General features: G+C 41.7%; 176 protein-coding genes and 1 tRNA gene (1 of these 177 only partly in view). 16 read left to right on the forward strand and 161 right to left on the reverse strand.

Annotation, left to right across the window (positions count from 1 at the left end; genetic code table 11):
• Positions 1–208, reverse strand: the 5' portion of a protein-coding gene (locus tag DL92_RS0102585; protein WP_026666820.1) for a membrane protein. Its footprint begins 671 nt before the window's first position; only the first 208 of its 879 coding nucleotides appear in the window; its start codon is at positions 206–208; its stop codon lies off the left edge, out of view.
• 95 nt (positions 209–303) lie between these two features.
• The gene (locus DL92_RS0102590; RefSeq protein WP_026666821.1) at positions 304–1,215 is read right to left on the reverse strand and encodes a hypothetical protein; all 912 of its coding nucleotides are present in this window, start codon (positions 1,213–1,215) and stop codon (positions 304–306) included.
• A 152-nt stretch (positions 1,216–1,367) separates the two neighbouring features.
• Between DL92_RS0102590 and DL92_RS0102595 the strand changes: the two genes are divergently transcribed.
• Positions 1,368–5,621 carry a 2-hydroxyacyl-CoA dehydratase gene (locus DL92_RS0102595; RefSeq protein ID WP_026654798.1) on the forward strand — a complete coding sequence of 1,418 codons (4,254 nt, stop codon included), beginning with the start codon at positions 1,368–1,370 and terminating at the stop codon, positions 5,619–5,621.
• 57 nt (positions 5,622–5,678) lie between these two features.
• Here DL92_RS0102595 and DL92_RS0102600 read toward each other — a convergent pair whose 3' ends face one another.
• From DL92_RS0102600 to DL92_RS0102840, 49 genes are all read right to left on the reverse strand, one after another.
• A complete protein-coding gene (locus tag DL92_RS0102600; RefSeq protein WP_026666823.1) occupies positions 5,679–6,158 on the reverse strand; it encodes a hypothetical protein in 480 nt (159 codons plus the stop codon).
• A 115-nt stretch (positions 6,159–6,273) separates the two neighbouring features.
• Positions 6,274–7,239 (reverse strand): homoserine O-acetyltransferase MetA, encoded by a 966-nt coding sequence (metA, locus tag DL92_RS0102605; RefSeq protein ID WP_026666824.1) that lies wholly within the window; start codon positions 7,237–7,239, stop codon positions 6,274–6,276.
• Positions 7,229–9,271 (reverse strand): NAD-dependent DNA ligase LigA, encoded by a 2,043-nt coding sequence (gene ligA, locus DL92_RS0102610; protein ID WP_034468347.1) that lies wholly within the window; start codon positions 9,269–9,271, stop codon positions 7,229–7,231. Before ligA ends, metA begins: the two co-directional genes overlap by 11 nt.
• 105 nt (positions 9,272–9,376) lie before the next feature.
• Complete coding sequence (locus tag DL92_RS0102615; protein WP_026666826.1) at positions 9,377–10,087, reverse strand: pseudouridine synthase; 711 nt, start codon at positions 10,085–10,087, stop codon at positions 9,377–9,379.
• 58 nt (positions 10,088–10,145) lie between these two features.
• Positions 10,146–10,994, reverse strand: coding sequence for an adaptor protein MecA (locus DL92_RS0102620; protein WP_026654794.1), 849 nt, complete (start codon positions 10,992–10,994; stop codon positions 10,146–10,148).
• A 50-nt stretch (positions 10,995–11,044) separates the two neighbouring features.
• Positions 11,045–12,055, reverse strand: coding sequence for a hydrogenase expression/formation protein HypE (gene hypE / locus DL92_RS0102625; RefSeq protein WP_026666827.1), 1,011 nt, complete (start codon positions 12,053–12,055; stop codon positions 11,045–11,047).
• A 90-nt stretch (positions 12,056–12,145) separates the two neighbouring features.
• Entirely contained in the window at positions 12,146–13,192 is a 1,047-nt protein-coding gene (gene hypD, locus DL92_RS0102630; RefSeq protein ID WP_034468349.1) for a hydrogenase formation protein HypD, read from the reverse strand.
• Position 13,193: 1 nt separating this feature from the next.
• Positions 13,194–13,412, reverse strand: coding sequence for a HypC/HybG/HupF family hydrogenase formation chaperone (locus DL92_RS0102635; RefSeq protein ID WP_026654790.1), 219 nt, complete (start codon positions 13,410–13,412; stop codon positions 13,194–13,196).
• Positions 13,413–13,415: 3 nt separating this feature from the next.
• A complete protein-coding gene (gene hypF / locus DL92_RS0102640) occupies positions 13,416–15,764 on the reverse strand; it encodes a carbamoyltransferase HypF (protein ID WP_034468351.1) in 2,349 nt (782 codons plus the stop codon).
• A 6-nt stretch (positions 15,765–15,770) separates the two neighbouring features.
• The gene (locus DL92_RS20620; RefSeq protein ID WP_026654788.1) at positions 15,771–16,238 is read right to left on the reverse strand and encodes a 4Fe-4S dicluster domain-containing protein; all 468 of its coding nucleotides are present in this window, start codon (positions 16,236–16,238) and stop codon (positions 15,771–15,773) included.
• 37 nt (positions 16,239–16,275) lie between these two features.
• On the reverse strand, positions 16,276–17,355 hold the full coding sequence (locus DL92_RS0102650) for a hydrogenase large subunit (RefSeq protein WP_026654787.1): 1,080 nt from the start codon (positions 17,353–17,355) through the stop codon (positions 16,276–16,278).
• Between the two features lie 14 nt (positions 17,356–17,369).
• Complete coding sequence (locus DL92_RS0102655) at positions 17,370–17,702, reverse strand: NADH-quinone oxidoreductase subunit C (protein WP_026654786.1); 333 nt, start codon at positions 17,700–17,702, stop codon at positions 17,370–17,372.
• Positions 17,699–18,367: an NADH-quinone oxidoreductase subunit B family protein gene (locus tag DL92_RS21725; RefSeq protein ID WP_026666830.1), complete on the reverse strand. Its 669-nt coding sequence runs from the start codon at positions 18,365–18,367 to the stop codon at positions 17,699–17,701. Before DL92_RS21725 ends, DL92_RS0102655 begins: the two co-directional genes overlap by 4 nt.
• A gap of 16 nt (positions 18,368–18,383) precedes the next feature.
• The gene (locus DL92_RS0102665) at positions 18,384–19,253 is read right to left on the reverse strand and encodes a respiratory chain complex I subunit 1 family protein (protein WP_026654783.1); all 870 of its coding nucleotides are present in this window, start codon (positions 19,251–19,253) and stop codon (positions 18,384–18,386) included.
• Positions 19,253–21,070: an NADH-quinone oxidoreductase subunit 5 family protein gene (locus DL92_RS0102670; protein WP_242845827.1), complete on the reverse strand. Its 1,818-nt coding sequence runs from the start codon at positions 21,068–21,070 to the stop codon at positions 19,253–19,255. Before DL92_RS0102670 ends, DL92_RS0102665 begins: the two co-directional genes overlap by 1 nt.
• 148 nt (positions 21,071–21,218) lie before the next feature.
• Positions 21,219–21,509, reverse strand: a complete 291-nt coding sequence (locus tag DL92_RS0102675) for a metal-sensing transcriptional repressor (RefSeq protein ID WP_081811827.1) — start codon at positions 21,507–21,509, stop codon at positions 21,219–21,221.
• Positions 21,510–21,630: 121 nt separating this feature from the next.
• Positions 21,631–22,074, reverse strand: a complete 444-nt coding sequence (locus tag DL92_RS0102680; RefSeq protein WP_026654780.1) for a MarR family winged helix-turn-helix transcriptional regulator — start codon at positions 22,072–22,074, stop codon at positions 21,631–21,633.
• 127 nt (positions 22,075–22,201) lie between these two features.
• A complete protein-coding gene (gene minE / locus DL92_RS0102685; protein WP_026654779.1) occupies positions 22,202–22,483 on the reverse strand; it encodes a cell division topological specificity factor MinE in 282 nt (93 codons plus the stop codon).
• A gap of 15 nt (positions 22,484–22,498) precedes the next feature.
• On the reverse strand, positions 22,499–23,278 hold the full coding sequence (gene minD, locus DL92_RS0102690; protein ID WP_026654778.1) for a septum site-determining protein MinD: 780 nt from the start codon (positions 23,276–23,278) through the stop codon (positions 22,499–22,501).
• 12 nt (positions 23,279–23,290) lie between these two features.
• Positions 23,291–24,034: a septum site-determining protein MinC gene (gene minC / locus DL92_RS18030; protein ID WP_051199086.1), complete on the reverse strand. Its 744-nt coding sequence runs from the start codon at positions 24,032–24,034 to the stop codon at positions 23,291–23,293.
• 183 nt (positions 24,035–24,217) lie between these two features.
• A complete protein-coding gene (gene tsf, locus DL92_RS0102700) occupies positions 24,218–25,171 on the reverse strand; it encodes a translation elongation factor Ts (protein WP_026654777.1) in 954 nt (317 codons plus the stop codon).
• A gap of 83 nt (positions 25,172–25,254) precedes the next feature.
• Complete coding sequence (rpsB, locus tag DL92_RS0102705; RefSeq protein WP_026654775.1) at positions 25,255–26,010, reverse strand: 30S ribosomal protein S2; 756 nt, start codon at positions 26,008–26,010, stop codon at positions 25,255–25,257.
• 278 nt (positions 26,011–26,288) lie between these two features.
• Complete coding sequence (locus tag DL92_RS0102710) at positions 26,289–27,089, reverse strand: MltG/YceG/YrrL family protein (protein ID WP_155840985.1); 801 nt, start codon at positions 27,087–27,089, stop codon at positions 26,289–26,291.
• A 14-nt stretch (positions 27,090–27,103) separates the two neighbouring features.
• The gene (locus tag DL92_RS0102715; protein WP_026666833.1) at positions 27,104–27,973 is read right to left on the reverse strand and encodes a DUF6115 domain-containing protein; all 870 of its coding nucleotides are present in this window, start codon (positions 27,971–27,973) and stop codon (positions 27,104–27,106) included.
• A gap of 66 nt (positions 27,974–28,039) precedes the next feature.
• Positions 28,040–28,435: a hypothetical protein gene (locus DL92_RS0102720; protein ID WP_026666834.1), complete on the reverse strand. Its 396-nt coding sequence runs from the start codon at positions 28,433–28,435 to the stop codon at positions 28,040–28,042.
• Between the two features lie 15 nt (positions 28,436–28,450).
• A complete protein-coding gene (locus DL92_RS0102725) occupies positions 28,451–30,028 on the reverse strand; it encodes a DUF342 domain-containing protein (RefSeq protein WP_026666835.1) in 1,578 nt (525 codons plus the stop codon).
• A 30-nt stretch (positions 30,029–30,058) separates the two neighbouring features.
• On the reverse strand, positions 30,059–30,835 hold the full coding sequence (locus DL92_RS0102730) for a FliA/WhiG family RNA polymerase sigma factor (RefSeq protein ID WP_026654770.1): 777 nt from the start codon (positions 30,833–30,835) through the stop codon (positions 30,059–30,061).
• Positions 30,836–30,861: 26 nt separating this feature from the next.
• On the reverse strand, positions 30,862–31,203 hold the full coding sequence (locus DL92_RS0102735; protein ID WP_026654769.1) for a hypothetical protein: 342 nt from the start codon (positions 31,201–31,203) through the stop codon (positions 30,862–30,864).
• Positions 31,200–31,685, reverse strand: coding sequence for a chemotaxis protein CheD (locus tag DL92_RS0102740; RefSeq protein ID WP_026654768.1), 486 nt, complete (start codon positions 31,683–31,685; stop codon positions 31,200–31,202). Before DL92_RS0102740 ends, DL92_RS0102735 begins: the two co-directional genes overlap by 4 nt.
• Before the next feature lie 10 nt (positions 31,686–31,695).
• A complete protein-coding gene (locus DL92_RS0102745; protein ID WP_026654766.1) occupies positions 31,696–32,331 on the reverse strand; it encodes a chemotaxis protein CheC in 636 nt (211 codons plus the stop codon).
• A gap of 17 nt (positions 32,332–32,348) precedes the next feature.
• The gene (locus DL92_RS0102750) at positions 32,349–32,852 is read right to left on the reverse strand and encodes a chemotaxis protein CheW (protein WP_026654765.1); all 504 of its coding nucleotides are present in this window, start codon (positions 32,850–32,852) and stop codon (positions 32,349–32,351) included.
• A 38-nt stretch (positions 32,853–32,890) separates the two neighbouring features.
• Positions 32,891–35,017, reverse strand: coding sequence for a chemotaxis protein CheA (locus tag DL92_RS0102755; RefSeq protein ID WP_026666837.1), 2,127 nt, complete (start codon positions 35,015–35,017; stop codon positions 32,891–32,893).
• A 115-nt stretch (positions 35,018–35,132) separates the two neighbouring features.
• On the reverse strand, positions 35,133–36,203 hold the full coding sequence (locus tag DL92_RS0102760) for a protein-glutamate methylesterase/protein-glutamine glutaminase (RefSeq protein WP_081670603.1): 1,071 nt from the start codon (positions 36,201–36,203) through the stop codon (positions 35,133–35,135).
• Positions 36,204–36,205: 2 nt separating this feature from the next.
• Positions 36,206–36,928 carry a flagellar brake protein gene (locus DL92_RS0102765; RefSeq protein WP_026654762.1) on the reverse strand — a complete coding sequence of 241 codons (723 nt, stop codon included), beginning with the start codon at positions 36,926–36,928 and terminating at the stop codon, positions 36,206–36,208.
• Positions 36,929–36,965: 37 nt separating this feature from the next.
• Entirely contained in the window at positions 36,966–37,892 is a 927-nt protein-coding gene (locus DL92_RS0102770; RefSeq protein ID WP_026654761.1) for a MinD/ParA family protein, read from the reverse strand.
• Positions 37,893–37,909: 17 nt separating this feature from the next.
• Complete coding sequence (gene flhF / locus DL92_RS0102775) at positions 37,910–39,187, reverse strand: flagellar biosynthesis GTPase FlhF (protein ID WP_026654760.1); 1,278 nt, start codon at positions 39,185–39,187, stop codon at positions 37,910–37,912.
• Positions 39,188–41,245 (reverse strand): flagellar biosynthesis protein FlhA, encoded by a 2,058-nt coding sequence (flhA, locus tag DL92_RS0102780; RefSeq protein ID WP_026666838.1) that lies wholly within the window; start codon positions 41,243–41,245, stop codon positions 39,188–39,190.
• A gap of 48 nt (positions 41,246–41,293) precedes the next feature.
• A complete protein-coding gene (gene flhB, locus DL92_RS0102785) occupies positions 41,294–42,448 on the reverse strand; it encodes a flagellar biosynthesis protein FlhB (RefSeq protein WP_026654757.1) in 1,155 nt (384 codons plus the stop codon).
• Entirely contained in the window at positions 42,423–43,208 is a 786-nt protein-coding gene (gene fliR / locus DL92_RS0102790) for a flagellar biosynthetic protein FliR (protein WP_026654756.1), read from the reverse strand. The genes flhB and fliR overlap by 26 nt, the downstream gene beginning before the upstream one ends.
• A gap of 9 nt (positions 43,209–43,217) precedes the next feature.
• Positions 43,218–43,490, reverse strand: a complete 273-nt coding sequence (fliQ, locus tag DL92_RS0102795) for a flagellar biosynthesis protein FliQ (RefSeq protein WP_026654755.1) — start codon at positions 43,488–43,490, stop codon at positions 43,218–43,220.
• Between the two features lie 32 nt (positions 43,491–43,522).
• Complete coding sequence (fliP, locus tag DL92_RS0102800; protein ID WP_081670602.1) at positions 43,523–44,467, reverse strand: flagellar type III secretion system pore protein FliP; 945 nt, start codon at positions 44,465–44,467, stop codon at positions 43,523–43,525.
• A gap of 3 nt (positions 44,468–44,470) precedes the next feature.
• Complete coding sequence (locus DL92_RS0102805; protein ID WP_034461954.1) at positions 44,471–44,812, reverse strand: flagellar biosynthetic protein FliO; 342 nt, start codon at positions 44,810–44,812, stop codon at positions 44,471–44,473.
• Positions 44,813–44,870: 58 nt separating this feature from the next.
• Positions 44,871–46,136: a flagellar motor switch phosphatase FliY gene (gene fliY / locus DL92_RS0102810; protein ID WP_026654752.1), complete on the reverse strand. Its 1,266-nt coding sequence runs from the start codon at positions 46,134–46,136 to the stop codon at positions 44,871–44,873.
• Between the two features lie 4 nt (positions 46,137–46,140).
• Positions 46,141–47,124, reverse strand: a complete 984-nt coding sequence (gene fliM / locus DL92_RS0102815; RefSeq protein ID WP_026654751.1) for a flagellar motor switch protein FliM — start codon at positions 47,122–47,124, stop codon at positions 46,141–46,143.
• A 60-nt stretch (positions 47,125–47,184) separates the two neighbouring features.
• Positions 47,185–47,727 carry a flagellar basal body-associated FliL family protein gene (locus DL92_RS0102820; protein ID WP_026654749.1) on the reverse strand — a complete coding sequence of 181 codons (543 nt, stop codon included), beginning with the start codon at positions 47,725–47,727 and terminating at the stop codon, positions 47,185–47,187.
• 18 nt (positions 47,728–47,745) lie between these two features.
• On the reverse strand, positions 47,746–48,579 hold the full coding sequence (locus DL92_RS0102825) for an OmpA/MotB family protein (protein ID WP_026654748.1): 834 nt from the start codon (positions 48,577–48,579) through the stop codon (positions 47,746–47,748).
• The gene (locus DL92_RS0102830) at positions 48,579–49,388 is read right to left on the reverse strand and encodes a motility protein A (protein ID WP_026654747.1); all 810 of its coding nucleotides are present in this window, start codon (positions 49,386–49,388) and stop codon (positions 48,579–48,581) included. The genes DL92_RS0102825 and DL92_RS0102830 overlap by 1 nt, the downstream gene beginning before the upstream one ends.
• A gap of 50 nt (positions 49,389–49,438) precedes the next feature.
• Positions 49,439–49,612 carry a flagellar FlbD family protein gene (locus DL92_RS20625; protein ID WP_081670600.1) on the reverse strand — a complete coding sequence of 58 codons (174 nt, stop codon included), beginning with the start codon at positions 49,610–49,612 and terminating at the stop codon, positions 49,439–49,441.
• 374 nt (positions 49,613–49,986) lie between these two features.
• A complete protein-coding gene (locus DL92_RS0102840; protein ID WP_026666840.1) occupies positions 49,987–50,916 on the reverse strand; it encodes a coiled-coil domain-containing protein in 930 nt (309 codons plus the stop codon).
• A gap of 306 nt (positions 50,917–51,222) precedes the next feature.
• Here DL92_RS0102840 and DL92_RS0102845 point away from each other — a divergent pair, with 306 nt between their 5' ends.
• Entirely contained in the window at positions 51,223–51,792 is a 570-nt protein-coding gene (locus DL92_RS0102845) for a tyrosine-type recombinase/integrase (RefSeq protein WP_026666841.1), read from the forward strand.
• Between the two features lie 73 nt (positions 51,793–51,865).
• On the opposite strand, the gene DL92_RS21425 is transcribed toward DL92_RS0102845, so the two are convergent.
• The 21 genes from DL92_RS21425 to DL92_RS0102950 form a co-directional block, all read right to left on the reverse strand.
• Positions 51,866–54,970: a flagellar hook-basal body complex protein gene (locus tag DL92_RS21425; RefSeq protein WP_051625208.1), complete on the reverse strand. Its 3,105-nt coding sequence runs from the start codon at positions 54,968–54,970 to the stop codon at positions 51,866–51,868.
• Positions 54,971–55,127: 157 nt separating this feature from the next.
• Positions 55,128–55,553 (reverse strand): TIGR02530 family flagellar biosynthesis protein, encoded by a 426-nt coding sequence (locus DL92_RS0102855; RefSeq protein ID WP_026654740.1) that lies wholly within the window; start codon positions 55,551–55,553, stop codon positions 55,128–55,130.
• 24 nt (positions 55,554–55,577) lie between these two features.
• The gene (locus DL92_RS20025) at positions 55,578–56,261 is read right to left on the reverse strand and encodes a flagellar hook capping FlgD N-terminal domain-containing protein (protein WP_051199084.1); all 684 of its coding nucleotides are present in this window, start codon (positions 56,259–56,261) and stop codon (positions 55,578–55,580) included.
• Between the two features lie 21 nt (positions 56,262–56,282).
• Positions 56,283–57,776 (reverse strand): flagellar hook-length control protein FliK, encoded by a 1,494-nt coding sequence (locus DL92_RS20030; protein WP_051625209.1) that lies wholly within the window; start codon positions 57,774–57,776, stop codon positions 56,283–56,285.
• Positions 57,777–57,900: 124 nt separating this feature from the next.
• Positions 57,901–58,848 (reverse strand): magnesium transporter MgtE N-terminal domain-containing protein, encoded by a 948-nt coding sequence (locus DL92_RS0102870; RefSeq protein ID WP_026654739.1) that lies wholly within the window; start codon positions 58,846–58,848, stop codon positions 57,901–57,903.
• A 2-nt stretch (positions 58,849–58,850) separates the two neighbouring features.
• Complete coding sequence (locus DL92_RS0102875; RefSeq protein ID WP_026654738.1) at positions 58,851–59,309, reverse strand: flagellar export protein FliJ; 459 nt, start codon at positions 59,307–59,309, stop codon at positions 58,851–58,853.
• A gap of 18 nt (positions 59,310–59,327) precedes the next feature.
• Positions 59,328–60,647: a flagellar protein export ATPase FliI gene (gene fliI, locus DL92_RS0102880; RefSeq protein ID WP_442856120.1), complete on the reverse strand. Its 1,320-nt coding sequence runs from the start codon at positions 60,645–60,647 to the stop codon at positions 59,328–59,330.
• 56 nt (positions 60,648–60,703) lie between these two features.
• Positions 60,704–61,579, reverse strand: a complete 876-nt coding sequence (locus DL92_RS0102885) for a FliH/SctL family protein (RefSeq protein ID WP_026654736.1) — start codon at positions 61,577–61,579, stop codon at positions 60,704–60,706.
• The gene (fliG, locus tag DL92_RS0102890; protein ID WP_051199082.1) at positions 61,572–62,597 is read right to left on the reverse strand and encodes a flagellar motor switch protein FliG; all 1,026 of its coding nucleotides are present in this window, start codon (positions 62,595–62,597) and stop codon (positions 61,572–61,574) included. Before fliG ends, DL92_RS0102885 begins: the two co-directional genes overlap by 8 nt.
• A gap of 14 nt (positions 62,598–62,611) precedes the next feature.
• Entirely contained in the window at positions 62,612–64,228 is a 1,617-nt protein-coding gene (gene fliF, locus DL92_RS0102895) for a flagellar basal-body MS-ring/collar protein FliF (protein ID WP_026666843.1), read from the reverse strand.
• A 46-nt stretch (positions 64,229–64,274) separates the two neighbouring features.
• Positions 64,275–64,616 carry a flagellar hook-basal body complex protein FliE gene (gene fliE, locus DL92_RS0102900; protein WP_026654732.1) on the reverse strand — a complete coding sequence of 114 codons (342 nt, stop codon included), beginning with the start codon at positions 64,614–64,616 and terminating at the stop codon, positions 64,275–64,277.
• Between the two features lie 46 nt (positions 64,617–64,662).
• Positions 64,663–65,109 (reverse strand): flagellar basal body rod protein FlgC, encoded by a 447-nt coding sequence (gene flgC, locus DL92_RS0102905; RefSeq protein ID WP_026654731.1) that lies wholly within the window; start codon positions 65,107–65,109, stop codon positions 64,663–64,665.
• Positions 65,110–65,154: 45 nt separating this feature from the next.
• Positions 65,155–65,550 (reverse strand): flagellar basal body rod protein FlgB, encoded by a 396-nt coding sequence (gene flgB, locus DL92_RS0102910; protein ID WP_026666844.1) that lies wholly within the window; start codon positions 65,548–65,550, stop codon positions 65,155–65,157.
• Between the two features lie 313 nt (positions 65,551–65,863).
• Positions 65,864–66,643, reverse strand: coding sequence for a GTP-sensing pleiotropic transcriptional regulator CodY (gene codY / locus DL92_RS0102915; RefSeq protein ID WP_026654729.1), 780 nt, complete (start codon positions 66,641–66,643; stop codon positions 65,864–65,866).
• 138 nt (positions 66,644–66,781) lie between these two features.
• On the reverse strand, positions 66,782–68,896 hold the full coding sequence (topA, locus tag DL92_RS0102920; protein WP_051625210.1) for a type I DNA topoisomerase: 2,115 nt from the start codon (positions 68,894–68,896) through the stop codon (positions 66,782–66,784).
• A gap of 119 nt (positions 68,897–69,015) precedes the next feature.
• The gene (locus DL92_RS0102925) at positions 69,016–70,173 is read right to left on the reverse strand and encodes a GGDEF domain-containing protein (protein WP_026654727.1); all 1,158 of its coding nucleotides are present in this window, start codon (positions 70,171–70,173) and stop codon (positions 69,016–69,018) included.
• Between the two features lie 225 nt (positions 70,174–70,398).
• A complete protein-coding gene (gene hypB, locus DL92_RS0102930) occupies positions 70,399–71,076 on the reverse strand; it encodes a hydrogenase nickel incorporation protein HypB (RefSeq protein WP_026654726.1) in 678 nt (225 codons plus the stop codon).
• Between the two features lie 30 nt (positions 71,077–71,106).
• Positions 71,107–72,504 carry a coproporphyrinogen dehydrogenase HemZ gene (hemZ, locus tag DL92_RS0102935; protein ID WP_026666846.1) on the reverse strand — a complete coding sequence of 466 codons (1,398 nt, stop codon included), beginning with the start codon at positions 72,502–72,504 and terminating at the stop codon, positions 71,107–71,109.
• A gap of 1 nt (position 72,505) precedes the next feature.
• Positions 72,506–73,159, reverse strand: coding sequence for an MBL fold metallo-hydrolase (locus tag DL92_RS0102940; RefSeq protein WP_034461953.1), 654 nt, complete (start codon positions 73,157–73,159; stop codon positions 72,506–72,508).
• Positions 73,159–75,444: a RelA/SpoT family protein gene (locus DL92_RS0102945; RefSeq protein WP_051199080.1), complete on the reverse strand. Its 2,286-nt coding sequence runs from the start codon at positions 75,442–75,444 to the stop codon at positions 73,159–73,161. Before DL92_RS0102945 ends, DL92_RS0102940 begins: the two co-directional genes overlap by 1 nt.
• Before the next feature lie 5 nt (positions 75,445–75,449).
• Positions 75,450–75,974 (reverse strand): adenine phosphoribosyltransferase, encoded by a 525-nt coding sequence (locus tag DL92_RS0102950; protein ID WP_026654721.1) that lies wholly within the window; start codon positions 75,972–75,974, stop codon positions 75,450–75,452.
• Positions 75,975–76,444: 470 nt separating this feature from the next.
• Between DL92_RS0102950 and DL92_RS0102955 the strand changes: the two genes are divergently transcribed.
• Positions 76,445–76,517 (forward strand) — tRNA-Thr (locus DL92_RS0102955).
• A 224-nt stretch (positions 76,518–76,741) separates the two neighbouring features.
• On the opposite strand, the gene DL92_RS0102960 is transcribed toward DL92_RS0102955, so the two are convergent.
• The 14 genes from DL92_RS0102960 to DL92_RS20040 all read right to left on the reverse strand — a co-directional run bounded on the left by DL92_RS0102960 (position 76,742) and on the right by DL92_RS20040 (position 95,954).
• The gene (locus DL92_RS0102960) at positions 76,742–77,050 is read right to left on the reverse strand and encodes a hypothetical protein (RefSeq protein WP_026666847.1); all 309 of its coding nucleotides are present in this window, start codon (positions 77,048–77,050) and stop codon (positions 76,742–76,744) included.
• A gap of 145 nt (positions 77,051–77,195) precedes the next feature.
• The gene (gene glgB, locus DL92_RS18050; RefSeq protein ID WP_034468354.1) at positions 77,196–79,628 is read right to left on the reverse strand and encodes a 1,4-alpha-glucan branching protein GlgB; all 2,433 of its coding nucleotides are present in this window, start codon (positions 79,626–79,628) and stop codon (positions 77,196–77,198) included.
• Positions 79,629–79,756: 128 nt separating this feature from the next.
• Entirely contained in the window at positions 79,757–80,998 is a 1,242-nt protein-coding gene (locus DL92_RS0102975; protein WP_026666848.1) for a DUF1015 domain-containing protein, read from the reverse strand.
• Positions 80,999–81,000: 2 nt separating this feature from the next.
• Positions 81,001–82,170 (reverse strand): phosphoglycerate dehydrogenase, encoded by a 1,170-nt coding sequence (locus DL92_RS0102980; RefSeq protein WP_026666849.1) that lies wholly within the window; start codon positions 82,168–82,170, stop codon positions 81,001–81,003.
• Between the two features lies 1 nt (position 82,171).
• On the reverse strand, positions 82,172–83,254 hold the full coding sequence (gene serC, locus DL92_RS0102985; RefSeq protein WP_026654716.1) for a 3-phosphoserine/phosphohydroxythreonine transaminase: 1,083 nt from the start codon (positions 83,252–83,254) through the stop codon (positions 82,172–82,174).
• 384 nt (positions 83,255–83,638) lie between these two features.
• Entirely contained in the window at positions 83,639–85,228 is a 1,590-nt protein-coding gene (locus DL92_RS0102995; protein WP_026666850.1) for a L,D-transpeptidase, read from the reverse strand.
• Positions 85,229–85,290: 62 nt separating this feature from the next.
• Entirely contained in the window at positions 85,291–86,832 is a 1,542-nt protein-coding gene (locus DL92_RS20035; protein ID WP_026654714.1) for a L,D-transpeptidase, read from the reverse strand.
• A gap of 24 nt (positions 86,833–86,856) precedes the next feature.
• Positions 86,857–88,539, reverse strand: a complete 1,683-nt coding sequence (ilvB, locus tag DL92_RS0103005; RefSeq protein WP_026654713.1) for a biosynthetic-type acetolactate synthase large subunit — start codon at positions 88,537–88,539, stop codon at positions 86,857–86,859.
• 33 nt (positions 88,540–88,572) lie between these two features.
• Complete coding sequence (ilvD, locus tag DL92_RS0103010) at positions 88,573–90,249, reverse strand: dihydroxy-acid dehydratase (RefSeq protein ID WP_026666851.1); 1,677 nt, start codon at positions 90,247–90,249, stop codon at positions 88,573–88,575.
• 20 nt (positions 90,250–90,269) lie between these two features.
• Complete coding sequence (locus tag DL92_RS0103015; protein ID WP_026666852.1) at positions 90,270–91,967, reverse strand: glycosyltransferase family 39 protein; 1,698 nt, start codon at positions 91,965–91,967, stop codon at positions 90,270–90,272.
• Complete coding sequence (gene leuB, locus DL92_RS0103020) at positions 91,945–93,048, reverse strand: 3-isopropylmalate dehydrogenase (protein WP_026654710.1); 1,104 nt, start codon at positions 93,046–93,048, stop codon at positions 91,945–91,947. The genes DL92_RS0103015 and leuB overlap by 23 nt, the downstream gene beginning before the upstream one ends.
• A gap of 122 nt (positions 93,049–93,170) precedes the next feature.
• Positions 93,171–93,545 carry a preprotein translocase subunit YajC gene (gene yajC, locus DL92_RS0103025; protein ID WP_026654709.1) on the reverse strand — a complete coding sequence of 125 codons (375 nt, stop codon included), beginning with the start codon at positions 93,543–93,545 and terminating at the stop codon, positions 93,171–93,173.
• A gap of 102 nt (positions 93,546–93,647) precedes the next feature.
• Positions 93,648–94,829 (reverse strand): tRNA guanosine(34) transglycosylase Tgt, encoded by a 1,182-nt coding sequence (gene tgt / locus DL92_RS0103030; protein ID WP_026666854.1) that lies wholly within the window; start codon positions 94,827–94,829, stop codon positions 93,648–93,650.
• A gap of 9 nt (positions 94,830–94,838) precedes the next feature.
• The gene (locus DL92_RS20040) at positions 94,839–95,954 is read right to left on the reverse strand and encodes a M15 family metallopeptidase (protein ID WP_051199078.1); all 1,116 of its coding nucleotides are present in this window, start codon (positions 95,952–95,954) and stop codon (positions 94,839–94,841) included.
• Positions 95,955–96,181: 227 nt separating this feature from the next.
• On the opposite strand from DL92_RS20040, the gene aroC reads away from it, so the two are divergent.
• Positions 96,182–97,279: a chorismate synthase gene (gene aroC / locus DL92_RS0103040; RefSeq protein ID WP_026654706.1), complete on the forward strand. Its 1,098-nt coding sequence runs from the start codon at positions 96,182–96,184 to the stop codon at positions 97,277–97,279.
• 42 nt (positions 97,280–97,321) lie between these two features.
• Here the strand turns inward: aroC and DL92_RS0103045 are convergent, their stop codons facing one another.
• From DL92_RS0103045 to DL92_RS0103215, 35 genes are all read right to left on the reverse strand, one after another.
• Positions 97,322–98,386, reverse strand: a complete 1,065-nt coding sequence (locus DL92_RS0103045) for a lactonase family protein (protein ID WP_026654705.1) — start codon at positions 98,384–98,386, stop codon at positions 97,322–97,324.
• A 42-nt stretch (positions 98,387–98,428) separates the two neighbouring features.
• Positions 98,429–99,115 carry a hypothetical protein gene (locus tag DL92_RS0103050; RefSeq protein ID WP_026666855.1) on the reverse strand — a complete coding sequence of 229 codons (687 nt, stop codon included), beginning with the start codon at positions 99,113–99,115 and terminating at the stop codon, positions 98,429–98,431.
• A gap of 71 nt (positions 99,116–99,186) precedes the next feature.
• The gene (locus tag DL92_RS0103055) at positions 99,187–100,239 is read right to left on the reverse strand and encodes a S66 family peptidase (protein WP_051199077.1); all 1,053 of its coding nucleotides are present in this window, start codon (positions 100,237–100,239) and stop codon (positions 99,187–99,189) included.
• Positions 100,236–102,182: a class II aldolase/adducin family protein gene (locus tag DL92_RS0103060; RefSeq protein ID WP_026666856.1), complete on the reverse strand. Its 1,947-nt coding sequence runs from the start codon at positions 102,180–102,182 to the stop codon at positions 100,236–100,238. Before DL92_RS0103060 ends, DL92_RS0103055 begins: the two co-directional genes overlap by 4 nt.
• The gene (locus DL92_RS0103065) at positions 102,182–103,423 is read right to left on the reverse strand and encodes a glutamate-5-semialdehyde dehydrogenase (RefSeq protein ID WP_026666857.1); all 1,242 of its coding nucleotides are present in this window, start codon (positions 103,421–103,423) and stop codon (positions 102,182–102,184) included. Before DL92_RS0103065 ends, DL92_RS0103060 begins: the two co-directional genes overlap by 1 nt.
• An 18-nt stretch (positions 103,424–103,441) precedes the next feature.
• Positions 103,442–104,044, reverse strand: coding sequence for a 5-formyltetrahydrofolate cyclo-ligase (locus tag DL92_RS0103070; RefSeq protein WP_026654699.1), 603 nt, complete (start codon positions 104,042–104,044; stop codon positions 103,442–103,444).
• A 23-nt stretch (positions 104,045–104,067) separates the two neighbouring features.
• A complete protein-coding gene (locus tag DL92_RS0103075; protein WP_026666858.1) occupies positions 104,068–105,774 on the reverse strand; it encodes an NAD(P)/FAD-dependent oxidoreductase in 1,707 nt (568 codons plus the stop codon).
• Between the two features lie 24 nt (positions 105,775–105,798).
• On the reverse strand, positions 105,799–107,028 hold the full coding sequence (locus DL92_RS0103080; RefSeq protein WP_026666859.1) for an aminoacetone oxidase family FAD-binding enzyme: 1,230 nt from the start codon (positions 107,026–107,028) through the stop codon (positions 105,799–105,801).
• Positions 107,029–107,039: 11 nt separating this feature from the next.
• Entirely contained in the window at positions 107,040–108,671 is a 1,632-nt protein-coding gene (locus DL92_RS0103085) for an MATE family efflux transporter (RefSeq protein ID WP_026666860.1), read from the reverse strand.
• Between the two features lie 24 nt (positions 108,672–108,695).
• Complete coding sequence (gene ybeY / locus DL92_RS0103090) at positions 108,696–109,199, reverse strand: rRNA maturation RNase YbeY (protein ID WP_026654695.1); 504 nt, start codon at positions 109,197–109,199, stop codon at positions 108,696–108,698.
• A complete protein-coding gene (locus tag DL92_RS0103095) occupies positions 109,183–110,394 on the reverse strand; it encodes a hypothetical protein (protein ID WP_026666861.1) in 1,212 nt (403 codons plus the stop codon). The genes ybeY and DL92_RS0103095 overlap by 17 nt, the downstream gene beginning before the upstream one ends.
• Complete coding sequence (locus tag DL92_RS0103100) at positions 110,381–111,430, reverse strand: PhoH family protein (protein WP_026654691.1); 1,050 nt, start codon at positions 111,428–111,430, stop codon at positions 110,381–110,383. The genes DL92_RS0103095 and DL92_RS0103100 overlap by 14 nt, the downstream gene beginning before the upstream one ends.
• On the reverse strand, positions 111,427–111,909 hold the full coding sequence (gene rlmH / locus DL92_RS0103105; RefSeq protein WP_155840986.1) for a 23S rRNA (pseudouridine(1915)-N(3))-methyltransferase RlmH: 483 nt from the start codon (positions 111,907–111,909) through the stop codon (positions 111,427–111,429). The genes DL92_RS0103100 and rlmH overlap by 4 nt, the downstream gene beginning before the upstream one ends.
• A gap of 149 nt (positions 111,910–112,058) precedes the next feature.
• Entirely contained in the window at positions 112,059–113,102 is a 1,044-nt protein-coding gene (locus tag DL92_RS0103110; protein ID WP_074461327.1) for a branched-chain amino acid aminotransferase, read from the reverse strand.
• 88 nt (positions 113,103–113,190) lie between these two features.
• The gene (locus tag DL92_RS18065; RefSeq protein ID WP_051199076.1) at positions 113,191–114,585 is read right to left on the reverse strand and encodes an AI-2E family transporter; all 1,395 of its coding nucleotides are present in this window, start codon (positions 114,583–114,585) and stop codon (positions 113,191–113,193) included.
• 24 nt (positions 114,586–114,609) lie between these two features.
• Positions 114,610–115,431 (reverse strand): P-loop NTPase, encoded by an 822-nt coding sequence (locus tag DL92_RS0103120; RefSeq protein ID WP_026666864.1) that lies wholly within the window; start codon positions 115,429–115,431, stop codon positions 114,610–114,612.
• A 38-nt stretch (positions 115,432–115,469) separates the two neighbouring features.
• A complete protein-coding gene (locus tag DL92_RS0103125; RefSeq protein ID WP_026666865.1) occupies positions 115,470–116,456 on the reverse strand; it encodes a glycosyltransferase family 2 protein in 987 nt (328 codons plus the stop codon).
• A gap of 3 nt (positions 116,457–116,459) precedes the next feature.
• Positions 116,460–116,957, reverse strand: coding sequence for a 3-isopropylmalate dehydratase small subunit (gene leuD, locus DL92_RS0103130; RefSeq protein ID WP_026654686.1), 498 nt, complete (start codon positions 116,955–116,957; stop codon positions 116,460–116,462).
• Between the two features lie 12 nt (positions 116,958–116,969).
• Complete coding sequence (leuC, locus tag DL92_RS0103135; protein ID WP_026666866.1) at positions 116,970–118,241, reverse strand: 3-isopropylmalate dehydratase large subunit; 1,272 nt, start codon at positions 118,239–118,241, stop codon at positions 116,970–116,972.
• 83 nt (positions 118,242–118,324) lie between these two features.
• Positions 118,325–120,805, reverse strand: coding sequence for a YfhO family protein (locus DL92_RS0103140; protein WP_026666867.1), 2,481 nt, complete (start codon positions 120,803–120,805; stop codon positions 118,325–118,327).
• 119 nt (positions 120,806–120,924) lie between these two features.
• Entirely contained in the window at positions 120,925–121,953 is a 1,029-nt protein-coding gene (gene ilvC / locus DL92_RS0103145) for a ketol-acid reductoisomerase (protein WP_026654682.1), read from the reverse strand.
• An 88-nt stretch (positions 121,954–122,041) separates the two neighbouring features.
• Complete coding sequence (gene ilvN, locus DL92_RS0103150; RefSeq protein ID WP_026654681.1) at positions 122,042–122,545, reverse strand: acetolactate synthase small subunit; 504 nt, start codon at positions 122,543–122,545, stop codon at positions 122,042–122,044.
• Between the two features lie 167 nt (positions 122,546–122,712).
• Entirely contained in the window at positions 122,713–123,195 is a 483-nt protein-coding gene (gene ilvN, locus DL92_RS0103155) for an acetolactate synthase small subunit (RefSeq protein WP_026515331.1), read from the reverse strand.
• Between the two features lie 40 nt (positions 123,196–123,235).
• Positions 123,236–124,867, reverse strand: a complete 1,632-nt coding sequence (ilvB, locus tag DL92_RS0103160; RefSeq protein WP_026666868.1) for a biosynthetic-type acetolactate synthase large subunit — start codon at positions 124,865–124,867, stop codon at positions 123,236–123,238.
• Between the two features lie 24 nt (positions 124,868–124,891).
• Entirely contained in the window at positions 124,892–127,360 is a 2,469-nt protein-coding gene (locus DL92_RS0103165) for a homocysteine S-methyltransferase family protein (RefSeq protein WP_026666869.1), read from the reverse strand.
• 3 nt (positions 127,361–127,363) lie between these two features.
• Positions 127,364–128,425 carry an acyltransferase family protein gene (locus DL92_RS0103170; RefSeq protein ID WP_197027233.1) on the reverse strand — a complete coding sequence of 354 codons (1,062 nt, stop codon included), beginning with the start codon at positions 128,423–128,425 and terminating at the stop codon, positions 127,364–127,366.
• Positions 128,426–128,458: 33 nt separating this feature from the next.
• The gene (locus DL92_RS0103175; RefSeq protein WP_034468357.1) at positions 128,459–129,037 is read right to left on the reverse strand and encodes a hypothetical protein; all 579 of its coding nucleotides are present in this window, start codon (positions 129,035–129,037) and stop codon (positions 128,459–128,461) included.
• Between the two features lie 13 nt (positions 129,038–129,050).
• The gene (gene atpC, locus DL92_RS0103180) at positions 129,051–129,476 is read right to left on the reverse strand and encodes an ATP synthase F1 subunit epsilon (protein ID WP_026654676.1); all 426 of its coding nucleotides are present in this window, start codon (positions 129,474–129,476) and stop codon (positions 129,051–129,053) included.
• Between the two features lie 3 nt (positions 129,477–129,479).
• On the reverse strand, positions 129,480–130,871 hold the full coding sequence (atpD, locus tag DL92_RS0103185) for a F0F1 ATP synthase subunit beta (protein WP_026666871.1): 1,392 nt from the start codon (positions 130,869–130,871) through the stop codon (positions 129,480–129,482).
• On the reverse strand, positions 130,868–131,812 hold the full coding sequence (atpG, locus tag DL92_RS0103190) for an ATP synthase F1 subunit gamma (RefSeq protein ID WP_026666872.1): 945 nt from the start codon (positions 131,810–131,812) through the stop codon (positions 130,868–130,870). Before atpG ends, atpD begins: the two co-directional genes overlap by 4 nt.
• Positions 131,799–133,586 carry a F0F1 ATP synthase subunit alpha gene (gene atpA / locus DL92_RS18070; protein ID WP_330371022.1) on the reverse strand — a complete coding sequence of 596 codons (1,788 nt, stop codon included), beginning with the start codon at positions 133,584–133,586 and terminating at the stop codon, positions 131,799–131,801. The genes atpG and atpA overlap by 14 nt, the downstream gene beginning before the upstream one ends.
• Positions 133,579–134,070 carry a F0F1 ATP synthase subunit B family protein gene (locus DL92_RS0103200; protein ID WP_026666873.1) on the reverse strand — a complete coding sequence of 164 codons (492 nt, stop codon included), beginning with the start codon at positions 134,068–134,070 and terminating at the stop codon, positions 133,579–133,581. The genes atpA and DL92_RS0103200 overlap by 8 nt, the downstream gene beginning before the upstream one ends.
• A 24-nt stretch (positions 134,071–134,094) precedes the next feature.
• A complete protein-coding gene (atpE, locus tag DL92_RS0103205; RefSeq protein ID WP_026654672.1) occupies positions 134,095–134,313 on the reverse strand; it encodes an ATP synthase F0 subunit C in 219 nt (72 codons plus the stop codon).
• Between the two features lie 22 nt (positions 134,314–134,335).
• On the reverse strand, positions 134,336–135,025 hold the full coding sequence (locus DL92_RS0103210) for a F0F1 ATP synthase subunit A (RefSeq protein WP_051625211.1): 690 nt from the start codon (positions 135,023–135,025) through the stop codon (positions 134,336–134,338).
• Between the two features lie 138 nt (positions 135,026–135,163).
• Positions 135,164–137,689 carry a DUF342 domain-containing protein gene (locus DL92_RS0103215; RefSeq protein WP_026654670.1) on the reverse strand — a complete coding sequence of 842 codons (2,526 nt, stop codon included), beginning with the start codon at positions 137,687–137,689 and terminating at the stop codon, positions 135,164–135,166.
• Positions 137,690–137,937: 248 nt separating this feature from the next.
• Between DL92_RS0103215 and DL92_RS0103220 the strand changes: the two genes are divergently transcribed.
• Positions 137,938–138,693 (forward strand): hypothetical protein, encoded by a 756-nt coding sequence (locus tag DL92_RS0103220; protein ID WP_026654665.1) that lies wholly within the window; start codon positions 137,938–137,940, stop codon positions 138,691–138,693.
• An 82-nt stretch (positions 138,694–138,775) separates the two neighbouring features.
• On the opposite strand, the gene ppdK is transcribed toward DL92_RS0103220, so the two are convergent.
• From ppdK to DL92_RS0103240, 4 genes are all read right to left on the reverse strand, one after another.
• Positions 138,776–141,604: a pyruvate, phosphate dikinase gene (gene ppdK / locus DL92_RS0103225; protein WP_026666875.1), complete on the reverse strand. Its 2,829-nt coding sequence runs from the start codon at positions 141,602–141,604 to the stop codon at positions 138,776–138,778.
• A gap of 156 nt (positions 141,605–141,760) precedes the next feature.
• Positions 141,761–142,660 carry a glycerophosphodiester phosphodiesterase family protein gene (locus DL92_RS0103230; RefSeq protein WP_034461951.1) on the reverse strand — a complete coding sequence of 300 codons (900 nt, stop codon included), beginning with the start codon at positions 142,658–142,660 and terminating at the stop codon, positions 141,761–141,763.
• A gap of 110 nt (positions 142,661–142,770) precedes the next feature.
• On the reverse strand, positions 142,771–144,099 hold the full coding sequence (locus tag DL92_RS0103235) for an MFS transporter (RefSeq protein ID WP_026666876.1): 1,329 nt from the start codon (positions 144,097–144,099) through the stop codon (positions 142,771–142,773).
• 124 nt (positions 144,100–144,223) lie between these two features.
• Positions 144,224–145,402 carry an iron-containing alcohol dehydrogenase gene (locus DL92_RS0103240; protein ID WP_026666877.1) on the reverse strand — a complete coding sequence of 393 codons (1,179 nt, stop codon included), beginning with the start codon at positions 145,400–145,402 and terminating at the stop codon, positions 144,224–144,226.
• A 77-nt stretch (positions 145,403–145,479) separates the two neighbouring features.
• Between DL92_RS0103240 and DL92_RS0103245 the strand changes: the two genes are divergently transcribed.
• The 3 genes from DL92_RS0103245 to DL92_RS0103255 all read left to right on the forward strand — a co-directional run bounded on the left by DL92_RS0103245 (position 145,480) and on the right by DL92_RS0103255 (position 149,051).
• Positions 145,480–146,340: an AraC family transcriptional regulator gene (locus DL92_RS0103245; protein ID WP_026666878.1), complete on the forward strand. Its 861-nt coding sequence runs from the start codon at positions 145,480–145,482 to the stop codon at positions 146,338–146,340.
• A 164-nt stretch (positions 146,341–146,504) separates the two neighbouring features.
• Positions 146,505–148,145 (forward strand): ABC-F family ATP-binding cassette domain-containing protein, encoded by a 1,641-nt coding sequence (locus DL92_RS0103250; RefSeq protein WP_026515291.1) that lies wholly within the window; start codon positions 146,505–146,507, stop codon positions 148,143–148,145.
• A 30-nt stretch (positions 148,146–148,175) separates the two neighbouring features.
• Positions 148,176–149,051: a phosphoribosylaminoimidazolesuccinocarboxamide synthase gene (locus tag DL92_RS0103255; RefSeq protein WP_026666879.1), complete on the forward strand. Its 876-nt coding sequence runs from the start codon at positions 148,176–148,178 to the stop codon at positions 149,049–149,051.
• 53 nt (positions 149,052–149,104) lie between these two features.
• Here DL92_RS0103255 and DL92_RS0103260 read toward each other — a convergent pair whose 3' ends face one another.
• Complete coding sequence (locus DL92_RS0103260) at positions 149,105–150,799, reverse strand: zinc ribbon domain-containing protein (protein ID WP_026666880.1); 1,695 nt, start codon at positions 150,797–150,799, stop codon at positions 149,105–149,107.
• Positions 150,800–151,077: 278 nt separating this feature from the next.
• Positions 151,078–152,712: an Mbeg1-like protein gene (locus tag DL92_RS0103265; RefSeq protein ID WP_026654657.1), complete on the reverse strand. Its 1,635-nt coding sequence runs from the start codon at positions 152,710–152,712 to the stop codon at positions 151,078–151,080.
• A gap of 123 nt (positions 152,713–152,835) precedes the next feature.
• On the opposite strand from DL92_RS0103265, the gene thrH reads away from it, so the two are divergent.
• Positions 152,836–153,435, forward strand: coding sequence for a bifunctional phosphoserine phosphatase/homoserine phosphotransferase ThrH (gene thrH, locus DL92_RS0103270; protein WP_026654656.1), 600 nt, complete (start codon positions 152,836–152,838; stop codon positions 153,433–153,435).
• Positions 153,436–153,487: 52 nt separating this feature from the next.
• Entirely contained in the window at positions 153,488–153,907 is a 420-nt protein-coding gene (locus DL92_RS0103275; protein WP_026654655.1) for an HIT family protein, read from the forward strand.
• Positions 153,908–153,967: 60 nt separating this feature from the next.
• Here DL92_RS0103275 and DL92_RS0103280 read toward each other — a convergent pair whose 3' ends face one another.
• From DL92_RS0103280 to pheA, 16 genes are all read right to left on the reverse strand, one after another.
• Positions 153,968–154,549, reverse strand: a complete 582-nt coding sequence (locus DL92_RS0103280; RefSeq protein WP_026666881.1) for a hypothetical protein — start codon at positions 154,547–154,549, stop codon at positions 153,968–153,970.
• Between the two features lie 459 nt (positions 154,550–155,008).
• Positions 155,009–155,311, reverse strand: coding sequence for a Dabb family protein (locus DL92_RS0103285; protein WP_026654653.1), 303 nt, complete (start codon positions 155,309–155,311; stop codon positions 155,009–155,011).
• Positions 155,304–155,900, reverse strand: a complete 597-nt coding sequence (locus tag DL92_RS0103290) for a hypothetical protein (RefSeq protein WP_026666882.1) — start codon at positions 155,898–155,900, stop codon at positions 155,304–155,306. Before DL92_RS0103290 ends, DL92_RS0103285 begins: the two co-directional genes overlap by 8 nt.
• A 263-nt stretch (positions 155,901–156,163) precedes the next feature.
• Entirely contained in the window at positions 156,164–157,327 is a 1,164-nt protein-coding gene (locus DL92_RS0103295; RefSeq protein WP_026666883.1) for a family 8 glycosyl hydrolase, read from the reverse strand.
• A 104-nt stretch (positions 157,328–157,431) separates the two neighbouring features.
• A complete protein-coding gene (locus DL92_RS0103300; protein ID WP_026666884.1) occupies positions 157,432–158,811 on the reverse strand; it encodes a TrpB-like pyridoxal phosphate-dependent enzyme in 1,380 nt (459 codons plus the stop codon).
• A 60-nt stretch (positions 158,812–158,871) separates the two neighbouring features.
• A complete protein-coding gene (locus DL92_RS0103305; RefSeq protein ID WP_026666885.1) occupies positions 158,872–159,723 on the reverse strand; it encodes a PHP domain-containing protein in 852 nt (283 codons plus the stop codon).
• Positions 159,724–160,010: 287 nt separating this feature from the next.
• Entirely contained in the window at positions 160,011–160,721 is a 711-nt protein-coding gene (locus DL92_RS0103310; protein ID WP_026666886.1) for a hypothetical protein, read from the reverse strand.
• 11 nt (positions 160,722–160,732) lie between these two features.
• A complete protein-coding gene (locus DL92_RS0103315) occupies positions 160,733–162,310 on the reverse strand; it encodes a T7SS effector LXG polymorphic toxin (protein WP_026666887.1) in 1,578 nt (525 codons plus the stop codon).
• A gap of 5 nt (positions 162,311–162,315) precedes the next feature.
• Entirely contained in the window at positions 162,316–162,693 is a 378-nt protein-coding gene (locus tag DL92_RS0103320) for a YwqH-like family protein (protein WP_026666888.1), read from the reverse strand.
• 73 nt (positions 162,694–162,766) lie between these two features.
• Positions 162,767–162,991, reverse strand: coding sequence for a hypothetical protein (locus DL92_RS0103325; protein ID WP_026666889.1), 225 nt, complete (start codon positions 162,989–162,991; stop codon positions 162,767–162,769).
• A gap of 155 nt (positions 162,992–163,146) precedes the next feature.
• Entirely contained in the window at positions 163,147–163,974 is an 828-nt protein-coding gene (locus DL92_RS0103330; protein WP_026666890.1) for a Cof-type HAD-IIB family hydrolase, read from the reverse strand.
• A gap of 17 nt (positions 163,975–163,991) precedes the next feature.
• Complete coding sequence (locus DL92_RS0103335; protein ID WP_026654642.1) at positions 163,992–164,246, reverse strand: hypothetical protein; 255 nt, start codon at positions 164,244–164,246, stop codon at positions 163,992–163,994.
• A 14-nt stretch (positions 164,247–164,260) separates the two neighbouring features.
• Complete coding sequence (locus tag DL92_RS0103340) at positions 164,261–164,836, reverse strand: Maf family protein (RefSeq protein ID WP_026654641.1); 576 nt, start codon at positions 164,834–164,836, stop codon at positions 164,261–164,263.
• Positions 164,837–164,897: 61 nt separating this feature from the next.
• Positions 164,898–167,057 carry an RNA degradosome polyphosphate kinase gene (locus DL92_RS0103345; protein ID WP_051199072.1) on the reverse strand — a complete coding sequence of 720 codons (2,160 nt, stop codon included), beginning with the start codon at positions 167,055–167,057 and terminating at the stop codon, positions 164,898–164,900.
• A gap of 19 nt (positions 167,058–167,076) precedes the next feature.
• Entirely contained in the window at positions 167,077–168,624 is a 1,548-nt protein-coding gene (locus DL92_RS0103350) for a Ppx/GppA phosphatase family protein (protein ID WP_026654639.1), read from the reverse strand.
• A 35-nt stretch (positions 168,625–168,659) separates the two neighbouring features.
• Complete coding sequence (gene pheA, locus DL92_RS0103355; RefSeq protein WP_026666891.1) at positions 168,660–169,787, reverse strand: prephenate dehydratase; 1,128 nt, start codon at positions 169,785–169,787, stop codon at positions 168,660–168,662.
• 118 nt (positions 169,788–169,905) lie between these two features.
• Between pheA and DL92_RS0103360 the strand changes: the two genes are divergently transcribed.
• The 3 genes from DL92_RS0103360 (at position 169,906) to DL92_RS0103370 (ending at position 172,389) form a co-directional block, all read left to right on the forward strand.
• Positions 169,906–170,916 (forward strand): DUF5050 domain-containing protein, encoded by a 1,011-nt coding sequence (locus DL92_RS0103360; protein WP_026666892.1) that lies wholly within the window; start codon positions 169,906–169,908, stop codon positions 170,914–170,916.
• A gap of 61 nt (positions 170,917–170,977) precedes the next feature.
• The gene (pyrB, locus tag DL92_RS0103365) at positions 170,978–171,925 is read left to right on the forward strand and encodes an aspartate carbamoyltransferase (RefSeq protein ID WP_034468384.1); all 948 of its coding nucleotides are present in this window, start codon (positions 170,978–170,980) and stop codon (positions 171,923–171,925) included.
• A 20-nt stretch (positions 171,926–171,945) separates the two neighbouring features.
• Positions 171,946–172,389 carry an aspartate carbamoyltransferase regulatory subunit gene (locus DL92_RS0103370; RefSeq protein WP_026654634.1) on the forward strand — a complete coding sequence of 148 codons (444 nt, stop codon included), beginning with the start codon at positions 171,946–171,948 and terminating at the stop codon, positions 172,387–172,389.
• 185 nt (positions 172,390–172,574) lie between these two features.
• On the opposite strand, the gene DL92_RS18075 is transcribed toward DL92_RS0103370, so the two are convergent.
• Positions 172,575–173,132 carry a CAP domain-containing protein gene (locus DL92_RS18075; protein WP_051199071.1) on the reverse strand — a complete coding sequence of 186 codons (558 nt, stop codon included), beginning with the start codon at positions 173,130–173,132 and terminating at the stop codon, positions 172,575–172,577.
• A gap of 322 nt (positions 173,133–173,454) precedes the next feature.
• On the opposite strand from DL92_RS18075, the gene DL92_RS0103380 reads away from it, so the two are divergent.
• On the forward strand, positions 173,455–174,741 hold the full coding sequence (locus DL92_RS0103380; RefSeq protein ID WP_026666894.1) for a DNA polymerase Y family protein: 1,287 nt from the start codon (positions 173,455–173,457) through the stop codon (positions 174,739–174,741).
• A gap of 58 nt (positions 174,742–174,799) precedes the next feature.
• Here DL92_RS0103380 and DL92_RS0103385 read toward each other — a convergent pair whose 3' ends face one another.
• The 12 genes from DL92_RS0103385 to DL92_RS0103440 form a co-directional block, all read right to left on the reverse strand.
• Positions 174,800–175,711, reverse strand: a complete 912-nt coding sequence (locus DL92_RS0103385) for an RluA family pseudouridine synthase (protein ID WP_034468388.1) — start codon at positions 175,709–175,711, stop codon at positions 174,800–174,802.
• A gap of 86 nt (positions 175,712–175,797) precedes the next feature.
• Positions 175,798–177,189, reverse strand: a complete 1,392-nt coding sequence (locus tag DL92_RS0103390; RefSeq protein ID WP_026654632.1) for a PhoH family protein — start codon at positions 177,187–177,189, stop codon at positions 175,798–175,800.
• A gap of 295 nt (positions 177,190–177,484) precedes the next feature.
• Positions 177,485–179,128: a SulP family inorganic anion transporter gene (locus tag DL92_RS0103395; protein ID WP_026666896.1), complete on the reverse strand. Its 1,644-nt coding sequence runs from the start codon at positions 179,126–179,128 to the stop codon at positions 177,485–177,487.
• A 184-nt stretch (positions 179,129–179,312) separates the two neighbouring features.
• Positions 179,313–181,187: a peptide ABC transporter substrate-binding protein gene (locus DL92_RS0103400; RefSeq protein WP_026654630.1), complete on the reverse strand. Its 1,875-nt coding sequence runs from the start codon at positions 181,185–181,187 to the stop codon at positions 179,313–179,315.
• 38 nt (positions 181,188–181,225) lie between these two features.
• Positions 181,226–182,218: an ABC transporter ATP-binding protein gene (locus tag DL92_RS0103405; RefSeq protein ID WP_026666897.1), complete on the reverse strand. Its 993-nt coding sequence runs from the start codon at positions 182,216–182,218 to the stop codon at positions 181,226–181,228.
• Complete coding sequence (locus DL92_RS0103410; RefSeq protein WP_026666898.1) at positions 182,215–183,204, reverse strand: ABC transporter ATP-binding protein; 990 nt, start codon at positions 183,202–183,204, stop codon at positions 182,215–182,217. Before DL92_RS0103410 ends, DL92_RS0103405 begins: the two co-directional genes overlap by 4 nt.
• A 49-nt stretch (positions 183,205–183,253) precedes the next feature.
• Positions 183,254–184,312, reverse strand: a complete 1,059-nt coding sequence (locus DL92_RS0103415) for an ABC transporter permease (RefSeq protein ID WP_026666899.1) — start codon at positions 184,310–184,312, stop codon at positions 183,254–183,256.
• A gap of 17 nt (positions 184,313–184,329) precedes the next feature.
• Positions 184,330–185,256 carry an ABC transporter permease gene (locus tag DL92_RS0103420; protein WP_026654626.1) on the reverse strand — a complete coding sequence of 309 codons (927 nt, stop codon included), beginning with the start codon at positions 185,254–185,256 and terminating at the stop codon, positions 184,330–184,332.
• 351 nt (positions 185,257–185,607) lie between these two features.
• Entirely contained in the window at positions 185,608–186,372 is a 765-nt protein-coding gene (locus DL92_RS0103425; RefSeq protein WP_026654625.1) for a flagellin, read from the reverse strand.
• Positions 186,373–186,814: 442 nt separating this feature from the next.
• Positions 186,815–187,711: a hypothetical protein gene (locus DL92_RS21225; protein WP_051199070.1), complete on the reverse strand. Its 897-nt coding sequence runs from the start codon at positions 187,709–187,711 to the stop codon at positions 186,815–186,817.
• 95 nt (positions 187,712–187,806) lie between these two features.
• Entirely contained in the window at positions 187,807–187,968 is a 162-nt protein-coding gene (locus DL92_RS20940) for a hypothetical protein (RefSeq protein WP_155840988.1), read from the reverse strand.
• Between the two features lie 18 nt (positions 187,969–187,986).
• Positions 187,987–189,564, reverse strand: coding sequence for a helicase HerA-like domain-containing protein (locus DL92_RS0103440; protein WP_026666900.1), 1,578 nt, complete (start codon positions 189,562–189,564; stop codon positions 187,987–187,989).
• A 184-nt stretch (positions 189,565–189,748) separates the two neighbouring features.
• On the opposite strand from DL92_RS0103440, the gene DL92_RS0103445 reads away from it, so the two are divergent.
• On the forward strand, positions 189,749–191,014 hold the full coding sequence (locus tag DL92_RS0103445) for a Y-family DNA polymerase (protein ID WP_026666901.1): 1,266 nt from the start codon (positions 189,749–189,751) through the stop codon (positions 191,012–191,014).
• Positions 191,015–191,053: 39 nt separating this feature from the next.
• On the forward strand, positions 191,054–191,398 hold the full coding sequence (locus DL92_RS0103450; protein WP_026654623.1) for a YolD-like family protein: 345 nt from the start codon (positions 191,054–191,056) through the stop codon (positions 191,396–191,398).
• Here the strand turns inward: DL92_RS0103450 and DL92_RS0103455 are convergent.
• The 5 genes from DL92_RS0103455 to DL92_RS0103475 all read right to left on the reverse strand — a co-directional run bounded on the left by DL92_RS0103455 (position 191,395) and on the right by DL92_RS0103475 (position 195,350).
• Complete coding sequence (locus DL92_RS0103455; RefSeq protein WP_026666902.1) at positions 191,395–192,759, reverse strand: MATE family efflux transporter; 1,365 nt, start codon at positions 192,757–192,759, stop codon at positions 191,395–191,397. The genes DL92_RS0103450 and DL92_RS0103455 overlap by 4 nt on opposite strands.
• 31 nt (positions 192,760–192,790) lie before the next feature.
• Entirely contained in the window at positions 192,791–193,285 is a 495-nt protein-coding gene (locus tag DL92_RS0103460) for a low molecular weight protein-tyrosine-phosphatase (protein WP_026666903.1), read from the reverse strand.
• 200 nt (positions 193,286–193,485) lie between these two features.
• Complete coding sequence (locus tag DL92_RS0103465) at positions 193,486–194,745, reverse strand: site-specific integrase (RefSeq protein WP_242845829.1); 1,260 nt, start codon at positions 194,743–194,745, stop codon at positions 193,486–193,488.
• Positions 194,746–194,788: 43 nt separating this feature from the next.
• Positions 194,789–194,992, reverse strand: coding sequence for an excisionase (locus DL92_RS0103470; protein ID WP_026666905.1), 204 nt, complete (start codon positions 194,990–194,992; stop codon positions 194,789–194,791).
• Positions 194,979–195,350, reverse strand: coding sequence for a type II toxin-antitoxin system PemK/MazF family toxin (locus DL92_RS0103475; RefSeq protein WP_026666906.1), 372 nt, complete (start codon positions 195,348–195,350; stop codon positions 194,979–194,981). The genes DL92_RS0103470 and DL92_RS0103475 overlap by 14 nt, the downstream gene beginning before the upstream one ends.
• Positions 195,351–195,769: the final 419 nt, after the last annotated feature.

A 195,769-nucleotide genomic window follows, 5' to 3' on the forward strand; every position in this document is an offset into this window, starting at 1 on the left:
GCGGTATCAGAACCCATGAAACAAGTCTCCAGATCTGCCCATGCAAGATCAGATACGGATCGAGCGTAAGAAAACGTGTTATATTCACGCTCTGCGGCGCAAGCTGCAGCACATAACCCACGGCATACAGCATAACAATGTACTTTGTAAGATTTACGATCGCGTATTTACCGATTTTTCTCTCAAGATCATTCAAAAATTTGTTCATTCACTAAGCCTCTGTTTTTTTATTTGATATTTTTTGATTTTATCATTGTGAGAATTTATTGTAAACAAGCCACTTACTTATATTATAGGTTATATTTATTGTTCATTTTCAAGTTTGTTTGCTTTTTTCAGTCTGTCTTCAAAAATGCAGTCTTTAAAGAAATAAAAAAGTTGGTCAGTTGTGAGCATCTTAGTTATTTCATTAATAAGAATATTTGCCGGAATCTGGATCAGAACGCATATCGTAAGCGTCGTAAACCAGAACACAACTCCGTACAATGAAATCCCAAGAAGCGGCACATTATTTGCAAGTATCATTCCCTTATCATAAAGTCCGGGGAGCGAAAAAAACGCAATCATCATCTGCTCAAACTTTGAATCGACAAGCTGCGCCACGCTTGGAATGAGCATCGCCGCAAATATTATTCCGATTATCTGTTCGTGATGAAGGCCCAAAATACTGTGCCTTTTCTTAAAAAATCCGCCAAGAAAATAGATGTTTAAGTCATCCTTTGTACACCCTTTTGCCTTGGCCAAAAGAGCTATTGCCTTATATAGTTTTTCCTTATTTGAATCTTTATCGTCGAAATATTTTCTAAGCCCAAGTTTATGCTTGTTTTCAAATGCTTTTATAATAAAAAAAACTGCGATCATTGAAAGCGGCGCCCAGAATATTCCTGCGACACTTCCAAAGTAAACTGATAATGTCAGAAGCAACAAAAAGATCATACATGCTACGAGATATATGAAGTACATTATTGTCTTTTTCTTTTTATCCGATTCATATTTCTCAATAGCCTGTGTCTTGATTTCCTCCGTTACTATCACCGTTCCGAGCGATACTTTATAATTTTTATTATTTGAATCTATTGAAAGTTCGTAGAAAAGTTTGGTCACATCTTCCCACCACTCTCTTGCACGATCTTTTTCTTTTTCGAGATTTTTTTCCTGCTCTTTTTTTTGTTTGATTTGTTCTTTCTTTAATATCTTATCTATTTCTGTTTCCATATAACATCTCCAAAACTGATGCTTAAGTATACCATAAAGTGTTTTATCTTAAACAGAGTTTGGCAGCGTATATCGTATTCAGTAAATTGATTTTTAATCACTCGTGCATTATAATCAATATAATTATGCATATTAATAAGAAGAGGTTAACAATGATTTCTAAAGACTATACTTTAGGTATTGACATCGGATCCACCACAGTCAAGGTGGCTCTCTTGGATAAAGAAAGAAATATAATCTTTTCCGACTATAAAAGGCACTTTGCAAACATTCAGGAAACTTTGGCTGAACTTCTTGTAGAAGCAAGTAAGAAGTCGGGTAATGTCCTGCTTCACCCCGTTATCACAGGTTCGGGCGGACTTACACTTGCCAAACACCTTGATGTACCTTTTGTTCAGGAAGTTATTGCAGTATCAACTTCGCTCAAGACTCTCGCTCCCAAGACTGACGTAGCGATTGAGCTCGGCGGTGAAGATGCGAAGATTATTTATTTCGAAGACGGAAATGTAGAACAGCGTATGAATGGAATCTGTGCCGGTGGTACAGGTTCTTTTATCGACCAGATGGCGTCGCTTTTACAGACAGATGCCTCAGGGCTTAATAAGTATGCCAAAAATTATAATTCACTGTATACAATTGCGGCCAGATGCGGCGTTTTCGCTAAGTCCGACATTCAGCCATTAATTAATGAAGGTGCAACCAAGGAAGACCTTGCAGCTTCTATTTTTCAGGCCGTTGTCAACCAGACAATCTCAGGTCTTGCATGTGGAAAGCCTATTCGCGGACATGTTGCTTTCCTCGGCGGTCCTCTGCACTTCCTTGACCAGCTCAAGGCTGCATTTATCAGGACTCTTAATCTCGATGAGGAACATACTATAGAGACCGACAACTCTCATCTTTTCGCAGCTATCGGCTCTGCCCTTAACGCTGATGAGAACGTCTGCTATGAGATGGATGAGATGGTAAAAAAACTGTCTCACAAGATTGTCATGGATGCCGAAGTATCACGTCTTGACCCTCTTTTTGAGAATGAAGATGATTACAGAAAATTCAGAGCGCGTCAGGATCAGTACAAAGTAAAGACAAGAAAGCTCGATGATTACAAGGGAAATGCATTTCTTGGAATCGACGCGGGCTCTACTACAACAAAATGCGCACTTATAAGTGAAGACGGCGATCTTCTTTATTCTTTCTATTCAAGCAATAACGGAAGTCCGCTTAAAACAGCGATTTCTTCCATTCAGGAAATATATAAGCTCATGCCCGAAGGCGTTAAGATCTCAAGAGCATGTTCAACAGGTTACGGCGAGGCGCTTCTTAAATCTGCGCTTCTTCTTGATGATGGCGAAGTTGAGACAATCGCTCACTACAACGCCGCTGCTTTCTTTGATCCCAAGGTTGACTGTATCCTTGATATCGGCGGTCAGGACATGAAGTGTATTCATATAAAGAACCAGTCCGTTGATTCTGTACAGCTCAACGAAGCTTGCTCATCAGGATGCGGCTCTTTCATCGAAACTTTTGCAAAATCTCTGTCTTACAGCGTTCAAGACTTTGCTAAGGTTGCTTTGTTTGCAAAGTCTCCCGTAGATCTCGGAACAAGATGTACTGTATTTATGAACTCAAGAGTTAAGCAGGCTCAGAAGGAAGGCGCCGATGTTGCCGATATTTCTTCAGGTCTTGCATACTCTGTTATTAAGAACGCCTTGTTTAAGGTTATCAAGGTATCTGATGCCAAGGATCTTGGCTCACACATCGTTGTTCAGGGTGGAACTTTCTACAATGATGCGGTTCTTCGCGCATTTGAGATTATTTCAGGCGCAGAAGCAATCCGTCCCGACATTGCCGGAATCATGGGTGCTTTCGGTGCTGCTCTTATCGCAAGAGACAGATTTTTTGAAACAGATGATTACAAGACAACCATGCTCACGATCGATCAGATCAACAAACTCGAGTACACAACGAGCATGACAACATGTCAGGGATGCACCAACCACTGCAGACTTACTATCAACAAGTTTACAGGCGGTCGCCAGCATATCTCAGGAAACAGATGTGAGCGCGGAATCGGCAAGGTGAAAAATGCCGACAATATCCCTAATCTTTTTGACTATAAATATAAGAGAATTTTCAGATACGAGCCTCTTACCGCCGACAAGGCAACAAGAGGAACCGTAGGTATTCCGAGAGTCCTTAATTTCTACGAGAACTATCCTTTCTGGTTTACGTTCTTTACAAATCTCGGTTACAGAGTTGTTCTTTCACCAAGATCGACTCACCGGATTTACGAGCTCGGAATCGAATCAATCCCGAGTGAATCGGAATGCTATCCTGCAAAGCTCTCGCACGGACATATCGAGTGGCTTATTAAGCAGAAGGTTGACTTTATCTTCTATCCCGGTCTTTTCTATGAGAGAAAAGAGGTTGAGGGTGCAACCAACCACTATAACTGCCCTATTGTCACTTCATATTCCGAGAACATAAAGAACAACGTTGAGGCAATTACAAACGGCGAAGTTAAGATAAGAAATCCTTTCATGGCATTCACAAGCCTTGAGATTGCTACAGATGCTCTTGTAAAAGAGTTTTCTGAGATTCCTGCAGGTGAGATCATCAAAGCCGCTAAACTTGGCTGGGATGAAATGGAAAATGCAAGAAACGACATCCGCAAAAAAGGTGAAGAAACCCTTAAGTGGATGGAGGAAAACAACAAGCATGGTATCGTTCTTGCCGGAAGACCTTACCACGTGGATCCGGAGATCAATCACGGAATCCCTGATATGATCTGCTCTTACGGTGTTGCGGTTCTTACGGAAGACAGTGTTTCGCACCTTGGAAAGCCCGAGAGACCTCTTATCGTTTCCGACCAGTGGATGTACCACTCAAGGCTTTACGCCGCTGCAAGCTTTGTAAAGACAAGGGATGATATTGATCTTATTCAGCTAAACTCCTTCGGGTGCGGACTTGACGCCGTTACAACGGACCAGGTAAATGACATTCTCGCAGGCTCAGACAAGATCTATACATGCCTTAAGATCGACGAAGTAAATAACCTCGGAAGCGCAAGGATCAGAGTAAGATCTCTTCTTGCCGCGATCAGAGTTCGTAAGCAACATAATAAAGAAAGAACAATCAGGTCAAGTGCATACAACAGGGTGATCTTTGATGAGAACATGAGAAAGAATTATACAATTCTCGTTCCTCAGATGTCTCCCATCCACTTTGACATCCTTGAACCCGCCTTCGCATCCTGCGGTTACAATTTTGTCGTAATGCAAAACGATAACAGGCACGCAGTCGAAGTCGGACTTAAATATGTAAATAACGATGCCTGCTACCCTTCACTCTGGGTTGTTGGTCAGATAATGGATGAACTCTTATCAGGCAAATATGACCTCAACAAAGTTGCAGTCATGATGTCACAGACAGGTGGCGGATGCAGAGCTACAAACTATGTAAGCTTTATCAGACGTGCTCTTAAGAAAGCCGGAATGGAACAGATTCCTGTTGTTTCTCTTAACTTAAGTAAGCTTGAAGCAAATCCGGGGTTCCATTTAGATGCCAAGATGTTTATCAAGGCTGCTTATGCGGTTATTTTCGGTGATATATTCATGAGATGTGTCTACAGAATGAGACCTTATGAGAGAATTCCGGGTTCTGTAAACGCATGCCACGAGAAATGGCTTGAAAAGTGCAAGAAATTCGTGACATCAAAGCATCCAAGCCTTTTCAAATTTGAAAAGATGTGTAAAGCTATCGTTGAAGACTTTGACAGAATCGAGATCACAGACGAAGTTAAACCTCGCGTAGGTATTGTCGGAGAAATTCTGGTTAAGTTTGCTCCCGCAGCAAATAACCACCTTGTTAAACTCCTTGAGGATGAAGGCGCAGAAGCCGTTGTTCCGGATCTTATGGACTTCATGCTCTACTGCTTCTACAACCAGATCTACAAGGCAGAAAACATCGGAACTTCCAAGAAGACCGCACTCTTCTGCAGATTTGGAATATGGGGATTAGAGAAGCTTCGAAGCAGCGCTTCTAAGGCATTTGAAAAGAGTGTTCACTTCGATCCGCCTACAGACATCTATGAGACTGTCGAGTACGCTAAACCTATCGTAGATATCGGAAATCAGACAGGTGAGGGATGGTTCCTTACAGGTGAGATGGTTGAACTTATCAAGAATGGCGCAAGCAATATTGTATGCACACAGCCTTTCGGATGTCTTCCAAACCACGTTGTCGGTAAGGGTGTAATCAAGCAGATGCGACACCTCTATCCCGGCTGCAACATTGTTGCGATAGACTACGATCCCGGCGCTTCAGAAGTAAATCAGCTCAATCGTATCAAGCTGATGCTCTCCACCGCTCAGAAAAAAGTCGAAGAAAAAGTCAGAAAGACAAGTTAATATAAGAGAAAATCAAAAAGAGCCTGACCGTTACCGATCAGGCTCAAACAACAATTATTATTTATACTTTGCATTTAGCTTCTCAATCGCATCCTCATGTCTCTGAATGGCATAAGTTGCAGATTTAATTTTAAGTTCAGTATCCATGCGCTTTTTGTGAGTTTCGTTACACTTTACGTAGTACTCATAAACTTCTTCATCCTCAACTTCGAGGTATTTATCAGCGATGCAACCGGGAAGGACAAACTTCTTAACTACATCCTTGAACTTAACTTCAATGTACTTTCCATCCTGAGAAATAACCTTGCCTTCACCAAATTTTCTATGTGTAACCTTCATCTTAAGAGCAGACTTCTCTCCGAGGTCCGCTGCTTCTTTTTCAAGATCTGACAGCATAGAATTGAGCTCAACTTTTTCGCTCTCGAGCTCTTCTATCTGCCTTGCGTTCTCTTCAAGCATCTCTTTGGTCTTCTTGGTAGGTTTCTTTTTAAGTTCATTCTTTGTTTCAATTTCTTTATTTTCAAGCTCAAGACCCATAAAGCATTCTCCTTTTCGTTCAACGCTTTTCGATGCACATTATTATTACAAAACAAACGAGTTAACATATATATTTTAACTTATTTAGAGATATATTACAACCAAATGGAGACGCTTATATTTTCTGCGTAAGTCCCTTCGAAGCGAGCTTACGCTTCTCCTCATCAAGAATCTGGCCCCACTGGTATGGCGTATTCTGGTAAACATAATAGTTGAGCCAGTTGGTGTAAAGGATATTTGCGTGGCTCCTCCACTGAAGTGTGGGCTTATTATCGGGATTGTCATCGGGATAATAATTTATGGGCATCTTGATATCAAGTCCCTTTGCCAGGTCACGCTTGTACTCGGAATCAAGAGTAAGTCTGTCATATTCGGCATGGCCCATTACAAAGATCTGGCTGCCGGATTTGTTCATGCAAAGGAATACTCCGGCAATCTCAGATTCCGCAAGAACAATGAGGTCTTCGCAGGCATGAATTGCATCGGAAGGTGTCTCAGTATGTCTTGAATGAGGAAGTTTGAATATATCATCAAATCCTCTCACAAGCGGAACCTTTCTGTTCATGACTTTGTGCTCATATATTCCGAATCTCTTTTCCGAAAGAGGTTTCTTGTCAATTCCGAAATGGTAGTAGATTCCGGCCTGAGCGCCCCAGCAGATGTGGAATGTCGATGTGACATTTGTCTTTGTCCACTCAAAAACTTTACAGAGTTCCTGCCAATAATCGACTTCTTCGAAAGGCATCTGCTCAACAGGGGCTCCCGTGATGATCATTCCGTCAAACGTCCTGTCTTTTAGCTCATCAAAGGTATGATAGAACCTGTTAAGATGGTTCGGTGATGTATTCGTAGAATGGTGAGAACTCATCTGCATAAACGAAACATCAATCTGAAGCGGTGTATTTGACATTGATCTAAGAAGCTGAAGCTCGGTATCTTCCTTAAGAGGCATCAGGTTAAGAATACAGATCTGAAGCGATCTGATGTCCTGATGACAAGCTCTGTTCTCGTCAACAACAAATATATTTTCCTTTTCAAGAATCTCTCTGGCTGGTAAATCGTTCTGTATTTTAATTGGCATTTTTAATCATCTCCATAAATTCAGCTTCGTCTATAACTTTAATACCAAGATCGTTTGCTTTGGTAAGTTTACTGCCCGCTGCTTCGCCCGCAAGGACAAAACTTGTCTTCTTAGAAACGCTTCCCGAGGCTTTTCCGCCGTTTTTGACAATGAGCTCTTCAGCTTCTTTTCTTCCGAGTGTAGGAAGTGTTCCCGTTACAACAATGGTCTTACCGGCAAAAATATCTGATGCGTCCTCATCTTTTGTGGCTGTCATATTTACGCCAAGTGTCTGCATCTTGGATAAAACCTCAAGGTTCTTCTCATCATGAAAAAACTCATAAAGATCGCCTGCTGTAGTCTCTCCGATATCAGGTATATGAAGAAATCCATCCTTTGTGACCTTTGAAAGATCCATGACATTGTCAAAGTGCTTCATGATCTCACGGGCTGTTGACTTTCCGACATTCCTTATCGCAAGTCCCGTAAGAAGCCTTACAGCATCATTTGACTTCGACTTCTCAATCTCGCCGAGAAGCTTATCCGTATTTTTTTCTTTTCCAATGATTCCCTTTTCGATCAGCTCGTCTCTGTGCTCGTTAAGGCTGTAAATATCCGCATAGCTCTTAAGATAACCTTCTGAAACAAGTGCATCTACAAGAGTATCGCCAAGTCCCATAATGTTCATGGCATCTCTTGAAGTGAAATACGCGATTGTTCTTGTAACCTGCGCAGGACAGATAGGATTGATGCATCTTATATCCGCAGTATCTTCCTCTCTTACAAGCACGCCACCGCACACGGGGCATGTTTCCGGCGCTTTATAAACTTCGGAAGGCACTTTTACACAGCCGTTGAGCTTAGGGATAATCTCGCCACTCTTAAACAGCTTATATTCTCCGCCGATTCCGACCTGCATCTCGTTAATATAATCCTGATTGTGAAGTGTTGCTCTTGAAACACTGGTTCCGCAAAGTCTTGCTGCCTTTCCTGTCTCTTTATCGTGGAAGCTTCCTGTAAATGTGAGCTTACCTGTTCTTCCAACATCGACAAGAATCTCGTCCATGACAACAACTCTTTCTTCCGGCGGATACTTATATGCGATATGGCCGCTCGAATACTTGGAACTTGTAGAAAACTCCTCTCTCCAAGAAGTCGTATCAATCTTTATAACAGCTCCGTCAAGATCAAAATCAAGATTTTCTCTCATGTTACCGATATCATCGATTGCCGCGCTCACTTCGCTCGAAGAGACGCATGCCCTGTGATAAACGGTCTTAACTCCCGCTTTTTCAAGGATATCAAGTCCCTTAACATGAGAACTCTTTACTTCCTCAGGGCCGTCCTGAACGTTAAACACGAACATTCGAAGGCCTCTTTCCTTTGTAACCTGCGGATCAAGCTGTCTGAGCGTTCCCGCAGCAAGATTTCTCGGATTTGCAGCAAGCTTTTTCCCAAGCTTCTCCTGCATCTCGTTGAACTTATCAAAGTCCTCGTGGGACATATAAACTTCTCCTCTGAGTTCAAGATACTCATAGGGAAGATCGATCACTTTTTTCACATCAGGGATAACAAGAGCGTTCTCGGTAACATCTTCGCCGATAAAGCCGTCACCTCTTGTCTCCGCAGTCCTAAGATGAAGCTTTCCATCAGCTTCATCCTTGTAATATCTAAGCGACAGGCTAAGTCCGTCAATCTTCTGCTCAACGGAAAAAACTGCGTCGCTGTGCCTTGCGGTAACTTTCCCAATCCACTCGGCAACTTCCTCCTTACTAAAAACATCCTCTATCGAAAGCATCGGGACATTGTGAGTTATCTTAACTCCGGCTTCCCTCTTCGCAACACCGCCGATTATCCTGGTGGGCGAATCCTTCTTTACAAACTCAGGGTGTTCTTTCTCAATCTCCTTGAGCTTTTGCATGAGCATATCGTACTCATAGTCGGAAATCTCAGGTTCATCCTGATTATAATAAAGATCCATGTGATGCTTTATTGTCTTAACAAGCCCCTCATACTCTTTTTTTATCAAATCTGTGTCTTGATTAAGTGACATATAACTCTCCCCAAATTTATTACAAACTAACCTGCCTCGCGAATCCATAGCGGCTCACGCAGACAACAAATTTATTATATCAGTAAATTCTCAAATTGGGACAAACTATTTAACTCCCGCTTCGCCGTACAAGAGCTTCTTTGCCTCCTCGGAAAGTTCGGCATATCCGCCCGGTTTAAGATTATAGTCGCTAAGCTTAACGCTCATGACGCGCACCCTCTTAAGCTTTACAACTTCGTAGCCAAGTTCTCTGCACATTCGCCTAATCTGCCTGTTAAGCCCTTGTGTGAGTATTATGGTAAAAGATCTTTTGCCTGTTTTACTGACTTTGCAGCGCCTTGTTTTTACACCCAGCTCACGCAAAAAAACTCCGGACGTCATCCCGGTTATAAACTCAGTCGTTACGTCCTTATCTACCGTTACTTCATATTCTTTCTCATGTTTATTTGCGGCTCTCATCATCGCATTGATCAGATCGCCGTCATTTGACATGATAAGAAGTCCCTCTGAATCCTTATCAAGACGGCCCGCATAGGTTACTCTATCTTTGTATCCGAGATCTTCAATGACGGTTCTCTCAGCATGAACGTCGTTTTCGGTGCATACAACGCCGACCGGCTTATAATATGCAAGAACAATCTTATCTTCCTTGGGTTTTATCTCTTTTCCGTCAAGACAGACTGTGTCGCCATCCTCGACCTGTGCGCCGCACGTAGCTATAACGCCGCCTATCGTTATTCTTTTATCTTCAATAAGCTTATCGGCTTCCCTTCTTGAACAGACTCCGCAGGAAGCAATGAATTTATTAAGCCTCATCTTTACCTCAAAAAATAAAGAGCTGCTTAGCTTAGCAACTCTTTCTATTTTTTATTCTTTAAAACATCTGTGCCAGATGCTCGATCGCATTCTCTCTGATTATACAATCATAGCTCTCTCTGATATAAGCGATTGCCTGAGGAGCCGAACACTGGAAGTGTCCGAATTCATAAGCCATCGTAAAGAGCGATGCGAACTTCTTGGTATCCTCGTCACCTCTTCTGATATCAAGGAAATACTTACCTGTTTCCTCATTCTTGTACAGAGTGCTGCAGATATTGTTGCCCATAGGAGCCTTGGCGCAGAACTTCTTAACTTCCATAAAGCTGTCAAATGTGAATACAAATTCACTGAACTGAAGCTGCTTAAGATTTTCCTCATTATGAACACGCCTGTTCTCTGCTTTTCTCTTAGCACCGACCGAAAGACTGTCGGCAAGGTTCTTGTTCTTATCTGAAGAACCGTTTACATTTATCGGAACAGATTCTTTATTTATTATATTCTTCATTGAATTGGTCAGATTCTTGAGACTTTTGAGATAATCGTTAAGTCTTGAAATTCTGTCCTCATCAACCGCATCTCCAATGTCCTCAAGAACGTTCTTAGGGATATTGACTCCCGCCTTCTCTGTAAGATTTCTTAAGATTTCCCCAAATGAAGCTGATGCATTTTCAGAAAGAGTAAGTGAAATCGAATGATCGGGTAAAACAGTTATCTGAAGCGGCATGAAAGAACCGGTCGGCTTGTAGTCAACTTCTTCCTGTGCCTTAAGCATTACATCGTGTAAAAAATCCAATGCTTCTTTCTTCTTCTCAAAAAGGTCTTCAAGCTTTATCCCCTGTTCATCCATATCATCTTCTGTGATGATACAGTTGACGGTGTCTTTGTTAATTCTCTTAAATTCCATTAATCTACCTCGCATTTATACGACTGCATAGCATAACTATTTTACAACATTTAGCAGATTCTTGGAAGACCCTCTCCATACATCAGTCCTATCACTCTTTTTCCGCCTATATTGGTATTTAGCACCACTTTATGCATGTCGGAAGGCTGATTATTTTTTTTGACCATGCCGATAATGGCGGCGTTTTTGCCGTATTTGGAACTACGAATTATTGAAAGCGCTCTGTCAGCGTCTTCGGGATGAACACTAAGTACAAACTTCCCTTCGTTGCCCATATATATCGGATCAAGTCCAAGAAGTCCGCAGAAATCTTTGACTTCAGAAGATACAGGAAGCTTATCCTCGTAAAGTTCTATATCACAGGAAGAGCTCTCCGCAAACTCATTTAAAACAGTGCCAAGTCCGCCTCTTGTTACGTCTCGCATCGCATGGATCCTGACTTTCTGTGCCATTAGATTATTTACAGCGTCCGTCAAAGGAGCCGCATCAGACTTAATATTATTTTCGATTCCCATTCTTTTAGCCAAAATAGCCGCGTGATGGTCTCCGAGATTTCCGGAAAGAATAATAATATCGTTATCTTGAAGATTAGAAGGCCCTATAGATTCTGCATCATCAGAAATAAAGCCGACTCCCGATGTATTGATTATAAGTCCCGCTTCTTGGCCTCTGTTCTCAACAACCTTGGTATCGCCCGTAACTATCGTAACCCCGGCCTCTTTTGCACACTCAGAAAGAGCCTTGACCTGATTCTCAAGGACATCGAGATCAAGTCCCTCTTCAAGGATAAATCCGCATGTTATATACATGGGTTTAGAGCCGCTCATAAGAAGATCGTTTACCGTTCCGCAAACAGAAAGTCTCCCGATGTTTCCTCCGGGAAATTCTATAGGGGTCACCACGAAACTGTCGGTTGTTATCGCAAGTCTCGCTGCTCCTCCGACAACCGCGGAATCCTCAAGTTTATTTAATATATCGTTATTAAAATATTTTGCAAAAACATCTTTTATAAGCTTTGAAGTGGACTCTCCGCCGCTTCCGTGAGCCATTGTAACTTTCATACCGTGCCTCTTTCGTCAGTCATCTAAAATTTATCTCCACATAATAGCGTAAAGATTTTGATTCGATAGAAATTATTGTATCTGTAAAAATCATCTTCTGCCCGAAACAAAATAGTTATAGCAGCTTCCCTCCGTTGAAACCATACATGCTCCGTGAGCCGTATCGGGCGTACATTTTTTTCCAAACATCGGGCAATCGCAGGGCTTTATCTTTCCAACAAGAACATCCGCACACCTGCATCCGGGCGGCATATTGTCCTCATCAAGCATATCGCTTCCCGCGTCATATTTCTTGTATTCTTCTCTTAAGATAAGGCCTGAACCCGGAATTTTTCCCATTCCTCTCCAGGATGCATCAGAAGCTTTAAAATATTTTTCGATGATTTCTTTTGCCTTGATATTGCCTTCTTCTTTTACCGCGCTCTTGTACAGGTTCTTAAATCCGCCTTTTCCCTTCATCTTCACAAGAGAATATATGGTCAAAAGAAGCTGTGCGCCCTCAAATCCGGAAACTACAAAAGGAATGCCGAGTTCCTCAGAAAGTTCTTTGTAGATATCGCTTCCCGTAATTGTGGCAACATGCCCCGGAGCAATGAATCCGTCGATCCCACCGCCGTTTTTTACGACATATCTAATGACTTCGGGCATAGTCTTTAATGACGTAAGAAGCTTAAGATTATCAAGATTATTTTTTTCAGCTTCTTCCAAGACCATCGCATACACGGGCGTTGTGGTCTCGAATCCGATAGCGGCAAAAACATAGTTGTGATCCGAATCTTCTTTTGCAAGCTTAACCGTCTCCATTGGCGAATAGACCATCTTCACGTGCGCTCCCTCGCCCTTTGCTTCCGCAAGAGACATACTTGTACCCTTAACTCTTATAAGATCACCGAACGTAAGGACCACCGTATCGCTTCGCATGGAAAGCTCGATAAGCTTATCGATAACCGCGGTCACAGTAACGCAAACAGGGCATCCCGGTCCCGAAATAAGCTTTATCTTGTCGGAAAGCATGGAAGGAATGCCGTTTTCTGATATCGCAGCTGTATGGGTACCGCAAACTTCCATGATACGGACTTCGTCGCCGTCATAGTTTTTCAGTTCTTCTGCAATCTTTTTTATATCAAAACCTGCCATGTCAGTTACTTAAATCCTCAATTTCTTTCATAAGACTTTCAACTTCATCCGCAAGTTCATCACTCATTGTCTGAATGATACATCCCGCATGGACAAGAACTCTGTCGCCAACTTTCGTATCAACAAGTCCCGCATCGGCAACAACAATATTCCCGCTAAAATCAACGGTAGCCTTTGTGCCGTCCATACTTATAACTCTTCCGGGTATCGCAACACACATTTTTTACACCTCTTTCTGCGATAATAAACCATAATACGCCTGCCCGAGCGATATTCCCGCATCTCCCGCAGGCACAAACTCATTTATATATACACTAAAACCGTCTTCCGAAAGCGCGCTCACAGCCTTTTCAAGCAATATCCTGTTCGCAAAAACGCCTCCTGACAGACATACATTATTTTCTTTATGCTCGTCTCTGATAAGACGGCACATTTTGACGACAGCCCCTGCAAGTGCCTCGTGAAAAGCATATGCGATGGCTTCTTTTTCATATTTGCCGCTGTTATACGCCTTTTTTATATCATCAAAAAGTTTGAGCTGATTCGCAATAAGCATATCACCCGCCCTATCTATCTTAAATGAAATACAGGGCTTATTCAAATTCATGCCCCTTCTCGCGGCATTTTCAAGAAGTATCGCACATTCACCTTCATACGAATTTTGTTCTTTTATCTCAAGAAGCGCGCAGACACCGTCAAAAAGCCTGCCCGTACTCGAGCTCTCAAATGTATTTATATTATTTAAAAGAGCTGCCTTTATAAGCGGATCTATCCCAGCTCCTTCATTATTGCCGTATTCATAGCACGACTTAACGAGCTCCGCATTAACGGAAGCCTTGTCACCTCCGCATAGTTTCACATACGAAAGATGCCCTGCCCTTACAAATTCTGTGTTCTTGCAAAGCAAAAACTCTCCGCCCCAGATTTTTCCGTCAGTTCCATATCCCGTTCCGTCAAAAGAAACACCGATACAGCTCTCAAGCGAATTCTCAGCCATCACGGAAAGTGCATGTGCGTAATGGTGCTGAACTTCATAGAGCGGCAATCCCATTTCATCCGCTAGGTTCTTGCCATATTGCGCGGAATGATATCCCGGATGAAGGTCGCAGACGATCATATCGGGCTTTATATGATAGAGATCTATATATCTTTTTATATATTTCTTAAAGTTCTCAAGGCATCCCAAGTCCTCAAGATCACCGATATACTGCGATGTTATCACTCTGTCTTTTTTGGCAAAAGAAAAAGTGCTCTTTAAATCTCCTCCAAGTGCAAGAACGGTCTTATAACATCCCGATGTATTCTGTAATATAAGCGGAAGGGGTACGTATCCTCTTGCGCGCCTTATAAACAACATCTTTTCTGCATTATCCCGGCATTCTTCATTCGAAGTGAGTTTATCCGAAAGATTCTTATAAACAAATACCACAGAATCGTCCTGTGCCATGTTTATTCTTCGCTCATGTCTAAGAACGCCGTCAACACAGTGATTTTTGTAATCTTCATTACCACCTTCAACCATATCGCGCCTAAAGAAAACTTTATCGAATTCCGCGTCATCTGTCACCATCGCATCGCCCGATATGTTCGCGCTCGTAACGATAAGAGGTCCGAGCGCATCACACAAAAGCCTGTGAATTCCGGCAGAAGGAAGAAACGCCCCTATGTAATCGCTGTCTCCGCATACTTTCTTTGGAAAATCCTTTATCTTATCAAGAAGAACAATAGGCCTTGCGGATGACTTCAGGATCTGCTCTTCAAAAGGAGTTATTTTGCAATACTCTCTTACTTTCTCAGCCTCACTGAACATGATTGCAAAAGGCTTGCTCTCACGCCCCTTTATTTCCCGTAATTTTGCCGCAACATCTTCTTTGGGTGCACAGACAAGCTGATAACCCGAAACACCTTTTAAGCCCAAAATTTTGCCGTTTCGAAGAAGCTTAATTGCTTTAGAAACAGAAGCGCTTTTATCCTCAGTAAATGCCTCTCCGTTTTCTTTATACTCAAGAACAAACTGAGGTCCGCACTCAAAGCACGATACAGTCTGTGCGTGTCTTCGTCTTCCTACCTTGTAGTCGCTCGCACAGACAGGGCACATCTTAAAAGGCTTCATCGCGGTATTGTCCCTGTCGTAAGGAAGCGCATCCGCTATACTGATCCTTGGGCCGCACGATGCACAGCTTATCAAAGGATATCCGTATCTGACGTTACTCTCATCAAGCATCTCGGAAAGACAATCGTCGCATATCCCTATATCCGGCAGAAAAACAGGAAGTTCCGAGGAAAGATCAACATCCGCGCTTTCAACAATTGAAAACTCTTCGAACTCTACAGACTCATCCTTAGCTTCCGATATTTCAACATCTAAAATAAAAGCACCCGCAGGATATTCCTTCTTTAAGAGACAAGAAAATGCCCTTAGCCTATCTTCATCTCCCGCCGCAAGAATTTCTACAGCTGCTCCTATGTTTTTAACATAGCCTTTCAATCCGTATTCAGTTGCTTTTTGTGCAATAAAGGGGCGATAGCCAACGCCTTGTACCGCCCCTTTTACTTTGATCAAAAGTATCATTATTTATTATTTGTCTTCTTTTTTCTCAGCAGTATTTTCCTGTGCCGCTTTCTCCTGAGCTTCCTTCTCAGCCTTTGCCTTGGCTGCGGCAGCAGCTCTTTCTTTTGCAGCCTTCATAAGAGCTTCCTGAGCGGCAATAGCCTTCTCAGACTGCTTAAATGATTTTACAACCTTCTCACTGCCGGGCTCCTGGAATCTTGTTCCCATAGAAAGAGATTTCTTAGGGCAGCTGTCAACGCAGCATCTGCACTGAATACAGCTCATAGGTCTGATATTCCAAGTCTTTTCTACCTTATCAACCGTGATGGCATGAGTCGGGCACTTTATGGAACAAAGACCGCAAAGGATACAAAGATCCATATCATTCTCGACATGACCTCTTGTTCCTTCCGGAAACTCTTTCTCGGTTTTTCTGGTATATGGCTTTGAAAAAAGGTTTTTTATAATTGTATTTTTAAAACTAACAAATGCCATTTCAATCTCCTATCTGTGCTGTGTTCACGAAGTGCGATCATCTCTCTGTACAACTGATACAAGGATCGATCGTAAGTACAAGAATCGGAACATCAGCAAGATCGCAGCCTTTAAGGATCTCTACGAGACCTGAAAGGTTTGCAAAAGTAGGTGTTCGAACTCTCATTCTGTCAATGAACTTGGTTCCGTTTGCCTTAACGTAGTAAAGAGCTTCGCCTCTTGGCTGCTCGATTCTCATCATATACTCGCCGTTTGGCATTCCCTTAACAGGCGCCTCGATAGGTCCGTCAGGCATCTTTGCAATAAGCTGGTGAATAATATCAAATGCCTGGAAAATCTCCTGTATACGGCAATATGTACGAGCATATGAATCACCTTCACTGCTTACGATAGGCTCAAAGTTGACATCTCCGTAAGCACAGTATCCGGTAGATCTTATATCTCTTACAATTCCGCTTGCTCTGAGGAAAGGTCCGGTGCATCCGAGAGCATCTGCCTGCTCTGCGCTGAGAACACCGACTCCCTTAAGTCTTGTCTGTACGGCAGCATCCTCAAGGAAAGGTCTTGCGATAGCCTTAAGATCTTCTTCCATCTTGGAAATTCTGTTGTCAAAATCTTTGAGCTGATCGTCTGTGACATCTCTTCTGATTCCGCCAATCTTCATAACCGAGAAGATTACACGTCCGCCCGTAGACTCTTCAAACATATCAAGAGCTTCCTCTCTGAGTCTCCAGCAGTCCATATAAAGGCTCTCAAATCCGAAAGCATCTGCCAAAAGTCCGAGCCAGAGAAGATGTGAATGAATTCTGCTAAGCTCAGACCAGATAGTTCTCATATATCTGGCTCTTGCAGGTACCTCAATATCCATGATATGCTCAACAGCCTCGGAATAACCAAGACCGTGTCCCAAAGAACAGATACCGCAGATACGCTCTGCAACATATACCATCTCATTAAAATCTTTTTTATCAACCAGCTTCTCCAAACCTCTGTGGATGAATCCGATTGAAGGAATAGCCTCAACCACCTTCTCATCTTCCATAACAAGATCTAAGTGAATAGGCTCCGGAAGAACCGGATGTTGAGGTCCGAATGGGATTACACTTCTGTTAGACATTACAGTTCCTCCAATTATTTAAACGGTGTCTCTATAGCTGTGCGATAGAGCTTTCCTTCATAGTCAATATTTATCATCTTGATCTTTACTCCGAAGAGATCGTGCATCTCATTCTCATAGATGAATGCACAAGGGAAAATACTTGTGATACTGGAAATCTCATTCTCTTCGGGAAGAGTTATCTTAAGCTGCTTAACTTCAAGATCTTTTCCGAATGTATAAATAAGTTCAAAAGCATCCGGAACTCTTGTAGCGCACTGTTGCATAAGATGATATCCTGCAAATTTAAGCTTCTGAGACTCGTCAATGACATTCTCGGGATTAACATTTACAAACTCGGTATTCATTGTTTTTTGTCTCCTTTCTCAGTATTTGCCGCATTTGCAGCGGGTGCCGGAGTAGCGGCTGCAGCAGGTGCCACAGGCTTGGGAGCAGGCTTTGCAGAAGCTTTGATCTTCTCTTCCGCCTGTTCTCTTAGGGCCTCTTCCGTAAGAACAGCATCATACTGATCTGCAGGATTATAATCTTCCTCAGTCATATGAACAGCCATCTTGCTGTAGTCTACAGTACAATATCCGGCCTTCATTGACTGTTTTAACTTGTTCTTCTTTTCTTCAAGGATTCCAACCGCCTTAACAACGCCCTGAATAAGAGCTTCCGGTCTTACCGCGCATCCGGGAACATAAACGTCAACCGGAACGATCTTGTCGGCGCCACCCAAAATGTTGTAGCATTCCTTGAAGATTCCGCCGTCACATGCACAGATTCCGCACGCAACAACAACCTTTGGATCGGGCATCATGTTGTAAAGCTGTCTTACAACAGGTGCCGTCTGCGCATTCATTCCTCCCGTAAGCAAAAGTACATCTGCATGCTTGGGATTACCTGTATTAATAATTCCGAATCTCTCCACGTCATAAAGAGGAGTCATCGTAGCCAAAACTTCTATATCACAGCCGTTACAGCTGGATCCGTCATAATGTAACACCCATGGTGATTTAGATATTTTCATATATCATTCCCTCTTCTTATTTCAACACATTAAGAATAAGCAAATTTGTACCTGCAAAAATCAATATAACCGACCAGGTAACCTTGAGCATTGTCATGTACTTAACTCTGGGGAACAGGTTGTCGATAAGTGTTTCCAGGAAAAATACAACAGCACATGCGATAACAGCTCCAAGAATACTGATAGGTGCAGAAGTAACAAAGAACATTCCCACAATACCCATCATAAGTACCACATCATACCACTCTGCGATCTCGACAAGTGCAAGGTTTCCGCCGGAAAGATCCGTTGTAAGCCCCTTTACCATCTCCTGATGCATATGATGTGAAGTACTAAGGTCAAAAGGTGATTTCCTGAGCTTGATCAAAAGTACAAAGACAAAGCCTATAAAGAAGCCGGGAATCTGCGCAATAGCCGGAATATCTGCTTTCGCAAGTTCATCAACCATGAAGCTTCCGTTTGCATAATAGAATCCGATAGCAACAAGAAGTGTCATAGGCTCATAGCACATCATCTGCAAAAGCTCACGTTGTGCGCCCATTATACTGTATGGTCCGTTTGTTGAAAAAGCTGCAAGAACCATAACTACTTCTGACATGGAAAGCGCAAAGAATACTAAGAGCATATCTCCGCCGGCAAAAAACAACGCACCTGTAAATATAGTAAATACAAGATAACTTGTAACAAACAACACCTGAATACTGTTAACAACGGTTGTCTGCTTACTCATCAGCTTGGACACATCATAGAAAGGCTGAAACAGAGGGGGACCCTGTCTTCCCTGCATACGAGCCGAGAAAACTCTGTCGATTCCCGAAAGCAGACCACCTAAAACAGGTGCCAAAAGAATATATAATAAAACTCTTATGATCATATAAATATTCATCAGATAGCACCTCCGACAACAACAATAAGCATAACGGCAACCAGAACAGTCGCAACATAGATACATGGCTTTAAGAATTTCTTTTCACCAAAGACCTCATCCATGTACCAGTTAGACATATAAAGTGCTCTCTCCTTACCGAAAGAATCGATATAATGTCTGTCATCTCCTGCATTTACACCGGCAACGTAAGACATTGTCATCTTACTATTCTTACCGATGGACATTATTCTGGAACCGATAGGGATCATAAATACCATCGCAACCATTATCATCATGATGATAACATCGCTTCCGCCGATAACATCAGGGATATTTGTGTGATAAGCCTCATCAAGAATAGGCTGTATCATGTTTCCTGACATCCAGGGGAATGCAAAGCACATGATAACTATCATTGTAGTAAGAGGGAAAATAGATACCATCTCACTTCTCGGAGTTATATCTTCAAGTTCAAATGACTGATGAATAACCGCACAGATCTTACCGAGCCACTTTGCCCAGTAGAAAAGCGTACTTCCCGATCCGAAAACAAGGAAAAGAACAAGCCAAACAGAACCGGAATCTACGAATGATTTAAGAGCAGCCCACTTTGAAACAAGCATTCCAAACGGTGCCATGAACATTCCGCAAATACCGATTATCATGATAAATGCAAGTCTGGGAAGTTTGATTATAAGTCCATGCATATCCTCAATGTCACGGCTTCCCATACAGTTCTCAATATCTCCGACTGTCTGGAACAAAAGTGACTTTGAAACCGCATGAAACAGAACGAGCATAACTGCAGCCCAAACGCCTTCGGTTGTTCCTGTTCCCGCACATGCGGTAATAAGACCGAGGTTAGAAATTGTCGAATAAGCAAGCACCTTCTTGCCGTCGCTTACTGTAATCGCAAGAAGTGATGCCGCAAAGAAAGTAAATCCACCGATAACGGTGATCATAACTCCCGTAAGAGTTCCGAACATTACGGGCGCAAGTCTGATAAGCATGTATACACCGATCTTAACCATCGTTGCAGAGTGCAAAAGTGCACTTGAAGGTGTAGGTGCAACCATCGCTCCCAAAAGCCATCTTGAGAATGGGAACTGCGCACTCTTTGTAAGAGCGGCAAATGCAAATAAAGTTACCGGAACAATAATTGTAGTAGAAACACCGGGTGTGATCTCACTAAGATTCGAGATGCCGAGAACCATATTGCAATACATGAGTCCTGCCGCGAATCCGCATCCACCCAAAAGATTCATCCAGAGAGCTCTGAATGAGTTATTTACAGCCTCTTCTGTTCTTGTGTATCCGATCATAAGGAATGAACATACACTTGTGATCTCCCAGAAGAAATAGATAAATCCAAGATTATCTGAAGAAATAAGTCCGAACATTGCGCCAAGGAATACAAACATAAGCGCAAGGAAATATCCGGAACGGTCTTCAACATCTGTGTGATGATGGTGATAATCCTTCATATAACCTGATGCGTAGATACAGATAAGAATACCTACGAAACCAACGATCAAATACATTACGGCAGCAAATGTATCGATTCTGAGGCAAGTATTTCCTTCAACCGCCTTGTGTGTCAAATCCATCCAAAGTACGGGGATAGTTCCGACAAGCGAGAAAATAATTGCATAATACTTTTTGTACTTAATACTGAGAAAACATACAAGTCCCATTAAAAAGACTTCCCCACAAAGAATTACCTTTTCGGGAATTTCCGGATGTTCCAAGTATACAAATTGAGATGTATCACCGGACATTAGAACATTGACGGCAACATAAATAGCCACACCCATGATTGCAAAGCCACCTGCCATAATAAGAAGGCTTCTAAACAAACTGGCGTGCTTAAAAATAGATATTATAATTGCCATACAAAAGGGAAATAAAATAAGAAAATAAACTAAATTCAAAAGATTTGCCAAGGTGTTCGCCCCTTTCACATACATACTCACGAGTAACTCATTACTTCATAAATTTCTCGATAGCATCATTTAACTCAACGATAGCCTCTTCATCACCATCTGAAACAGCATGGACTATGCAATGGCTTATATGTTCTTTAAGTATTTCCTTGCCTGCCCCGTTTATTGCTGAACGTACAGCTGCCAATTGTACGAGTACTTCAGTGCAATCCCTGTCATCCTCAACCATTCTTTTAACCGACTCAAGGTGTCCGATAGCCTTGGAAAGTCTGTTAACAATAGCCTTCATCTTCTCAGGATCATGATGATGTTTATGGGTATGAGAACTCATAAAACCTCCAATAAATATATGCATTGTTATTTTTTTAACTTATATAGGACAAAAAAATAAATCTACATATATTTTTTAACAAAATATATTATATTCCTTCTAGGGAAAAATACAATAAAGATTATCTAACATTACTGATAATCTTATGTAAAAGATTGTAAAGGACTTTGGCTTCTTCTTCCGTAAGCTTAACACAGCTTCCTACCTTAGAAGGAATCGTGACAGCTTTATCCCTTAATTTCATACCGGAATCGGTAATTGAAACTACAAGATTTCTCTCATCTTTTTCAGATCTCTCACGTGTAATATACCCCTTACTCTCAAGCTTTTTAAGAACAGGCGTAAGTGTACCCGAATCAAGAAACAGACACTCTCCAAGCATTTTTACATTAACACTCTTCTTTTCCCACATGACCATCATGGTAATATACTGGGTGTATGTAAGATCCAGCTCATCAAGAAAAGGCTTGTACTTTCTGATAATCTCTTTTGAACATGCATATAATGGGAAACATAACTGATTACCAAGTTTTAAAGAATCATATTTTTCATTATTACAATTCATAAGCGTCTCCAAAAACAATTTTATCCTATTTAATCATATATCATTATATCACAATAGAGATTATGTGTTTGCAAAAAACAAAAACCCGCGAAAATCCTTTTGGGAAATTCACGGGTTGCAACGCCGATCAAAGCTTTGAATTATGATTCATATTTTTGATAGGAATGTTAGCATAAAGAGCCGGTGCGGATTTTCCACCGTTATCTTCAGCATCCAGACTTGTAATATTGATGTCAATTCCTTCCATATCTATCTCAGCATATTTCGAAAGCACTTCTATGATATCGCTTCTGATTTTTTGCATAAGCTCAGGTGAGCATGATGCTCTGTCTGAAACCAAAACAAGCTTCAGTCTATCCTTGGCTATATCACTTGAAGATTTCTTTTTGAAAAAATCAGTGATTTTCATAACTTTGCCCCCTTATCACTTTTTCTTAAACCAAGAAAAAAGTCCTCTCTTGGCTTCAAGGTCAAGAAATGGAACCTGTTCGCCTGTAATTCTGCGACAAATGTTCATGTATGCCTGGCCTGCAAGTGAATTGTCACCTACAAGAGGTTCACCGTTATTAGTCGCAACAACAATACTCTCATCATCCGGAACCTGACCTATAAGCTCGATAGCAAGGATATCTATAACGTCATCTGATGACATCATATCACCTCTCTTGACCATATCAGGGCGAAGTCTGTTTACTATGAGATGAGTCTTTTTAATCTCGTTTGCTTCAAGAAGCCCGATGATTCTGTCAGCGTCACGAACAGCCGATACCTCAGGTGTTGTAACAACAAGTGCTCTGTCAGCGCCGGCAATAGCGTTCTTGAATCCCTGTTCAATACCTGCAGGACAATCCAAAATAATATAATCGTAATCCTGCTTAAGTTCATCTGTAAGCTTCTTCATTTGCTCAGGAGTAACGCTTGTCTTGTCCTTAGTCTGTGCAGCGGGCAAAAGAAAGAGATTCTCATATCTCTTATCTCTGATAAGCGCCTGCTTAATCTTGCAGTTACCTTCAATAACATCAACAAGGTTGTAGACAATCCTGTTCTCAAGTCCCAAAACAACATCAAGATTTCGAAGTCCTATATCTGTATCAATAAGAACAACCTTCTTGTTCAGCTTTGCAAGGCCTGTTCCGATATTTGCGGAACTCGTAGTTTTACCTACTCCACCTTTTCCCGATGTTATAACTATAACTTCTCCCATAGTTTCCTCCGTTTACATATTAAATTGTCTCAAAAAAGAAGAACCGTAAACACTTTTTACGATGTGCCCGTTTTCGATATATGCAACTTCAGGCTCACTTTCTACCGTAGAAGGTTTCTTTCTCCCCAATTTGAGTTTGGCACTTTTTTCAGATTCAGGAGATATTGCGATAGAATCCGCGATCCTGACCTGTAATGGGTTGAGACTAAGTGCCATTACTACAGCATCTTTATCTCCGCCTGCACCGGCAAATGCATTGCCTCGCAGTTCTCCCAAGATAAATATGCTTCCATAGGAGATTACGTTAGCTCCCGGCTTAACGTCTCCTAAAATAACAATACTCTGTTCGCAGGAAATATCCTGACCGGATCTCAAACTGCCCTTATAAATAATTGCACTGTTCTGATCCACTTTTACTGTAGCATCCGACTTCTTGTTCGTATTGATCTCAAGAACAACATTATCGTTTGAAGCTGCGACATCTTCAAATTTTCTCTGAATATCTGACTCTTCGTCGATAATACATGTAATTGTAAGCATTGAATTATCTTTGATACTCTTTAGAACTTCATCTTCTTCCGATTCGGAAAGTTTTCTGCCTCTTATGATAAGGCCCATGTTATTCTTTCCGAGAAACGAAGATGCTTCCTTGAATTTCTCGCCAACTTCCGTGATAAGCGTTGAAAAATCGACCTCGGGATCCAAAACAAGAATGATGCCAGATCTTGTACCCTTAATTGTAACTAACTGACTCAATGTTTAATTCACCCAACCTTTATAAAAATCTATACTACAACAGTATAGGCTATTTTTGTAAAAAATTAAAGATATCAAAGCCCATTTATGCCAAAGGTTTGGTGGCTAAAAATAGCTTAATTATTACACATTTAAGAAAAAATGAGCTCCGGAAATCCGAAGCTCATTAATAATCTAATATTATTAGTTGAGACCGGCAGCCTGCTTAGCAACTTCCTCAGCGAAGTTCTCGTTCTTCTTCTCGATTCCTTCACCTGTCTCGAAACGTACGAATCTCTTGATAGAAAGATTAGCGTTATTGTCTTTAGCAACCTTAGCGATGTACTGACCAACTGTCTGCTTTCCATCCTCAGCCTTTACGAATACCTGCTCGTTAAGGCAGATTTCCTTAAGCTCTTTGTTGAGACGTCCGATAAGCATCTTCTCGATGATCTCCTGAGGCTTTCTCTTTCCTTCAGGAAGCTCCTCGTTCTCCTTCATAGCCTGAGCAAGAAGAATCTCCTTCTCGTGATCTCTGTATTCCTGTGAAACGTCCTCAGTTGCAACATACTTGGGATTAAGAGCTGCAACCTGCATAGCTACGTTCTTAACTGCTTCCTTGATGTTATCGTTAACAACATCTGTCTCAGCCTCAACCACAACAGAAATTCTTCCGTTTCCGTGTACGTAAGGAACTACGATACCGTTAGAAGCAACAACCTTCTCGAAACGTCTGATGCTGAGCTTCTCACTGATAACTGCTGTGATCTCAACAAGTGCATCGTTAACTGTCTTAGACTCATCAAGGTTCCACTTCTCAGCCATGAATGAATCAAGATCCTTGGCATCTGAATTAACTGCCTGCTGAGCAACTGCCTCAACAAAGCTCTGGAACTTGTCGTTCTGAGCAACGAAGTCTGTCTCTGAGTTAACTTCAACAACTGCTGCTGTCTGGTCGTCCTTAAGAACAACTCTTGTAAGACCTTCTGCAGCGATTCTGCTAGCCTTCTTCTCAGCCTTCATGATTCCGTTCTTTCTAAGGAATTCTACTGCTGCATCCATATCTCCGTTAGTTTCTGTAAGAGCCTTCTTGCATTCCATCATTCCTGCACCGGTAGACTCACGCAATTCTTTAACCATTGCTGCTGTGATAGCCATGTGTATTTTCCTCCGTTTTTATAATAGCAGCCAACCATATAATGATTGGCTGCACCAATTTAGTTCCAAATTATCAATCTATATTACTCTGCGTCTGCAACTTCTTCGATATCCTCAGCTGCCTCTGCAACGAACTCAGCTGCAACGTCAGCCTCAGCACCCTGATTAGCTTCGATAACAGCGTCTGCCATCTTACCAACGATAAGCTTTACTGCTCTGATAGCGTCATCGTTTCCGGGGATGATGAAGTCAAGCTCTTCAGGATCGCAGTTTGTATCAGCGATACCGATAAGAGTAATTCCAAGAGACTCAGCCTCCTGAATGCAGATTCTTTCCTTCTTAGGATCTACTACGAAAATAGCATCAGGGATTCTCTTCATATCTCTGATTCCGCCAAGGTTAGCCTGAAGCTTGGAAAGTTCCTTCTTAAGCTGAGCAACTTCCTTCTTGGGAAGAACTTCGAATGTTCCGTCTTCCTGCATCTTCTCGATAGTCTTCATTCTAGCGATTCTGCTCTGGATTGTCTTGAAGTTTGTAAGCATTCCACCGAGCCATCTCTCGTTGATGTAGTACATTCCGCAACGCTCAGCCTCTGACTTAACAGCGTCCTGCGCCTGCTTCTTTGTTCCTACGAAAAGGATTGTTCCACCCTGCTGTGCAATCTCGAATACTGCCTTGTAAGCCTCGTCAACCTTGATAACTGACTTCTGAAGGTCGATGATGTGGATTCCGTTTCTCTCTGTGAAGATGTAAGGAGCCATTTTAGGGTTCCATCTTCTTGTCTGATGTCCAAAGTGAACACCTGCTTCAAGTAACTGTTTCATTGATACAACGCTCATGATATTACCTCCATTTGGTTAGAATCTTCCGCACATCCTTGGCTCATATGATATATCAGCGCGTCTTCCGATATACAGAGCTCTCTTCTGATCGGTATGACCGACACCGGAAAGAGAATTAAATGTACGTGATTATTTGTTTTACCGTGAAATAGGCATAAACACACCTATGAACACAGCTTTTTAACTATATCACAAGGAAAAACATATTTCAAGTAAAAAAGCTGTGAAAATAAGTTATTTTCACAGCTTTAAAGCTAAAATTATTTAATACAAGGTCATTGTGTGATAGCTTTCGCTATTTCTTCATATGAAGCTCCCTGACTTATTGATTTGGTTCCGGAATGTATCTTTCTGTCCCAGCCTTTCTCAATAAGGAATTTGTTAAACTGAATGGCATCATCCACGAGTCCCGCATCATGTAAGATCTTAGCTACTTTATCGGACGATGAACCTCCCGGAATAGTAACCTGTACCGGATTTGCAGGAGAAGGACTCGATGTGCTCTCACCTGAATTGTCTTCAGGTTCCTCAGCGGGTTCTTCCTCTACTTCTTCAGGCTCTTCCTGAACTTCTTCTTTTTTCTTTTCTACGACAGGCTTTTCTTTTTCCTTATCCTTGTCTTTATTCTTGTCAGCATTCTTGGCACTTACAGAATTGCCTGCGGATGAAGCTTTTTCGACAGCTCCGCTTATACCGTTAGCAACAGTAGATGTGCCTGTGCCCGTGCCTATGCCGGCAGAAGTCTCAGGCTTTTCAATATCCGCACCTCCGGCAGCTGAATCGCTTGCAGATGTGTCAGGTAATGAGGGGCCTGCGTTGACTCCCTTTGCAGTATCCGTAACTTTATCTGCCGGAGCTGAATTATCTGGTTCCTCTTTTACCGCCTCGCCGGTACTTGCGTCTTCACCGGAATAATCCGAAAGAACACCGCCTTCAACCATTCCGAGATCTTTTGCTTTCTCGATCACCTCGGCATCGCTGACCGGTGCATTTCTGGCTCCAAGTGCAAAGCCCATGATTATAGCGGTAAGTACAACGCCAAGACCAATCCCCCTAAGGTAATATTTTAGTTTCATTTACAGAGTATTCCTCACTTAACTTTTCTGTGCTTGTTGGAAAGATCTATCACAAGCTTAACTTCTCCGATACCCAGACCAAGTTCTCTTGCAATAACCATATTTGATTTTCCGGCCTTATGCATCTCGATGATCTGTCTGTTCTGCGAGATCGGATCGGCTGCTGTGAGTTCTTTCATGTTCTTATCGGGATTGGTGCTCTTAGCTTCAACTCTCACAGCTTCAGTAATGGGAACAACTTTGGCATTCGGCTGTTGCTCCTGTATAGGCTTAACTTCCTCTTCATCGGTAGAAGTGTTTCCTACAACATGAAGCCCCATAGCTTCTTCGGGAGTTATAACTTTAGCTGTGATCTTTTCAAGTTCCATGACAGGCTCTTTTTCAACAGCTGCAGAAGGAGCGGCAGATGCAACCGGTGTAACAGGTATGATTTCATCTGACGGAGCGGGAGTAATGATCTTCTCCTCTACCTCTTTTACAACTTTCTTGGCCTCATCGGCTTTCTTAGTTACTTCGGAAACCACGGAAGTGAGGTTCTTATGCTTATCGTTAAGCATGTCATACATGAACATTACTTCATCATGATTCTTGTGTATATCGTTGATCACAGTATCGGAATATTCTCCGATAGCGGAAAGTTTTTCGTTTGATATACGTTCCATTGCTCTCTCTGTTCTGTCCAAAGAAAGATCTACGGTATCGTCTACCATATTTTCAATATTTTCTCTCTGATCTTCAACTTCACGACGAACAAGCTCACGGATTTCTCTCTCCATGAGCATCTTATCTTCCTCGTCAAGTTCCTTTCCCGCAGGAAGAAGGTAACCCAATATTATTGCCGCGAATCCGACAACGATGAGAACAATCTCTGTAATACTAATCATTTATCCGCCTATTTTACTAAAAAATTCAGGCACCGTGCCCGTTTCCACCATTATAATATAGAAATGTTAAATCTTCAAATCAAAACCGTGAGAAATACCAAGATCTACAGGCTTTCCATTTCGGTCGAGCATGTGCTCCGAAATTTTTTCCATTTTCTCAACTGATAGCTGTCTTTCTAAAATGGGATTATTCTCATTCTTTTCGTCCTGCTTCTTTTTTCTGTTTTTTCCGCCGTCCCCCGCGTATTCATTACCGCCTTTCTCGCCGGCATCCGCAGAAACTTTGGCTCCGCTAACGTCATCCTTTTGAATAACCGAATTGCGCTGGTTATCAACTTCTTCGTTAAACTGAGTCTGAAAGTTCTGCCTGTCCATCATGGGTCTTGCATCCTCCGACGCCTTCACCGCGGAAACCTCATTAGAAGCAGCGATCACGCCAAAGTCAATTCTGTTTATTGACATGGTTCTCTCCTCCGTTTAGATAGGTGCTAATCTTACATCTCCTTCCCTGACAACAAACTTGCTGTACTGAACAGGTTTCTTTACGATCATGGACAACTCACCGATATTAACGGTAGTTCCGGGATATGCGGTTCCCTCAACCACAACCTCGGCTTCCTTTGCTTCCGCAAGTCTTTCCATAAGATTTGCATATTCCTCCGAGTCATCCTGAATCTGTTCCGTAAGGGTCTTGTTTAACTCTATAAGTTTCTTTGCACTTTCGACCTGCTGAGGGCTAAACTTTACTCCCGCCTTGAGCATCTTGGTAAAGCCTTCGATAGTAGGTTTTATGCTCTCTATACTCTTCTGTGCTTCGGTCATTTCTTTCTGAAGCTCTTTGAGTCTTTGCTTAAGCTGCGGATCTGCTCCAACTTCTATGATGGTATTTGCCCCCATCTCAGATCCGAGAACCTTAGCCTGAATCTTGTCTGCAGCACTAACTCTTCCTCCGGCGATAAAGCCTCTTCGTCCGGTTACGTTTACCTCTGTTCCCGAGGAAACGTTTGAGTGGAGTATGCATTCACTTGTGATGCATCCCCTTGCGCTCACATTGGCATTCTCAATAAATCTTGTGACTATATTGCCACCGGCCTTAATATTTCCGCCGGCTTTTGCTCCGCATTCAAGGATTATATCGGCGCCGGCATCAAGAACGGCTCCTTCAACAATACCTCTGACAATGATGTTTCCGCCTGCCTTTACGCTAAAGTTGGTTGCAACAACACCGTTTACCTCAACACTTCCTTCATAATCAATGTTACCTGTGGCAACATCAACATTCTCAAGCTGCAATACATCGGAAACAACAACTTTACCTTCGCTCAAAGTTACATGACCTGACTTTCCTGCCTTAAGTGTAAGCTTATCTTCCGAAAGAATGGTATTCTTACCCGCTCTGATATGTGAAGGCTTAACAACGGCAGGCTTTATCTGTTCTCCGTAAACATTTATTCCCGGCACTCCCGGAATCTCCTTATGAAGTGTAGCGAGTAGGTCACCTTCATTTATATTATTGATCAGATTAAGATGGAAATAGTCTACACTTCCATCCTCTTTAAGTGTGGGGCGTGCTCTTAAGTTGGTATTAAAGTGATACTCAACGTATGCATTCTTACCCTGAACAACTTCTTTTCCCTGAGCTATAATTATTTCCTTACAGTACTCTCTATGTTCAAAAAATGCTTTTATGTTTTCGTCCTGAATTCCATAAGTGAACTTTCTATAAGCAATCGAGCTTCTGAACTCATTCTCCGTCATAAGCTGCGCACCTTCTGTCGGCGGATAGAAAAATGCCGTGACAGTCATTTTATCCTTGGAAACGTCAAACTTTACCCCTTCTCGTTCAGGATGTACCTGCGTTTCGGTAAAAATGTAGACGTTTGCATCAGACTTGGTCACAGCATCATTTAGCTTGATTACATCGTATTGAATTTTTCTTTCGTCCAAGTACTCACGAACGTCATTAACGTTAAGCGGCTTACCTCCATCGGTTGGGGCGTAAATTCTGATACCGGTTCCCTGCGGTGTGTTTACGAGTTGAAAATATCCGTTCATACAAATCCTCTTCCATAAATAAATTTCCTACTATCTTGAGTTTGTAATAATACCCAGATAGTCTCCCAGCTTTTCGCGCATCTTCTGCAGCGCCTTTGTGTGAAGCTGTGACACTCTCGACTCTGAAACCTCCAGAACCTCACTTATCTCCTTTAATGTAAGCTCCTCATAATAGTAAAAGAGTATGACCTTTTTCTCCTTGTCTGTAAGATGTTCCAAGGATTCGGCCAACATCTTTTTAAGTTCCTCCTTTTCTATAGCCTCCTCAGGCTTTGTGAAACCTGAACCGGTAGCATTGCTTGCATCATCGGCAATATCCGCGCCCTGATCCATGAACTCATTTAAGGAAACAACCCCCGTAACCTTCATCTGGTTCTGCCAGTTCTGGTATTCATCTTCAGTAATATCCATTTTTGCCGCTATTTCGGCATCTGTAGCAATATGACCGCTCTCTTTTTCAATCTCTCTGATGGCAGTCTCAATCTTCTTCTGTCTCTGTCTTATAGTTCTGGGAATCCAGTCCATCTTGCGGATCTGATCAAGGATTGCTCCTCTGATCCTCAGACTGGCATAAGTTTCAAACTTAACGTCTTTCATGAGATCAAACTTATCAATGGCATCTATGAGTCCGAAAATGCCATATCCTACAAGATCGTCATATTCGACATTAAATCCAAGATACATGCTAAGTCTTCCGGCTACAAGCTTGACAAGAGGAGCATACTCTAATATGAGCTGCTCTCTGAGTTCACCGGATTTGGTATTACCATATTCTGTCCATAATTTATTTCTAGCTGCATCATCCATGTGTAAGTTTCCCCGGTTCTATTTTTTTACTGAGGAATGTCGTGTACTTCCATATTATCGACATCTTCCCCGGCACTACTTTCTGCCTCCATTGCTGCTCTTGCCTCTTCCTCGAGTCTCTCAGCTTCAAGTTTTTCGGCCAAAGCTTTCTCGTAGTTAATATCTAAAAACTTGGCGATCATCTTCTCCGTGATAAGTCCGATTACCAAAAATATAACTACCGAAACAAATACAATAAAAATCCACTCACCCGCCGGATAGTGCTTAAAGAACGTAAACACTGAAACAACAGCCGTTGCTGAAAGCACTATCAGGGGAGTTATTAGTTTGGTATTAATTTTCTTCAGTTCATCTAAATCGGTATTCATATGATTTTTTCAGGCTTTCCTACAGCTCTGATAATATAGTTTCCGTTTTCGGGATAAAAAATAACTGTCCGTCCGTACGAATCACCGGTATCCTGAGCAAGTACAGGAATATTAAGCTCCTTTAATTTTTTTAGTGATGCCGCAACATTTCTGTCACCGACACGCATCGTGGCATTGTTTGACTGGAAAGCAAACATCTGCGCGCCGCCGGCAATCTTTGCCACAAGACGTGATTTATTACCGCCTTTGGCAATTATGAGCCTGACAAGTTCTTCAATTCCTGTATCGGCAAATTTAGGTATATTCGAATTGTTCCTAATCTCAGTTGAATCCGGCAACATTACATGAGCCAGCCCACCAATCTTGGTAACAGGATCCCTTATAGCAATTCCAACGCAGGACCCAAGCCCCAAAGTTGTAATTCCGTCGGGGCTGACACAAATATTCAGATCGGCCATTCCAACCTTAATTATTTGACTCATATTAGCCCCTTCACGAATCTGAAACGTCTCCCATGCCTAAAGAAGAGAGAATTTTACGGTATCCATCAATATCAGGTAAAAGAATAAAATAACCGCTCAACTTAAGTTCATCAAAGAACTGTGTCTCAATAAGAAGGATTTTGTCACCCATCATTCCAAACTGGATCGCGGGAACACTAAGTATCGCCGCAGCCATATCAATGGCAACATATGGAATAGATGGAATGAGTTTTAGGTTTGTCATCATGGAAAGTGAATTGAGATACGAACCGGTAATGATATTACCGACTTCTTTAAGGGCTGACATCTCAACTTCATCAAAATCCTGATCTTCAGGCTTGGGGCCTGTACCCATAAGCTGATCAACCAAATGTCTGGCTGCCTGTTTGCCCAAGAGGAACATGATGCTTCCGTCGATATCGCCGTCAACAGCAAGATAAATACCTGCCATTATCTTCTCAGCTCCGCCCATGAGGTCTCCGACATCTTTGAAGTCCAGAAGTCGTACCTGCGGAACACACATATCAACCTTTGTTCCGATCATCTGAGCAAGCGCTGTAGTTGCATTCCCGGCACCGATATTACCAAGTTCCTTCAGCACGTCAAAATACTTGTCGGATAAATTATCCAAACTCATGTCTGCCATAAAATAAATCCTCCGAATTAACTTGCGTTAGACGCTTTTTCTTTTGATTCTTTCTCAGACACAACCGCATCGAGATCGAGTATTGAAACCAGTCCGCCGTCGTAATGGCCTACGCCGCTGACAAAAGAAACTTTTGACTGTCCTTTCTTATCGTCGTAACGGACTTTCTCAATGTCTTTTTCATTAAGTGTAAGAACCTGATTAACCTGATCCACGATTATACCTACAAGATCACCTGCCTCAGTCTTTAAGATGATTATTCTTGAAGCGCCTGTGATCACGTCTTCGGAAAGTCCCATCTTCATTCTTACACTCATAACAGGAACAATCTCGCCTCGGATATTGATAACTCCCTTAAGGAATGCGTCTACCTTTGGCACTCTCGTAATCTGCTGCATTCTTACAATGTTGTCTATAAATTTGATGTTGATGCCATACTGCTCATCATCAATCTTTATAACTATATACTGAATAAGTTCGCCTTTATCGGCTTTTTCTTTAACTTCTTTTATCTCATTCATATTCGGCTCATCCTTTCTTCGCTAAAAAAATGTTACCATCAGAAAATTGAATTGGTATCAAGAATAAGTGCGATCTCACCATCACCAAGGATAGTAGCTCCGCTTATAAGCTTGCACTTATTTGTGTATTTACCCAAAGGCTTGATAACGATTTCCTGCTGTCCCATAAGTTCGTCGATAACAAGTCCGATCTGCTGGTCTCCTTTTCTTGCGATAACAACTACCATATCGTCGTCGGGTGATTTACTTGACTCTGTATCAAGCACTTCATTGAGTCTTACGATAGGTGTTACGCTTCCACGAAGATTTATAACTTCTTTATTCTCTACAAGTTTAAGGTCTGAAGGAGATACATCTTCAATACTCTGGATTGAATCAAGAGGTATTGCATACTTCTCATCTCCGACAATAACCATGAGAGCCTGAATAATAGCAAGTGTAAGAGGAAGTCTGATGATCCAGGTGGATCCTGCTCCAAGCTTGGTATTAACGGATACCTCACCGGAAAGAGATTCAACTTTGGATTTAACAACGTCAAGTCCTACACCACGTCCTGAAATTTCAGAAACCTGCTTTGCTGTTGAGAATCCGGGATGGAATAAGAGCTCTACGCACTGCTTCTCTGTCAAAAGAGCTGCCTGCTCGGGAGTAACTATTCCTTTCTCGATAGCTTTGTTCTTAACAGCTTCCGCATCTATTCCGTTACCGTCATCGCCAACCTCGATAACAACGCTGTTACCGTCCTGGAAAGCGTGAAGGAAAATCTGTCCTACTTCCGGCTTGCCTCTCTGGGCACGGATATCGGCTGCTTCAATTCCGTGGTCGGCACTGTTTCTGATAAGGTGCATCAAAGGATCACCGATCTCATCAACCACGGTTCTGTCCATTTCTGTATCTTCACCGGTCATTGTCAGTTCCATCTTCTTGCCGAGAGTCTTGTTAAGATCTCTGATCATACGAGGGAACTTCTGAAGAACACTCTCGATAGGAACCATTCGAACTTTCATAACTGATTCATGAAGATTTGTGGTAACACTCTCAAGATATTCAATCTGCTCATTAACGTTTCCGTTGCTGACACCTGAAGTATTAGCTGCGGAAATAAGAGAGTTCTTTGCAATGATAAGCTCAGAGACAAGGTTCATAAGAACATCCAGTTTCTCGATATCAACACGGACTGTTCTGTTTACGACAGGCTTGCCTAAAGGCTTCTTGCCGCCTGCAGGTCCTGCTGCGGGTGCCTTTCCTGCTGCAGGTGCGGGCGTAGGTGCTGCTCCCTGTGTGGGAACGGCTGCCGGTGCTGCTGCAGCTGCAGGTGCAGGCTCGGGAGTTTCCTCTGCTGCAGCTTTTTCTGCATCGAGGTCGAATTCTCCACATTCGCATCCTGCCACTTCGGAAACAGACTTAACTATTTCCATGACCTTCTCTTTTGACTCATCTGTGATTATTACAAGGCTGAATGAGAAATCAAATTTCTCATCTTCTATATCCTGTGTATTAGGCTCGGAAACAACAATTTCACCGATCTCTTCGATTCCCTTAAATACAAGGAAACCTCTGGCTGCCTTAAGAATACAGGATTCCTGAATATGTACGGTAACACCGAAAACATTCTTTCCCTGAGATTTAGCTTCTTCCAAAGTAGTTCTTGCGGAAGAATCAAGCTTGATAGCTCTGTAGTCACTCGCGGGATCTGCACCGGGTTCAACTGCAGGAGCTGCACTTTCTGCAGACTCCGAAGCCTCAGCTACTCCATCGGAAGCTGCAGCTTCTGCTCCTGTATTACCCGATCTGATATCGGCGAGCGCTTTAATGATATTCTGGTGTTCTTCAGTACCTTCGTCCTGATTCTCGGTAATGTTGTCAACATATCCCTGAATAGCGTCAAGACACTGAAGAAGCACATCGATCATCTCTGATTTGATCTTGATCTTACCGGCTCTGACATCGGAGAAAACATCCTCCATGTCATGAGTAAGATTCTGCATTCTGGTATAGCCCATTGTTCCGGCCATACCTTTCATTGAGTGAGCGGATCTGAAAATTTCATTGATACAATCCTCATTTTCAGGATCTTGCTCAAGAACCATGATGTTGTCGTTTAAAGACTGAAGGTGCTCCTTTGCTTCATCAAGAAAGACACTTAGATACTGAGAAACATCCATAATCAATCTACCTCCATAAGAAAAATTGTTTAGTCATGCAAATTGTGTTTGTTTTCATCGGTAGTTAATGGAGGGGATATGGATCGTCAGATATGAAAGATTAAAAGTAAAACCCTCAATTAACACCAACACTCATTATTATTTCCTGGGCGATGTCATCAAGTTTTACAACCTGATCGACAAGTCCAGCTGTTGCTACTGATTTGGGCATTCCGTAAACGGTGCAGGTGCTTTCGTCCTGGCCGATTACATGTACTTTTTTCCTAGATTTCAGATTCTTGATTCCCTCAGTTCCATCGGCGCCCATTCCGGTCATTACTACGCAGCAGATCTCATCGTAATCAGAATCAACAAGTGATTCATACATGAAATTTGCACAAGGTCTTACGCCTTCTCTGGTCGGTCCATCCATATAGTGGATAACACTTTTTCCTGCATTCTTAACGATATGCATGTGTTTGCCGCCCCTTGATATATATACCGTTCCCGGTGCCAATATATCGCCTTCTGCGGCTTCCTTAACACGGACCTCACTCAGAGAATCAAGCCTTTCAGCAAGTGATGCTGTAAAGCCTTCCGGCATGTGCTGAACTATAACTACAGGGGTTTTGAGGTTTTTGGGAAGCCTTGGTATTACAGACTGTAACGCCCTTGGGCCGCCCGTTGAACTTGCTATTGCAACGATTCTGTTTCCCGTGATCTTGCTCGCGGATTTTGTGACCAGTTCAACAACTTTACGTGATTCCTTAACTTCATCAAATGAAAAGGCTTTTGTTGAACCCGGTGCTTTACTGTTTGCAACAGCTGCAAGTGTATTCAGGAAAAGCTTACAAAACTCTTCGCCCTTACACTCAGACGCTCTGTCCGGCTTGTGCACGAAATCAAGCGCACCCAGATCAAGCGCATCCATTGTTACTTTTGCACCTTCCTTAGTATCGGTGCTGGCCATCATTATCTTGGCTTTTATTCCGTTCTTATGAAGTTCTTTAAGCATTGTGATACCGTCCATTCTCGGCATATTAATATCAAGTACGACAGCATCATAAGTATTCTGCTTTAAAAGCTCCAATCCCTCAATTCCGTCTTTAGCCTTGTCAGCTACCTGGAATCTTGAATCTGAGTTAATAATATCACTAAGAACTGTTCTCATAAGTGCAGAATCATCAATTATCAAAATTTTTTTCATAATTATGTTTGCTTCTTTCTTATTTTTCGTTCTTCCTCAAAGATGAAGTGGATAATATCTTCTCTGGAAGGTTCGTCGATATACACGTATTGGATACGATGTTCAAATAAACCCGGTCTACTTTCTAACTCTTGTACCTTTAATATGCTGCAAATCATCTCAAATTCTCTATCATTTGCCCCCCTCGGTAAACGATACGAGCAGTAAATTGTACTGCCCTCCTCGTATTGGAAGTTAGCCACAAACCGTAGCCCGCCTCCGCTTATGTCAACTATAACGCTCCTTTGGAGCGGTTTTGTCTTGTCGACGAGATATTTTCTGTTCTTTTCAAAGGCTTCCAGCTCTCCTTTTGTGCAGGTTCGGGATTTTAATTCAAGAGCACAGCTGAACCTGTAATACTCTCGTCTTTGTAGTCGTTGAAGCTCGCTGGAAAGATCGAGCACAAGTATATACATATTGTCGCTTCTGTACCTGTCTACAATCCTGGAATAACATTGAAACAATCCCTTGGTACTGTAGAAACACAAGCTATATTCTCCGTCAACGGGCAGTAGAACAAGTTTGCCTTTTTCAAACGGCATGAGGACTTCAATCCTATCATCCGAAGTCACATCCATAACTTTGCTCATATAGATGTGTCTCGTTCGCGTATCCTCATCCATCCAGACTTTACCGGCTGCCTTAAGTTCCACTCTTATCCCGGGTGAAATATAATCAGTGAGCATATAATACCTTGTCTCCAATCCGCCAATAATTAACGACTTAGTTTTCTGAAGTTATGCTTTGTCCCTGTGCTGTCTCCCTGCTGCTAAGCTTTCTTCCCGTAATAATATGTGAAAAGAAAGCCGCCATTCCTCTCTGCTTTACTTCTTCCTGACTTCCCGGATTCATAAGCTGATTCGCAATACTCTCAAACGCCTTAACCGACTTGGCATTCGGATACTGCAATGAAACCGGTGATTGTTGCATTACACTTCTGGCAAGATACTGATCCTGCGGGATTGCTCCCATGTAAGATAAAGGAAGTTTCAGATATCTGGCCACAACCGCGTTTAACTTATTAAACAGCTGCTGACCTTCATCACTTGATGAAACTCTGTTCGAAACAACTTTTACCTTAGTGTTCTCCCTCGAAAAACGCGGAGACTGGTTCAGTGCCTTAAGAAGTGAATACGAATCGGTAATCGATGTAGGTTCCGGTGTTGTAACAAGTATGATCTCACCGCTTGCCACAAGAAACTCCATTACCGCGCTCGATATTCCCGCTCCCGTATCTATTATTATTATATCAGCAATTGCATCAAGTTCGGCAAGATTAACAATAATATATACAAGATAATCTCTGCTTAAGTTATACATACCCGAAATTCCCGATCCGCCGGAGATAAATCCGACACCCTCAGGTCCCCAGGTAATGATGTCCTTAATATTCTTACCCTGATAGATAAGATCGCATAAATTGTGCTTTGGCACAGTTCCAAACATTATCTCTATATTTGCAAGTCCGAAATCGGCGTCCAGAATAATGACTCTTTTGCCCATCTTCCTGAACTGAACCGCCAGATTTATGGAAACATTTGACTTACCAACACCGCCTTTTCCGCTTGTAACGGTGATAATTCTAGCAAGCGGACGCTGCGGCTTATTTGAATTTTTAATAATATTTCTAAGCTGTTGCGCCTGATCCATATATAACTATCCCCAAATCAACTTTTTCCGCCAAGAAGGTTCTTTACTATTTTCTGTGCATCAAATACCGCGATGTCATCCGGCACGTTTTGGCCGTTTGTGATATACGCGATGGGCGAACCCGTATGCATTCTGATATTGTAAAGGTTACCTTTTGCGCCTGTCTCATCCATTTTTGTAAAAATAAGCTTATATGCAACCATTTCCGAATACGCATCCGAAATCTCAATGAGGTCGCGGTACTTGGTAGTCGCTGACAAAACAAGATAGTTTTCGCACTCCATAAGCTCCTCCAAAGCCCTTATGTAGTTCTCAACATCTCTTATAAGCTCTTCATTTTTAAGTGAATGTCCCGCCGTATCGACCATGATGTAGTCATATTCCCTGAAATCTTCAGCCGCCTGCTTCATCTCATCGACAGAATAAATAACCCTGAAAGGAATCTCAAGTATCGATGCATATGTGCGAAGCTGCTCGGCTGCCGCAATTCTGTATGTATCCATGGTCAAAAGAGCTACTTTCTTCTTTTTGGAAACAGTAAGCTCCGACGCAAGTTTGGCAATCGTAGTTGTCTTGCCGACACCTGTGGGACCTATAAAAACCTCAGCTATCGGCTTTTCTTCACCGACTTCTTTTATAGGCTCAGACTTACCGAACTTAAGAACCATCTTCTGATAAACGTTTGCAAGCGCGTAATCAAAAGGAAGTCCGGGTTTACTTATCTTTTCAACCTCATCGGTAAGCTGGTTTACGTATATCTCGTCAACTTCATTCTCTATAAGAGTATTATATAACAATTTTATGAAAGAAAGTGTTTCTTCTGATATATCATTTTTAGAAGTTTTTACGCCATCATTATTTTTCTCGGGAACAACACCCGTTTCTTTTTCAGCTTTGGGAACAACAACCTCCTTCTCATTCTTGAGAATATTTTTCTCCAAAAGAGAGCTGAGATTATCAAGCTTTTCTTCGATAGCGCTGTTATCTTCCTTCGGCGCAGAAACCTTGGTAGCCGTCGCAGCAGCGGAAACCACGGTATCTCTTTGAGCATTGTCAAAAGAGCCCCTGCTTTCCTGTACTTTGGGCTTTTGCGGAGTATAGGTCGTTCTTACCGGCCTTTCAGGTTCCTCCTCAAGTGCCACTGTCACTTCAATCTTCTGAGACTGGAACAGAGCCAGAAAACCGGACTTCTTAACAGGTCGCACATTCATTACGACGATGTTTCCCCCGAGCTCCTTTTTTGCCTCATCCGTGGCTTCGCTTTCATTTTTTCCAACATACTTTTTAATAATCATTTACGCAGTTACCATCCCCACCGATTGTAGTTCGATACTGGCTTCGACTTCGTTATATGAAATAACAACCAGATCTTTATAGTAGTCTTCTGTCATCTTCTTAAAGTACATACGCACTATAGGCGACGCCATGATGATTGCCTGTTTACCCGCATCTTCAAGCTTCTTGACCTGCTCTCCCACAGCAGCAAGTATAGACTTGGTTCTGGCGGGATCAAGTGTAAGATAAGCACCTGTTTCTGTCTGCTTAACGCTGCTCATGATCTCCTGTTCGATCTTGGGATCAAGAGTAACAACGCTCGTAGTCTCTCCCGGCACAAAATACTTGTTGGAGATAGCTCTCTTTAAGCTCTGTCTTACATACTCCGTAAGGATATCCGGATCGTGTGTAGACGGAGCAAAATCTGCAAGCGTCTCGAATATTGTCACAAGGTCCCTTATGGAAATGCCTTCGCGAAGGAGATTCTGAAGAACCTTCTCAATCTCACCAAGGCTCATGAGCTTAGGCACAAGCTCTTCCACAAGAGCATGATTGTTCTCTTTCAGATTGTCCACAAGGTTCTGTACATCCTGCCTTGTAAGAAGTTCCGCGATATGTTCTCTTATAATCTCCGTCAAATGCGTAGCAATGATTGACGGCGGGTCTACAACGGTGTAGCCAAAGCTCTCTGCTCTTTCTCTCTGTCCCTCCGTGATCCATATCGCAGGAAGGTGGAATGACGGCTCAAATGTAGGAATACCTGTAATCTCTTCCTCGACATGTCCGGGATTCATAGCCATGTAATGATCGAACAAAATCTCACCGTCACTAACCTGTATACCTTTAATTTTAATGATATATTGATTAGGATTCAACTGAATATTATCTCTAAGTCGAATTATCGGAACAACGGTACCAAGTTCAAGGGCAACCTGCCTTCTGATCATAACAACTCGGTCGAGAAGATCTCCACCCTGATTAACATCAGCAAGCGGAATAATACCGTAACCAAACTCAAGCTCGATGGGATCAACCTGCAATAGACTCGTTACATTCTCGGGCTGTCTTATCTCTTCAGCCTGCTGTTCTTCAGGCGATGCAACTTCTCCCTCAACCGCAACTTCCTCGATAGTCTGACTCGCAATTCTTCCCATAAAGATGAATCCTGCACCGAAAGCAACATAAAGAAGCGTAGGAAGCGGTGAAAAAATTCCAAGCCCTGACAAAACTCCGCCCACAAGGTAAAGAGTCTTCGGCATACCAAAGAGCTGACCGATAAGCACGTGGCCAAAATCTGCCTCTTTTGATCCCTTGGTAACAAGGATACCTGTCGACATCGATATCATAAGAGAAGGAATAGAACTTACAAGTCCGTCACCCATCGTGAGAATCGAATATGTATTGATGGCAGTATTTACGTCCATCCCTTTTCTCAGGATACCCATGGCAATACCGCCAAGAAGGTTAACCGCCGTAATAATAAGGCCCGCAGTCGCATCTCCTTTTACATACTTCGTAGCACCGTCCATAGCTCCGAAGAAGCTTGCTTCATCCTGAATCTTCTGTCTTCTCTGTTTCGCCTCAACATCAGTGATGGCACCCGTATTAAGATCGGCGTCGATAGCCATCTGCTTACCGGGCATGGCATCAAGAGTAAATCTTGCCGATACTTCCGCAACTCTCTCAGAACCTTTGTTGATGACCATGAGCTGTACGATTATGAGAATTACATAGACGATAGCTCCGACAATAAGGTCACCTCCGCCAACGAAGGAACCGAATACTTCAATAACTTTACCCGCACCGCCCTCTGTCAGGATAAGACGGGTAGATGAAACGTTAAGTGCAATTCTGAAGATAGTCGTAAAAAGAAGTATCGTAGGAAAAAACGACATATCCAGAACATCAGCCGCAAACATGGCAGTAAACATGATCACAAAAGAAAGTGACATATCAAAAGCAAGGAGAATATCCAGCACCCAGTCACGAAGCGGTATAATGAGCATTACGATAGCCGCAACAATATATAAAGCAAGACCGTAATCATATACGCGGTCTCTGATTTTTTTCGCGTCCATGCCGTACTCTCCTTTCTGTAAAAATTTCTAAATTCATAACTAAACCTTTTAAATCTTACCCTTTAAGTGGTAAACATAAGCAAGTACTTCGGCAACCGCCTTATAAAGCTCCGGCGGAACAAGCTCGCCGACTTCAACATTCGCATATAGCATACGCGCAAGCGGCTTGTTTTCTACAATCTCGACGTCATTTTCCTTAGCAAGCTCTTTTATCCTCTGAGCCATGAAATCCGCGCCCTTCGCAACAACAATGGGAGCTTCCGCTTCTTCCGCATCATACTTAACGGCAACAGCATAGTGCGTCGGGTTCGTAATAACAACGTCCGCCTGGGGAACTGCCTGCATCATTCTTCGTCTTGACGCTTCCATCATCCTTCTCTTCTGCGCCGACTTAACCTCCGGGCTTCCCTCGGAATTCTTGAACTCATCCTTTACTTCCTGCTTGGTCATCATCATATCCTTGGTAAACTTGCGCTTCTGATAGATGAAATCCGCGATTGCTATGATCATATACGCGATCGCAACCCTGAATCCAAGGTCTATAATGAGATTCCCCATAAGCCCGATTGCCTGACCAAGCGGCATATCATACAGAAGGAACAGATAATCATTTCTTTTTGAAAAAAAAGAAAATATAACAATTCCCATAACAATGAGCTTTAGGATTGATTTGGCAAGTTCAAAAAGCTTTCTCGTAGAAAAAATCTTTTTAAGTCCCGAAACGGGATTAAGCTTTGAAAGCTTTGGCTGCAGCGGCTTTGATGTAGGCTTATAACCAACCTGAACATAGTCGCAGATAAAAGCAACGGCAAATCCGACTATAAAAAACGGTGCACACAACAAAAGAAGTGTCAGCATCGCCTTATTTATAATGCTAGTGATATACGCAATGGGGAGCTGCCCGTCATAAGTCCTCGCAACATTGGGAATGTCATTGTACACTCGCGGGAAAATATTGGTAAAAGTGCTTCCCATAAGTGCGTAAACCAATCGCAAGATCACGAAAAGTGCCAGCAGGCTAAACGCCGTCGCAACTTCCTGACTCTTTGCAACCTGGCCTTCTTTTCTGGCATCTTCAAGCTTTTTAGCCGTAGGCTGCTCGGACTTCTCGGCACCGTTCGCATCCTCGGCAAAGAACTGCAGATTGTATTTAATTAACAACGGCCTGTATTCAAACTCAGCCTCTCTGCATGCTGTATACAAATTCCTGCATAAGCTCCTTCATATTATTAAAAATAAAGTTTGACGCATCTCCCAGCATCGATACCGTGATCAGCATTACCATAAGCCCTACGATGATCTTTATCTGAATACCTACAGAGAACATGTTCATCTGAGGCGACACCTTGGCAAGAACGCCGAGGATAACGTTTGTGATAAATGTAATGATAAATATCGGCAGGCTTATTCTAAAGCCGATGACAATGTAATCTCTCAAAAAGGCGACTACGGCGTTTAGCATCCTGTCACTGTGAATGACCGCACCGTTAATCGGTATCAGGGAAAACGTATCAATAAGCGAATCCAGAATATATCTGTACATTCCCGTAATGATAAGCGAAACAATAAGCACCTGCGAATAGAGCTGACCTGTAATAGTAACCTGTTCGTTCGTATTCGGGTCAAAAAGGTTTACCATCGACAAGCCTATCTGCATATCAACAATCTGACCCGCAAAGTTAATTACAAGCTGGCACAACTGCACCGCATAGCCCACAAGAAATCCAACCGTAACCTCCTTCATAACGATCACCGTGTAACCGATAAGCGTGTTATATGAAGGCGCCGTATACGGAACAGCTCCGTACACAAGAGTTGACAAAAGCAAGCCAAATCCCACTTTTACAAGGTTAGGCGTCTGCCTTCCTCCAAAGAAAGGGCAAACAAAGATAAAACTTGTGACTCTTACAACTATTAGCAAAAAAACTTCCAGATCGCCGTATCTGAAGTTGTAATCGATCATACTTCACCTCTAGCGCACATACTTCGAAAAATCAGACCAGATAAGTGTAATAAAGCCCGAAAGCTCAGTCATCATCCAGTTTCCCGTCAGCATAATCATAAGAAATACGCATATTACCTTAGGAACAAAGGTAAGCGTCTGCTCCTGTATCGAAGTAACCGTCTGAAATATTGAAATAATAAGTCCGACGATCATCGAAGTTAAAAGAACCGGAAGCGACATCTTAATAACGAGCATAAGTCCCTGATTTACGATCGTATTGATATCCGCCATTGTTATCATAAAAACATTCCTCCCCTATCTCATAACAAAAACTAATAGAACGACTTGACCAGATTACCGATGATAAGGCTCCATCCGTCAGCAAGGACAAAAAGAAGTATCTTAAACGGCATTGAGATCGTAGTCGGCGGAAGCATCATCATACCCATACTCATAAGTACAGATGCCACAACCATATCAATAACAATAAATGGAATATATATCAAAAAACCAATTATGAACGCTGTTCTAAGTTCACTTACAATAAAGCTCGGAATCAGTACAACATTGGGAATACTCTCAAGTTCTCCGTCCCACTCGGTCTTGTTTATCTCCATAAAGAGCTTAACGTCCTTAGTCTGGGTCTGGCCGTACATAAACTGCCTAAACGGCGCCATTGCGACCTTTCCGAACTCTTTCTGGTCCATCTCCCCCTTTTCAAAAGGAATGACCGCATCATTATAAACAGTCGTAAGCGTCGGCTGCATAATGAAAAGTGTCATAAACAAAGCAATCCCAATCATCACCAGGTTGGGAGGAGATGTTTGGGTTCCTATCGCGGTTCTGGTGAAATGGAGCGCCACGATGATTCTCGTAAAAGAAGTCATCATCACAATAAGCGTCGGCGCAAGGGAAATGAGCGTTAAAGTAATAAGTATCCTCAGTGATCCGCTCAGTGACCCGTTTCCGTTGTCATATGTAACAGTAACCGTATTGGCTATATTAAGTTTTTTCAGATCGTCAGGGGACTCTGCTGAACCCGGATCCGTGATATTTGTTCGTTCAGCTTCAGAACCTGTAAGATTAGATTTTCTTGAATTGGTAGGATCGGTAGGTTTGGTATCTTCAACCACATTTTCGGTAGCAACTACCTTAACGGGTACTGCAAATGACAAAAAGAGTATCAAAAAAACAGACAAAAAGGCGATAAACGCCCCTTTTTTCAAACGACGTTTTTTAAAGATATTCTTTTTATTCTCTCCCCACTGTATACTCATAATTTATTTCTTAAACTCGCTTTTTATTTTTTCAAGAATTTCGTTAAAGCTTAACGTGCCCGCATTTTCAGGATTGTCAAAAACAAGTGACTCCTTGTCAAGTTCGCATAATGCAGTAACTTCATCCTTCCCCACTGCGATGGCCATATATTTATTACCCAGACGCACTATCTGGATATACTTGGTAGTTGAAATCCTTCCGGTCTCCAAAACCTCAATGTTCTTTCCGCTGCCCTTTTCTTTTTGATAACCGGCAAGCCACTTGGTCACATAATAAGTAAGCCCCAGCACAAGAACAAAGATTATTAAGATGGCAACAAACTGTAAGTAAGATTCGGCTGACATTATGCAAACACTCCATCTGTTTCTTTTTATATAAAAGAAATCTTGTAAAAAGAAATCGTCACTGAACAATCTCGGTCACACGAACACCGAAACTTTCTTCAATTACAACTACTTCGCCTTTTGCAACGAACTTACCGTTTACAAGTACGTCGACAGGCTCACCCGCAACCTTATCAAGCTCGATAATGGTACCGGGTGCAAACTCCAGAATATCGGAGATCGGTTTAGCAGTTCTTCCAAGCTCAACCGTAACTTCCAAAGGAACATCCTTGATGATGCCGATATTTTCCCCTCCGGCCATCATTCCGGGACCACCCGCAAACGTCTGGAACTGTGCGGGCTGAATGTTCATATTCATCATCTGAGGCATCTGCATCTGCGGCATACCCATCGGAGGGGTCTGCATCTGTGGCATTCCCATCTGTGGCATCTGCATTTGCGGCATACCCATCTGTGGCATTCCCATTTGAGGCTGCGCCATCATATTCGGATCGGGCGCTGCGGGCGCAGGCGCTTCTGCAGGCGCAGGTGCAGGTTCGGGAGCAGGCGCAGGTGCTGCTTCTTTTGCTCCTGAATCAGTAAGAACAAGATCTTTTAACGCCTTGGCAAAATCAATGGGATACAACTGCATAAGCGTTGAATCCACAAGATCTCCGACCTGCATCTTGAAAGATATCTTTACAAATGTTCCCATAAGGAACTCTGCGATATCCGAAGGATCGTCGTTGATCATATCAAGAAGTGTAGCCTGCGGTGGGCTGATATCAACCTTCTGATTGATCATTGTAGAAAGAGATGTTGCCGCCGCACCCATCATCTGATTCATTGCTTCAGAGATAGCTGAAAGTTGAAGTTCTCCAATCTCTCCGGAAATATTTGTTCCGTCGCCACCCATCATTAGATCGGTGATGACCATAACATCACGTTCTTTCAGGATAAGGATATTGGTTCCGTCAAGACCTTCCGTATACTGAATCTGAATAAAGACGCAAGGTCTCTCATAGTTATTTATTACATTTTCCCAGTTGGCAAGTTCAACCTGGGGTGTTGTAATATTAACCTTCTGATTTACAAGGGAATACAGCGTAGTAGCCGAAGATCCCATACTTATATTAGCCACCTCACCGATGGCATCTTTTTCCGCATCATTAAGAAGCGATTCGTCTATCTCGCTTCCTCCTGAAACCGGTGCGCCGGAAGTTACCGGTATATCCGAATTATCGGAAGGTGCTTCTGCAGCCGGAGCATCACCTTCTCCACCGGCTGTTGAATCCATGCCGGATAGCAAAGCATTAATTTCATCTTGAGATAACATTCCATCCATGCTCCTACTCTTCCTCCTCTCTTACTACCGACGTGATCCTGACGGCGTATTTATCTTTCGTAGTACCGGGCAAACCGGTGAATTTGTAGATATTTCCAACGTAAACCTGCATATCCGTGTTTACTCTGTTATCAAGTCTGATAATGTCGCCGGGTTGCAAATGAACAAAGTCATTAACGGAAACATTACACTTGCCAAGAACCGCTCTTACGGGAACATCAACATGTTTGACCATAGTCTCAAGATATTCTCCGAAATCTTCATCCACGTTCTTCTGCATCGTGGAGAACCAGAACTTGGTATTAAGTTTATCCATAACACTCTCAAGCGTGAAATAAGGAAGACATACATTCATAAGTCCTTCCGTTTCACCGATCTTAATATTAAGAGTGACGATGGCGATCATGTCTGTAGGTGAAATAACCTGTGCAAACTGCGGGTTTGTCTCTATCTTTTCCATGACCGGATTGATAGAAACAACATTCTGCCACGGCTCTACCATAAGCTGCATGCAAATAGTCACAAGCTTCTCTATAAGTGGCATCTCAATATCGGTGAATGGTCTCGGTTTATCAAGTCCGATGCCGGTACCTCCAAGCATCCTGTCGATAAAAGAGAATCCGATGTTGGCCTGCAGTTCCAAAATAATCGTTCCCTGTAAGGGGAGGAAGCTTATAACTCCCAAAATAACCGGGTTTGAAAGGGCATTGCTAAACTCCGAATATGTAACCGTCTCTGAGTTAGCAACCGACACCGTAACATTCTTTCTAAGATATAAAGGTAATGTAGTAGACAAAAGCCTTCCGTAATGCTCGTATATCATCTCCAAAGTTCTGAGATGTTCCTTGGAAAACTTCGCCGGACGTTTAAAGTCATAATCTTTGACTTTTTTCTCGTCTGCGGCTTGCATCTGATCTACATCTAGTTCACCGCTATTAAGTGCTGCCAACAGACCATCTATTTCATTTTGTGACAGTACTTCGCTCAAGTTGGATCTCCTTCCTCCGATAAATAGCTATCGGCGTATCCTTTTTAATAAAATGCAGCATTACTGATAAAGCACACTGCTGAAATCAACTCTGTAAATAAAGTTGGAATTGTAAAGTTCTCTTACCTTATCAACAATTGCATCTTTTGCGGGCTGACTGTTTTCCTGAAGTTCTTCCATTGAATAACTTGAAAGTGTATCGGTAACAATTGACTTCACACGATCTCTCATTCCCGAAAGCTGCTCGGATGAGCCATATGATGCATAATCAGGATTGGCTGTATTCATGGAAAAAACAACTTCAACAACCATCATATGTGATTTGCCGTCATTGCCCGGCTTAAGATTTATGGTAAGCCTGTCCTGATTTCCAACAAATCCGAATGTAGCTATTTCATTAACTCCCGAAGGTTCTGAAGGCTCAGTGTTAAGTCCTCCGCCGACACCGCCGCTTGTTTCAAGTTCAAGCGCAGCCGCTATGTCAGAAACAAGTTTGGCCGTCTGGGAATTTGTAGTCATAACACTCAAAAGCATAAAGCCCGTCATGGCGATATTTACAACAAGTAAAGCCAGAATGATGATTGATAGTAAATTCTTTTTCATTTGAAAAATCCCCCTCTTTTAGTATGAAGAACTAAGTGGATTATATATTTTAATCTCAACTCGTCTGTTACGGGCTCTTCCCTCATCGGTTGAATTATCAGCGATCGGGTTATATTCCCCTCTGCCCGTATGAACTATGTTCGCAGGATCAAGATTAGTGTTCTCACAAAGATAATAGAAAACCGAAAGAGCTCTTCCTGAGCTGAGCTCATCGTTGTTCGCATACTTTCCGCCTGAAGACATGGGAACGTTATCAGTATGTCCCTCAACCGCAACAGTTCCTCCGGCATAAGTCTCGAGTATCTGCCCAACTTTATCTATTACAGGTTTTGCATCTTCCTTAATATCAGTCTTGGCAGAATCAAAAAGGATCGAACCCTGTATGGTAAGCTGAACAAACTGACTCGTATAATTAAGAGCAACAACATCCTCTATATCTTCTTCATTAAGAGCTTCCTCAATCTTCTCAGCAAGCTCCGCCGAAGCTTCGAGCTGTTCTTCCTCAGCCGCTTCCATAAGTTCCTTTTGGTTCATATCACCGACTTCCACATCCTCGGTGTCGGAATCTTCACCGGTCTGCGCAAGACCCATGGAAGTCACATAACTTGAAAGCTCGGTAAGCTGTGACACACCGTCTCCGATAAGTGCACCCTGGCCGATAGCCATCTCACCGCCCGAGAAAAATCCAAACGCCGAACTAAACGACGCGGCAACCTCTTCAAACTTAGCGGCATCCATAGTTGACATGGAGAAAAGAAGTACGAAGAAACAAAGGAGCAGATTCATCAGATCTCCAAATGTCGCGGTCCACGCGGGCGCGCCCGGTTTTACTTCTTCTGCTTTTTTTGCCATTATTCTTCGCCTCCACCTGCTGAACCTGTTCCGGTCTCAGCTTCGTAAGCCGTTCTGTCAACGGGTGACAGGAATGACTTAAGCTTCTCTTCTGTTACACGGGGATTTTCACCCGCCTGTATAGACAAAAGTCCTTCAATGACAATACTCTTTGACATGTACTCTGCATTGCTTCTTGCCTTTAACTTGGCTGAAGCAGGGAAACAGAACCAGTTCGCCATAACTGAACCGTACAATGTCGTGATAAGAGCAGTCGCCATGGAAGGTCCAATCTTCGATGCATCACTCATATCATTAAGCATGTTAACAAGTCCCAAAAGTGTACCGATCATACCCCAGGCAGGACCCTGTGACGCAATGTCTTCAAATAAAGAATAGTTAGTCTTATGTCTCTCAGCCATAGCATCTATCTCGGCCTCAAGAATGCTCTTTACAAGCTCAGGCTCGGTACCGTCGACAATAAGCATGACGCCTTTTTTCATAAAAGCATCGTCAAGATTGCCGGCCGCTTCTTCCAGAGCGAGAAGGCCTTCTTTTCTGGCTGTATTGGACAGATCGATGATCTGCTTGATTACGGCCTTGGTATCATCGGTAGTAAGTTTAAATATTCGCGTATAGCACTTGAGTCCGCCGGTAAACTCCGAAAGCGGTCTGGATGCCAAAACAGCCATCAAAGCTCCACCGAATGTAACCAGAGCCGACGGCGCATCCAAGAAATTTCCAACAGAACCGATGCCTCCGGATGTGATGATTCCAAGAAGCATAAATACAATTCCCATTACTACACCGATAATCGACGCAATATCCACAGCATTTACCTCTCACATTAAAAATTAGTCAACATCTTCTTCCGCACGTTTCAGGAATTGATAAGACTGCAAATATCTTCCATGCTCTCTTTCACAATAAGCTTTCTTCCGGTAGATAAGACCACGACAGTATCCGGATTACTCTCAACTGTCTCAATCAAACTCGGATTAATGAGTATCTTACGCGTATCCATTTTGGTAAGCTCAATTACTCCCTTGTTCATAAACACCTTCTGATATAAAATTACATTTTTTAGTGAAAAAATAGACTAGAAACGAAACTTAATTTCTTAGCATATTAATTTTACCATACTAAAATGCTTAATTCTTGCTTAAATGCAACTTTTTTAGTCCAATATGAATCGTAATTTCATTTTAGAGCAAAATGAATGAAATAAAGTTGGTAATTATGTTTCATAGTGCATGCAATATACTACATATAGTGGTATTCAATTTATTTTAACACATTTTCATTTACTGTACAGTACTAAATATCAAAAACAACGGTTAGTTTCTATGATTTTTCTTGACAAAAAATAAAACGCTCACACCCCAGTCAAGTGCAAGCGTTGCCCAATGTAATTAATTTTAATTGAAATTACTTATTTTTTAGATTTTCAAGCAATTTTTCAGTCCTGTCATTCTTGATCTGTTCAACAAGTTGAGAATATCTGTCTTTTTCAGCAAGTAATTCTTTGTATGCGTCATTCTTTGCCTTGAGTTCCGCATTCACTGTAACAAGTTTGATCTCAGCGGTATGTGAAGTTCTCATGGATTCGATATCGTCGCGCAAAGATTTGTTTTCCTGCGTAAGCCTTGCATTTTCCGCAACTAAAACTCTGTTTTCCGAAGCAACTTTTGATATATTTTCTCTGAGAGGATTTTCTTTATTCTTAAGTTCTTCCACTTCATCCATGAGTTTTACGGAAGATGCAACTCTTTCATCGTAAAGTTTCCTTATATCAGATTCATTTTTCTTTGCTTCAGCCAGTTCTTCTTTTATAGAAGAAACTTGTTCTTTTAATTCATTGCACTCTTCTTTGCTTTTCTCAAGCTCTTCTTTCAGATGTTTAATCTCATCCTGAATCTTTTGCTTTAATTCATCATTTTCTTTGCGAAGCGACTCTGCCTTTTCTGCAGCCCCGTCTTCTCCGGCTTTTATATCCTTAAGATTTTTCTGAAGTTCGCAGATTATCTCATCTTTAGTATCAAGTTGTTTTGCAAAATCTACACGGGCAAGATCTGCAGCATCGTTTCTGGATCTAATAAGATCCATGAAAATATCATGCATCTTAGCCTGGTACTTCTCGAATTCTTCGAGCTGTTCCGCACCTGCAGGTAAAGCATCTTTCTCTATCTGCCCTTCATATACCCTAAGAAGTTCCGATACGGCATGTTGCTGATTCCCGCCAAGTTGTGCCGCAAGTTTCTTTATATATTCAAACGTTTCATCCGTAAGTCTCATTGTGCGAGGCTTCGTTGTATCATCTACAGTTCTTTCTTCCTTAGTTGCTTCCTTGTCGCTCATTATGCCTCCTTGAAAATAGTAATCTTATGAAATATGTATTTTTACTGACTTTATTGTATCATCTCAGCCTCTTGATCTCAATACAAAATGTACACATTACAATGTGTACATTGTACACGTATATAGAGTTCGCAAAATGCATATTATGCGAACCTAAAATCATTGAAAAACGCGATAAATACGTATATACTATCGTTATGCCCAATTTTAACTCCAAAATTCAATTGATGAATTTTGCGAAAAAAACGGCTCAAAAAACATGGAGAGACATCAGATTCAGATCAGATTTGATCAAGGACTAAAATAATGGGACAATACGCTACCGTACCGATTACGAGAGAACAATACACTGAAATAATTGAAACAATGAGAACCGGAGCTTCCAAGCAATTCAGGGCCAATCCCAGAATTGCCGAGATTCTTATAGCGGAGGCCAATCTCGGAATCCGTATCGAAGACATTCTTGCTTTGAAGCCTTCAAGCTTTATTGCTGCAGGAAATGTCCATAAGATAAATATTGTTGAAATGAAAACAAAGAAAAAGCGGTATAAGACCATTTCTGAAGAATATTATAAACATCTGAAAAATTATATTGCCGAAAATAACACCCAAAATGAAGATCTTATATTTAACATTAGCGAAAGAGCCGTCCAGAAATATCTTCGCAAAGTCTGTGAATATCTCGGCTACGAAAACGTATCGACACATAGTTTTAGGAAATACTGTGGCATGCGCTTATATGAATCCAATGGCTATAATATTGTTCTCGTTATGGAATTTTTCCAGCACTCTTCTCCTGACATTACAAAGAGATATCTCGGTGTAGACGCCCGTGAAATGGAAGAAGCACTCCAGAACCATGTCGAACTAGTATAATGAATAAATCGCCCACATCCCCGACCGGATGTGGGCGATTGCCTTATGATTTAATTGTATATGTTACAGATTATTATCTCTTAAGGTTTGTAAGTTCCTCAAGAAGTGTATCGGATACTGTGATGATACGGCTGTTAGCCTGGAATCCACGCTGTGTTGTGATCATCTCGGTAAACTGTGCAGAAAGGTCTACGTTTGACATCTCCAATACACCTGTGCTCATGTAGCCACCGTCAGTTGTGATATCCTGAATTGTAGCATCACCTGAGTTAAGAGTTGATGCATAGAGGTTATCACCCTGCTTTGAAAGACCCGATGCATTAGCAAACTCTGCAGATGCGATCTGTCCCAAAAGCTTTGTCTGGCCGTTTGAATATGATGCATAAATCTGACCGTTATCACTTACATTTATACCATTCATCTCTCCAACTGCACGTCCTGTATTAAGTGACTTTATATCACCTTTGTTTGCAGTGATAGTTGAAGATTTATTTGTATTGTAATTTGTAAGATTCGAGAAATCGATGCTGATCGTATGATTTCTTTTCATTTCTTCAGCATTTGCAGGATTAGCCTGGAAACCAAATGCCATAAGTCCTTCAGTGTTCTGACCGTTTAATCCAAACGTAATATTCGCACTCTTGCTCTTTGAATCTCCGTCAGCTGAAACAATCGAACCGGTAGCCTCATCAAACTGAAGCTGAATTGTACGATTACCAATTCTAAGATTTATCTTTCCAAAATCAGATCCCTCAGCTGTAATGATCTCGTATGTTCCGTCACCGCCAAAAGCTGCAGCAGCCTTATCGCTGATTCCGTACACTTTCTTAAGAAGTCCTTGTTCTTTACTTCCTTTACCATCTATTGCTTCTAATAGATCAGAAATTTTTCCTGTAACAGGTACTTCCTTAAATGCTGAAGATGATAAATACTTAATAGTTCCATCCGTATTTTGTTCGATAGAAAATTCACTCGCTGCAATTCTGCGGGGATCTGCCGTTTCCATATGATTGATTGAAATCTGTCCGTTTGTCGAAATGCTAAAGCTGTAACTAACACCGTTTCTAAGCTGCACAGACGGAAATACATCTCTAATTAAATCAGCGTTAAGATTATTCATCGTAAGCTTATTACCGGGAAGATAATAACCTTTTTCAAACTTCTCATTTGGATTAGACGTATTCTTAAAAACATAAGAAGGTTCATCAACAACAAATCTGTTGTTATTTGTTGTGTCTTTCTCAACAAAGCGCGCTGTTTTTTCAGCTACAGCCTTTGAATACTTCGTTGTAGCATTCGGATAAGGCTTTGCTATCTCTCCTTCTTTTTCAAAGTTGATTACAAGGACCTTATCTCCTGTAACATCGCCAAGTTTAACTTTTACATTACTTACAGCAACGGGGTTTCCATTTTCGTCTGTTAATTTAGTTTTGCTCTGTGCCTCATCGACAATAGTTTGCGCAACAGCCCTTACATTTGCATCAGTTGTCGTATCTGAGATCACATTCTGCAAACTTTTAAGAGAAACCGAATCAGCTTCTTTTCCCCATCTTTTATTTAATGCAGTAAATAAAGATTTTATTGCATCATCATCAGTAAGAGTACTATCAAGTGACTCTGTTACAGGATCGGCATCTATATAGCCCGTCTCCATCTGGAATAAAGAAACAACACCTTCTGAAGAATATGTATATCTAAGATTACTAACACCCGAAACAATCTCTGAAAGTTTTCTGCCCGCAGCATCTCCAATGAAGTTAAAGCTATCCATAACACTGGAGCTAATTTCCTTTGGCTCTGAAGTTACGGCAAGTCCGATATCCTTTTTATAGAATGAAAGCGTTCCGTTTGAATCATAATCATATCTATAATCAGAAGTTCTATATTTCGAAATGTCGCTATCATTCATTTCGAAAACTTCTTTTAAAATGCTTACAGAAAGTTCATTTGCGCTTCCGGTTGTAGGAACCTTATATGCAACCTGTGTATCCGCATCAACAAAGAATTTTTCTTTATTCGCTGCTCCGCCTTCCTGTGTTGAATCATCCTGATTGAGCCAAGCATAACTTCCGGAACATGCCTCATCTTTATAATCCGTCATAGGATAAGTAACAGTAATTCTTCCGGAAGAATCAACGGAATATTTTGCATTATAATATTCTTCTCCGAATAAAGTTTTTGCTTTTTCATCAGTGATTCCATAAACAGTATCAAGAAGTCCGGCTTTTGTTCCATTTGACAAAAGATCCGACAGTTTACCATCAGAAGCCTTTACATTATCATACTTCACATCTCCACCGATTTTGTTAATTGTAATATGATCGGAATCGTTCTCTATTTTTTCAAATGTATAGCCCTGAATCGCAGTCTTCTTTTCTACTCTGGTGAGTCCTTCCAGATTTCCAAATGTTATCTGGCTCATAAGGCCGCCTCTGTCATCAAGCGAATTACCATTTGAATCAATAATATCTGTAAGCGTTAATGCAAAAAGATGATTGTCTACATTTCCATCTTTTGTATCTTTTAAAGTAAACTTTCCGGTATACAAATATCCTTTGTTATCATAAAACTCAAGTGTAATTGTTTTTCCGTCTACCGACATAACATTTGTATCGTTAGAGTCAATATTATTGTTAAAAATAGCCGCGGTTGTTGAAGCAGGTGAATATGTAAAGTTCGCAGGACTCATAATCTGAAGACTCGAGAGCCCTCCATTCTTATTTACTGTAATTTCACCGGTCTCTCTGTCTTCTTTTGCAGCCCATCCCTGAACGAGATATCCATTTGACTGCATTGCAAGGTTTCCCGCACCGTCAACATAAAATGATCCGTCTCTTGTATAGAGGTTCTCAACACCGTTATTTACAACAAAGAAAGACTTACCTGTGATCATGATATCAAAAGGGTTATTTGTAGTCTGTGTTGTTCCCTGAGATGTAATTGCTGTATTTATAGCTCCCGACTTAGTACCAAGACCAATCTGACGAGGGTTGATACCACCCTTTGTCTCTGTTGCTCCTGAAGCTGTCTGTGTTGTCTGATACATAAGATCAGAAAATGTGATTGACTGAGATTTGTAAGAAGTTGTGTTTACGTTAGCGATGTTGTTACCGATAACGTCCATTTTGGTCTGGTGTGTCTTAAGTCCGGCAACACCGGAGTAAAGAGATCTCATCATAAGGCAAAGTCCTCCATCATAAAAAAGAAATAAATTAAATAAATTGATTTTGGACGGATGCGTCGTGATTTTCGTCAAAGAACTTCCTTCTGTCGGTCGGGAAGTTAAGATTTCCTGACGGCAAGGCACTTCGGGCCTATCTGCCGCTTCGGTCCAATCATACGATCACTGCACCGTCTATGTTTGTGAAAACATTGTTTTTGTTTTCTGTCTGATCCATGGCTGTAACGACCATGTTATTGGGAACGTTCACTATAAAAGCAAGCTGGTCAACCAGAATAAGTGACTCTTTAATTCCCTTTTCACCGGCCTCAGCTTTTCCACGGTTAAGTCTCTGCATCTGTTCCTCAGAAAGCTCAATGTTTCTGTCGCTGAGTCTGTTTACGGCATGCTTAGAAAATCTAAGATTCTCCGTGCTGATATTATTATCGGCAGACTCTTGGATTTTGTTTAGAACAGATGCAAAAGAATTTTCACCTGTTGGAATATTTTGTTTGTTCTTATCCGTTTTTGGTACAGTACCGTTTAAATATTGGTCCTGCACCTGCCCGATGGACATAAACTGACGACCATCCATTGTCATAGCTTATACCTCCTATGCATTTGTTTACTTATCTTTATTAAATGTTCGATGTTCACTATTATTAAGATCATCAATTCTATTTACATACTGAAGAAGCGAAGTTACATAGTCTTTATCCATAAGCCTTTTCGCTTTTTCATCCATGTTCATGTAATAGTCATACATAGAATCGATTGTCTTTTCGTGCTCCTCAAGAGTCACAAGCGAAATATTATCAGGAAGCTTATCAATATTCTCCTGGAAATCCTTCACTGTATTAAGTGCATTCTCATAGTCTTCACCAAGTATCTGAGTAACATCGTCAACATTATAGTTAGTTCCGTTAATGTTAAGAAATGCCTTATTTCCGCTGTAGGTAACAAAGTCTACAACACCCTGAACCTCAGATTTAGTTCCGGTTTCAGGATTGGTCTGAGTTATTGTAACAGTCTTTCCAACCATCTCAGATGCTCTTGAAAGGCTCATAGCGTTAGCCATGTTGTTCATCTGCTCAACCTGAGTGAATGTAGCGTACTGTGAAATGTACTCAGTATTTGAAGTAGGCTCCATGGGATCCTGATATTTCATCTGGGCGACAAGGATCTTAAGAAAAGAATCCTTGTCGTAGCCCTTAGCCTGTGTATTTTTTTCTTTCGACTCGGTTTTATTTGAAGCGTTCTCAATCTTGCCGTCTTTAACTATTGCAGTAACAGAATTTACATCTGCCATAATAACCTCTTTCCGGCCGGCTTACGCACTGAAATCAACAGTGTTTCCGCTCATAGCCATCATCTGTGCCGATAATCTCTCGGCTTCGTCCATATCCGTTTCGCTTGCAATATCATCTGCATCCATCAGATTGATCCTGCGAAGTCCTTTTCTGCCCTTTGAAGCCTGTTCGTTATTTTCTTCGCTTCCGCCCTGCTGCTGAAGATTCTCTTCAAACGCGTGACTGGAAACGGTAACTTCTATGGAATTAACTTTAATGCCCTGTGCTTCAAATTTCTGCTGAAGCTGGATCATCTGGCTTTCAACCGCTTCTTTTACAATCTCGTTCTGTGCCGTGAATCTTGCAATAATACCGTCCTTACCGCTTGTAAGAAGGATATTTACATTACCGAGACTTGCCGGATGAAGCTGAAGTTCCATCTTGGTCACATCTTCGCTTGCAGAAACTGTTATCTTTTCCGTGATCTGTCTCACGATGTTCTCCATCTGAGCTCTGTCGGTATATGCAAGCATCTCTTCAGCCGCCGTCGAACCGTTTATCGCATCCGTAACTCCGTTAAGGAATTGATTAAATACGGTTGTTCCCTGTGATCCGTGATCATAGTTTCCTGACTGATTGTTGTTTTTTGTTGTGTTGTTGGAATTTTCAACGGGTTTGAATTCATCCTTGAATACATCAGCTCTGTCTACAGAAACCTCTTTTTGAACATCCTTGTGGATTTCCTTATCTATAGGTTCCCTTACTGCTTTTTCAGGTCTAAGATCGTTAATTTCGATCAAAGGCTCTGCTTCTGCCTTAGGCTGTGCATCTTTTTCCGTTACTTGAGAAAATTCCTCATGCATGTTGCTGACAACGGTTTCAAAATCTTCCTCAGTTAAGCCAAACTCATTCATAAGTTCGCTTCTCATACCATCCGCATCCTCCATGAGGTCCTGCAATGATGTATAGAGGTCTGAGTCTGTGATAAGATTTACTGCCTGTTCCTGTCCTCCTACAGTAGAAATAAGCTGTATAAGATTTTCAGGTTTAAACAGGTCCACCGCCGTGATTCCCAGTGCCTGCATAGCATTCACGATATCTTCCTCAGATACATCAAGCTCTTCTGCAATCCTGGTGATCAGCTTTTTGCCTTCTTCTGCAATGGCATCCTGCAGCTCTTCGCCGGCTTCCTTGCCATTTGTTTCTTCCGCAACCACTTTGTTGTCTGTATCAACGAGCTTATTTTCCGTGCCCGTGTTGTCGTTTGTTACATCCTTTGTAGCGACATTTGCAGTTTCCTTCTGCACCGATACATTCAAGTCTGTCTTTTCCTTAGACACAGTCACATCCTTTGCTGCATTTACAGAATTAAGCTGTGTAACCGCATCGTTTGCCTGATTCAAAATAGTGCCAAAGCTCATTGAAACATTCGCGCTATATCCTTCAGACATTGTTACGACTGAAACATTTGAGGCTGCAGTGCCGGTCGCCATAATATTCATGGCTGCACTAATTGGGTTTGCCGCACTGCTCATAGCTTCCTCCTTATGTATTTAATTTCCGAAATGCATGATCCCATAAAGATACCATGGCATCTCATACATTATATCGGCTTAATATCTTAAACCTTTATACATAATTCAAAAGATTTTTAGGAAATCATCCCGTAACTTTGGTTGATTTATTCTTAAGTGCATTAGGTTCCAACAGCTGAGTGAGTTTTGCGGCATTTTCTTCCTTCATCTGGGCAAGAATATCTCCGCGGTTTTCTACGCTCATCTGAGCCAGAATCTTTGAAACAAGTTCGATCTGATTTTCATTAACCATCTCATCAAAGATCTTGGCAGCCTGTTTAGCCTTCATTCCCGAATATGTCGTAGCAAAAGCCTTAATTGCAGCTTCTTCACCTTCATCGCGCTTGATCTTCTCATAGATCTTCTCAGCAGTATCGGGATCGATCTGCTCAAAATACTTAGCATATTCTTCAGGATCCGGCGCATTGTCGTTATAGACAATACTGTTGTAAAAAGCCGCTCTCTCTTCATAGAACTCTTTTTGCTGCTGTTCGAATGGCTCAAGTCTTTTCACTTCCGCTTCAAGCCTGTCTATCGTGGACGCATAGCTGCTGTTCTGGTTCATTTCATCCTGAAGAGCCTTCTCAAGCCTCTTTATATATGCATTAGCTTCATCGATAGTCTGAATTCCGCCGGCTTCGCTTCCTTCTGTGCTGAAGTCAATCGGCTCATCAATCTTTGCATCCGCATCATTTCTTGCTTCCTTGGGCAAAATGGCGTTAATTACAGGAATATCCTTAATAAGCGGAGCCATGATATCGGATCCGAAATTTCCTACGTTGAATTTTATAAGAAGTGCCATTATAGCAAGCCAAATAAGAACAATGAAAAAAGTGATCACGATGGTGGCAAGTCCGCCCGCATCGTCTCCGCTAAGTTCCGCCGACCTCTCGGCAAACTCATGCAGCTTTTCCTTATCAGCTTTCCTCTGTTCTTTAAGTTTCTTCCTATATTCTAATTTGTCAGCTTTTAGCTTTGCCTTCGCCGCCTTCTGATCCTCAAAAGGGGACATCGGCATATCCAGATCAGCCATATTTACTTCTTCTCCTGTTGTCTCTGTCCGTATGTGAAACTACTTCTCTGGTCGTTCTCTTTGGCTTCTTCCTGCTTTTCTTCCTCGAGATACTCCGCATAAGCCCTGTCGCGAAGGGTCTCCTGCATTTTTCTCTCCTGAATGGCTCTTGTAAGCTTTACTCTGACTTTTTCGACCTCAGCTTCATATTCCTTGATTACCCTCGACTGGGAAGCAATCATAACATCCATCTGAGCAGTGGCATACTGATTATCCAATATATCCTGAAGTCTCAGACTCGCTTCGTTTCTAAGCTCCTCAGCTTCGATAAGGTAATTCTCTTTTCTTTTTACATACTCATCCAGAATATCGTACTGCTTGTTAAGCTCCGCCTGGGCTGCGGCAAATTCCATCTTAACCTGCCCTTCGGTCTTTTCCTTGATATTCAGGATGCTCTGCATCTTATAGACAAATCTTGCCATAATAAAACCGCCGATTTATCAAAATCTGAACATATTTATAAGTTGATTCCTGATCTCTTCAAACGAGAATTTCTCATCAGTCTCCTGCAAAAGAAATTCATTTACCATTTCAATCTTGGATATCGCATAGTCTATGTTCTTGTTTGCCCCCATTCTGTACGCGCCTATATTTATAAGATCCTCGGCGTCATTATAGGTGGCAAGGACATTTTTAAGCTTTCCTGCAGCCTTCTTGTGCTCCGGATCAGCGATTGCGGACATACATCTTGAAATACTCGCAAGAACATCTATAGCCGGATAATGATTCTTCTGTGCAAGTTTTCTGTTAAGCACTATATGCCCGTCCAGAATACCTCTCGCGGTATCCGTTATAGGTTCGTTCATGTCATCACCGTCAACAAGAACGGTATAAAGACCTGTTATCGAGCCTTTCTTTGACTTTCCGGCCCTCTCAAGAAGCTTAGGCATCTCAGCATATACACTGGGCGGATACCCCCTTGAAACAGGCGGTTCGCCGCTCGCAAGTCCTATTTCTCTCTGAGCCATTGAAAAACGGGTAAGAGAATCCATCATGAGAAGGACATCCTTACCTTTATCCCTGAAATATTCAGCTATCGAAGTAGCCGTCTTGGCTGCCTTAAGTCTCTCAAGAGCAGGCCTGTCGGAAGTCGCGCAGACAACAATCGAGCGCTTCATACCTTCTTCACCCATATCTCTTTCGATGAACTCTCTAACCTCCCTGCCACGCTCTCCGATAAGCGCGATAACATTTATATCCGCCTGGGTATTTCTCGCAAACATACCAAGGAGTGTACTCTTACCAACACCTGAGCCCGCAAAGATTCCGATTCTTTGTCCTTTCCCGACTGTCAAAAGGCCGTCAACCGCCTTAACGCCAAGCGGAAGAACATCCGAAATCGGGTCTCTTGTCATGGGATCCGGCGGTTCATTCTCAACCGAATATGCAACTCCGCCTTCAAGTGCGGTTCCATGTCCGTAAGAAATACCGTCAATCCTTCCAAGTCCGTCAAGTGTCTTTCCAAGAAGTCCTTCGCCCACATTTACTCTGAGCGGTGAGTCCGTATTCTCAACGATACTTCCGTTTCCTATGCCACTTACATTCTCATAAGGCATAAGCTGAACGTGATTGTCCTTAAATCCCACAACTTCAGCCATTGCAGGCTTAGCATCAATGTTAATCGCAGATTCGCTGTCTTTTTTCTTTGGGTAAATAAGGCAGATATCGCCGAGTTTCGCATCGGGTCCCGCCGATTCGATAGTAAGACCGATAACATTGACAACCTTGCCCCTCATGCGATAATAAGGAGCATTTTGCATTTTCTTGTATTTAGATATATCAATTGAAGATGTGAGCATAATTTATAACCTACTCTTTATCTTTTCTTTCTGTCAAAAGAAAGAAGTCTGAGTTTTCTTGTGAGCTCAGAAAGCTCAACTCCGAGACTGCAATCAAAAACACCGCTGTCCGATTCTATCATGCATTCATTTTTCTTAAGAAGCGGATCTTCGATAATCTCCATAGTCGTACTCGGAGAAGAAATACATGCGTCGATAGAATCTTTTTCATCCATAACATCGTCGTAATCATCGGGGGAAATATGCACGATAAGGTCGTTACCGGGCTCGATTCTGGAAAGCGTATTCTTAAGAAGATGAAGTATGATTCCTTTATCTTCCCTGAGATCAACACCGAAAACATGCTCATAAATCTGAGTCAGCACATCAACCATCTCAGGTTCAAGTTCATCGACGATCTGCTGATACTCTTTGTCGAGTTCTTCCTGCTTTTGAAGCGTTTCCTGTTTTATCTGCTCAACAGCAGCAAGGCCTTCCTGATATCCGGCGTCATACCCTTCCTGTCTTCCCTGATCCATAGCCTGATTTCTGATATTCTCAGCCTGTTGCTGTGCATCATTTATAATCATCTCGGCCTGTTCCTGAGCCTGCTGGAGTTTAAGGTCTATCTCAGCCTGCATGGCTTCCATATCAAACTGAGGGTCCGGAAATGATCCCAGCATATTCTGGTCCTGAGTAAGCTGATCGATCTGTTCAAGTCCTATCCCCGGAACAAAATCTTCAACACCCTCGCCCTCTTCGTAGCCTTCCTCCTGCATCATTCTGGTTCTCTGACGCTTAAGTTCCCTTTCCTGATATGCCTCAATCTTTCTGTTTGAAAGATCGTTATTATCTATTATTCTTGCATCGCTCTGATCAAAACTCACAAAGCCGGCTTTAAAAAGATTAGACAATTAGCTCATCACCTCCGCCTCTGGAGATTACAATTTCACCGGAATCCTCAAGCTTTCTGATGACATTGACGATCTTCTGCTGAGCTTCTTCAACATCCTTCATACGAACAGGTCCCATGAAATCCATATCCTCTCGTATCATGGCTGCAAGACGCTTTGAAAGGTTGTTGAAAATAGCGTTCTGAACCTGCTCCGTAGCACCTTTACATGCAAGAGCAAGATCGCTGTTCTCAACTTCACGCAGCACTCTCTGAATGGATCTGTCGTCCAAAAGAAGAACATCCTCGAACACAAACATCTTCTTTCTGATCTCGTCTGCAAGTTCGGGCTCTTCGATCTCGAGAGTCTCCATGATATGCTTTTCTGTAGCTCTGTCTACCGTATTCAGGATTTCTACAACAGCATCTACGCCGCCAATGATTGTGTAATCCTGGTTTACAAGAGAAGAAAGCTTTGATTCAAGCACTTTTTCCACTTCCTTTATGGTATCCGGACTTGTTCTGTCCATGGATGCGATACGCTTTGCAACATCAGCCTGCCTGTCAGGCGGAAGAGCCGACAATACCATTGCGCTCTGAGACGGTGACATATATGACAATATAAGTGCGATCGTCTGCGGATGCTCATCCTGAATGAATGTAAGTATCTGAGAAGGTTCTGTCTTTCTGATAAACTCGAAGGGCTTAACCTGAAGCGAAGCTGTAAGTTTACTGATAACATCAAGAGCCTTATCTTCACCGAGAGCTTTCTCAAGAAGCTCCTTAGCATAATTGATACCGCCTTCTGCGATATACTGCTGAGCAAGGCAGACTCCGTAGAACTCTTCAAGGATTGCTTCCTTGATCTGCGAAGTAACGCTTCTTGTATTGGCGATCTCGAGGGTAAGTTCCTCGATTTCTTCCTCTTTCAGATGCTTAAATATGGCGGATGATTTCTCCGGTCCCAATGCAATAAGGAGAATCGCCGCTTTTTGTGTGCCGGTAAAATCCGAAGTTAAAGGATTTGACCCTATATCCATATTATTTCACCCCATCATGTATAGTCTTCGTTCAACCAGTTTCGAAGAAGCGTTGCGGCCGCTTCGGGATTCTCGTCAACGAATTTCTCGATAAGTCTCTTTGTCTCTGATCCCGTATCCATCTCGATATCTTCGAGAAGCTCCTCGGGCTGTGACTCAAGCAGTGATTCAACAGACAAAGGCTCGGGTTCTTCCACTTCCTCCGTCTTCTTGGTCGTCCACATGCTCCTTATGATGATAAATGCAAGAAGCCCCAAGATCACAAGGATAAGAACTATCTGAAGGATGTCCGAAAGCGTTACCGAAGATCCTGTCTTATCAAAAAACATGTACTCCGTAGATGCCACTATAGCAACATTCTCAGCAGGAATTCCCGTAGCCTTGGAAACAACATTCACGATGTTTTCGGGAACTTCCTCTGTTGAAGGAGTTTTGTTCTGTGCCTTAAATTCAGCCCATGTAAGATTTTCATGATCTGCGCTGTTGTAATCTTCCTCATTCATAACAACGTAGTTGATCGCTGTAACGGATATCGAAGAAGATGCGTATTTAACAGCACCCGGCTGATTTGTAGTTGTTGTTATCTTCTCATTCGGAAGATAATCTCTCGACTCCTCGTTGATATTTGAACTTGAGTTATTATTGTCCTGAGTTACGTATGTAGTCTCATCATCGGCATTTGTATCCGTTCCCGGTATACCACTGATGCCATTTACGTTTTCTGCGGTATAGATATCCTCATGACTGAGCACACCCTGAGTCTGATCTTCAGCCGGTGTGTAGTCATGCTGAACAACCTCTTCATGAGAAAAATCCATATCAAGATTACTTGCAACCTCAACTGCGTCATACAACTTGGTTCCAAGTATAACTTTTTTAACTTCGTTTTTTACAATCTGTTCAGCCTTGGACTTAAGCGAAAGCTGTGTGCTTGCAAGTCCCGTAACGGTAGAATCTTCATCTCCCGAAAAAAGAAGGTTACTTTGGTTGTCTACGATTACAATATTCTTTGTATCCGAATTACCCAAAGCCTTCGCTACCGCTTTTGCAAGGAATGCGGCATTATCCTCGGTAAACTCCGCTCCCTCTGCAATCTCAAGCATAATGGTTGCGGAAGCTTCCTCTTTATTTCCGATAAGGGTTCCGTCATTATCCGGTATATGCAACTGAACATGCGCAGCGTCAATCGTTGTAAAATTCTGGATAAAGTCAGACTCCAGCTGCTTCTCCAAATAAACCACATACTTTTTTTGCTTGTCTGATTCTGTCGTGGAAAAACTTCCGTTAGTTACGTTGTCGATACTGTATGCGTATGATTGTATATCATTAGCACCTAAAAGAAGATTGGCATTAGCCTGATCTTTTTTGAGAACCTTAAAGTCAAGACCGTCATCAGACATCTTGTAGTTGATGGCGTTTGAGTCCAAAAGGTCCTTGATCTCCGATGCCTCTTTTGTAGAATTGGCACTCGCCAAAAGAACATATTGAGGCTGATTCAAAGCAGATAACAAGATGATAAGTGTGAGAAGAACTACTGTCCCCGCTCCAACAACCAGCGTTTTTTGTTTCGCTGTAAACTTGTTCCACCAATCGAGAATTTTCTGCCACAGCTCTTTAAACCTGTCAGCCATTTATTCTCCCTCCCAAAAAAACTAAAAAACTATTAAAAATGAGCGATCAGATCTGCATTTGTGTCAGCTCTCTGTATGCAGCCAGGGCCTTGTCACGCACAGCAATCGTATACTGAAGCGCTGTCTGAGCCTTCTGAAGCGCGATGGTAAGGTCATGCGTATTGTCAGTCTTGCCAAGAGCCCATCTTATCTCTTCATTCTCGGCATCTGAAAGATATGCATTTGTTGTATTTATGTTCTGCACAGCCTGATCAAAGATCGAAGAAAAAGAGTTTGCCGAGTCATCATTGTTCCCCAAAACGTTATAGACTCTGCTGTTTGTCTTCTCTGCATTTTTGATTGCCTGTGAAGTTACATTCCTAAGTTGTGATATATCAAGTGAAGCCATTAAATACTACCTCCAAAATTAACGGTTTAGTTTAAACCATACCGTATCAGCCGTTTCCTATCTCAAGACCTCTGGTAGCAAGATTCTTGCTTGCATTGAAAGCTGTAGCATTTGCTTCGTAAGATCTGCTTGCATCAATAAGGTTTGTCATCTCTGTAACCGTATTGACATTTGGATAAGTCACATATCCGTTTTCATCGGCATCGGGATGTGAAGGATCGTAGACAATATTCATCTGTGTCCATGTGTCATCCTGAACCTTAGTAACCTTGACACCTCTTCCCGAATAGTGGTCAAGTCTTTCGTTCAATATCCTTGAAAAAGGAGTCTGTGAACCTTTCTCTGCAAATGTAACTACCTTTCTGACATAAGGAGTTCCATCCTGTGTTCTTGTTGTATTTGCGTTGGCAATGTTTTCAGAGATAATGTCCATTCTGAATCTCTGAGCAGTCATTCCTGATGAGTTGATGTTGAAAGAATCGAAAATACTCATACCGGTTACCTCCTATGAAATAAATAAAAAATAATGTATGAATGATTACGAAGACTTAGTAACAGCAAGAAGATTCTTGAACTCAGAATTAAGTCCTGCCATAAGTCCCTGATATTTAATCTGATTAGCTGCAAGTGTGACATTCTCAGTATCTATGTCAACATTATTTCTGTCGGTCCTGTAAGAGAAATTCGAGTAGTCGTTGACAACTCTTGCTTTTAAATGCTTATCCTTTAAATCCGAAACTTTCTGGTCCATGGTCCTGTATCTTGAATGTCCGAGTGCTCTCTCAAGCTCATCCTCAAAATTCAGGTCCTGTCTCTTGTACCCCGGAGTGTCTACATTCGCTATATTGTTCGCGATAATCTCATTTCTTGTCCAAGACGCGTCAGAAGCCTTATCCAAGACATTGATATAATCAAAAACACTGCTATTGATCATCTTCTTCCTCCTTAAATCATAAAGATGGGTACACTTTATGTATCATACTTATATTTATAATAGAATTTTTTTAGCTAAAATACAAGTAAAATATACTTTATATTGTGCCTAATTTCAAAATTAACTACTAAATGAAGTACGAAAACTTATTTTAAACACAACTTAATTAAACATAAAAATTAATATTAATATTAAACAAACGTTTTTCTATGTTATTTTTTATCCAAATAAAAGAAGGGGTCTACCTTTCGATAAATCCCTTCATCACTGATACTATCCGTATTTTATGCTGTTCTTTATATATATCGGACAATTACATCTCTTGTTTTAGTTTCTTAATCTCACTGAAGACAACATCGTTAATTACTTTGATATATGTTCCCTTCATTCCCGAAGATCTGGATTCGATAACGCCGGCACTCTCAAATTTTCTGAGGGCATTGACGATAACGCTTCTTGTGATTCCGACTCTGTCCGCGATCTTACTTGCTACAAGCACACCTTCCATTCCGTCAAGTTCATCAAAGATATGGATGATTGCCTGCATCTCGGAGAATGACAATGTTCCGATCGCTGATTTTACAACCGCAAGCTTTCTGCTCTCTTCCGCATTCTCTTCATTTACTGCGCGGAGCATTTCAAGTCCTACAACCGTCGTTCCGTATTCACACAGAATAATATCATCGATATCATAAGGTTTATCCGTCTTATAGATAAAAAGAGTACCGAGTCTTTCTCCGGCAATCTCTATGGGAGTAATAATCGCCTGAAATTTACTGCTGTCAATCCCTTCGAAACCAAGAGTCTCGAGATTGACATTCTCCTTTGTTGAAAGAATGGTAAGAAGTCTCTCATTGAGCATCGGGTCGATAAAAGAACCTACGCTGTCAACGAGCAATCCGCTTAACGATTCAACGCTGGCACTCTCTCCGATTCCAAGAACCTTTCCTTTCTTACTGATGACAAACATGTTTGATGAGAGAATATCACATAAAACCCTGCAGATATCATTAAATACCACTTTACCCAAGTTACTGTTATGAAGCAGTTTTCCGATTTTTCGGGTTTTATCCAGTAGTTGAACACTACTCATAAGAATCTCCTTCTATTATCAAAAAGAAATGTTTACACGGTGTCTTAACGTAATCTTAGCATAAAAATATAGGCGCTTCAAACAATAAAGCGCCTACAATTATGAAAAAAATCTAAATTTTTCTAAATATTCAATCAACTAGTTTTTCTTCTCGAGTTCGTCCTTGTTGCACACAAATCCGCAGTCTGTATTTGTGCATGCCAACTTGCTGCTCTTAGCAACCATAAGGCTTCCGCACTTAGGACATTTAGTTGCAACAGGTCTTGCCCAGGACATAAAGTCGCACTCGGGATTGTCGATACATCCGTAGAAAATACGTCCCTTTCTTGTGCGCTTCATTACGATATCTTTGCCGCACTTAGGACACTGTACACCTATCTTCTCATAGTAAGGCTTGGTATTCTTGCACTCGGGGAATCCGGGGCAAGCAAGGAACTTACCATGAGGGCCGTACTTGATAACAAGATTTCTTCCGCAAACTTCGCAGATCTCATCTGTCACTTCATCCTGAACCTGAATCTTTTCCATTTCCTTCTCTGCATCGGCAACAGCCTTATCAAGATCGGGATAGAAGTTTCTGATAACAGTCTTCCACTTAACTTCTCCGTCGGCAATTCCGTCAAGGAGTGATTCCATGTTGGAAGTAAAGTTAACATCAACAATCTGAGGAAAAGCGTCATTCATCATCTTATTTACAGCCTGTCCAAGCTCTGTGATGTAAAGACTCTTATTTTCCTTTGTAATATAGTGTCTTGCAATGATCGTAGAGATTGTAGGCGCGTAAGTACTTGGTCTTCCGATACCGAGAGCCTCAAGATCATGAACAAGAGAAGCCTCTGTGTAATGAGGAGCCGGCTGTGTAAAGTGCTGGTCTTCATCGAATGACTCAAATGTAAGCTCAGAATCTACATTAAGATTGGAAGAAATAACATTCTTCTCAACCTGATCGTCCTCATCGGTATATACGTTAAGGAAACCGTCAAATACAGTCTTGGACGCAGCCATTGTAAATCTATGTTCTCCGGCATCTATCTTAACCGATGTTGTCTCATATTTAGCGGCAGCCATTCTGCTCGCCATGAATCTTCTCCATATGAGCTGATAGAGTCTGAACTGATCCTTTGAAAGATATTCTTTTACAGTAACAGGATGTCTGTCAATATAAGAAGGTCTGATCGCTTCGTGAGCATCCTGAATCTTAGTTTCCTGCTTCTTGGCACCTGCTCCCGAAGCAAGATACTCTTCTCCAAAATTCTCGGAGATATAGTTATTTGCAGCTGCAACAGCTTCATCAGATACACGTGTGGAATCTGTTCTTAGGTATGTGATAAGACCCACAGTGCCCTCTTTTCCAAGGTCGATTCCTTCGTAAAGCTGCTGAGCAACACGCATTGTCTTCTGTGTAGAGAAATTGAGCGATTTTGATGCTTCCTGCTGAAGTGTTGATGTTGTAAAAGGAAGCGGAGCCTTCTTGGTTCTCTCGCCCTTCTTTATATCCGTAACCTTGAACTTCTTGCCCTTAAGTGAAGCGCAGATAGCATCAAGGTCTGCCTTACTCTCAATTTCTTTTTTCTCTTCGGTTGTTCCGTAGTAATGAGCTACGATAGGCTTCTTTTCGCCTTTAATCTTGAGATTGACATCAAGTGTCCAATATTCCTTGGGGATAAAAGAATCAATCTCTTCTTCTCTGTCTGCTATGATCCTGAGCGCAACAGACTGCACTCTTCCGGCACTTAAGCCTCTTTTTATCTTAGACCAGAGAAGAGGTGAAATGCTGTAACCAACCATTCGGTCAAGCACTCTTCTTGCCTGCTGTGCATCAACGAGATTCATATCAATGTCTCTTGGATGCTTCATTGCTTCCTTGACGGCATTCTTGGTGATCTCATTGAATGTCACTCTCTGTATCTTAACATCTGATTCGTTTAATTTAAGAGCCGAGATAAGGTGCCATGAAATTGCTTCACCCTCTCGGTCCGGGTCAGTTGCGAGATATACGCACTTGGCCTTCTTGACCTGCTTTCTGAGAGTAGCGAGAACATCGCCCTTTCCCCTGATGGTTATATATTTAGGCTCGAAGTCATTATTAATATCTACCCCCATCTGACTTCTCGGAAGATCTCTGACATGACCGTTACTTGCCGCAACTTCATATCCTGAGCCCAAAAACTTCTTTATAGCTTTAACCTTTGTGGGTGACTCAACAATAAGAAGCGAATTTTTCTTATCCGCTGTACGCTTGCTACTTGCCATTGTTTAAATTATGCCCCTTCATATATATTAATTGTTAATTATGTTAGTTCCGCTTAAAACTCACGTTCTTATTAATATACATTTTTAAAGTTTTCGTCAACCCCTTTAATAAATTATTATCAATTTGCTGCCACCTTAACCTGCTTGGACAGATGATGAAGCGCCTTTTCCTCATACATTCTGCTGTCAACAAATTCCATGAAATCTTTGCCGTGCATATCCATTTCCTTGCTGTAAATGGCAATTCCGGCACTCACTGAAAGATCCATTTTACCACGGTTGCTCCACTCAAAATCTTCAACAAGTTTTTTAACCTGATGAATTCTCTTTTCAATCTCGAGTTCATCGGTCATATGAGTTATAATGCAGAACTCGTCTCCGCCATATCTTCCGACTACATCCTTCTTGTCAAATGTGTTAAGAAGAATAGCCGCGATACCCTCAAGAACCTCATCTCCGACCTTATGTCCAAAATTATCGTTTATGAGCTTAAAGTAATCAATATCGATCATGACCGCACAGAAAGGATTCTCGGCACTGTCGGCCATAGCCCTTCGAAGCGCGGCATCTATTCCTCTCCTGTTCACCGTACCCGTCAGGTAATCCATATGGATATCTCTTCTCTGAACATAGATAAAGAGAACCATAAACGCGAACACAGAAGATGCGTAGGCGAAATTGATATACGGAATAAAATACTGTAGAAATTCTCCCGTGACTAAAATAACCGGAAGAGCTTGTATCGGAGCCACGTACCATTTGTGAATGTAGCTCTTATATACAGTTATAAACGCGAAAATTATCGCACATGACATGATCTGCATAAAAAGTCTTAACATATACAAACTTCCCTTCTCATAACCCGTCTTGTAGCTTATATAAAACCACCCTTTGGACAGATGCGCATCGAGAGCGACAAGTATGCAGTTAAAGATCGCATAGATCATAATAGGGTTAATATATGCGTTTCGGCCGTTCCTGTCATCGGCGGTAACGAAACTGTCAATATATTTAATTGCAAACAGGAAGCTGAACGGATCCAGGGCATATATCAGATAATTGGACAACTTCGAAAGGAATATGAAGTTTCCGTCTGAAAGACTTGCAACGTCTCTCAAAGCGGAAACCCCGACCAAGATGGCCAGTATTCCGATCAACCTGATATAAGCTACACTGGAATGTGACTTTCTGCCCCTCTCCTGGAAGAACAGTAACATAAGAGACAGAAACAATGTGTAGACATTAATCACTAAATCCCCTAAGAACGCCATATCCATAGCAAATCCCCCTATTAGTTTAAGAAAAAAACCATGAAACACATGCCACAATTTCCTAAACAAAACCCTTATACATTTTTACTACGGGGGTCTATTTTTTTCAAGACATCTTAGTCATAATACACAAATGTCAGTGTAGGATTTGCGAGTATTGGTGCAGTTTTATGCATATTTTATAAAAATTCTCTAAACAAAAACAGTAGATATTATAAAATTGCATCAATTCTAGTTCCGACCATCGATTGCATTGTCTATGTTTTCAGAAAGCCAGGAAATCCACTCATCAAAGCCCTCACCGGTCTTCGCACATATAGGAATTATCTTGGCTTTGGGATTTCTCATCCAAACGTATTCTTTGCATTTTTCGAGGTCAAAATTAAAATATGGCATGACATCGATCTTATTTATCAAAACCACGTCACATATAGAAAACATCAGTGGATACTTAAGAGGCTTATCATCTCCCTCAGGCACAGAGAGGATCATGGCGTTCTTGGTACTTCCGGTATCAAACTCCGCGGGACAAACAAGATTTCCGACATTCTCAAGTATAGCAAAATCAACGTCTTCTACTCCGAGAGCATTGATACCCTGCCTTGTCATGTCGGCATCAAGATGACACATTCCGCCGGTATGGAGCTGGATTGCCTTTACGCCCGTCTCCTGTATCTTAAGTGCGTCAACGTCTGAATCTATATCGGCTTCCATAACGCCAATGCGGTATTTATCCTTAAGTTTGGATATTGTCTGTGAAAGAGTCGTTGTCTTTCCTGCTCCCGGGGATGACATTAGATTCAAAAGAAATGTCTTGCTTCTTTTTAACTCTTCTCTTAACTTGTTCGCATCCTCGTCGTTACTCTCAAAAATACTTCTTTTAAGATCTATAATTCTTACATTTCCCATAAAATAAAACCTCCGTTTTTTAATTTTAAATTATGAAAATAGATTTTTCTTTCTCTGAATCATTTCATCAATCTGCGACATGTAGAGTTTAACATCTTTAACATTATCACATCTCTCTATTCTGCCGTCATATCCGTACACTCTCTTTGTTACGGTTCCCGCACCAAGTGCAACAATTGACTGAACTTCTTCATTAATAAGTATATTGTAGATTCCCGCTTTTCCCGGACGCGCATAACCCGTATTTTCAAAATTACCGCTTATATTTTTCTGCCTGTACAGATAATACGGTGTAAGCCCCATGGAAAGTGCTCCCTCGGATGCAATCTTCATCATCTCTTCAGTATTTTGGATAGATGAAAAGACATCTCCTTTTAGTTCACCTTTTAATTCTTTTTGCTTCAGAACTTCGGCAAGCCTGGATCCTCTTTTGATCGCAAGAGAATGAACCGTAAGGTCGTCGGGATCAAGCTTTTTTATCTCATCCATGGTATATCTGACATCATCTGCAGTTTCATAAGGAAGTCCAAGGATAATATCCATGTTAATATTATCAAAACCTTCTTCTCTTGCCATATTATAGGCATCGATAAGCTGGCTTACAGTGTGCCTTCTTCCGATGAGTTCAAGCGTCTTATCCCTCATAGTCTGGGGATTTACGGAAATTCTTGTAACGCCCATTTTTTTCATGGTCGCAAGCTTTTCTCTTGTGATCGAATCAGGGCGTCCCGACTCAACCGTAAGCTCTTTTACCTTTGACACATCAAGCTTATCGTAAACATATCCAAGGAGCCTTTCTATCTGCTCCGGAAGAAGCGTTGTGGGTGTTCCCCCTCCGACATAGATCGTATCAAGTGTCTTGCCCTTGAAATTCTCAGCCACATAATCAATCTCTTTCATTATGCACTTAAGATAATCATCGACTATATTCGCATACGAGCAGATCGGATACGACGTAAACGAGCAGTAAAGACATGTTGTCGGGCAAAAAGGAATACCGATGTAAAGACTGTAACCGTTGTCATAATCGATATTTTTTAATATCTCTTTTTCCCTGTGTGCAATCGAAAGACTGAGCGCAGTTTTCTCATCACTCGTATAATAATTGTCTTTCATATACATAAATATATCCTCATCGCTCATATTCTGCTCGATGAGGTTCATAACAATTCTGGTCGGCCTTATACCCGTAAGATTCCCCCACGGGAGCTCTTTTTTGGTCTCAAGACTAAGGAGCCTGTATATATTCTTTTTAAGATCGTTTTTCGAAACGGAAACATCTATATTATAGATTTTATCGCCTTCTTCAGCCTCGTAATTTCCGTCGGGAGAAACAATGACTTTAACATTCTCCTCAGGAAAAAAAGCTTTAAAAAGCGAATGTATATCATATCCGTATTTATCTTCGGGAATAATTATCTTGATCATATTATGCATAAGGATTGTACTCTTTTTCATGTCCGATACTGGTCATCTCTCCGTGTCCCGGATAAACGATTGTTTCATCCGGAAGGATAAATAACTTTTCTCGTATAGACCTTACAAGCTCACTTGTAGAACTCGTAGGAAAATCGGTTCTTCCGACCGATTCTTCGAATAATGTATCTCCGCTAATAAGTACATTATCATCTTCAAAGTGATAGCAACATCCGCCCGATGTATGACCGGGTGTAGCGATAAGCTTGCAGGAAAGTCCCGCAGCTTCGATAACATCGCCATCTTTATATGTAATATCAGGCTTAACGCCAAAATTACTGCCAAAAGAAACAGAAAGGTTGAGATGAGGATCGCTGCATATAGCAGCTTCCTTCTCATAACATCCAACCTTTGCACCCGTAAGTTCTTTAAGCTCAGGAATTCCCATTATATGGTCAAAATGACCATGGGTTAAAAGAATCAGATCAACAACAATATCATTTTTCGAAAGTTCATCATAAATCTTCGCACCGGCGTCCGCAGGGTCAAAAACGATAGCATGCTTTTTGCCATTTTCATCGGTATTATCCGCATCAAAAACAAAATAGCAGTTTGTAGCCACCATTCCCAGAGTCAAAACTCCGACTTGTATATTATGCTTACTCATCAACCCGTAGTCCTTTCGATGTCAATTACGCTTTCGATCATTCTGATCTTATCGACAATGCCGCGAAGCTGTCCTCTCGAAGAAACCTTGAAAGACATCTCCATTGTGGCAAGTCCCTGTTTACTTGTTCTTGTGTTCATTGAAATGATATCAATATCTTTTTCCGTAAGTGCCCTGGAAATATCGGCCAGAAGACCGTTTCTGTTATTGGCAAATATCTTGATAGTCGCAACATACTTTCCACCGCTCTGGGAATCGGACTGCCACTTTGCTTCAATAAGCCTTGTCTTGTCCTCTTCCTGCATCTTAATAACATTGACACAATCTCTTCTGTGAATCGACACTCCGCGGCCTCTTGTTACAAAACCGCATATCTCATCGCCGGGAACAGGATTGCAACACTTTGAAAATCTGACTGCAACATCATGAACGCCCTTAACGATGATGGCATTATCGGAACTTGAAACCTGAGGCGTGATATTTGACTCGGCAACTGCTGCAAGAACCTCTTCATCAGTCATGTTGCGCTTGTGATCCTTTTCACCAAGCTCAAGCATCTTGTTGATGATCTGGCCCTCTTTAAGTCCGCCGTGTCCAACAGCCGCAAGCACGGCATTCCAATCATGGAATCCGTATTTATTTATTACTATAGCCTGGAATTCAGGCTTGGATATTGCAAAAAGATCTATTCCCTTACTCTTACAATACTCGATGAGAAGGTCTCTTCCTTTTGCGATATTCTCTTCCTTAAGTTCATTTCTGAACCACTGATTGATCTTGTTTTTGGTTGAAGTAGCCTTCGCAATGGCGAGCCAGTCTCTGCTGGGCCCCCTTGAATTCTGGCTGGTGATAACCTCAACTCTGTCGCCGTTCTGAATCTTATAATCAATCGGAACGAGCTTGCCGTTAACCTTGGCACCAATCATCTTATTGCCCACAGCGGAATGAACGCTGTACGCAAAGTCGATAGGTGTGGAGCCTGCCGGCAGATTCTTAACTTCTCCCGTAGGAGTAAAGCAATAAACATCCTCTGAAAAGAGATTAAGATCACTCTTCAAGAGATTCATAAACTCCTGGTTGTCAGACATGTCCTGTTGCCATTCCAAGATCTGACGAAGCCATGTGAGCTTCTCCTCTTCGCCGTTTTCAGCTTTTTTGCCATCCGAAGCTTCTTTATACTTCCAGTGCGCAGCGATACCGTATTCAGCAGCTCTGTGCATGTCATAAGTTCTTATCTGAATTTCGAAAGGCTGTCCTGTCTGACCGATAAGTGTCGTATGAAGCGACTGATACATGTTAGGCTTAGGCATTGCGATGTAATCTTTAAATCTTCCGGGAATCGGTTTATACATCTCATGAATAACACCAAGTGCCGCATAACAATCCTTAACAGTTCCGACAATGATCCTTATTGCGAAAAGATCGTATATCTGATCAAGAGTCTTGTTCTGATTGCGCATTTTCTTATAGATGCTGAAAAAATGCTTAACTCTTCCGTTTACTTCTCCGGAAATACCGGCGTCTGCAATAGCCTCTCTTACCTTAACGCAAATATCCTCAACATACTTTTCTCTCTCGTTTTTTCTGATCGCAACCTTTTCAACAAGATCGTAGTAAATGTCGGGCTTAAGATATTTAAGCGAAAGATCGTCAAGTTCAACCTTGATACGGCTGATACCAAGCCTTCCGGCTATAGGTGAATAAATATCAAGAGTCTCCTGCGCTATCCTCGACTGTTTCACGGGAGGCATATGCTCAAGCGTGCGCATATTGTGAAGTCTGTCCGCAAGCTTGATAAGAATAACTCTGATATCCTTTGCCATAGCAAGAAACATCTTACGCAGGTTCTGCGCCTGCATATCTATCTGTTCCTGAGTCTTGTTACCCATATCGCTGTTGGCATGAAGCTGCAAAGCAGTCAGCTTTGTAACACCGTCAACCAAGAGCGCAACATCGGCTCCAAAACTCTCTTCTATCTGCTCTTTGGTAAGTATGGTATCTTCAACGACGTCATGAAGCAGGCCCGCAGCTATAGTCTCTTTGTCCATTTCAAGATCTGCCAAAATTATGGCAACACAAAGAGGGTGAATTATATATGGTTCACCCGATTTTCTAAGCTGCTCCTTATGAGCCTCAGCCGCTTCCTGATACGCCTTTTCAATTAGAGTAATGTCGTCGGACGGATGGTATTTTCTTACCCTCGCAATAAGTCCTTCATATAGTTTGTCAGGCGATTGGAATTCCTCAATGGCTTCAATTTTTCCATCATCGAAGTCCTGTGGCATGCAAATTACTTCCCTTCGTAGCTTATTGCAGAATCAAGTCTGTACTTACTGAGTCTCTCTCTGCCCTTTAATCCCTTAAGTTCCATGAGAACAAGGATTCCTGCAACTTCACCGCCAAGCTTCTCAACGAGCTTGATCATAGCCTCGATTGTTCCGCCTGTAGCCATAAGATCGTCTACCAAAAGAACCTTCTGTCCGGGCTTGATAGCATCCTTATGAAGTTCGAGTACAGCCTTTCCGTACTCAAGGTCATATTCAACTTCAATAGTCTCGCAAGGAAGTTTTCCCTTCTTACGAACAGGAACAAGTCCCTTTCCTCTTGCATATGCAATAGGTGCACTGAAAATGAATCCTCTTGACTCAGCGCCCAAAACAACATCAAAATCAAGATCCTTTACAAGGTCCATCATCTCATCGATGGCAAGCTTGAATCCGTCGGGATCCTGAAGTACCGATGTAATATCTCTGAACATAATACCTTCTTCAGGGAAATTGGGAATAGTTCTGACGTAATCTTTTAATTCTTTCATTGAATAGTCCTCTCTGAAATATGCACCAAACGTGCGTTATCACATAAAAATAATTTTTCAACTTAAAATTATATCACAAATTGCGGCTTTCCGCGAATATTGTTTATCTTGCACAGGCTGTTTGTAGTGTTCTTGCACTCCCAAATAACAGGAAGGTATATATTTAAACTGTTCCATCGCTTGTTTTCATGGTTTTCCAAAAATGTCACAAAAATTCTATCGGCTCAAAACTCCGGTCGACTTCTACGAAGTCGGCCGTCAAACAGTGAGCCTCAAAGCAGAATTTTTGTGGCATTTCCGGAAACCTCATGAAAAGCTAAGCTCTCTCACAATGTTTAAAAATATGCCTTCCTGCCATTTGGGAGTTTAATGAACATATCAAAAGCTGTGCATACTAAGCATTTTCCACCTTGCAAAAAGCCATTAAGGATTGTATAATCTCTTTTGTGTGAATTTTATGACTCACATGTGCTGGAATAGCGCAGTTGGTAGCGCAACTGATTCGTAATCAGTAGGTCGAGGGTTCAAGTCCCTTTTCCAGCTCTAAAAAAAGATAGCAACCATGCCGGAAGTTTATTAAATGCTGCATGGCTGCTATTTTTTGATTGTTTTTTAATTCAAAAATCTGATTTCAAAGCATGAATAATTGTGTTTCCTAATACATCGTTACTTTAAATAACTATACCAAATCCATTACTACTTACTCGATAGCATTCAGCAAATTAATCCAGTTAATTTTGCTAACAATGTACTAGTATATTCAACTTCTAAGCACCATATTCTCTTACTATCTCCCATAAGCTATCATGGATTCTATCAAATGGTTCATTTATCTCCATTCTCTTTTCATAGTCATTATCCCAAACATAAAACTCCGAAAGCCCACCTTTTCCTGGATATAACTGATTATATCCTCGTATAAAGAAATCCTTTTTTTCTGATTCTGTCGCATCTGAATTAAGTATTTCAATTAGATTTTGAACAATCCTATATGAATATATAATCGAATTATCCCCGTATTTTTTTAGCAATAATTCAAGCTCTTCAAGTAAAGTTACTATTTTTTTATATTCCATTTTTCCCTTCCCCATTCTGTCGAGTTCTCAACAATAAGAATAATTTTCATATAAAAAGTATACTCTATGTATACATTTTTTGATTCAAAAAAACGGACAGATAAAAAAGATTTTTTCAACTTTTTCATCTGTCCGCACACTTATTCTATTTCTTCTTCGATGCTTTACGTTTGCCTGGCGACTTTCCGGAAATACTTTTTATTGCTTCCTTAGAGACAATATCGCAGATTCGCTCTTCCTCTATCTTTTCGTACTTTTCTTCGATAGCCCGCTCCTGTTCCGCAAGTTCTTTTTCATACTTGAGCTTAAGCTCGTTCAAAAGCTTCCTCTCTTCTTCATTCTGTTTTTCTTTCAAAGCCTCGATCTTTTCTTTGCGCTCCTGTTCCTTCTTAATTTCTTCTTCCTCTTTTATCGCGCGGATTTTTTTCTCCTGCTCGGAATAAGGAACGTAGCTGAAAATCGCAAGGGTAACAGCGGCAAGTCTAAGTTTCAAAGAATAATCTCTTCCGTCAACTTCTTTTCTGACAGCAGCAAGCTTGCCTTCGTTAAGCAGCCCGCTTCCGCCGTAAGAAATGTCATCACTGTTAAAGACCTCCGTATATCTTCCGTCAGCGGGAACGCCGACCTCAATCTCTCTCTCAATTCCGGCCATATTGGCAACAACGATAAGCATCTCTTTTTCATCGGAACTCTTCCTTGCAAAAGAGACCATACATTCATCGGCCGCCATATTGTTGATCCATTCAAAGCCGTCGTTTGAGCTGTCCGCCTCGTGAAGTGCCGGCTTAGCCTTGTATATCTCATTCAACTTACTGAGCATATTTTCAATATAAACCGCCTGGTCGATCGTAAGCGCATCAGGCTCCATGTAAATGTGCTTTCTGCCGGGATGCACCATCATATAACTGAGCGCAAGTCGCAAATTTGCAAGCTTCTGATAGGAATCTCCGGGCATCATATAATACAGCCCCTCAAGCCCTTTCTCAAGCTCCTCATGCGTAAATGCAAGAACAAATCGCTCAGTGTAGCAATAGATCATGCTGAATGTCAGCTCATCGTGATGTCCCGCCCTAAACAGCGGATCGTTTCTCATATAGCTGAGGAAATCCCTTGTCCAGCCGTTGTTCCACTTATAATCAAAGCCAAGTCCGCCGTTCTCAACAGAATCGGTAACCTGAGGCCAGCACGCAGTCTCTTTTGTGATCAAAAGAACTCCCGGATTATTCTTATGCACATTCTCCGTCAGCTGCTTAAGAAACTCAAGAGCCTCCAGATTCTCGTTTCCGCCATAAATATTCGGCATCCACTCGCCGGGCTTTCTGTCATAATCAAGATAAAGAATCCTTGAGATATCCGACGTTCTAAGACCGTCCACATGATAGTTCTCAATCCAGAAAAGAGCATTCGAAATAAGGAAATTCGTAACTTCTTTCCTTCCGTAGTCAAAAATAAGATCTCCCGACTTAGGACGGATGCCCACTCTCGGATCCTCATATTCATATAAAGTCTTTCCGTCAAAATCACTAAGTCCAAACGATGCCTTAGGGAAGAATGTCGGAACCCAGTCAAGAATTACCCTGATGCCTTCGTTGTGCATCGTATTTACAAAGTTCATAAAATCTTCCGCAGTTCCGTTCGATTCATCCAACGCGTAGAAATTAAGAATATGATAAAAATGCTCCGGCACATGCTTCATTACAGGCATAAGCTCAACCGTATCAAAGCCGTGATTTTTTACATATTCCAATATATCCGCCGTAATCTCTTTAAATCCGGTCTTGCCGTTATGTCTGTCCGCAAACGCCTCGATAGAAATCTCACAGATAGAAAGAGAACTCATATCCTTATCAAACTTTCTGCGCTGCGTCATCCACTTCTGATCCGTCCACGCAATAGATCTCGGCTTATTAATTACAGAAATAATACCGTTTTCGCCCTTCGACTCAGTCGCATAAGGATCGGGTCTCTTAAACACAAGACCGCTTCTTGTCTTTATCTCGAACTGATAGCCGTCATTTTCTTTTGTTCCCGGGATAAATATCTCAAAAATACCGATAGGATCAAGCCTTCGCATCTGGCAAAGACGTCCGTCCCAATTATTGAAATCACCGATAACACTCACCCTGGCTGCAGAAGGTGCCCAGACAGCAAACTGCGTTCCGTTCACACCTCCGCGCCTCATCGGATGAGCTCCGAGTTTTTCATAGATATGATAATGAATCCCGCTTCCAAACTTGATAAAATCTTCGCGCTCAAGAAGCGGTTCGAAAGAATAAGGATCTACAACGGTAGTCTCGCTACCGCCAACACCCTTAATAATAAATTTGTATTTTAACTTCTCAACATAAGGAACAATCGCAGCATAGAATCCCGCCTCATCGGCAAGTTCCATCTCGTACGACTTCTTATGATTGTCGACATACACGCTTACAGATACAGCATCAGGAAAAAAAGCCTGAACAAGATAATTGGAACCCACCTTATGCGCTCCAAGTATTCTGTGAGGATTATCTCCGTCAGAGTAGATAATTTCCTCAATTTCCGGCCAATTCATCATCTTGTACAATTTACTGTTCACTGTGATGCCCTCCAAATCAAATACAATCTAAATACAATCTGAATATAACCTTTATTTAGTTAATTGTACCATTAATTGCATGATTTGCTCAGACAATTTTACATGATATCTGCATACATGCTTTGATTTTATATCAAAGCATGTATAAATAATCCGCTGAGAAGCTTTGGTTCAAACCATGTTGACTTGGGAGGCATGAGCCTTTCCGCGTCCGCAACATCAAACAGTTCAGCAATTGATGTCGGATACATCGAAAACGCAAGCTTCATATCCTTGTGGCACCTGTCCTCAAGCTCCTTAAGTCCTCTTATTCCGCCAACGAAATCAATTCTCTTATCCGTCCTCGGATCACCGATTCCAAGAATAGGAGAAAGGACCTCATTCTGCAAAAGAGATACATCAAGACCTTCAACCGCATCGCTCTTTTTAATATGCTCTTTTGCAACAAGCTTGTACCAGTTATCTTCAAGGAAAAGGCCAAACTCGCCCTTGCATGAAGGCTTAACCGCGTCAGAAGCTTTTTCGATATCAAACATATCTTCAAGCTTACCAAGGAACTCACCGGCTGTAAGTCCGTTAAGATCTTTTACAACTCTGTTATAATCCATGATCATGAGCTCATTGTCAGGGAAAAGAACTGAGAGGAAATAATCATACTGCTGCTTTCCCTTTACCTTACCGGCGTTCTCTTCTCTCTTTTTAAGCCCAACTTTGACTGCAGAAGCACATCTGTGATGTCCGTCCGCAATATAGATACTGTCTATTGTTGCAAACACTCTGCAAATTGTATCGGTTTCTTCAAGATCAGAAATAATCCAAACCCTGTTCTTAACACCGTCATCAGATTTGAAATCGTAAACAGGTTCGTCAACTTCCTTGATCTTTGCAACAAGGTCGCTAAGCATCTTGTTATTTCTGTAGCACAAAAAGATAGGTCCCGTCTGTGCTTCACAGGTATAAACATGCTTGATCCTGTCTTCTTCTTTTTCAGCTCTGGTATTCTCGTGCTTCTTGATAACATTGTTCAGATAATCATCAATAGATGCACATGCAACAATACCTGTCTGTGTTCTGCCATTCATTGTCTGCTCATAAATGTAATAGCAGTTAGTTTCGTCCTGTTCAAAGACGCCGCTTTCAATCTGTCCCCAGAGCATATCATGTGCCTTCTGATACACTTCCGGAGCATACATATCGTAGTCCTCAGCGAACTGAGTTTCCGGTCTGTCTATAGCAAGAAATGAATCGGGATTCTTTTTTACCTCTTCATATGCTTCTTTCCTGCTAAAAACATCATAGGGAAGAGCCGAAACTCTTCCCACATTATCCTTTGTTGGTCTATACGCTTTAAAAGGTTTGATGTCTGCCATAATTATGCTTCCTTCTTTACAACTCTGACTCTGATAACACCGTCAATCTTTTCCATTTTCTTGATAAGTGTATCTGTTATCTTGTCTTCAAGGTCAATAAGAGTATAAGCAAAATCACCCTTTGACTTATTAGTCATATCTGAAATATTATAACCGGCCTCGCCGAGTACTGTTGTAAACTGGCTGATCATATTTGCTACATTCTTGTGGAAAATAGCAATTCTGGGCTTTGTTGCAATTCCCATATCACATCCGGGATAGTTAACAGAATTATTGATGTTACCGTTCTCAAGGTAATCCTTAAGCTCAAGTACAGCCTTAACCGCACAGTTATCCTCAGACTCCTCTGTAGATGCTCCAAGGTGAGGAATAACGATACATCCGTCGTGACCTGATGTTGTAGGGTTCGGGAAATCCGTTACATACTTGCGGATCTTACCTGAATTGATTCCTGCAAGAACATCAACTTCGTTGCAGAGGATATCTCTTGCAAGGTTGATAATGATAACACCCTTCTTCATCTTAGCAATTGCTTCGGCATTGATCATTCCCTTTGTTGAATCAAGCGCAGGAACATGAACAGTGATGATGTCGCACTTTGAATAGATATCATCAACATTTGTTACGTGCTTAACGTCAGATGAAAGTCTCCAAGCAGCATCGATTGAAAGATAAGGATCGTATCCGTAAACATCCATACCAAGCTGTCTTGCAGCATTCGCAACTCTTACACCGATAGCTCCGAGTCCGATGATACCAAGCTTCTTACCAAAGATCTCAGTTCCTGCGAACTTCTTCTTTGACTTCTCTGTGAGCTTTGCAATGTCAGGATCGCCTGCATTTGCCTTAACCCACTCAGTTCCTCCGATGATATCTCTTGATGCGATAAGCATTGCAGCAAGAACCATCTCCTTAACACCGTTAGCATTTGCACCGGGAGTGTTGAATACAACAATACCCTTCTCAGCACATCTGTCGAGAGGAATATTGTTTACGCCTGCACCTGCTCTTGCGATAGCAAGAAGGTTATCTGAGAACTCCATCTCAAGCATGTTGGCACTTCTAACAAGAATGCCTTCTGCGTCATCAACATTATCTACTGTCTGGTACTCATCTGTGAAATTATTAAGACCGATCTTTGCAATCGGGTTCATGCATTTATACTTGTACATATCAGCTGTTCTCCTTCTCAAACTTAGCCATGAATTCTACGAGTTTCTGAACGCCCTCGATAGGCATTGCGTTATAGATACTAGCTCTCATACCGCCAACAGTTCTGTGTCCCTTAAGGCTTACAAATCCTGCAGCTGTAGCTTCCTTGATGAACTTAGCATTGAGCTCTTCGCTGTCTGTAACGAAAGGAACGTTCATAAGTGATCTGTCCTCAGGTCTTACTGTTCCCTTGAACATCTTGCTCTGATCGAGATAATCATAAAGAACCTTAGCCTTAGCTTCATTTCTCTTCTTCATCTCCTCAAGACCGCCCTGTTCCTTGAGCCACTTGAATACGAGACCACACATGTAGATACTCCAGCAGTTAGGTGTGTTGTAAAGAGATCCGTTGTCAGCCTGAGTCTTCCACTTAAGCATTGTAGGTGTGTATGCGGGAACATCATCAGTAATGAGATCTTCTCTGATAATAGCGATAACAAGACCTGCAGGTCCAACGTTCTTCTGAACGCCACCGTAGATAACGCCATACTTTGTTACATCAACAGGCTCTGAAAGGAAGCATGATGATACGTCAGAAACAAGAATATGTCCCTTTGTGTTGGGAAGTGTTTTGAACTTTGTTCCGTAAATTGTATTATTCTCACAAATATAAACGTAGTCAGCATCCTCAGGAATATCAAGATCTGAGCAATCGGGAATGTATGAGAAAGTCTTATCGGCACTTGAAGCAACCTCGATAGCCTCTCCGTACTTCTGAGCCTCCTGATAAGCCTTCTTAGCCCACTGACCTGTTACAATATATGCAGCCTTGCCGTTCTTCATAAGGTTAAGAGGAACTGCTGCGAACTGCTGGCTTGCGCCTCCCTGTAAAAAGAGAACCTTATAATTGTCGGGGATGTTCATAAGATCCCTGATATCCTGCTCTGCAGTCTGAATAACTTCATCGAAAGTCTTTGATCTGTGGCTCATCTCGTTGATAGACATACCACATCCGTTGTAATCAAGCATCTCTGCTGCTGCTTTCTTAAGCACTTCCTCAGGAAGCACTGCCGGGCCGGCAGAAAAATTATAAACTCTAGACATTTCTTTTTGTCCTCCTATAGACGATTTAATAGTTTAGCTTACTAAAATAACTCATAAATTTCATTCTATACTCAAATAAAAAAATGTCAAGAATGTCATTCCATAATGCGTGTTATTTTATTATTTTTAGTCGCATTATTAATACACACTTTTTTATTCATCCGTGAATCATTTTTCTGTAAGTACATATATTAACTGCGTTTGAGCAAATTTATTTTTATTATATCTCTCAAAAACGTCCTCTCAAAAAATTGAAATTTTTCTCAATTTTTTTAAATTTTTTCTGCATATTTTTTAAAAAAATTTTCTCGACAACGTCCATAAACATCGTCGAGAAAATTTCATAAATACATTCTCATATAAAACTTATGAATAATTTACCGATCATCTGTAATAAACGATTACCGGTGTCTTATTTTTTACATTGTTCCACAACAGTTCCGCCATGTCCGGAGGACAGTTTATGCATCCGTGCGATCCGTTATGCAAATAGACATCGCCTCCGAATTCATGCTTCCAGTATGCGTCGTGAATTCCGATTCCCGCATTATTAAGTCTCATCCAATAATGAACAAGTGTCTCATAATCATCGCCTTTAAGTGTCTTCTCTCTCTGCTTATCGTAAGCATTATAGAATCCACTCGGAGTTCCGTGTCCCTTGGACATATCACCGGTAACAATATCTGTCTCGATACTTACCGCTCCGTTCACATAGTAATACAAATGCTGATTGGTAACATCCACTTCAATATATGTATCACCAAGATCTTTTTTGGCATCGATGCAATCGACCTTTTTCTCATTGGTAAGTTCCCTTACTTCTTCTCCGGTCTCAGCGTTGTTTTCTTCTTTTTTATCGTCCTTCTTGTCATCTTTCTTTTCGTCAATCTTCGTATTGCCCGCTCCTGAAATAAATACCTTCTTCAGGTAATTATATTCAGCGACGTTATCAAAGATTTTCGGATTTCCGGCACGATTATTCTTGGGAACCATTATCTCAACATCCTCGCCGTTCTTGTAGCGTTCAAGAGCGTCTGCGGTATAACCGGCCTTAACCATCTTATAAAAGAAATCATAAATTCTCGCTTCGGAGATCAAAGGATCACCATTCTGAGTAACCGCGAATCCCTGAAGATTACGAACATCCGAAAGGCCCACTTCTGAGCTGCCCGCAATATAACGGCCGCGTCCCGGATTATCGTACTCATAATCTTCCATGCCTTCCTTCATTTCCTCGTTCGTAAGCAAGAATTTACTTGCGGTTCCGTCTTTCAAAGGAATCTTTTTACTTCCATACACATAAGTAATATTGCAGTTAATGATCGGTTCAATCTTCGAATAAAGATCGATAACTTCCTGCTGCGTGGCATTAGGTTTGATAGGTCCGTAACAGTCTTTATACTCCTTTGCATTAAGATCTATATCTTCCGCAGCATTAAGCGCAGCGACATCTACAGCCTTAATAATATTGTCCTTATTCGGAACCGACAATAATTCGTTCTTAAGCTCGTACCCTTTATCGTTTTTAACAATGGACACATCCAGAGTATCCTGAGGTACAAATATTTCCCAATCCCCAACTATCTTTGCAAGTTTCTTCTCGTCACAGGTAATGTTGGGCTCAACCTGGCCGGCAAGTCCCTTAAAAATATATATTCCCCATGACAAAGCATTTTGATTCTTAATAAACTCTTTGAGCGCATCCGTATAATCTATGTTAAAATCCATATCCTCAGCGCTTACAAAAAGTGTTGCACCGTTCTGATCCTTAATGGTTATTCCTTTATAATCAAATTTACTGCATAATTCGGAATTAACCTGTTCAACACTCTTTCCCGTGCAATACACCCCATTAACCCAGGTGCAGCAAGGGAAACCTTTGCTGTAAAAATATCCGATGATCAGATACAGCACAACCAATCCGGCAAAAGCCGGGGCTGCAATTCGCACGATTAGTTTAGTCTTATCTTTCATTCACTCTCTCGTATTCTTTAAGTGATCCGCCCGACTGACCGTCCGATCGCCCTGACAGAACACTAGTATGAGTAAGTCACCGAGCTTCTGTAATAAACAATAACCGGTGTCTGCTCTTTAACATTTTCATAGAGAAGACGAGCTATGTAAGGAGGGCAATTTATGCATCCGTGCGATCCTGATTCACGATATATCTCACCGCCAAACGATTCCTGCCACCAAGCATCATGAATACCTACTCCAGTGTCGGTCAAACGCATCCAATATTCAACCGGACATTCATAGTCCTCTCCTACTAATACTTTGTTTCTTTGCTTATCATATACATGGAAAAGACCTGCAGGAGTACCGTGACCTCCAAGCATAGTACCGGATACTATCAAAGTATCTATATAGACTTCTCCATTCCTATAATAATACAGGTGTTGGTTCGCTATATCAAGTTCAATATATGTTCCGCCAAGTGCTTTCTTGGCATTGAAGAAATCAACTTTCTTCGGATTCGTAAGATTTCTGGTCTCTTCCTGTTCAAACGATCCCGACATAAAAGCTTCCTTCAAGTGTTTATATTCGGCATTATGATCAAATACAAAAGTACTGCCGTTTCTGTCTTTCGGGCAAATTATATCGACATCTTCACCGTTCTGATACCTCCTAAGCATAGTCGGCACATCGCACAATTTCTGCTTCTGGTAAAAGAAATCGTAGAGTCTTGCCTCAGATATAAGCGGCTCATTGTCCGAAGTAACGGCAAAGCCTTCAAGGTCACGAACAGTGTCCGCCGAAATGCCAACTTCATTACTTCCGGAAATAAATCTTCCAAGCCCGGGATTCTCATAGTCATAAACATCTCCCGAGAGCTGATCATAAGTCAAAAGAAATCCATTAACAACTTCGCCCTTAAGCGGAATTGTATCATTTCCAAACTGATAAGTAATGCCGCAATTAAGAATTCGCTGTAACTTTCCGTAGAAATCAACAATTGTCTGCTGTTCTTCCGTAAGCGTAACGGGTTCATAGCAGTTTTCAAACTGTTCGGAAGAAAGATCCAGCTCACCTTGCATCTGCATAGCTGCATCGCCTACAACCTGAGCTATATTTTCCCTTATGGGAGTGCTCAAAAGAGTATTCTTAAGTTCATACCCGTTTTCTGTATTAACAATAGAGACATCCCTTGTTTCATCAGGAACAAATATATCCCATCCGGCGATTATATTATCAAGTTTTTCTTTATCATAACTGATACTGGGCTGTACAGAGCCTGTCAGTCCTTTAAAAACATATACTCCCCATGATAAAGCATTCTGCTCGGAAATAAACTTATTGAGTTCTTCGGTATAATCCACTGTAAACCCAAGGTCCTCAGCACTGATAAACAATGTTGAACCGTTTCTGTCAACAACATTTATTCCCGGATACTGAATTGTTTTACATAGTTCGGAATTCACCTCCGCTACGCTTTTTCCTGTGCATTTAATTCCGTTTACTTTAGCTGCACAAGGAAATCCTTTGCTGTAGTAGTACCCGATGATCAAATAGAGCACTAACAGCGCCGAAATAATCAGGAGCACAATGCGCCCGATTAATTTTGTCCGTACATTCATTTACTCTCTTTCCCCAAAACATAATTACTTCTCCCCTTCTATATCGCTTGCATCGAAAGCTTCACTAATTGAAGCGCCTGCAGGTACCATCGGAAATACCTTGTCATCCTCTTCAATAACACAGTCAAGGACGATCGGTACTTTTGAACTTAATGCCTTCTTAAGAGCAGGTTCAACTTCCTCCTTCTTGGTGATCCTGACAGCCTCACAACCAAGTGCTTTGGCTACCATACAATAGTCAACCTTATCCTCAAATACCGTCTGAGAATAATGCTTTTCATAAAACAGTGTCTGCCATTGTCTTACCATTCCCAGAACTTTGTTGTTTATTATGATCTCAACAATAGGAAGGCCGTAACCCGATGCAGTCGCAAGCTCCTGCATGTTCATCCTGAAGCATCCGTCTCCCGTAATATTTACGCAGACTTTATCAGGATTTCCTACTTTTGCACCAATACATGCTCCAAGTCCATAACCCATAGTTCCAAGGCCACCTGATGTAAGGAATGTCCTTGGCTTTCTAAACTTATAATACTGGGCTGTCCACATCTGATGCTGTCCTACATCAGTTGAAACAATGGCATTACCCTCAGTAAGCTTATAAAGTGTCTCGATGATATACGGACATGTGAGCTTATCCGTCTCATAGCTCAAAGGAAACTTTTCCTTGTATCCGTTTATCTTTTCCTTCCATTCGGTGTGATCCATCTGATCAAGCTTAGCGTTTATCTCAGAAAGAACCTCCTTCAGATCTCCGACTATGGAATAACTTGTTCTGATATTCTTATTAATCTCAGCAGCGTCGATATCTATCTGAAGAATCTTCGCTTTTGATGCAAAAGTCTTAGTGTTACCGGTTACTCTGTCAGAAAATCTTGCTCCTAAAGTAACCAGCAGGTCGCACTCACTTACGCCATAATTGGAAGCTTTTGTGCCGTGCATACCGATCATGCCGGTATAAAGGGGATGTGTACCGTCGAAAGCCCCCTTGCCCATAAGTGTGTCGCAAACCGGACAATCAAATTTCTCGGCAAACTCCAATACCTCTTTGGAAGCGCCGGAGATAATAGCACCACCTCCCACATATATGAAAGGTCTTTTTGATGCTTTTAACATTTTGATTGTTACATTAATGTTATCATCAGTATATGTCTTTATCGTCGATTTGTCAGCAACTTTTTTTATTTTTTTAAATTCACAGCTTTTTGCTGTTACATCTTTTGTAATATCTACAATAACAGGACCCGGTCTTCCGGTGCTTGCAATCTTAAATGCTTTCCTCAAAGTATCAGCAAGTTCTTTTACGTCTTTTACGATAAAACCATGCTTTGTGATAGGCATAGTTATTCCCGCAATATCAGCTTCCTGGAAAGTATCTTTTCCCAAAAGAGGAAGATTTACGTTACACGTTATCGCTACCATAGGAACAGAATCCATATATGCCGTAGCAATACCTGTTACAAGATTCGTTGCTCCGGGGCCGCTTGTCGCAAAACATACGCCGACTTTACCCGTAGATCTTGCATATCCGTCTGCAGCATGGGCAGCTCCCTGCTCATGAGAAGTTCTGATATGAAGAAAATCATCACTCTGCTTGTAAAGTTCATCATAAATATTAAGAATACTTCCGCCGGGATAACCGAATATGGTATCTACTCCCTGCTCTTTAAGACACTCTAAAACTATCTGTGACCCGTTTAACTGCATTTTAAATGTACCATCCTATAAGATTTATTCGAATTATTTTGAAGTTCCGGGAATCTCAAGGATTGCTCCTCTGTTTCCGCTTGTAACAAGTTCTCTGTATCTTGCAAGGTAACCTGTTGTGATCTTAGGCTCTCTAGGCTGCCATTTTTCTCTTCTCTTGGCAAGTTCTTCGTCAGAAACCTTAACATTAAGTGCATTGTTAGGAATATCGATGCTGATGATATCGCCTTCCTCAATAAGAGCGATCGGTCCGCCGACAGCAGCCTCAGGAGAAACATGTCCGATAGACGCTCCTCTGCTGGCTCCTGAGAATCTTCCATCCGTAATAAGAGCAACAGATGATCCGAGTCCTCTTCCGGCAATAGCTGATGTAGGATTGAGCATCTCTCTCATTCCGGGGCCGCCCTTTGGTCCTTCATATCTGATAACAACAACGTCACCTGCCACAATCTTACCTGTAAGAATTGCCTCGATAGCATCTTCCTCACAGTCGAATACTCTTGCAGGTCCTTCATGAACAAGCATCTCGGGAACAACAGCAGACTTCTTGACAACGCCTGTATCGGGAGCGATGTTACCCTTAAGAACGGCAATTCCGCCCGACTGCATGTATGGATTCTCAATAGGTCTGATAACTTCGGGATTGAGATTCTTTACGCCCTCAAGGTTTTCTTTAATTGTCTTACCTGTAACCGTGATAAGATCTGTATTGATAAGGTTCTTTTTAACAAGCTCAGACATAACCGCAAGTACACCGCCTGCCTCGTTGAGGTCTTCCATATATGTGGGACCTGCAGGTGCAAGATGACAAAGGTTAGGTGTTCTGCTTGATACTTCATTAGCGATTTCCATATTAAGATCAACGCCTGCTTCATGCGCGATCGCAGGAAGGTGAAGCATTGTATTTGTTGAACATCCAAGAGCCATATCCATTGCCATTGCATTCATAAATGCCTCTTTTGTCATGATATCTCTTGGTCTGATATTCTTCTCGATAAGATTCATTACTGCGTAGCCGGCATGCTTGGCAAGTCTGATACGTGCCGAGTAAACAGCGGGGATTGTTCCGTTTCCGGGAAGTCCCATACCGATTGCTTCTGTAAGACAGTTCATTGAATTTGCAGTATACATACCCGAACATGAGCCGCAGGTAGGACAAGCCTTCTCTTCGTACTCACAAAGCTTCTCGTTTGTCATTTTTCCTGCGGAAACACTTCCTACAGCCTCAAACATTGAAGAAAGAGATGTCTTATGTCCATCAACTCTTCCTGCCATCATAGGGCCGCCTGATACAAATACTGTAGGGATATTAACCCTTGCAGCCGCCATAAGAAGACCGGGAACATTCTTGTCGCAGTTGGGAATGCATACCATTCCGTCAAAAGCATGAGCTGTTGCAAGACACTCTGTGCTGTCCGCGATAAGGTCTCTTGTAACAAGAGAATACTTCATTCCGATGTGTCCCATTGCGATACCGTCACATACGGCAATAGCGGGAACAACAACAGGCATACCGCCCGCTTCTGCTACCGCAAGTTTTACAGCTTCCGTGATCTTATCAAGGTTCATGTGTCCGGGAACTATTTCATTATAGGAACTAACGATTCCAATAAGAGGTCTTTTTCTCTCTTCTTCAGTAAATCCAAGAGCATTAAACAAACTTCTGTGAGGAGCCTGCTGAACGCCCTCCATAACTCTGTCACTGTTCATAGCCATAATCTTTTCTCCTTTTACTTGATATATAAAATAAATTTGTCATTCTCATATCTTACGTGCATTGAAGACAGGTAATCCCAATCAATCGTCCTATATGTCTGATAAAACTTCCAAAGGTCGTCTCCGTTATAATTCGGATCAAACATATTCTTATCAAGCAGCACGCAATCGGCGCCTTCAACGTCTGTCTTGTCGCAATCAATATCCCAGCCAAACTTTAGAAGATATTGCTGATCACAGTCTAACACTGCGATACTTTGTCTCTTTGTCACTTCAGCGACATAAAGCGTATTGAACACATTGTTTTCTCTTTCAGCTATCTGACAACTAAATCCGGGGTCAAAAAATCTGAAAATAAAAAGTATCACTATTACAATAACAGGTATATAAATTCCTATACCCGAATACCATTTATCGCCTTTTTCAACCGTCTCTATCTCTTCATGAGATTTTATTCCCTCATCACCTCTTGCGATGAGTTTTCTGCGGTTATACAGTCTTATGCCCACATTTATTAGTCTTTCAAGCGCCGTGCAGACGCACAAGACAATAACAAATGCAACATAACCAAAAATGCGAAGATATGGCAATGTACGAAGTGAAAATAAAACAATGCCAAGAAACATCAGGTTTACGATAACAACAAGATTGATCACAGTCCTGCTGTATTCAAAATGTTTAAAGCATTCATAAAACAAGCATCCCAGGCTTATCAGCAGGAATAAAAGTGTCATGATGCTAAACTTCGGCACCAAAGAATTTAAAAGGCTCATAAACCATGACCATAACCCTTTCCAAAAAGCCGCCGAAGAAAGCCTTTGGATATAAGAATGAGACATCATATACCTCATTCCGGTCATGACTGATTTAAGAGGCGCTTTAATAATAACACTAAAATGAGATAATTCAAAAAATACAGGATCTTCTGAACTCACAAGTATGTTAGATCCGATCGCGAGCCAAATTATCATATATAACAATATGACAATCGTCATAGAAACTACCGCTGTATCAAGCAGCTTACGAAGTTTCCCGTAATAGATATTTTCGGAGATTGAACTGTATACGTCCTTACTTCTCATCGCATTGATGAAAAGAAATATAGCGCCCGAAGCCCATACCGACACAACCCAGTATATGCTGCTCGGAACAATATACATTCCAAGAACCAGCGTTCCTCCGAACAAATAGTAATACGACTTCTTATCGGCTCCCAGCCTGCAAATATAACCTATGTAATATATCGAAAGAAGAAAACATGTCGTAGCAAGTGTATATCCTCTTCCGAGCACGCTGTAATCATTCACTATCTGCATCGATGCATAGAGCACGACAGCTCCGAACGGAATCGCATGGGAATAATACTTCCTGCAGATCCTGTATACAAGGATCAGATTTACAATGGCTGCAACATATGACACACCCCTTAAAGCTATGTAAGAATTGCCGCAACGATACAGCATCGCTGAAAGGATCGAATATCCCACATGATTGTTCGGAAGAGGCCAATGTATAGCCGAATACAAAGGGCCTCTCGAAACAAAATTATAATATGTGTAAAGCTCATCGTAATTCGGAGTTATCGCAAACATTCTCCACAGATAATAAGAAGCCATCGCGATCACAAAAAGAGTAACCGCCATTCCCTCTGGACTTTGTGGAAGAAGTTCATTTATTTTCTTTTCAGTTTTAGCAATTACCGATCCGTTCAACCAATAAGTCTCCCATCATGCGACAACCGACAAGTTTAAAGTTATCTTCCTGACCCTTAGGCAAAAGATCTGTTGTCCTGTAACCGTCTTCCAAAACCTTGCGAACGGCATTTTCTATAGCATCCGCTTCCTTATCAAGGTTAAAGGAATATCTGAGCATCATTGCCGCAGAAAGTACAGTGGCAATGGGATTTGCAATATCTTTTCCCGCAATGTCGGGAGCGCTTCCGTGACTGGGTTCATACAGTCCGAAGCTTGTATCGTTAAGTGAAGCACTCGGAAGCATTCCGATAGATCCTGTGATCATACTTGCTTCATCGGAAAGAATATCACCGAACATGTTCTCTGTAAGAACGACGTCAAACTGTGTAGGCTCTTTTACAAGCTGCATGGCACAGTTATCAACGAGCATGTGCTCAAGTGTCACATCGGGATAGTCTTTCTTTACCTCTTCAACAACTTTTCTCCAAAGTCTTGAAGAATCAAGAACGTTGGCCTTATCTACGCTAATAACGCTCTTTCTGCGCTTTCTTGCAACATCAAAAGCACGGATTGCAATTCTTCTGATCTCACTCTCTCTGTAAACAAGAGTATCTGTAGCTACAAGCTCTCCCTCTTCTTCCTTGGTAAATCTGTCACCAAAGTAAAGGCCGCCTGTAAGCTCTCTCATAATGAGCATGTCAAAACCTTTATCCGCAACAGCCTCTTTCAAAGGACATGCATCCTTGAGCTGAGGATACAGATATGCAGGTCTCAAATTTGCAAAAAGATTAAGAGCCTTTCTGAGTTTCAAAAGACCTGCCTCAGGTCTGAGTGAAGGCTCAAGTTTATACCAAGGAGATGTTGATGTATTACCGCCGATTGATCCCATAAGCACGGCATCGGCAGCCTTTGCATCTTCAATAGCCTCATCTGTAAGAGGCACCCCGTGAACATCGATTGAACAACCGCCCATCAGAATATCCTTATATTCTATGGAATGTCCAAATTCTGAAGCAACTTTATCAAGAACTTTCTTTGCTTCGGTAACAATTTCAGGTCCTATTCCGTCACCCGGAATACATGTAATATTAAGCTTCATACCCGTATCTCTTTTCTATAATGTATTTTTTAAGTCATAACTTAATGTTTTTCATCTCATTATGCAATAAAGCCCGATTGAGTGCGCAAGCACCAATCAGGCTTAACAGAATCAAAATTTAATTACTTTTTCTTTGAATTCTTTGAATCCTTGGTGCTATCGTTTGAAGAAGCGATTGCGTCCTCGGGCTTCTCAACTTCAACAATTGCATCCTTAACCATGGGGATACGACAATTCTTATTGTTACCAAACTCTACAATAACCATATCGTCGTTGATGTCAATGATAGTTCCGATAAAACCACCTGTGGTTCTTACGCTGTCACCTACAGCCAATGCAGCCAATACCTGCGCTTTCTGCTTACGCTCTTTGCTGTTGGGACGAACAAGCAGGAAATAGAATACTGCCATTACCACAGCATAAAAAAGTAATGTCGGTACAATTGCAGAACCTGCAGAAACAGGCTCTGTTGCTGCTTCAGTAAAATATAATAACATAACATCCTCCAAAAACTTATTCTTTAATTATATACCAAACAATAATACTAGAAAGAAACGGCAAATTCAAGTAGTCAAAATTCATCCGGACACATTACAAATTTAACCTTTTCTCCAATTTCGGGCAATATTGTATGACTCACTTTTTGCCACAGAATCAAACTCCATCATTCCTTCTAAGGTTTTCTTCTTGTAAGCCTGATAATTGTTGTTTCTTATTGCCTCTCTGATCTCTTTTACCAGATTGTTGTAAAAGTACAGATTATGAAGAACACAAAGTCTCATTCCAAGCATCTCTCCAGCCTTAAGAAGGTGTCTGATATAAGCCTTGGAATAGTTCTTGCACGCAGGACAGTTACATCCTTCTTCAATAGGAGTGTCATCAAGTTCATATCTGGCATTTAATATGTTGATGTGACCTCTCTTGGTATAAAGATGTCCGTGTCTTCCGTTTCTGCTGGGATAAACGCAGTCAAAGAAGTCCACTCCTCTGTCAACAGCTTCAAGGATATTTGCGGGAGTTCCCACGCCCATAAGATATGTAGGCTTGTCCTCGGGAAGGAAAGGCACAACATTCTCAAGAACATCGTACATCTCCTCGTGGCTCTCGCCAACAGCAAGACCGCCGACCGCATATCCGTCAAGATCCATCTCTCTGATTCTCTTGGCATGCTCTATCCTGATGTCGTTAAAAATAGCTCCCTGATTGATTCCAAAAAGCATCTGATGCGGGTTAACCGTATACTGAAGGCCATTCAGCCTGTCCATTTCTTTTTTGCATCGCTCAAGCCATCTCGTCGTTCTATCCACAGACATCTGAACGTATTCGTGCTCAGCCTTTGCAGAAGGACACTCATCAAAAGCCATAGCGATCGTCGATCCCAGATGAGACTGAATTCTCATACTCTCCTCAGGTCCCATGAACAGCTTGTGTCCGTCGATATGCGAATGGAAGTATACTCCCTCTTCTTTTATCTTTCTCGTCTTAGCAAGAGAAAAGACCTGGAATCCGCCTGAATCTGTAAGAATAGGCTTGTTACATGACATAAACTTATGAAGTCCGCCCATTCTGTATATCAGATCATCTCCCGGTCTTAAGTGCAAATGATACGTGTTCGAAAGAACAACCTGAGTGTCGATTTCCTCAAGGTCTCTTGTGGATACACCTCCCTTTATTGCCGCAACGGTTGCAACATTCATAAATACGGGAGTCTGTACCTCACCGTGCACAGTGGAAAAAGTAGCACTCTTGGCGTTTCCGTCCTTATTTACAATTTTGTACATATAAATCCTCTAATTAACATAAGTATTCCAGAATTCTTCCAGACAGATACCATTTTCATGTATAACAGTCGCCGCGTCAACCCCTACATATCTAAAATGCCAGGGTTCGAATTCAATACTTGTAATATTCTCTTTTCCGGCAGGGTATCTTAAGATGAATCCGTACTTGTAACTGTTGTCTGCAAGCCACTTTCCGGCACGCGTATTGCCAAAGCCTTCATCAAGACTTGAATACCCTTCCGTGATAATGTCAATCGCAAGGCCTATCTGGTGCTCCGAAGATCCGGGAACAGTAACCGCCTGAGAAGCAAGATTATATGCTTCCATATAATTCATTCCGCCTTCCATGTACCTGCTGACCTTGTTGTTAAAAAGCATCGTCTGCCTGTCTCTGTCTCTGTAAGGAGAACAAATGATAAGTGCCACCCCGTCTTTATTTGCAGCTCTCATCATCTCAAGGAGCGGTGCAATAATTCGCTCATCGCATCTCATTGTTCCGCTGATTGTTCCAAGCGGAAAATCATAATCATCGGGAATCGGATGTTGCTTATTTACAAGCATTATCTTCCAATCGCTGCTGTCAAAGTTCGTAACCCCAAGATATGACAGATTAACACCGTCATCCGTATTTTCAGGCACTGCCGTGCCATCGTCCGTCGCTTCAAGAATCTGTGAAAGAGAAGCCTGCTTCTCGGGATCTAGGTGCTCAGCCTCCGCAACATCGGGATTCTCACTCTCCATAGCTTCTTTGATAAGCTCGGAATCAACATCCTGGCTTACCGCAAGCTCGGCATCGGACTCCGCAACTTCCTCACTTGAAAGCACTTCTTCCGTATCGGAAGAATACCCGTCTATACTCACATCCGAAGCGAAACTGATATTGAGTGACATCGCGGGATACGAAAAACTGCTGCTAAATACAAAAAACAGCAATCCGCACGCAAGACAAATATACCTCTTACTGCTTCTGTAGAAGTAAAAAAGAATATCGTAAAGTGCTATTGCCGTAAAAGCGTAAGCAATGCCCAAAAAGGTCAGTGCTTTGTGTTTTCTGTTAAAACTTTTCACCTTGGAAAAAATTTTATTTTTATAGGCAAGCTTCATCTGCAAGCTACTAGCGTTCATATCGGAAATCCCCTCTCATTTCGGATACTTGGCTTGTAATATGACAACGCATATAATATGATATGTTATGCGAATTGCTCCACGTTATACGCCATTTTTGTTATAACGTCTATATAATTATATAACAATTTAGCGTTTATTACATCATTTTTTATAGCAAATTACGCGCTGCAATGCGCTATATATAGTATATTCCAAAAATTCTCACACAATATGAAAGGATACCTATGTCAGGTTCAACACTCGGAAAAAACATAACAATATCAACCTGGGGAGAATCCCACGGCGAAGCACTCGGAGTCGTTGTTGACGGCTTCCCCGCAGGGCTTGATCTTTCAAAAGAAGATATTCAGAAGTTTCTCGACAGAAGAAAGCCCGGAACTTCATCTGCCACAACTTCAAGAAAAGAGGACGACGAAGTCCACATTCTTTCCGGAATATTTGAGGGAAAGACAACCGGAACTCCCATATCGATGATGGTAAAAAACACTTCTCAGAGATCCGCGGATTACAGCGAGATTGCAAGCTACTACCGCCCCGGACACGCAGACTATTGTTTTGATGAAAAATACGGTTTCAGAGACTACAGAGGCGGCGGTCGCTCATCCGGAAGAGAAACTATCGGAAGAGTCGCTGCAGGCGCTCTCTGTCAGAAAATGCTTGGCGAAATGGGAATCGATGTCTTTGCTTATACACGTTCTATCGGAGACGTAGAGATAAACGAAAGTAACTTTGACAGAAACACAATATACACAACTCCCACTTCTATGCCCGATGCGGACGCTGACAAAAAGGCAATGGATCTTATCATGAAATGTCGCGAAAACATGGATTCAATAGGCGGTGTTATTGAGTGTCGTATAAAAGGTGTTCCCGCAGGAATCGGTGAGCCCGTATTTGATAAACTGGATGCCCTCCTTGCAAGAGCCGTTATGAGTATCGGCGCAGTTAAAGCCGTTGAGATCGGATGCGGAACAAAAGCAGCACGACTCTACGGTTCAGAAAACAACGATGAATTCGTAATCGAAAATAATGAGATTAACAAAAAAACAAACAATTCAGGTGGAATACTCGGAGGAATGTCAGACGGAAGCGAAATTATACTCAGAGCTTACGTAAAACCTACTCCCAGCATTGCCCGTTCCCAGAACACGGTCAACAAATCCGGTGAAAACATCGAAATAAACATAAAAGGCCGTCACGACCCTGTTGTAGTTCCAAGAGCCGTCGTAGTAGTCGAAAGCATGTGTGCTTTCACTCTCCTCGATCTCCTTATCTCCAACATGTCCGCAAAGGCCCAAAACATAATCAATTTCTATAAGTAGTTAAAAACTGCCATATGCGTTCAGCATATGGCAGTTAGTTTCTTATCCCTCTAATTTGTGGAATACGATGCAGTTAGGTCTCTTTACGGGTTCTTCGGGTCCGTTCATAACAAGAGTTCCTGCCTCGGGATCCACTTTAAAGAATGTCATTGAATCCGACTCATGATTGAGTGATACAAGATGCTTATTGTCAGGGAACAACGCAGCATCCTTAGGATATTCACCCGCGATAGGAAGCTGGATCTTCTTTGTAAGAAGTCCCGTCTCTTTATCAACCTTGTAGATAATTACGTTATTCTCTCCCGCTGTTGAGCTTACAAGATAGTTGTAATCCTCAGAGAATGTAAGCGCACTGCTTGCAACACCGATAGAATCGGCTTCATCTGAATTTGATACAGTCTGAATCTTGTTAAACTCGGGATCTCCGTTGTTATCTACGTACTCATATACTTCTATGCCGCATTTCTGCTCAAGGCACACATAAAGAAATCTTCCGTCCTTAGAGAACTGCATATGTCTCGGTGATGACTCCTGATCGCAATGGATAACATCAACTTCTTTGATCTTGCCGGACTCTACATTGAGAGAATATACATTAACTCTATCCATTCCAAGATCAGCTGCAAGAAGATACTTATTATCCTTAGATACTTTAATACACTGAACGTGAGGCACGTGGTTTCTTCCAGCTGCCGTTCCAAGACCCTTGTGGTATCTCTCGTCGGTAATCTCACCGATACTTCCGTCTTTATTAAGCTTAAGGATTGTCACCTTGCCATCGTGATATCCGGCTGTCAAAAGGAAATTGTCTTCCTGATCCATATTAAGATAACATCCGCGCATTCCGTTGATAGAAGCCTCATTCAAAAACTCAAGGCCACCGTCGGGCAGAATATGATAAGCCTCAACGCCCGCATCCGTAATGGAATAAAGCGTCTTCTTATTGTGAGATATTCCAATATAAGATGAATTGGTTATCTCAACCTTCTGCTTCTCCTTAAATCTGCCGTTTTTCATATCAACGTCATAAATTTTAATTCCATATTTGGAACCAAGTCCGGAAGTGTAGCTAGATACATAAGCCACATACTTGTCTTTTCCAGCCATTTTACAACATGCCTCCTGAATGTTTATTGAAATATCTAAGAATTACCAATTCTTATACTTGCCGTTTACGCATACACCGGCAAATCCGTTTGCTGCCATAACAGCTTTGTCTGATTCTGAAATAACAGGTGTGGAATCTGTTGCAGAAACAACATCAAAGTACTTTGAACCCTCATTAACTGCAACGCCCTTTAATGAAAGTGTTGCCATCTGTCCGTTTCCGTTTGTAAGAGAGAATGATGCCATTGCAACATCCTTATCATTGTAAAGCATTGCAACGTTTCCGTTCTTCTTTACTGTTCCTGTTGCTTTCTTAGCAAGCTCAACCTGAACAGACTCAGAAACCTGAGCGGCATTTCCTACACGTACAAGAACCTCGTCATATGTGCCGTCTGACTGAACCTTTGCATCATCGATATAGAAATAGAAAGGTACGTCTTTAGCCTGTTCATCGGCGCCAACATGGAAAATAACATCCTGTGTTCCGCTCTTGAATGAGCACTCAAGGTACGTTCCTGCGCTTGTGTGAGGTCCGAGATGATATGTGTAGTTAAATTTGGACCTCATATGCATTGTGTGTTCGCTACCTGCGTTCATGTTAATTACAGTATCCCCAAAGTCAAAGTACATAGGGAGATCACTTTCCGCATGTGCATTAACCGACATGAGCGATCCCGCAACCAAAAATGTACTAAGCGCAGTAATAAGATTTTTTTTCATTCCAGTCATAAATTTTTCCTCCGTCTTATCTTAATCTTATTGTCTCTTCTCTTTTTGTTTTTATATTTATAATTATAACGTTATAAATATCCAATCTCAAGGTTATCGATATCTGCCGATACATTTGCTTTCGCACCCATTATAACGGGAAGCATCGGGTCGATATGTCCGATATCCGCATCAAAGATCATAGGAACACAGTATTCCTGCAAAAGATCCGTAACTGCATTGAACTTATCTACTCCCATGAGGTCACCTTCAAAGCATCCGTTTGATCTTCCCATGATAAAGCCCTTTGTATTTTCAAACCATCCGGCTTCTTTCATGTTCCAGATTGCCCTTCTGTAGCTCATTGGACTAAGCTCGCAGTTTTCAATAACCCAAAGTATTCCTTCATCGCATTTTTTTGCAAAATCTGCAACTCTGTCAAACCTTGTTCCTATCATATTAGCCATTACATCTATACAGCCGCCCAAAAGTATTCCCTGCATATTTATCTTTTCGCCTGTCTTCTCTGCTTTCTTTGAAGAGCAGTCGAAATTTGTCAGTACCTTCTTGGTATCACAGTTGTAAAAAAATGGCTTGGAATAATCAATTTCTTCTTTTCCTTCCTTGGGCTTTACAAACTTATCATATCCCTTGAAAGAAGTCTTTGTTCCCTCCAAAAGAGCAAAAGCATCACATTCCGTAGCTTCCCACTCCTTGGCATAGCCCGAAATGCACGGGCCGTAAATTCCACATGTATTTGCAATCGTAACAAGCGGCAGTAAAAAGCTTGTATTGTCGGAATATCCGACAAACCACTTGGGCTTACTGTTTTTTATAACCTCAAAATCAACATTTGAGATTGTCTCAACCATAAGCTCGCCGCCACCTGCAGATATTATCGCATCAATATCATCTCTTTTATAAAACTCCATAAGTTCTGCGCCGGTAACTTTCGGATCTGTGCTGATACCGAGTCCGTCTCCCAACCTGGCAGTCTTTCCCTCAATGATATTGTAGCCTCTTTCTTTTATTTTTTTCTCCGCAATATCTATCAGAAAACTGTATGGTTCTGTTGCCGCACCAAATGCCGGAGCCGTAATTCCTATGGTGTCACCTTTTTTTATGCTCTCAGGCTTTCTTATCATCTTCTCCTCGTTCTCTTGCTTGAATCATCTCCAAACAAGCCTCGTGAACCGCTTTTTCCTTTTGATCTCAATTTTGAGTAATCAGCTCTGAAATCATCGCCGAATTCTTCTCTGAATTCTTCTTCGAAATCGTCTCCGAAGCCCTCTTCAAAGTCGTCTTCGTACTCTTCTTCAAAGCCCTCTATATACTCTTCTTCGTAATCATCATGATCTTCGCCATCATTAAAATCATTCTCGAAATCGTCTTCAAGCTCATCCTCGAAGTCATCTTCATATTCTTCCGAAAAGCTCCTTCTTGAAGCAGATCTTGTATTTTTTCTGAGACTCTTTATCGAATCATTGAAAGATTCTTTTTTTAAACTTCTCTTGGGCGTGAGCTCTTCTTCCTCAAAATCATCTTCGAAATCATCTTGCGATCTTCTGAATGATTCCCTCTTAGGTAGCTTTGAAAGCTCCCTTGTAGGTTCAGGCTTTCTGAGTGAGTTCTTTATTGAATCTCTTACAGCATTTCTTCTGGCGATTTTGCTTGAAGCTATTTCAGGTTCCTCATCTAAATCAACATCTAAGTCAATATCTACGCTTCTCTTTGCCCTTCTGTCAGCCTCTCTTCTTAACTCTATCTTGGGTTCCCTGACAGATTCTCTGGTTTTTTCTCTTGAAGAATCTTCATCTCTGAACGATCTTTTTCCGGTTTCTCTTGTCGTTTCTCTCTTTGACTCCCTCGATGATTCACGTGAATTTTCACGTGCGGATTTCCTTGAAGGTTTTCTTACGATATCTTCCTCTTCATCGTCTTCGTCATCTTCAAATTCATCTCTTTCATCTCTGTACTTCTCTTCAAGATAATCGGATGAAATTCTTGAATAAATCTTTTTATAGTACTTATTCATCTTAATGCAGTCAAAATATGATATGGGATGTCCCTCTCCATGACGAAGAGCCGCAAGATAAGCAATACATCCCTTATCGAGAACTATCGATGCGGCAACCGCATCTTCCAAAGTCTCACCAAGGCAATAAGCGCCGTCATTAAGCGCAAAAACTGCATTTGAATTTTTCTTGATATTATGATAACTGTGTCCGTCTTTTCCATGCTCGTTACTCGGAATCTTTACACTATATCCGACAAGCTCGGCAAAGTCGAACAAAAGAGGTCTTAAATGAGTTGCGGTTCTTGAAACCGTCATAACCGCATCAGACTTATTGTGGACGATATATTTTACATCCGGTCTTCTGTCATAGATCTCTCTGTGAATATGTTTAACACGCTCAGGTGTATCCTCGACATCATAAATAATCTCATCGTCTTCAATATGGCTTCCGAATCCCTCTTCAACACCATGATACATATCGGTCTTGCATACATCCATAAGGAAGTTATCACAGGCATCCTCTGTTCTCTCGATATTCTCGATTACTTCATCGGAAGTTGCACCCATAAACAATGCACCGTGATTAGACAGGATAAAACTGTCAGACTCTCTGTTCTTCTTAACGGTCGCAGCAACATTTCCCGCAAGCTTGGCACTTCCGGGATAAGCATACGGAACACAAGGAATGACAACATCCTCGTCCTCAACATATGTGTATATTCTCTTAAGGCCCAAAACTCCGGCACATGAAGCAAAAACCTGATGTGTAAGAGCGACAAACTCCACATCTTTTCTGGTTCTGTAGCAAGCTGCATGTACTCCCCTTTCAAAAGAGGGAGTAAACTCTCCCATAAAGTTCAGATTTTTGAGATTAACAAGACATATCATATCCGGCGTCATATCTTCATATCTGATCCCACTCGGAGTGATCACAAAGATTTCCTTGTTGACTCTGCAGCTCACGCTTCCCCATGTACGTGGTAAATAGCCCTTTTTGTGCAACTCATTTGCCACATCAATGACATGCTGTTTTGCCTCAAGCAATTCAGAATCTTCTTTTCTATTTTTCATTATCTGATCTGCCCCTCTCCGGTAATTTGATACTTGTATGATGTAAGCTCTTTAAGCCCCATAGGTCCGCGCGCATGAAGCTTCTGTGTGCTTATACCAATTTCGGCTCCGAATCCAAATTCAAATCCGTCTGTAAATCTTGTTGAAGCATTTACATATACGCAAGCCGAATCCACTCTGTCAAGAAATCTCTTTGCACTCTCTTCGTTCTCCGTGATAATGCAATCGGAGTGGCTTGTGTTGTACTTATTTATATGTTCAATGGCTTCATCGACGTTCTTAACAGTCTTTACAGAAATAATATAATCAAGGAACTCTTTTCCAAAGTCCTCTTCAGTAGCAGAAACAGCACTGTTCATAAGCTTGCGGCTCTCTTCGTCGCCTCTTATCTCAACGTTATGCTCGTTCATTGCTTTCTCAAAAAGAGGAAGGAATCTGTCCTTAATATCCTCATGGACAACCAGGGACTCAGCAGCGTTACATACGCCTATTCTCTGAGTTTTGGCATTGATAATGATAGGGATCGCTTTGTCAATATCGGCATCCTTATCGACATAGATGTGACAATTACCCGTTCCGGTCTCGATTACGGGAATCGTAGAATTTTCAACAACAGCATTTATAAGTCTTGCACTACCTCTGGGAATAAGAACATCTATGTACTCATTCATCTGCATAAACTTAGTTGTAACCGCTCTGTCCGTATCTTCAATGAGCTGTATCGCATCGGGATTGATGCCGCATTCCCCGAGCGCAGCTCTCATAACATTTGCAATTTGAATATTACTGTCTATCGCATCACTTCCGCCTTTTAAAACAACGGCATTACCCGCTTTAAAAGTAAGTGCAAAAGCATCCGCGGTAACGTTGGGCCTCGCCTCGTAAATTATACCGATAACGCCCATAGGAACCCTTACTTTTTTAATTTTAAGACCATTGGGACGCTCAAAGCTTTCGATTTCTTCTCCTACGGGATCGGGAAGGGCCGCAACCTGCCTAAGTCCCTCTGCCATGGCTTCAATTCTTTTTTTATCAAGAAGAAGTCTGTCCAAAAGGCCTTTATTCATTCCGTTTGAAACGCCTCTCTCATAATCCTTCGCATTTGCCGCGATAATGCTGTCCGCTTCCGCAACAAGCTTATCCGCAACCGCAATAAGAGCGTCATTTTTCTCTTTCGTAGTAAGACACTGAATCTCGTATTTTACTTTTTTAGCTTTTTTGCAAATCTCAATAAGTTCCATCTATGTTCTCCAGCTCCTTTATTTCTCGTGAATGATACTCTTTACGGGAATATCATGCTCACTCGGTATAATCTCATCAACAATCTGAATCTTATAGCAAAGTGCCACAGTATCGGCATAGCTTACTTTGGAGAGAAATCTGTCGTAGAAACCTCCCTTATAACCTATCCTGTTGCCTTTCTCATCAAAAGCAACTCCCGGAACGATAACCATCGTCTTTCCGGCGTTCTCACCATCTATCCGGCGAACATTTGATTCATCGGCATAAAAATCCGGATCGAATATCTCGCTGTCCTCCTTAATCTCCGGTTCCATAAGACCATAATCACCGGGAACAAGGTTTTCGGGCTCATAAATTCTGACGAACTTCATTATGCCATTTTTCTTATCTGTAACCTTAGGGCAAAAAACTCTTTTCCCCAGCGCAAGCGCATCAAGGATAATCTCGTCCGTCTTAACTTCATTTCTGACAGAAGCATAAATAAGAATATTTGAGGCTTCGGCATACTCGGGTCTTGTGACAAGTTCCTCGAATATCTCCCTGCTTTTCACCTCAATCTTATATATACTGAGTTCATCTCTTTTTTGTAAGACATCTTTTCGTATTAAGTCTTTTTCCATCGGTACCTTCCATTGTATTTGAATCAGCGCAAAGTTTCTACTAATTTTTTTGCAATAAATTCGGCTATCTTGATACCATCCATCGCTGCAGACATGATTCCGCCTGCATATCCGGCTCCTTCACCGCACGGATAAAGTCCTTTAATATTTTCCGACTCACCGTTTTCTGTTCGATTAATCCTTACAGGAGACGAAGTTCTTGTTTCAACACCGGCAATAAGAGCATCCGGTGAATCATATCCCTTTATCATTGTACCGAACTTCTCCATTCCTTCAACAAAGGATTTATTAAGATCGTCCGGTAATATCTCGTGAACATTTGAAAAAGTATACACGCCCTTCATACAAGGCTTGCATACATCCCTGAATCTCACAGGTTCTTTCAGATTTTTTTCTTCATGGGATCCATCACCGTCCGGTGCGACCGCCTTCTTAAAATCTTCGTAATACTCAACGGGAATCTTGCCTTTTCCAATCTCATACGCCTTTTCTTCAAGCCTTCTCTGAAACTCAACACCTGCAAGTATATCATCCGATCCGAAATCCTTGGGGTCGACCGTGATAATAATGGCGGAATTGGCATTCTCCGAATCTCTCTTGCTGTAACTCATTCCGTTTACCGCAAGTCTTCCCTCCTCGGATGAAGCATTTACGACATACCCTCCGGGGCACATGCAAAAAGAATAAACACCGCGTCCCTCTTTTGTATTCATAACAAGTTTGTATGAAGCTACGGGAAGAGACTTTGGTTCCTCAATTCCGTACTGGGAAAGATTTATCAGTTTCTGAGGATGCTCAACCCTAAATCCCACAGCAAAAGGCTTCTTCTGCATAGATACTTTTCTGTATTTCAGCATTGAAAAAGTATCTCTCGCACTGTGTCCGATAGCAAGAACGGCTACGTCAAAAGGAATCTCTTCGCCGTTTGCAACGACCGCTTTTACGGCGCCGCTTTCATCCGTAAGGATATCAGTCACCTGCGTCTCAAACCTGAACTCACCGCCCAGAGAAACGATCTCATTTCTCATATTCTTAACGACGTTTCTAAGTACATCCGTTCCGATATGAGGCTTTGCGTCATACATTATCTTACTATCTGCGCCGAAAGTCGTAAACAAGGACAATGCTTTTCTTCCTCTTCCATCCTTGTCTTTTACCATCGTATTTAATTTGCCGTCAGAAAATGTTCCCGCTCCGCCTTCTCCGAACTGGACATTCGTGCGGGTATCAAGCTTTCCCGTCTCCCAGAACTTTTCTACTATTTCCTGCCTTTTGTCGACATCTGCTCCTCTTTCAAACACAACAGGCTTAAAGCCGTTTGAAGCAAGCATATATGCGCAAAAAAGTCCCGCAGGCCCCGATCCGATAACGGCAATCTTTGCACCGGCTGCACTTGAAGGTATCTCTCCCCCGATTCCCGCTTTTTCCAAAAAATTGTAAATAACGTGAGTCACAACCGAAATTCCTTTGTCTTTCGATCTCGAAACAATCTTTTCCTCAGATTTTATATCCAAAGCTCTCTTTACGGAAACATCCACCATAAAGACATCCACTATCTGAGGTTTTTTCCTTGCATCAATCGACTGACGCATTATAACAAGATCTTCAATATCATTTTCCGTTATACGCAAAAGCTTTGCTGCCTTTTTCTTTAAGACATTGCAAAGCTCATTGTGACTACGTATATTATTACCGTCGTTAAGTATTTTTATCTGATTGATTCTTATCATATAATTCCTGATTTCTATGCTTTCTTACATCGAAGCGGCTGTACCGGCTATGCTTCCGCTCGTCCATGCAAACTGAAGATTATATCCTCCGCACCTTCCGTCAACATCAAGAAGCTCTCCGACACAGTATACTCCGGGATATCCCGCAACAGCCATATCATCGCCGATATCACCAAGGCTCATTCCGCCAGTCGTAACCTGCGACTGGATATATCCATAGCTATCCGTAAGATTAAAACGTATATCTCTGTACCTGTCCAGTATACAAGATACCATGCTGTCTGCAATATTCTTCATATGCATGGTCTGCGAAAGTTTCATCTTCTTAAGCACCATCGAATTTATATTGCTGTTTGCAAAACCAAGCAAAAACTCCTCAAGCGTCCTGTTATCACGAAGCTTATACATATCTCGTTTAAGGGCTTCAAAATCTTCTTCATCATATTCCGGGAAAAAATCTACTGAAGCGACCACGGGCTTTTTCTCAGAAACAAACTTGATTATTTCCCTGCTTGCCTGCATTACGGGTATTCCCGATATTCCATCCTTGGCTATCTGCAGTTCACCGCTCTCCGAAGTCAAAAGCTCATCTCCGAGATAAAAAGAAATCCTTGCAGCAGCTCTTACTCCCGCATCCGGCATGGTTCCGTCATCCTCGCACTTAAATCCGACAAGCGCAGGATATGTATCTTTTAAACTCATCCCAAGCTGCTTACAGATATAATATCCGTCGCCTGTTGACATTGTACTCTTTGCTCCCGAAAGAGATCCGAGTGCAAGAATAACGGCATCGGCTTCGTACTTATCCTTATTGGTAACAAGTACATACGGCATTTTGCCGTTTTCAGCCTTTTTTACAGCCTTAACCTGACTCTCCGTAACAACATCCACATTAAGTCTTTTCAGCTCGTTAATGAGCGCATTAACAACCGTAGAAGCCTGTCCTGAAATCGGATAGATATAACCGTTCTCACTCTTTACTATCACACCGAGCGATTTAAAAAACTTTATCGTCTCTTCGGGGCCGTAGAGTGAAAGCCAGTTCTTCATTCTTCCCTCTGCAGCCTTATTGTAATATTCCGGGCGCATATCGAGATTGGTAAGATTACATCTTCCGTTTCCCGTAACGGAAAGCTTTTTTCCAAGTCTTGTATTCTTCTCAACAATCGTCACATCGGCGCCGTTTCTTGCCGCATAGATAGCAGCACACATTCCCGCAGCGCCACCGCCTGCAACATATACTTTTTTACTCACACTAAATCCTCTTACGTTTCGTCAGTCTTGATAAAAACAGGCAGTGACTTAAAGTACTTGCCCAAAGGAATACTGCGAAGTTCCCTCTCATCAATACTTCCGCTCATAACCATGATTGCAAGATATACAACATAGAAAACAGGCGTGCAGATTAAAAATGTAAGAATCTCACCTATGTTCTTAACCAAAACCATATCGATCAGAAATACAACAAATCCCGCAACAGCAGCTGAAACAAGTGTTTTTACAAAGTTGACCGCAAGCGCATAATTTGCATTAAGCATTTTCTTAAATACAATAAGCGAAAGAACGTCATATACGAAGAATGAAGCGATAACAGGGATCAAAACACCGTACAATCCGATATTTCCTACACTCGCACACACAAAGAGCATCGCGATATGAACAAGCCATGTTATTCCAAGTCCGAAAACGATAAGGATAGACTTACCTGCATGGAACAATATCCATGAAAAGAAAATCGCAAAAGGAACAAGAATAACAAGACAGCTTGCAGCTCTCAAAAGCTCAACACTGAAATCATTTCCATTCCAATAAACAACCGTATCTATCGACGGAGCCAGTGTGAAGATAAGAAGCGAGGCCGGAACCGTGACCTCAATAAAGTGCTTTACAAATCCGGAAAGCTTCTCTCCCGCATTCTCGGGCTCGTCTCTCTCAAATCTTGCTCTTATCCTGTTCCACTCGATAAGAAAAGGAAGGCAGCAAAGAAGCGAACATGTTATTACAATGGGAATCGTTCTTCCCGCATAAATACCGTAGTTATAAATAGGATCTGCCTTGCTTCCGACAGTTCTGTGATGGATCATGTAAAAGACCTGATCGACCAAAAGAGCTATTCCCGGTGAAGCATACATGAACAAAATAGGTCTGAGTCCCGACATAACGTCATTCTTACTGTCAACGTATCTCGGAGCACTTCTCTTTCCAATCTCTTCGAGCTCATTTCTTCTCACATAAAAGCTTACGGATGTATGAACAAGTCCTACGATAGATGCGACAAAAAGTCCGATCGTCATTCCGGTCGAACCGTATACCGCACTGAATTCATCAATATGCATAAGCGTATTTACTTTAAGTCCGTATCCGTACATGATCGCTGAAGACAAAGTTCCGACAAGAAATGCCGCTATTGCCATCAAAGCATCGGAAATAACAATGGGCTTGGTATATCCGACTCCCTGAAGATATCCTCTTACAACGCCCTGGACACACAGGAACAAAACTGAAAAAGTAGAAATAAGGAACTGAAATCTTCCCCATTTGGAACCAAGCAAAAGATCGGAGAAGTTGATTCCGATAATAGTAAATACCACTGTTACAAGAACGCCGGTAAATGCAAATATCTTAAGTGATTTCTTCATGTTCTCCTCAGCATTTTTGTACTGGGATTTTCTGGCTCTTACACGTACCATTACCCATACGGCCTTCTGCACGGCAAGAACAAAAGAGCAATAAAATGCAAAGAATATCGCAAGAGAACCCGCAGAATAACCTGCTCCCTTTTCTCCGTAAATTCTAATTGCCACAACCTCATATAACATAAGTATTATGATTGCCCAATATACAGCGGCTGTAAGCACATCGGGTCTTATTCTTTTTTCTTCGTAGTACTTTTTCATGTTTGATCTCCAATTGTATTATTTTCAGTCTCTTGTTATTCCAAGTGTATTAAGAACATCGCTCTGTTTCTTTTCCATTACCTTTGCTTCATCGTCCTCCATGTGATCGTAACCGCACAGATGAAGCATGCTGTGAGCGATGAGAAAAGCAAATTCCCTCTTTGTGCTGTGACCGTATTCTTCAGCCTGACTTCTAACCCTGTCCTCGTTCACAACAATATCGCCAAACATAATATTTCCTGTATCGGGATTGAGAAGATCGACCTCCTGCTCTCCCTCCATAACAGAGAAATCCCCAGGTTCCTCATACGAGACATTGGGAAAAGAAAGAACATCCGTCGGCCTGTCTATCTCCCTGAATTCTCTGTTAAGCTCCTGAATCCCCTCATCATTGGTGATCGTGAGACTTATCTCAACTTCCCTGTCACACCCCTCTGACCTTAAGACTTCTTTTGCAACAAGCGTCGCAACTTCCTCGGGATCAAAATCAAAAACAGCTCCCGTCTCATTTTCAACGCAAAAAGTCATAGTAAAGCTTCTCCTTTTTCATTATCTTCTTCATAACTTCAAGTTCCCTGAAAGTGACATCGTAATCTTTAAGTTCACCTTCGGAAACCTTTTTGTCTATTATCGAATCAATAAGATTGTCATAATCTATCTTCGCATCCTTATCTTTTTTAAGAAGATACATTATGGACGCAATAAGCATTTCGCCAAGCCTGACAACAAGTGCTTCCTTGGATTTGGGCTCATTTTTCTTGGGTTCGATATAATCATGTAAAAAATTCATCGCCTCCGTCGGGAAGCTGTTATCCGTATAGATATGTTTGACATCATCCCATTGTGTCTTTCCTTCAAGCACACCTATCCTGTGATAATAAGAACAGTTCTTGACCGCTCTTGCATTTATATTTAGTCCGAGCGCCATTCTCTCGGCAATATATGCCGTGTGGATGGCTCTGTAATATTCGTCTTTATTATTTTCCTTGAGAGTAACAAGAAGCGGGAAATCCGCATCATTGATTACCATATACATATCATTTGTCCGTCTTATAACATAAACACCGAAAATGTTCAGGAATATAAGAAGGATGGTAAGATTGAGCATAATATTGATAGCCGGTGAAACAAGCAGGTATGCGGAAAAAGTTCTGTTCTGGAACAACACGTTATATGCAACCAAAAATACCGCCTGCATCATAAGAGAAATAAATGTCGGAATACCTATCTCGGTATCTTCTTCCAAGTCCCTGAACATTGCTATGGCAACCGCTCCGGCAAGGATATACATAAATAACTCTCCGCATCCTCCGTTTTTTTCGAGCATGACAGAAATCGAAACAAAGCCTATACCTGTCATCATACCGATTTCCGTATTTGAAAAAAGTGCAAGCATAACAAAAAGTGACATGTACGGCCAAAACACATTAGGTATCAGGCTAAATACACATGCCAAAACGAGTGCAACAAAATATCCCGCAACAAAGCGGTTTCTCACCTCATTATTATCATATAACAATCTGTTCTGTCCGTCGGCCGCGGCATCAATAAGCATAAAAACAATTGTCCCCGCGATTGCTACAGATACGATCGTGTTTCTCAAAGTAGCTTCATAGCTTTTATCCGTAAAAAAAGAAAACGCAAATACAATAACTCCTGTAAAAATAAGCATTGCCGCATATAACAATTTGACTTTCACATTCGAAATCTTATCGTTTGCCATTGTCTGAACGCTTCTCCAATTTTTGTATAGACTTCTTTTTCTTCTTGTTTTCGGCTTTCTTCTCGTAATCTTCGTAAGCCTTAACAATCTTCTGAACAAGCGGATGTCTCACAACATCGCTGCTGGTAAGTGTACAAAAAGCTATATCATCAATTCCCTTTAAGACATTTCCCGCGATCTCAAGTCCGGATCTGACATCTGCCGAAAGATCCTTCTGGGTCGCATCACCTGTGATGATGACCTTTGAACCGAATCCGATTCTTGTAAGAAACATCTTCATCTGTGCAGGTGTTGTATTCTGTGCCTCATCGAGAATTATAAAAGCGTTATCCAAAGTTCTTCCTCTCATATATGCAAGAGGCGCAACTTCAATAAGCCCTTTTTCCATATTCTTGATAAAATTCTCAGTGCCCATTATCTGGTAAAGAGCATCATATAATGGTCTTAAATAAGGATCGACCTTACTCTGAAGATCACCCGGCAAAAATCCGAGTTTCTCTCCTGCCTCAATCGCAGGTCTTGTCAAAATGATCCTGCTGACCTCTTCCCTCTGAAACGCCGTTATCGCCATAGCCATGGCAAGATAAGTCTTACCCGTTCCGGCAGGTCCGAGTCCGAAAACGATCATCTTATTTCTGATCGCATCAATGTATTTCTTCTGTCCGAGAGTCTTGGGTTTAATAGGTTTACCCGAGATCGTATGACAAATGATATCTCTGTCTATATCAACAAGAACATTGTCATTCTGTGCAACATCCTTGTTCTTAGCAGAATCTTCTTTTAATGAGATCGCGTAATCAACACTCTGCTCTTCAATATTCGAGCCTCTCCTTGAAAGCTGAACAAGCTCGCGTATGATACTTGAAGCCTTGTTGGCTCCCTCTTTTTCACCTATGATCCTAAGTTCACCGTTTCTGTCGATGATCTCAACATGAAGACTGTCTTCAATCTTGCGGATATAGCTGTCGTTTCCGCCGAATATATTGCGCTCATCCTCAGCGGTAAGCGCTAATCTAAGTTCTGTAATCTCACTCATTTATGGTACGGTTCTCCACAGAAAATTTTATAACCACGATAAATCTGTTCCAAAAGAATAACTCTCATCATCTGATGAGGAAATGTCATATCCGAAAAGCTGATTGATGAATCCGCCCTCTTAAGGACGCTTTCATGTAGTCCAAGCGATCCACCTATGACAAATTGTATGTGACTTGTGCCGTTTACACCAAGTCCGCTTATATATTCAGAAAAAGCTTCCGACGTGTATCTCTTGCCCTTTATGGCAAGCACACAGACATGTGCTCTCTCATCAATATTCTTAAGAATTCTCTCCGCTTCTTTTTTCCTTATCTGCTCCTCTACCGCAGGCGGAGCATTGTCCGGAGTTTTCTCGTCGGCAACTTCTATTATGTTTAATCTGCAATATCTCGACAGCCTCTTGGAATATTCCGCTATCGCATCATTCCAGTACTTCTCCTTGATCTTGCCGACACAAATTATACTGATATTACCCAAAAATATTCTCCTGTTTTTTAGTCTACATAAAATGACCGCAGGCTATCATCAAATAATCTCATACATTATATCACATTCTATGCATTAAATCGCGCAAAAAAAGAAGCAGATGCATTGTTATTTCTGCATCCGCTTCGATATTGTTCAATTTATTCAATTGTGTGGATCCATCCTTCGGGAGCTTCAATGCGTCCCATCTGGATTCCTGTAAGTGTATCATAGAGTTTCTTGGTAACAGGTCCCATCTCTTCCATTCCGCTTGCAAAGCAGATTTCTTTGCCGTGATCGTTGATCTTACCAACAGGGCTGATAACAGCTGCTGTTCCGCAAAGTCCCATCTCAACAAAGTTCTCAACTTCCGAAAGCTTAACAGGTCTCTCTTCAACATTAAGTCCAAGAATCTCTTTTGCAACATAAACAATAGATCTTCTTGTGATTGAAGGAAGAATTGAATCTGTGTGTGACTTGGGAACTACAAGTCCACCTTCTTTTGTAACGAAGATGATATTTGCTCCGCCTGTCTCCTCGATGTAAGTTCTGCTCTCTGCATCAAGATATACATTCTCTGCAAAACCTTCCTCATGAGCCTTTACAATAGGATGTAAGCTCATTGCGTAGTTAAGACCTGCCTTGATATTTCCTGTTCCGTGCGGTGCAGCTCTGTCAAAATCACTTATCTTAACAACGATAGGCTTAGCACCACCCTTGAAGTAAGGTCCAACGGGTGTTACGAAAATTCTGAACTGATACTCATCAGCGGGCTTTACTCCGATAACATTTCCTGTAGCAAACATAACAGGTCTGATATAAAGTGTCGCTCCGCTTCCGTATGGAGGAACCCAGTCAAGGTTAGCCTGAACAACTTTCTCTACAGCTTCGATAAATTTATCTTCAGGGAAAGCAGGCATCTCAAGTCTTGTAGCTGAATCTACCATTCTCTTTGCATTTAAGTCAGGTCTGAAAATTACGATCTTGCCGTCCTCAGTCTCATATGCTTTAAGTCCCTCAAAGCACTCCTGCGCGTAATGAAGAACACCTGCATCCTCACTAAGAACGATCATATTGTCTTCGGTAATGACACCGTCATCCCATTTTCCGTCTTTATAATTTGAAACGAATCTTTTGTCGGCAACCATGTAACTAAAGCCGATATTTGCCCAATCTAAATTTTTCTTACTCATTTTACACTGCATCCCCTTTCCAGTTACTTTAATGCGGCAAAGCGCTAATAGTTAAATTATAGTCCAATATTTTTGAACGTCAAGTAATGAATAAAAACAATTATTTCTTGTCGGGTTTATCTTTCTTTTTAACCTTTTCGACAATCCCCTTCACCTTATCGCGGCCGTTGTGATAGAGCTTTGTCACCATACCGACTTCTTTGTGTGCATTGTACTTATCATTATGCTCATCGGTAAGCGTCTTATATTCTTTATTCTCTATATACGCAAGATCGTCATAATCCTCCGTCGCGACACTGAGTTCTTTCTTGGTAAGAAGGATATTGGTAATCCTCGATATAAAGGCATATATGACGGCAAAAATGGGAACACCCACAAGCCATCCTACTATTCCCCACATTCCGCCAAAGAACGTGATTGAAAAGAGAACCCAAAAGCTTGAAAGTCCCGTTGAATTTCCAAGAATGGCAGGTCCTAAAATATTTCCGTCAAACTGCTGCAGTACGATAATAAATATCAGGAAAATAAGTGCCTTTACCGGAGTTATCAAAAGAAGCATCGCTCCTATCGCTCCTCCGATATACGGTCCAAAGAAAGGAATAATATTGGTCACGCCTACAATAACAGAAATAAGCAAAGGATAATCAAGTTTAAGAAGAACACATCCTATATAGCATATAATTCCTATTATTACGGAATCAACCAGCTTACCTCCCACAAATCCTTCAAAAATATCTCCGATAAATCTAAATCCGCCGATAACTTCATTTGCAAATTCTTCTCTAAACAAAGCATAGGCAATCTTCTTGCCTCTTGTAGCAAACACCTCTTTGGAATTAAGGACATATATCGCAACGATAAGTCCTACAACAAGGTCAAAAAGAACCTTGATAATAGAGAACACTCCCTGAGATGCCATCTTAAAGAAAGAATCAACACTCGGTACAAGCGGCATAAGCTTTTCCTGAAGGAACTCACTTAGCGAAACGTAAGAACGGTCGAGCTGCGAATTGATAAAATTCTGAACCTCGATAGAGTTCGACTCAAACAAAATCTGTGATTCTTCATTTATCTGCTTTTCATACTCAGGAAACTTCCTTACGATCTGCCTGATACTGTCTATCAGTTCAGGAATGATGATCCTGAACAAACTATATATCACAAACAGGAAAATAAGCATTGTAATTGCAACAGATATTTTCCTTGCCTGTTTTCTCTTTTTGGCATTCGCGTTTGTTGAACGCGAAATATCATATCCCCTCAAATGATATATGGGAATAACAATCTTCCTCTCAATTCCATCCGTAAGCGGTATGAGAACGAATGCGATGATAACGCCTATTATAATTCCGGATAGGGAATCTATCACCTTTGAAACTGTCTTAACTACGGATATTCCGTTGAATATCACATAATAAGCGAGCATTATAGCAATGCTAAGGAAGAAAATCGTTATTGCCCATGTTACCTGGTTTTTCTCCGGTCTCATTTTCATATTTATGCCCCCGACAATCCGACATTACTGCTCAGTCATTTCTTTCAAAATATACTTTAAGCTGTCGAGATAATCCTCATTTATTTCTTCAATTTTTCCACTGTCACAAAGTGCTGAAATAGCCGGATCAAGAGGAATCCTTCCAAGAATGTTGATTCCCTTTGAAGCCGCATAGCTCTCAATCTTGCTCTCGCCGAATATATTTATCGGTTTTCCGCAATGAGGGCAGTTCATATAGCTCATGTTCTCCACAATGCCAAACACCGGGATCTTCATCATCTCAGCCATATTTATTGCTTTTTCAACTATCATGCCGACAAGCTCCTGAGGAGTTGCGACAACAATTATTCCGTCCACGGGAAGAGACTGGAAAACAGTAAGCGGAACATCACCTGTTCCCGGAGGCATATCGACAAACATAAAGTCGACATCACCCCAGTTTACATCTGACCAAAACTGTTTTACTATACCTGCGATAACGGGACCTCTCCAGATAACGGGATCTGTCTCATTATCCATAAGCATATTAAGAGACATTACCTTTGTGCCCTTTTCCGATTCAGCAGGCAAAAGACCTGTCTCATCGGCGTTCTTAGCCTGTCCTATACCAAACATCTTGGGAATAGAAGGTCCTGTAATATCCGCATCAAGGATTGCGGTCTTATAGCCGTCTTTTGCCATATATACTGCAGAAAGACCTGTCACAAGGCTCTTTCCGACGCCGCCCTTACCACTTACTATTCCGATTACTTTTTTAACATGTGTATGTTCTCCGGGAGCAACTTTAAAGTTGTCCTCCATCTGTTTCTTAAAGTCCTCCGGCTTCTTACCGTGTCCGTTAGCCATTTTCTATCTCCGTTTCATAAAAAAGTTTATGCAAAAGTTTAACGCTTATATACGCAATCGGCAATTTCTTCATCTTCTTTGTCACCGACATAAGACTCGATAATAAATCTCGGACGATTCTTGGTCTCAAGATAGATCTTGCCGATATACTCTCCTATTACACCAAGAGAGATCATGATAAGTCCACCTATTGCCCAAACAGACAAAACTGTAGTTGTCCATCCCTGAATAGTCTGACCTGTAAAGTGTCTGACAAGCGAATATACAAACACCGCGATACTTACAAAGAAAATGAAGAAACCAAGTCCTGTTATCATCTTTATAGGTTTTGTACTAAGACTTGTGATTCCCTCAATCGCAAAGCTGAGCATCTTCTTAAGAGGATACTTACTCTCTCCCGCAAATCTCTCAGCTCTCTCATAATATACAATATCAGATTTAAAGCCGAGCATGGGAACAATTCCTCTGAGGAAAAGATTAACTTCCCCAAACTCGGAAAGAGCCTGAAGAGCTCTTCTGCTAAGAAGTCTGTAATCCGCATGGTTATAGACTGTCTTTGCACCCATTGCATCAATAAGCTTGTAATATGATTCAGCGGTAAATCTCTTAAAGAAGGTATCCGTAGTTCTCTTGGATCTTACTCCGTATACAACTTCGCAATCTTCCTTGTTGAATTTATCAACCATGGCATCAATCGCATTGATATCGTCCTGAAGATCCGCATCAAGAGAAATGGCCATATCACAAAGATCCTTGGCAGTCATAAGTCCTGCCAAAAGAGCGTTCTGATGCCCCATATTCTTTGAAAGATTTATTCCCTGAAAGGCTTCATCCTCTTCATGAAGTTTTTTAATTATATTCCATGTTTCATCCTTTGAACCGTCGTTTACCAGAAGAATCCTGCTGTCGGGAGCGATCATCTTTCTTCCGACAAGGTCTTCTATTTTTTCCTTTAGTCTTTTGGATGTCTCAGGTAATACTTCTTGTTCGTTATAACAAGGAATCACGCAGAATAATCTGTTCATTTTTTATTTTTCCTCCGATGAGTTTATATAATTGATAAGCCCCTCAGAATCAATTATCTTTTGCATGAATTCAGGGAAAGCCTGTCCACGGAATTTCTCCCCTGTTGTTTCATCCGTGATGATGCCGGAGTCAAAGTCTACGCTTACAATATCTCCGTTCTTGATAGCATCTGCGGCTTCCTCACATTCAATGATGGGAAGTCCGATATTGATGCTGTTTCTATAAAAGATTCTGGCAAAGCTCTTTGCAATAACGCAACTTACGCCGGCACACTTGATTGAAAGAGGCGCATGTTCTCTTGAAGATCCGCAGCCAAAATTCTTCTCGGCAACGATGATATCTCCTGCTTTAACATTCTTTGTAAAGTCCTTATCGATATCTTCCATGCAATGCTTTGCAAGCTCTTCACCCGATGTACTGTTAAGATAACGGGCAGGAATGATTACGTCTGTATCTACATTATCACCATATTTAAAAACTGTACCTTTTGCAGCCTTCATTTTCTATTCTCCTTATAATCCAAGTTCAGCGGGTTGTGAAATTTTTCCTGTGATCGCACTTGCAGCGGCTACAGCCGGAGAAGCAAGATAAATCTCAGAATCTATTGCACCCATTCTGCCGACAAAGTTTCTGTTTGTTGTAGAAACGCATCTCTCTTTTGAAGCAAGGACGCCCATATATCCGCCAAGGCAAGGGCCGCAGGTAGGTGTTGATACGATCGCACCGGCTTCAACAAAGCTCTTGATAAGTCCTTCTTCCATAGCCTGTAAAAAGATCTTCTGAGTTGCGGGGATAACGATACATCTGATTCCCTGCGCAATCTTTCTTCCCTTAATAACTTCGGCAGCAGTTCTGAGATCTCCGATTCTTCCGTTTGTACAAGATCCGATAACAACCTGATCGATCTTGGTATCTTCAATCTCATCAAATGTATGTGTATTCTCGGGAAGATGAGGGAAAGCAACTTTAGGCTTAAGAGTGCTTAAGTCAATTGTATACTCCTCATCGTATTCAGCATCCGGATCTGCTTCATAAACAGTATACTCCTTACCGGGAGCATGCTCCTTGAGATATTCTTTTGCAATATCATCAACAGGGAAAATACCGTTCTTTCCGCCTGCTTCGATAGCCATATTTGCAATTGTAAGTCTGTCATCCATTGTAAGGTTCTTGATACCTTCGCCAACAAACTCCATTGATTTATAAAGAGCTCCGTCAACACCGATCATACCGATAATATGAAGGATAACATCCTTACCGCTAACCCACTTTGAGGGCTTTCCGATGATGTTGAACTTAATGGCACCGGGAACCTTGAACCATCCCTTACCTGTAGCCATTCCGGCAGCCATATCGGTAGAACCGATACCTGTTGAGAATGCGCCGAGCGCACCATATGTACATGTATGTGAATCTGCGCCGATGATAAGGTCACCCGGAACCGTAAGTCCCTGTTCGGGAAGAAGCGCATGCTCAATTCCCATCTGGCCTACTTCAAAATAGTTTGTGATCTTATTCTTTCTTGCGAATTCTCTTACGCACTTGCAGTTCTCTGCAGACTTTATATCCTTGTTAGGAGTAAAGTGATCGGGGACAAGAGCGATCTTATCTTTGTCAAACACGCCGTCCTTTGTAAATTTAGCCATCTCGTTAATAGCAACGGGACTTGTAATGTCATTGCCAAGAACAAGATCAAGATTAGCCTCGATAAGCTGCCCTGCTTTTACCTCGGGAAGTCCGGCATGGGCTGCCAATATCTTCTGGCTCATAGTCATTCCGCTCATATTGTAATCTCCTTCAATTAATTATAATCAAAAATATACTACTAAATATAACACAACGTTCTAACATAAAGAACATGACAAATTTAATCGTTTTTCTTGATAATTTTTAATGTATAGATCGAATAAATCACCAATAAAGCCGCTCCCACAATCGACATCGCAAGGCCTGCCTTGAATCCTTCAGGTGTGTAGGTAACTCTGATGTCATGAACTCCCGCAGGTACAGGAATAGCCATAAGACCGTAATCGGCTTTTACTATATCCGTATCCTGTCCGTCAACAGTACAGCTAAAGCCTTCTGTCGCAGGAACCGAGAAAAATACGAGTCTTCCTTCCTCGAGATTGGCTGTCTTTGCGCTGAATCCGTATGTATCGGTTGTAAATGATGTACATGCGGTCTGTGCTCTCTTTCTACACTCTTCCGTAAACTTGCTGTAAGTCAGACTTGCATTTGACAATTTCTCAGACTTCATCTCTTCCATTCCAAGTGAATCGGCATATTTGGCCGCATCTTCAGTTGAAAGGATAAGGACTCTTGCAAGTTCATAGTCATAATCCGCAGGATCGAGGTCGCCCCACTCATCTTCGGTTATGTAGTAATCATACGCAAATCCCATCGGGATGTAATTTGAATTCTCAAATACGTCAAATCCGTCCTGATTATCGCGGAATGAATATCCTTCCGTACCTTCGCCGTCATTGAAGAGCCTGTTCTTACTAACCTGCTCATTTTCCATGTAATATCTTGCAGATAAGATTGAACGGATACCTGCTCTGTTTACGGGAATATTGGTCTCAACGGTTCTTGTGATTCCTGCAGCGCCGTCAAGGAAATCAAAAATTTCAGATGGAACCGTACTTAAGAAGCAATGAATCGAAGGTATTCCCCAGACCATATCGTAGTTGGTCGATGTGCTGTCAACTTCGCCTCTGCAGAAGCTTGACTGATCAACATTAACCTTGTTAAAGAGCATCTGATTCTGCCACTTTTCTTTTCCCCTGTCGGAAATGATGGAACTTCCGTTGACGATGGGAACATATGTAGAAAGAACACAGCTTACGATTACAATTCCGAGAACAAGATGATCTCTGAAGCTGATGTGCATCCTTACTTTCTTTTTTTCAAACATCTTCTGTTCAAATTTAAAGCGCTTCGGGATAAGGAATATCGTAACCAAAAGCATAAATGACAGAATTGAAGACCAGAGAAGATCCTTTAAAAAGATGTGAACATTCTCAGTCATATTGAAGAATACAATATCTCCCTTGTCATTCTTGGAAGGAAGTAGGTATACAAAAACAAAGAACAGGAACATTATAACCGCAGCAACGGCGCCCTTCTTCATCTGTATTGACTTTCCACGCTCAGCAGCCATTGAAGTCATAAGGCACATGATAAGGATGGGCATATAGAACCATCTTGCGTAATATGAACTGTTAAACATAGAAAATGCCGCATTTAATACAGGCACCACTGCTATAACCGCACATACCGTGATAAGCGTCTTCTGCCAGGTCTTTTTCTTTTTATTCTGTAAAAAGAATGCTATAACGCCTGAAATTCCGAACAAAGGAATATAAGCCGCAAGAGATGCATTCTTAACGGTTCCGGTATAGAAAAGCGTTCCCTTTCCGATGATGTCGGGAAGCATTGAAAGGCTCTTAACGATATCAAAAAGAAGCTTTTCACTTGGATAAACAAGCATATCATAGCCGTTTATATAATTATCAAGTCTTGTGTTGCCCTGAACACCGACAAAAGCCTGCATAAGGAAAAATCCGGCAAACAAAACTCCCACAACTCCCGCAGCGAATGCTCTTCCGAATCTGACCGCAACGATTTCTTTATCTTCAAGATCGACATATCTGATAACAAAATAGATAACCAGAAAAACAACCTGTCCGAAGAAAAAGTAGTAATTCACGATAGACATAAAAGCAGTCATAAGCGCAAATAATACAAACGGCTTTCCTGCAAACTTAAACTTACCGTCTTCTTTTGCAGGCACATTCATGAGATTGTCAAATGCCAAAAGGAACAGCGGGAAGAATGCAACTGCATCCGTAAAATGGTTGAACACTATGTTGCATGCGTTAAATCCTGAAAAGGCATAGAGATAACCACCGATCATGGCATAGGTATACTTATGTACATATTTTCTGATATACAGATAAGCACACGTTGCCGATACGGCATATTTAAGTGCCATCAGAAAAGGCATCATGAAAGGTATCGCACTCTCAGGAAAAAGAGTGGTCAGCCAGAAGAACGGACTTCCCCAGAGATAAAATGCAAAATCTCCGAACATTGTTCCGCCAAGATCAACATTCCAGTTCCAAAAGAATTGTCCGTTTCGTACCGCTCTGTGTGCAAGGATATAAAACGGGATCTGCTGTACATTGTAGTCACCATAGTAAAAGAATGGCATTCCTCTCTTGATGAGAATCGGAAGTACAGCGATCACATACATAAGGTATGCGCTAAGAAACATTACCACAGGCACATACCAGCTTTTTTCCGTAATTTTTTTCTTAGTATTAGTAGTTTCCAATCCAGTATCCAATATAATCTCCTCGTATATAAAAAAATGCTTAATCTAAAGAAAAAAGAGTGTCGCCATTTAAATAAACGACACTCTTTCTATATTATCCCTATTTTGAAACAATTTCAATTATATACGGATTAGTTGTTGATAAGCTTATCAGACTCATTGTTCCAGCTGTAAAGCTTTCTGATCTCCTCACCGATCTTCTCAGCGGGATGCTCTGATGCAAGCTTTCTCATAGCCTTGAAGTGAACCTGTCCGCCTGCCTCTGACATATCAAGAAGGAATTCCTTAGCAAAGCTTCCATCCTGGATGTCCTTAAGGATCTGCTTCATAGCCTTCTTTGTCTCAGGTGTGATAACCTTAGGTCCTGTGATGTAATCACCGTACTCAGCTGTGTTAGAGATTGAATATCTCATTCCTGCGAAACCTGACTGATAGATAAGGTCTACGATGAGCTTCATCTCGTGGATACACTCAAAGTAAGCGTTTCTGGGATCATATCCTGCCTCAACAAGAGTCTCGAAACCGCACTGCATAAGTGCACAAACACCGCCGCAAAGAACTGCCTGCTCACCGAAGAGGTCAGTCTCTGTCTCTGTTCTGAAGTTAGTCTCAAGAAGACCTGCTCTTGCTCCACCGATTCCTGCACCGTAAGCAAGTGCAAGATCAAGCGCCTTACCTGTAGCATCCTGCTCAACTGCAACAAGACAAGGTGTTCCCTTTCCTGCCTGGTACTCTGAACGAACTGTGTGTCCGGGAGCCTTAGGAGCGATCATAGCAACGTCTACATCCTTAGGAGCCTTGATAAGTCCGAAGTGTACGTTGAAACCATGAGCGAACATAAGCATGTTGCCGGGCTGAAGGTTGGGCTCGATGTCCTCTTTGTACATCTTAGCCTGCTTCTCATCATTGATAAGAATCATGATGATATCAGCCATCTTAGCAGCTTCTGCTGTATTGTAGACTTTAAGTCCCTGAGCCTCAGCCTTAGCCTTGCTCTTTGATCCCTCGTAGAGACCGATAATTACGTTGCATCCTGAATCTTTAAGGTTAAGTGCATGAGCATGTCCCTGTGAACCATAACCGATAATTGCAATAGTCTTACCCTCTAATAATGAAAGGTTACAATCTTCCTGATAAAAAATACGTGCATCCTGTGACATTTCTTTTTCCTCCGTTTTTCCTTTTAAGGTTTTAAAAGTTTATATATATTTTGAAAGATCAAAATCATATATTATCAATAATTAATCATCAGTCATCTAAGTAAATGACCTTGTCTGTTCCTCTTCCGAGTCCCGCAATTCCTGTTCTTGCAAGCTCAAGAATCTCATATCCCTCAAGAAGTTTAAGGAACGCATCAATCTTGGACTGGTTTCCTGTAATCTCAACGATGACCGAATCAACGCTGACATCGACAATATTTCCTCTGAAGACATTTGCCGTAGCAAGAATACTCTGTCTCTGCTCGGCAGCCGCCTTAACTTTGACCATGGCAAGTTCTCTGTAAACACTGTCCGAAGGCATAAGTTCGTGAATATCTCTGACATCCACCAATTTACCAACCTGTTTCTCAATCTGATCGAGTATGACGTCGTCTCCCGAAGCCACTATAGTGATTCTTGTGTATCTGGGATCTGCTGTTACACCGGCCGTGATACTCTCAATATTATATCCTCTTCTTGAAAACAAACCCGAAATTCTCGAAAGAACGCCGGGATTATTATCTACGAGAAGCTGAAATACTTTTTTCTGCATTTTACTTTCTGCTCCTTTGATTATTTCAGGATAAATATGCACCCTTTTTTTAACCAATTATATGCATTGTAGCACTACAAACACACTTGTTCAACAAGTTTTTCTTTTTCACTTTAAATTTTTACCGATTCAACTCGATAAAGCGCTGTATTGACGGATTTAAGCCGTTATTGTTCTTTGCATTTTGTAAGTGCAACCGTTCCGGTACGCGCAATCTCGACAATACTTACACTTCTGAGCATTTCGATAAAGAGTTCTATTCTTTCAGACGTATCACAGATCTGAATGATCATCATATTCTTTGACATATCAACTATCTGAGCATTCATGATCTCACAGTTTTCCATGATGTCTCTTCTGTTTTCTTTATTGTATTTTACTTTGATGAGCATAAGCTCTCTGTTTATACTAAGACTCTCTTTAAATGTCTTTACCTTGATGACATCTATTTTCTTGTTGAGCTGTTTCTCGATCTGTTCGATCGTACGCTCATCTCCCGATGAGACAATTGTCATGCAGGACACGCTCTTATCAGCGGTCTCACCTACAACAAGTGAATCAATATTAAAATTTCTTCTCGAGAACAAACCGGATACCTTGGAAAGGACACCTGCTCTGTTTTCTACAAGAACTGAATAAATACGCTTCATATCTGGGCTCCTTATCTAATATCATATGTGACAGCGATCATCACTTCTCTTTTGTAAGTTCCATGGGATCTACACAGACTTCCATAAGAGCCGACTTATCGTCCTTTAAGAACTTTTTGATCTCGGCGTCTATGTCACTGTTTCCGTCAACCTTCTCATATTCCATTCCGTATGCTGCGGCAATAAGAGAAAGATCGGGATCACCCTGAAGTTCAACCATGGAATAATTGTCATTATAAGCAAAGTGCTGATGCTCTCTTACCATTCCAAGGAAACCGTTCTTCATGACAACAATCTTTACGTTTATTCCGTACTGTCTCATTGTTGCAAGTTCCATCATCGACATCTGGAAAGCACCGTCGCCGGTAACCGCAACAACCTGTTTTTTCTTATCTACAAGTTTTGCGCCCATGGCTGCGGGGATTGAATATCCCATAGTTCCCATACCGCCTGATGTAATGAATCTGCCATTCTTTACTATATGATATGCACAGGACCACATCTGATTCTGTCCTACGTCCGCAACGTAGATCGCATCGTCCTTCATAAGCTCTGAGAGTCTTACGATGAAATCCTTTGGCTTTACATATCCGCTCTTTGCGGGCTTAGTCTTAACAGCCGCATCTTTCTTGTAACCGTTTAAAATATCAAGCCACTCCGAGTGATCGTCCGCATGTTCATCCTGCTCAAGGAAATCAGCAAAAATATGCTTAATATCACCTACAAGTGGGATCGTAGGTCCGACATTTTTACCGATCTCGGCAGGATCAACATCAATATGGACCATAACCTTATTCTCGGTTATAAGATCCGGTCTGTTGACCGCTCTGTCAGCAACTCTCGCACCTACCATAAGAAGAAGATCCGACTCGTTCATCGCCCTGTTTGCATAGCTCTGGCCATTATTTCCGACCATTCCGAAATACAGAGGATGTTCTGTAGGCATTACGCCGATACCCATCATTGTAGAAACAACAGGCACGCTGTTAAGCTCAGCAAACTTTCTGATCTCAGCGGTCGCCTTGCTTAAGTGAACACCGCCTCCGACACAGATAATAGGTCTCTTCGCCTTCTCAACTTCTTTTATTACTTTCTTTATCTGAACCATATTTCCCTTAACGGTGGGCTTATAGGTTCTCATGGAAATTGTCTCGGGATAACTGAACTTCCCTTCAAGCTGCGCATTCTGCACATCAAAAGGAATATCTATAAGGACAGGTCCCTTTCGGCCTGTTCCCGCAAGATAAAAAGCTTCTTTAAAAATTCTGGGAATGTCATTAACATCCCTCACAAGATAACTGTATTTTACAAAAGACTCGACAGCGCCGGTAATGTCAGCTTCCTGGAAAACATCGCTTCCGATCATGTCACTGTTTACCTGACCTGTGATAGCAACAATAGGAATACTGTCGGCATAAGCCGTTGCAATACCCGTAATAAGATTTGTGGCACCCGGGCCCGAAGTCACGGCACAAACACCAACCTTACCACTTATCCTTGCATATCCGCTTGCACAATGTGCGGCATTCTGCTCGGTTCTTATAAGTACTCTCTTGATGTCAGTTTCGAGAATCTTGTTCCAAAAAGGATCTATCGCAACTCCCGAATAGCCGAATACAACTTCTGTCTTCTCTTTTTCAAGGCATTTTACTATAGCCTCAGCTCCTATCATGTCGTTCCTCCAAAATCTATTCTATTAGTCTATGCTTAAAATCTGTTTTACCAGCCTCACTGCATCTGCGGCATCGGTTGAATATCCGTCCGCGCCGATCTCTTCCGCATAATCGGGAGTCACAACGGCTCCCCCTATTATTATCTTGGAATCAAGATTTTCTTCGTGAGCAAGATCGACAACGTTTCTCATCTCTTTCATTGTTGTGGTCATAAGTGCGGAAAGAGCGATTATGCTGGCGTTGTTTTCTTTCGCTGCCTTTACTATCTCTTCCTTTGGCACATCTTTTCCAAGATCGATGACGTTGAAGCCGTAATTTTTAAGCATAAGTGCCACCAGATTCTTACCTATATCGTGAATATCTCCGTGCACAGTAGCAATAACAATTGCAGGAAGTTCCTTGCCGTCATCATCGTCGCCTTTAAGAAGCGGCTCAAGATAAGCGATTGAAAGTTTCATCGCCTCAGCTCCGGCTATAAGCTGCGGAAGGAAGTATTTGCCCTTGTCAAAAAGGTCACCCACTTCGTTGATCGCAGGCATCAGGACAGTGTCCAGAATAACCCTCGGCTCGATTCCCATATTCACGGCTTTTTCGGTATTCTTAACGATGCTGCGCTTAGAACCCGTGAGCACATCTTTTTTTATTATATCAAGAATGTCTTCATTAGAGTTAGTGGTGATTTTAACCTCTTTTCCCGAAGGTGCACCACTTTCATTCTTCATTTCATATCTTTGCATTCTCCGGATGTAGCGAAGATCGGCGCCTTCTTTCTTCTTAAGAAGGTCTGATGCAAACGCTGCATTTACCAGCATTTCCTGAGAAGGATTGGCAATTGCCATCGAAAGTCCCTTCTCTATTGCCATGGTCAAAAATGCCGTATTTACGTTACTTCTCTGAGGAAGTCCGAATGAAATATTTGAAAGTCCGCATATTGTAGCGAAACCGTTTTTATAACAATAATCAATTGTATCAAGCGTATTGAGCGCCGCAGCGGGATCCGCTCCGACCGTCGCAACAAGACCGTCAACAACAATGTCCTGTTTTGTCATGCCCATATCTTTTGCCATCTCGGAGAGCTTAACGATATTGCCGATCTTCTCTTCGGTGTTCTTGGGAAGCCCCTCCGGATTAAGCGGAAGAAGGATGAACATAGCTCCGTATTTCTTCGCAATCGGAAGAAATACCTCGGCTTTACCCTTCTCAAGTGATATGGAATTCATAAGCGCTCTTCCCGGATACCTTCTGAGAGCCGCTTCCATAACCTCCGCGCTACTCGTATCAAGGCAAAGAGGAAGATCCGTTATGGAAGTAACTTCCTCCATAACCGTGAGCATCATGCCCTTTTCATCAATTCCGCTCATACCGACATTGATATCAAGAATAGACGCTCCGTCTTCTTCCTGTTTCTCTGCAAAGTCGATGACCATATCAAGATTGCCCTCGCGGAGCTGTTCCTGAAGCTTCTTCTTACCTGTAGGATTTATTCTCTCACCTACTATCATGAAAAGATCGTCCATTCCAAATGACAGACTGCTTCTTTCTGAAGATAGATATCTCTTTGAAGCATCTTTTCTGCGAATGGGATTTCCTTCATCATCTCTTATCGTAGAAGGCTTCAGATCGCCGTATCTTTCCTTAAGTCCTCTTATAAAGTCGGGAGTTGTTCCGCAGCATCCACCAAGGACAGATGCACCCGCATTTATAAGCTTCTCCATCTCAATTACAAAAGTTTCGCAGTCCATGTCATACTCGGTGTTTCCGTTTTCATCGACTGAAGGAAGTCCTGCGTTAGGTTTTGCAATGATCGGAATACTTGTTACAGAAGCCATATTTCCAATGATCTCAACCATCTTATCGGGTCCCGTCGAGCAGTTCGCACCTATCGCACATGCGCCGAGAGCTTCCAATGTTATTGCACTTGCCGCAGCATCCGAACCAAAGAGCGTTCTTCCGTCCGCCTCAAAAGTAAGAGTAACCATTACCGCAAGATCGGACACCTCTTTTGCCGCAATAAGCGCAGCTCTGCATTCCTGAAGGCTCATCATCGTCTCAACAACAAGAAGATCACATCCTGCGCTCTCAAGTATTCTTATCTGTTCTTTATAAACATCTACAAGTTCTTCAAAATCAAGGTCGCCAATAGGCTTAAGCTGCTTTCCCGTCATGGTAAGGTCGCCTGCAACAAGCGCTCTTTCGCCGACCGCCTCCTTGGAAAGCTTGACCAGTTCGGAATTTATTTCTTCAATTCTTCCTTCAAAGCCATAGTCTGCAAGCTTTATCCTGTTTCCCGTAAAAGTGGGGGCATAGACAATATCAGAGCCCGCACCTGCATAAGCACTCTGAAGATTTTTCATTACATCTTTATGATTAAGAATCCAGTCTTCAGGGCATACTCCGACCGGCATTCCCGCTTTAATGAGATTGGATCCCGTAGCTCCGTCAAGAAATATTATCCTGTCTTCGCTAAATTTCAAAAATTCTTCTCTGGTCATAGATCATTTTCCTTTTACACAAATCTTTTGCTCAAAAACTATCGGGGCAACATAAAAAAACATCAAGCACAATATCATCACCAACACAGGTTTAACCCACATTGACGGATAAGGAATCACCCCACTGTATGATAATCTATCAAGTACCGCAATAACAAGTACATGATAATAGTAAATTACATCGGAACTCTTTTTCCCAATCTTATACAGAAACTTTCCGTAACCGGCTTCGCACTCGGACAAAAGAAATATTCCGATAACAGCTATAAGCGAGCCTATATAGACTTCTTTTTTCCCAAAAATAAAAGTCTCTGCGACCGAACAGGCTATCCCTGCCGCGATCATAAGAATAAATACGGGCTTTTTCTTTGCCATCACTTCAACATAAGAATCGCCGTATTCCTGTTTCTTTTTCCTGAAAATATCAGATAAAAGAATTCCTGTAAGCACAAACGGAAGGCCGACAAACAGCCAGTTTCTCATAACATACCACGTTGTAATGCTGATATCAAAAGGCCTTATCGGATAATAAGTCTGAAGTGCCTCTCCAAAATATAACATAAAAAGAAGGCCTGCGATCAGCCATTTGTACCATTTTCTGAGAACTCCCGCAAATATATAGATCAGCCCGATTGCATAAATGAGCGCAAAAAGAAACCACATATGATCGAATGTAAATACAGAGTCATAAACAAAAGTACCGGAATTAAAAAGTACAAACCAAAGCGCTTCCTTCAGAGAGTATTTGGATACAAGCCACTCTTTGATCGAATCACCAAGATAAATATGGATCAAAAGAGAAAAAACAAAATAAACGGCATAGACAATTCCCGTTATCTTAAGTAACTTAACGAGATATCTTCCGCTCTTTTCCCTTATCTTATCTGTATCTTCATCCCCGTCTCGTAAAAGAAATCTTCCGGATAGTGCAAAGAAATAAGGCACCGCTATTCTGCTTACGGCATCCATCGCTGTTCCAAAGTTTCCGGGAAACCTTGTATGTATCACGATAACCAGCATGCATGCTATAAAATTTACAAGATATAAGAATTTGTTTTCTTTCATTATTTTGGCCATTTCAGAAAAGAAGCACTGATATTACTCAGTGCTTTCTGTATCTTCTGTAACTTCTTCTGTTTCTTCAGCTTCGTCATCGTCACTAATAGTGGCAAATTTGAATGCATCTTCGGTAGTTACCGAAACGCCTTCATCCGTGGGATTTTCCCCGTGAAGAACCTGCAACATTATGAAGGTTCTTTTATTTGCACGTTCGTAATACTGACTTGCAAGAGATAAGCTCTCTTCATCAAACTCATTGTCATATGCTTTGTGATAGCATTCATTCGCCATCTGCATATAATCTTTTGCCTCGGATGCAATATCCGCAATACCTGAAAATTCATTCGGAACTTTGAGATCCCCCATAGCCTTATAAGCCTCATTCATCTCATCAAGGTAACCGAGAAGTTCCTCTTTTGCAGAGTCGGAATCAGGATTTATACCGTTTATCGAACTGTCATACTCCGCAAGTTTGTCGTAAAACTCCGACATACTTGTCTTATACGCAGAAAGAGCACTATTCTCTTTCTTCCCACACCCCGTCATAATTGTTAACACCATAAAAAATGTCATACTAAAAACAACATTAACAATCTTGAATTTTCTCTTCTTTTCCAAAACAATCTCCATATCAATCAACGTATTTTGATGCAGCCTTAAGTCTTGTAAGCGCTCTTGCAAGACCGGCCTGTGATTTCTTGAATTCCTTAATGGACTGCTTCTGCTGCAAATGTTCCATCGCGAATTCATAAGCCTCCCTAGCTCTCTGTTTGTCGATATCCTCGGGTTTCTCTACAGTATTTACAAGCACGATACATCTGTTGTTTGCAACCTGAACAGAACCAAGACTAACCACACCATAAAGCCACTCCCCACCGGGCTTTTTAATCTTGATCACACCGTCAGATAACGCAAGGATCATTTCCTCATGATTGGCAAGTACGGCGAGCTCACCGTCTGCGCAAGGTAAAATGATCTCTTCCGCCCTGTCGTCATAAAATATTCCGTTGACGGAAATTACCCTCAGTCCGAAGGTCATTACCTTATTACCATTCATATTTTATGCCTCTATCTGCTTTGCTTTTTCAACGACTTCCTCAATAGTACCGACGTTGAAAAATGCAGCTTCAGGATACTCGTCCATCTCACCGTCAATAATGGCCTTGAAGCCTTTAATGGTATCGGCAAGAGGTACAAACTTTCCTTTTATACCCGTAAACTGTTCAGCAACATGGAAAGGCTGAGACAAAAATCTCTGAATCTTTCTTGCTCTGTAAACAGTAATCTTATCTTCATCACTAAGTTCCTCCATACCGAGGATTGCGATGATATCCTGAAGTTCTTTGTACTTCTGGAGTATTTCCTGCACCTTGATTGCAGTCTCATAATGCTCTTTTCCGACAATGTCCTCTTCAAGGATTCTGCTTGAAGATTCAAGAGGATCGACCGCAGGATAAATACCCTGCTCAACGATCTTACGTGAAAGAACCGTCGTAGCATCAAGATGCGCAAATGTCGTCGCAGGAGCAGGATCCGTTAAGTCGTCCGCAGGCACATATACTGCCTGAACGGATGTAACCGATCCAAGTCTGGTCGAAGTAATTCTCTCCTGAAGCATACCAAGATCTGTTGCAAGAGTAGGTTGATATCCAACCGCCGAAGGCATTCTTCCAAGAAGCGAAGAAACCTCTGAACCCGCCTGTACAAATCTGAATATGTTATCTATGAAAAGAAGTACATCCTGGTGCTTTACATCTCTGAAATACTCCGCCATTGTAAGACCTGTCTCCGCAACACGCATTCTTGCTCCGGGTGGCTCATTCATCTGGCCGAACACAAGCGCTGTCTTATTAATAACGCCTGATTCATTCATTTCACTCCAAAGGTCGTTACCTTCACGTGATCTTTCTCCAACTCCCGTAAAGATTGAATATCCGCCGTGCTCCGTCGCGATATTCTGAATAAGTTCCTGGATAAGGACGGTCTTACCTACACCGGCACCACCGAAAAGTCCGATCTTTCCGCCCTTTGCATAAGGTGCAAGAAGATCGATAACCTTTATTCCCGTCTCAAGGATCTCAACTACGGGGCTCTGATCGACAAGCCTCGGTGGTTCTCTGTGAATATCCCATTTTTCCAATGTCTTCACGTCACCTTTTTTGTCAATCGTATCTCCGAGAACATTAAACAATCTTCCAAGGACTTCCTCTCCTACAGGAACACTGATAGGTCCACCCGTGAGATAAACTTCCATATCTTTGCTCAGTCCCTCACTGGGAGAAAGCATGATGCATCTCGCAACGTTGTCACCGATATGCTGTGCAACTTCCATGACACGCTTCTGGTCTTCGACCATTACAAAGAGTGCATCGCTGATATAAGGAAGATCGCTGTCCTCAAATTTTACGTCTACAACAGGTCCCATGACCTGCAAAATCTTACCGTTTTTCAACTGTAATTCCTCGTTTTCTGCTTATCTTTGTTTCTCTCTTTGGCTTTTTTGGCATTCTTAAGAGCTTTCGCCCCGCTGACAACCTCAGTTATTTCCTGAGTTATCATTGCCTGTCTCTGCCTGTTATAGGTTCTTTGAAGTTCGGCGATCATTGCCTCCGCATTCTTATTCGCGGAATCCATCGCCATCATTCTGGCACTCTGAACACTGCAAAAAGCCTCAACCAATGCTCCGTAAATAAATCCCGTAACATAATTTGGAACTATATTATCCAAGATTGCCGAAGGACTTGGCTCCATAAGGAACTCTTCGAGTATGGTTCCGGTCACCGGTTTTTCTCTCTTGATATCGGTAATGATCTCAAGAGGAAGAAACTTTTCAAACTTAGTATCAATCTTTGTTCCGTGAACGGTCGTATAAATAATATAGAACTCGTCCAGTTTTCTCGAATAGTAATAATCAAGAATCTCCGCCGCTATTTTCCTTGCTCTGTGAAGAGTGGGATTTTGCGACGTAAACATGAATGATTCCTCAATATCAACATTCTTGGAAAGGAAATGAAAACGGCCGACCTCACCTATGACAAAGAGCTTCCAGTCCCCTTTATCAGCTGCAATCTTCTCTTCGGCAAGCTTTATGACATTGTGGTTATAAGAACCCGCAAGTCCCTTGTCGTCAGTGAAGATGATGTATCCTCTCCTTCGCTCATCCTCGGGGATTTCAAGCCTCGTCTCCAGGAAGATATTATCAACCCCTTCCGGTAAATGTCTTACCAGACGTGAGATCATTGCCTGAGTGGAAAAAAAGAACGGCTCGGTATCAGTGAGCATCTTCTTCGCCCTTCGAAGCTTTGTAGAAGAGATCAGATACATCGCATTTGTAATTTTTCTGGTATCGTTTACACTGTTTATACGATCCCTGATTTCTTTAATGGTCGCCACTTTCCAATTCTTCCTTAAGTCTCTTGTTCTCGCTGTCGTTGAAAGCATCAACGGCTTCGATAATTTTCTTCTTTAACTGATCTGACAAATCGCCGCTCTTAGAAAGTTCTTCGCAGATATCGCCCTGTTCCGTATCGAAATAAGCAAGAAGTCTTTCTTTGTATTCCCTGACTTTTTTAACAGGGACCATATCAAGTCTGCCCGCACCGACAGCAACCAGAATGATTACCTGCTCATGCATTGCAAGCGGCTGCTCAAGCGGCTGCTTAAGAAGTTCCATAAGAACATTTCCGTGTGCAAGCTGATTCTTGGTTGTCTCATCAAGATCTGAACTAAACTGTGTAAACACAGCCATTTCTCTGTACTGTGCAAGATCCACTCTAATACTTCCCGCTGCTTTTTTCATTGCTTTGGTCTGAGCCGCGCTACCTACACGGGATACGGAAAGTCCTACGTTAACGGCAGGTCTCATTCCCTCAAAGAACAGGTCACTCTCAAGGAAGATCTGTCCGTCCGTAATAGATATAACGTTGGTAGGAATGTATGAAGATACATCACCCGCCTGCGTCTCAATGATAGGAAGTGCAGTAATTGAACCTCCTCCAAGCTCCGATGAAAGCTTACTTGATCTCTCAAGCAATCTTGAGTGCAAATAGAATACATCTCCGGGATACGCTTCTCTTCCCGGCGATCTCTCAAGAAGAAGTGAGATTGCTCTGTATGCAACGGCATGCTTGGAAAGATCGTCATAAACAATAAGGCAATCCTTACCCTGATGCATGAAATACTCAGCCATTGCTGTTCCTGAATACGGCGCAATATACTGAAGCGGCGCCATATCTGAAGCTGTTGAGCTTACAACTATCGAATAGTCCATAGCTCCCGTCTTCTTAAGTGTCTGTATGATCTTTGAAACGGTAGATGCTTTCTGACCGATCGCAACATATATACATATTACATTTTTGCCCTTCTGGTTAATTATGGTATCAAGGGCAATCGATGTCTTACCGGTCTGCCTGTCACCGATAATAAGCTCTCTCTGTCCGCGTCCTATAGGGAACATGGTATCAATAGACAAGATTCCCGTTTCCATAGGCTCGTTTACGGACTGTCTCTCAATTATTCCGGGTGCCGGCTGTTCAACCGGTCTGTATCCGGATTCCTTGATATCTCCAAGTCCGTCAATAGGCGTTCCGAGAGCATCTATTACTCTTCCGATAAATGCTTCTCCGACAGGTATTCCGGCTTCCTTGTAAGTTCTGACAGCTCTTGTTCCCTGTCTGATGCCTGTATCGTTACCAAACAGGATACATCCGATATGATCTTCACGTATATCCTGGGCCATACCTTTGGTTCCGCCCTCAAACTCGATGATCTCGCCATAAAAAGCATGCTCGATACCGTCGATATTAGCGATTCCGTCTCCAACCCAGGTTACCGTTCCGACTTCTCTGTCACCTATTGCAAGGTCAAAGTTCTCAACTTTGCTGCTGAGCATGCTGATGATCTTGCCGGTTTCTCTGTCACCGGTCTTCCTGCTTAAGTTATTTAATTCTGCACGAAGCTGCCTTGCTCTTCCCGCATCGGACCAGTCGTATTCAAAGTTCTTGCATGATACGATGAATCCACCTCCGATAGAAGTATCCTGAACAAGTTCCATATCAATTTCCGGAACGTCAAACTTCTTAAGGAGTATTTCCTTTATCTTGGAAAGCTGTTCCTCACTGGGAGCAATGCCCGCATAGCGCAGTTTAGCTTTCAATAATTCACTCATTCTTTGCTCCGGCTTCGTTTATAAATTTGTCGTATAATTCTTTGTCGTCGGCAGCACTGTGCTTGGTAGCGGCAATCTTGGATGCCGCATCTATAACCATGTCTGTAAGCTGAGCTGCGTATACCTCTTTGGCACGTTCGTTCTCAACTTCGGCATTGTGCTTAGCCTCAACAATGATCTGATCGCCCTTTTTCCTGGCGTCATTAACAATACGCTCATATTCCGCATATCCCTGCTTCTTGATATCGCCAAGGATCTGCTCTTTCTCTTCATCAACATGAGCAATCTTTTCTTCATATTCTTTTTTAGTCTCAAGCGCTTCCTGTTTAGCGGCATCTGCCGCTTTTGTAGCGCTGTCCACTTCTTCTCTTCTCTGCATGAGAATAGCGTCGACCCTGCCGAAAAGAAATTTTTTCGCCAGCAAATACAAAACCAAAAGATTAAATATAGTTAAACCAATTTGTATCCAATCTACATTTAACACGTCGTAACCCCTTTTTGTCGATAATTATTTGAAAATAATAATCATAATAGCAACTACAAATCCGTAGATAGCTGTAGCCTCTGCAAGTGCACAACCCAAAAGAAGAAGCTTCATTATCTTACCGTCAGCTTCCGGCTGTCTTGCAACCGCATCTGTAGCTTTTGCAGTAGCTATACCGATACCAAGTCCTGCTCCTAATCCTGTGAATGCAGCTATAGCTGCTCCTATTGCTGTTAAATCCATTTTATTTCCTCCTTGTGCCGTATTATTCAACGGCTTCTTTAATGTATAATGACGTCAAAAAGACAAAGACATATGCCTGGATTGCTCCGTCAAATATGTCAAAATACAAGCTAAACATTGCCGGTACGATTACCGGTGCGACAGCTTTGATAAGCTCCATGATAACCGTAGCTCCGAGAATATTACCGAAAAGTCTCATGCAAAGAGACAACGGTCTTATAAGAAGCTCCAAAACATTCATGGGTGCGATCACAGCCATTGGCTGTGCAAAGCCTTTGAGCCAGTTCCTGAGACCTTTCTTCTTAAAGCCTGCGGCTTCAACAAGAATAATGCTCATGATTGAAAGCGCTATCGTCACGTTAAGATCCATGGTCGCAGGTACAACACCAAATAATCCGACCATATTGGAAAAAGCAATGAATATAAGCACCGTAGCAATATAATCGGCATATCCAATTGCCTCTTCTCCCAGCATTCCGCCGGTAACACCTCTTATCCATAACACAAAGCTTTCAACCGCAGCCTGGCGTTTTGAAATATTATGTACCTTAAAATCCCTTGTAAGGATTAGCATAAGAATAAACAAAACAAGCATAACCACCCATGTCAGGACAACGGACTTATATATTTCCAAAGTTCCGCTTCCGACGGGAATTCTAAGGAACGTTTTATCTTCCATCAAAAGTTCATTAAGAATCTCTTTTAAATCCATAGCGTATACCTTCCCCAAAAATATACAATAATTATAGAAAATCCACTTTAATAATGCAATGTAAAAAAAAGCCTTAACTTTGCTTAATTTGGTGTTTTGGCAAAGTTAAAGCTTTTGATATTATTTTTGTACCATGTTTTACATTACTTCTATACTGTCTCTGTCGGCGCTTGCTTTGATCGTCAATTTATCATATGTCTTTCTGTCTTCCTCAATTCTAAGTACCATTCTGTCAATGACAAACACCGTTCCGGAATAAGCAACTTCGGTAATTGTTGCTCTTGCCTCGCTTCCTTTGTCAATTTCAGCCTGGACCTTACTCTTTTTCGCTTCAAGGTCTTTTATCTTGCCTTCCTTCATTCCTATCGCAGCATTAACCTTGATCTTCCATTGCATCCTCTGTCTGTCGGCGGATGCATCCTCGGAAAGCCTGTCTCTTTGCACTTTAAGGCTGTTAAGTTCCTCTTCCTCTCTGCTTATTGCTTTGTTGATATTGCTGAGCTCAGCAAGTATGGTATTGTTTACGCCAAGAGTGACAATGGTCTTTGCACCGGCTTTGTTTCCGACTGACGCCGTCTCAATTCCAAAAAGACTCTGAACACTTCCTCCGTATATAGTTCCCACTCTTCCATATGTTCTGATAAGTCCGCTCGCGACGACATTGCAGTTTATGAAATAGTTAGCGGAAATATTTTTTCCGCTTATCGTCACACCCTCAAAGAATTTCGCCGAGACATCTCCCTTTGCTTTTATCGAGCCTCTGATGGGACATGTCGCACCCCCTTTAATGATAACATTCCTTCCGCTAACTATTTCAGAGCTTTCCATATGGCCGCCTATTATCACGTCTCCCGACGCATTAATATCACATCCGGAATGAACATCTCCGGTTACATATACAACCCCGTCATAAACAATCTTATTATCGGTTATCTTTACTTCGGGAAGTATCATAATCTTTTCGATATTTATCACTCCGTCGACCATGCTGATGGCACCGGAGTATTTTGCAACATAAGTAACCCTGTCATTCAGTATCATAAATCCCTCGCCTTTTAAGATTGGGATTTCTTTACCGTTTCTTGCCCGCAGAGCTTCTCCGTATACGTTATATCCGTCTTCTCCTTTTTTCGCCTTGTGATATATTGCAATCTTATCGCCGGCCTTAACCTGCTTGATTGCTTCGATATTCGAAAGATCCGCCGTTCCGTCATTCAATATCACAGGCTCCTGCTCCTGCTCCATATCCACCAAGAATTCATAATAGCCGTCAACTCCGTTAACAGCGGCTTTTCCTGCGGCAACAACATATTTCTCATTATGATTTAAGTTACTTAGCATATTTGAAATTGCTTCTTTGTTGATTCCCGCCATTATTCTGCACTGAACAAGGAAGCTCATGATCAGATCTTCAGTATATACTGCGCCGTCATTTCGCGCAGGAAGCTTAATCCAGCATATCATCTCATCGGAAGTAAACGACAGGAACTCATCCCTGTTTTCAAGCATGTAGTTAAGAAGAACAGTTTCATTGGGAACACCGTCAGTCCTATCAAGCACTTCTTCATCATGTACTCTGTGCCCTACAAAGCCATATCCCTCTCCCAATATGCGTTCTCTTATGCGACGCATATCACGGGCAGTGTACATCATCGATGAAAATGCGCTGATATCAAGTCCGTCTTCTATACCGAGTCTGAGCTCTCTCATCTGATCGGCCTGATAAAGAGGATTGGTATATGGAGTAATATCAATCTGATGCTCAAGTCCTATGCGCATCTCATACATCTGTTGCCAGCCATACGACGCATCAGCATATCTTCCGACGTCGATGCCGTTCTCAAGGCCTATCCTGATTTCTTTTATCGCATCGCTTCTCATATCTGGATTGATATATTTATCTATAGATATTTTTTCCTTAAGACATATTCTTATCTGCTCAATCTGCTCCGCATCATACTTTTCCCTTACATACTGACTTATATCTACATTATCCTTATACGCGGCATGCAGTTCTTCAAGTATGCTCGCATTGTAACTGCGTATCTGAGCCTCATCAAAGAAAAGTCCGTCTTCCGCACTTTTTCTGATCGCTCTCATTTTCATGTAAGGAATATCAACAGAAGCGTATTTAGAGATATCAATTCCCGCTTCGAGACCTTTTCTGATCTCACGCATTTGAAGGCTGTCAAATGCCGGGTCCTGAAAGAAAATGATAGGAACACCTTCTCCCCTGCTGAGGCCGATGCGGAGCTCTCTCATCTGATCCGCAAGGTATTCCCTCTTTGCATATGCAGATACATCAATTCCCGCAGCAATTCCCTTTCTTATCTGAGAAATCTGCTGAACATCAAATCCCTGTTCTCTGTATGAACTCATATCGATGTTCTGAGTCATTTCAATCCTGAGCTCTTCCATCTCAGTCCACGATTTTCTGGGATCCATATATTTTGCAACATCAACTTTATCATTGATACCCTTTCGTATCTCTGAAAGCTGAAGTGCATTAAAATTAAGAGCCCGAAGCTTATCAGCGTCAGCCCCTAATTTTTTGCACATCTCTAGTTCTCTCTCCAACGCACTCTTATTAAGCGAAGAGAGACCGGAGTAAGACATCGTTTCATTTTCAAGATCAAGTTCTAAATCAAGTTCCTGAGCATCCATAGATGTCACATCTCCCAACCGGTCATGGAATATCGGCCTGCAATGCACTATCAATTATCTATTTCTTATAACAATTTTATCATTATTACATTTACCGCTCAAGAACTAATTAATCCCCCCCTTATAAACCCAGTTCAAATCTGTGTTTATTACACAAACGATAAAACAGTTAATTTTTTAATAGCATTCTCAAATATTATGTGCTAGAATGAAACGAGTTTTTATTTTAAATTTAGGAGAGAAAAGTTATGAAAAAGAAATTATTGGCAACAATGTTCGCACTTGCATTAGCAACAAGCTCTGTTGCTTGCGGAGCTCAGAAAGTTGAGCCTGCAACAAACAACAATGCAGAAAGCGAAGCATCCGCTGAAGCAGCACCTTCTGATTCTTCAAACGAAAACGCTGCAGAAAGCACATCTTCAGAAAGCTCTGACGCAAGTGATTCCGGCGAAAACATTTCAGGTGTTGTAAACGGAACCACATATGAAAACAAGTTTTTTGGGGTTAAGTTTTCTTTAGGCGATAACTACAAATTTGCAAATGCTGAAGAGCTTCAGACATTAAACAGCACAATAACAGATCTTGATGCATTCAAAGATAACAAAGCTGCAAAGAAAGCTCTCGACAGCGGTAGTATTATGGTAGTAACTTACGCTGTTGACGGAACAACAGGCAAAACACTTAATGTTGTTCTTCAGAGTGTAGGTTCACTTGCAGGAGCACTTGCAAATGAGCAGTCAATTATGGAATCTCAGAAAGAGCCTTCAATTTCAGCTCTTGAAGCTCAGGGATTAACAGATGTAACTGCCGAGATGGAGACAGTTAAGTTCTTAGGCGAAGATCATCCTTCACTTGTACTTAATGCAAAAATAAACGGCACAGTTCTGTACCAGAGATGTATCTGTCTTATCAAAGATGGTTATATTATAACTTTCACAGGATCGGGACTTGAAGCCGATAACTATGACTCAGAATTATTAAGCGCAGAAAAAATAGCTGAATAATTTAAATATTTCACTTCTAAAAAAGAGCCTCACACAAATGTGTGAAGCTCTTTTCTTTTAGAATCTTATCTGATAAAAATTATCAGTTCTTCTTTGAGTTGTTGTAAACTTTCTTAGCCTCTTCAAGTCCTGCCTTAAGACCTGCAAGTCCTGCCTTAGCAACCTCAGCTGATGTCTCAGCAAGTTCCTTAGCGATAACTGTAGCTTTCTCAGCAGCTTCCTTAAGCTTTTCCTTTGTCTCGTCATCTACGATAGTCTTTGAACCGCAGCATGCGCTCTTCTCAGCGATAGCAGCCTGTGCAGCAGCAAGTCTTGCAACAGGTACACGGAAAGGTGAGCATGATACATAGTCAAGACCGATCTTGTGGCAGAACTCAACTGATGAAGGATCACCACCGTGCTCACCACAGATACCAACGTGGAGACTAGGATTTACGGGCTTACCAAGCTTAAGTGACATCTCCATAAGCTTACCAACACCAGTCTGGTCAAGCTTAGCGAAAGGATCGTTCTCGAAGATCTTAGCATCATAGTAAGCATCAAGGAACTTACCAGCGTCATCACGAGAGAATCCGAATGTCATCTGTGTAAGATCGTTTGTACCGAAGCAGAAGAAGTCAGCTTCCTTAGCGATCTCATCAGCTGTAAGAGCAGCTCTGGGGATCTCGATCATTGTACCAACTTCGTACTCAAGCTTAGCGCCTGCAGCAGCGATCTCAGCGTCAGCTGTCTCTACTACTACCTTCTTAACGTTCTTAAGCTCCTTAACTTCGCAAACAAGAGGAATCATGATCTCAGGCTTAACGTTCCAGTCAGCGTGTGCCTTCTGTACTTCAAGAGCAGCACGGATAACAGCCTTAGTCTGCATCTTAGCAATTTCAGGATATGTAACTGCAAGACGACATCCTCTGTGACCCATCATAGGGTTGAACTCGTGAAGAGAATTGATGATAGCCTTGATATCTTCTACGCTCTTGCCCTTAGCATCTGCAAGCTTCTTGATCTCGTCCTCTGTTGTAGGAACGAACTCGTGAAGCGGAGGATCAAGGAATCTGATTGTAACAGGATTTCCTTCAAGTGCCTCATAAAGAGCTTTGAAGTCGTTCTGCTGATAAGGAAGAATCTTATCAAGTGCAGCTTCTCTCTCTTCTACTGTATCTGAACAGATCATCTCACGGAATGCAGCAATTCTGTCTTCCTCGAAGAACATGTGCTCTGTACGGCAAAGACCGATACCCTCAGCACCAAGTTCTCTAGCCTTCTTAGCATCAGCAGGTGTATCAGCATTTGTACGAACCTTAAGCTTTCTGAACTGGTCAGCCCAAGCCATGATACGTCCGAACTCACCGGCGATCTGAGCGTCTACTGTAGCAATCTGTCCTTCGTAGATGTTACCTGTTGTACCATCAATTGAAATGAAGTCTCCCTCTGTGAATGTTTTTCCACCAAGAGTGAACTTCTTGTTTTCTTCGTCCATGTTGATGTCACCGCAACCTGATACGCAGCACTCACCCATTCCACGAGCAACTACGGCAGCGTGTGATGTCATACCACCACGAACTGTAAGGATACCCTGAGCAGCCTTCATACCTGTGATATCCTCAGGAGATGTCTCAAGACGAACAAGAACAACCTTCTCGCCTCTTGCAGCCCATTCTACTGCGTCATCAGCTGTGAATACAACCTTACCGCAAGCAGCTCCGGGAGATGCACCAAGACCCTTTCCGATAGGTGTTGCAGCCTTAAGAGCAGCAGCATCGAACTGAGGGTGAAGAAGTGTATCAAGGTTACGAGGATCGATCATAGCAACTGCTTCTTCAGGAGTCTTGTGTCCTTCATCAACGAGGTCGCAAGCAATCTTAAGAGCAGCAGGAGCTGTTCTCTTACCGTTACGGCACTGAAGCATATAGAGCTTCTTGTTCTCAACAGTGAACTCCATATCCTGCATGTCATGATAGTGGTTCTCAAGAGTATCACATACTTTGATGAACTCAGCGTATGCCTCAGGGAACTCCTTCTCCATCTGAGCGATAGGCATAGGTGTACGAACACCTGCAACTACGTCCTCACCCTGTGCGTTGATAAGGAACTCACCCATAAGCTTATTCTCACCTGTAGCAGGGTCACGAGTGAATGCAACACCTGTACCGGACTCATTGTTAAGGTTACCGAATACCATAGGCATTACGTTAACAGCTGTTCCCCATGAGTAAGGGATATCGTTATCACGACGATATACGTTAGCACGAGGGTTATCCCATGAACGGAATACAGCCTCGATAGCAAGCTTAAGCTGCTCTACAGGATCTGAAGGGAAGTCCTTGCCAAGCTGTTTCTTATACTCAGCCTTGAACTGCTCAGCGAGCTCCTTAAGGTCAGCTGCTGTGAGGTCAACGTCAAACTTAACACCCTTCTTCTCTTTCATCTGGTCGATAAGCTGCTCGAAGTACTTCTTACCAACCTCCATAACTACGTCAGAGAACATCTGGATGAAACGACGATATGAATCATATACAAAACGCTCGAATGCAGGATCGGGATTACCCTTGATCATTGCTGCAACTACTTCATCATTAAGACCGAGGTTGAGGATTGTATCCATCATACCGGGCATAGAAGCACGAGCTCCTGAACGAACAGAAACAAGAAGAGGATTCTGAAGGTCACCGAATTTCTTTCCGTTGATCTCTTCCATCTTCTTAACGCCTTCCATAGCCTGAGCCATGATCTCGTCGTTAATCTTACGGCCATCCTCATAGTACTGTGTACATGCCTCTGTTGTGATTGTGAATCCCTGAGGTACAGGAAGACCAATACTTGTCATCTCAGCAAGGTTGGCACCCTTACCACCGAGAAGGTTACGCATTGTCATGTTACCTTCATTGAACATATAAACCCACTTGTTCGCCATTTTTGTCATACCTTTCTTACCGGTACTATTAAAAACCGGTACCTTTCATGTATTTCTTTTTTATAACTACCGCGGAAACCACTACCGTGAAATAAAAACGCGGATAATTACCGATTTAATAAAATATAAAACCTCTAAATAAAAAACCTCTGAATATTACACTTTTGGCCCCTTTACAGGAACAAAACTGTCAAATATATAAATGTCAAAATTCTGCTCTGCCCTTGCAAGCTCCTCTTCGCTCTTAATAGTCCATGCAGCTGTGACATTTTTATACAGGTGCCTGCACAGCCATAATGACAGGTTACCCGGATATTTGTGATTGTATGATATAAAATCGGGTCTTGTTAAAAAATTCAGAAAAAGATTCGTGAGCGCGAAGTAAAGAAAGCTGTTAAATTCCGAAGGCGACTCCTTATGAAACTCATCGGAGAGCTGTCCTCTCATGATCTGCGGTTTATGCTTTCTATACCAAAGCAAACCGAGCGGATTGAAGGACTCAATGCAATAAACTCCTTTATAAGATGAAAGAAGCGCATCCGCTTTCGAACAAACAGTACAATTTTTAAATTCGATCTTAAGCTCCACAATAAGCGGAACTTTACCGTCTACAAGCGCCAAAAAATCTTCGAATTTGGGGATTTTCTCAACAGAATCAAGAATATGAAACCTTTGAAGCTCTTCATATGTATAGTCAATTACCTTACCCTTAACTCCGAAGCTCCCGTCCTTATTCTTCACTGCATCTTCGGGAATCTCACCCTCTGAATATCTCGCCACTCTGGCAAGTGTAAAATCATGAAAAATAACCGGAACACCATCCTTGGTAAGCTGAACATCACACTCAATCCCGTAGCCGGCATCCACTGCCTTCTTAAAGGCCGCCATAGTGTTTTCCGGTGCATCCGATGAATTGTCATGAAGTCCACGATGCGCATAACGCACACCTAAATGAGGTAATCTGTCAGGTTTATGTACTATCCTTGGCATGATCATCAGCAAATAAAGAACGACCATTATAGGTGCTATTTCGCACAAAACCCTAATAAAAAGCATTAATCCACTTCCTACTGATAATTTTTTAACACGTCTGCTACATATTTTACTTCCTAATTGTTTAATTCGCAACAATTAAATGCGTTAATCGACATTAATTTCATATAATTTTAATCATCAACATCGAAATTCTCGAGTATATTACCCTTCATATCGGGTCTCGCATCGCCGTGTTTGACCAAAAGCATTGTTAAAAATGCCAAAGCTGAAAAGATAAATGCATAAGGGAATAACGTCTTATATGACATATGCTCAAGCAGATATCCCGAGAATACAGGTGTAAACACCTGAGCAGCCATTGAGAACGTATAATATGTTCCCGTGTACTTACCTATCTCTCCCGCTTTACACATCTCAACAACCATCGGATAAGAGTTTACGTTGATCGCAGCCCATCCTATTCCCACAATTGCAAAAAAGATATTTATAGAAGCTGAAAAATGCGGGTAAAGTCCTGTAATAATGTAGCTTGCAGCCATAAGAACAATTCCGCAAAGAATAGTCTTTTTTCTGCCTATCTTTCCTGATATATATGCAATGGGAATATAACTGAGTGTAGCCGCAACAGTGGCAACAAGAAGGCATGTAGCGTAATCATTGTTGTGAAGATCCCACACAACGCCCACAAAACGCGAAAACGCCGTAGTCACCGCATTGTAAGCCGTAAACCAGAAAAATACCGAGATCAGAAGAAAAATGAGACTTCTTCTCACCTCAGCAGGCATCTTACCATTTGTTTCTTCCCCGGAAATACCTTCGCCATCTTCCGAATTTTTCTCATCGAAAGCCTCTCCGAAAGACTTAAGGCCTCCCTGTTCTTCTACTTCTTTTTTTATTTTCTTTTCATTTATGGTAAAAAATAATATTACTACGGACACAACCATGCAGATAATAATGCTAATGATAAAAGGCATGTAATCCGTTTTCGCCGGATCCTCCGCCTCTTTTAACAAAACCTTGGTCATGATAAGAACAAAAATACCGCCGACTGTTCCCATAAGATTTATTATCGCATTTCCCGAACTTCTAAGGGGTGCGGGTGTAAGATCGGGCATGAGCGAAACGGCCGGTGATCTGTAGATTCCCATAGCAAACAAAATAAACAGCAGTCCAAACATAAACAAGAGCAGATTTCCGCTCTTTCTTGCCACTGCAATAAGTAAATACAAAAGAGTAACCGACATAGCGGTTCCAACGAGAATATACGGCATTCTTTTACCGATCTTACTGTCCGTGTGATCTGAAAGACTTCCGAACAGAGGTAAAAGAAACAGTGCGAACACGTTATCAAGCGCCATCACGATACCTGTCGCGGTCTCTCCAAGCCCAAAGCTGTATTTTAATATCTTTGGAATCTCGTTGTCATAAAACTGCCAGAATGCGCAGATAGAAAGAAATGCAAAACCGATCAGTACCGTTCTCTTATAGTTTAGTTTCATAGTGTATCTCCATATCCCCATTTTTTGTACATTATATTATATATGAAGAATTATCATAAAGAAAGCAGAAGACTGCCGATATGCAACAGTCTTCTGCCATAAACACGCCTAAATATAAGCTTTTTTATACCATCATCTTGTAAATCTTCGTGCAATCATCTTCATTTAGAGTCACGAAACCGCTAATTGTTCCGTTTCTTCCGTCTCCTCTGCAAAGTACCTCAACGAGCTTAGGGATATCCTCTTCTTTTGCGCCAAGCTCTTCAAAGTTCTTTGGCATTCCGATAGAAATAAGGAAGTTTCTAAATGCTTCGATTCCCTCTTTTGCAGTAACTTCGGGATGATCGAAGTCCATCTGGCAGCCCCATACTCTTGTTGCAACCTTTGCAAATCTCATAACGTCGTGATTCATAACATAGCTGAATACCGCAGGCATGGTAACCGCAAGTCCCGCACCGTGCGCACAGTCATAAACCGCAGAGAGCTCATGTTCAATATTGTGGCTGTTCCAGTCCTGACTTCTTCCCACACCGCAAGAATTGTTGTGAGCCATCATTCCTGCCCACATAATATTCGCTCTTGCCTCATAGTTATTGGGATCTTCTATTACTCTCGGAGCCTCATGTTTCATTGTAAGAAGAAGCGCCTCGATCATTCTGTCCGTAACTTCAACATCCTTGGTATTGGTAAGATATCTCTCATAAAGATGTGCCATGATATCTGTCACACCGGCAGCCGTCTGATATGCGGGAAGAGTTTGTGTAAGTGCAGGGTTCAAAATACTGAATTTAGGTCTGAGCGCATCGGAACCCACGCCTCTTTTAAACATTCCCTCTTCTTTTGTTATTACGGAATCGGGGCTTCCTTCACTTCCGGCTGCAGCGATCGTAAGGATTGTTCCTACAGGAAGAGCCTCTTTAATTCTTTCTTTTCCCTGATAGAAATCCCAGAAATCGCCGTCATACAATGTTCCTGCCGCGATTGCTTTTGAAGAATCTATCGTACTTCCGCCTCCTACAGCGAGAACAAAATCTATTTTTTCTTCCTTGCAGAGCTTTATTCCTTCATATACAAGGCCGCTCCTTGGATTTGGCTTTACACCTCCGAGTTCCTTATAAGAAATGCCCTCTTTTTCGAGAGATTTTTTTACCCTGTCAAGAAGGCCGGAACGCACTACACTGCCCCCGCCGTAATGAATGAGAACTTTGCTTCCGCCAATTTTTTTCACATACTCGCCGGCTGTGTTCTCAGTGTCTTTTCCAAAAACAAAATATGTGGGAGAATAAAAGGTAAAATTGTCCATTTTTTTCCATTCCTTTCTATATAAGATTCATATAAAATTATTCTATTACTTAATTTATTAAAAACGGAGGTGCGAACATGGATCCAAGTCAATATGAGACTTTTCCTTTTCAAACTACCCACGCATTTAATCTGGCTACCGGTTCGGAAGAAAGAACGTTTCCGTCACACTGGCACTCTTTTGGTGAAATCATCCTCGTTGGACCCGGTGAAAAAAATGTATATAAGATCGGTCAAAAAATATATAACCTGGTTGAAGGTGATATCGTGCTTATATGGCCTATGGAAATTCACGAGATTGTTGATGCCGACAGAACATGCTCAATCATCCTGCAGTTTAGTAATGCGATAGCAGATGCCGTTTTTGACTTTAAACGTATCATCCACTACTATCACAATCTTCACGTTATCTGCATAAACAATCACAGGGAACTTGCCCTTAAACTTGGTGAGATTGCGCATAAGATGCGCGATACCTTCAGATCGAACAAAAACAACAAAGAAATTCTGTGTACCAAGCTCCTTTTTGATTTTATGATGCTTCTTGACGATCACAAGCAGGAACTCAGCGGTGAACTTACCGATAACTATTATACTTCCGTCACAGACGAACTGTTTTTCAAAATGGTAAAGGTAACGGACTATATAAAAAATAATCTCACAGATGACAACCTAACACAATCAGAAATGGCAAAAAGAGCCGGAATAAGCAAAGATTATTTCTCACGTATTTTTAAAGAAATAACCGGCCTTAATTATAATAAGTGGTTGAATCTTATACGAGTCGAAAAAGCCGCGGAGCTTATGTCAAATGACGGCATGTCACTGACAGAAATTGCCATGCTGTCAGGCTTTCAAAGTATATCCTCTTTTAACAGGGTTTTTAAGGAGCAAAAGAATATGTCGCCAAGTGAATATCGCGCAAGCTTTTCTGCTTAATCCGGCTATATTTGAAAATATAATTCATAACCCTGCTTTTAACTGCCCATATTTTGATATATGGGCTTCTCATTTTTTGTCCTTATTGCATTTTACAGGAGTTTCTCCTATAATACGAAATGTTGCAAAGACTATTTCTATATTAATAAGCGAGGCTATTTTTAATGATAAGTGCTAATAACGTAACACTGAGAGTTGGTAAAAAAGCTCTTTTCGAAGACGTAAATATCAAATTTACCGAAGGAAACTGCTACGGAATCATCGGTGCAAACGGCGCCGGAAAATCTACCTTTTTGAAGATCTTATCAGGTCAGATTGAGACAACAAACGGCGATGTCGTTATCACAGACGGCCAGCGTTTGTCTTTCCTTGAACAGGATCACTTTAAATATGACGACAAGGTAGTTCTTGATACCGTTATTTCGGGAAATGCCCGTCTTTTTGAGATCAAGAATGAAAAAGATGCAATTTATGCAAAAGAAGATTTCACCGATGAGGACGGAATCCGCGCAAGTGAACTCGAAGCTGAGTTTGCAGAAATGAACGGATGGGAAGCTGAATCAGATGCAGAGAGCCTTCTTAACGGACTTGGTATCGAAACTGAAAATCACTACAAGCTCATGAAAGAACTTGACGGTAATCAGAAGGTCAAGGTTCTTCTTGCAAGAGCTCTTTTCGGCAACCCCGATATCCTGCTTCTCGACGAGCCTACCAACCACTTGGATCTCGATGCTATCGCATGGCTTGAGGAATTCCTTATCAACTTCGAGAATACGGTCATTGTCGTATCTCACGACCGTTACTTCCTCAATAAAGTCTGCACTTACATTGCTGATATAGACTACGGCAAGATTCAGCTCTATGCCGGTAACTACGACTTCTGGTATGAGTCATCACAGCTCATGATCCGCCAGATGAAGGAAGCAAACAAGAAAAAAGAGGAACAGATCAAGGAACTTAAAGAGTTCATCGCACGTTTCTCTGCTAACGCAAGTAAATCAAAGCAGGCTACTTCAAGAAAGAAAGCTCTTGAGAAAATCGAGCTCGATACAATCAAGCCTTCAAGCAGAAAGTATCCTTACATCGACTTTAGACCCGAGCGTGAGATCGGTAACGAAGTTCTTACCGTTTCAGGAATTTCAAAGACAATAAACGGCGAGAAGATTCTCGACAACATTTCATTCGTCGTACAGCACGATGACAAGATTGCTTTTGTAGGCGGAAACGAGCTCGCAAAGACTACTCTCTTCCAGATTCTTACAGGCGAACTTGAGCCCGACGAGGGAACATACAAATGGGGTGTAACAACTTCACAGGCATACTTCCCCAAGGATAATACAAAAGAATTTGATAACGACTACAACATTACCGAGTGGCTTACAGGCTATTCTGAGATAAAGGACGCAACTTACGTAAGAGGATTCCTCGGAAGAATGCTCTTTGCAGGTGAAGACGGCGTCAAGAAGGTTAAGGTTCTTTCAGGAGGAGAAAAAGTTCGCTGTCTCCTTTCAAAGATGATGATAAGCGGCGCAAACTGCCTTATCTTCGACGAGCCTACAAACCACCTTGATATGGAATCAATCTCCGCTCTCAACGACGGAATGATCAAATTCCCCGGTGTAGAGCTTTTTGCCTGCCGTGACCATCAGGTTGTTCAGACAACAGCAAACAGAATAATGGAAATTCTCCCCGACGGATCACTTGTCGACAAGCGTTCTACTTACGACGAATATCTCGAAAGCGACGAAATGGCCAGAAAGCGTACAGTTTATAATACAGTTGCCGATGAAGAGGAAGACGACTGATATTCATATATATTAAGGAGGAGCATTAGCATGCAGACATTTAATCCCGTAAAAGAAGGAAAAGTAAGAGAAATTTACGATATCGGAGAGAACCTTATCATGGTTGCAACAGACAGAATCTCCGCTTTCGACGTAATTCTCAAGAACAAAGTTACTAAGAAGGGGGCTGTGTTGACCCAGATGTCAAAGTTCTGGTTTGATTATACCAAGGACATCGTAAACAACCACATGGTAAGCGTTGATACAAACGATATGCCTGAATTTTTCAGAAGCGAGGAATTTAAAGGAAACAGCATGCTTTGCAAAAAGCTCAACATGGTTCCCGTTGAGTGCATCGTTCGTGGATATATCACAGGAAGTGGCTGGAACAGCTACAAGGAAAACGGAACTGTATGCGGAATCAAGCTTCCCGAAGGTCTCAAAGAGTGCGACAAGCTCCCTGAACCCATCTACACTCCCAGCACAAAGGCTGAAATCGGTGATCACGATGAGAACATCGACTTCGACCGCAGCGTAGAAGTTCTCGAGAAGGCATTCCCCGGAAAGGGCCTTGAGTACGCAACAAAGATCAAGGATTACACAATCGCTCTTTACAAGAAATGTGCAGACTACGCTCTCACTCGCGGAATCATCATAGCAGACACAAAGTTTGAGTTCGGTATCGATGAGAACGGCGAAGTTGTTCTTGCAGACGAGATGCTCACACCTGACAGCTCACGTTTCTGGCCCGTTGAAGGTTATGAGCCCGGACATGGTCAGCCTTCATTCGACAAGCAGTTCGTTCGTGACTACTTAAAGGCTAATCCTGAGTGCGATTACAACCTTCCTCAGGACGTAATCGACAAGACAATCGCTAAATACCTTGAAGCTTACAAGCTCCTCACAGGTTCAGAACTTAACGTTTGATCTAAATAAAAATTTTCGCCGGCCGCATTGTGCGACCGGCGTTTTTTCATTTATCAATCTTTTTTTACAATCTTACCATATATGATATATGCTAAAGTATCTTCTTCACTTTCAACGGAAATAAGGCTTTTTCCACCGGAATACTCGTCCCAAAAACCATATGCATTATCAACCTTTCCAATCTCATCATGATTTCCGTTTTCATCAAGAACAAATACAGTTCCGCTATCACTTATACAATATGCTTTATCACTCAATGGATCGTTCATTATATTTCCTATGGAAAAGCCATCATTCGAAACCTTAAGTGCTTCACCCACAACTTTTCCGTCTTTGTAAGTAATGATCTTATCATATAATAAGATCCACATAACACTTTCATCATCACTTACCGCAACATCATATACGCCGTGATCGTCGTGGTACAGCTCTTCTGTCTGCGTCTTCCCGTCCTTATATGTGATTGCATTTATCGAATTTTCCTCTATATCATAAACTTTAAATTCTCTGCTTGAATATGAAGTTGCATATCCATCCGTTTTACAAACGGCTTCCATATCGGAATTAAGCCAATAACTACTTCTATCAGCAATTAAATACATTCCTTCAAAGTTTTCGGCCTCAGGGAAATAATTAACTGAAATATCCGAAAAAGTAAATCCTCTTCCTTTATAATACGCATCGATATGTGAATCTGACAGAATCACTTTTGACTCGCTCATTTCGTCTGAATCAAAATAACGTAATCCTTCACCCAATTTCTTAAATAATATTTTTTTACAATCAGCATTTAACGCAACATAACCGCTAAAAGATCTAAAGTCATCATCATAAATCTTAATAACATTGCCGTCTTTCCAGCAAAACAATCCTTCACCCATTTGAGGCGAAAAATATGCAACATGCCTGTCATTTGATACAGAAATCACGTTAAAATATTGATTCGCAGCTTCGAATATATTTTCACTCTTTCCGTCAAGCCCCATCATAAATAATCCGTCTGTTCTTGAAACAAGCGCCGTATTACCGTCCGGAGAGGCTGTAATACAGCATGAATCAATTATATCGCACTCTTCTATCAAGTTATAACTGTTATCTTTTGTATTGTAAACGCATAAGCCTTTGCCGAGCTTGGATTTCTCTGATGTTGCCACATAAACATAATTGCCCGTAAAGTTCATTGATACGTCCACACAGCTATCATCAATAAGCGTTGTCTTTAACTCGGAATCGATCAAGTATACTTCACCCTCAACAAAGATAACTCCAACCGTGCCCTCAGGATCTGAGTAAAATTCATATCCTTCCGCTCCTTTAAACTGCTCATTTACCGCTCCGGATGAATTGAATATAGCTCCATCAGCAACAACCATCGCATTTCCCGTAACATTAATATTAGTGTTCGCATTTGTATTTGTATTCGTATCTGTTATTCCTGCCAACTCGGGTATAACATATTTTTTCACCAGGTTAAAAGCGACCGTTCCGATAATTCCGGATATGACTGCAAAAATGGCCACAACCAAAACTATAAGAGCGATCTTCCCTTTTTTATCACTTGTATTTACCTTAGCTGAAGCCATATTCCCCATAGCGGCCGAATTCTGTGCATTCTGCGGTTTTGCCAAAGATATATTTCCCGTAGCCGCAGCATTCTGTGTATACTGCGGTTTTACTACCTGTACCCCGCAGTATACACAGAAATTGCTGCTATCACTAATTTCTCTACCACAATTGTTACATTTCATAATTCTCCTCCAAGTTTTTATTGTCTTTTATAACTAAGACAACCCTACTTTAAACCCACGATTTCTATTTTACACGAAAAAGCGTAAAATCATAATGTTTTTTACATTTCTAAACAATCTATCAAATAAATATAAACCTCTAAAGGGTAATCTTTTTTCTCCGATATATCTTACAAAGATAAATAAACCTGCTAAATAACCTCCCTTAAACCAATAATAAAAGTACCATCACTGCGGTAGACTCCCGGTGGTGGTACTTTTGCGTCAGTATAAATCTCTCAGTCATCATCTTCGTAGGAGTATCCGTTGTCCTTTGATGAAGGTCTTTTCGACAAAATCTGAATGAGCAGTCTCACGATTCCGATAAGTACCAGATAGCTTCCGACCGTAAGAGACTTGACAGAAGTTAACCTTTGCGGCGTGGCAAGTGAGATGATTCCGATATTGATGTTGACTACAGCAATAAGGATCATCCAGAATCTTCCAGCGCGTTTTATTGTCTTTTTATGCTTGATAACGTACTGAACGCTGGCTGACGCCATGGTGAAAAAGACAATTGAAATAAACACGTTCGTCCACTTCGGAATGCGCTCGATGTTCGATACAATAAATACCATGAAACTCATGACAAGTATATGAAAAAGCATTCGTCCGCGCTTGATAAACGCCTTTTCATCGCGCATTCCCGCCTTTATTATTCTCGAAGCGCTAAACAGCGCACACGTGAGCGCAACGGCGCCGCCTATCATATTGTAGATAGCCTTAGGGATAGCAAGGAACACAATTCCAAGTAGTATTAGAAACGCATCAATAAGACCCTGCTGAGTCTTAAGTGCCTCCATAACCCTTATTTTCTCAAATTCACGCCACAGCGATCCGAAGAACTTTCCAAGAATGATCTTGGTCTTACTCTCCGACTGAGCCGCAGATAAAAGAATTGTTCCAAAATCATGAAATCCGCCCTTTGAAATATCATACAAAGAGACCGCGCCACCTGCTTTCATGGCATCAAAAATATCCCTCGTAAACGCCTCTCTCTGCTCCATTGTAGCGTTTTCTATCCAGTCATCGATGACCCTGTTTAGCGCAGAGCTCTCCTCTGTCAGATGTTTCTTGGTAACAAAATGATCGCCCGCAACTTTCCAGGTCATTCCCGAGTGCTGAAGCATTCTCTCTCCGTCACTTGCAACTATCTTGTGCGGAACATCAAGTTCAAAGAGCATTCCCACGATACTGTACGTAGGCACAATATGCGTAAGCTTCCACTTTACGTTTGCAAATTTCTTTTCATTAAGAAGCTCAGGACAGATTCCGGGGCCGTCGTTACTGTAAACATGCTTGATCCTTGGCTGAACTATATTCGGAAGATTCATCGCGGAATATATAGCCAGATTTCCGCCCTTTGAATGTCCTCCAACGTAAACATCGCCCGCGTACTTGGACAAAATATATCTAAGATAGTTCACAGCTTCTTTTTGCGCCATGATCTCTTCAAAACTTATCTTAAAGTCCATCCTCCAGTCATCGATATCCATTGTTGTTCCGCGAAATGAGACAAACAGGCTTCCATCCGGGAAATGAATTGTCATTGCCGTTATGAGCATGTCTTTGTCCATATCGTTGACATCAAGATAATCAGAAAGTGTCAGTTCCCCAAACCTTTTACTCTTTGCCATGTAAAGTAGCACCCAATCAAAATCGACTCTCGAAAGTCCATCGATAGGATGCGTACTAAAATATATGTCGGCGGCTTTTTTGACCGAAATCTTACCGCCGTTTTCCGAATCGGGAACAATCCCGTTTAAGTCATTGTATATAAGAAGCGAAAGTGCAAGATTGTCCACCTCATTAAAGGGCGACTGCTCAAAATCAAGATCCCCGCGCCATTTAATATAATTTATAAGATTTGCCATAATCTCTTACCTCTTATAATTAATATTAATCCTAATGTGAGATTTGTCCAACAAAACATTGTCTGTATCGCTTTAATGTGTTAAAATCGTCAAAGAAAAAATACGAAATAGGAGCATAAAATAATGAATATTGTTTGTTTAGACCTTGAAGGCGTGCTCGTTCCCGAAATCTGGATCGCATTTGCCGAGGCAAGCGGAATCCCTGAACTTAAGAGAACAACAAGAGACGAGCCCGATTACGATAAGCTTATGAAATGGAGAATCGGAATCCTTAAAGAGCATGGTCTCGGACTTAAAGAGATTCAGGACACAATCACTAAGATCAATCCGCTTCCGGGAGCAAAAGAGTTCCTCGACGAACTCAGAAAGACAACTCAGGTGATCATCATCAGTGATACTTTCACACAGTTTGCAACTCCTCTCATGGAGAAGCTCGGATGGCCCACAATCTTCTGCAATTCCCTTGAAGTTGCAGAAAGCGGTGAGATCACAGGCTTTAAGATGAGAATTGAAAATTCCAAGCTCACAACAGTTAAAGCTCTTCAGTCAATCGGCTATGACACAATCGCAAGCGGCGACAGCTACAACGATCTTGGAATGATCCAGGCATCAAAAGCTGGCTTCCTCTTCCGCTCTACAGATAAGATCAAAGCAGATTATCCCGATCTTCCTGCGTTTGAAGAGTACAATGACCTTTTACAAGCGATCAAAAAAGCATTATAATAGAGGAATGTCGCGCGCGGCATGAAATGACGTTTTGAAAGGAATAAGCACTATGAAAGACAACAATTGTCCTTATTGCGCAGGCGGAGAAGCCCTCGCAAAATTCGGAATCAAAATCTGTGACCTCGGTGTAAGCCAGCTGGTTCTCTTCAAGGAGCAGAGCCATCTCGGAAGATGCATCGTTGCATACAAGGATCACGTACATGAAATGGTAGACATTTCTGATGAAGAAAGAAATGCTTTCTTTGCAGATGTTAATCGCGCAGCTAAAGCTATCCACGCTGCATTTAATCCCGATAAGGTTAACTACGGCGCTTACAGTGATACTCTCTGCCACCTTCACATGCATCTCGTACCCAAGTACAAGGATGGTTATGAATGGGGCGGCGTATTCGCGATGAATCCTCAGGAGAAGTTCCTTACTGATGCTGAGTACGACGAGATTATCGCTAAGATCAAAGCAAACCTTTGATAGAACTTTGATAGTAAAAACAGGGCTAAGCACTGATTATTTGTGCTTAGCCCTTTAAATTTAATCTGTTATTGTAGCATCACCCATGCGTAAATCAAACAATGTAAGAATCTTGAATCCTTCATCATTTACACCACTAAACCAGATATTTCCATCATCAATACAACCACCCTGCCAGTTGCCCCATAAATCTGAAACTTTCCATGCTGAAAGTGATTTGAAATAGCTGTCATCAAAGCCCGTATTCTTGGCATATTCCACAAACTCTTCCTTATTATTGCAAAGGTTGTTATCCTCTTTAGAACCGATAGGATAAGAAATCATATCGCCAACAGAATCCCAGTCTTTTGCAAGAACTGCATCTACAACCTTCTGTGCATATGCCTCTACCTCAGCATCGCTGGCATCTGTAAATACAGAATACTTTCCTTCTTCGCCACTACCATCGGTAGATGCAGCATCATCCGCTTCTTCAGACACTTCTGCTTCCGCAGCATCTGCCTCATCATCAAAATCAATATCAGTTTCTACACCTGATAGCTCAGCAACAGCTGTTTCACCCTCAGTAGCTGTATCCCCACAAGCAATAGACATAGCGCTAATAGATACGATAGCGCATAATGTTAAAAATTTCTTTTTCATAGCAATTTTCTCCTTAAAAACAATATTACGCTATGTATCATATCACATGCATGGAATTTTCACTACAAAAAGTTAATTTTTTATTTACTATCCTATCTCGTACATCTATCACATGTTCTTACTCTGCAATTTTGAACATAATAACAGCCGGCTACTTAGAAGCTCTTAATCAAAGTGAAGAAAGCACAAAATGACATGTCCTCTTATCGGCGCAAAAAACATATAACAACATGCTTCCAATAATTATTTATATGCATTTTGCGCCTCGTTTAGGATTGAAAAACATATAATTCAACATTAGGCAATCATTCTTATATGCATTTCACTCATTAAACCGAGCGAAAAAGCATATAAGATAATTTTCTCGTCAAACTATTATATGTTGCCCCTAACGCCATCAAGTTCAAAAGCATATAAAAAGAAAAGCGCAATCAACCTTTATATGCCCTATTACTTATATCATACCTCATAATCAAGGCAGCTTCTGATCTTCGTGTAAGGTCTTACCTTGGTATCGGCAACTGCAACATGCTCAGGATGAGTTGCGTAGTTCTTAAGCGCATCCTCATTCTCAAATGTTGAATCAAGCATAAGGTCTGCGTTTGAAGATGCAAGTCCATTGATGTTAACCTTAATCTCAACAATTCCGGGTACCTTACCCTTTAATGCTTCGAGTCCTTCCTTAATTCCCTGCTTCACAGAAACCTTCTCCTCAGCAGAAAGCTCATCCTTAAGTGTCCATAAAATCACATGTTTAACCATTTATTTTATCCTCCTTTATTTCCTCTGCATTCTCTTCCTCATCATCGCTCTTGGATTCGGATGTTTTCTCCCAAAAGCTTGCGACAAAAAAGATTACTCCAAAGACTATCATCTGCAGTACATCATTAAGTGTCCCGATTACATGCTGGTTAAATACCGCAAATACATAAAGCAAGAGAAATAGCACTCCGGTGCCTGCTGCAATTCCTTTAAACATGCCAAGCTTCTCACTGAAGTCCTTCTTGCACTTGGCTCCAAGACATCCTCCGGCAAATATCATTCCACCAAGCACGCTTGGGAATAAGAAGCTGACTATCTTTCCGGCTATATCTTTTCCTTCGGAAAGGAACAATACTGAAAGAATGCCCAGAAAAGCAAGCAAAGCTATTGTTACAACAACCTTCTTACTTTCACCTGTTTTTTCAAGCAGCTTTTCATAACCTATTCCTGCTCCCCAGCATACCAGACAAATGACAATCGGAGCAAGTACAGCACCGATTGTTTTAATCCCAAGCATAAAGAATATTCCCCACATCAATACGCAAAAAACTATCATCAAAGCAATGCCTAAAATCTTCTTTTTTTCCATACTACCTCCATATATATAATGTTCACCCCACAGCACACCTGCATCAGCAGCACACATATGAACTCAAAGCCACATTCCATCGGACTCAACAACACTCCTTATATAATAGCACAAATCAAATAGCCAACTGTTGCTTCAAATCAAATAATATCCCATATTGGAAACAATTTCCTTTGATATAAAAAAATGCCGCAATCGGTAAGCAAAAACAATTACTTAAAGATTGCAGCACTCATTTATTTAAAGTTTTAATTCCGATTCAATTACCAGATTCTGTAATTTCCCGAAAGAGCAAGAAGTGCAAAGAGATACAGACAGTTATCATAGTATCTTCTCTTTCCCTGTCTGAGCGGCTGGTTCCAGAACCATTCAACCCACTTTGATGCGATCTCGAAATCGCTTCCGCTTTCCTTGCTGTAAGGAACAGAAAGTGCGCTCTGGGCCATTGTTGCAAGAAGTCCTACAGGATGAAGAACAGGAAGCTCAAGGCTTGTTCCGTCAATTTCATATACGCATCTCATTGCCTCAATATCCGTTCCGAAGAACTTCATCATCTTAAGAGGAACAGAAAGCTGGCCTTCATCTGTTCCAAACCACTCCGCATCAAGTCCAATATTTGCAGCTGTTCTGTACGCATCGCTAAAGAATCTTCCGTGAATACTTCCGTCCCAAGGCATGGGATCGTTTACAGGAGATCCGTCAAAATTTCCATACTCGGGATTAAGTCCTGTAACAGGATGGCAGGTCTTTACAAGATACTTTCTACTCTCCTTGGCTGCAGTCTGCCAGAACTCCTTATCTTCTTCATAAGCCCACTCTGCGAAAAGCTCATAAAAATGAGGCAGATGATAAGAAGGATCTGAGAAAGGGTGTCCCGGAACAAAAAGGACAAGATGATTGTCTCTGTTCCACATAGGCGCACCGGCTCTGCCGTTCTCACCCTTGTGAACGCAGGCCCTGAGAATCTCTTTTGCCTCTGCTGAATAATTAAAGATTCCCTCTCCGTCGCCCCATCTGTGAGAAGCAAAGAAAAGAGCCATCGCATAGAACTCTTCTCCGTCAGGCGCAGGACCGTTTGAATTTTTGGAACCGTCAACGTTACAGCTCCATGCAAAATAGCCCTCGTTCTCGCCTTCATTCATCCACATATAGGTCTTTGACCACTTCCAAATGCGGTCGAATTCTTCCTTCATATCAAGCTGAACGCACATCATCATGCCATAGGACATACCTTCAGTCCTTGCGTCGTGATTGCCCGTATCCTCGAGATATCCCATATCATCCCCTACAGGATGAAAGATTCTCTCTTCTTCCGATCCGTAGAAAAAGGTATCTACCGCATCCTTGATCTTCTTTTCGATCTCAGCATCGCTTTTTCCGATCTCACTAAAAACATTTCTGTATTTTTTGTCATTATACGCCGCCATAAGAACCCTCCTTATAGTAATAATAGTTCTTATTATAAACAAAAAAGGCAAAAGTGACTTATCATCCTAAATCACTTTTGCCTCAATTTTAAGCATTTACTTTTTTAAATATTTACCTTTGGAAGTGTCGCAAAGCTCTTCTCAAGCTCTTCGTCGGAAGGAATGTAATCCGACATCTCACCATCATTGAATTTCTGATATGCGACCATATCAAAGTAACCTGTTCCTGTAAGGCCAAAGAGAATTGTCTTTTCCTCACCGGTCTCCTTGCACTTAAGAGCTTCATCAATAGCCGCTCTGATAGCGTGGCTGCTCTCGGGAGCGGGAAGAATTCCCTCAACTCTTGCAAACTGCTCTGCTGCCTCGAATACAGCTGTCTGCTCAACGGATCTTGCCTCCATATAGCCATCATGATAGAGCTGTGAAAGAATCGGGCTCATGCCGTGATATCTAAGTCCTCCCGCGTGGTTTGCCGAAGGAATAAAGTTACTTCCAAGTGTGTACATTTTCGCAAGAGGACATACCATTCCCGTATCGCAGAAATCATATGCAAATTTACCTCTTGTAAGGCTCGGACAGCTTGCAGGCTCGATAGCAATGATCTGATAATCTTTTTCACCGCGAAGCTTCTCACCCATAAACGGAGAAATAAGTCCTCCGAGGTTTGATCCGCCACCTGCGCATCCAATGATGATATCGGGAGTTATTCCATACTTATCAAGCGCAGCCTTTGCTTCAAGACCTATTACAGTCTGGTGAAGAAGTACCTGATTGAGTACGCTTCCAAGTACATATCTGTAACCTTCAGTCTTTGTAGCAACTTCTACGGCCTCGGAAATAGCACAGCCAAGTGAACCTGTTGTTCCGGGGTGCTCCGCATTTATCTTTCTTCCGATCTCTGTATCCATTGAAGGAGAAGGTGTTACGCTTGCTCCGTATGTACGCATAACTTCACGTCTGAAAGGCTTCTGCTCATATGAAACCTTAACCATATATACTTTACAATCAATTCCAAGATATGCAGATGCCATGGAAAGAGCTGTTCCCCACTGACCTGCACCGGTCTCTGTTGTAACGCCCTTAAGTCCCTGCTTCTTGGCATAATATGCCTGAACAATTGCAGAATTAAGCTTGTGACTTCCGCTCGTATTATTACCTTCAAATTTGTAATAAATCTTTGCCGGAGTTCCAAGTGCTTTCTCAAGGCAGTAAGCTCTTACCAAAGGAGCGGGCCTGTACATCTTGTAAAAGTTTCGGATTTCATCCGGAATATCTATATAAGCAGTTGTGTCATCAAGTTCCTGCTTAATAAGTTCATCGCAAAAAACAGGACGAAGATCGTCAAAGCTCATCGGCTTCATTGTCGCAGGATTAAGAAGCGGCGCCGGTTTATTCTTCATATCCGCTCTGACGTTATACCACTGTTTTGGAATCTCGTCCTCGCTAAGATAAATTTTATAAGGTATCTTTGTATTTTCGCTCATAAAAAAAGCCCCCTTAACTTTCGCAATTTAGTCCATTAAAGCACAAAAAAGGCTGCAATGTCAACCTCTTGCAGCCTTTATAGGTATCAGTAAATCCTCAGGAACAAAGAGCTTTCCGCAGCCTGTTCCAAGGTCTATATCAGGTTTATTTGCACCATGAAAGTCAGATCCTCCGCTGATAAGAAGATCGTATTTCTTCGCAAGCTCTTTTATCTGTCTCTCATCTCTTAATTCATATGTGGAATAAATAGCTTCTATGCCGACAAGTCCCGCCTCTTTAAGTTTTCCCACAAACGCATCCAGTCTGTCGTCGCCGAATCTGCACAAGATAGGATGGGCAAAAACAGGAACTCCCTTAGCCTTAAGTATGCTCCTTATGGCATCTTCGGGAGTTATCTTCTCTCTTCCGACATAGTACGGGCAATGGTCTCCTATATATCTGTCAAAGACCTCCGCTCTGCTGTTTACGTATCCCCTGTCCACCATGAACTTGGCGTAATGCGCCCTTGTTATCACGGTATCCGGAAACTCTTTGGTAAGCTCCTCATACGAAATGGGAATCCCAGCCTCTTCAGTAAGCTTCTTACACATCTTCTTATTTCTGACAGTTCTTGAATCTATAAAATCTTTCAGTCCGCTTACAAACTCTTTATCATGATTGTCGATATACAATCCCACAATGTGAACTTCTCGTCCTTCACCCTCAGTTGAAAGCTCAACGCCCGGAATAACTTCCAAATCCGGATATTTCGAAGCAGCATACTCTATAGCTTCATCAACACCGTCCACCGTGTCATGATCGGTCAGTGCAATTGCCGCAAGTCCTTTCTCATGCGCTCTGTCTATAAGCTCTTCTACAGAAAAAGTACCGTCTGAATATGTTGAATGTGTATGTAAATCAATCGCTCTCATTTATCTCTCCTGTTATCTATTGTAGGTTCATCATCTAAATATACAGAAAGTTCGACATATCTGACCGACTTACTTCCCGTAAAATAGGCACTTCCAACAATCTCATGAAAAATACGATATCCTCTTTCTTTAATATGCTCCGAAATATATGAGTACTAATCAGGAAATCTTATATAGACTCTTGGACCACATGCAGATAATGTAGCAAGTAATACAATTAATATTGGTATAATACAAAAATTTCTTTTCCCCATCTTCTATGCCAATGTTCTATTTCTGTAGTAAAATCACTGAATCTTTTGCAAATGACTATGCTCGCCGTCATATACCGACTCATATATCTCTACATTCGGCAGATACGCCTTAATAGCTTTACCTACTTCATCTTTATCATAATTGTCATCTTCATAACTAAAAATAATCTGCTCAGCTTTATCGAACTCTGTCAAAAAAGCATACTCCTCATTACTTGGAACATAATCACATCCTAAAATAACAACCGGAACACAAAAATGTATATCATCAGTAGGCTCTAATTCTTCGCCCAAACATTCGCCAATATTTATTGATACGAATTGCATTTTTGAATTACAATTTATTCCTAATTCCGCCGGATAAATATCGTCTTTCGTAAAATTACCAAAAAAAGAATTTATCCATTCGCTTCCATCTATGTTTATAATATCTATTGCTATATCATCAGGAAAATAATCCGGATTCTCCTCAACAAATTTATTATGAGCATTAATTATTTCGCTTAATTCCTTATACCCTTCCAGACCATTATCATAGTTAATTTCTAATTCTATTTTTCCTTTATCCTCTACATATCTCCATACATTTATATTCTCATGCGAAAAAAGCCCTATTTCTTTAACCCATTTTTTGTATGATGAGCCTATATTAAACCTATTTTTATAAAATCTTGGGCCGCATGCTGTCAACGACATAAGTATAGCAAGAAATATAGACGTGAAATAATAATTTTTTTTATTCATTAACAATCCCTCTACTTGATTTTGGTATTCATAACACTGGAAAATGGTTGATTTAAAGGATTTTGGGAAACCACATCAATATATTGATCATAATCAACATAATATTTATTTCCCCAAGATGAAATTTCCACCATTCTTCTCTTATCGCCATTATCATCAAACTCTTCATATAAACCTGTCGCAACAACATAATGGCTTGATGCCCCACCACCTTTTCGCTCTTTTTCAACTGCATTATGAGGATCATGCACATATACTCCATTTTTAGAATCATATTCGTGAAACGGAATACTCTCTTCTCCGAAATCATTAACTGCCCAGATAACAGGAACTCCCTCATTTAGTTGCTTTTTCATGTTTTGATAGTCAGCCTCATAGTCTTTAATATAATCCCAGTTTGAAGAAACTGTAACCCCTTTATCTTCGCACATGGAAGTAATATAAGTAGACATCTGATTAGGCAGTGCTCCGCTAATTGGGCCTTTAATAGCTTGCTTTCTTACTTCTGAATGTGTACCACGACGAGATACAGGTTGATCTTCTGCATTCAAAAAGCCATAAGCTATTTTTTTATAATCTTCATACGAGATTGTAGTCTGACCTGTCAAATATAAGTATTGGTTTACAGATGCTATAACACCGCACCCCATATCGCTAAATCTTTTTCCATTTTCCGGAAAATCTTTTAGCCAAGCTTGATTTCCGCCATATACCGGATCCTTTTTGCCAGGCACTCCTGTAACCGTAATAAACGTATCATTAACTGTACCTATTCTAACCCTTTTTGAATCATCAACGTAAATATGGTCATCATCACTTTTTCCGTCGTACAGTTGTATTTGCATCCCATATACATTGAGATACTTTGGAAGCTTTGAGCTTTTAAAAACAGCAAATGGATTAATATGATTTATTCTTTTTGTATCAACTCCTACCTTCTTCTTTAGAACCTCCTCTACCTGCACATGTATTGCATCCAATATAGAAGCCGTAGTAACTATTTGTCCATGAAGTTCATCCACATCATCTTCAATCCCGCTCTGATTGATTTCGCTGTACATTTCTTCATCGAACTCTTCAAACTTCCTGATGCAGTGATCAATTAATCCGCCTGAACCGTCCAGGTCTTCGTACATCTCGCCCAACATACGATAACTCGGCGGAGTCAGACTTCCATTGATCCTTCTGAACTTATCTGCTATATATCTCGCTTTACATTCTATATCATATCCCGCAACATCAACAACTCTATCGCATCCCTTAAAATGCTTTTTTATATATAGCAAAATATCCGTATCTATCCTCGCCTTAGGGGAAGAATCTACCTTATCCTTAAATTCATTAAGCATATGATAATACATAGAAACCAAACGTCTTTGAACATCGATCTGCTTCATATGAAGCTTATTTTGTCCCGCATCGATAAAGTTCTTGGAAGCTTCAGCCGCTTGTCCTCTGTAAGTATCATTATAGTAATATTTTGCCATTCCGTCTTCAAATGACCGTAAGTCGTCGGTATATCTATCATATGCCCCAACAAAAGACTCTATAAAATTTTCTATTTTTTCTGTGTCCCATGTTTTACTCATTGTTTTTATCCTCTACTGGCTTCTCTTTCCCTTTCGCGTAGTTCATCTTCAAGACGCTCTATCTCTCTTTCGTATTCGCATATCATCTCACGAAGCCTCTCTATTGTTGCATCGATTTGCGATATAAATTCCCGTGTATCGTTTTGGCAAATCTCTGTCCTCACGGTAATATCGTAGCGAGCATCTTCGACATTTTCTTCAAGTTTTCCTCTAAACTGCTCACCGCAGGTTATATCAAAGTTTTTCGCAGGTTCATATGCATCCTCTTGAATTATCCGGTATTTATTATCAATGTACTCTCGTGCTTCTTCAAGCTCAGCAATGCCTTCCTCGCATTCTCTTATTTTCTGATGTAATCTTGATATATCTGAATGAATCCCCATTACTTCTTACCTCCGATCTTTTCGACAGTAAGACTATCGCTGAGGATCTTATCCTGTTCGATCATGCTGTCTCTTAATGTAAGAAGGGCTCTTGGAAGCGAATCTGCGGTTTCATGCTTATATGAACCCTGTGTTTCATAAGGATCTTATTCATTTTTCTGCCCGCTTCAGTCCCCTCCATGACTTTAAGATTACCAAGAGGAGAATCTGATAGTTCACAGCTTGCCGCTGCATTCTGAATATCCGTAACTATCCCCGTGAACACATTTGTGTCTATAAAAACTTCTCTTTCTGCCATTTTTACACCTCATATATATTTCTAATTTTAAAATATTTTTTAATAAAGTATTAACATTTTATCACGCAAAATAACCTAAATCAACGACAAAAAATGGGATCTATTTAGCTACTCTCCATATGCTAATAGGTCCCATTTTTTCTAATATCAAATTATTACGTTTGTATTATCGCACCAAGTATAATATCTGCCAGTCCGTCGTGGTCGTTATCGTAAGTCGTCACGACATCGCTGACTTTTTTGACCGCATCCTTTCCATTCAGCATAGCTACGCCGACACCTGCTGCCTCGAGCATCGAAATATCATTTTCTTCATCTCCCGCAGCATAGGTATTCTCGATAGGAACGCCAAGTATATCCGCAAGCCTCTTTACCGCATTTCCCTTGCCCGCTTCCTTAGGGAATATCTCAAGATAATACGGACTTGAGTACAAAAGAGTGAGTTTATCGCCCACAACCTCATCGAGTGCCTTACGGAAATTCTCCTGTTTCACCTTATCGTGAAGCTCAATCGCTATCATCTTAGGCGGAGGAGATGGCAGTTCTTTTACCACATCATCCGTGATAAGAAGCGGCGTTTTGATAACCCTCCTGTAATAGTCCATACACTCGTCATTCATGGAAGTCACTATATGCGTATCATTGTAGGTATGGCAGTGAATATCAAACTTTTTTGCCATATCCATGATAACGGGCACCAGATCAAGCGGAACGCCCGTCTTATAAACGTATTTTTCCTCATCGACACTGTATATCTCAGTTCCGTTACAACCGCACAAAAAAGAACCCTGAAAGTTAAGTCCCAGTCCGCGATAGACAGCTTTTGCGCTATCTATCGCCCTGCCGGTGTTTATACAAAAATAATTACCGGCATCCGTGAACTTCTTCAGGGCATCCATCGTCCTTGGTGAAATATCTTTTTTAGTTGTAAGAAGAGTGCCGTCTAGGTCAAAGAAAAAAATCTTTCTGTCAGATCTCTTCACTTAATACTCCTTACTCCTTATGCTTCAACGATCAAATATCTTCCGTCACCTATATCAAAAACTTCATTAGCTTCAAGTACATTACTACCTTCAGTGTCAACGCCCGACTCCTCAAAATACTCTTCGACTTCATCAGGACTGTCGACAACAACTGCCATCGAATCCTCCAAAAAAGCTTCCGCTTCTTCCATGTTCTCTGCTACGTCCTCAGGAAAAAGCTGTCCCTGATTCTCCAAAAAACATCTCAATACTGCTTCATCATACTCATGCATAAAAAAACCTCCAATTACAACAAATCTTTCCTTTTCATCTCTGTGTAGAGTCTTGCCACAGGCAAACCTACGACATTGTAATAATCACCCTTAATACCGCTGATATAACGTGCAAACAAGCCTTGAACCCCATAGGCTCCCGCTTTGTCGTCAGGTTCGTTAGTTTTAACATAAGCGTTAATCTCTTCATCAGTCATTTTCACAACATCCACATTAGTTTCTTCGCAGAATGATACGTGATCTTCTTTTCCGTCTTTTCTGAAAAATAAAGTCACCCCTGTGTATACCTGATGTGTGTTGCCCGAAAGCTCCCCGATCATCCTCTTCGCATCATCTTTATCGGCAGGTTTACCGAGCACTTTCTGATTATATGATACGACTGTGTCAGCGCCTATTACAACCACGTCTTCCGTAAAAATTTTATGAAAAATCTCTGAAGCTTTTCGGAACGAAAGCTCCATGACGATTTTATCGGGCTCCTTTGAGTCGGCGATCTCCTCACCTTCCGGTATAAGAATCTCGTAGTCTTCGATCACCTTTCTCAAAAGCTCTTTGCGTCTGGGTGACCCCGATGCCAGTATATATCTCATCTTATTACCTCGTGCTGCTCCTTTACAATAGTACATTTTTCACTTTTTATTAAGTTTTATATCATTTCATATTAGGATTTGTCTCGGGAATAAAGATTCTCGTATTCCTGTTGTTGAGGGTTTTCGCTTCTCCATACGCCTCATCACACAGGATCTTCTGTGAGTTTATTCTCGGTACATCCTCAGAAATAGCAGGTTTTTCGTACTCTCCCTTGTCATTCATTATGTGTGCCTTCTCGGTGTCACGAAGTTCAAGTTCAAGTATGTGCCATGCTTTTTTCTTGAGTTCTTCATTCTCAATAGGGAAAAGAATCTCCACACGCCTCTCAAGGTTTCTCGGCATCCAGTCCGCGCTGCTTGCGTAGATTTCCCTGCTGCCTCCGTTCTCAAAACAGAATATCCTGCTGTGCTCAAGGAAATTACCAACTATGGACCTGACTGTAATATTCTCCGAAACGCCCTTTATTCCCGTCTTAAGGCAGCATATGCCCCTTACTATAAGGTCTATCTTAACTCCCGCACAGCTCGCAAGATAAAGCTCCGCAATGACATCCTTGTGGCATATCGCGTTCATCTTAGCAACAATCCTTGCAGGTTCATTCTTAAGAGCATGCTCTTTTTCCCTTCTGATAAGATCTATGATCCTGTCCTTAAGCCACAAAGGTGCAAGAGAGAGCTTGTTCCATCCAAGCGGCTCCGAATATCCCGAGAGCATATTAAACACAGCGGTCGCATCCTCACCAAATGCAGGTGCACAGGTGAAAAGACCTATATCTGTATATTGTTTTGCCGTCGAATCGTTATAGTTTCCGGTCGCAAGATGGACGTATCTCTTTATACCGTCCTCTTCCTTTCTGACTACAAGCGTTATCTTACAGTGCGTCTTAAGACCGACAAGACCGTATATAACGTGGCATCCCGCTTTCTCAAGCATCTTTGCCCATACAATGTTATTCTCTTCATCAAACCTTGCCTTGAGCTCTACAAGCACGGTAACCTGCTTGCCGTTGTCTGCTGCCTTTGCAAGCGCCGCGATAATAGGCGAGTTACCGCTTACTCTGTAAAGAGTCTGCTTAATGGCAAGAACTCCGGGATCGACTGCTGCCTCTTCGACAAACTTAACGACATTCTCAAATGTCTGATAAGGATGATGCATCAGTATATCGCCCTTACTTATTGCACTGAAAATATCTTTTTCCCCGATGAATTCAGGCACAGCGCTGGGCGGTCTGTATCCGTGTTCCTTCAGATGATCGAACCCTTCCACCTTATAGAGCTTCATCAAAAAAGTTAGATCTAGCGGTCCGTTCACCTTAAATATCTCATTATCATCAACGTCAAGTTCTTCAGCGATAAGCTTTAAGAGTTTCTCATCCATTCCCGTAGAAACCTCAAGTCTTATAGCCTGTCCCCACTGGCGCTTTTTTATCTGCTTCTCGATCTCTTTAAGAAGATCTTCTGCCTCATCTTCATCAATTGAAAGATCGGCGTTTCGTTCAACCCTGTAAGGCGCACTCGCAATGACATCGTAGTTAAGATAGAGCTTATCTACGTTGTGCATTATGAGATTTTCAAGGAAGATATACTTTCCGAATTTATTCTCTTCGTTTCCCGGAATGTGAAAAAGCCTCGGAAGAACGTCAGGCACCTGAACGGTAGCAAAATCAACGTCGTCCTTACCCTCTTTCTTTTTAAGGAGCGCTCCGATATTAAGAGTCTTGTTCCTTATAAGCGGGAACGGCCTCGATGAATCTACCGCCATCGGCGTAAGAACCGGAAATACAACCTCATCAAAATACCTCTCCGCATAAGCAAGCTCTTTTCCCCCAAGCTCACTGATATCGCAGATATTAAACCCGTTCTCTTCAAGAAGGGGCAAAAGACAATCATTATAAACCGCATACTGATTCTCAGTAAAATCATGTAGCTTTTTGAGCACCTCATGAAGCTGCTTTGTTGCAGTCATTCCGGCGATATCCGGCTTTTTGTACTCCGCGTTTATCATGTCCTTCAAAGACGCAACGCGGACCATAAAAAACTCATCCAGATTGCTCGCAGAGATACTCAGAAACTTAACTCTCTCAAGAAGCGGATTCGACTCATCCTCGGCTTCGCAAAGAACCCTTTCGTTAAACTGAATCCAGCTAAGTTCTCTGTTTGTATAATATTTGGAGCTCTCAACATTTACGCTCGTTTTACCCACAGTTTTGTCCTTAGTCATAGCATCCCTCTCATATCTTTCACAGCATCTTCTTCTGCCTTATTACAGGCTTTACTCCGAAAACTTCTTCAAAAAATTCCGCTCTGTTTGTAAAAAGACCTTTTTCAAGCGTTATATCAGCCGCCGTATCAACGTTTATTACAAGTTCCCTCTCCTTGAGCTCGACGGTTACGTCCTTAAACTTCTGCTTATGCGTCCTGTCAAGGCCGTTGGCTACTCTTATTATCGCTGTGAGCTTGGCAATCCTTAAGTAGTCCTCTCTCGAAAGTCCGTCAAAGAACTTGCTCTTATTATTGTAATATTCAAAACTCTCGTGATTAAATCTGACCACATTGGCAACGATGGCTCTCTCTACATGGGAAAGACCGATAATCTCAGTCGACATTATTATGTTGTACGAACAATCTCCCAGATAAACAAGACTTATATACTTGCCGCAGTCATGAAGAATTGTCGCAATCTGCAAAAGAAGCTTCTCCCTCTCACCAAGACCATGAAGTTCCTTGGTACTGTCAAAGATAGTCAGCGCAATCTTCTGTAGCGTCTCTCTTCTTGATCTGCTACCCATGTATCTCTTTGAAATATTCTGGGCGCATGCGATGATATCCTGCTCAAAGTCATGAGGCGATTTTATATAATTCTTATTTTCCGCATATTCGTAAGCTATTCCGTCGCACAGAGTAATTCCGGGCGCCCATAGGTTTTCCGCCTTTGTGACGTCAAGAATACACTTAACAAGAACTCCCGCCACATGGAAAAGAGGCACATTTTCCTCCGGAATATTAAGCTTTTTGGCAACTTCAAGGTCACTCTTTTTATAAGCCTTTTTAAAGAGCTTACGAAACTCTTCCGCTGAAGCATAGCCCTCTCTCTCAGTGCCAAGCCCCATCTTCTGAAGTACGGGAGAAACGTAGTCATCAATGATGATAAGATTCTCGACTTTTTTGTCCTTAAGATGCATCTTACTAAAGACCGAAAGCCTTGAATTGATAAGCTCCGTTACAAGCTCCGCGTACTTAAGTCTCGATGCATGTACCTGTTCCATGGTGGTATGAAGACGAAGAACACCTGTCATTAGATTCTGCGTAACAACAAGTGTATCTTTTTCAAAAAGAGATATCTGTATACTTCCGCCTCCGATATCCGCAATCGCGGTAGGTTTTGAGATTATCTCTTCAAATTGATCGTATTTAAGAGCGATAGACTTATAGTCAATAAAACGCTGTTCAGAATTACTGAGAACATCAATGTGTATGCCGGTCCTGTTCTCTATAAGATCGCGGACTATCGCTATATCCTTGGTCTCTCTGATTGCACTCGTTCCGTAAGCCTGATAATGAGTTACTCCGTACTCCTTCATTATCTTCTTATACTCGGAGAGGATTCGGATCATCTCATCTACGTGATAACTCGATATCCTTCCCGTTGCATAAGTCTCACTTCCGATATCCATGCGGTGGCGCACGTGATCAAGCTCCCTTACGCCCTTTTTCATGGAAAGCTCAAAGATCTTCAGCGATATTTCATATGAACCGACATCAATTGCAGCAAATACTTCACCCGTCATAAGTTAAACCCCTCATAGTTTAATTTAGTATAAAATCAGTAATTACCGAGTATTCTAAGCATTTTTGCTTCCTCGCGAAGTCCGCGAAGAGCATTCTTAACTGCACTGTCTCCAAGATTCCCGTCGAAATCTATAAAGAATCTGTATTCCCAATTTCTGTCCTCGATAGGTCTTGACTCTATCTTGGTCATATTGAGATTGTTGTATATAAAATGTGACATGATGTGATAAAGAGAGCCTGCCTCGTGTGGAATTTCCATGCATATGCTTATCTTTTTCGCATCCTTCAAAAATACTTTCTGGTTTGTAACTATAATAAATCTTGTTGAATTTGAATCAGCCTGATTTATACCCTCTTTGATCACTTCAAGTCCGTAAACCTCTGCCGCTCCGGCACCTGCGATTGCTGCCTGTGATCTATCTTTTTCATCGGCAACTTTCTTAGCCGCAAAGGCATTGTTCTTCATACCGATCTGCTGAATACCGCTGTTGTCCGATAAGAACTTTGCGCTCTGCATAAGAGCCTGAGGATGAGCATAGACCGTCTTGATATCTTCAAGCTTCGCTCCGGGCACGCCCAAAAGACAATGCTTTATCTCTATTATCTGCTCTCCTACAATGTAGTGCTCATACTCCGCAAGAAGATCGTATATCTCGCTCACGATTCCGGCTGTCGAATTTTCAATCGGAAGAACCGCATAGTCAACGCTTCCTTCCTCCAAAAGAGCCATTGCATCCCTGAATGTCTCAACCGCCGTGCTGTTTACGTCTTTTCCAAAGAACTTCTTCATTGCTTCTTCCGAATAAGATCCCGCAGCGCCCTGGAAGCACACTCTTGAGCTCTTTTTATCTATACTGTCTTTTTGTATAAAAGGAAGATTCCCCGAAGCTCCTTTCTCTGAAAGTTTCTGATACTGAAGTTTTCTACTCATAGACATTAGCTGGGAAAAGAGCTCCTCAACGCCAATTCTGTTAAAATCAGAATGTGCTAGCGCCTTAACTGCCTTAAGCTTCTCATCTTCTCTTTGCTTGTCAAAAACTTTTTTTCCTACAGATATTTTATAATCAGCGACCTGTGACGCAACTTCCATTCTCTTTTCAAACAGTTCAACTATCTGCCTGTCTATAACATCAATCTCGCTTCGTAAATCTTTCAGATCCATAAATTTGCGTATTCCTCCAAGTGTTAAATCTAATAGAATTTTAGAACAAATGCTTCTTGATAGCAAGAAATAACACGCCTATAATAATTATAACGGAAACATAAAAAGAGGTGGACAAATGACAAAACGAACTGCGGTTACTTTCGCTATCATTACTCTTATCATAGCATTTGTTGTTGCAGTCCATATCAAGGATCAGCAGATAGCTATGTTCCCATCCGATCATGGCAACCTGGCGGGCAATCTTCATAATTCCGGTCTTGTCTTTGAAATGGACGGCAAGGTCTTTTTTTCCAATCCCGCTGACAGCGATTGTCTTTATTCCATGGATCCCAATGAAAATAATCCCAAAAGACTCACCAGCATGGGAGTCAAATATATAAACGGCGCAAACGGTCTTTTGTATTTCTACATGGACTCTACCAAAAAATCCGGCAATCTTTCAGGTCTTGGATCAGTCACCAATCAGTACGGTATCTACAGGTGCAAGACTAACGGAAGAAATCAGGTATGTCTTTTAAGAGATCTCTGCGGAGAAGTTCAGTTATGCGGAGAATATCTGTATTTCCAGGTTAAGAAAAACAACGGAGGAACTCTTGAAAAGATAAGAGTCGATCAGAAAAACCGCTCTACCGTCGCCAATGAAAAGATATCTCCCGTCTGCTACAACAACGGCACCATCTACTTTACAGGTGTTACCGAGGATCACAACATTCACACCCTGCAGACAACGGCAGGTGATGCGATATCCACCATTATCGAAGGAAATTACTTCTATCCTGTTGTTCAGGGAGATTATATATACTACATGAACGGCGACGACAATTACAGCTTGTGGCGCGCCAATCTTGCAAGCGGAAATTCACAGCCTGTTGTAAGCGACAGAATCGACTGTTTTGCCATGAACGACAACTATATTTACTACGCATTTTCCGATCCGAACGCTCCGTCTCTTAGGAGATGCAACCTTGACGGATCGGACACAGTAGTCTTATATGACGGAATTGTGAATAGTATAAATCTGTCATCCAAATATGTTTATTTTAAGGTTTACGGATTGGATGATGTGATGTATCATATGCCATTGAGCGGATCGTCACCTGCTTCTATTTTTGTAAGTGCTTATTGATCCGTTTGAAATATTTTTTAGTAATCTTTTTGTATTTTATTGAGGAGACGGTATGAATAATATGCGACACATGATGAACCCCCTCGACTTCAGTGTATCTGAATTGGAGGACCTTTTCGATGTAGCTAACGACATTGAGAAAAATATGGAAGCCTACTCTCACAAGTGCGACGGAAAGCTTCTGGCTACATGCTTCTATGAACCAAGTACAAGAACAAGACTTAGTTTTGAAACAGCTATGTTAAGACTCGGAGGCAAGTGCCTCGGTTTTGCAGATGCAAGTAACTCTTCGGCAGCCAAGGGCGAAAGCGTTGCCGATACAATTCGTGTTATCTCTTGTTTCGCAGACATATGCGCCATGCGTCATCCCAAGGAAGGTGCTCCGATGGTAGCAGCTGCCAACTCCGAGATACCTGTTATAAACGCCGGTGACGGCGGCCATCAGCATCCCACACAGACACTTACCGATCTTCTTACAATCAGATCTTTACATGGTAAATTAGGCGATTTCACTATCGGTCTTTGCGGCGACCTTAAATTTGGTCGAACAGTCCACTCTTTGATAAATGCTCTGACAAGATATGAAGGAATTAATTTCATCTTTGTTTCTCCCAAGGAACTTCGTGTTCCCGATTACATAACAGAAATGCTCAACAACAAGGGCATCAAATATGAAGAAGTAATAAAGCTTGAAGAAGTTATGCCAAAGCTTGATTTCCTCTACATGACACGTGTCCAGAAAGAACGTTTCTTCAACGAGGAAGATTATATCAGACTTCGTAATTTCTACATTCTCGATGAAGCCAAGATGACTCTTGCAAAAGAAAAAATGCACATTCTCCATCCTCTTCCGAGAGTAAACGAAATTGCGGTCGAGATTGACAAAGATCCCAGAGCTGCATATTTCAAACAGGTTCAATACGGTCTGTATGTAAGAATGGCGCTTATCCTTACGCTTCTTAATATGACAGACGCGCACATGAATGAAGGATTGCTTAAAAAATTCTAATAAACAGAAAGAGGTCATACATGTTAAATATCGGAAAAATTGAAGAAGGTTTTGTACTTGATCATATCCAGGCCGGAAAAGGCATGCAGATTTATAACCATTTGGGACTCAATAAGCTCGATTCTACGGTTGCCATAATAAAGAATGCCAAGAGTAAGGTTATGGGCAAAAAAGATATCTTAAAGGTTGAATGCGACATCGATACTCTCAACCTCGATATCCTTGCATATATCGATCACAATATCACTGTTAATGTTATCAAGTCCGGCGAGATCATCGAAAAGCGCGCTCTCGTACTTCCCAAGGAGATCACAAACGTTATCCGCTGCCACAATCCCAGATGTATTTCATCTATCGAGCAGGGACTTCCTCAGGTCTTCTATCTCGCTGACGAAAAGAACGAGGTTTACCGTTGCAAATACTGCGACGAGAAGTATACGGAAGGTGATGCTTCCAAGAACTAAGAATTCACTGATTTTTCTATTAAAAAAAGAGTCGCTTGCGGCTCTTTTTTAGATTCAAATGAAAATAATATTTCGATGAAATAATCTTATTAATTCAGATGAAAAGAGCCTTGAGAAATCATCTGTTTCTCAAGGCTTCTACTTCATGGGGTTTGTCTGTTGTATTTGTTTATATTATCAATTTATCAATATCCGAATTCCTGTGCCCAGTACCAGTTTCCGTCTGCTGCCTGGAATACTGCAATACCTACAGTCTTGTATCCGCCATCAAGAATGTTGGCAGCGTGTGTAGGTGAGTTCATCCATGCTGTGTAAACCGCATCAGCTGACTGATACAATTTAGCAAGATTCTCTCCGTACTGAACATTGCTATCTACTGTCCAGAAATCAGATCCGTTAGGTCTTGTGTGTGAAAATGAAGTTGTGATCTCATTAGCTCTAACCTGAGCTGCTGATGTAAGAGCATCGCTCCATACGAGTGCTGAAAGTCCCTGAGCTGCTCTCTGCTGATTCATGAGGTTGAATACACCTGCGCAAGCATCAATAGCTGCCTGGCTTGATGCAGCTGATCCCGCAAGAGCAATTGCACCATCATCGATGTAGACTTCTCCGACGCCCTCGTCTGCTCCTCTTGCTGCAGCACCACCATCAAGTGCCCCCTCTTTGGTAGAACCGCAAGCTACAAAAGTAAAAGCAAGTACACATGAAAACATTACAGCGAAAAGTTTTTTTAAATTTCTCATATCCATCTCTCCTGCATAAGCATAAATATTAGGTACAACATAACCCTCTCATAACCTTAAATATACTTTAAAGCAATTCTTTTTATCGTTCAATATAGTTAATCACATTTTTTGGGTTAAAAATATCTATTATTTCACTTAAATAAGTTGTCCGATGAAATTTTTTTACCTAAATTTCGATACAATTCTTCAAACGCGCACTCCTACTGGATTTATAAAATTCACATTTTCCCCCGTTGATTCGAATGTATGTTCGTTGTATAGTGTTAATGTAATAAAAAAATTCGTTTTTATCTACACTTTATCGTTTAAGAGGGTATGTTTGAACAATATTTCGTACAATTATGACAATTATATATTTCACATCGATGTAAACTCAGCATTTCTCTCATGGTCAGCACTAAAAAAGCTCCGCGAAGAGCCGGGGAGCGTCGATCTAAGGACTATTCCTTCTGCTGTGGGAGGCGACGTCAAGACCCGCCACGGGATTATCACCGCCAAGTCAATCCCTGCAAAGAAATACGGGATTGTCACAGGTGAGCCCGTCATTAAGGCGCTCCAGAAATGTCCTAAACTCGTCCTTGTTCAATCTGACTTTGCGACTTACAGAGAATACTCTCACGCTTTCATCGATATATTAAACAAGTATTCTCCGTGTGTTCAGCAGGTATCCGTCGATGAAGCGTATCTTGATATGACGGGAACGGAATCTGTCTACGCAGATCTTTCCTCACCAGATAAGCCCTTTCCCATCTGTGTTGCCGATAAGATAAAGAACGAGATACGAGACACTCTGGGCTTTACCGTCAATGTCGGGATTTCGAGCAATAAACTCCTTGCAAAGATGGCAAGTGACTTTACCAAGCCCGACAGGATTCACACTCTTTTCCCCGACGAGGTAGAAAAGAAAATGTGGCCGCTTCCCATAGGCGACTTATACGGATGCGGCAAAGCGACCGCCGACAGACTCATGAACATCGGAATCCGAACAATCGGAGATGCCGCAAACTCCGATCCTGTTATGTTAACTCATATACTTGGAGAAAATATCGGAAGCTATATCTATTACAGTGCAAACGGTTACGGAAGCACCGAAGTATCGGGAGAATACGAAGAGGCTAAGAGTTATTCCAATGAAACTACTCTTTCATCGGACCTTACGGCAGATAACTATGATAAAGATATTATTCCCGTTCTGAAACATTTATCCGAGAGCGTATCACGAAGGCTAAGGCGCGATGGTGTTTTTGGCCGCACCGTTACCGTATCGGTTAAGACAACAGATTTTAGGCGTCACTCCTGTCAGATGCAGCTTGAAAATTCGATTGACGATGCAGATAAACTCTTTGTTTATTCCAAAGAGCTTGCAGATAAGATGATGCTCGGAACTGACGGACTGTTTATGAAAGGCGAAAACGTAAGGCTTGTAGGCGTCGGTGTTAGTAAGCTCGACGACGGTTCCTACAGACAGCTCTCACTGTTTGATGTTTCATTTAATAGTAACAACAGCAATAATAAGAACGATGAACGAACCAAGAGACTAAATAAGATGGCTGATGAGATCAATCTTAAATTCGGAAAAGATACTATAAAGAAGGGACGCGTTTGATATTCAATATAAAAGCAGATTTATACAATTTGTTATATGTATAAATCTGCTTTTATCTTTATATTCTCATCGCCGTTTTCATATCTTCGGGAAGTTCCGCTTCGAAAGAAAGCTTTTCTCCCGTTATAGGCTGCTCAAACTCAAGGTGGCAAGCGTGTAATGCCGCCCTTGTAAGTCCTTTGTTATCTTCAATCTCTTTTCCGTAAAGATTATCTCCAAGAAGCGGGTGCCCGAGGTATGACATATGGACTCTTATCTGGTGCGTTCTTCCGGTATCGAGCTTAAGGCGTACCAATGAAAAATCATTAAACTCTTTTTCAACCTTATAATGAGTTATCGCTCTCTTACCGTCATCTCGGACTTCTCTTATCATCCTTTGGCCGGGGATTCTCTCAATCGGAGCATCTACCGTTCCTTCTTTTTCATCAAAGATTCCGTTGCACAGAGCTAAGTACTCTTTTCTGCGTGACATATTCTCATTCTTACGCGAAAGAATCGACGCACTGTGCCTGTTCTTTGCAAAAATAATAAGTCCCGACGTTTCCCTGTCGAGCCTTCCTATCACACGCATAACATGCTCCTGCCCCGTTCTTACATAGTATCCGGCAAGCGCATTGCTGAGTGAATCCTTGTAATGAGCATACGAAGGATGCACAACCTGATCTCCTTTTTTATTTAATAAGATAAGATCTTCATCCTCATAAACAACATCTACCGGCTCGTCACTCGGCACAATTTCAGAGCTATTCTCTATATCTTCATACAACCTTACTGTAAGTACGTCACCCGGCATAAGCTCTGAGATAATTCTAATCGGCATTCCCTTGCACATAACACCGTCATCAAATTGTTTGCACCTGCTGACCTCCCTGCTTGAGAGCATGAGACGCTCTCTCATGATTTCTCCGGCAGTCAGCTTTCCGTCCGTTTCTGTTACTGTATATTCAATTTCTCTATATTCTTTACCCATAGTGGGTATTCTATTAAAAAAAAGTGCGGGTGTCAAAATCACCCGCACTGAATAATCATTATGAAGTTTTTTAATAAATAGAAACATCAGAAATCTTTCTTGTCACGCATACGCTCAATGGCATCCATTGCAAGGCGGCTACGTTCACACTCTGAAGCAGACAAAGAAATCTGCCAGCAAAAAGGGCTTCCTTTCATATGTTCACTTGCGTAAGATAAACCATTTGTCCGCTCATCGAGGAACGGTCTGTCTATCTGATTCGGATCGCCGAGAAGAATAATCTTGGTGTCCTTACCAGCTCTCGTGATGATACCTTTGGCCTGCGTAGGCGTCATATTCTGGGCTTCGTCTATTATAAGATATGTTTTCAGAATCGATCTTCCTCTTATGAAATTCAAAGCCTCACACTGAATGATGCCTCGTTCAAAGACTTCGTCCGTTTTGTCAGTCAGTTCTTTTTCATCCTTATAGCGTTCTTCCTCGTTGGAATCGATAAGCTGCTCCAGATTGTCGATTATGGGGCGCATAAGGGGTGAAATCTTCTCCTGCTCGTCTCCGGGCAAAAAACCTATATCATCGTCAAACTGCGAATTTGGTCTGCACACAAGGATTCTTCTGTACTCGCCAGTTGGTCTGTTGAGCATCTTCTCGAGCCCGACTGCAAGTGAATAGAACGTCTTGGCAGTTCCCGCCATTCCTTTGACAATAACAAGCGGTGCGATCTCAGCAGGCTGCATAAGCGCCTCCTGAAGGAAATACTGACCTGCATTTCTTGGCTTAACGCCGTAGGGTTGACTCTTTTCATAATCAAGCTTTTTAATAAAGCCCTTTGAGACTCTGCCCATCTGAGTTTTGTTATTGGACTGATCCGCCCTTACAACAACAAACTCATTCTCATAGAGCTCCGGTGTAAACTGCTTTCCGTCTGCATCGCAGCAATAAACCTTATCGACCGGAATGCCCTTTTTCTTAAACTCTTTAAAAGCATCCTCTGGAGCGTACACATCTACTCGTCCGCTGTACTGCTCACCGCCTCCCGCAACCTGCTCAGTTGTAAAGTCCTCCGACCTCATATCGAGTATCTGAGCCTTTATCCTCATGAGAATGTCCTTGGTTACAAGAATTACCTGCTCTTTCCTACTTTCCGAAAGCCCCTTACATACTTTCAGAATTCGGTTGTCGGATTTGTGCTCCGACAGATCCTTGGGAAGCTCCACATCCTTGAAGTTCTTTTCAACTCTCAGAACTCCACCGTTATCGAGCTTAACCCCTGCAACAAGATCGCCTTTACCCCGAATTTGCTCGAGGATCTTGATTGCCTCTCGTACATTAGCTCCTCTCTCGCCCTCGTCACGCTTGTGGGCGTCAAGTTCTTCTAAGACTACCAGTGGAAGAACGACCTCGTTATCCTCAAAGCACTTCAAGGCGTGTGGTGCCTGAATCAAAACATTGGTGTCCAGTACGTAGATCTTCTTCATACGGAGCCCTCCCCATATTATATTTTTGATACATGACTGTTCATGCCGAAAGTTTCTATAATAATTGTGTCGGCATCTGTATCATGAATTAATTATACCACATCTTGTGTTTGCGTTATCTTTTTTATTATAAAGCACACTATATATTGTCAATTTTATATCAATCAATAAGACAAAAAACTTATAACTCCTATCCGAAATTTTCAATTAAAAAGATGTCCGGCACTTGCTTTTCGTAATCAATACCTAAGCAAAAACCAAACATCTTTTTTAGCAATACAGATTGTAATATTTTTTACAGCTCTGCCGCTCTGGCAAGGGCATCATCTATATGTGGTCTGAAATTCTCACGTCCTACAAGATCTACGAATCCGTCTTTTTCCATAGTGCTCATAGGCTGCTCGTTCACGTGTGAGAATACAAGAGTTACATTGTTCTTCTTGCATCTGTTGTAGAGTTCTTCAAAAGAGTGCATAGCTGTCGCATCGATAGCCGGAACACCTCTCATACGGATAACAAGAACTCTTGTGAATTCCTTGAATCCTATTGCCGCAATCTGCTCGGCATCACCGAAGAACATAGGTCCGCTTATCTCATACACACGAACGTGCTTAGGAATATCTCTAAGGCCTGTTCCGTCCGGATCATCCTCGGGATCATAGTACTTCCAGCCTTTGACCCTTGATTCTTCGCTCATTCTCTTCATAAAAAGAACGCAAGCCGCAACCATACCGATCTCAATAGCAACAACAAGGTCAAATACGATCGTAAGCACAAAAGTCATTACAAGTACAAGGATATCGCTCTTGGGCGCTGTCTTACACAAATGTACGAAAGTTCTCCACTGGCACATATTATATGCAACCATGAAAAGAATTGCCGCAATTGTCGGCATAGGAATAAGTGCCGCAAAAGGCATAAGAACAACAAGTACAAGAACAAGGCATATTGAGTGAATCATACCTGCAATAGGAGTTCTTCCACCGTTCTTGATATTTGCAGCGGTACGTGCGATAGCACCTGTAGCAGGGATTCCGCCGAATAAAGCAGAACCGATATTACCTACACCCTGTGCAACAAGTTCCATGTTTGATCTGTGCCTGGAATCAATCATGCTGTCTGCAACAACACAGGACAAAAGAGATTCGATAGCTGCAAGGATCGCGATGGTAAAGCCATCTCCTGCAACTTCTCTAAGTGTCTTATAACTGAAAGCCGGAAATCTGAATGCAGGGAGCTGTCCCTTTATCTCATAAAGATCGCCGATAGTATTAACATTCATATTAAGGAGTTTAACCATAAGAATACCGACAATAACCGCAATGAGCGATCCGGGTATCTTCTTATTTATCTTAGGCCAGACAATCTGGATAACAAGACATATTACACCGACAATAAGAGCGCTGTAATTTATCGTAGAAATATTTTTTCCGATTGCCTCAAGCTTCTCTACTGTCTCAACCGTTGTGGTTCCTGCCGGATAAGTAAGGCCCAAAAAGTCCTTAATCTGGCCGACAAAAATAGTTACAGCAATACCTGCCGTAAATCCTGTAGTGATGGTATAAGGAATAAATTTGATAAGTGATCCGAGTTTGAATACACCCATTAAAACAAGAATAACACCTGCAAATATCGTAGCAAGCGCAAGTCCTTCCATTCCCTTACTTGCAACAATTCCTGCAACTATAGTAGCAAAAGCTGCAGTAGGTCCTGCAATCTGTACTCTGCTTCCACCGAGGAACGAGATGATAAATCCCGCTACTATTGCGGTATAGAGTCCCTCTTCAGGTCCCACACCCGATGCAAGTGCAAGCGCGATTGAGAGCGGAAGTGCAATAATCGCAACAATGATTCCTGAAATCAGGTCCTGTGAGAACTGCTTGCCATTATACCCTTTAATAACGGTAAACAGCATGGGTTTTAGTCTTTCGTTTTCCATAATAATCTCCCTTGAATAAGATACTTTGTGCTCTGTAATTGGGATTCTCACTAAACTCGCTGCCGCTCGTTAAGTGTTCACCCATGGCTCGCACTAAGCTCGAAAAAACCTCGCTAAGTGCTCTGCACAAAAAACGTCGCCCCGGAATACCGAGGCGGCGTTTCATATTATAACACGTATTCTATTACTTGTTAACTTTTGCGTGCATAAAGAACTTAAATCCAAGAGGACTTGAGTAGAATCCGCTTACACTGTCATCTACCATGTAGATATCTGTGTAGAAGTAGATAGGGCAGATGCATCCTGTTGACATAAGGAGATCTTCTGCTCTGTGCATAAGCTCATAACGAGTCTTAGTATCTGTGCACTCTTTAATATCCTTAATTACAACATCATAAGTCTCAGCCCATGTTCCGTTCTCAACCTTTGTCTCATATCCAAGGTCTGTAAGGTCAATGCTGTATGCCTTAACATCAGCGTTAGCACCCTTACCATACTGAACGTCGTTGTTACCTGATCCTGATGTCCACATATCAAGGAATGAAATAGGATCATTGTAATCACCGAGCCAACCGTGACGTGCTACATAGTAATCACCCTTTTTACGAGTCTCAACGCAAGTTGCAAACTCCTGGTTCTCGAGGTTCATTGTAATACCGATACCTGCAAGTGTAGACTGAACAGCTTCTGCAATAGCCTTGTGTCCTTCACTTGTGTTGTAGAGGTACATGATTGTAGGAACATCTGTGAACTTCTGTGTAGCTTCATCAAATGTGTAATACTTCTTAAGTGTTGTGAGAGCCTTCTCCCAGTTTGCTTCATAAGCATCTTCTTTTACATCATAGTATCCAACATAGCTGGGATCAGGACCTGCGTTCTCATAGAACTGTGATCCGTCAGCATCTGTAAGACCCATAGCAACGAATGAAGAAGCGGGAACCTGTCCACCCTTTGCTACGTCATTTACGATGTAGTTTCTGTCGATAAGAAGAGCAAATGCATTACGGATTTCTTCCTCTGCTCTTATCTTCTCAACGCCTGTAAGCTTGCTTGACTTAGGAAGGAGATTCTTGTTGATATTCCAGCAAATGAAATATGTTCCAAGCTGACCTTCTACCTTGAACTCTGTGGGATAGTTCTCTTTGAGGTTAGGGATTTCGTTTGTAGGAACATCATCGATGAACTCCCATGATCCGTTCTCAAAGTTAGCAAGCATGTTGTTCTGATCATCAGAAAGATAGAAATTAATCTCATTAATTGTTATATCAGCTGCGTCAACAAAATCATCTCTCTTAGTTACCTTGATAACTGAGTTGTGCTGCCAATCGCTGATTGTGTAAGGTCCGTTGCAGATGTATCCGCTTGGTTCTGCAGCCCAGCTCTCATTTGATACAACGTCCTCACGAACAGGCATGTATGCAGGGAAAGCAAGAAGCTCGTTCCAGTAAGGAACATCGTTCTTAAGTGTAACAACGATAGTCTTATCATCGGGTGCTTCAACTTTAAGTTTCTCATCACCCTTTGCATTGTCAGCCCACATCTCGTCGTAACCTACGATTACATCGAACATGTAGCAATAGTCAGCAGCAAGTTCTGTTCCTGCAGCACGGTTCCATGAATATACGAAATCTCCTGCTGTCAAATCCTTACCATCTGACCACTTAAGGCCATCTCTAAGCTTGTATGTGTATGTAACAGTTCCGTCGTCGTTCTTAACGCCTTCTGTAAATCCTTCTATACAATCAGGCTGAAGCTCAGCTTTTCCGTTAGCATCAGCGCCCCATTTTGCAAGGCCTGAGAAAAGATGGCTGATTACTGTTGCGCCATCAACTGTAGAGTTGATTGCCGGATCGAGTGACTGAGGCTCTGAGCCGATACAAACATTGATAATACCTGAATTTTTTTCTTCAGCAGGCTTTGCTGCTGATGTTTCCTGCGCTGCTGAATCTGCAGCTGCCTGTGATCCTGCTTCATTTGCGGCGTCAGATGATTTTCCGCAAGCAGCGAGGCTCAGTAACATGCTGGAAGCAAGAAGTACTGAGAGCAATTTCTTTTTCATAATTTTCCTCCTTCTGAATTATGAATGTAATATATCATTTAGTTGGCGTCTTCTACATGATGACACGCAACAAAGTGACCTTTGCTAACTTCCTTAAATTCAGGCATACTCTCTGCACAATCTGCTTTTGCATAAGGGCATCTGGTACGGAAAGGACATCCTGAAGGAGCATTGAGAGGACTTGGGATATCACCCGAAAGTACAATTCTCTGGTTTGCTCTTGCAATCTTAGGATCCGGAATAGGAACCGCGGAAAGAAGAGACTTACTGTATGGATGAAGCGGATGCAAATAGATTTCATCAGCATCTGCAAGCTCAACCATCTTACCGAGGTACATAACCGCTATTCTATCGCTAATATGTCTTACAACCAAGAGGTCATGAGCGATAAACAAGTATGTAAGTCCAAGTTTATCCTGAAGCTCATCAAACATATTTATAACCTGTGCCTGGATTGAAACGTCCAGAGCTGATACAGGCTCATCGCAGACTATAAACTCAGGGTTTACGGAAAGAGATCTTGCAATACCAATTCTCTGTCTCTGTCCGCCCGAGAACTCATGCGCATATCTTGAAGCATGCTCACTGTTAAGACCTACATAGCTCATAAGCTCAAGAATACGCTCTCTTCTCTCTTCCTTTGTAGAATAAAGCTTGTGAATATCAAGAGGCTCTCCGATAATATCGGAAACAGTCATTCTGGGATTCAATGAAGAATATGGATCCTGGAATACCATTGTTGCCTTTTTTCTGAATTCCTTGATATCACTCTTTGTCTTAATTAGCTTACCGTCGTACCAGATTTCTCCGGCTGTAGGCTTATATAAGTTTAATATTGTTCTTCCTACTGTAGTCTTACCGCATCCGGACTCACCTACAAGTCCGAGTGTTTCACCCTTCTTTATTGTAAATGAAACATCATCAACAGCTTTTAAATACTTTGATTTAAAAAATCCTACATTAATATTAAAGTACTCTTTTAAATGTTTTATTTCAACGAGATTTTTTTCATTATTAATATTTTCGCTCACTGTGGTTCACCGCCTTCCATCTGCTTCTTAACATTCATCCAGCAACATGCTGCATGATCATCATTGATCTGCATACGTTCTGCTCTCTCACGAAGACAGATTTTCATAGCAGCGTCACATCTAGGTGCAAAAGGACATCCTTTAGGCATATTGAGAAGGTCGATAGGTGTACCTGTGATAGGCTCTAACTTCTTGCCTTCCTTTCCCTCTGTAGGGATTGAGCGAAGTAACCCTTTTGTATATTCATGGCGGGGATTGTAGAATATCTCATCTGCTGTACCCTGCTCACATATTGATCCTGCATACATTACAATAACTTCATCACACATCTGTGCAACAACACCAAGGTCATGTGTGATCATGATAATAGCCATTCCGAGCTCTTTCTGAAGTGACTTCATAAGATCAAGGATCTGAGCCTGAATTGTTACATCAAGAGCTGTTGTAGGCTCGTCAGCGATAAGAATGTCGGGTTCGCACGCAAGTGCCATAGCGATCATAACACGCTGTCTCATTCCGCCCGAAAACTCATACGGATACTGATTCATTCTCTTCTCAGGTTCGTTTACATTAACGAGCTTGAGCATCTCGATAGCACGCTCTTTAGCCTGCTCTCTGTTTCTGTCAGTATGGAGAAGAATTGCCTCCATAAGCTGATGACCGATTGTATATGTAGGATTAAGTGATGTCATGGGATCCTGGAAAATAATTGAAACCTTATTTCCACGAACAGTCTTCATGACTTTCTCACCTGAACCAACAAGTTCCTGTCCGTCAAGCTTTATTGAGCCTGAAACAATTTTGCCGGCTCCTGCAAGAATCTGCATGATTGAATATGCCGTTACAGATTTTCCGGAACCTGACTCTCCTACTATTCCGAGGACTTTTCCTCTGTCTAAATAAAATGATACGCCATTAACTGCCTTAACCTCTCCGGCGTCGGTAAAAAATGAGGTATGCAGATCTTTAACTTCTAATAAACTCATCTTTTAAAATCTCCACATAATATTGTCTACTGTAAAAAACTTTGTCACATCAAGTATCAAGCTTAGGATCGAACGCATCGCGAAGTCCGTCACCGAAAAGATTGAGAGACAAAACGATGAGTGAAATAACAAGCGCAGGGAATACCAATCTGTAAGGATATGAATTGATTCCGTTAAGCGCATCTGAAGCAAGTGATCCCAATGAAGGCATGGGAGCATTTACGCCAAGTCCCAGAAATGAAAGATAACTCTCTGTAAATATCGCACTGGGAATCTGAAGTGCTGTTGATATAATTATAACCGAAAAACAGTTAGGAATGAGATGTTTTAAGATAATCCACTTTCCTTTTGCTCCGGCTGCCTGTGAAGCAAGTACATATTCCTGCTCTCTGAGAGACAAGATCTGTCCTCTGATAAGTCTTGCCATTGATACCCAGTAAAGTACACCAAAGACAAGGAACAAGCTTATGATGTTGGAACCAATCTTGGAAAGCACAGTTCCATCAAGTGCTCCCTCAAGAACAACCTTAAGTACCGATGAAAGAAGGATAACCATCAGCATGTCAGGAAGTGAATAAATAATATCGACAATTCTCATGATGATAAGGTCGACTTTGCCGCCGGCATAACCTGCCACAGCTCCGATAGTCATACCTATTATAAGAACGATAATACTTGCAAAAAATCCAACAGCAAGAGAAATACGTGTTCCGTAAACTACTCTTATGAAATAGTCACGTCCCTGAGCATCTGTTCCGAAAATATGAGGAACAACGCTCTCTCCTTTTTCAATTCTCTTAAGTTCTGCCTTACCATATTCAAACGGTGCAAGATCGTTGAATGTGTTATCAACCGGCTTACCGGGAATAACTCCGAGAGCCTGATCGTATGAATAAGGCCAAAACATAGGAACGAAAATTGCTGCCAATGTAATTAATACTATTATAAAGAAACAAACAGTTGCGACCTTGTTTTTAAGAAGTCTCTTAACACTATCCTTAAAAAATGTTGATGAAGGGCGCATCTGCACCATATATTCTTTTTCTTCTTCGGTTGCAGGAATGAAATCATCCATATTAACCTGTGCGCTTAATATCTTATTATCCATGTCTGAAATATCTCCAATCATTCTAATGTAATACGAGGATCGACAATCTTATACATAATATCGCCGATAAGGTTCATTATTACGATAAGTGTAGCAAGTACAATCGTTGTTCCCATAACGAGCGGATAATCACGACCCGTGATGCTGTTTACGAAAGCTCTTCCGATTCCGGGAACAGCAAAGATCTGCTCCACTACAAGTGAACCTGTTACGATGTATGCAAGCATAGGTCCAAAATATGTGATGACTGGAATAAGCGAATTTTTCAGCGCATGTCCAAAGATTATCTTGACGCCTGAAACGCCCTTGGCCTTAGCAGTTCTGATATAGTCCTGACCAAGAACTTCAAGCATTGACGATCTTGTAAGTCTTGTTATATAAGCCATCGGATAAAGCGACAACGTGATTATAGGAAGAATAAGTCCGTTCTTCTGTGCTCCGTTAGCCGGCAACCATCCAAGCTTGGTAGAAAATACAACAAGTAACAAAGATCCCATAATGAATGATGGCATTGATACAAATGCCGTTGTGATTACCATGATTATCCTGTCGATAATCTTGTTTCTTCTAAGAGCTGCTATAGCGCCAAATACAACACCAAAAGCAAGTGCAATGAATGCTGCTATAACACCAAGCTTGATAGAAGTTTTCATTCCATCAAAGATCATGTCTGTTACATAACGACCTCTGCTCTTAAGTGAAGGACCAAAATCTAATCTTGTGATATCCTTAAGATAAGTAAAATACTGTTCGCTAAGAGGCTTATCCAAACCATACTTAGCTTCCATAGCCGCCTGAACCGCCGGGGTTACGGCTTTCTCTCCCACGAAGGGGCCACCGGGAACTGCATGCATTACAAAAAATGTAACTGTTATAACCACCCATACTGTAACAACTGCAAGCAAAATCCTCTTTAGAATGTACATCAGTGTCTTTGTGTTCATAATTCTCCAACCTGTCTCTCTAATTAAATATAAATGTAAAAATTGTTATCAAGATGTTTCGTTCATAACATTAGCACTGCACCACGTTAAATCACAAAAAAAAATACAATGACATACTTGCCCGTACGCCATTGTATCGTTCTATCACCTTGATATACACGTATTTATGTAAATAATACGTGCAAGCAAAAATTATGATAAATAAATACAAAACTTATGTCAAGTAGATTGATTAAATTCGCTCAAAAGTATATGAAAGTGATTAATATATATCAATCATCTGTGACAAAAAAACATCTGTCCGCAATACACGGACAGATTTAACGTTTTTGTATTTATGTAAACCTTAAATCATGCGAAAAGCATCATAGATTTGCGCTCTTCGTCATCCTGCTGCTTCTTCTGAAGCGTTGTCTTGTAAGCATCCAGCGCCTGCTTTGTCTTAAGCTGCTGGTAAGCATCCACGCTGTTTTTCTCCTCTTTGTCCATCTGGAAACCATCAAGTTCCAACGCAGCATGAGAATTATATGAAAGAGAATACTCAACTCCGTTTGTCTTAGCTCCTGCTCCGGTTCTTGAATCCGAAAGCTTATCAAGAGCCTTGTCCACATCTTTAAGGTCAAAATCCTTGGTAACATCAAAGTCCTTTATACCAAGGGATTCAAGTGTCATATTGTAGCCTGATATAGTCTCGGATGATCCGTTTGCATCAGATGCAACCGTCATATCCTTAGCTGTTCCGTCTAATAGTTTCTTCTCGTTGTACGTGGTATTGTTTGCAATATCTTCAATACCTTTTTTGTACTGATCGATCTGATCCTGAATGGATTTCTTGTCACTGTCCGACATCGTTCCGTTCATTGCCTTTACAGACAATTCCCTGATTGACTGTAGATACCCGGTAACTTCTCCCATAGCGCCGTCTTCGACCTTAAGTGCCGATCTGGCTGATGTGAGATTCTCAGAACCCGCTTCGAGTCCACCCACCTGCTGTTTGGTTCTCTCCTGCATTGCAAGTTCTGACGCCCCTTGAGCAGCCCTGACATAGGTTCCGCCATTAGCAATAACAGAGTATGGCGAATAACCCGATCCGCTGACAGATGATACGCTACTCATATAAACCTCCTTTTATAAGTGCAAAAAAACAATTTCCTGAACATATAGTAGCATTATCGTAAAAAAAATCTATACAATTTCGATGACAAATTCGTAAAAATGAAACAGAATTACCGAAATTTCCAATCAAAATTGAAATAATGATTTCAAAAAAGGTAAAAACCCCGATGGATACTGGCTTAGAAATTTTTTCAAAAAAAGTCGGATTTTTTCACTTTTTGAACACAATTTTAGTATATAGTTATTATTAAGTTAGTGATGTAAGTTTGCTCTAATCTGTAGAGCTAATCACTATCTCCCCCTCATAAGAAAATCGCAGGCACTCACGTCCCCCCGTGGGTGTTTTTGCGTGTTAGGGATATTTTTTATACAAATTAAAAAATTAAGCTTGCGACCGGTTAAATAAACCGCCGCAAGCTCTTTTTCTTTTTACTGATCATTATTACTTGTCGCCATATTTTTCATAAAGGTCTTTGAACTCGTTCATCTCTTCCGGTGAAAAATTCTTTGCCGCATATTCAACGAGTCCTGCCTGATCATTCTTATTCACGTATTCCATGACATCTGTCATAGTTTCGGCGTCCATGTGCTCCGCAACTATCTCGCTCACCTTCTCTTTATCTTCTTCAGACATTGATTCCAGTGCTTCTTTTACCTTGGGATTCTTTCCCGCAATTTTCTCAACATTGTCATACATGATCTCAACTGCCTTATCTGCTGCCGCTTTCTTGGCCTTCTTAACAAGCTTCGGAAGTGCAACCTTGATAAACATCATCAAAACAAGGCAAACAACCATCAGTGTAAAGATAAACTTTCCGAAAACAAATCTGTTTCTGTCTCTCGGAATGTAAGTGTTTTTCTTTCCTCTTCCCATATCTTCTTTATTCCTGTCTATATCCCTGTAGCGATCGATATCTCCGACTTCTTTTCTATAGCTGCCGCGATTTCTGTACATATCAGGATCTTCATCATCATAACGGTCTCTGTCATAATCATCATCCCTGTAACGATCCCTGCCATCGCCATCGTAGTCGTCTCTGTAGCCGTCTCCGTCTCTATAGTCGTCGCGATAGTCATCTCTGTAATCGTCTCTGTCCCTATAGTCATCCCTGTCTCTATAGTCGTCGCGGTAATCATCTCTGTAGCCGTCGTCTCTATAGTCATCACGGTAGTCATCTCTGTATCTGTCATCATCGCGATATCTGTCGCTGAAATCATCGCTGTATTCATTGAATTCATCTTCATATCGCTCTATTTCTCTATATTCATCGCCTCCTCCGTATCCGTCCCGGTCTCTGGGGATATGCGCATCTCTTCTGTTTAGATTATTTCCTGACATTTTTATTTTACTCCAATACTTATTTAATAATACGTTATATATCTTTTAGAGTTCTGACACAATTTGGCAACAGTTGGGCTGTATCATAAAAACTGTCAGAAGAACATACCTTCTGAACCCCCAACAATACTTTTTTTCATACACGGGTTGCCGGTTTCCCCACCAGCAACCCCTCCTCCCAAAAACAATGCGTCTTTCGGATTCGAAGGCGCTTTTTTATTTGATAGGAAATCCCTATCAAATAAAAAGCTCTCCATTTGTGTGAGTTCTCTAAATTATGACTTAAATAATGTTGATAAAATCCCTCTTCCGAGGCTGGCACCAAGGTTTCCGCCGAGAGTCTTTCCGAATTTTCCGAACTTTCCTCCGACAGTCTTGCCAACTTCTCTTCCGACCGTTCCAACTACTGAATTTCCTATTGTCTTAGCCGTCTGTTTTCTCTTTCTTTCAGCAGCGGCTTCTTCTTTTTCTTTCTTCTTTGCTGCAGCAGCGTCCTCTTTTTCTTTTGCCTTAGCTGCTTCAGCTTCAGCCTTTAACTTGGCAGCCTCTTCCGCATCGGCGATTCCCTTACGCTCAAGGAACTCATACGCAGAATCGGGATCTTCGGGCTCATAATACTTGCTGTACAAAATGCTACCCTTGATTTCTTTTTCCCTGACCGAATCATCGATTCCGCCAAACTTACTCTGCGGCGGAAGAATCTTTACCCTCTCGCATACGGTAGGAGTTCCGTCCTCTGCAAGGAACGAACATACCGCTTCTCCCGTTCCGAGCTCCTGGATAACATCCTCAGTCTTAAACTCCGGATTCTCCCTGAACGAATCGGCTGCTGCCTTCACTGCCTTCATATCGGCAGGCGTATATGCGTGAAGTGCATGCTGTATCTTATTTCCAAGCTGTGCAAGAACACCGTCCGGAATATCCCTCGGGTTCTGCGTTACAAAATAGATACCGACTCCCTTGGAACGAATGAGCTTAACCACCTGCTCAATCTTATCCATCAGAGGCTTTGGCGTGTCTGCAAACAAAAGGTGCGCCTCGTCAAAAAAGAACACCATCTTAGGCTTATCAAGGTCACCAACTTCGGGAAGCGTTTCAAAAAGCTCCGAAAGCATCCACAGAAGGAACGTCGCGTACAAAGTGCCGTTGTTTATAAGGCTTGTGCTGTCAAGAATGTTGATCGTTCCTTTGCCGTCGCTTCCTGTTGTGAACCAGTCCCTTATATTAAGTGCGGGTTCGAAAAAGAACTTGTCGCCCCCTACAATCTCAAGCGATACCACCGCTCTTACGATAGCAGCCACGGAAACCTTACTGATATTGCCGTAGTCAGCCGCAAACTCCTTGTTATTATCGGAGATGTAGTTGAGCATTGCCTTTAAGTCCTTGGTATCGATAAGCAGAAGGTTGTTGTCATCCGCAATCTTAAATGCAATCGAGAGAATATCTCTCTGAAGGTCGTTAAGCCCCAATATTCTGGCCAAAAGAAGTGGTCCCATCTCTGAGATTGTCGTCCTAAGCGGTATTCCTTTTTCACCAAAAACATCCCAAAATGTCACAGGATACTTCTGATATTTAAAGCCCGCTTCAGCAAGTCCGAATTTTTGGATTCTCTTTTGCATATCTTCAGAATCCGCGCCCTCGCACACCATTCCGGAAAGGTCGCCCTTAACATCTGCAAGAAATACGGGAACTCCCATGTCGCTGAATGATTCCGCCAAAACTTTAAGCGTTACCGTTTTTCCCGTTCCCGTAGCACCGGCTACAAGTCCGTGCCTGTTAGCCATCTTGGGCAAAAGAAATACATTTTTTCCGTCTTCTGTGTTGGCGATCCAAATCTTTCCGTCTTTTAACATAGTCCCCTCCTCTTACATATTCAATTAATAGCAATTGGCCATTTTGGTTATTATAACACGATGGCACCTCAAGTCCAAATCCCTATTTCAAGCCTTCGGCTTCATGTTAATAAACAGAGCGGTATATCGTTTTTAATCTGATACATCGCTTGACACAAGAACGTTTGTTCTATATTATTATCTCATGGTAGGAAAAGAAAGAACTTACATCTGCATAGATCTCAAATCTTTCTACGCATCGGTTGAATGCGCGGAGAGAGGCCTTGATGTTATGACAACCCGCCTTGTTGTGGCAGATCCCGAGCGCTCCGACAAGACAATATGCCTTGCCGTATCACCGGCCATGAAAGCCCTCGGCGTCCACAACAGATGCCGTGTATTTGAGATACCCAAAAATATCGACTACATCATGGCCGTTCCCAGAATGCAGAAATACCTCGATTACTCCGCCGAAGTATACGCAATCTACCTTAAGTACATTTCCAAAGACGATATTCACGTCTACTCCGTCGACGAAGCGTTCATGGATGTCACGGAATACCTGAATCTCTACCATATGACCGCCAAGCAGCTCGGACGGCAGATAATGGATGACATAGACAAGAACTTAAAAATCCGCGCCACCTGCGGAATCGGAAGTAACCTCTTTCTGGCCAAGATAGCTCTTGATATCACAGCCAAACACTCCCCCGATTTTATCGGAGAACTTGATGAAAAGAGCTTTCGCGAGACCTTGTGGGATCACAGACCGCTCACCGACTTCTGGCGCATCGGAAAAGGTATCGCAAACCGCCTTGCCACATACGGAATGCTCACAATGAGAGACATTGCAAACGGCGACGAAAATCTTCTCTACAAACTTTTTGGCGTAAATGCCGAACTCCTTATAGACCACGCGTGGGGGCGCGAGCCGGTCACGATAAGCGACATCAGAGCCTACAGCTCTTCTTCCCATTCCCTCAGCCAGGGGCAGGTCCTTATGAGCGATTACACCTTTGATAAAGGACTTATCATAGCAAAAGAGATGATGGATGTGATGTGTCTTGATATGGTCGACAAAGGACTTGTCAGTAAATCTTTTTCCCTTATGGTCGGATATGCCAAAGGAACGCCAATTCCTTCAGCGAAAGGCACATTTTCACTCGATACCGAGACCAATGCATCAATGCTTCTGATTCCCGGAATCGCCGACCTCTACAAACAGATTGTCAATCCGCTGTATCTTGTCCGCAGAATGTACGTCGTTGCAAACAACGTCGTTCCCGAAGAATATACTCAATACTCCTTCTTCGTATCTCCCGCCGACCTCGAACGAGACAGACGCATGCAGAAGGCAGTTCTTGAGATAAAGAATAAATTCGGTAAAAACGCGATATTAAAGGGGCTCAACTTTGAAGAAGGCGCCACAACCAGGGACAGGAACAATCAGATTGGTGGCCACAAAGCGTAAGTTGAGGATTGAATCAAGTTTTCATCAGAGGATATATAAATGAGGCAAAAAATGTCCATGGATAAAAGAGCTGCTCAGTTCCTCCCTTTTCAGGCTGTTAAGGGACTTGATGAAGCTCTTTTGGCAAAAGAAAAAATAAAAGTACCAAAAATCGAGCTCTCCGACGAAATGGCCGAAGAACTCGATAAGAAAATGCACAACATCAAAAAGGGGTTAATTTTAACATGTGTCTACTTTAATAAAGGTGAATATCTTCAAGTAACAGGTATGGTCGCCCGCTTTGATGAGGTAGCAAGAACACTTCAGATTGTAAATACTAAGATAAAATTTGATGATATTCTTGATATTGAATTTGAAGAAAACAGCCCTCGTTATATGCCCTAGTCCACGCCACGACTCACCACGGATTTTCCAAGCCATTTCTTCTTATACCAATAGTACATAACAATCAGGCCTCTGATACATTCATCTGTTGCCGTTCCTATGAAGATTCCGGCAACGCCCAGCCCAAGCACGACTCCGACCGTATATCCTACAGTAAGACCAAGTCCCCAGTTACACAGAACTCCGGCTATAAACGGGAATATATAAGCTCCCGCCGCTTTTAGACTGCTGACAAATGTCATATTAAGGCAACGTCCCGTCTCAACAAATATGTCTACGATCATTATCGTCCTGCCAAGAGCGATTATATTGAGGTTATCCGTAAATATACGCAACGTATATCCGCAAAGAATCGCATTGATACATGCCAGTGCTATCGTGATCGGCATAGAAGTCTTAAGCGTTTTGAACACTCTTTTATATGCCTCTTCAGTCTTTCCCGCGCCTACCAGATGCCCGGTGATTATCTGCGTTGACATCGCAGAGGCATTCGAGAAGATCATCGCAAAGGAGATAAGCGTATTGCAATATGCCCTTGCATTAACCGCATCATTTCCCATCGCATTAATAAAGGAAAGAAGTGTTGTCTGATAAAGATTGTATGTAAGGTTCTCACCCGCAGAAGGAAGGCCTATCCTTATCATTTTTATAAGCAGTTTCATCGGAAACGGTATCAGATAGCGAAGTGAAATCCTTCCTGTTTTTGTCACATAGAAGAAAACAATAAGCGCTATCACAGATAAAAGCCTTGCCACCACTGTAGATATCGCCACACCGGCAACGCCCATATTCAAAAACTTAAACGGTCCGTACAGGAAGCAATAATTTCCGACAATGTTAACGATATTTATGCCAAACGTAACCCACATGCCTATCTTGGTATATCCGTTACAACGCAAAATCTGGAGCATAACATTGGACACTGCCATCAGAAAACCTGCGCCTCCGACAATATAGATATATGTCATCGAGAACGGACGCATCTCGGGCGACACATGAAGAAAATCCATAATAAACGGATTTGCGGCACAAAACACCGCACTGAGCCCGATTCCCAATACCAGATTTACAACAATCGAAAGCGTATATATCATGTTCATCCGGTCATACATCTTAGCACCGAGATACTGCGCAACAACTACACTTGTAGCCGTTGCAATGATGTTGAAAAGAATGATCATCATAAACATGATAGTGTTTGCGTTGCCAACCGCTCCGACAGCGAATTCATCAAAATGACTTAGCATGACAGTATCGACGTTGTGAAGCATTGTATTCAGCAAGAGCTCCAAGAACATGGGGCCCGCCAATACCAGAAGCGGTGTTTTTTCATCTATAACTGTATTTCCTGCTTTTTTCATCGAGCATCCTCTTCCATGTAAGCGATAATTTTTATGTTGTTGCTCCTATAACTTTGGAAATAAGACCGTTGCAACCATCAACAACGTCGTTCCATGTAGCATCAAAATTACCCGTATACCAGGGGTCTGCCACATCAGCGCTTCTTCCCGCAAAATCCAGCATCTTGTACACTTTGTTTTCAGGATCTCCGCCATATATCCTCTGCATATTTCTCATATTGGCGCTATCCATACCTATTATATAGTCGAACTTCTCATAGTCGCCGCGCACAGTCTGCCTGGCTCTCTTCTCACTAACACCAAGCTCATTATCAGAAGTTCCTATTCCATGCTCTCTAAGCTTAGCTCTCGCCGGCGGATACACGGGATTACCAACTCCGTGCCAGATCTCCTCTGTGCTTGTCGCTGCGGATTCGATGTAGAACTCATCTTCCAACCCGCGCTTTTTCACCATATCTTTTAATACAAACTCTGCCATAGGAGAACGGCATATGTTGCCGTGGCAGACGAATAGTATCTTAATCATTCCCTAAATCCTCATATTTCCTAGCATTCATGCTATTTTCAATTTTTTATAAGTCGGCATATCATTGCATATTTTAGCGTTATTTTGCAACCGGTAGGGTTAAAAACGGGGTTAAAAATTTTGAGTTTAACCCTTTCAGTTTAAAAAAAACATTTGCCGTTTCCCCATGGCAAAATGGATATAATAATTTAACCCTCAAATCATATTGCCTTTAAGGTTTTAAGCGAATTTAGCTCTCTTTGAGCATCCTCAAATCCAACATGAGTGTATGTATTTAATGTAACACTTATATCTGAATGCCCCATCAGATATTGAAGGGTCTTTGGATTCATTCCCGACTTTGCCATTTTACTGCAATAAGTATGCCTGCAGATATGCGGAGACACAAATGGTATCTGTATCTTGTAGATATGATTGTATTTATCGCGGATGTGCTTGAAATAATGATCCCAATGAAGCGAATATACAACGCTTCCATCCTTATCAAAATACAGAAATCCCGCTTTGCCATCTATCATAGGCTCAGGCTTTGGTGGTCGTCTGTTTGCTATTATTGTCTTAAAACACTCTTCCACCTCGGGAGTCATAGGAATCTTCCTTCGACCGCTCTCCGTCTTGGTCTCCTCAATATAATACCCTACATGAGCACCTTTTTGAAGTTGATGATCAATATTAACAGAATGATCCTCAAAGTCTATATCTGATAATGTAAGACCACAAAATTCAGATATTCTCAGTCCTGTATTAAACAGAATATAGATTCCTTCATAATACTTCTTGTAATGGTTATCTTCCTTGATAAACTTAAGAAACTTGCGCTCCTCTTCCCGAGATAAGGCATCTCGCCTTGTAGAATCATTTACAACAACATTGACCAGCTCAAAATCGAATGGATCCTTGCGGATAAGATCATCATCCATTGCAAGTTTAAAAGCAGGTCTGACAAGCCCCCTGATTGTATGAATCTGGGAATAGCTCTTACCTTTCTCCTTTTGAAGCTGAATAAGCCATAGCTTGGCATCTGACTTACGCACAAGATCAATTCTCTTCTTTCCAAAAGGGTCCTTTGCAAGAAAATTCAGAACTGTCTGATATCCGCGTCTTGTTGATATCCTAACGCCCACGCGGGTATTAACATACTTCTGAACCAACTCCAAGACCGTAAGGTCTCCTCCATTAGATACTATCTTATCAAAGCTGTCTGCATGGATTTTCTTCTCCATTTCACGAAGAGACTCCGTATACTTCTTGCCTTCAGGCGCCTTGTCATTCTTAGCAAGTCTCCAGCTATAAATTGTCTTACGATGGCCATCCCAAGATGTATATCTAAATCTGTATCGGCCATCCGGCATCTGATATTCTCCATCATGGAGAACTCTTCCTTTTTTATCATACCTTCTTTCTATTTTAATCAGCTCCTTCCAACAAAAACGGAGAAGCAGCATTTTTTTACGCTTCATCTATTGTACCTTTACAATAAAAAAAGCGCCAGAATGCCGCCCCTTATATAACTCCTGCATCATCAAGATACTCTTCAAATTTCCTGCGCTTTATTCTGACATGTGAGCCTATTTCTATCACATATTCCTCATTCAGGTTATCTGAAACAAGACTGCGAAGTCTCTTCTCTCCGATACCATAATAGGAAGCCGCTTCCTGTATACTAAGTGAATACTTTCGCCACACCGGCACTTCAATCTTTTCCATTTCTCTTTTTCCCCACTTTCAAATCCAACTGAATATTCAAAGCCTTAGCTATATCCCGACTCATAACGTTTTCGGGAAGTTTACCTATCCTCGCTATAAGCCTCTTCTTATCTATTGTCATAACCTGCTCTGCCATACAGGCTGATTCCATATCAAGCCCTGCAATTTTACCTAGCAGAACATGCGTAGGCATTCCCGCACTTTTATGAATCTTTGTTGTTATAGGCACAACAGAAACCGTCGGCGAATACCTATTTCCTTTATTGTTCTGAACGATAATTACCGGCCTCTCGCCTTTTTGTTCCGATCCGACACCTGCACCTAAGTCAGCAAGATATATCTCTCCACGCCTAACCATGACCACACTCTCCTTCCTTTTATGTAAAAAGAAGGCACCCACTGCCAGTACACAGCGGAATACCTTCTTAAAATCAAACAGTTATATGTTCCCCTATTTGCCCACGGCGCCCCGGAGAACGGGAAATCACTAAGCGGCTGCAGCACAGCTCCATAGGCTCAACCCTTCCTGCGGTTCTCGCAAGACCGCTCCCATTACGATGAGTTGTGGCTGAGCGGAAGTATCATTATACCCGCAGCTGTCATCGCCAGTGCCGGTGCTACCGACATTCCAGTGAGGCTATATCGCGCAAGGCGTACCTTTGGGGCTACATACTACAGGAACGTACTTAGTGAATGTATATTCTCTTGTCAAAGTACAGACAAGGGAAAATCCCTTCACTAATAACTACAGAAATAAGGGGAATAATAAGTCTATTT

The organism is Butyrivibrio sp. AE2005, assembly GCF_000686965.1.
Taxonomy (GTDB): Bacteria; Bacillota; Clostridia; order Lachnospirales; family Lachnospiraceae; genus Butyrivibrio; species Butyrivibrio hungatei_A.

Coding starts and splice junctions, on each gene's coding strand:
- DL92_RS0102725 (WP_026666835.1), bottom strand. CDS start 30,028: ATGAACGGATATTTTCAACTCGTAAACACACCGCAGGGAACCGGTATC.
- DL92_RS0102615 (WP_026666826.1), bottom strand. CDS start 10,087: ATGAGGCTTAATAAATTCATTGCTTCCTGCGGAGTCTGTTCAAGAAGG.
- DL92_RS0103065 (WP_026666857.1), bottom strand. CDS start 103,423: ATGGAACTTATTGAGATTTGCAAAAAAGCTAAAAAAGTAAAATACGAG.
- yajC (WP_026654709.1), bottom strand. CDS start 93,545: ATGTTATTATATTTTACTGAAGCAGCAACAGAGCCTGTTTCTGCAGGT.
- DL92_RS0102945 (WP_051199080.1), bottom strand. CDS start 75,444: ATGCCACAGGACTTCGATGATGGAAAAATTGAAGCCATTGAGGAATTC.
- DL92_RS0103445 (WP_026666901.1), top strand. CDS start 189,749: ATGGTAGGAAAAGAAAGAACTTACATCTGCATAGATCTCAAATCTTTC.
- DL92_RS0102960 (WP_026666847.1), bottom strand. CDS start 77,050: ATGGAATATAAAAAAATAGTAACTTTACTTGAAGAGCTTGAATTATTG.
- DL92_RS0102655 (WP_026654786.1), bottom strand. CDS start 17,702: ATGAATACCGAGTTTGTAAATGTTAATCCCGAGAATGTCATTGACGAG.
- DL92_RS0103170 (WP_197027233.1), bottom strand. CDS start 128,425: ATGAAAGAAAACAAATTCTTATATCTTGTAAATTTTATAGCATGCATG.
- DL92_RS0103120 (WP_026666864.1), bottom strand. CDS start 115,431: ATGGCTAACGGACACGGTAAGAAGCCGGAGGACTTTAAGAAACAGATG.
- DL92_RS0103290 (WP_026666882.1), bottom strand. CDS start 155,900: ATGGAAAAAAAGAAGATTTTAGGCATTGCTTTGATGATAGTTTTTTGC.
- DL92_RS0103310 (WP_026666886.1), bottom strand. CDS start 160,721: ATGAATAAAAAAAATTATTATTTCACGTCTATATTTCTTGCTATACTT.
- DL92_RS0103470 (WP_026666905.1), bottom strand. CDS start 194,992: ATGGAAAAGATTGAAGTGCCGGTGTGGCGAAAGTATTCACTTAGTATA.
- DL92_RS0102675 (WP_081811827.1), bottom strand. CDS start 21,509: ATGAGTTCTCATACCCATAAACATCATCATGATCCTGAGAAGATGAAG.
- DL92_RS20625 (WP_081670600.1), bottom strand. CDS start 49,612: ATGAACAAGGGAGTAATTGAGCTTACCAAAATGGATACGCGTAAGATA.
- DL92_RS0102735 (WP_026654769.1), bottom strand. CDS start 31,203: ATGAATACCGATTTAGATGAACTGAAGAAAATTAATACCAAACTAATA.
- DL92_RS0102650 (WP_026654787.1), bottom strand. CDS start 17,355: ATGTCTAACAGAAGTGTAATCCCATTCGGACCTCAACATCCGGTTCTT.
- hypE (WP_026666827.1), bottom strand. CDS start 12,055: ATGAAAGTTACAATGGCTCACGGAAGCGGCGGAGAGTCCACTTCAAAG.
- DL92_RS0103110 (WP_074461327.1), bottom strand. CDS start 113,102: ATGCAGTGTAAAATGAGTAAGAAAAATTTAGATTGGGCAAATATCGGC.
- tsf (WP_026654777.1), bottom strand. CDS start 25,171: ATGGCTATCACAGCAGCAATGGTTAAAGAATTGCGTGAGTCTACCGGT.
- DL92_RS0102715 (WP_026666833.1), bottom strand. CDS start 27,973: ATGATTAGTATTACAGAGATTGTTCTCATCGTTGTCGGATTCGCGGCA.
- minD (WP_026654778.1), bottom strand. CDS start 23,278: ATGGGAGAAGTTATAGTTATAACATCGGGAAAAGGTGGAGTAGGTAAA.
- DL92_RS0102720 (WP_026666834.1), bottom strand. CDS start 28,435: ATGTCAATAAACAGAATTGACTTTGGCGTGATCGCTGCTTCTAATGAG.
- fliQ (WP_026654755.1), bottom strand. CDS start 43,490: ATGATAACAATGGCGGATATCAATACGATCGTAAATCAGGGACTTATG.
- DL92_RS20025 (WP_051199084.1), bottom strand. CDS start 56,261: ATGGCAGATGTAAATTCTGTTACTGCAATAGTTAAAGACGGCAAGATT.
- fliG (WP_051199082.1), bottom strand. CDS start 62,597: ATGGATATAGGGTCAAATCCTTTAACTTCGGATTTTACCGGCACACAA.
- DL92_RS0103420 (WP_026654626.1), bottom strand. CDS start 185,256: ATGAACACAAAGACACTGATGTACATTCTAAAGAGGATTTTGCTTGCA.
- DL92_RS0103295 (WP_026666883.1), bottom strand. CDS start 157,327: ATGGCGGCGTATAATGACAAAAAATACAGAAATGTTTTTAGTGAGATC.
- leuD (WP_026654686.1), bottom strand. CDS start 116,957: ATGAAGGCTGCAAAAGGTACAGTTTTTAAATATGGTGATAATGTAGAT.
- DL92_RS0102595 (WP_026654798.1), top strand. CDS start 1,368: ATGATTTCTAAAGACTATACTTTAGGTATTGACATCGGATCCACCACA.
- DL92_RS0102770 (WP_026654761.1), bottom strand. CDS start 37,892: ATGGATCAGGCGCAACAGCTTAGAAATATTATTAAAAATTCAAATAAG.
- DL92_RS0102925 (WP_026654727.1), bottom strand. CDS start 70,173: ATGGATATGGCGTTCTTAGGGGATTTAGTGATTAATGTCTACACATTG.
- DL92_RS0103350 (WP_026654639.1), bottom strand. CDS start 168,624: ATGACGGGTGAAGTATTTGCTGCAATTGATGTCGGTTCATATGAAATA.
- ligA (WP_034468347.1), bottom strand. CDS start 9,271: ATGTCACTTAATCAAGACACAGATTTGATAAAAAAAGAGTATGAGGGG.
- DL92_RS0102975 (WP_026666848.1), bottom strand. CDS start 80,998: ATGGCAGACATCAAACCTTTTAAAGCGTATAGACCAACAAAGGATAAT.
- DL92_RS20030 (WP_051625209.1), bottom strand. CDS start 57,776: ATGAGCAGTGCGGCAAACCCAATTAGTGCAGCCATGAATATTATGGCG.
- DL92_RS18065 (WP_051199076.1), bottom strand. CDS start 114,585: ATGAAAATGAGACCGGAGAAAAACCAGGTAACATGGGCAATAACGATT.
- DL92_RS0103305 (WP_026666885.1), bottom strand. CDS start 159,723: ATGAGAGCGATTGATTTACATACACATTCAACATATTCAGACGGTACT.
- DL92_RS0103075 (WP_026666858.1), bottom strand. CDS start 105,774: ATGATAAGAATCAATCAGATAAAAATACTTAACGACGGTAATAATATA.
- DL92_RS0103345 (WP_051199072.1), bottom strand. CDS start 167,057: ATGACTAAGGACAAAACTGTGGGTAAAACGAGCGTAAATGTTGAGAGC.
- DL92_RS0103085 (WP_026666860.1), bottom strand. CDS start 108,671: ATGAAAAAGTACTACGAAGAAAAAAGAATAAGACCCGATGTGCTTACA.
- DL92_RS0103325 (WP_026666889.1), bottom strand. CDS start 162,991: ATGGCAGAAAGAGAAGTTTTTATAGACACAAATGTGTTCACGGGGATA.
- DL92_RS0102710 (WP_155840985.1), bottom strand. CDS start 27,089: ATGAAACTAAAATATTACCTTAGGGGGATTGGTCTTGGCGTTGTACTT.
- DL92_RS20620 (WP_026654788.1), bottom strand. CDS start 16,238: ATGGCATTTGTTAGTTTTAAAAATACAATTATAAAAAACCTTTTTTCA.
- DL92_RS0102635 (WP_026654790.1), bottom strand. CDS start 13,412: ATGTGTGTTGCGATACCCGGAAGAGTTATAAGTATGGACGGCACAAAG.
- DL92_RS0102840 (WP_026666840.1), bottom strand. CDS start 50,916: ATGAGCGACAAGGAAGCAACTAAGGAAGAAAGAACTGTAGATGATACA.
- flgB (WP_026666844.1), bottom strand. CDS start 65,550: ATGATCAATAGCAGTGTTTTTGATTATATCAATGTCTTGGATAAGGCT.
- DL92_RS0103360 (WP_026666892.1), top strand. CDS start 169,906: ATGACAAAACGAACTGCGGTTACTTTCGCTATCATTACTCTTATCATA.
- DL92_RS0103285 (WP_026654653.1), bottom strand. CDS start 155,311: ATGGTTAAACATGTGATTTTATGGACACTTAAGGATGAGCTTTCTGCT.
- DL92_RS0102845 (WP_026666841.1), top strand. CDS start 51,223: ATGGGACAATACGCTACCGTACCGATTACGAGAGAACAATACACTGAA.
- DL92_RS0102875 (WP_026654738.1), bottom strand. CDS start 59,309: ATGGCAAGATTTGTCTATAAGATGCAGAGCATCCTGAATATCAAGGAA.
- DL92_RS0103230 (WP_034461951.1), bottom strand. CDS start 142,660: ATGCTTTTTATTAGGGTTTTGTGCGAAATAGCACCTATAATGGTCGTT.
- DL92_RS0103240 (WP_026666877.1), bottom strand. CDS start 145,402: ATGGACAATTTTACCTTTTATTCTCCCACATATTTTGTTTTTGGAAAA.
- DL92_RS0103400 (WP_026654630.1), bottom strand. CDS start 181,187: ATGAAAAAGAAATTGCTCTCAGTACTTCTTGCTTCCAGCATGTTACTG.
- DL92_RS0103070 (WP_026654699.1), bottom strand. CDS start 104,044: ATGGAAAAAGACTTAATACGAAAAGATGTCTTACAAAAAAGAGATGAA.
- DL92_RS0102805 (WP_034461954.1), bottom strand. CDS start 44,812: ATGTCAGCCGAATCTTACTTACAGTTTGTTGCCATCTTAATAATCTTT.
- DL92_RS0103125 (WP_026666865.1), bottom strand. CDS start 116,456: ATGAACAGATTATTCTGCGTGATTCCTTGTTATAACGAACAAGAAGTA.
- serC (WP_026654716.1), bottom strand. CDS start 83,254: ATGTCTAGAGTTTATAATTTTTCTGCCGGCCCGGCAGTGCTTCCTGAG.
- DL92_RS0103425 (WP_026654625.1), bottom strand. CDS start 186,372: ATGAGTAGCGTATCATCTGTCAGCGGATCGGGTTATTCGCCATACTCT.
- DL92_RS0103450 (WP_026654623.1), top strand. CDS start 191,054: ATGAGGCAAAAAATGTCCATGGATAAAAGAGCTGCTCAGTTCCTCCCT.
- topA (WP_051625210.1), bottom strand. CDS start 68,896: ATGGCAAGTAGCAAGCGTACAGCGGATAAGAAAAATTCGCTTCTTATT.
- DL92_RS0103275 (WP_026654655.1), top strand. CDS start 153,488: ATGAAAGACAACAATTGTCCTTATTGCGCAGGCGGAGAAGCCCTCGCA.
- DL92_RS0103440 (WP_026666900.1), bottom strand. CDS start 189,564: ATGTTAAAAGACGGAAAGATTTGGATCGCCAACACAGAAGACGGAAAA.
- DL92_RS0103095 (WP_026666861.1), bottom strand. CDS start 110,394: ATGGCAAACGATAAGATTTCGAATGTGAAAGTCAAATTGTTATATGCG.
- DL92_RS21425 (WP_051625208.1), bottom strand. CDS start 54,970: ATGATGAGATCTCTTTACTCCGGTGTTGCCGGACTTAAGACACACCAG.
- DL92_RS0103465 (WP_242845829.1), bottom strand. CDS start 194,745: ATGAAGCGTAAAAAAATGCTGCTTCTCCGTTTTTGTTGGAAGGAGCTG.
- atpE (WP_026654672.1), bottom strand. CDS start 134,313: ATGGATTTAACAGCAATAGGAGCAGCTATAGCTGCATTCACAGGATTA.
- ilvD (WP_026666851.1), bottom strand. CDS start 90,249: ATGAACAGTGACAGAGTTATGGAGGGCGTTCAGCAGGCTCCTCACAGA.
- DL92_RS0102765 (WP_026654762.1), bottom strand. CDS start 36,928: ATGCTCACTGATTATATTTCACCCGGGATAAGAGTGGAACTTAAGGCA.
- ilvN (WP_026515331.1), bottom strand. CDS start 123,195: ATGAAGCGTATTTATTCAGTTCTTGTAGAAAACAGAGCAGGTGTCCTT.
- leuB (WP_026654710.1), bottom strand. CDS start 93,048: ATGAAGCTTAATATTACATGTATTCCGGGTGACGGAATAGGACCTGAA.
- DL92_RS20940 (WP_155840988.1), bottom strand. CDS start 187,968: ATGGAGAGCTTTTTATTTGATAGGGATTTCCTATCAAATAAAAAAGCG.
- DL92_RS0103280 (WP_026666881.1), bottom strand. CDS start 154,549: ATGAAAAAGAAATTTTTAACATTATGCGCTATCGTATCTATTAGCGCT.
- fliP (WP_081670602.1), bottom strand. CDS start 44,467: ATGAGTATACAGTGGGGAGAGAATAAAAAGAATATCTTTAAAAAACGT.
- fliI (WP_442856120.1), bottom strand. CDS start 60,647: ATGCAAAATGCTCCTTATTATCGCATGAGGGGCAAGGTTGTCAATGTT.
- DL92_RS0103395 (WP_026666896.1), bottom strand. CDS start 179,128: ATGGAAAACGAAAGACTAAAACCCATGCTGTTTACCGTTATTAAAGGG.
- DL92_RS21725 (WP_026666830.1), bottom strand. CDS start 18,367: ATGAAAATATCTAAATCACCATGGGTGTTACATTATGACGGATCCAGC.
- DL92_RS0102750 (WP_026654765.1), bottom strand. CDS start 32,852: ATGAATGAGATAAAAGAAGTTAAAGAAAAAGCCGATAAAGGCGAACTT.
- codY (WP_026654729.1), bottom strand. CDS start 66,643: ATGAGTAGTGTTCAACTACTGGATAAAACCCGAAAAATCGGAAAACTG.
- DL92_RS0103255 (WP_026666879.1), top strand. CDS start 148,176: ATGCAGACATTTAATCCCGTAAAAGAAGGAAAAGTAAGAGAAATTTAC.
- DL92_RS0103415 (WP_026666899.1), bottom strand. CDS start 184,312: ATGGATAATAAGATATTAAGCGCACAGGTTAATATGGATGATTTCATT.
- DL92_RS0102980 (WP_026666849.1), bottom strand. CDS start 82,170: ATGTACAAGTATAAATGCATGAACCCGATTGCAAAGATCGGTCTTAAT.
- leuC (WP_026666866.1), bottom strand. CDS start 118,241: ATGAGCGGAATGACTATGAGCCAGAAGATATTGGCAGCCCATGCCGGA.
- DL92_RS0102755 (WP_026666837.1), bottom strand. CDS start 35,017: ATGGATGTTTCTCAGTATCTAAGTGTCTTTCTTGATGAAGCAAAGGAG.
- DL92_RS0103220 (WP_026654665.1), top strand. CDS start 137,938: ATGAAAAAGAAATTATTGGCAACAATGTTCGCACTTGCATTAGCAACA.
- DL92_RS0103060 (WP_026666856.1), bottom strand. CDS start 102,182: ATGAAAAATAGAAAAGAAGATTCTGAATTGCTTGAGGCAAAACAGCAT.
- DL92_RS0102665 (WP_026654783.1), bottom strand. CDS start 19,253: ATGAATATTTATATGATCATAAGAGTTTTATTATATATTCTTTTGGCA.
- DL92_RS0103455 (WP_026666902.1), bottom strand. CDS start 192,759: ATGAAAAAAGCAGGAAATACAGTTATAGATGAAAAAACACCGCTTCTG.
- DL92_RS0103315 (WP_026666887.1), bottom strand. CDS start 162,310: ATGAGTAAAACATGGGACACAGAAAAAATAGAAAATTTTATAGAGTCT.
- aroC (WP_026654706.1), top strand. CDS start 96,182: ATGTCAGGTTCAACACTCGGAAAAAACATAACAATATCAACCTGGGGA.
- DL92_RS0103300 (WP_026666884.1), bottom strand. CDS start 158,811: ATGAGCGAAAATACAAAGATACCTTATAAAATTTATCTTAGCGAGGAC.
- fliY (WP_026654752.1), bottom strand. CDS start 46,136: ATGGATGGAATGTTATCTCAAGATGAAATTAATGCTTTGCTATCCGGC.
- ilvN (WP_026654681.1), bottom strand. CDS start 122,545: ATGCAGAAAAAAGTATTTCAGCTTCTCGTAGATAATAATCCCGGCGTT.
- DL92_RS0103100 (WP_026654691.1), bottom strand. CDS start 111,430: ATGAGTGAGATTACAGAACTTAGATTAGCGCTTACCGCTGAGGATGAG.
- DL92_RS0102870 (WP_026654739.1), bottom strand. CDS start 58,848: ATGGCTGATCTGGATATGCCGATGTCCCCTTTTGAGGATCAGAAGGCG.
- hemZ (WP_026666846.1), bottom strand. CDS start 72,504: ATGATCAAGATAATTATTCCCGAAGATAAATACGGATATGATATACAT.
- DL92_RS18075 (WP_051199071.1), bottom strand. CDS start 173,132: ATGAGAAATTTAAAAAAACTTTTCGCTGTAATGTTTTCATGTGTACTT.
- DL92_RS0103335 (WP_026654642.1), bottom strand. CDS start 164,246: ATGCATGAGTATGATGAAGCAGTATTGAGATGTTTTTTGGAGAATCAG.
- hypD (WP_034468349.1), bottom strand. CDS start 13,192: ATGGCAGGTTTTGATATAAAAAAGATTGCAGAAGAACTGAAAAACTAT.
- DL92_RS0102600 (WP_026666823.1), bottom strand. CDS start 6,158: ATGGGTCTTGAGCTTGAAAATAAAGAAATTGAAACAAAGAATGAACTT.
- DL92_RS0103370 (WP_026654634.1), top strand. CDS start 171,946: ATGTTAAATATCGGAAAAATTGAAGAAGGTTTTGTACTTGATCATATC.
- DL92_RS0102825 (WP_026654748.1), bottom strand. CDS start 48,579: ATGGCAAAAAAAGCAGAAGAAGTAAAACCGGGCGCGCCCGCGTGGACC.
- DL92_RS0103245 (WP_026666878.1), top strand. CDS start 145,480: ATGGATCCAAGTCAATATGAGACTTTTCCTTTTCAAACTACCCACGCA.
- DL92_RS0102745 (WP_026654766.1), bottom strand. CDS start 32,331: ATGGCAGACATGAGTTTGGATAATTTATCCGACAAGTATTTTGACGTG.
- DL92_RS0102940 (WP_034461953.1), bottom strand. CDS start 73,159: ATGAGTAAGCATAATATACAAGTCGGAGTTTTGACTCTGGGAATGGTG.
- DL92_RS0102950 (WP_026654721.1), bottom strand. CDS start 75,974: ATGAAAGAATTAAAAGATTACGTCAGAACTATTCCCAATTTCCCTGAA.
- DL92_RS0103265 (WP_026654657.1), bottom strand. CDS start 152,712: ATGGCAAATCTTATAAATTATATTAAATGGCGCGGGGATCTTGATTTT.
- pyrB (WP_034468384.1), top strand. CDS start 170,978: ATGCGACACATGATGAACCCCCTCGACTTCAGTGTATCTGAATTGGAG.
- hypF (WP_034468351.1), bottom strand. CDS start 15,764: ATGATACTTTTGATCAAAGTAAAAGGGGCGGTACAAGGCGTTGGCTAT.
- DL92_RS0102995 (WP_026666850.1), bottom strand. CDS start 85,228: ATGAAAGATAAGACTAAACTAATCGTGCGAATTGCAGCCCCGGCTTTT.
- DL92_RS20035 (WP_026654714.1), bottom strand. CDS start 86,832: ATGAATGTACGGACAAAATTAATCGGGCGCATTGTGCTCCTGATTATT.
- atpA (WP_330371022.1), bottom strand. CDS start 133,586: ATGAGTGAATTATTGAAAGCTAAACTGCGCTATGCGGGCATTGCTCCC.
- DL92_RS0103475 (WP_026666906.1), bottom strand. CDS start 195,350: ATGGTTAGGCGTGGAGAGATATATCTTGCTGACTTAGGTGCAGGTGTC.
- ilvB (WP_026654713.1), bottom strand. CDS start 88,539: ATGCAGTTAAACGGGTCACAGATAGTTTTAGAGTGTCTTAAAGAGCAG.
- DL92_RS0103250 (WP_026515291.1), top strand. CDS start 146,505: ATGATAAGTGCTAATAACGTAACACTGAGAGTTGGTAAAAAAGCTCTT.
- DL92_RS0102855 (WP_026654740.1), bottom strand. CDS start 55,553: ATGACAATGGATGGTCGTCAGTTTATGTCCATCGGGCAGGTGCAGGAC.
- hypB (WP_026654726.1), bottom strand. CDS start 71,076: ATGGGAAATGTAAGAATTATAGATCTTAAAAGAAGTATTTTTGAGAGT.
- DL92_RS0102730 (WP_026654770.1), bottom strand. CDS start 30,835: ATGGATGATGCAGCTAGAAATAAATTATGGACAGAATATGGTAATACC.
- ppdK (WP_026666875.1), bottom strand. CDS start 141,604: ATGGCGAACAAGTGGGTTTATATGTTCAATGAAGGTAACATGACAATG.
- DL92_RS0103390 (WP_026654632.1), bottom strand. CDS start 177,189: ATGAAGAAGATCTACGTACTGGACACCAATGTTTTGATTCAGGCACCA.
- rpsB (WP_026654775.1), bottom strand. CDS start 26,010: ATGAGCGTTGTATCAATGAAACAGTTACTTGAAGCAGGTGTTCACTTT.
- tgt (WP_026666854.1), bottom strand. CDS start 94,829: ATGTACAAAATTGTAAATAAGGACGGAAACGCCAAGAGTGCTACTTTT.
- atpC (WP_026654676.1), bottom strand. CDS start 129,476: ATGAATGGTAATAAGGTAATGACCTTCGGACTGAGGGTAATTTCCGTC.
- DL92_RS0102620 (WP_026654794.1), bottom strand. CDS start 10,994: ATGGAATTTAAGAGAATTAACAAAGACACCGTCAACTGTATCATCACA.
- minE (WP_026654779.1), bottom strand. CDS start 22,483: ATGAAAATCACTGATTTTTTCAAAAAGAAATCTTCAAGTGATATAGCC.
- flhF (WP_026654760.1), bottom strand. CDS start 39,187: ATGATTATTAAAAAGTATGTTGGAAAAAATGAAAGCGAAGCCACGGAT.
- ybeY (WP_026654695.1), bottom strand. CDS start 109,199: ATGACTTTTTGCGTTGAAAATGAGACGGGAGCTGTTTTTGATTTTGAT.
- DL92_RS0102820 (WP_026654749.1), bottom strand. CDS start 47,727: ATGAAAAAGAATTTACTATCAATCATCATTCTGGCTTTACTTGTTGTA.
- pheA (WP_026666891.1), bottom strand. CDS start 169,787: ATGGATCTGAAAGATTTACGAAGCGAGATTGATGTTATAGACAGGCAG.
- DL92_RS0103260 (WP_026666880.1), bottom strand. CDS start 150,799: ATGAAATGTAACAATTGTGGTAGAGAAATTAGTGATAGCAGCAATTTC.
- DL92_RS0102670 (WP_242845827.1), bottom strand. CDS start 21,070: ATGGCAGGTGGCTTTGCAATCATGGGTGTGGCTATTTATGTTGCCGTC.
- DL92_RS0103050 (WP_026666855.1), bottom strand. CDS start 99,115: ATGACTGGAATGAAAAAAAATCTTATTACTGCGCTTAGTACATTTTTG.
- DL92_RS0103410 (WP_026666898.1), bottom strand. CDS start 183,204: ATGAGTTTATTAGAAGTTAAAGATCTGCATACCTCATTTTTTACCGAC.
- ilvC (WP_026654682.1), bottom strand. CDS start 121,953: ATGTCACAGGATGCACGTATTTTTTATCAGGAAGATTGTAACCTTTCA.
- DL92_RS0103340 (WP_026654641.1), bottom strand. CDS start 164,836: ATGAGATATATACTGGCATCGGGGTCACCCAGACGCAAAGAGCTTTTG.
- metA (WP_026666824.1), bottom strand. CDS start 7,239: ATGCCAATTAAAATACAGAACGATTTACCAGCCAGAGAGATTCTTGAA.
- DL92_RS0103055 (WP_051199077.1), bottom strand. CDS start 100,239: ATGATAAGAAAGCCTGAGAGCATAAAAAAAGGTGACACCATAGGAATT.
- fliF (WP_026666843.1), bottom strand. CDS start 64,228: ATGGCTGACAGGTTTAAAGAGCTGTGGCAGAAAATTCTCGATTGGTGG.
- DL92_RS0103320 (WP_026666888.1), bottom strand. CDS start 162,693: ATGGGGATTCATTCAGATATATCAAGATTACATCAGAAAATAAGAGAA.
- DL92_RS0102760 (WP_081670603.1), bottom strand. CDS start 36,203: ATGAAAAAAATTTTGATAATTGATGATTCTGCACTTATGAGAACAGTT.
- DL92_RS0102590 (WP_026666821.1), bottom strand. CDS start 1,215: ATGGAAACAGAAATAGATAAGATATTAAAGAAAGAACAAATCAAACAA.
- flhA (WP_026666838.1), bottom strand. CDS start 41,245: ATGGACGCGAAAAAAATCAGAGACCGCGTATATGATTACGGTCTTGCT.
- DL92_RS20040 (WP_051199078.1), bottom strand. CDS start 95,954: ATGAACGCTAGTAGCTTGCAGATGAAGCTTGCCTATAAAAATAAAATT.
- DL92_RS21225 (WP_051199070.1), bottom strand. CDS start 187,711: ATGTCAGGAAATAATCTAAACAGAAGAGATGCGCATATCCCCAGAGAC.
- fliR (WP_026654756.1), bottom strand. CDS start 43,208: ATGATCGATTACAACTTCAGATACGGCGATCTGGAAGTTTTTTTGCTA.
- DL92_RS0102680 (WP_026654780.1), bottom strand. CDS start 22,074: ATGAATTGTAATAATGAAAAATATGATTCTTTAAAACTTGGTAATCAG.
- DL92_RS0103210 (WP_051625211.1), bottom strand. CDS start 135,025: ATGGATTTAAAAGAGATTCTTAATGAACTTTTGATGGAAGATAAAACG.
- thrH (WP_026654656.1), top strand. CDS start 152,836: ATGAATATTGTTTGTTTAGACCTTGAAGGCGTGCTCGTTCCCGAAATC.
- flgC (WP_026654731.1), bottom strand. CDS start 65,109: ATGAGTATTTTCGATTCTTTCAACATCAACTCATCAGGAATGACTGCT.
- DL92_RS0103385 (WP_034468388.1), bottom strand. CDS start 175,711: ATGGGTAAAGAATATAGAGAAATTGAATATACAGTAACAGAAACGGAC.
- DL92_RS0103460 (WP_026666903.1), bottom strand. CDS start 193,285: ATGATTAAGATACTATTCGTCTGCCACGGCAACATATGCCGTTCTCCT.
- fliE (WP_026654732.1), bottom strand. CDS start 64,616: ATGGCTTCACTTGATATATCACAACTTAGGAATGTAACTTCACAGGCA.
- DL92_RS0103215 (WP_026654670.1), bottom strand. CDS start 137,689: ATGGATGCTCAGGAACTTGATTTAGAACTTGATCTTGAAAATGAAACG.
- ilvB (WP_026666868.1), bottom strand. CDS start 124,867: ATGATAGGAGCTGAGGCTATAGTAAAATGCCTTGAAAAAGAGAAGACA.
- DL92_RS0102740 (WP_026654768.1), bottom strand. CDS start 31,685: ATGAGTCAAATAATTAAGGTTGGAATGGCCGATCTGAATATTTGTGTC.
- DL92_RS0103045 (WP_026654705.1), bottom strand. CDS start 98,386: ATGGCTGGAAAAGACAAGTATGTGGCTTATGTATCTAGCTACACTTCC.
- DL92_RS0103165 (WP_026666869.1), bottom strand. CDS start 127,360: ATGACCAGAGAAGAATTTTTGAAATTTAGCGAAGACAGGATAATATTT.
- DL92_RS0103235 (WP_026666876.1), bottom strand. CDS start 144,099: ATGAAACTAAACTATAAGAGAACGGTACTGATCGGTTTTGCATTTCTT.